The organism is Cryobacterium breve (assembly GCF_027594785.1).
Classification (GTDB): domain Bacteria; phylum Actinomycetota; class Actinomycetes; order Actinomycetales; family Microbacteriaceae; genus Cryobacterium; species Cryobacterium breve_A.
Genome location: NZ_CP075584.1, coordinates 1 through 230,686, shown reverse-complemented (window position 1 = coordinate 230,686; position 230,686 = coordinate 1). Strand labels below are relative to the sequence as shown.

The 230,686-nt window shown below is 67.5% G+C and carries 200 protein-coding genes and 33 pseudogenes (1 of these 233 cut by a window edge); 63 read left to right on the top strand and 170 right to left on the bottom strand.

The genetic code is table 11. The annotated features are described in order from the left end of the window. The 3 genes and pseudogenes from KIV56_RS20105 to KIV56_RS01130 form a co-directional block, all read right to left on the bottom strand. Positions 1–86: pseudogene (locus KIV56_RS20105) on the bottom strand (DUF7134 domain-containing protein); its annotated part reaches 670 nt to the left of the window's first position; the annotation flags it as partial. 154 nt (positions 87–240) lie between these two features. Then, a complete protein-coding gene (locus tag KIV56_RS01135) occupies positions 241–720 on the bottom strand; it encodes a DUF2156 domain-containing protein (RefSeq protein ID WP_281534838.1) in 480 nt (159 codons plus the stop codon). 82 nt (positions 721–802) lie between these two features. Then, a pseudogene (locus KIV56_RS01130) lies at positions 803–1,219 on the bottom strand (phosphatidylglycerol lysyltransferase domain-containing protein); the annotation flags it as partial. Positions 1,220–2,294: 1,075 nt separating this feature from the next. Here KIV56_RS01130 and KIV56_RS01125 point away from each other — a divergent pair. Continuing rightward, a complete protein-coding gene (locus KIV56_RS01125) occupies positions 2,295–2,624 on the top strand; it encodes a hypothetical protein (RefSeq protein ID WP_281534837.1) in 330 nt (109 codons plus the stop codon). A 197-nt stretch (positions 2,625–2,821) separates the two neighbouring features. Here the strand turns inward: KIV56_RS01125 and KIV56_RS01120 are convergent, their stop codons facing one another. The 9 genes and pseudogenes from KIV56_RS01120 to hrcA all read right to left on the bottom strand — a co-directional run bounded on the left by KIV56_RS01120 (position 2,822) and on the right by hrcA (position 11,412). Beyond that, positions 2,822–4,084: an alpha/beta hydrolase gene (locus tag KIV56_RS01120; RefSeq protein WP_281534836.1), complete on the bottom strand. Its 1,263-nt coding sequence runs from the start codon at positions 4,082–4,084 to the stop codon at positions 2,822–2,824. A gap of 135 nt (positions 4,085–4,219) precedes the next feature. After that, positions 4,220–5,124: pseudogene (era, locus tag KIV56_RS01115) on the bottom strand (GTPase Era). Continuing rightward, positions 5,108–6,437, bottom strand: a pseudogene (locus KIV56_RS01110) (hemolysin family protein). Before KIV56_RS01110 ends, era begins: the two co-directional pseudogenes overlap by 17 nt. Then, complete coding sequence (gene ybeY / locus KIV56_RS01105; RefSeq protein ID WP_281534835.1) at positions 6,434–6,901, bottom strand: rRNA maturation RNase YbeY; 468 nt, start codon at positions 6,899–6,901, stop codon at positions 6,434–6,436. Before ybeY ends, KIV56_RS01110 begins: the two are co-directional and overlap by 4 nt. Next, complete coding sequence (locus KIV56_RS01100) at positions 6,898–7,914, bottom strand: PhoH family protein (protein WP_281536246.1); 1,017 nt, start codon at positions 7,912–7,914, stop codon at positions 6,898–6,900. Before KIV56_RS01100 ends, ybeY begins: the two co-directional genes overlap by 4 nt. Positions 7,915–8,008: 94 nt before the next feature. Then, positions 8,009–8,398, bottom strand: coding sequence for an HIT domain-containing protein (locus KIV56_RS01095; protein WP_281534834.1), 390 nt, complete (start codon positions 8,396–8,398; stop codon positions 8,009–8,011). Positions 8,399–8,447: 49 nt separating this feature from the next. Next, a pseudogene (locus tag KIV56_RS01090) lies at positions 8,448–9,213 on the bottom strand (16S rRNA (uracil(1498)-N(3))-methyltransferase). A 4-nt stretch (positions 9,214–9,217) separates the two neighbouring features. Next, on the bottom strand, positions 9,218–10,336 hold the full coding sequence (dnaJ, locus tag KIV56_RS01085; protein ID WP_281534833.1) for a molecular chaperone DnaJ: 1,119 nt from the start codon (positions 10,334–10,336) through the stop codon (positions 9,218–9,220). A gap of 62 nt (positions 10,337–10,398) precedes the next feature. Then, complete coding sequence (hrcA, locus tag KIV56_RS01080) at positions 10,399–11,412, bottom strand: heat-inducible transcriptional repressor HrcA (RefSeq protein WP_281534832.1); 1,014 nt, start codon at positions 11,410–11,412, stop codon at positions 10,399–10,401. Positions 11,413–11,579: 167 nt separating this feature from the next. On the opposite strand from hrcA, the gene KIV56_RS01075 reads away from it, so the two are divergent. Continuing rightward, entirely contained in the window at positions 11,580–12,008 is a 429-nt protein-coding gene (locus tag KIV56_RS01075; RefSeq protein WP_281534831.1) for a DUF4870 domain-containing protein, read from the top strand. 78 nt (positions 12,009–12,086) lie between these two features. Then, positions 12,087–12,458 (top strand): DUF4870 domain-containing protein, encoded by a 372-nt coding sequence (locus KIV56_RS01070; protein WP_281534830.1) that lies wholly within the window; start codon positions 12,087–12,089, stop codon positions 12,456–12,458. An 11-nt stretch (positions 12,459–12,469) separates the two neighbouring features. Here the strand turns inward: KIV56_RS01070 and hemW are convergent. The 3 genes and pseudogenes from hemW to lepA all read right to left on the bottom strand — a co-directional run bounded on the left by hemW (position 12,470) and on the right by lepA (position 16,206). Beyond that, positions 12,470–13,697, bottom strand: a pseudogene (gene hemW / locus KIV56_RS01065) (radical SAM family heme chaperone HemW). A gap of 2 nt (positions 13,698–13,699) precedes the next feature. Further along, positions 13,700–14,347, bottom strand: coding sequence for a DUF1990 family protein (locus tag KIV56_RS01060; protein ID WP_281534829.1), 648 nt, complete (start codon positions 14,345–14,347; stop codon positions 13,700–13,702). Between the two features lie 4 nt (positions 14,348–14,351). Beyond that, positions 14,352–16,206: pseudogene (lepA, locus tag KIV56_RS01055) on the bottom strand (translation elongation factor 4). Between the two features lie 118 nt (positions 16,207–16,324). On the opposite strand from lepA, the gene KIV56_RS01050 reads away from it, so the two are divergent. Then, positions 16,325–17,035, top strand: a complete 711-nt coding sequence (locus KIV56_RS01050) for an alpha/beta fold hydrolase (RefSeq protein ID WP_281534828.1) — start codon at positions 16,325–16,327, stop codon at positions 17,033–17,035. Between the two features lie 153 nt (positions 17,036–17,188). Further along, the gene (rpsT, locus tag KIV56_RS01045; protein WP_134446062.1) at positions 17,189–17,452 is read left to right on the top strand and encodes a 30S ribosomal protein S20; all 264 of its coding nucleotides are present in this window, start codon (positions 17,189–17,191) and stop codon (positions 17,450–17,452) included. Positions 17,453–17,530: 78 nt separating this feature from the next. Here the strand turns inward: rpsT and KIV56_RS01040 are convergent, their stop codons facing one another. The 21 genes from KIV56_RS01040 to KIV56_RS20095 form a co-directional block, all read right to left on the bottom strand. Beyond that, on the bottom strand, positions 17,531–18,361 hold the full coding sequence (locus KIV56_RS01040) for an ABC transporter permease (protein WP_281534827.1): 831 nt from the start codon (positions 18,359–18,361) through the stop codon (positions 17,531–17,533). Continuing rightward, on the bottom strand, positions 18,358–19,347 hold the full coding sequence (locus KIV56_RS01035) for an ATP-binding cassette domain-containing protein (RefSeq protein ID WP_432432652.1): 990 nt from the start codon (positions 19,345–19,347) through the stop codon (positions 18,358–18,360). The genes KIV56_RS01040 and KIV56_RS01035 overlap by 4 nt, the downstream gene beginning before the upstream one ends. A 68-nt stretch (positions 19,348–19,415) precedes the next feature. After that, the gene (locus KIV56_RS01030; RefSeq protein ID WP_281534825.1) at positions 19,416–20,261 is read right to left on the bottom strand and encodes a DUF4097 family beta strand repeat-containing protein; all 846 of its coding nucleotides are present in this window, start codon (positions 20,259–20,261) and stop codon (positions 19,416–19,418) included. A 105-nt stretch (positions 20,262–20,366) separates the two neighbouring features. Then, on the bottom strand, positions 20,367–20,864 hold the full coding sequence (locus KIV56_RS01025; protein ID WP_281534824.1) for a toxin-antitoxin system HicB family antitoxin: 498 nt from the start codon (positions 20,862–20,864) through the stop codon (positions 20,367–20,369). A 96-nt stretch (positions 20,865–20,960) separates the two neighbouring features. Beyond that, a complete protein-coding gene (holA, locus tag KIV56_RS01020) occupies positions 20,961–21,998 on the bottom strand; it encodes a DNA polymerase III subunit delta (protein WP_281534823.1) in 1,038 nt (345 codons plus the stop codon). A 92-nt stretch (positions 21,999–22,090) separates the two neighbouring features. After that, positions 22,091–22,831 carry a ComEC/Rec2 family competence protein gene (locus KIV56_RS01015; RefSeq protein WP_281536245.1) on the bottom strand — a complete coding sequence of 247 codons (741 nt, stop codon included), beginning with the start codon at positions 22,829–22,831 and terminating at the stop codon, positions 22,091–22,093. Between the two features lie 190 nt (positions 22,832–23,021). Next, positions 23,022–24,497, bottom strand: coding sequence for a PIN domain-containing protein (locus KIV56_RS01010; RefSeq protein WP_281534822.1), 1,476 nt, complete (start codon positions 24,495–24,497; stop codon positions 23,022–23,024). Between the two features lie 212 nt (positions 24,498–24,709). Further along, entirely contained in the window at positions 24,710–26,569 is a 1,860-nt protein-coding gene (locus KIV56_RS01005) for a hypothetical protein (RefSeq protein ID WP_281534821.1), read from the bottom strand. A 427-nt stretch (positions 26,570–26,996) separates the two neighbouring features. Then, entirely contained in the window at positions 26,997–27,599 is a 603-nt protein-coding gene (locus tag KIV56_RS01000) for a M48 family metallopeptidase (RefSeq protein ID WP_281534820.1), read from the bottom strand. 120 nt (positions 27,600–27,719) lie between these two features. Beyond that, positions 27,720–28,901: a type I restriction enzyme subunit R domain-containing protein gene (locus tag KIV56_RS00995; protein WP_281534819.1), complete on the bottom strand. Its 1,182-nt coding sequence runs from the start codon at positions 28,899–28,901 to the stop codon at positions 27,720–27,722. Between the two features lie 28 nt (positions 28,902–28,929). Then, positions 28,930–31,011 (bottom strand): type I restriction endonuclease subunit R, encoded by a 2,082-nt coding sequence (locus KIV56_RS00990; RefSeq protein ID WP_281534818.1) that lies wholly within the window; start codon positions 31,009–31,011, stop codon positions 28,930–28,932. After that, a complete protein-coding gene (locus KIV56_RS00985; protein WP_281534817.1) occupies positions 31,008–32,012 on the bottom strand; it encodes a restriction endonuclease subunit S in 1,005 nt (334 codons plus the stop codon). Before KIV56_RS00985 ends, KIV56_RS00990 begins: the two co-directional genes overlap by 4 nt. A 201-nt stretch (positions 32,013–32,213) precedes the next feature. After that, a complete protein-coding gene (locus KIV56_RS00980) occupies positions 32,214–32,825 on the bottom strand; it encodes a hypothetical protein (protein WP_281534816.1) in 612 nt (203 codons plus the stop codon). Between the two features lie 49 nt (positions 32,826–32,874). After that, entirely contained in the window at positions 32,875–34,557 is a 1,683-nt protein-coding gene (locus tag KIV56_RS00975) for a type I restriction-modification system subunit M (RefSeq protein WP_281534815.1), read from the bottom strand. A gap of 83 nt (positions 34,558–34,640) precedes the next feature. After that, positions 34,641–35,354 carry a hypothetical protein gene (locus tag KIV56_RS00970; protein WP_281534814.1) on the bottom strand — a complete coding sequence of 238 codons (714 nt, stop codon included), beginning with the start codon at positions 35,352–35,354 and terminating at the stop codon, positions 34,641–34,643. Continuing rightward, positions 35,341–35,952, bottom strand: a complete 612-nt coding sequence (locus tag KIV56_RS00965) for a hypothetical protein (RefSeq protein WP_281534813.1) — start codon at positions 35,950–35,952, stop codon at positions 35,341–35,343. Before KIV56_RS00965 ends, KIV56_RS00970 begins: the two co-directional genes overlap by 14 nt. Beyond that, on the bottom strand, positions 35,946–36,371 hold the full coding sequence (locus KIV56_RS00960) for a hypothetical protein (RefSeq protein ID WP_281534812.1): 426 nt from the start codon (positions 36,369–36,371) through the stop codon (positions 35,946–35,948). The genes KIV56_RS00965 and KIV56_RS00960 overlap by 7 nt, the downstream gene beginning before the upstream one ends. A 161-nt stretch (positions 36,372–36,532) precedes the next feature. Then, positions 36,533–37,255, bottom strand: coding sequence for a hypothetical protein (locus KIV56_RS00955; RefSeq protein WP_281534811.1), 723 nt, complete (start codon positions 37,253–37,255; stop codon positions 36,533–36,535). 823 nt (positions 37,256–38,078) lie between these two features. Further along, on the bottom strand, positions 38,079–38,747 hold the full coding sequence (locus KIV56_RS20100; protein ID WP_432432588.1) for a Helicase associated domain protein: 669 nt from the start codon (positions 38,745–38,747) through the stop codon (positions 38,079–38,081). A gap of 212 nt (positions 38,748–38,959) precedes the next feature. Then, entirely contained in the window at positions 38,960–39,208 is a 249-nt protein-coding gene (locus tag KIV56_RS00950; protein WP_281534810.1) for a hypothetical protein, read from the bottom strand. A gap of 140 nt (positions 39,209–39,348) precedes the next feature. Continuing rightward, the gene (locus KIV56_RS20095) at positions 39,349–39,627 is read right to left on the bottom strand and encodes a helix-turn-helix domain-containing protein (RefSeq protein WP_432432587.1); all 279 of its coding nucleotides are present in this window, start codon (positions 39,625–39,627) and stop codon (positions 39,349–39,351) included. Between the two features lie 982 nt (positions 39,628–40,609). Between KIV56_RS20095 and KIV56_RS00945 the strand changes: the two genes are divergently transcribed. Both KIV56_RS00945 and KIV56_RS00940 read left to right on the top strand, forming a co-directional pair. Next, the gene (locus KIV56_RS00945) at positions 40,610–41,881 is read left to right on the top strand and encodes a hypothetical protein (RefSeq protein WP_281534809.1); all 1,272 of its coding nucleotides are present in this window, start codon (positions 40,610–40,612) and stop codon (positions 41,879–41,881) included. 659 nt (positions 41,882–42,540) lie between these two features. Next, positions 42,541–43,787, top strand: a pseudogene (locus KIV56_RS00940) (LA2681 family HEPN domain-containing protein). A 121-nt stretch (positions 43,788–43,908) separates the two neighbouring features. Here the strand turns inward: KIV56_RS00940 and KIV56_RS00935 are convergent. The 10 genes and pseudogenes from KIV56_RS00935 to KIV56_RS00895 form a co-directional block, all read right to left on the bottom strand. Continuing rightward, positions 43,909–44,310, bottom strand: coding sequence for a hypothetical protein (locus tag KIV56_RS00935; protein ID WP_281534807.1), 402 nt, complete (start codon positions 44,308–44,310; stop codon positions 43,909–43,911). Further along, positions 44,307–46,385 (bottom strand): hypothetical protein, encoded by a 2,079-nt coding sequence (locus KIV56_RS00930; RefSeq protein WP_281534806.1) that lies wholly within the window; start codon positions 46,383–46,385, stop codon positions 44,307–44,309. The genes KIV56_RS00935 and KIV56_RS00930 overlap by 4 nt, the downstream gene beginning before the upstream one ends. Then, positions 46,382–48,091 (bottom strand): hypothetical protein, encoded by a 1,710-nt coding sequence (locus tag KIV56_RS00925; RefSeq protein WP_281534805.1) that lies wholly within the window; start codon positions 48,089–48,091, stop codon positions 46,382–46,384. The genes KIV56_RS00930 and KIV56_RS00925 overlap by 4 nt, the downstream gene beginning before the upstream one ends. Before the next feature lie 11 nt (positions 48,092–48,102). Then, positions 48,103–49,125 carry a tyrosine-type recombinase/integrase gene (locus tag KIV56_RS00920; RefSeq protein WP_281534804.1) on the bottom strand — a complete coding sequence of 341 codons (1,023 nt, stop codon included), beginning with the start codon at positions 49,123–49,125 and terminating at the stop codon, positions 48,103–48,105. Positions 49,126–49,177: 52 nt separating this feature from the next. Then, positions 49,178–49,453: pseudogene (locus KIV56_RS20090) on the bottom strand (site-specific integrase); the annotation flags it as partial. 131 nt (positions 49,454–49,584) lie between these two features. Next, positions 49,585–50,988, bottom strand: a complete 1,404-nt coding sequence (locus KIV56_RS00915) for a ComEC/Rec2 family competence protein (RefSeq protein WP_281534803.1) — start codon at positions 50,986–50,988, stop codon at positions 49,585–49,587. Between the two features lie 10 nt (positions 50,989–50,998). Then, positions 50,999–51,727, bottom strand: a complete 729-nt coding sequence (locus KIV56_RS00910) for a hypothetical protein (RefSeq protein ID WP_281534802.1) — start codon at positions 51,725–51,727, stop codon at positions 50,999–51,001. A 28-nt stretch (positions 51,728–51,755) separates the two neighbouring features. Beyond that, positions 51,756–52,634 (bottom strand): helix-hairpin-helix domain-containing protein, encoded by an 879-nt coding sequence (locus tag KIV56_RS00905; protein ID WP_281534801.1) that lies wholly within the window; start codon positions 52,632–52,634, stop codon positions 51,756–51,758. 260 nt (positions 52,635–52,894) lie between these two features. Then, positions 52,895–55,489 carry a leucine--tRNA ligase gene (gene leuS, locus KIV56_RS00900; RefSeq protein ID WP_281534800.1) on the bottom strand — a complete coding sequence of 865 codons (2,595 nt, stop codon included), beginning with the start codon at positions 55,487–55,489 and terminating at the stop codon, positions 52,895–52,897. A 59-nt stretch (positions 55,490–55,548) separates the two neighbouring features. Beyond that, complete coding sequence (locus tag KIV56_RS00895; protein ID WP_281534799.1) at positions 55,549–57,153, bottom strand: anthranilate synthase component I family protein; 1,605 nt, start codon at positions 57,151–57,153, stop codon at positions 55,549–55,551. Positions 57,154–57,344: 191 nt separating this feature from the next. On the opposite strand from KIV56_RS00895, the gene KIV56_RS00890 reads away from it, so the two are divergent. Continuing rightward, positions 57,345–58,499: an HNH endonuclease signature motif containing protein gene (locus KIV56_RS00890; RefSeq protein WP_281534798.1), complete on the top strand. Its 1,155-nt coding sequence runs from the start codon at positions 57,345–57,347 to the stop codon at positions 58,497–58,499. Between the two features lie 75 nt (positions 58,500–58,574). Here KIV56_RS00890 and KIV56_RS19355 read toward each other — a convergent pair whose 3' ends face one another. The 5 genes from KIV56_RS19355 to KIV56_RS00870 all read right to left on the bottom strand — a co-directional run bounded on the left by KIV56_RS19355 (position 58,575) and on the right by KIV56_RS00870 (position 64,533). Continuing rightward, the gene (locus KIV56_RS19355) at positions 58,575–59,120 is read right to left on the bottom strand and encodes an ATP-binding cassette domain-containing protein (RefSeq protein WP_348648585.1); all 546 of its coding nucleotides are present in this window, start codon (positions 59,118–59,120) and stop codon (positions 58,575–58,577) included. 148 nt (positions 59,121–59,268) lie between these two features. After that, positions 59,269–60,273, bottom strand: a complete 1,005-nt coding sequence (locus tag KIV56_RS19350) for an ABC transporter transmembrane domain-containing protein (protein WP_348648447.1) — start codon at positions 60,271–60,273, stop codon at positions 59,269–59,271. Further along, the gene (gene cydD, locus KIV56_RS00880) at positions 60,266–61,987 is read right to left on the bottom strand and encodes a thiol reductant ABC exporter subunit CydD (RefSeq protein WP_281534797.1); all 1,722 of its coding nucleotides are present in this window, start codon (positions 61,985–61,987) and stop codon (positions 60,266–60,268) included. Before cydD ends, KIV56_RS19350 begins: the two co-directional genes overlap by 8 nt. Positions 61,988–62,106: 119 nt before the next feature. Then, positions 62,107–63,111 (bottom strand): cytochrome d ubiquinol oxidase subunit II, encoded by a 1,005-nt coding sequence (cydB, locus tag KIV56_RS00875; RefSeq protein ID WP_281534796.1) that lies wholly within the window; start codon positions 63,109–63,111, stop codon positions 62,107–62,109. A 9-nt stretch (positions 63,112–63,120) separates the two neighbouring features. Then, on the bottom strand, positions 63,121–64,533 hold the full coding sequence (locus KIV56_RS00870) for a cytochrome ubiquinol oxidase subunit I (protein WP_281534795.1): 1,413 nt from the start codon (positions 64,531–64,533) through the stop codon (positions 63,121–63,123). Between the two features lie 97 nt (positions 64,534–64,630). Between KIV56_RS00870 and KIV56_RS00865 the strand changes: the two genes are divergently transcribed. After that, the gene (locus KIV56_RS00865) at positions 64,631–65,017 is read left to right on the top strand and encodes a BlaI/MecI/CopY family transcriptional regulator (protein WP_281534794.1); all 387 of its coding nucleotides are present in this window, start codon (positions 64,631–64,633) and stop codon (positions 65,015–65,017) included. A gap of 28 nt (positions 65,018–65,045) precedes the next feature. After that, positions 65,046–66,005 carry a M56 family metallopeptidase gene (locus KIV56_RS00860; protein ID WP_281534793.1) on the top strand — a complete coding sequence of 320 codons (960 nt, stop codon included), beginning with the start codon at positions 65,046–65,048 and terminating at the stop codon, positions 66,003–66,005. A gap of 79 nt (positions 66,006–66,084) precedes the next feature. Here the strand turns inward: KIV56_RS00860 and KIV56_RS00855 are convergent, their stop codons facing one another. The 6 genes and pseudogenes from KIV56_RS00855 to KIV56_RS00835 all read right to left on the bottom strand — a co-directional run bounded on the left by KIV56_RS00855 (position 66,085) and on the right by KIV56_RS00835 (position 69,896). Continuing rightward, positions 66,085–66,831, bottom strand: a complete 747-nt coding sequence (locus tag KIV56_RS00855; RefSeq protein ID WP_348648584.1) for an ABC transporter substrate-binding protein — start codon at positions 66,829–66,831, stop codon at positions 66,085–66,087. 181 nt (positions 66,832–67,012) lie between these two features. Then, the gene (locus KIV56_RS19345) at positions 67,013–67,189 is read right to left on the bottom strand and encodes a hypothetical protein (protein WP_348648446.1); all 177 of its coding nucleotides are present in this window, start codon (positions 67,187–67,189) and stop codon (positions 67,013–67,015) included. After that, positions 67,165–67,734 carry an ABC transporter permease gene (locus KIV56_RS00850; RefSeq protein ID WP_348648445.1) on the bottom strand — a complete coding sequence of 190 codons (570 nt, stop codon included), beginning with the start codon at positions 67,732–67,734 and terminating at the stop codon, positions 67,165–67,167. The genes KIV56_RS19345 and KIV56_RS00850 overlap by 25 nt, the downstream gene beginning before the upstream one ends. A 12-nt stretch (positions 67,735–67,746) precedes the next feature. Then, positions 67,747–68,445: an ABC transporter permease gene (locus tag KIV56_RS00845; RefSeq protein ID WP_281534792.1), complete on the bottom strand. Its 699-nt coding sequence runs from the start codon at positions 68,443–68,445 to the stop codon at positions 67,747–67,749. Beyond that, positions 68,442–69,333: pseudogene (locus KIV56_RS00840) on the bottom strand (ABC transporter ATP-binding protein). Before KIV56_RS00840 ends, KIV56_RS00845 begins: the two are co-directional and overlap by 4 nt. Before the next feature lie 86 nt (positions 69,334–69,419). Continuing rightward, entirely contained in the window at positions 69,420–69,896 is a 477-nt protein-coding gene (locus tag KIV56_RS00835) for a hypothetical protein (RefSeq protein ID WP_281536244.1), read from the bottom strand. A 394-nt stretch (positions 69,897–70,290) separates the two neighbouring features. On the opposite strand from KIV56_RS00835, the gene KIV56_RS00830 reads away from it, so the two are divergent. Beyond that, positions 70,291–71,337: an App1 family protein gene (locus tag KIV56_RS00830; protein ID WP_281534791.1), complete on the top strand. Its 1,047-nt coding sequence runs from the start codon at positions 70,291–70,293 to the stop codon at positions 71,335–71,337. A gap of 27 nt (positions 71,338–71,364) precedes the next feature. Here KIV56_RS00830 and KIV56_RS00825 read toward each other — a convergent pair whose 3' ends face one another. From KIV56_RS00825 to hisD, 4 genes and pseudogenes are all read right to left on the bottom strand, one after another. Next, entirely contained in the window at positions 71,365–71,754 is a 390-nt protein-coding gene (locus KIV56_RS00825; protein WP_281534790.1) for a hypothetical protein, read from the bottom strand. Positions 71,755–71,852: 98 nt separating this feature from the next. Further along, positions 71,853–72,883: pseudogene (locus tag KIV56_RS00820) on the bottom strand (quinone-dependent dihydroorotate dehydrogenase). A 67-nt stretch (positions 72,884–72,950) separates the two neighbouring features. Then, positions 72,951–73,379 (bottom strand): annotated as a pseudogene (nrdR, locus tag KIV56_RS00815) (transcriptional regulator NrdR); the annotation flags it as partial. Between the two features lie 225 nt (positions 73,380–73,604). Then, a pseudogene (hisD, locus tag KIV56_RS00810) lies at positions 73,605–74,910 on the bottom strand (histidinol dehydrogenase). 73 nt (positions 74,911–74,983) lie between these two features. On the opposite strand from hisD, the gene KIV56_RS00805 reads away from it, so the two are divergent. Then, positions 74,984–75,538, top strand: coding sequence for a flavin reductase family protein (locus KIV56_RS00805; RefSeq protein ID WP_281534789.1), 555 nt, complete (start codon positions 74,984–74,986; stop codon positions 75,536–75,538). Positions 75,539–75,565: 27 nt separating this feature from the next. Here KIV56_RS00805 and KIV56_RS00800 read toward each other — a convergent pair whose 3' ends face one another. The 22 genes and pseudogenes from KIV56_RS00800 to KIV56_RS00695 form a co-directional block, all read right to left on the bottom strand. Further along, entirely contained in the window at positions 75,566–76,399 is an 834-nt protein-coding gene (locus tag KIV56_RS00800; protein ID WP_281534788.1) for a lysophospholipid acyltransferase family protein, read from the bottom strand. A 9-nt stretch (positions 76,400–76,408) separates the two neighbouring features. Next, positions 76,409–79,915, bottom strand: a complete 3,507-nt coding sequence (gene dnaE, locus KIV56_RS00795) for a DNA polymerase III subunit alpha (protein WP_432432651.1) — start codon at positions 79,913–79,915, stop codon at positions 76,409–76,411. A 107-nt stretch (positions 79,916–80,022) separates the two neighbouring features. Next, entirely contained in the window at positions 80,023–80,943 is a 921-nt protein-coding gene (locus KIV56_RS00790) for an RluA family pseudouridine synthase (RefSeq protein ID WP_281534786.1), read from the bottom strand. A 7-nt stretch (positions 80,944–80,950) separates the two neighbouring features. Beyond that, a complete protein-coding gene (gene lspA, locus KIV56_RS00785; RefSeq protein ID WP_281534785.1) occupies positions 80,951–81,598 on the bottom strand; it encodes a signal peptidase II in 648 nt (215 codons plus the stop codon). After that, positions 81,588–82,064: a DivIVA domain-containing protein gene (locus KIV56_RS00780; RefSeq protein WP_432432656.1), complete on the bottom strand. Its 477-nt coding sequence runs from the start codon at positions 82,062–82,064 to the stop codon at positions 81,588–81,590. The genes lspA and KIV56_RS00780 overlap by 11 nt, the downstream gene beginning before the upstream one ends. A 46-nt stretch (positions 82,065–82,110) precedes the next feature. Next, positions 82,111–82,215: pseudogene (locus KIV56_RS20085) on the bottom strand (DivIVA domain-containing protein); the annotation flags it as partial. Between the two features lie 140 nt (positions 82,216–82,355). Beyond that, the gene (locus KIV56_RS00775) at positions 82,356–82,652 is read right to left on the bottom strand and encodes a YggT family protein (protein WP_281534784.1); all 297 of its coding nucleotides are present in this window, start codon (positions 82,650–82,652) and stop codon (positions 82,356–82,358) included. 8 nt (positions 82,653–82,660) lie between these two features. After that, positions 82,661–83,197: a cell division protein SepF gene (locus tag KIV56_RS00770; RefSeq protein WP_281534783.1), complete on the bottom strand. Its 537-nt coding sequence runs from the start codon at positions 83,195–83,197 to the stop codon at positions 82,661–82,663. A gap of 35 nt (positions 83,198–83,232) precedes the next feature. Further along, the gene (locus tag KIV56_RS19340) at positions 83,233–83,541 is read right to left on the bottom strand and encodes an alanine racemase (protein WP_348648444.1); all 309 of its coding nucleotides are present in this window, start codon (positions 83,539–83,541) and stop codon (positions 83,233–83,235) included. Positions 83,542–83,932: 391 nt separating this feature from the next. Then, a complete protein-coding gene (gene ftsZ / locus KIV56_RS00760) occupies positions 83,933–85,114 on the bottom strand; it encodes a cell division protein FtsZ (RefSeq protein ID WP_281534782.1) in 1,182 nt (393 codons plus the stop codon). Positions 85,115–85,159: 45 nt separating this feature from the next. Continuing rightward, positions 85,160–86,506 carry an FtsQ-type POTRA domain-containing protein gene (locus KIV56_RS00755; RefSeq protein WP_281534781.1) on the bottom strand — a complete coding sequence of 449 codons (1,347 nt, stop codon included), beginning with the start codon at positions 86,504–86,506 and terminating at the stop codon, positions 85,160–85,162. A 9-nt stretch (positions 86,507–86,515) separates the two neighbouring features. After that, positions 86,516–87,922, bottom strand: a complete 1,407-nt coding sequence (gene murC / locus KIV56_RS00750) for a UDP-N-acetylmuramate--L-alanine ligase (RefSeq protein WP_281534780.1) — start codon at positions 87,920–87,922, stop codon at positions 86,516–86,518. A gap of 127 nt (positions 87,923–88,049) precedes the next feature. Further along, positions 88,050–89,138: pseudogene (locus tag KIV56_RS00745) on the bottom strand (UDP-N-acetylglucosamine--N-acetylmuramyl-(pentapeptide) pyrophosphoryl-undecaprenol N-acetylglucosamine transferase). Next, positions 89,135–90,418 carry a putative lipid II flippase FtsW gene (gene ftsW / locus KIV56_RS00740; protein WP_281534779.1) on the bottom strand — a complete coding sequence of 428 codons (1,284 nt, stop codon included), beginning with the start codon at positions 90,416–90,418 and terminating at the stop codon, positions 89,135–89,137. Before ftsW ends, KIV56_RS00745 begins: the two are co-directional and overlap by 4 nt. Continuing rightward, positions 90,387–93,023: a UDP-N-acetylmuramoyl-L-alanine--D-glutamate ligase gene (gene murD, locus KIV56_RS19335; RefSeq protein ID WP_348648443.1), complete on the bottom strand. Its 2,637-nt coding sequence runs from the start codon at positions 93,021–93,023 to the stop codon at positions 90,387–90,389. The genes ftsW and murD overlap by 32 nt, the downstream gene beginning before the upstream one ends. Then, positions 93,020–94,483, bottom strand: a complete 1,464-nt coding sequence (locus KIV56_RS00725; RefSeq protein ID WP_281536242.1) for a UDP-N-acetylmuramoyl-tripeptide--D-alanyl-D-alanine ligase — start codon at positions 94,481–94,483, stop codon at positions 93,020–93,022. The genes murD and KIV56_RS00725 overlap by 4 nt, the downstream gene beginning before the upstream one ends. After that, complete coding sequence (locus KIV56_RS00720; RefSeq protein ID WP_432432586.1) at positions 94,483–96,027, bottom strand: Mur ligase family protein; 1,545 nt, start codon at positions 96,025–96,027, stop codon at positions 94,483–94,485. Before KIV56_RS00720 ends, KIV56_RS00725 begins: the two co-directional genes overlap by 1 nt. Positions 96,028–96,040: 13 nt before the next feature. Then, on the bottom strand, positions 96,041–97,828 hold the full coding sequence (locus KIV56_RS00715; protein WP_281534777.1) for a peptidoglycan D,D-transpeptidase FtsI family protein: 1,788 nt from the start codon (positions 97,826–97,828) through the stop codon (positions 96,041–96,043). 65 nt (positions 97,829–97,893) lie between these two features. Beyond that, positions 97,894–98,289 carry a hypothetical protein gene (locus tag KIV56_RS00710; protein WP_281534776.1) on the bottom strand — a complete coding sequence of 132 codons (396 nt, stop codon included), beginning with the start codon at positions 98,287–98,289 and terminating at the stop codon, positions 97,894–97,896. A 254-nt stretch (positions 98,290–98,543) separates the two neighbouring features. After that, positions 98,544–99,497 carry a 16S rRNA (cytosine(1402)-N(4))-methyltransferase RsmH gene (rsmH, locus tag KIV56_RS00705; RefSeq protein WP_281536241.1) on the bottom strand — a complete coding sequence of 318 codons (954 nt, stop codon included), beginning with the start codon at positions 99,495–99,497 and terminating at the stop codon, positions 98,544–98,546. Between the two features lie 98 nt (positions 99,498–99,595). Beyond that, entirely contained in the window at positions 99,596–100,027 is a 432-nt protein-coding gene (mraZ, locus tag KIV56_RS00700) for a division/cell wall cluster transcriptional repressor MraZ (RefSeq protein ID WP_281534775.1), read from the bottom strand. A gap of 259 nt (positions 100,028–100,286) precedes the next feature. Then, a complete protein-coding gene (locus KIV56_RS00695; protein WP_281534774.1) occupies positions 100,287–100,697 on the bottom strand; it encodes a DUF3040 domain-containing protein in 411 nt (136 codons plus the stop codon). A 70-nt stretch (positions 100,698–100,767) separates the two neighbouring features. On the opposite strand from KIV56_RS00695, the gene KIV56_RS00690 reads away from it, so the two are divergent. After that, positions 100,768–101,856, top strand: coding sequence for a polyprenyl synthetase family protein (locus KIV56_RS00690; protein WP_432432585.1), 1,089 nt, complete (start codon positions 100,768–100,770; stop codon positions 101,854–101,856). A gap of 20 nt (positions 101,857–101,876) precedes the next feature. Here the strand turns inward: KIV56_RS00690 and KIV56_RS00685 are convergent, their stop codons facing one another. Beyond that, positions 101,877–102,125 (bottom strand): Rv2175c family DNA-binding protein, encoded by a 249-nt coding sequence (locus KIV56_RS00685; RefSeq protein WP_432432584.1) that lies wholly within the window; start codon positions 102,123–102,125, stop codon positions 101,877–101,879. Between the two features lie 349 nt (positions 102,126–102,474). On the opposite strand from KIV56_RS00685, the gene KIV56_RS00680 reads away from it, so the two are divergent. The 3 genes and pseudogenes from KIV56_RS00680 to pknB all read left to right on the top strand — a co-directional run bounded on the left by KIV56_RS00680 (position 102,475) and on the right by pknB (position 105,814). Further along, positions 102,475–103,602: a muramidase family protein gene (locus KIV56_RS00680; RefSeq protein ID WP_281534772.1), complete on the top strand. Its 1,128-nt coding sequence runs from the start codon at positions 102,475–102,477 to the stop codon at positions 103,600–103,602. Then, positions 103,599–103,805, top strand: coding sequence for a hypothetical protein (locus tag KIV56_RS00675; RefSeq protein ID WP_281534771.1), 207 nt, complete (start codon positions 103,599–103,601; stop codon positions 103,803–103,805). Before KIV56_RS00680 ends, KIV56_RS00675 begins: the two co-directional genes overlap by 4 nt. Positions 103,806–103,865: 60 nt before the next feature. Next, positions 103,866–105,814: pseudogene (gene pknB, locus KIV56_RS00665) on the top strand (Stk1 family PASTA domain-containing Ser/Thr kinase). Between the two features lie 377 nt (positions 105,815–106,191). Here the strand turns inward: pknB and KIV56_RS00660 are convergent. From KIV56_RS00660 to KIV56_RS00650, 3 genes are all read right to left on the bottom strand, one after another. After that, positions 106,192–107,520 (bottom strand): class II 3-deoxy-7-phosphoheptulonate synthase, encoded by a 1,329-nt coding sequence (locus tag KIV56_RS00660; RefSeq protein WP_281536240.1) that lies wholly within the window; start codon positions 107,518–107,520, stop codon positions 106,192–106,194. 128 nt (positions 107,521–107,648) lie between these two features. Next, positions 107,649–108,338, bottom strand: a complete 690-nt coding sequence (locus KIV56_RS00655) for a lysophospholipid acyltransferase family protein (protein WP_281534768.1) — start codon at positions 108,336–108,338, stop codon at positions 107,649–107,651. 30 nt (positions 108,339–108,368) lie between these two features. Beyond that, the gene (locus tag KIV56_RS00650; protein WP_281534767.1) at positions 108,369–109,316 is read right to left on the bottom strand and encodes an ROK family glucokinase; all 948 of its coding nucleotides are present in this window, start codon (positions 109,314–109,316) and stop codon (positions 108,369–108,371) included. A gap of 168 nt (positions 109,317–109,484) precedes the next feature. On the opposite strand from KIV56_RS00650, the pseudogene KIV56_RS00645 reads away from it, so the two are divergent. After that, positions 109,485–111,319: pseudogene (locus KIV56_RS00645) on the top strand (AMP-dependent synthetase/ligase). 118 nt (positions 111,320–111,437) lie between these two features. On the opposite strand, the gene def reads toward KIV56_RS00645, so the two are convergent. The 4 genes from def to KIV56_RS00630 all read right to left on the bottom strand — a co-directional run bounded on the left by def (position 111,438) and on the right by KIV56_RS00630 (position 116,858). Then, positions 111,438–111,929: a peptide deformylase gene (gene def, locus KIV56_RS00640; RefSeq protein WP_281534766.1), complete on the bottom strand. Its 492-nt coding sequence runs from the start codon at positions 111,927–111,929 to the stop codon at positions 111,438–111,440. A 51-nt stretch (positions 111,930–111,980) separates the two neighbouring features. Continuing rightward, positions 111,981–112,379 carry a MinD/ParA family ATP-binding protein gene (locus KIV56_RS20080; RefSeq protein ID WP_432432583.1) on the bottom strand — a complete coding sequence of 133 codons (399 nt, stop codon included), beginning with the start codon at positions 112,377–112,379 and terminating at the stop codon, positions 111,981–111,983. Between the two features lie 49 nt (positions 112,380–112,428). Further along, positions 112,429–113,364 carry an AAA family ATPase gene (locus KIV56_RS20075; RefSeq protein WP_432432582.1) on the bottom strand — a complete coding sequence of 312 codons (936 nt, stop codon included), beginning with the start codon at positions 113,362–113,364 and terminating at the stop codon, positions 112,429–112,431. 89 nt (positions 113,365–113,453) lie between these two features. Next, on the bottom strand, positions 113,454–116,858 hold the full coding sequence (locus tag KIV56_RS00630) for a pyruvate carboxylase (protein WP_281534765.1): 3,405 nt from the start codon (positions 116,856–116,858) through the stop codon (positions 113,454–113,456). 77 nt (positions 116,859–116,935) lie between these two features. On the opposite strand from KIV56_RS00630, the gene KIV56_RS00625 reads away from it, so the two are divergent. After that, on the top strand, positions 116,936–117,742 hold the full coding sequence (locus KIV56_RS00625) for a ParA family protein (RefSeq protein ID WP_134446112.1): 807 nt from the start codon (positions 116,936–116,938) through the stop codon (positions 117,740–117,742). Between the two features lie 162 nt (positions 117,743–117,904). Here the strand turns inward: KIV56_RS00625 and KIV56_RS00620 are convergent. The 5 genes and pseudogenes from KIV56_RS00620 to KIV56_RS00600 all read right to left on the bottom strand — a co-directional run bounded on the left by KIV56_RS00620 (position 117,905) and on the right by KIV56_RS00600 (position 121,333). Next, positions 117,905–118,457: pseudogene (locus KIV56_RS00620) on the bottom strand (MerR family transcriptional regulator). Between the two features lie 168 nt (positions 118,458–118,625). Beyond that, positions 118,626–119,324 (bottom strand): transcriptional regulator FtsR, encoded by a 699-nt coding sequence (gene ftsR / locus KIV56_RS00615; protein ID WP_281534764.1) that lies wholly within the window; start codon positions 119,322–119,324, stop codon positions 118,626–118,628. Then, entirely contained in the window at positions 119,324–119,737 is a 414-nt protein-coding gene (locus KIV56_RS00610; protein WP_134446136.1) for an FHA domain-containing protein, read from the bottom strand. Before KIV56_RS00610 ends, ftsR begins: the two co-directional genes overlap by 1 nt. A gap of 86 nt (positions 119,738–119,823) precedes the next feature. Next, entirely contained in the window at positions 119,824–120,441 is a 618-nt protein-coding gene (locus KIV56_RS00605) for a CDP-alcohol phosphatidyltransferase family protein (protein WP_281534763.1), read from the bottom strand. A gap of 28 nt (positions 120,442–120,469) precedes the next feature. Continuing rightward, a complete protein-coding gene (locus KIV56_RS00600; RefSeq protein WP_281534762.1) occupies positions 120,470–121,333 on the bottom strand; it encodes a Ku protein in 864 nt (287 codons plus the stop codon). Between the two features lie 116 nt (positions 121,334–121,449). Here KIV56_RS00600 and ligD point away from each other — a divergent pair. From ligD to KIV56_RS00575, 4 genes and pseudogenes are all read left to right on the top strand, one after another. Next, positions 121,450–124,189, top strand: a pseudogene (gene ligD, locus KIV56_RS00595) (non-homologous end-joining DNA ligase). Further along, positions 124,190–124,744 (top strand): hypothetical protein, encoded by a 555-nt coding sequence (locus KIV56_RS19330; RefSeq protein ID WP_348648442.1) that lies wholly within the window; start codon positions 124,190–124,192, stop codon positions 124,742–124,744. It abuts the pseudogene before it with no gap. A 73-nt stretch (positions 124,745–124,817) separates the two neighbouring features. Next, a complete protein-coding gene (locus KIV56_RS00580) occupies positions 124,818–124,964 on the top strand; it encodes a hypothetical protein (RefSeq protein ID WP_281534759.1) in 147 nt (48 codons plus the stop codon). After that, a complete protein-coding gene (locus KIV56_RS00575; protein WP_281536239.1) occupies positions 124,964–125,431 on the top strand; it encodes a nitroreductase/quinone reductase family protein in 468 nt (155 codons plus the stop codon). The genes KIV56_RS00580 and KIV56_RS00575 overlap by 1 nt, the downstream gene beginning before the upstream one ends. A gap of 52 nt (positions 125,432–125,483) precedes the next feature. Here the strand turns inward: KIV56_RS00575 and KIV56_RS19325 are convergent, their stop codons facing one another. From KIV56_RS19325 to KIV56_RS00560, 4 genes are all read right to left on the bottom strand, one after another. Beyond that, entirely contained in the window at positions 125,484–125,825 is a 342-nt protein-coding gene (locus KIV56_RS19325) for a hypothetical protein (protein ID WP_348648441.1), read from the bottom strand. Continuing rightward, positions 125,770–125,988: an NUDIX domain-containing protein gene (locus KIV56_RS19320; RefSeq protein ID WP_348648440.1), complete on the bottom strand. Its 219-nt coding sequence runs from the start codon at positions 125,986–125,988 to the stop codon at positions 125,770–125,772. The genes KIV56_RS19325 and KIV56_RS19320 overlap by 56 nt, the downstream gene beginning before the upstream one ends. A gap of 136 nt (positions 125,989–126,124) precedes the next feature. Then, the gene (locus KIV56_RS00565; RefSeq protein ID WP_281534758.1) at positions 126,125–126,652 is read right to left on the bottom strand and encodes an adenine phosphoribosyltransferase; all 528 of its coding nucleotides are present in this window, start codon (positions 126,650–126,652) and stop codon (positions 126,125–126,127) included. A gap of 9 nt (positions 126,653–126,661) precedes the next feature. Further along, on the bottom strand, positions 126,662–127,306 hold the full coding sequence (locus KIV56_RS00560) for a MarR family winged helix-turn-helix transcriptional regulator (RefSeq protein WP_281534757.1): 645 nt from the start codon (positions 127,304–127,306) through the stop codon (positions 126,662–126,664). 79 nt (positions 127,307–127,385) lie between these two features. Here KIV56_RS00560 and idi point away from each other — a divergent pair, with 79 nt between their 5' ends. The 8 genes from idi (at position 127,386) to KIV56_RS00520 (ending at position 134,188) form a co-directional block, all read left to right on the top strand. After that, positions 127,386–127,922 carry an isopentenyl-diphosphate Delta-isomerase gene (idi, locus tag KIV56_RS00555; protein WP_281534756.1) on the top strand — a complete coding sequence of 179 codons (537 nt, stop codon included), beginning with the start codon at positions 127,386–127,388 and terminating at the stop codon, positions 127,920–127,922. Next, on the top strand, positions 127,915–128,961 hold the full coding sequence (locus KIV56_RS00550; RefSeq protein WP_281534755.1) for a polyprenyl synthetase family protein: 1,047 nt from the start codon (positions 127,915–127,917) through the stop codon (positions 128,959–128,961). The genes idi and KIV56_RS00550 overlap by 8 nt, the downstream gene beginning before the upstream one ends. Positions 128,962–129,006: 45 nt before the next feature. Beyond that, complete coding sequence (locus KIV56_RS00545; protein WP_281536238.1) at positions 129,007–129,939, top strand: phytoene/squalene synthase family protein; 933 nt, start codon at positions 129,007–129,009, stop codon at positions 129,937–129,939. After that, positions 129,936–131,699, top strand: coding sequence for a phytoene desaturase family protein (gene crtI / locus KIV56_RS00540; protein WP_432432650.1), 1,764 nt, complete (start codon positions 129,936–129,938; stop codon positions 131,697–131,699). Before KIV56_RS00545 ends, crtI begins: the two co-directional genes overlap by 4 nt. Further along, positions 131,696–132,019 (top strand): lycopene cyclase domain-containing protein, encoded by a 324-nt coding sequence (locus tag KIV56_RS00535; RefSeq protein ID WP_281534754.1) that lies wholly within the window; start codon positions 131,696–131,698, stop codon positions 132,017–132,019. Before crtI ends, KIV56_RS00535 begins: the two co-directional genes overlap by 4 nt. Continuing rightward, a complete protein-coding gene (locus KIV56_RS00530) occupies positions 132,016–132,519 on the top strand; it encodes a lycopene cyclase domain-containing protein (protein WP_281534753.1) in 504 nt (167 codons plus the stop codon). The genes KIV56_RS00535 and KIV56_RS00530 overlap by 4 nt, the downstream gene beginning before the upstream one ends. Then, positions 132,516–133,409: a prenyltransferase gene (locus KIV56_RS00525; protein ID WP_281534752.1), complete on the top strand. Its 894-nt coding sequence runs from the start codon at positions 132,516–132,518 to the stop codon at positions 133,407–133,409. The genes KIV56_RS00530 and KIV56_RS00525 overlap by 4 nt, the downstream gene beginning before the upstream one ends. 371 nt (positions 133,410–133,780) lie before the next feature. Continuing rightward, positions 133,781–134,188 carry an RNA-binding S4 domain-containing protein gene (locus tag KIV56_RS00520; RefSeq protein ID WP_281534751.1) on the top strand — a complete coding sequence of 136 codons (408 nt, stop codon included), beginning with the start codon at positions 133,781–133,783 and terminating at the stop codon, positions 134,186–134,188. 36 nt (positions 134,189–134,224) lie between these two features. On the opposite strand, the pseudogene KIV56_RS00515 reads toward KIV56_RS00520, so the two are convergent. The 3 genes and pseudogenes from KIV56_RS00515 to KIV56_RS00505 form a co-directional block, all read right to left on the bottom strand. Then, positions 134,225–135,668 (bottom strand): annotated as a pseudogene (locus KIV56_RS00515) (phytoene desaturase family protein). A gap of 181 nt (positions 135,669–135,849) precedes the next feature. After that, a pseudogene (locus KIV56_RS00510) lies at positions 135,850–137,263 on the bottom strand (lipase maturation factor family protein); the annotation flags it as partial. Positions 137,264–137,334: 71 nt separating this feature from the next. Then, on the bottom strand, positions 137,335–138,297 hold the full coding sequence (locus KIV56_RS00505; protein WP_281534750.1) for a cytochrome c oxidase assembly protein: 963 nt from the start codon (positions 138,295–138,297) through the stop codon (positions 137,335–137,337). Between the two features lie 166 nt (positions 138,298–138,463). Here KIV56_RS00505 and KIV56_RS00500 point away from each other — a divergent pair, with 166 nt between their 5' ends. The 6 genes from KIV56_RS00500 (at position 138,464) to KIV56_RS00480 (ending at position 144,000) form a co-directional block, all read left to right on the top strand. Beyond that, positions 138,464–139,489 carry a LacI family DNA-binding transcriptional regulator gene (locus tag KIV56_RS00500; protein WP_281534749.1) on the top strand — a complete coding sequence of 342 codons (1,026 nt, stop codon included), beginning with the start codon at positions 138,464–138,466 and terminating at the stop codon, positions 139,487–139,489. A 171-nt stretch (positions 139,490–139,660) separates the two neighbouring features. After that, on the top strand, positions 139,661–140,587 hold the full coding sequence (locus KIV56_RS00495; protein ID WP_348648439.1) for an ABC transporter substrate-binding protein: 927 nt from the start codon (positions 139,661–139,663) through the stop codon (positions 140,585–140,587). Then, positions 140,523–140,966 carry a hypothetical protein gene (locus tag KIV56_RS19315; protein WP_348648438.1) on the top strand — a complete coding sequence of 148 codons (444 nt, stop codon included), beginning with the start codon at positions 140,523–140,525 and terminating at the stop codon, positions 140,964–140,966. Before KIV56_RS00495 ends, KIV56_RS19315 begins: the two co-directional genes overlap by 65 nt. 6 nt (positions 140,967–140,972) lie before the next feature. Further along, complete coding sequence (locus KIV56_RS00490) at positions 140,973–141,926, top strand: carbohydrate ABC transporter permease (RefSeq protein ID WP_432432581.1); 954 nt, start codon at positions 140,973–140,975, stop codon at positions 141,924–141,926. A gap of 71 nt (positions 141,927–141,997) precedes the next feature. After that, entirely contained in the window at positions 141,998–142,831 is an 834-nt protein-coding gene (locus KIV56_RS00485) for a carbohydrate ABC transporter permease (RefSeq protein ID WP_281534748.1), read from the top strand. Positions 142,832–142,917: 86 nt separating this feature from the next. Continuing rightward, positions 142,918–144,000, top strand: coding sequence for a glycoside hydrolase family 130 protein (locus KIV56_RS00480; protein WP_281536235.1), 1,083 nt, complete (start codon positions 142,918–142,920; stop codon positions 143,998–144,000). 131 nt (positions 144,001–144,131) lie between these two features. On the opposite strand, the gene KIV56_RS00475 is transcribed toward KIV56_RS00480, so the two are convergent. The 44 genes and pseudogenes from KIV56_RS00475 to KIV56_RS00260 all read right to left on the bottom strand — a co-directional run bounded on the left by KIV56_RS00475 (position 144,132) and on the right by KIV56_RS00260 (position 179,267). Further along, the gene (locus KIV56_RS00475; protein ID WP_281534747.1) at positions 144,132–144,392 is read right to left on the bottom strand and encodes an HPr family phosphocarrier protein; all 261 of its coding nucleotides are present in this window, start codon (positions 144,390–144,392) and stop codon (positions 144,132–144,134) included. Between the two features lie 11 nt (positions 144,393–144,403). Then, entirely contained in the window at positions 144,404–144,766 is a 363-nt protein-coding gene (locus KIV56_RS00470) for a PTS glucitol/sorbitol transporter subunit IIA (RefSeq protein ID WP_281534746.1), read from the bottom strand. An 84-nt stretch (positions 144,767–144,850) separates the two neighbouring features. Continuing rightward, a complete protein-coding gene (locus KIV56_RS00465) occupies positions 144,851–145,126 on the bottom strand; it encodes a hypothetical protein (RefSeq protein ID WP_281534745.1) in 276 nt (91 codons plus the stop codon). Positions 145,127–145,167: 41 nt separating this feature from the next. Further along, positions 145,168–145,857 carry a hypothetical protein gene (locus KIV56_RS00460; RefSeq protein ID WP_281534744.1) on the bottom strand — a complete coding sequence of 230 codons (690 nt, stop codon included), beginning with the start codon at positions 145,855–145,857 and terminating at the stop codon, positions 145,168–145,170. A gap of 11 nt (positions 145,858–145,868) precedes the next feature. Further along, complete coding sequence (gene srlA / locus KIV56_RS00455; protein ID WP_281534743.1) at positions 145,869–146,450, bottom strand: PTS glucitol/sorbitol transporter subunit IIC; 582 nt, start codon at positions 146,448–146,450, stop codon at positions 145,869–145,871. Positions 146,451–146,453: 3 nt separating this feature from the next. Continuing rightward, positions 146,454–146,906, bottom strand: coding sequence for a transcriptional regulator GutM (locus tag KIV56_RS00450; RefSeq protein WP_281534742.1), 453 nt, complete (start codon positions 146,904–146,906; stop codon positions 146,454–146,456). After that, positions 146,903–148,843, bottom strand: coding sequence for a BglG family transcription antiterminator (locus KIV56_RS00445; RefSeq protein ID WP_281534741.1), 1,941 nt, complete (start codon positions 148,841–148,843; stop codon positions 146,903–146,905). Before KIV56_RS00445 ends, KIV56_RS00450 begins: the two co-directional genes overlap by 4 nt. 24 nt (positions 148,844–148,867) lie before the next feature. Continuing rightward, the gene (locus tag KIV56_RS00440) at positions 148,868–149,671 is read right to left on the bottom strand and encodes a sorbitol-6-phosphate dehydrogenase subunit (protein WP_281534740.1); all 804 of its coding nucleotides are present in this window, start codon (positions 149,669–149,671) and stop codon (positions 148,868–148,870) included. 210 nt (positions 149,672–149,881) lie between these two features. Continuing rightward, positions 149,882–150,277 carry a carbon storage regulator CsrA gene (gene csrA / locus KIV56_RS00435; protein WP_281534739.1) on the bottom strand — a complete coding sequence of 132 codons (396 nt, stop codon included), beginning with the start codon at positions 150,275–150,277 and terminating at the stop codon, positions 149,882–149,884. After that, complete coding sequence (locus KIV56_RS00430; protein ID WP_281534738.1) at positions 150,274–151,431, bottom strand: hypothetical protein; 1,158 nt, start codon at positions 151,429–151,431, stop codon at positions 150,274–150,276. The genes csrA and KIV56_RS00430 overlap by 4 nt, the downstream gene beginning before the upstream one ends. Beyond that, positions 151,406–153,458 (bottom strand): annotated as a pseudogene (locus KIV56_RS00425) (flagellar biosynthesis protein FlhA). The gene KIV56_RS00430 and the pseudogene KIV56_RS00425 overlap by 26 nt, the downstream one beginning before the upstream one ends. Then, entirely contained in the window at positions 153,455–154,699 is a 1,245-nt protein-coding gene (locus tag KIV56_RS00420; RefSeq protein ID WP_281534737.1) for an EscU/YscU/HrcU family type III secretion system export apparatus switch protein, read from the bottom strand. Before KIV56_RS00420 ends, KIV56_RS00425 begins: the two are co-directional and overlap by 4 nt. Then, positions 154,700–155,458 carry a flagellar biosynthetic protein FliR gene (locus KIV56_RS00415; RefSeq protein ID WP_281534736.1) on the bottom strand — a complete coding sequence of 253 codons (759 nt, stop codon included), beginning with the start codon at positions 155,456–155,458 and terminating at the stop codon, positions 154,700–154,702. Further along, positions 155,458–155,733, bottom strand: coding sequence for a flagellar biosynthesis protein FliQ (gene fliQ, locus KIV56_RS00410; protein WP_281534735.1), 276 nt, complete (start codon positions 155,731–155,733; stop codon positions 155,458–155,460). Before fliQ ends, KIV56_RS00415 begins: the two co-directional genes overlap by 1 nt. Continuing rightward, positions 155,733–156,558 (bottom strand): annotated as a pseudogene (gene fliP, locus KIV56_RS00405) (flagellar type III secretion system pore protein FliP). The gene fliQ and the pseudogene fliP overlap by 1 nt, the downstream one beginning before the upstream one ends. A 74-nt stretch (positions 156,559–156,632) precedes the next feature. Then, entirely contained in the window at positions 156,633–157,190 is a 558-nt protein-coding gene (fliO, locus tag KIV56_RS00400; protein ID WP_281534734.1) for a flagellar biosynthetic protein FliO, read from the bottom strand. After that, the gene (locus KIV56_RS00395; protein WP_281536234.1) at positions 157,191–157,376 is read right to left on the bottom strand and encodes a FliM/FliN family flagellar motor switch protein; all 186 of its coding nucleotides are present in this window, start codon (positions 157,374–157,376) and stop codon (positions 157,191–157,193) included. 112 nt (positions 157,377–157,488) lie between these two features. Further along, a complete protein-coding gene (locus tag KIV56_RS00390; RefSeq protein ID WP_281534733.1) occupies positions 157,489–157,890 on the bottom strand; it encodes a hypothetical protein in 402 nt (133 codons plus the stop codon). Continuing rightward, positions 157,887–158,540: a FliM/FliN family flagellar motor switch protein gene (locus KIV56_RS00385; RefSeq protein WP_281534732.1), complete on the bottom strand. Its 654-nt coding sequence runs from the start codon at positions 158,538–158,540 to the stop codon at positions 157,887–157,889. The genes KIV56_RS00390 and KIV56_RS00385 overlap by 4 nt, the downstream gene beginning before the upstream one ends. An 82-nt stretch (positions 158,541–158,622) precedes the next feature. After that, positions 158,623–158,736 (bottom strand): annotated as a pseudogene (locus tag KIV56_RS00380) (hypothetical protein); the annotation flags it as partial. A gap of 174 nt (positions 158,737–158,910) precedes the next feature. After that, complete coding sequence (locus KIV56_RS00375; protein ID WP_281534731.1) at positions 158,911–159,861, bottom strand: OmpA/MotB family protein; 951 nt, start codon at positions 159,859–159,861, stop codon at positions 158,911–158,913. Next, a pseudogene (locus KIV56_RS00370) lies at positions 159,858–160,671 on the bottom strand (motility protein A). The gene KIV56_RS00375 and the pseudogene KIV56_RS00370 overlap by 4 nt, the downstream one beginning before the upstream one ends. After that, the gene (locus KIV56_RS00365) at positions 160,671–160,976 is read right to left on the bottom strand and encodes a flagellar FlbD family protein (protein WP_281534730.1); all 306 of its coding nucleotides are present in this window, start codon (positions 160,974–160,976) and stop codon (positions 160,671–160,673) included. The pseudogene KIV56_RS00370 and the gene KIV56_RS00365 overlap by 1 nt, the downstream one beginning before the upstream one ends. Positions 160,977–161,131: 155 nt before the next feature. Then, entirely contained in the window at positions 161,132–162,322 is a 1,191-nt protein-coding gene (locus KIV56_RS00360; RefSeq protein WP_281534729.1) for a flagellar hook protein FlgE, read from the bottom strand. A gap of 68 nt (positions 162,323–162,390) precedes the next feature. Continuing rightward, on the bottom strand, positions 162,391–162,879 hold the full coding sequence (locus tag KIV56_RS00355; RefSeq protein WP_281534728.1) for a flagellar hook assembly protein FlgD: 489 nt from the start codon (positions 162,877–162,879) through the stop codon (positions 162,391–162,393). Between the two features lie 92 nt (positions 162,880–162,971). Continuing rightward, positions 162,972–164,165, bottom strand: a complete 1,194-nt coding sequence (locus KIV56_RS00350) for a flagellar hook-length control protein FliK (RefSeq protein ID WP_281534727.1) — start codon at positions 164,163–164,165, stop codon at positions 162,972–162,974. A 250-nt stretch (positions 164,166–164,415) separates the two neighbouring features. Next, positions 164,416–165,132, bottom strand: coding sequence for a hypothetical protein (locus KIV56_RS00345; RefSeq protein WP_281534726.1), 717 nt, complete (start codon positions 165,130–165,132; stop codon positions 164,416–164,418). Next, positions 165,132–165,848, bottom strand: coding sequence for a C40 family peptidase (locus tag KIV56_RS00340; protein WP_281534725.1), 717 nt, complete (start codon positions 165,846–165,848; stop codon positions 165,132–165,134). The genes KIV56_RS00345 and KIV56_RS00340 overlap by 1 nt, the downstream gene beginning before the upstream one ends. Then, on the bottom strand, positions 165,845–166,279 hold the full coding sequence (locus KIV56_RS00335) for a hypothetical protein (protein WP_281534724.1): 435 nt from the start codon (positions 166,277–166,279) through the stop codon (positions 165,845–165,847). Before KIV56_RS00335 ends, KIV56_RS00340 begins: the two co-directional genes overlap by 4 nt. Next, positions 166,279–167,605, bottom strand: a pseudogene (locus KIV56_RS00330) (FliI/YscN family ATPase). Before KIV56_RS00330 ends, KIV56_RS00335 begins: the two are co-directional and overlap by 1 nt. Next, complete coding sequence (locus tag KIV56_RS00325; RefSeq protein WP_281534723.1) at positions 167,602–167,943, bottom strand: FliH/SctL family protein; 342 nt, start codon at positions 167,941–167,943, stop codon at positions 167,602–167,604. Before KIV56_RS00325 ends, KIV56_RS00330 begins: the two are co-directional and overlap by 4 nt. Continuing rightward, positions 167,864–168,340 (bottom strand): hypothetical protein, encoded by a 477-nt coding sequence (locus KIV56_RS00320; RefSeq protein ID WP_281534722.1) that lies wholly within the window; start codon positions 168,338–168,340, stop codon positions 167,864–167,866. Before KIV56_RS00320 ends, KIV56_RS00325 begins: the two co-directional genes overlap by 80 nt. Beyond that, positions 168,330–169,349 (bottom strand): flagellar motor switch protein FliG, encoded by a 1,020-nt coding sequence (fliG, locus tag KIV56_RS00315; RefSeq protein WP_281534721.1) that lies wholly within the window; start codon positions 169,347–169,349, stop codon positions 168,330–168,332. The genes KIV56_RS00320 and fliG overlap by 11 nt, the downstream gene beginning before the upstream one ends. Then, the gene (gene fliF, locus KIV56_RS00310; protein WP_281534720.1) at positions 169,346–170,965 is read right to left on the bottom strand and encodes a flagellar basal-body MS-ring/collar protein FliF; all 1,620 of its coding nucleotides are present in this window, start codon (positions 170,963–170,965) and stop codon (positions 169,346–169,348) included. Before fliF ends, fliG begins: the two co-directional genes overlap by 4 nt. After that, entirely contained in the window at positions 170,965–171,285 is a 321-nt protein-coding gene (gene fliE / locus KIV56_RS00305; RefSeq protein ID WP_134448951.1) for a flagellar hook-basal body complex protein FliE, read from the bottom strand. Before fliE ends, fliF begins: the two co-directional genes overlap by 1 nt. After that, positions 171,285–171,677 carry a flagellar basal body rod protein FlgC gene (locus tag KIV56_RS00300; RefSeq protein ID WP_281534719.1) on the bottom strand — a complete coding sequence of 131 codons (393 nt, stop codon included), beginning with the start codon at positions 171,675–171,677 and terminating at the stop codon, positions 171,285–171,287. The genes fliE and KIV56_RS00300 overlap by 1 nt, the downstream gene beginning before the upstream one ends. Then, positions 171,677–172,018: a flagellar basal body rod protein FlgB gene (locus KIV56_RS00295; protein ID WP_281534718.1), complete on the bottom strand. Its 342-nt coding sequence runs from the start codon at positions 172,016–172,018 to the stop codon at positions 171,677–171,679. The genes KIV56_RS00300 and KIV56_RS00295 overlap by 1 nt, the downstream gene beginning before the upstream one ends. A gap of 266 nt (positions 172,019–172,284) precedes the next feature. Further along, positions 172,285–172,998 carry an HNH endonuclease signature motif containing protein gene (locus KIV56_RS00290; RefSeq protein WP_281534717.1) on the bottom strand — a complete coding sequence of 238 codons (714 nt, stop codon included), beginning with the start codon at positions 172,996–172,998 and terminating at the stop codon, positions 172,285–172,287. Positions 172,999–173,042: 44 nt separating this feature from the next. After that, positions 173,043–174,035 (bottom strand): DUF222 domain-containing protein, encoded by a 993-nt coding sequence (locus tag KIV56_RS00285; RefSeq protein WP_281534716.1) that lies wholly within the window; start codon positions 174,033–174,035, stop codon positions 173,043–173,045. A gap of 725 nt (positions 174,036–174,760) precedes the next feature. Further along, complete coding sequence (locus tag KIV56_RS00280; protein WP_281534715.1) at positions 174,761–174,898, bottom strand: hypothetical protein; 138 nt, start codon at positions 174,896–174,898, stop codon at positions 174,761–174,763. Between the two features lie 182 nt (positions 174,899–175,080). Beyond that, positions 175,081–175,506, bottom strand: a complete 426-nt coding sequence (gene fliS / locus KIV56_RS00275) for a flagellar export chaperone FliS (protein ID WP_281534714.1) — start codon at positions 175,504–175,506, stop codon at positions 175,081–175,083. 17 nt (positions 175,507–175,523) lie between these two features. Further along, positions 175,524–176,915, bottom strand: coding sequence for a flagellar filament capping protein FliD (gene fliD, locus KIV56_RS00270; protein ID WP_281534713.1), 1,392 nt, complete (start codon positions 176,913–176,915; stop codon positions 175,524–175,526). Positions 176,916–177,073: 158 nt separating this feature from the next. Beyond that, a complete protein-coding gene (locus tag KIV56_RS00265; protein ID WP_281534712.1) occupies positions 177,074–178,240 on the bottom strand; it encodes a flagellin in 1,167 nt (388 codons plus the stop codon). 85 nt (positions 178,241–178,325) lie between these two features. Further along, positions 178,326–179,267, bottom strand: a complete 942-nt coding sequence (locus KIV56_RS00260; protein ID WP_348648437.1) for a sigma-70 family RNA polymerase sigma factor — start codon at positions 179,265–179,267, stop codon at positions 178,326–178,328. Positions 179,268–179,739: 472 nt separating this feature from the next. Between KIV56_RS00260 and flgN the strand changes: the two genes are divergently transcribed. The 12 genes and pseudogenes from flgN to KIV56_RS00205 all read left to right on the top strand — a co-directional run bounded on the left by flgN (position 179,740) and on the right by KIV56_RS00205 (position 189,295). Further along, positions 179,740–180,192, top strand: a complete 453-nt coding sequence (gene flgN / locus KIV56_RS00255) for a flagellar export chaperone FlgN (RefSeq protein WP_348648436.1) — start codon at positions 179,740–179,742, stop codon at positions 180,190–180,192. A gap of 10 nt (positions 180,193–180,202) precedes the next feature. Then, the gene (gene flgK / locus KIV56_RS00250) at positions 180,203–181,678 is read left to right on the top strand and encodes a flagellar hook-associated protein FlgK (RefSeq protein WP_281534711.1); all 1,476 of its coding nucleotides are present in this window, start codon (positions 180,203–180,205) and stop codon (positions 181,676–181,678) included. 2 nt (positions 181,679–181,680) lie between these two features. Continuing rightward, on the top strand, positions 181,681–182,640 hold the full coding sequence (gene flgL, locus KIV56_RS00245; protein ID WP_281534710.1) for a flagellar hook-associated protein FlgL: 960 nt from the start codon (positions 181,681–181,683) through the stop codon (positions 182,638–182,640). Further along, the gene (locus KIV56_RS00240) at positions 182,637–183,014 is read left to right on the top strand and encodes a flagellar assembly protein FliW (protein WP_281534709.1); all 378 of its coding nucleotides are present in this window, start codon (positions 182,637–182,639) and stop codon (positions 183,012–183,014) included. The genes flgL and KIV56_RS00240 overlap by 4 nt, the downstream gene beginning before the upstream one ends. A 171-nt stretch (positions 183,015–183,185) precedes the next feature. Continuing rightward, entirely contained in the window at positions 183,186–183,353 is a 168-nt protein-coding gene (locus KIV56_RS00235) for a hypothetical protein (protein WP_166787363.1), read from the top strand. A 153-nt stretch (positions 183,354–183,506) separates the two neighbouring features. Beyond that, on the top strand, positions 183,507–184,115 hold the full coding sequence (locus tag KIV56_RS00230) for a cytochrome b N-terminal domain-containing protein (RefSeq protein WP_281534708.1): 609 nt from the start codon (positions 183,507–183,509) through the stop codon (positions 184,113–184,115). After that, positions 184,112–185,077 carry a hypothetical protein gene (locus tag KIV56_RS00225; protein ID WP_281534707.1) on the top strand — a complete coding sequence of 322 codons (966 nt, stop codon included), beginning with the start codon at positions 184,112–184,114 and terminating at the stop codon, positions 185,075–185,077. The genes KIV56_RS00230 and KIV56_RS00225 overlap by 4 nt, the downstream gene beginning before the upstream one ends. Positions 185,078–185,288: 211 nt before the next feature. Then, positions 185,289–186,257: an acetylxylan esterase gene (locus tag KIV56_RS00220; protein ID WP_281534706.1), complete on the top strand. Its 969-nt coding sequence runs from the start codon at positions 185,289–185,291 to the stop codon at positions 186,255–186,257. A gap of 927 nt (positions 186,258–187,184) precedes the next feature. Then, a complete protein-coding gene (locus KIV56_RS00215; protein WP_281534705.1) occupies positions 187,185–187,853 on the top strand; it encodes a hypothetical protein in 669 nt (222 codons plus the stop codon). A gap of 29 nt (positions 187,854–187,882) precedes the next feature. Next, entirely contained in the window at positions 187,883–188,101 is a 219-nt protein-coding gene (locus KIV56_RS00210) for a hypothetical protein (RefSeq protein ID WP_281534704.1), read from the top strand. Between the two features lie 530 nt (positions 188,102–188,631). Then, positions 188,632–188,814: pseudogene (locus KIV56_RS20070) on the top strand (hypothetical protein); the annotation flags it as partial. A 136-nt stretch (positions 188,815–188,950) separates the two neighbouring features. Further along, complete coding sequence (locus KIV56_RS00205) at positions 188,951–189,295, top strand: hypothetical protein (protein WP_281534703.1); 345 nt, start codon at positions 188,951–188,953, stop codon at positions 189,293–189,295. A gap of 336 nt (positions 189,296–189,631) precedes the next feature. On the opposite strand, the gene sufU is transcribed toward KIV56_RS00205, so the two are convergent. The 6 genes from sufU to KIV56_RS00175 form a co-directional block, all read right to left on the bottom strand. Continuing rightward, positions 189,632–190,189, bottom strand: coding sequence for a Fe-S cluster assembly sulfur transfer protein SufU (gene sufU / locus KIV56_RS00200; RefSeq protein ID WP_281534702.1), 558 nt, complete (start codon positions 190,187–190,189; stop codon positions 189,632–189,634). Further along, positions 190,186–191,502 carry a SufS family cysteine desulfurase gene (locus KIV56_RS00195; protein WP_281534701.1) on the bottom strand — a complete coding sequence of 439 codons (1,317 nt, stop codon included), beginning with the start codon at positions 191,500–191,502 and terminating at the stop codon, positions 190,186–190,188. The genes sufU and KIV56_RS00195 overlap by 4 nt, the downstream gene beginning before the upstream one ends. A 4-nt stretch (positions 191,503–191,506) precedes the next feature. Beyond that, complete coding sequence (locus KIV56_RS00190; protein ID WP_432432580.1) at positions 191,507–192,304, bottom strand: ATP-binding cassette domain-containing protein; 798 nt, start codon at positions 192,302–192,304, stop codon at positions 191,507–191,509. Beyond that, positions 192,301–193,137, bottom strand: a complete 837-nt coding sequence (locus KIV56_RS00185; RefSeq protein ID WP_281534700.1) for an ABC transporter permease — start codon at positions 193,135–193,137, stop codon at positions 192,301–192,303. Before KIV56_RS00185 ends, KIV56_RS00190 begins: the two co-directional genes overlap by 4 nt. A 7-nt stretch (positions 193,138–193,144) precedes the next feature. Continuing rightward, positions 193,145–193,903, bottom strand: a complete 759-nt coding sequence (gene modA, locus KIV56_RS00180) for a molybdate ABC transporter substrate-binding protein (protein ID WP_281534699.1) — start codon at positions 193,901–193,903, stop codon at positions 193,145–193,147. A 76-nt stretch (positions 193,904–193,979) separates the two neighbouring features. Next, the gene (locus KIV56_RS00175; RefSeq protein ID WP_281534698.1) at positions 193,980–194,384 is read right to left on the bottom strand and encodes a TOBE domain-containing protein; all 405 of its coding nucleotides are present in this window, start codon (positions 194,382–194,384) and stop codon (positions 193,980–193,982) included. Positions 194,385–194,463: 79 nt separating this feature from the next. Here KIV56_RS00175 and KIV56_RS00170 point away from each other — a divergent pair, with 79 nt between their 5' ends. The 3 genes and pseudogenes from KIV56_RS00170 (at position 194,464) to KIV56_RS00160 (ending at position 199,111) form a co-directional block, all read left to right on the top strand. Further along, complete coding sequence (locus KIV56_RS00170) at positions 194,464–195,063, top strand: MogA/MoaB family molybdenum cofactor biosynthesis protein (RefSeq protein ID WP_348648435.1); 600 nt, start codon at positions 194,464–194,466, stop codon at positions 195,061–195,063. A 401-nt stretch (positions 195,064–195,464) separates the two neighbouring features. Next, positions 195,465–195,779, top strand: a pseudogene (locus KIV56_RS00165) (FAD binding domain-containing protein); the annotation flags it as partial. Positions 195,780–196,199: 420 nt separating this feature from the next. Next, a pseudogene (locus KIV56_RS00160) lies at positions 196,200–199,111 on the top strand (molybdopterin-dependent oxidoreductase). 598 nt (positions 199,112–199,709) lie between these two features. Here the strand turns inward: KIV56_RS00160 and KIV56_RS00155 are convergent. The 4 genes from KIV56_RS00155 to KIV56_RS00140 all read right to left on the bottom strand — a co-directional run bounded on the left by KIV56_RS00155 (position 199,710) and on the right by KIV56_RS00140 (position 204,153). Continuing rightward, positions 199,710–200,417, bottom strand: a complete 708-nt coding sequence (locus KIV56_RS00155) for a class I SAM-dependent methyltransferase (protein ID WP_281534687.1) — start codon at positions 200,415–200,417, stop codon at positions 199,710–199,712. 223 nt (positions 200,418–200,640) lie between these two features. Continuing rightward, the gene (locus KIV56_RS00150; RefSeq protein WP_281534697.1) at positions 200,641–202,305 is read right to left on the bottom strand and encodes an ABC transporter permease; all 1,665 of its coding nucleotides are present in this window, start codon (positions 202,303–202,305) and stop codon (positions 200,641–200,643) included. After that, positions 202,305–203,126: an ABC transporter ATP-binding protein gene (locus KIV56_RS00145; protein ID WP_281534684.1), complete on the bottom strand. Its 822-nt coding sequence runs from the start codon at positions 203,124–203,126 to the stop codon at positions 202,305–202,307. Before KIV56_RS00145 ends, KIV56_RS00150 begins: the two co-directional genes overlap by 1 nt. A 136-nt stretch (positions 203,127–203,262) precedes the next feature. Then, positions 203,263–204,153 (bottom strand): ABC transporter substrate-binding protein, encoded by an 891-nt coding sequence (locus KIV56_RS00140; protein WP_281534696.1) that lies wholly within the window; start codon positions 204,151–204,153, stop codon positions 203,263–203,265. Between KIV56_RS00140 and KIV56_RS00135 the strand changes: the two genes are divergently transcribed. From KIV56_RS00135 to KIV56_RS00115, 5 genes are all read left to right on the top strand, one after another. Next, positions 204,152–204,331 (top strand): hypothetical protein, encoded by a 180-nt coding sequence (locus KIV56_RS00135; protein ID WP_281534695.1) that lies wholly within the window; start codon positions 204,152–204,154, stop codon positions 204,329–204,331. The genes KIV56_RS00140 and KIV56_RS00135 overlap by 2 nt on opposite strands. A 302-nt stretch (positions 204,332–204,633) precedes the next feature. Then, positions 204,634–205,629, top strand: a complete 996-nt coding sequence (gene add / locus KIV56_RS00130) for an adenosine deaminase (RefSeq protein ID WP_281536233.1) — start codon at positions 204,634–204,636, stop codon at positions 205,627–205,629. A gap of 214 nt (positions 205,630–205,843) precedes the next feature. After that, complete coding sequence (gene allB / locus KIV56_RS00125) at positions 205,844–207,289, top strand: allantoinase AllB (RefSeq protein WP_281534694.1); 1,446 nt, start codon at positions 205,844–205,846, stop codon at positions 207,287–207,289. Between the two features lie 41 nt (positions 207,290–207,330). After that, positions 207,331–208,236 (top strand): factor-independent urate hydroxylase, encoded by a 906-nt coding sequence (pucL, locus tag KIV56_RS00120; RefSeq protein ID WP_281534681.1) that lies wholly within the window; start codon positions 207,331–207,333, stop codon positions 208,234–208,236. Positions 208,237–208,278: 42 nt separating this feature from the next. After that, entirely contained in the window at positions 208,279–209,745 is a 1,467-nt protein-coding gene (locus KIV56_RS00115) for an amidohydrolase family protein (RefSeq protein ID WP_281534680.1), read from the top strand. A 142-nt stretch (positions 209,746–209,887) separates the two neighbouring features. Here KIV56_RS00115 and KIV56_RS00110 read toward each other — a convergent pair whose 3' ends face one another. Both KIV56_RS00110 and uraD read right to left on the bottom strand, forming a co-directional pair. After that, positions 209,888–210,265, bottom strand: a complete 378-nt coding sequence (locus tag KIV56_RS00110) for a hypothetical protein (protein ID WP_281534679.1) — start codon at positions 210,263–210,265, stop codon at positions 209,888–209,890. A gap of 296 nt (positions 210,266–210,561) precedes the next feature. Beyond that, on the bottom strand, positions 210,562–211,557 hold the full coding sequence (uraD, locus tag KIV56_RS20065) for a 2-oxo-4-hydroxy-4-carboxy-5-ureidoimidazoline decarboxylase (RefSeq protein WP_432432579.1): 996 nt from the start codon (positions 211,555–211,557) through the stop codon (positions 210,562–210,564). 64 nt (positions 211,558–211,621) lie between these two features. On the opposite strand from uraD, the gene KIV56_RS00095 reads away from it, so the two are divergent. Beyond that, complete coding sequence (locus KIV56_RS00095; protein ID WP_281534678.1) at positions 211,622–212,269, top strand: nucleotidyltransferase family protein; 648 nt, start codon at positions 211,622–211,624, stop codon at positions 212,267–212,269. A 151-nt stretch (positions 212,270–212,420) separates the two neighbouring features. Here the strand turns inward: KIV56_RS00095 and KIV56_RS00085 are convergent, their stop codons facing one another. The 4 genes from KIV56_RS00085 to KIV56_RS19310 all read right to left on the bottom strand — a co-directional run bounded on the left by KIV56_RS00085 (position 212,421) and on the right by KIV56_RS19310 (position 217,453). Next, positions 212,421–213,686: a hydantoinase/carbamoylase family amidase gene (locus KIV56_RS00085; RefSeq protein WP_348648434.1), complete on the bottom strand. Its 1,266-nt coding sequence runs from the start codon at positions 213,684–213,686 to the stop codon at positions 212,421–212,423. Beyond that, on the bottom strand, positions 213,683–215,023 hold the full coding sequence (locus tag KIV56_RS00080; protein WP_432432578.1) for a pyridoxal-phosphate-dependent aminotransferase family protein: 1,341 nt from the start codon (positions 215,021–215,023) through the stop codon (positions 213,683–213,685). The genes KIV56_RS00085 and KIV56_RS00080 overlap by 4 nt, the downstream gene beginning before the upstream one ends. A 77-nt stretch (positions 215,024–215,100) precedes the next feature. Beyond that, positions 215,101–216,828, bottom strand: coding sequence for an AtzH-like domain-containing protein (locus tag KIV56_RS00075; protein ID WP_281534676.1), 1,728 nt, complete (start codon positions 216,826–216,828; stop codon positions 215,101–215,103). Then, on the bottom strand, positions 216,821–217,453 hold the full coding sequence (locus tag KIV56_RS19310; protein WP_348648430.1) for an acetamidase/formamidase family protein: 633 nt from the start codon (positions 217,451–217,453) through the stop codon (positions 216,821–216,823). Before KIV56_RS19310 ends, KIV56_RS00075 begins: the two co-directional genes overlap by 8 nt. 50 nt (positions 217,454–217,503) lie before the next feature. On the opposite strand from KIV56_RS19310, the gene KIV56_RS19305 reads away from it, so the two are divergent. From KIV56_RS19305 to KIV56_RS00045, 5 genes and pseudogenes are all read left to right on the top strand, one after another. Continuing rightward, the gene (locus KIV56_RS19305) at positions 217,504–217,821 is read left to right on the top strand and encodes a hypothetical protein (protein WP_348648429.1); all 318 of its coding nucleotides are present in this window, start codon (positions 217,504–217,506) and stop codon (positions 217,819–217,821) included. 230 nt (positions 217,822–218,051) lie between these two features. Further along, positions 218,052–218,812: pseudogene (locus KIV56_RS20060) on the top strand (YoaK family protein). Between the two features lie 50 nt (positions 218,813–218,862). After that, the gene (gene clpS / locus KIV56_RS00055) at positions 218,863–219,147 is read left to right on the top strand and encodes an ATP-dependent Clp protease adapter ClpS (RefSeq protein ID WP_281534690.1); all 285 of its coding nucleotides are present in this window, start codon (positions 218,863–218,865) and stop codon (positions 219,145–219,147) included. Beyond that, positions 219,147–219,323 carry a hypothetical protein gene (locus tag KIV56_RS00050; protein ID WP_281534689.1) on the top strand — a complete coding sequence of 59 codons (177 nt, stop codon included), beginning with the start codon at positions 219,147–219,149 and terminating at the stop codon, positions 219,321–219,323. The genes clpS and KIV56_RS00050 overlap by 1 nt, the downstream gene beginning before the upstream one ends. Next, a complete protein-coding gene (locus tag KIV56_RS00045; RefSeq protein ID WP_281536232.1) occupies positions 219,301–219,693 on the top strand; it encodes a DUF2017 family protein in 393 nt (130 codons plus the stop codon). The genes KIV56_RS00050 and KIV56_RS00045 overlap by 23 nt, the downstream gene beginning before the upstream one ends. A gap of 232 nt (positions 219,694–219,925) precedes the next feature. Here KIV56_RS00045 and KIV56_RS00040 read toward each other — a convergent pair whose 3' ends face one another. Together KIV56_RS00040 and KIV56_RS00035 are read right to left on the bottom strand one after the other, a co-directional pair. After that, on the bottom strand, positions 219,926–221,263 hold the full coding sequence (locus KIV56_RS00040; protein WP_281534674.1) for a glycosyltransferase: 1,338 nt from the start codon (positions 221,261–221,263) through the stop codon (positions 219,926–219,928). Further along, the gene (locus KIV56_RS00035) at positions 221,260–223,650 is read right to left on the bottom strand and encodes a glycosyltransferase (protein ID WP_281534688.1); all 2,391 of its coding nucleotides are present in this window, start codon (positions 223,648–223,650) and stop codon (positions 221,260–221,262) included. Before KIV56_RS00035 ends, KIV56_RS00040 begins: the two co-directional genes overlap by 4 nt. Before the next feature lie 223 nt (positions 223,651–223,873). Between KIV56_RS00035 and KIV56_RS00030 the strand changes: the two are divergent. Continuing rightward, a pseudogene (locus tag KIV56_RS00030) lies at positions 223,874–226,189 on the top strand (FdhF/YdeP family oxidoreductase). On the opposite strand, the gene KIV56_RS00025 reads toward KIV56_RS00030, so the two are convergent. From KIV56_RS00025 to fdhA, 5 genes and pseudogenes are all read right to left on the bottom strand, one after another. Further along, positions 226,186–226,650, bottom strand: a complete 465-nt coding sequence (locus KIV56_RS00025) for a MarR family winged helix-turn-helix transcriptional regulator (RefSeq protein WP_281536227.1) — start codon at positions 226,648–226,650, stop codon at positions 226,186–226,188. The pseudogene KIV56_RS00030 and the gene KIV56_RS00025 overlap by 4 nt on opposite strands. Next, positions 226,650–227,099 (bottom strand): SRPBCC family protein, encoded by a 450-nt coding sequence (locus tag KIV56_RS00020; RefSeq protein WP_281534672.1) that lies wholly within the window; start codon positions 227,097–227,099, stop codon positions 226,650–226,652. The genes KIV56_RS00025 and KIV56_RS00020 overlap by 1 nt, the downstream gene beginning before the upstream one ends. A 58-nt stretch (positions 227,100–227,157) precedes the next feature. After that, positions 227,158–228,086, bottom strand: a pseudogene (fdhD, locus tag KIV56_RS00015) (formate dehydrogenase accessory sulfurtransferase FdhD). A gap of 9 nt (positions 228,087–228,095) precedes the next feature. Next, on the bottom strand, positions 228,096–229,142 hold the full coding sequence (gene moaA, locus KIV56_RS00010; RefSeq protein ID WP_281534670.1) for a GTP 3',8-cyclase MoaA: 1,047 nt from the start codon (positions 229,140–229,142) through the stop codon (positions 228,096–228,098). Between the two features lie 108 nt (positions 229,143–229,250). Then, a pseudogene (fdhA, locus tag KIV56_RS00005) lies at positions 229,251–230,471 on the bottom strand (formaldehyde dehydrogenase, glutathione-independent). Positions 230,472–230,686: the final 215 nt, after the last annotated feature.

The window sequence follows — 230,686 nt, the reverse complement described above, 5'->3', positions numbered from 1 at the left end:
ACGATGTCGAGGGCCAGCGAACGACGGGGAATGTCGCGAATCCAGCGGTACCGCGCCGCGCGCGTGGACACTCCCGGCTCGGTCATCCTCCCAGCGTACGGCTCTCCGCGCGTCGGGCAGGGGCGGCGGCCGAACCTCATCCGGAAGAACACCCGAAATCCTCCGTGCGATGTACGCGCGAGCGGTCTGATCGGGTCAGGCAGGGTCGGCCCAGGCCAGGCCCGGCCAGTTGAGGTCAGGTCAGGCCAGGCTCCTGGCGAAGGCGAGGGCCTCCCACACCGAGAGGGCCGGCAGGTATGCCCGGGCGAGTGCGAGTCCGATCGCGGGGAGAGCGACCGGGTCCGGGTATGCCATGAAGAGCGGGTGAAACTCGGGCTGGAACTTGCGCTTGAAGGCGAGAAGCGAGCGGAACCCGTATACGGGCTCGAGGCTACGCCCGAGGAAGTCGATGAACCGGGAGGCCAGGCTTGACGCCCGTTTGTCCCCGTCACCAGAACCGGTCTGGGCGAGCGGGGCCGCTGAGAGGCTCAGGAATTCGATCTCGGGCTGTTCGCTCATCTGCCGGGCAGTCTGCGCGATCAGGAACTCCATGACACCGTTCATGCTCTCCGGGCGGCGGCGCATGAAGTCGAGCGTCCAGCCGATCACCTGCCCGTCCCGATAGCTCGGGAGCCAACTGGTCACGGCGTGCACGACATCGCTCTCGTCGATCGCCAGCATGAGCCGGACGGCCGGGTCGCGGAGCCTCGTCGAGACCGCCGAGGGTGAATCCGAGTTCGGGGAGCTCCTTCTCCTGCACCCAGAGCTCCGAGATCTCGGCGATCTGCACGCTCTCGAGCACGGGCAGTGCCCGGTAGCTGGTCCATTCCGCGCGCACGCCCGCGCGTTCCGCCCGGTTGATCGACGAGCGGATGTCCTGCCACTTCTTCCCGGTCGTGTCCCAGGTCTTGGGCCTCAGGATCGTCTCTTCGCCGATGCCCATGGTCTGCCAGCCCATTCGCGCGAAAGTCGCCTGCCAGCTGCCGTGCAGGCTGTAGAAGACCGGGACCCAGCCGTGGTCGTCGCACATGATGGCGAAGTCGGCGATCGCACGCGCGGCGTCTTCGACGGGTCCGACCGGCTCGGTCGTGGTGATCGCGACGCCGGTCTCCACCCGGTACGCGATGGCGGTCGAGCCGGATGCGTTGAACCAGAGCGAGTTCCCCTCCCACGTGGTCATGTATGCGAGGGACCCGCCGCCTCCCTTGGTGAGGATCTCCCGCAGCCGCGCTGCATCGTCGCTCAGGCCACCGGCGACGGTGCTGCGCATGCACTGGATCGCACCGATGATGACGATCGTCCAGAACACCGGCCCGACCCACTGGTAGAGCAAGGTCGACGCCCAGTCGGTCGGCAGGAACGAGAGTCGTTCGAGACGCAGGAATCCGACAGGGATGAATCGCTCGGGGACGTCGCTGACGAGGTCGACCAGGGAAACGGCCGGGGTGAACCGGTCGCTGAGGGCCAGCCCGCCGATGACGTACGCGGCCGCGAGGGCGAAGAAGGAGACCACGGTCGTCAGGAAGAAGCGGCGCAGCCGGCCGGGCCTGCTGTGCACGGGGAAGCGGCGCAGGTTCACCACGATGAGCACCGCGGTCGCGAGCGGAACCAGCACGGAGACGACGAGCACGACGGCGACCTCCCAGTACTGGAAGGACCGCCAGTGCCAGACGTACGGCTGGCCGGAGATGGGCAGGAGGCCGTAGTACCAGGCGCCGAGGACGGCCATGCCGGTGTTCACGGCAATCGCGAGCCAGGCCGCGAATCGTCTCCCCCGCACGATACCGAAGGCGGCGACGATCAGGGTGAGGAGCGGCAGCAACGAGACGAGCACCGGCCCCACGCCGGCCACGCGCTCGAGAGTCAGTTCGTGCACGCACTGCCGGGTGATGTCGCCCAGGAGGCACCGGTCCACGACATCGGTGACGGAGGGCACGTCCTGGGTGAGCAGGAGCCCGAGTGGTGCGAGCAGGCCGAACCGGGTTCCGGAGAAGATCGTGATCACCGGGCCGACGGCAAGGATCCCGAGCACGGAGGCGAGAAGTGTCCGCGTCTCGCGATGCGAACTGCGGCGCCAGGTCAGGTCGATCCGGCGGGGCCGGAAGACGGCCCCGAGCGCCAGCCCCGCGAGGGCCCCGAGGAGGCGGTAGACATCGGAAGGCTGGCCGGAGTAGAGCACGAGCACGAGGGCGATCACGAGGGTGAAGACGCGAATGCGTCGCCGCCAGAGCGGCCCTGCGAAGCTGCTCGCCGCCATGATCGTGCCGAAGATCGGCGTGAACGGGTCGAGCGCCCAGAGCTCGCTGACGCCCCCTCGACCACATCTCTCCGGTCGCGACCCCGGCATCCTGAAGCAGGAGACCGATCCCGGTGCCGAGGATCGCCGTCGACAGGAAGGCGACGACCGTTCGGCCGCTCCCGAGAAGATGCTCGGCATAGCCGAGGACCACGAGAGTCGCGAGGATCGCGAGCAGGAGTTCCGCGAGGTTGTCCACGAGGAACACGCTCGTGATCGGAGACCACCAGTGCCCGCTGTCGATGACCGATTCGTAACCGGTTCCGAACCAGAGCCGGATCCACCGTGACGGACCCTGGACGATGCCCGTCGTGAGGGCGAGCGCGACCAGGATGACCGCGTAGCCGAGGGACACCGGCTGCTTCCTGAGCCGCCGCCAGACGACTCGGCCGGTGAGGACGAGACCGGCTCCGGCCCGGGCAAGCCGCCCGGCTTCTGCCGTTCCGGCAGGACTGTGCGGGCCTCCTGTGGATGTCGACGTCGTACTCACGGCGTCACCGCGAGTCCGGTCCGGGCAGCGATGAGCGGCAGGGCGGTCGTCCAGGCGAATTGCACGGTGTGCCAGTCGTGTGCGGTCCCCGGTGAGACGATCAGGTCTGTTCCTGCGCCGGCGGCGGTCGCCGCCGCGTCGAGGGTGTTGGCCCAGGCCAGGAACCGCGTGTCACCGGCGCCCACGGCGAAGATGATGTGCAGGTTCGAATAGGGGGCGTGCGCGGCAAGGACCGCGGCTGGCGCGGCGGCGGCGTACGCGGCGGAATTGCCGGCGAATCCGGTCTGGACCGTGTGGGCCGCATCCCCGTTCCTGGGCGCAAGCTCGCCGGAGATGTCGAGAATGGTACTGAAGAGCTCCGGATGCGCGGCACCGAGCTGGATCGAGCAGGTGCCTCCCTGGGAGAACCCCGCAATGGTCCACCCGGCCGGGCTCACGGCGACGGAGAAGGTAGACCGGATCCAGGCCGGCACGTCGACAGTGAGGTAGGTGGCACTGTTGCCGAGTGCTGAGTCGACGCACATCGGGTTGCGGTCCGCGGCCCCCAGCTGGTCGGGAACGACGATGATGGGGGTCTCGCCGGAATGGGAGGCGGCGTACGTGTCGAGGATGGTGTCGAGTTTTCCTGCAGTGAAGACGTCGGCCGGTGTCCCAGGCTGACCGGAGAGCATCACGACGACCGGGAGCACGGGCGGATGTGCAGTACGGGCGGCGGCGGGCAGGTACACCATGGCGGGGCGCGCATCGAAGCCGGACACGGTTGCCGGAATCGTAACGGTCCCGACGCTTCCAGACGTCTGCCCGACGCTGCTCGCGGTTACGCCGCTCCCGGAGAAGTCGAGTGCGCCGTACAGCGGAACGCCGAGCGCCGCCCGCACCGTGGTGTACTGACCGAAGTCGGCGTTGACGCCTGCGGCCGCGGAGAGGAGGCAAAGCGGGATCACGGCGATCGCGAGGCCGCGCCGCCAGCCGCGCCCGGCCAGCGTGTTGATCGCAAGGCCGATCCCCGCGAAGGCGGCCACGACCCAGCCGCGGGTCACCATCGACAGGGATACCCCGAACAGGTCCCAGACATCGCTTGTCAGCCAGGCGAGGACCCAACCGAGGAGCGCCCCTGCCGACAGGCTCACGGCGACACGGAAGAAGGCGATCCCGCTGTACCGGCGGGCGAGCACGAGGACGATGGCCAGGGCTGTGAGGACGTAGAGCACCACCACGACGGGTCCAGCAACGATGCTGGTGTCAAGCAATGCAGCCATTTCGGTTTCCTCCCTCCCTACCCTCACACTCGGAGGCGGGGCCGGCCCGCCAAACCGCCGGGTTCTGAGGAAGGCTTCAGGGAATGGTGCTGGCGGGCACGCCCTTCCCCAGCAAAGGGTCAGGGCGCGGCACGATCAGAAGCCGAGGCGGCCGAGCCTGCTTCGGGTCGCGCTGCCATTCCTTGGCGACCTTGACCCGCAAGGAGAGGAAGACTCGCTTGCCGACCAGGGGTTCGATCTGCTTGCGCGCGCGCACCCCGACGTCCTTGAGCCGGCTGCCGGACTTACCGATGATGATGCCCTTCTGGCTGTCCCGCTCGACGAACAGGTTGGCGTAGACCTCGACCAGTTCCTGATCGTCGCGTTCGATGATGTCGTCGATCGTCACGGCGATGGAGTGCGGCAGTTCGTCGGTGACGCCCTCGAGCGCCGCCTCACGGATGTACTCGGAAATGCGCGATTCGAGGCTTTCGTCCGTGACGGCATCCGCCGGGTAGAGCGGGGCGTCGGAAAGCGGCAGGAGGCGCAGGAGCTCGGCGGCGAGGATGTCCAGCTGGATGCGGCTCGTCGACGAGATCGGCACGATCGCTTCCCAGTCCCGGAGCGCGGACACCGCGAGCAGCTGGTTGGCGACGCTCGTCTTCGAGGACAGGTCGATCTTGGTCACGATCGCGACCTTGCGGGCCCGCGGGAAGTTGTCGAGCCTGCTCGTTGATGAACCGGTCTCCAGGGCCGATCGGCTCGTTGGCGGGGATGCACAGGCCGACCACGTCGACACCGGCGAGCGTGGACTGGACGAGGCTGTTGAGTCGCTCGCCGAGCAGGGTCCGCGGCTTGTGGATGCCGGGCGTGTCCACGAGGATCAGCTGACCGTCCTTCTGGTGCACGATCCCGCGGATGGCCCGCCGTGTCGTCTGCGGCTTGGAGGAGGTGATGGCGACCTTTTCGCCGACCAGGGCATTGGTGAGGGTCGACTTGCCGACGTTGGGTCGACCGACGAACGATACGAATCCCGCCCGGAAATCATTTTCTGTGGTCATGACCGTTTACTCCCTCATCGTCCGTCACTCCGAGGAATGCGGCCTGCGCCTCGATCAGCGCTTCGTCTCGTTGGACCAGCACTGTGCTGATCCGTTTGCGGCGGCCCTCCGTGCGTTCAGCGGTGAGGACCAGCCCGCTCGTGCGTGCGACCGACCCGGCTACGGGCAGTCGTCCGAGGGCCTTTGCCAGCAGTCCGCCGACCGAATCGACCTCGTCGTCGTCGAGTTCGAGGTCGAACAGTTCGCCGAGTTCATCGACCGGGAGCCGGGCGCTGACCCGGAACCGGCCGTGGCCGAGGTCTTCAACCTCGACGACGTCACGGTCGTACTCGTCGGAAATGTCGCCGACGAGTTCTTCGATCAGGTCTTCAAGCGTGACCAGGCCCGCTATGCCACCATACTCGTCGACGACCATGGCAAGGTGGTTCGACTCGAGCCTGCATCTGCCGGAGCAGCTCGTCGACCTTCTTCGATTCGGGGACGAACACTGCGGGCCGCGCGAGGTCGCCGACGGTGAGGCTCTCGATGTTCGGCGGTCGCTCGTAGACGAGCCGGGCCACGTCGCGGAGGTAGACAATGCCCGTGACGTCGTCGACTTCGCCGTCGATGACAGGCACCCGGGAGAAGCCCTTGCTCAGGAACAGTCCCATGGCTTCGCCGAGGGACGCGCCGACCTCGATCGTCACCATGTCCGTGCGCGGAATCATGACCTCGCGCACGACGGTGTCGTTGAACTCGAAGATGGAGTGGATGAGTTCCCGGTCGTCCTCTTCGAGCACGTCGAGCTCCGTTGCCTCGTCGACCATGCTGAGCAGCTGGTCCTCGGAGGTGAAGGTGGCGAGACGCGTGCGCCCGGGGGTGACCCGGTTGCCGAGTGCGACGAGGGCGTTCGCGATCGGTCCGAGCAGCACGCGCAGGAAGTGCACGAGCGGCGCCGTGCCGGTGAGCAACCCGACAGGGTGCGCCCGCCCGACGCTGCGCGGGCTCGCACCGACCAGGACGAAGGAGACTGCCGTCATGAGGGCGGCCGACAGGATGAGGGCGAGCCAGAGTTGTTCGATCGTCGTCGCGAAGACGAGGGTCACAAGCACCGCAGAGGTCGTCTCGGCGATGATCCTCATGAAGCTGATCGCATTGAGGTGGGCGCCGGTGTCCGCGGAGATCGCGCGGAGGGACCGCTTCGCCCGGTGGGTCTCGGCGAGTTCATTGATGTCGACCCGGGAGAGGGCGAGGACGGCGGAATCGACGGCGGCCATCAAGCCGCCGAAGGCGACCAGGACGATGGCCGCCAGGAGAAACCACCCGATGCTCATTTGGTTCGGCGGCGTTCCTGCATGGCGAAGCCGATCAGGATGTCGCGCTGGATGCCGAACATCTCCTTCTCCTCTTCGGGTTCGGCGTGGTCGAAGCCGAGGAGGTGCAGGATTCCGTGCGCGGTCAGCAGGAGGAGCTCGTCGAGCGTCGAATGGCCGGCCGTCTCCGCCTGACCCTGGGCGACCTGCGGGCAGAGCACGATATCGCCGAGCAGGCCCGCGGGCGTTTCGGCGTCCTCGGTGCCCGGCCGGAGTTCGTCCATCGGGAAGCTCAGCACATCCGTCGGCCCCGGCTCATCCATCCACTGCACGTGCAGCTGCTCCATCGCGCCCTCGTCGACGAGGAGGATCGCGAGGTCGGCGTCCGCGTGCACGTGCATGGTGTCGAGGGCGAAAGCCGCGAGGCGCTGGAGCGCGACCTCGTCGACCGGGATGTTCGATTCGTTGTTGATTTCAATGCTCATGAGGGTCTCCGTTTCGGAAAGCGGTCGCGGATGCCGCCGGGGCGTTCTGGGCCGCGTTTGACGAATTCGTGGGCCTGTTCGCTTTCGATGCGCTGGGCCTGCCTGAGTGCGTCGTATTCGGTCCAGGCGTCGACGATCCTGCCGACGAGGGAATGGCGCACGACATCCGCGCTCGTCAGGCGCACGAAGCGGATGTCGTCCACCGCGTCGAGCACCCGGGTCACGAGCCGCAGTCCGCTCGTTCCGGCCGGCAGGTCGATCTGGGTGACGTCGCCGGTGACGACCATCTTCGACCCGAAGCCGAGCCGGGTGAGGAACATCTTCATCTGTTCCGGCGTCGTGTTCTGCGCCTCGTCGAGGACGACGAAGGAGTTGTTCAGGGTGCGGCCACGCATGTAGGCGAGCGGGGCGACCTCGATCGTGCCTGCCGCGAGCAGTTTGGGCAGGAGTTCCGGCTCCATCATCTCGCCGAGCGCGTCGTAGAGCGGGCGGAGATAGGGGTCGATCTTGTCGGTCAGGGTGCCGGGCAGGAAGCCGAGTCGCTCCCCCGCTTCGACGGCCGGGCGGGTGAGGATGATCCGCCCGACCTCCTTGCGCTGCAGCGCCTGCACGGCCTTCGCCATGGCGAGGTAGGTCTTGCCGGTTCCGGCGGGGCCGATCCCGAACACGATCGTGTCGGTGTCGATGGCGTCGACGTATTCCTTCTGGCCGATCGTCTTCGCGCGGATGCTCTTGCCCCGTGAGGTGAGGATCGGCGGCCCGAGACGGACGGAGGGGCTCGAGGCGCTGTCTTCGCCGAGCATCCGGGCGCTCGACACGACCTCGGCAGGGGCGAGGTCGCGGCCCTCGCGGATCATCACGAGCAGTTCTTCGATCAGACGCCGGGCGGCGGCGACCTGGGTCGGCTCGCCGGAGAGCGTCATCTCGTTGCCACGGACGTGCACGCTGACCGCGGGGTGTTCCTTCTCGATCGCTCCGAGCAGCCGGTCCTGGGCTCCGAGGAGGCGCACCATGGCGACCCCGTCGATGAGGATCCGGGTGTCGACGGTCGACGCGGGAGGCACGGCACCGGACGGCTCCGACCCGGGGAGCCCGTCGCCTCTGAACTCAGACGGAGCCAAGTGTGCCCTCTCCGAGTGAGCCGGTCGCCGGGTCCGTCGCGGGCTTCTGGGCGAGCACGTGGGCGTGGACGTGGAACACGGTCTGGCCGGCGGAGGCGCCGGTGTTGAAGACGAGGCGGAACTGGCCGTCGGAGAGGTCGGTGGCGACCTGTCCGGCCACCGCGACGAGCTCGGCAAGCAAGCCGGGATCGCCGGCTGCGAGTTCGACGACATTGCGATACGCCTCGGTCTTCGTCGTGACGACGATGTGCACGGGGGCCTGCGGGTTGATGTCCGTGAATGCGATGATGCGGTCGGTCTCGGCGACGATGGTCGCCGGGATTTCCCGTGCGACGATGCGGCTGAAGACGGAGGGTTCTGCGCCGGTTTCTGACATGGTCCTATCTTAAACGGCAGGTCGCCCGGCAGGGGTCACCAGCGGACGGTCACCAACGGGCGAGGGCGGCGTTGAGCACGGCGAGGGCGGCGGGCCCTGCCGTCGAGGTGCGCAGCACGGTGTCGCCGAGGCGCACCCGCACGGCACCCGCGGATTCCAGCAGGCTCGAGTTCCGAGGCCGCGATGCCGCCTTCCGGGCCGACGACGAGCACGATGTCCCGCGCCGCTCCTGCCTGATCGTCGGCCCCGGCGTCGTGCGCCGGAAACCGGGTCAACCGAAGCTCGGCGGTGGGCTCGAGGAGCAGCATCCGGGTGTCCCGCGCCAGCACGGCGAGTTGTTTGGTGCTCGTGAGCTCTGCGACCTCGGGAAGCCAGGCCCGGATCGACTGCTTGGACGCTTCCCGCACGATGGCACGCCAGCGATCCCGGCCCTTGGCGATCTTGGGGCCCTCCCACCGCGTCACCGAGCGGGATGCAGCCCACGGGACGACACCGTCGACCCCGAGTTCGGTCGCGGCCTGCACGGCCATCTCGTCGCGGTCGCCCTTGGCGAGTGCCTGCACGAGGCGGATGCGCGGGCTCGGCCTCTCGATGTTTCGTGCGCCGTCGATCCGCAGGGCCAGCCGGCCGGGCTCGGCGTCCTCGACGGTCGCCTCGAGGAGCAAGCCGGACCCGTTTCCGGCGAGCAGGTGCTCCCCCGGCCGGACCCGGCTCACGGTGACCGCGTGCCTGGCCTCCGCACCGATGATGGTCGCGAGGGCCCCGACGGGGCAGTCCTCCGCCCGGAGGGACTCGTCGATGAAGAAGTGAGCCATTCGGTTAGACGCGGAACCGGTCGCGGAGCTTCGCGAAGAGCCCCTGCTGCACCGCACTGAGCGCGGGCGCCGGGGACTTGTGCCGCGCGGCGAACTGTTCGATCAGTTCCCGTTCCTTGTGGTCGAGCTTGGTCGGCGTCACGACGTGGATTCCGACCTTCAGGTCGCCGCGGCCGTTGCCGCGGAGGCGCGAGACTCCGCGGTCCTTGACCGTGATGACCTCGGAGCCCTGCACTCCGGCACGGATCTCGACGGTGATGTCGCCGTCGAGGGCCTTGACCGTTGTGGTCGTGCCGAGGATCGCATCCGTCATGGGCACGTCGAGGGTGCAGAGCAGGTCGTCACCGTCGCGGCTGAACACGTCGTGGTGGCGAACCTTCATTTCGAGGTACAGGTCACCGTTGGGGCCGCCGGCGGGGCCGGCTTCTCCGCTGCCGGGCATCTGCAGGCGGAGCCCGGTGTCGACGCCGGCGGGGATGTCGACGGGAACCGTGCGGCGCGCGCGGACGCGGCCCTGGCCCTGGCAGGTCACGCACGGGGTGGCGATGATGGTGCCGAAACCGCGGCAGGAGCCGCACGGGCTCGACGTCATGACGTTGCCGAGGAGGGAGCGCACGGCGCGCTGGATGTTGCCGGTGCCGTGGCAGATGTCGCACGTGACGGGTGCGGTGCCCGGCTGGCAGCAGGTGCCGCTGCAGGTCGCGCAGACGATGGCCGTGTCGACCTCGAGGTCGCGGTGGGTTCCGAAGATGATCTCGTCGAGGTCGAGTTCGACCCGGATCAGCGCGTCCTGGCCGCGTTCCCGGCGGGATCGGGGCCCGCGGCTTCCGCCGCCGCCCCCTCCGCCGAAGAAGGTCTCGAAGATGTCGCCGAAGTTGCCGAAGTTGCCGTCGAAACCGGCGTTTCCGCCCGTTCGGCCGTTGCCGCCGTGGTCGTAGTTCTCACGCTGCTTCGCGTCACTCAGCACGTCGTAGGCGTGGGTGACGTGCTTGAACCGCTCCGACGCATCTGCGCCGGGGTTCACGTCGGGGTGGAGCTGGCGGGCGAGGCGGCGGTACGCCTTCTTGATCTCGTCGGTGGAGGCATCGCGTGCGACGCCGAGTACTTCGTAATGGTCAGCCAAAGCTGGCTCTCCTAGGTCTGTTTTCGTAGGTGTGCGGCGTGGGGGCTGGTCGGGAGACTCGCCTATTCGAGCAGGCGGGACAGGTAGCGGGCGACGGCACGGACGGCCGCCATGTTGTTCGAGTAGTCCATCCGGGTGGGGCCCAGGACGCCGAGGCGGGCAAGGTCTCCACCCTGCGAGCTGTAGCCGCTCGTCAGCACACTCGTCTCGGAGAGGCCGAAGGGTGCGTTCTCCCTGCCGATACTCACCGACACCCCGTGCTGGTCGGTGGCCATCTCACCGAAGAGGCGCAGCAGGACGACCTGCTCCTCGATGGCCTCGAGCACCGGGTAGATGCTCCCGGTGAAGTCTTCCTCTGTGCGCACGAGGTTGGCGGCTCCCGCCATCACGAGCCGCTCCTGCCGGTTCGCACCGACCTGGTCGCGGAGGGTGAGGGTGACGAGGGACACGAGGTCGGGTTGCTCGCCGGCCAGGTCGGCGGCATCCGTGAGCACGGTCGCTGCCGCGCTCATGCTGAGGCCCACCACGGCGGCGTTGAGACGGGCGCGGAGCCGGACCAGCAGGTGTTCCTCGAGCGGCCGGGGAAGCTCGATCACGCGTTGCTCGACCCGGCCGGCATCCGTGATCAGCACGGACAGGAGCCGGGTCTCCGAGAGCGGCACGAGCTCGATGTGGCGCACCTTCGCGCGGGACAGCGAGGGGTACTGCACGAGCGCGACCTGGTGGGTGAGCTGGGAGAGGAGCCGGACGCTGCGGGCGAGGACCTCGTCGAGGTCGGCGGACTGCCCGAGGAACGTTTCGATGGCCTGGCGCTGCGCCGCGGACAGCGGGCGCAGATCGGCGAGGTGATCGACGAAGAGGCGGTACCCCTTGTCGGTCGGGATCCGCCCTGAGGAGGTGTGCGGGGCGATGATGAGCTCCTCCTCCTCGAGGAGAGCCATGTCATTGCGAATGGTCGCCGCGGACACTCCGAAGGAATGCCGGTCAACGATGGTTTTTGAGCCGACGGGCTCGCGCGAGGCGACGTAGTCTTGGACTATGACCCGCAGAACTTCGAGGCTGCGATCCGAAACCATGACTGAATCGCCTCCTTTCCGGGTGACTGGGTGCCGGCGACTTTGGCACTCACAGCGTTTGACTGCCAATCATATCGCGACACACGGGGACACCCCCATTGCTAGCGGATCATTGGGCGCAGTACCTTGAGTCTTGTAATGGTCCCCCATCCGCATGGAAAGGCACGATGATGAGCAATTCAACCGGTAACAGCGGCGAAGATCCGAACCTGGGCCAGCGGCCCCCGCAGCAGCCGTACCAGCCGGCGGCACCCACTCCCGTTGCCGCCGTTCCCCTCACCGAGACCGAGGACCGCCAGTGGGCGTCGTTCGCGCACCTCGGCGGCATCATCAGCTTCCTGCCGTCGCTGATCATCTGGCTCGTGTTCAAGGACCGCGGCCGTTTCACCGACCAGGAAGCGAAGGAGGCGCTGAACTTCCAGATCACGATCGCGATCATCTACGTGATCGGCTGGATCCTCACGGTCGTCCTGATCGGCGGCCTGATCAACCTCGCGGCGTTCGTCGTCTCCATCATCTTCTCGGTCCTCGGCTTCCTGAAGGCGAAGGACGGCCAGGCCTACCGCTACCCCTTCGCCCTGCGTCTGATCAAGTAGCCCGGCGCACGGCGGAACCCACACGCCCGGAGTAACTCGCGGGACCAGCACAACCGACAACGCGCACAAGGAGCCCGAATGTCCACCACCCCACCCCCCGCCAATTCCTACCAGCCCGTCACTCCGATGAACCCGTCGGACGAACGGCTGTGGGCCACCCTGATCCACGTGGGCGGAATCCTCTTCGAATTCCTGCCTGCGCTCATCGGTTACCTCGTACTCAAGGACCGCGGCCCGTTCATCCGGGCACACGCGGCGACGGCGCTCAATTTCCAGATCACCCTGCTGATCGCGTACGTGGTGGCGAGCATCCTTCTTTTCGCGTTCATCGGCCTGCTGCTGCTGCCGGCGATCTGGGTTCTCAGCGTTGTGTTCAGCATCCTCGCCGCCCTCGCGGCCAACAAGGGCGAGTACTACACCTACCCGCTCACCATCAAGTTCGTCAGCTAGACCGCAGAACCTTAGTCCGCGAGCAGCCGCCGCACGACGGCGTCCGCGAGAAGCCGCCCTCTCCTGGTCAATTCGACCGTCCCGGAGAGGGCGGCTTTCGCGTTGATGAGCTCATCGGCGATGAGACCGGCAACCTCGCGGCGACCGAGCCTGCGAGAGCGTGTCGATCCGGATGCCCTCCCGGATGCGGGTGAGCAGCAGGACTCTCTCGACCTCCCGGGTGGTCGCGTCGAGGGTTTCCCGCCCGGCGGCCGGCGAATCACCGGCGAGTATCCGGTCCGCGTATGCCGAGGGGTGCTTGACGTTCCACCAGCGCACGCCGCCGACGTGGCTGTGCGCACCGGGCCCGACCCCCCACCAGTCCTGGCTGCGCCAGTACGCGAGGTTGTGCCTGGACCGGTGTGCGGCATCCGTGGCCCAGTTGCTGACCTCGTACCAGCCGTAGCCGGCGGCCTCGAGGAGCTCGTCGGCGAGTTCGTAGTACTCCGCCTGGGTGTCCTCGTCGACGGGTGAAAGCTCGCCGCGGCGGATCTGCCTCGCGAGTTTCGTACCGTCCTCGACGATGAGCGAGTATGCGCTGATGTGGTTCGGGGCGAGCCCGATGGCCTGCTCGAGGCTCGCACGCCAGTCGGCGCGGGTCTCCCCCGGTGTGCCGTAGATGAGGTCGAGGCTCACGTCGAGGCCGGCGTCGCGCGCCCAGCCGGTCACGAGCGGGATCCGCTCCGGATCGTGGGTGCGCTCGAGGGTCGCGAGCACCCGGGGCACGGCGGACTGCATGCCGAACGAGACCCTGGTGAAGCCGGCGGCGGCGAGGGCGTCGAGGTAGGCGGCGTCGACCGAGTCCGGGTTGGCTTCTGTGGTCACTTCGGCGCCGGACTCGAGGCCCCAGGTGTCGCGGACGGAGTCGAGCATCCGCACGAGGTCCGCGGCGGGCAGCAGTGTGGGGGTGCCGCCGCCGAAGAACACCGTCGCGGCCTCCCGGTCGGGAACCCCGGAGTCGCGGAGGATTCGTCCGGCGGACTCGACCTCGGCGACGGCCTGTCCGGCGTAGTCGTGCTGGGAGGCTCCGCGCAGCTCGGTCGCCGTGTAGGTGTTGAAGTCGCAGTAGCCACAGCGCACCCGGCAGAAGGGCACGTGCAGGTACACGCCGAAGTCGCGCTCGTGGGCTCCCACGGCGGCGGATGCCGGGAGCAGCCCGTCACGCGGGGCGGGGTCGCCGAGAGGCAGGGCGCTGCCCACGGTCAGACCGCGCCGACCGGGTGCAGGGCGCGCAGGTACCTGGCGGTGAACTTCGCCTGCTGCAGCCGGACGATCGGCCAGGCGAGTCGGTAGAACCAGGTGCTCGGGCGGGAGAATGCCCGGATCGTCAGCCAGACGGAGTCGTCGTCGTGTCGTTCGACGATGAACGCTTCCTCGCCGCTCGCGGGGTGGCCGGGCAGGGTGCCGTAGCCGAAGCCGATCCGGTCGGCCTCGTCGATGACGTAAACGACGCGCACGGGCGAGTCGACGGTGAACGGGCCGACCGCGACCGAGAGGCGCGCGGACATGCCGTTCACGATGTACGGAGTGCCGTCGTCGGCGAACGTCGCCTCGTCGACGGGATGCGCCTGGTTCGTCGACGGGGTGCCGTCCTGGTCGAACACGATCCCGGTGTACTGCACGCCGGTGCCGGGGAGGAGGTCGGTGACGGTCATGCCGCTGCCGAGCTGCACCCCCCAAGTCATCAGGAACGCCGCGGCGGTGCGGAACCGTTCGGCGCCGCTGCCGAGGCGCACGGTGCGTTCGAGCGGCCGGTAGCCGCGGGGCGGGTACCGGAGCAGGTCGGGGGCGAGGGTGCCGCCGATCGCCGTGTACGTCACGGCGGCGTCGGTGAAGGTGGACCGGCGCATCCGCCTACTTCTTCTCTTTCTTGGCCGGCTCGTCGCCCGAGAGCGCGGCAATGAAGGCCTCCTGCGGCACCTCGACGCGGCCGACCATCTTCATGCGCTTCTTGCCTTCTTTCTGCTTCTCGAGCAGCTTGCGCTTGCGCGAGATGTCGCCGCCGTAGCACTTGGCGAGGACGTCCTTGCGGATGGCGCTGATCGATTCGCGGGCGATGATGCGTGCGCCGATCGCGGCCTGGATCGGAACGTCGAACTGCTGCCGTGGGATGAGCTTCCGCAGCCGCCCGGTCATGAGCACGCCGTAGTCGTAGGCCTTGTCGCGGTGCACGATGGCGCTGAACGCGTCGACCTGTTCGCCCTGGAGCAGGATGTCGACCTTGACGAGGTCCGCCTCCTGCGAGCCGATCGGTTCGTAGTCGAGCCGAGGCGTAGCCGGCGGTCTTGCTCTTGAGCTGGTCGAAGAAGTCGAAGACGATCTCGCCGAGGGGCATCGTGTAGCGGATCTCGACCCGGTCCTCACCGAGGTACTCCATGCCGAGCAGGGTGCCGCGACGGCCCTGGCAGAGTTCCATGATGACGCCGACATAGTCCTTGGGCGCGAGGATCGCGGCCTTGACGATGGGCTCCTCGACCTTGGCGATCTTCCCGTCCGGGAACTCGCTCGGGTTCGTCACGGTGACGGTCTTCTTGTCGTCGGTCGAGACCTCGTAGATCACGCTCGGGGCGGTCGTGATCAGGTCGAGGTTGAACTCGCGGTCGAGGCGCTCGGTGATGATCTCGAGGTGGAGCAGGCCCAGGAAGCCGCAGCGGAAGCCGAAGCCGAGGGCGACGGATGTCTCCGGCTCGTAGACGAGGGAGGCGTCGGAGAGCTTGAGCTTGTCGAGTGCTTCGCGGAGGGCCGGGTAGTCGCTGCCGTCGATCGGGTACAGGCCGGAGAACACCATCGGCTTGGGCTCGGTGTAGCCGGGCAGGGCCACGGTCGCCGGACGCAACGCGGTCGTGACGGTGTCGCCGACCTTTGACTGGCGGACGTCCTTCACGCCGGTGATCAGGTAGCCGACCTCGCCGACGCCGAGACCCTTGCTCGGGGTCGGTTCCGGACTCGTGACACCGATCTCGAGGATCTCGTGGGTCGCCCGGGTGGACATCATCTGGATCTTCTCGCGCGGGCTGAGCTTTCCATCGATCATGCGGACATAGGTGACGACGCCGCGGTAGCTGTCGTAGACCGAGTCGAAGATCATGGCGCGGGCGGGGGCGTCCGGGTCTCCCACGGGGGCCGGGATGAGCCGGGTGGCCCGGTCGAGCAGCTCGGCGACGCCGATGCCGGTCTTGCCGGAGACGCGCAGCACGTCCTCCGGCTTGCCGCCGATCAGGCTCGCGAGTTCCTTCGCGTACTTGTCCGGGTCCGCGGCGGGGAGGTCGATCTTGTTGAGCACCGGGATGATCGTGAGGTCGTTCTCGAGGGCGAGGTACAGGTTCGCGAGCGTCTGGGCTTCAATGCCCTGGGCCGCGTCGACGAGCAGGATGGCGCCCTCGCACGCAGCGAGGCTCCGGGAGACCTCGTAGGTGAAGTCGACGTGACCCGGGGTGTCGATCATGTTGAGCGCGTAGGCCTGGCCGTCGAGTTCCCACGGCATCCGCACGGCCTGGCTCTTGATGGTGATGCCGCGTTCGCGCTCGATGTCCATGCGGTCGAGGTACTGGGCCCGCATCAGGCGGTCGTCGACGACGCCGGTGATCTGCAGCATCCGGTCGGCGAGGGTGGACTTGCCGTGGTCGATGTGCGCGATGATGCAGAAGTTACGGATGAATGCCGGCGGTGTTGCGGCCGGCAGGAACGCCGTGAGGGGTCTGGGTGACATGATCCGGTAATTCTCCCATAGCTCGGGCCCGCCGCGGATTTCGCCCGCGGAGAGCGCATCGCGCGCGAGTAAAATCCTCGGCTATCGGCCGGGTCGCGCCGACAACGCGGGAGGAACGATGACGGCAACCACTCCGGTGCTGTTCGTGCACGGCATCCGGGCTTCGCGCACCATGTGGCGGCAGCAGCAGGCGCGCCTCAGCGAATCAGGACATCCGTCGCTGGCCATCGATCTACCCGGCCACGGATTGCGCAGCGACGAAGAATTCACGGTCGCGGCGGCACTCCGGGCGATCGACGAGGGTGTGACCGCACTGGGCGGCCGGGTGCTCCTGGTCGGGCTGTCCCTGGGCGGGTACTACTCGATCGCATACGCCGCCGCCCGTCCCGAACGGTTGGTCGGCCTCGTCGCGGCCGGGTGCAGCTTCGTTCCGGCCGGACCGGGGCTCGCAGCCTACCGGCGCCTGGCCCGGGTGATCCGTCTCCTCCCCGACCACGGCCTGTGGCTGCACACAACACTCGTGCGCGTCCTGCTGCCCCGGGAAGGTGCGCTCGACGCCCTCGCCGGCGGGGTTCCGCTCGGCGTCATGGATGCCGGACTCTGCGCGACGGCAACGCTGAGCCCGCTGCGGAGCCTGGCCGAATACCCGGGGCCGGTCTGGCTTGTCAACGGTGCCTTCGACCAGTTCCGGCTGCACGAGAGGCGATTCCTCTCCGCGTGCAGGGACGGCCGCCTCATCGTCGTCCCCCGGGCGACGCATCTGGTCAGCCTTGCCCAGCCGGATCGCTTCGCGGCCGTGCTCGCCCGGATCCTGGCCCGGCTCCCCTGACGTTCCCCGACCGGATTATCGGCCGGACCGAATAACTGGTATCGTTGCCTGTTGGCTTGCGTGTTGGGTCCCACCCCACCACGATTTTGCCGTACGGCGCCCTCTACCGCCACGCGGCCCATCCGAACAAGAACCTAACGAAAGCGTATAAACGTGGCAAATATCAAGTCGCAGATCAAGCGTATTGGCACCAACAAGAAGGCCCAGGAGCGCAACAAGGCGGTCAAGAGCGAGTTCAAGACCGCCGTTCGCGCTGCGCGCCTCGCTGTCACCTCCGGCGACAAGGACAAGGCTGTCGCCAGCCTCGCGATTGCGTCGAAGAAGCTCGACAAGGCCGTCAGCAAGGGTGTCATCCACCGCAACCAGGCTGCAAACAAGAAGTCCGCGCTCGCCAAGTCCGTCGGCGCGCTCGTCTAGTCTCCGCACCACCCAGCCGGCTTTCCGGCTGTCGAAAAGCCCCCGCCTGTTCGGCGGGGGCTTTTTCGTCGTCATCGATCAGCGCACGGATTTGCGCTCGTAGAGTGCCATCGACCAGGCGTAGCCGATGAGAGCGAGCACCGCGCACCATCCGATCGCGAGCACCGGGTTCCAGCCGGGCGGGGTGCCGAGGAGCAGCCCGCGCAGGCTCTCGATGAACGGCGTGAACGGCTGGTACTGCGCGAACCACTGCAGCCACTCCGGCATCGAGGCCGTCGGCACGAAGCCGCTGCCGAGGAGCGGCAGGAGAGTCAGGAGCAGGGGCAGGTTGCTGGCCGTCTCGACGGACTTCGACTGCATTCCCATCGCCACGCCGAGCCAGCTCACCGCGAACGAGATGAGCACGATCAGGCCCGCCGCCGCGAACCATTCCGCCGGGCTCGCCGTGGGCCGGAATCCGATCAGGAGGCCGACGCCGAGCACGAGCACGACGGCTATGACGGCCTGGACGGTGTTGCCGACCACGTGTCCGGCGAGGACCGCGGCCCGCGAGATCGACATGGTGCGGAAGCGCGCCGTGATTCCTTCCGTCATGTCCATGGCGACGGTGATCGAGGCGCCGCCCGCGCTGCCGGAGATCGTGATGAGGAGGATTCCGGGCATCACGTAGGCCAGGTAGGCGTCACGTCCGCCGGAGGGGTCGACGCCGGGCAGGCCGGCCCCGAGCGTTCCACCGAAGACGAACACGAGGAGCAGCAGCGCCACCACGGGTCCGAGGATGGTGAACAGCGAGAGGCCGGGGTAGCGCACCATGTGCAGCAGGTTGCGCTGCAGCATCGTGACGGTGTCCGCGATCACATGCGACCTCCGGCCGGGGGCGGGTGCGTGCGCGGCGGTGAGGGTGGTCATGACTCCGTTCCCTTCGTTCGAGCCGGTTCGGCCTCAGCGGCCCGCGCGGACCGGGCGGACCGGTTTGTGGCGGCGGTGAGGGCGAAGAAGACGTCGTCGAGATCAGGCGTGTGGATGCTGAGGTCCTCCATCTCGACGCCCGCGTTGTCGAGGCGGCCCAGGATGCCGCGCAGCGCGCCGACCGTGCCGTCGCCCGGCACGGTGAGCGCGAGCCCTGCCTCATCGCGAGTGGAGTCGCCGAGCAGGCGCGCGGCGGCGTCGAGCGCCGCGGCATCCGTGAATCGCAGCCGGATGTGGCCGCCGGGGACAAGGCGCTTGAGCTCGTCCGGCGTGCCGTTCGCGACGATCCGGCCGCCGTCGAGCACAGCGATGCGGTCGGCGAGCTCATCGGCCTCGTCGAGGTGCTGGGTGGTGAGGAGAACCGTCGTGCCGTCCGATACCAGGCCGCGCACGATGTCCCACATCGTGTGGCGACTGCGCGGGTCCAGGCCGGAGGTCGGCTCGTCGAGGAAGAGCACCCTCGGCGCCGCGACGAGGGTCATGGCGAGGTCGAGGCGGCGACGCATCCCTCCCGAGTAGGTCGCGAGCGGCTTCCGCGCGGACTCGACGAGGTCGAACTGCTCGAGGAGTTCCGCCACCCGCTGGGCCCCGCGTTTCGGCCCGAGGTGCCGCAGCCTCGCCATCAAGCGGAGGTTCTCTTCGCCGGTGAGCAGGCCGTCGACGGCCGAGAATTGGCCGGTGAGGCCGATCGCGGCGCGGACGCCGTCGTGGTCGCGCACCACGTCGCATCCGTTGACGACGGCGGTGCCGCCGTCCGGTCGCACGAGCGTGGACAGGATGTGCACGGTCGTGGTCTTGCCCGCGCCGTTCGGGCCGAGCAGCGCCGTGACGGTGCCCGCCTCGACGCTGAGGTCGACCTGGTCGAGCACGGTCTTTCCGCCATAGGCCTTACGGAGCCCCTGGACGTCGATCGCCGGTCTGGTCATGTCTGTCATTCCCTTCTGCTGGTTGACTGCCCTGCTGTTTCTGTTGCTGGGTGCTGCGCTTCACCGGGTCAGCGGGCCCGTTCGACGGCAATGTCGCCGAAACGGGTGCGCGCACGGACCGAGACGGTGTGCTCGGCGGAGTCGGGAGCCCGGTCGCCGGCCAGTTCGTTGCGCACCCGTCCTTCCTTCGTGGCGAGATCGAGCCAGACGGGGATGCCCGGTCGGACGCCGACGGTCACCTGGCCGAAGCCGCTGTCGAGCTGGACCGAACCACTCGACACCTCGTGCAGGTGGATGCTGCCGTACGCGGTCTTTGCCGAGACAGAGGCGAGCGCCGTGGTGATGTCGAGGTCGCCGTAGGAGAGCTTCGCCTCGAGGTCGCCGCCCGATTCACCGATCAGGATGCTGCCATGCGACGCCTTGAGCACGGCGTCACCGGTTACGGTGCCGATCCGGATCTGACCGTGGTCCGCCGTGATGTCGATGCCGCCGTCTGCGGTGGTCACCGACGCGTTGCCGTGGGAGGCGCGGAGCCACAGGTCGCCCGTGCTGTCGAGGTTCACGGCGCCGGTCGACGCCTTGACGCGGGTCGCGCCGAGCCGGCCGACGGTTCGCACGCCGCCGACGCTGATCTCGACGGTCAGCCGCGAGCCGGTGGGCAGCTCGACCTTCACGTCGACGGACTCGGTCGGGCCGATGACGCTGAAGCGGGGCTTCGGCCCGGTGATGGTCAACCGGCTGCCGTCGAACTCGACCCGGGTCTCCTCCGCTCCCCTGCGATCGACGGCCTTCGCCGGGTTTGTCGGCGCCACCGTCACGATGGTGTCGGGGCGGTCGCCGGCGAGCACCTCGACGATGCCGACGGGCAGGTTGATGGCGAGGTCGATGGGGCCGGGGGTACTGTATGCGGGCATGCTGGCGCGTCCCTTTCTGTGGGCTGGTGTGAGACCGGTGTGTGGCGCGAGACCGGTGTGTGTGATGCGTCGGGGTGGTGCTGGTGGATGCCGGGGCCGGGCCGGTCAGCGCGCCCAGCCAGCGAAGTTGTCCCCGGTGCGGAGCGTGCGTTGCGCTGAGCGGCGCTGCCGGGGCTGCCGGGGCTGGAGGGCGGCTGCGATCGCGCGGACGAGCCAGGTGTTGACAGAAAGCCCGTCGGCCGCCGCCGCCTCGTCCACCCGGGACTTGAGGGCGTCTGGGAGGCGGAGCGTCGTGCGCGAGGTGCTCGTGTCGTCGAGGTCGACGGCGGCGGGCTGACGTTCCTCGGCGTCGGACTCGGAGTTCGGCTGGGTGACCACGAACTCGATCTCGCGGCCGCGGAGTCGCAGGTCGACCGAACCGGGCGCGAGGTCGCGGGTGATCTCGCCGACCGCGGCCGACAGGACGTCGAGGAGCACGAGCCTCGTCGCGGCATCCAGTCCGGCGGCGAGCCGTTCCGCGACGGCGCGGGTGTCCTCCGCGCCGTTCGCCGCGGTCTCCGCCAACTGGCGCTGCAGGTCGGTGACGTACTGTCCGAGTTCCATGTCACCATGATGACACCAGCGTGGTGTCATGTCAAGCAATTATGGTGTCACACTGGGAATGAAGCCGTTACGGACTGGCAGGGGTACGTCGGCAGGTCAGTCCTCGCCGCGGCGGGCGATGACACCGATCAGGCGTTCGAGGGCGAAAACGGGATCCCGTTCGGCGCCCTTGACCGCGGCATCCGCTTCGGCGAGGGCGACGATGCACCGTCCGAGGCCCTCGTCTGTCCAGCCGCGGAGGTCGCGCTGGGCGCGTTCGACCTGCCAGGGCGCCAGGCCGAGCTGGCCGGCGAGCTGGCCGGACCCGCCCCGGGCACCGTAGACCTTGGCCATGGTGCGGATCTTCATCGCGAAGGCCGCGACGACGGGCACCGGGTCTGCGCCGGAGGTGAGCGCGTGCCTCAGGATGACGAGAGCGTCGCCGAACTTGCCGGCGATCGCCGCGTCGGCGACCTTGAACGCGTTCGCCTCGACGCGGCCGCCGTAATACCGGTCGACCGTGGTCTCCGTGACCTCTGCGGTCGAGTCCGCGATGAGCTGCTGGCAGGCTGCGGAGAGTTCGGCGAGGTCCCCGGAGAAGGCCGCGACGAGGGCGCGCAGGGCGCTGCCGCTGACCCGCTTGCCCGCCGTGCGGAACTCGGCCGCTGCGAAGTCGTGCCGGTCGGTGTCCTTTTTGAGTTCGGCGCAGACGATCTCGATGCCGCCACCGAGGCCGGACCGGATGGTGTCGAGGAGCTTCTTGCCGCGCACGCCGCCCGCATGGCGGAGCACGACGTAGGTGTCGTCCGCGGGGTTCTCGAGATAGTCGAGGGCCTCGGCCAGGAAGGTGTCGCTGCACTTTTCCACGTTCGTGACCCGGATCAGGCGCGGTTCGCCGAACAGCGACGGGCTCGCCATCGTGAGGAGTTCACCGGGCGCGTAGCTGTCTGCGAGCACGTCGCTGATCTCGAGGCTCGGGTCCTCGAGCTTGAGGAAGTCACGCAGCTGCCGGATGGCCCGTTCGGCGAGGAAGGTCTCGGTCCCGGAGACGAGCACGATGGGGGCCGGCCGGACCTCGTGCCAGGCGAGTTGCGGGATCGCGACGGCCTTGCCGGCGCGCGCTGTCTTGGCGGGTGCTGCGCTGCGGACGGCCACGCGAGTCCTCTCCCCTGACCGGCTCAGGGGCGGGCTCAGGGTTTCCAGCCTAACCGGCACCGGGGACACTCACCCTCGGCACGTCATCGGCGTCAGCCGCCCTTCTCCGTCCAGACAGTGAGCGCGCCTCCCCCGGCGGCGTCCGGCGCGACGACCGAGAGCCCTTGCCGGTCGGTGCGCACGGCGAGGGTGCCCACCGAGCGGAGCAGGTCGAGCAGGGAGACGGTCGGGTGACCGTAGCGATTGTCGGCGCCGACGGAGATGAGCCCCACCGTTGCGTGCAGCTCGGCATAGAACTGCGGGCTCTGGTCGCGGCTGCCGTGGTGGGCGACCTTGACGACGTCGACCCTGCCCGGAGCCGACACCCGGTCGAGCGCGTCCTGGGCGTCCTCGCCGAGGTCGCCGAGAAAAACCGAACGGATGCCGCGCCCGTCGAATTCGATCGTGACGCTTCCCGGGTTGCCGGTCTGCATCTCCGATCCGCCGCGTACGGGCCAGAGCACGTCCCAGCGCAGGCCGCCGAGCGTGCCCGCGTCGCCCTTCGCCGCCTGTCGGACCTCGGCGCCACCCTCGGCGAGCCGAGCGTGCAGCCGCTCGTCCTGCGCGTTCTCGGGGATGCCGACGAGCGCGGTGCCGACCCGGCCGATCACGGCCGCGATTCCGCCGATGTGGTCCATGTCGTAGTGGGTCAGCACCAGGAGGTCGATGCGGTCGATCCCGAGCGAACTCAGGCAGCGTTGCAAGGGCTTCGGGTCCGGTCCGACGTCGACGAGCGCGAAGCGGTCCCGGTCAGCCCCGTGATCCCTCACGACGACGGCATCACCCTGGCCGATGTCTTCCCTGTCAAGTCTGAATGTGTTGCGTATTTAGACGAAGACCGAGCTCCACCCTTCGGATTATTTCGGGTGCCGCACGCAGACTCCTTCGAGGGAAGGGATGCCGTGATCATGTTGGGCGGGAGGTTTGAGCGGCTGCATTCTCCCCAGGGGCCAGGGCCAGACACACGCACACAAGCGCGTCCAACTACGACAAGATCGCCAGCGTGACCCTTTGTCGATCATCGTCTCGAAGCTGGCTCGCCAACTCGAGCATGAAAGTCGCCGCGATCTCCGTACCGACTTGCTTCTTCAGGCCAGCGTGGAAATATCCGAAGCCGTCGAGAACGGGGTCAATACTTTCGTTCGCGAATTCGGCTGCTGCGCGAATCCCTTGGATGACGAACGGCAGACATGATGACTTGCACCACGCTTCTCCAAGGATTTGACGGATGAGTATTGAGAGTGTCGCCGGAGTCCCCTCAACGGCTGTGGACACATGGAGGAGCCACCGCGCCAGAGTGTAGGACCAGTCTCTCAACGATTCCGGTGACTGAGCAGACGCGGCAAGGGCGTCCATTAGCAAGGTCAGACGTTCATTGCTCTTGTCACCTCCGCCGTGCATCATAGCGACGGCGACACCTCTCGGACTGTCGCCATCAATCCGCATCGCCAGCGCGTAAGTCTCAGAATCGAAGTCAATACCGACGTAATACTGAACGATGAGAGCGGCCCTGCTTGCTTCGAGGATTTCGTGATTGACACGCCCCTCCAGACACAGGAATTCGAGCAGCGCGACAGTTCCGAAAGACGGGACTCCGATCTCGCTAGCCATCCTTCTAAGAAATAGGTCGTCAGACCAGAACGCCAACCCGTGTGCCGCGGCATGGTCGAGGGCGGACAATGCCGTGTTCAGGACATGGGTTGAATTGCCCGCGAATCCAGGAAGAACAACCAATTCTGGGTGAGCGACGCGCGCGGTTTGCTCAAAACGGTCATGTAGACGTTGCGCCTCTTGGATACGAAGGGTCCGGTCTTCCTCCGGCACCGTGCGCAAGCTACCGACATCTCCCCCGGCCGCCGGGACATATCGAAGTCCAGACGCTCTCTTCATGCGCGCGAGGCAGCCTACCGAGTCACGAAATTGTTCCGCGGTAGTTTCCTGACTAGCAAACAAGCCGGCGGCCGCTACTGACGTGATCTCGGGAAGGAGAATTTGCGTGAACAGGGCTGTCGAATCCACGACGATCACAGCATTTTCCGCGGCGCGAATTGCGAGGATTTCACCGTCGATGTCGTTGGTGCCCGCGAACCGTGCAATGGCCGCTCGCACGACGATTGCCTCCGCGTATGTTGTGTTGTGCACCGCTGCGGAGATGCATATCGGGAGGCGAGCGGCAGCGACCTGCGCATCGACGTCAGATGTGTCTGGAAGATCTCCCAAAGCCGCGCGCAATGACTCAAGCGGTCTTTCCATATCGACCGGAACTAGTTGAAAATGGACGGAGTTGGGGAAATCAGCGAGGTACTCCCCTACCGGGCTGTATTGGCTGTCGATTGGCACCGAATTGAAGAGCAATGCATGAACGACGCGACGGCGTATTTCTTCGTCGTCTTTCCAATCCGTTGCAATATGAATCGCGTCCTCGGAATTACCGACCTCGGTGCCGAATTCTTCGAACAATGCCGTCCAAACCCTGGCATCTTGTCTTGATTCGGGTCTAATGCCACTGCCGACACCGGTCAGCGTGTTCAGCGCATCCCTTGTTCGACCGAGAAAGTACTGACAGGCGATGAGAGCCCATACTGCACGCACGCTTTTCGGGCGAAGTTGAACAAGCCTTGTCGCCGCGCGAACCGCTTCATCCCACTCGGAAAGGCTAGAAAAGCACTCGACTAGGAGCGTATTTGCTTCGAACTCTCCCCCCAACGGCTTCCAGCGTTTAGGAGAGCGGACTTGAGGCATTCAATAGCCCTCTTGGGATCTCCCAAGTGCTGATATATATGCGCCGCATCCATCCAGAAGTGGGGCGCCGTCCACCGCATCGCCGCCTCAGAAGCGAGCCTCGCTGCGGCTTCCATCTCTTCGTGGCGTTTGTAATAGTCCAACAGAGCGATGGCTATCCGAGGTTGTTTCCCCGATTCCAGGCGAGCCTCCGCAAGTGCGCCATCCTCTTCGGCGAAGAGCGACGCGACCAGGATGAGTTCTTTGGCCACCTGTGGGTTTTCCTTGCCAAGCACGCCGACAAATGGGTCTGTAGTGCCGAGCAGCGCGAGTCTGAAGAGAATGTGTGCTTTCTCGTCCCAATCGTCGCTCGCCTCGAGCGCAGCTTTCAGAGCTCGGACAGCACCTTCCTCGTCGCCCGCATCCACGGAGATGAGAGCTTCGACTTGACTTCGGACGCACGGCGTATTCACCGCGCCAACTAGGCTGCGAGCGATTTCAAATCGCCCTGCCTCGGCGGCCAAGAGACACGCAAAGTCAAGGACAACTCTTGAATTGGCTTCCAACAAGTTGGCTTCACCTTCCGGGGGCAACTGCGTTATTCGCCAGGCCAGTTCATTGTCGTCTATAAGCCGAGCAGCGCGGGCGGCCTCTACGACAGCAGCGGCGCTACTACTCGCCCACCGCCTTTGGTCGTCTCGTATCCGTAGCGCGAGAGTAAGTGCCTTCGTCGCATCATCCGAGTGCAAAGGGGAGGACCTCTTCGAATGCCGAACGATCAACGCACGCACGGCAACTAGGCCAGCCTCCGTCGCTAATAGCCCTTCGTAGGCCCGAACTCCCATCAGAATCGCATTGTCGAAATCGAGTTCAGCAAGCGATTGTCGTGCCAGCAGAATCTCCTTTGTCGCCCGCTCCAAATCTGAGGACGGTAACCATGCACCCAAACCTGAAGAAAGCTCTTCGGCGTCGCCCAGCACGGCCTGCACGAACGGGTCGGCCGCAACATCATCTAGATATTCTCGGGCCTCTTCGATACTGCGAGTCCCCGACTGCCACATACGGCATACTTTCCAGAAACCTCGCGGAGAAATCCCGTCCGCTAACGCTGAATCGTAGAAATGCAGTGCCGCCTGCTTCTGCCCAGAATCTCCAGCAATCTGCCCTAGGAATGCCTGTACCGCCGGTGGCGCTGAATGCAAGAATCTTGGTTCCTGCGCCGCCCAGTCCGAAAGAGTCTGGCCTCGGTCGTCTGTGGCGGTGAGTCGGCCGATCAACGTCGGCGTGCTTGGCCAGAGCGACCGGAGGTCTCGAGCAAATCCAGCGCGAAGCGGATGAAACTTCTCGAGCCGCATTTCCATTAGTGCGGAGTCGTCGTCTCTTTCTACTATTTTCTCGGAGAGCTCCCCGACGACTCGGTCAATTGCCGTCACGGTACGTGAAGAGGCGACCTGAAGCGCCTCGCCGTGTGGGAGGGTTTCGGTATAGGCCCTCTGAAAATATCCCGCGAGAGCATCTCCAGGTTGAAGATCCGTTGGCGTGGACTTGGCCCCGGGAACATGATCAAGTCGTCGCCTCAAAGCCTCTATTTGGGCTGGCGAGCCGGACTTCAGGATATTTAGCACGTCGTCGCGTTTGGCCGATTGGCGCATCCGGTGCCCGCTCACCTGTATGCCGGCATCACGAGCCATATGCGCGGCGGCGTTCCCAACACGCCAATTGAGCGTGACCTTGTTACCTGCCTGAACGACGTAAACCATCGCTGAGGCGGCCATTTTCGTCGCAACAGCTAATACATCTACCACGTACATTCCCCCAAACACCACGAAGATGCTGTGCAGTCGCCGGCGGCCCTGTCGAGCGCCGATAACGATGTCCTCAGGCTACCGGGCCGGGATGAAATGGCCTCGACGAGCGGTATCGAGCAGGAGCGATGTGTCGTCATTCTTGCCGCATCACGGCTATTGCGCCCAAGATAAGGTGTCAATTCGTCAGACGCGGCAGCCCACGCGAGGACGAGCACAGCCGGCTATCGAGTTGGCTAGAGACCTCTTTCAGCGGCCTTCCTCCGCCCACTCGCGACGACCCATCTCTTTTAAGAGACCTCATCTAAGAGCGGGACTCGTAGTGGGATGCCAGTAAGTTCCGTAGCCAGTTCGTGTCGTATAGAGCTCTGAAGTACTTTCGCTGATCCCCTGCCTTAGTAGCGCTGGAGCGGAGACACCTGCAGCGGATTCTCTACTTGTGATTGACCGCAATCTCTCCAAACCACAGGTTCGCTCCGACGCGTGCCAAAAGATTCTTACGCTCTGCGAAGTCGGGCAACGCCCGCCCCAGAACCTGCCAGAACGCCGGTCCGTGATGCGGTTCCCTGAGGTGCGCAAGTTCATGTGCAACCACATAGTCGATGAGAACAGGACTTAGCTGGAACGCTGCCCAATGAAGACGCACGTTCCCACCTGGCGTCGCACTCCCCCACTTGCGGCCCAGATCCGTGACTTCAATTGTGCCTGGGTGCACGCGGAGCCGCTCCGACCAGTCCCTGGCCTTCGGAGCAACCCATGCCCGACCGCTGACGCGGTACCAATCCGTAAGCGGCGTCCGGCCGATGTCAGCGAGCTGAGCCGGCAGCCGCAGCCTTCCACCGACAAGACGAACACTATTGGATGACTCATCGACGATCTGGAGCCGGTAGTTGCGCCCGAGGTACACAAAACTCTCACCATCAACTAGCTCCTTCTCCACAGGGCGCCGATGGAGCTCTTCGTTCGCCGCGAGCTTGGTATAGATCCAGTTCCGTTTAGATTCCAAGAACTCCTGCAGGCTCTTCAATCGCCACATCAGAAGCAGCGAGTAGCTCCAAGCTCCCGTCGGGCAGAATCGTGAGCCTCGCCCGACGGTCACCGCCGCCGAACTTCACTGGAATACGCAGACCGTCCAGGGTCAATACTTTGGAACCCATCAAACCCCTGCCCAACGAGACCTCTCAGCAAATCTGCTGCGGTTAGCTCTGGCAAGTTCCACTAACGTGTCTGCAACTGCCTCCTGGTCCTCGAACGGGAACATGTCGCTGTCGTCTAGGATCATGCGTAGCTCGTGCCGGAGGTCCTCCTGGGCAACAAGATTCTGCCAGAACCGTACGATGCCGGAACGCTTTGCCACCAGGTCGACGATGCCGGCAGCGAGCTTCTCGAGCGTCAGACGAATTTCTTCAGGTAGTTCAGTTGTGGAAGCGAACTCAAGCTCGAGGACGCCATAGAAGCGCGCAACTAGCGGGTCAACGTGCGGAGTGTCGGTCGCCTCGTCTTCCGTGGTTTCCTCGAGAAGCTGTTCAAGCTGAAAGGTTAGCTGATCCCACTTGTCGACGAGAGTCTTCAGAATCTCTTCGAGACGATCTGAGAGTTTCTTGTAGCGACCGGGGTCTTGGTCGAAGTTCTTGCGTATGTGGTATCGCAGTGCATGTTCCATCTCAGACGCTTTCGCCTTGTCTGAAGTCAGGCCGTTGACCTTCGCGATGAAGTCCGGGTCGGTGATGGAGACCGGTGGAATCTTAGCTGCGATATCCAGAGCTAGAACGTGCTCATCAATGAGGTCTCGTACTTTCTGCCCGTACAGGGACACATCAAAGTCGCCCTGTCCGTCTTCGCGATAACGACGACGAGCCACCTTCTGGATAACGCCGAATCGCTTCGCATCCTTGACGAATCCCAGCCCTTCGGGCCGAGGTAGGACAGTATCTAGCGTGGCCAAGAAGGATTTAAACAAGACATCGAATCGGACTCTAAGGGGCTCATCCTCGAGGACCTGCACGCAGGCCTCGATGTCTTGATCCGCGTCGAAGGTATCGATTCCTGCCAGGGAGAATATGGCAACTACCCGAGCATGGCGGTCGGCAAGCTTTGGCAATTCATCAATGATGGACGCGAGCGCCCCTGTAGTGTCCTCGGCGTCCTCAGGTGCGTAGGCCTTCAGCGCCTTCTGGAGATGGGCACCTACCCCAAAGTAATCGACAAGGAAGCCAGCCGATTTGCCCGTGGCTGTACGGTTGACCCTCGCAATAGCTTGGAGCAACTCCGCGTCCTGGATGAACCGATCTAGGTAGAGCACCTGCTCAACGGGGGCATCAAAGCCCGTGAGAAGCATAGTTCGAACGATGAGGAAGGCTATGGGGCTACTCTTTTTGTCCCGATAGGCCGAGAGGCTTCTTGAAGTCTTCAATAGTCTTTTCCTGTAGAACTTTGTCCGTCCACCTCGCCCAGGTGGGGTCGTCGTTGTGGTTACCAGAAATGACCGGTACAAACTCAAGGGCTCGAATAAGGCCCAGGTGCGGCCGAGCTCGAATAAGTATCTGCATCTTGCTCGGCAGCGAATCGATGTCCATCGAAGCATCCTCGACTCCGTCGATGATGTAAGGCTCTATACCTTCGAGCTGAGCCACGAAGTCATCTCGGGCGTCGTTGAGGGCATCACGGTAGCGGACCGCAGCAAGACGACTTGTTGCTGCTAGCTGGGCTTTGAAGCCACCGGGGAAGATGGTCGACAGGTAGTGCCACATTATGGAACGAGCCTTGGCGGCGATGAGGCTGGGCGCCTCCAGTACGTTTCCGATTGTGGCGTAGCGAGTCTTTAGCTGTTCGACCTCTTCGGGGGTTTGCTCTGCGAACATGTCCTCGAAAAGTTGGTCGAGGTCGCTACCGCCCGAAACCGCCCCCTTGGCTGTACGACCTTCATAAAATATCGGAACGACCGCCCCGTCTTGCTCAGCTTGACGAATGGTGTACTTGTCAATGAATTCGCCGAAGATCGAGGTCGTCTTCTTCTTACCGGCACTCATAATTGGCGTACCGGTGAAGCCAATCTTCGCGGCATTGGGCAGGGCCGCCATGAGGTTTGCGTGCAGGGCGGAGGTCTGGGATCGGTGTGCTTCATCGACCAATATGACGATGGACTCATCACTATTGAGCACACCGAGTTCTTCGGCGACATCGTCGCCCGCGAGGCCAAGTTGACCGGCGTTACCCGTGTCCCGGTACTTCTGAATCATGGCGAAAACTAAGCCGGGACCGTGTTCTGCGAGCACTTTCCTAAGCTTCTTGGCGCGACGAACACGCTCTATGGTCTCGCCGGATATTTGTGCGGTAGCCGCCAGCTGCTTCTCAAGGTCAGTGCGGTCAGTAATAACGACCACCTTGCTGGAACGAAGGATGGCGTCAGAACGCATGGCCCGAATCAGAAAGGTCATGGTGAGCGACTTCCCCGAACCTTGTGTGTGCCAGATGAGACCGCCTCGGCGATCTGCCTCTCCGTCGATGGCCCGTGTCTTACCACTTCGGAGCCGCTGAATGGCCTTACCGACAGCGCGGTACTGCTGGTATCGAGCGACTATCTTGATTCGCTTGCCGTCGACGACCGTGAAAACGACAAAGTGCTTCACGATGTCCAGAAGGTTCTTCGGGGTAAGCATGCCGGCTACGAGCATCTCCTGCCCGCTGAGTGCATCGCGCGTTTTCCGGAGGCCCTCAGCGAGGTCGTTCGTGGAGAGCGGGTAGGGATCTTTCCACTCGAGATAATGTTCTGGTCCAGAGGTGAAGGTGCCGACACGAGCACGGTCGCCGTAGGTCGAGACGACGAATTGGTTCGTCCAGAACAGGCGCTCGTTGCCTTCGGGCATGCCGAGGGAGCGCTGGTTGGCGTAGCGACGGATCTGCTTGATACCTTCAGTGACCGGGTCAACAATGTTTGGACTCTTACACTCAATAACGATGAGCGGAATACCGTTCACGAACAGAACAACATCCGGCACAATGAACCGTTTTGACTGTCCGCCAGGCTCGTCTACGCGAAATTGGCTGAAAGCCAAGAAGTCGTTGTTTTCAGGCCTCTGGAAGTCGATGAACTGGATGTGTTGTGTCCGCCCTTGATCCCAGTCCGGAAGACCGGCGACCGAGATTCCCTCAAGCAAATGCCGCGTCATCCGTTCATTGACCTCGATGAGCTTTCCTATGCCCGCCCGCGTTAATTCCAAGAGCGCACCACTTAGGCGCTCGTCGTCAAGCCATTCACCGCGATTTGGGCCTGGGTTGATTCTCCGAAGCGCCGAGCGAAAGCGCTCTTCGAGTATCACCTCTCGGAAGGCCTCGCGTTCAGCGACTGATGCACCGAGATTTCCGCCCAGTATTACCTGCCACCCGAGAGCGGCAAGTTGTTGCAGGAGGGGTTTCTCGACGTGCGAATACTCTGATCCGTCACTCAATCGGAAGCTCCTATTGGCAGGGGAATGTGCCCAGCGATGAGGTCCGATGTCATGCCTATTCTCAGAGACTCCAATTTGGTCATCACTGCGCGCTCATGTTCTATGCGCTGATCGAGCGCGTGGATTCTCTCAACAATTAGATCCTGCTCAGGGATAGTGGGCAGCCAGATCTTGAACTTACTCAACGACGAAAGCGACACGGTTTTCTGGGCGTTGCCTACGGCGAATACCTCAGATTGCTTTCTGCCAAACTCTGAATTCAAGTAGATAGAAAGGTACGTACCTCGCGCGATGCGAAAATCTGGGTAGATGCAAGCGATATGCCGTTGGAATGCGAACGGATACTCGACGTCGACAGCAGCCGCATGCCCGAAGGAGCCCACGGCCGTATACAGGACCATCCCGTTCACAGCCTCCCGACCGGGACTGATGCGTCGGTAAGTGGCATCGGAGATACGTCCGGTCGTCGACCAATGAATGCGCCCATCGCGGATGCTCGACACATACAAGAAAGGTATGGACCCGGAATCGTCTAATACAACCGACTGATGAGTTCCGTCGGTTATCTTGACCGAAGCATCTGCGAGGCTGGTTTCTGCCGCGCCGCCAGCGAGCTCGCCCGAGACTATGCCCTCGCGAAGTGCACACAATTTCTGGACAACTAGATCTGACCATTTAATTTTTTCATCGATGGCATCCAGTATTTCGGAGATTCGACGTTGAGTTTCGAAGCGTGGAGTGAACACTTCCTGGGCGCCGACGAGGGACCAAGACGTGCGCGGCATCTTGGTGCCGAACGCAGTAGCCGCGGCAAACCCAAGAACACTCTCGGATCGTAATACATGGCTTAGATATCCAGCGTCGACCCCTGTACGAGCCCTTAAGACCAAAATCTCGGTTGAGCAATAGCCCGAAAAATCAGCTCTCGCGACTTTGCGGAGGTTTGGGCGGAGCTTTCCAAAAAGTGTGTCCCCCGTCTGGAATACCGTGTTGATACCCACCGAAGAAGACGACGGTGCCGTACCGGTTATGCGGGGCACATCGGTAGTCAGATGTTCCAGTCCGACATAGGCAACTGAGGCCAATTTCTGGCCAGGCCCCACTCGCGAATTCACGCAAGTCGCAAGTGCAGAGAGCCGTCGGGACTCATTCATATCCAAGCTCCTTGAGGAACCCTGTCAGTTTCAGGGAGGCAGACGCGTTCAATTCCTCAAGGGCAGCGAGAGGAACCTGGTATTTGTCCCACCACGTTTCAAACACTGCGACAACTTCCGCCGCCGTCGACGCGCACTTCGCTCGTTCGCCTCGTGCAAGAGATCAGACTGGAAAATGTTAAGAACCACGCTACGAGCAGCCGCAAGGTCAAGTACCTCGCTGGCGCTCATAAGCTTCTGAGCAAAATCACCTCGTTCCACCTTCAGCAGCCGCTTCGCCAGTGCGAGCTGAGTCTTCATCTCCTTCAGCTCGATTGGCGAAAGGACCACTTCTATAGGTTCACCGTCTTCGTCTACAGCGTTGGTTGCTTTGATTGCCTGGTCCAGCTCTGCAACTTCATTCGCGAGCGCGGAGAGTTGATTTAGGTATGTTGGAACCAGCGCCTTCGCTGCATCATGGTCCAGCGGATTTGCTTCAGACTTCTCGTCGCCCAAGGCATCGAGCACGCTGGCTACCCACGCTTCGACAAGGCCCTTGTATCCGAGGGTAGATAGCGTCTTGAGATCGACCAAGTTGTTGCTCCACCAAGACGCGATGATGCCCGAGATAGCGAAGCGGTCAAGCGTTTTCGTGCCGGAAAGTGCGGCCTGAAATGACACAATGAAATCCCTGCGAAGTGACGCGAGATCCGCAGTGGACTCTAGACAGTCAATCCGGTCCAGCTGCAGCTGCCACCAGCCGAGGATATCTGTTAGCAGTTCGGACTCTGCTGCCCTTACACCGACATCTCCATTGATGAAGGGAGCTATGGCTTTCCGGCTGCCTATGGCAGGTGAGAATATCGGGAAGTCGCACTCTGTCCCTGTTAGAAGACTTCCTGGATTCAGGCCATGGTCCGAAAAGAGGTCGACCCTTGCTTCGAGTTCCTTCCGTGGAATACCGCCATGCAAGTGCGCGCGAACATTCTGAGGTTCGGGATCCGGAGCCTGTGTCGACATACTGAGGAATGTGGAGGTTGTCTTCGTGTGCTTCCAGCTCGTCACGACCGACAACTCGGGCAAAGCCTGGGATATCTGCAAAAGCCCGAAATGCAGATACGATCTTTTCAAGATTTTCCGGCTCGAGATAGTTCTGAGCGCGTCCCTCCCGGTAGTCCTTGTCAGCATTTATGAAAAGCACCTTGTTACGTCTGCTACTTGCTTTCGCCCCCTTCGGACGAAGAACAAGAATGCATGCTGGAATGCCCGTTCCGTAGAAGAGTTGTGGGCCGAGGCCGATGACCGCCTCGATGACATCGTCGTCAAGAAAGCCCGTTCGAATCTTCGCCTCCTCACCAGCTCGAAATAAGACCCCATGCGGCATGACAGTCGTCACCATGCCACCCGGCCGCGTTACGGCCAACATGTGTTGGACAAACATCAAATCGGCCTTCTTCCCCTTTTCTGGCGTGTAGCCGTACTTGAAGCGTTCCGGGAACGGGATGCTCGCCCTGCTGTAGTTCATGGAGAAAGGTGGATTTGTGATCACCCTGTCGAATCTCTGCAATTCTCCGCCGCTGACGTGAGCGGGATCCTCAAGTGTTCCGTCGTCTGTGTTCCGGATGTCGGCGTCAGGGACCCCATGGAGAAGCAAGTTCATTTTTGAAATCGCCCAGACACTTCCATCTTTCTCTTGGCCAGCGAGCGAGAGGTTTCTGTGGTCGCCGCCAGCCTCCTCGACGTACTCTCTGGCGAGGATAAGCATTCCGCCCGAGCCGCTAGCTGGATCGTAGACGCTCATCCCACGCTTTGGATCCGCAATACGGACGAGGAGTCGAACAACATCCCGGGGCGTGTAAAACTCTCCGCCCTTCTTGCCCGCTGAGTCGGCAAAGTCGCGGATCAAATACTCGTAAGCCGCTCCGAGCAGGTCGGGAAATTCAAAGTCCTGTTGCCTGAGCGCCACTTTGTTGAAATGCATAATGAGGTCGCGAAGCTTCGCATTGGACATGGAAGACTGTCCGACCTTGCGAGTGAAATCGATGTGCTGAAGCACGCCCTCCAACGCACGGTTCTCATGTTCGAGCGCCTCAAGCGCCTTATTGAGGCCCGATCCAACTGCATCTCGGAGGTCATCGCGGATCGCCGTCCAGCGGGACCGTTCTGGCACGAAGAATGATTTGTAAAAGGTATTGGTTTCGGCGCGTCTTTGAGCCTCCTCCGGAGTTCGTCCCCTCTTCAACTGCTCGGAGACAACCTGTTGCCTCTCAACGTCGAACTCATCAGATGCATATTTCAGAAACAGCATACCGAAGATGTATTCCTTGTAAGCGGAAGCCTCCATCGAACCACGGAGGATGTCTGCCGCGGCGAAAAGGTGCCTTTCAAGTTGAGGAAGGGTCAAACGTGCCATCTGGTGGTGCTCCTCAGGTTCGACGGAAATAGCTGACTGGCGCGTGATCCACGTCAACCTGTCACACAACTCTATCGACGACCTCAGACAGCGATGATCGAATCAACTTCTTTGAGGACCGCCCTAATGTCGCCATTGGAAAGCGCATCGACAAAGAAAATCTTGCCGCCGATCTTGTTCAAAGAGGTGCCCATGATGATGCCACGCTCACGGTCCGCTATCCAGAATCGGTCATGAAAGTCCTCTGAGTAAGTCACTTCAATGCCAAGGAAAGGATTCTTCTGATTGAGCTTTTCTTTCACAAGGAGGGCCACGGCGTCCGCACTGTTCTTTTGCGAGACAATTACCCGAAGTATCGATGCGCGAGTGAGAAGCGGGTTCAGGACCCGAGCTACTACGTCGCTGTATTCATCCGCGTCCTTGGCCCTTGAGGATGTGAACAGAAAAGGGTCTGTGACGATAAGTTCATTCGCCGGTGCGAGAAGGGAGAGGCGTTCTGCAATGAATCGTTCCGCTGTCTTGGGACTGGCAAGCGGCGAAATATCTTCCTGGAATCGCACCTGGTCCATGAAGTAACTCGGACCGTGCGTGGCGAGCCTACCTTTGATCTCCTCAATGGAAAGGCCAGGGTCTACCATCAACATTCGTTGCCCTGACTCGTGTGCGATACCGGCGATCTTAACGATGTCCTCGACATCGAGTTCAGGATCGAACCTAAAGTAGGTTCGCCGGCTGTCAGCGCTCAAGGGCATCGTATCGGCCTGCGTTCCAGAATCTGATCCATCATTTCCGTTCACCTCTGTTGGTTCGTGCATAAATCTCCGCGAATAGGCGAATACGTCCGACATCATCGACGCTGAGTCCTCTTTCGGCACGGGTACCGATCAGGAGTGTGTCTTCGCCGCCAAAGGCCATGTCCATGCTGCGGCGTTGGGCCGTCCAGGGACGGACTTCCGGCTCTCCGAGCAAGTCGTCAACCATGACGAATCGCGTCTCCTTGGTGTAACGGTTGACAGCTTCCGTCTTGATCCAGATGCCCTGCCATATGAGGTCGCCCTGCCGTGTTCCAACCGTGGCCACAGGCCAAGGTCCGCCATGCAGTCCCACCGCGGGTATCAGAAAGTTGGCTGCGTCATCCCAAGTGGTGCACCACACTGGTTGCACCAGCCCCTCGTCGATCAACTTGTTCAGTGCAGCGACCGCAGCGGGGTTCACCCAAGCATACGAAGGATATGGCGGCGGAGTTACAAGTTCCACTCGCTCCAGAAGTGGCCACACCGCGCCGAGGTAGACCGGCGTCGCGCAAAGGCCGCCATCGACATCGACGAACAGTGTTACAGGCGCGCCGTTCTGGCCAGGGCTGCTCGAGTCGTCCATTCGCTGGGAGCTCACCACTCAACAGTCCATTCTTTTCGAGCCTTCTCGAGCAAGTCCTCGGGACCGTGCAGATGTTCAATGGGCAGATCTCCGCCAAAGTACCCGGAAGGCGAGCAAAGCCAGATAACGAGCTCTTCATTCACCCAGTTCAATTGGCTCGCGAGTTGGATGAGGTCGGTGATGACCGGTTCGATGAGTCCAGATTCAGCTTGAAACTGGAACTCCGGGTATGCCCACTCACCTCCACGTTTGAAGGCGAGAAGGCGACCTTCAGCTCGCATCCGAGCAAGCTCGTCCTCGTCGCCTTTGGCGAGATGGAGCACATTCAATACGTCAATGACGTTGAGTAGACCCCATTTCGACTCAATTTGTCGCCAAAGAGTTTCCGCCTGCACTATGCCTTCCTCCTTCACCCGCGACCGGTCAGCGTCTGTCATGAAGCCTTTCGCCGGCTAAGTGCGCCGGGGAGAACCGTTTGGAAGTCACTATGTCCCATGGAGACGATACTGACACTCAACATGCTGCGACTACTCCCGTGACGAGAAGGTGGTCGAGCACTCGCGAGATCGAATTCCGACTGTTGTCAGTGCAGCGGCTCCTAGTCGGGGTATTTCAACAAAGGATCCTCCAGGAATTCTAGAAAAGAAATCCCTTCCTCTGTGATGTTGTGCCATTTTGTAGTGCGAGTCACCTGTTTTGCAATGGGACTGCCAAACCGCGCAGGAGGCCCTCCCTGTTCATAGACCTCGTTTTCGGTAATGACGAACACAAGGCCGTCGTTGATCAAAGCTCGAAAACACCCCGGCACTTCAGCCGTCTGCCCGCGTGCAGCAAGGTGACGTTGAACCAGCGTTTGCGCGTCTCCTAAGGCTTCTGTCCGACCCGCCATGAGCGTTTGAATAGCACGCAACACGACGATGTGACCCACCTCATAACGTGAAATGAGTTGAAGAAACACGTCAGCCCTCGGGCGCGCTTCTACCAGGACGTACCCATTCAGAAGAGCATTTCTGAGAAGCTTTCGTTTGTCGTCGCTAGAAGTTTCCTGGGCAGCTCGGAAGCTGCGATGCAGGGCGGCCATAAACTCTTCCGAGCTCAAAACTTCGTCGGGCACGAATGAGTCGAATTGCTGCATCAGGGTCGCAATGTCCGCTTGAATGGCCGTCATGATTCGGTCGTTGCGTTGTTGAATCGGCATGTTGAATAGTCGATTCGTCACCACGGCTGCCGGACCGCCGAAGACTGGCACGACAGACACTGCTGCCTCAACAATTGTTCCAGCTAGGCTCCACGCCTTGGCTTTCTCTGGGGTGGCGCTCATGTGCGAACTCTAGCTCCCGCTTCGCTAAATAGCCGGATTTGGCGTCGGCAGCGGTCCCCCCACCGGCTGTCGAGTAAGAGGCTGTCTTGCCCTACTTGCAACGGCGTCCAAACCTAAGCCCGCAGGTCCTCACGAAGGGACACGGCTAGGGCTTCGTGCTCTGTGCGACCCGTGCGGTTATCGATGCGCTCGAATGGCAATTTCAGTAGGAGGCCTCCCTGGTATGCAAGCCCAAGCTGGAAATCGCCCGGCCATAGGTCGAACGAATCGGAGCCTGAAGACTTGTTCGGTGGCGGCAATCGTGACGCTCACCAGGTCGCTTCGACGCCTAATCTCCACCTGATGAGTGGCCTCGGATTCGGAGTCCCCGGTACCACCGGCAACTTTGGCATGAACAAGGAAGCTCTTGGTGAAGATTACTAGCTCGGCATCAAGCCTTTCGTCTTCGCGCGTTAGGCGACCGCTGACGTACTCCACCGACTCCTTGTCGACTGCCAGAACTAAGGCAGTCAGAAGTCGTCCCACCCAGAACGGCTGACGGTGGTTCGCCTCGCTTCGCCATCCGGGCTCAAGCAAAATGCGGTTATTCATCTGTGACGCCACTTCGCGGAGTTCAACGGGTATCGACAAGGGATGCGCCTTTCGTTACGCCCGCTCTATGGGGGGCTGCCTTGAACCTATCGACGACCGCCGACATTCGAGAAGCCACTGCAACTCCACAAAAATACTGGCGCACTGCCTCATATCGGAGACCACACAACCAAAGCTCTCCTCAAGTACCCCGCCACAACCAAGGCCCGTTGCGAGATGCGGACTAGCCAACCTACGGATTGAGTGGCTTCCCCAGAATCCGTTCTATGCGAGCCCGTAATTCGGAGTCCAACTTTCCTTGCCGTTCCCTCTGTCGTTGATTACTCAGCCACGTTGAGAGTGAGGACTCCGCGAATTGCGTGGCACTCAACGAAGCCCGCGACGGCGACTTCGGTCGGCGCGGCGGGCGCCCCTCGCGTGTAATAAACGCCGCGAGTTCTTCGACTCTCGCATTCAGCTTGTGAGCGACTGGTTCCCATTCCCACCCTGGAACGTTCTCCAGTTGCGCTTGCCGCTCGGCCGACGGAGGGTTGCGAGTACCGTTCCCGCGCCGGAGCGCCCTTTGTTCGCCTGCCCACACTGCAAGCCTAACTTCGCGCGGATCGGCTGACGGTGTCGTCGGCACTTTCTTGTGCTCGAGAAAGAATGTCCCAAAATCCTGGACATTTGCGTTCCACGCATCGGGCCCAGGTGACCAAGCGAAGCCGGGGATTGCCTCCAAGGCCGCTTCCTGCTCCGGCGAAAGCCCACTACGCCGTCTTCGCTGACCTGCCGCGAAGTTTGCCAGGCGTAGCGTCTCCGTGTCCTGTAGGACGCGGTCGTTCTTCTTCGGCATATGGCCATTGACGCTCACGTATTCTGCAAGATCCTGCAGATTCTGATCCCAAGATGCGCTTCTCATGTTTTACCCCCACGGTGAATCTACAGCGCCGCTGGCACAGCTATCGTCAAGGCAACTCGCACTTTCGAAGTCGTCTCTCCTAACACCCGCGCACGATTGCTCGCTTGAAGCGCACGCGCTCTGGCCTCTCCGTCGAAGCACACGCAACGAGGCTAGAGGCCAAAGGCCCTGCCCGAACTTGACTGGGCGCCCTTGCGGTCAATCCAGTACAGCTAGTCGTTGCCGTATTCAGACTCGAATTCGATGTCGTCGTCCGAACCCTCAACTTCAAATGACTGTGGTAGCTCTGTGAGGTTGATAAAGTCGGCCCCATCTAGGACAAGGCGACAGTTATTACAGCTGAAATACTCAGATGCAATCTCCAGCCAAACGTAAATTTGGTAGATCGGATCGCCGTCGCGGTCCACATCGATGAACGGATCAGTCTCCCATCGGCTTTTCAGCGCCTCCTCCCCCTCCACCGTGCCTTGTGCGGCGCATGCCGGGCACGTGGCCGGTTCACTGTGAGATAACCCCAAAGTGAGTGAGCGGGGATCGTTGAGCTCCTTTGCGATCCGTGCGGATACGTTCCCTGACTTCTTCCGACCGGAGGAATGCTTATTTAGCCATCCTCGCCTACATTGCTCGGTGGTAGCAGCTCCCTCGCTTCCACGCCCAGGGCAGACGCGATGCGCGCAAACGTCCGAAGTGAAGGATTCGCAGCCGACCCATTCCCCATGCCTTGCTCAATGCGTTGAAAATGAGTACGGCTTATGCCGCTTTCCGCTGCAGCCCTATCTTGTGACAAGCCCTTGCGTTCTCGCGCGGCCCGAACTCGGTGGCCTATGGCTCTGGCGTAAAGTGCCCACGCGTCTTCATCGGAAACACGAGGAATAGGCACCAATCAACACTGGCCGTGGAATTACAACCCGTGGCAACATATATGTGGCAAACTTTTGTAGTGCCTACAGCACGAATTGGCTCACAGATCTCCAGGCAGCATGGAATGTCAGGGGTTTCAATGGCTCAACGCATTCAAGCGATCATCGCGCACGCTTCTGACCGTGCCGTCGTGTGGCTGCCTGAGCTCGACGAGGTCGCAATCGTGCCCGAGGGCGCGAAGCCTGAATGCTTCGCGTCCGAACTCGTCGCTTTCCTTTTGCAGGTGAACGTCGGCATCGTCCGCCTATCGGTACGGACTTTTGGTGAACCCACTCGACTCGAACCGAACCTTGACGACGCAGCTCGGGCTCAGCAGGGGCTGCGGGGCGGATTCCATTGGGAGGCACTAGTCAGTGAGATTGCGGATCCCGCTGACTGGGGCATGGTGAGAGACCTCGCAAGGGCTCACGCGGGGGTGTTGAACGGTGCGAGCGGGGGTTACTTCCCAATTTGGGATGGGCTCGAGCAATCTGTCCGGGACGAGTATTACGCGGTTGCATACGCCTGGGTCATGGCCTTCAAAGGCCTCACGAACAGGGACACGCACGCTGCGCGTCCCCAAGTACTGGATCCAGCCAGCAGGACTGAGGGCGCCAAATTTAAGACCCCTCAGTCACCCGGGCTCGGCCTCAACGAGACGTGCGTTGGCATCGCCAACTTTTAACGACGAGCGGCTTTGGCGCTGGCAAACCTAGAACCGTCCTAGGGAATCAGGTCCAATCAATTCCCAGAGTGGGGGTACTCAAGGCGCGCATTCAATCTTTCGAGGGCCCGTCCGAAAGTCATACTCAGGATGTGCGCTCACAAATTGGCGCGCATTAGGGGCATAAATGCGTCACCAAGCACCGTTTTCTGCAAGAAACGGCTCTCGCGCCGTGCCTCAAGTTGCACGGCGCGCAACGGCCACGAGGGATAGGGATGCATCCGCCCTAACGCCCGTCTTGGACGCAAAACACGAGATCGTCAAGAAGGCGGGAGCGGTCGTTTTGGTTGCATCGGTACTTTCGGCAGCCTGTTACGGCCTAGAGATATCGCTGGCAACGCAAACCCCAGCCGTCATCGGAATCGACCCGAGCGCCGCACTCGTCGCCGTCTCTGCACTTGCAGCAGTAATTGTCGGCCTCGTGTTGGCGGAGAAGCCAACTATTCTCCGCTCCGAGGGTCCGGGCAATCGCTCAATTGATCGCCCAGGACAAGCCGAAATGTCAACACGGACGCAAGGATCCGTGTTGATCATCTCTGAAACCCTTCTAGTGGTGTCGATATTTACTGCCTTCATTGGAATCGGAGCGCTCGTCAATGCGGTGCAGGCCACTACTAAGCCAAACGAGGCGTCATTTCAAGCCCTGGAAATGGCATCAATAGTTGCAGGTATCGCTTGGGTCTTCGTCCTCTTGGCGTCCGCGAGCACGAAATCACCTGCAGAAGTCATGGCACTTGCAACGGTGGAAAGAGAACGATTCGACGTGGGAGCTAGGCATCGGCAATCATGGCAGTCCACGTGGATTAGCTCGGAGGGCGGCAGCTCGAACCCGCGCACGTTGAACGATGCGAGCCTCAAATGGATTCAGAAGGAGACAGGTGCACCCGCCCGACGTTTAGCGTGGGTCATCACATTTGTTGTCTTCGCGCTGTTCTACGCATCGTGCATGTTTTCGGCCGTGACAGGAAGCCTCCCGACCGAGGTTAATGCGTTGATTCGAATTTTAGTCACGGCTCCCTTGGTGGACGCTGCACTATTCGCAATCGGATCAAGAATCGTTTGGTCCGCTATGGAACGTGCCTTGGTCGCAGCCCGGAACGGTCAGCGAGGTAGTCGCGCCAAATGGCTTTCAATTAGTGTCGGCTGCCTTCTCTCTCTGTCGATAGTCCCTGCTCTCGCATTCGGTTTCTGGGCAGCTGCCGTCGTCCAGAGCGCAATACTGGTCAGCGCCTGGTCCATACAGTTGAGGTCTCCCTTGACAATACTCAAGACCGAAATCGGACAATTGCCGTCCCTCCGCAACAGTGTTGCTGGCCTAGCGGCTTTGAACTCTGCTGCCAAAGCCGAAATTCGAGATTTTCCACTTCCAACTGAACCTGCACCTGAACGCACCTCTCACTTTTCCGGTCGCTTTCAGCGACTGGGTCCGGTTCCGACGCGCACGGCTCGATGGCTTCCGCGTGGAGCTCATTCTCGTTACGCCCGTGCGCGGCACACCAGGCCGAGCTGATCCTTACCGCCGCCCCGACTTAGTCCTTAAGAGGAAAGCCACACAAGTCCGCAACTCGGGCAACACCAGTAGGGGGCGGCGACCGTTCCCGCGAAGACCGCGGGAACGAGGCATCGCTGGCAGTTGGGTTTCGCCCACAAGAAGTCCGATTCCATCGTCGGCACCATATTCGATTTCGGAATGTTCGGCAATGGTTCATGGCTCCGCCGCCACAACCCGACTAGGGAAGCAGCTTGTTTGATTCTCTACTCGATGCAGAGTCGACCCCATCGACCCTCGAGTCGCTACGGTTGAAGATTGGTGAAAGGAACGCAGTGGTCTCGAATAGTAATCAACTGCCAAGCATTTGGAAGCAACGACGCGACACACTAGCGAGATCGTCCGCTGCAAGACACACCGGCACAATCGTGCAGCTGGAGTCCTTCTCTGCAGACGCGGATTCCGCTCTCGTGCGCGGTGACCTTAGCGGACCGCAATGGTCGCAGCTGAAATTTAGTTCCGCTTCATTGCTAATCAACCTCGGCAGCGACCGCGCCAACCGCCCTGCAGTCGAGAGCGGCATTCAATGCGCTCGAGACGCGCTACTCAGGGATCTTTACCCCGAGATACGTGAACAACTTGAGTACAACATTGCAAACGGGCTCTCCGCCCTGCATGAAATGGATCTAGCGGTTTGGCGCGCAACCTCCGCATCGCAACCCCAGGGACTTTTCGCGATCAGGGACCGTGAAAGTCTGAGGACGACGCGGGCACTGTACGCGTCAGTCGGGTATTCGGGGACGAACCACGACACCCGCGGACGCGCGTTGTGCAATCTTGCCAACATGCTTGACCATTCCGGCCGGTGGTTAGAGGCCTACCAGGTATTTGTAGAGGCCTTGGAGGCAGATCCGACAAATGGGAATGCGGCGGGCAACGCCGCAGAACTTCTGCGAACTCGCAGCGCTCGCGGCCGTGGTCTGGGCGGACACTACGCGGCCGTCTACGACAATTATCGACTGCAAGCGCAACGCCACCGGTCTCGTACTGTCGAAGTCGCCGGCGAAAACGTGGCCCGTCGCTGGGACGCGCTTCCGCCCTCCGGCAGCACTGGCCATACCTCCCATGATGGTGACCCGCTGGATCAATATCAGCAGTGGATCAAACGACACCGTTTGGCCCTGACCATGGCCGTCGAGGGGCTGGGCTCAGATGACCCACACTGGGACAGCGCAATGGTCGAATCAGTAACCGTGGGCATCGGGGAGCCAGATCCACCGACGATCTTTATGTCAATGAACGTCCTCAAAGCGGAGTACTTGGTTGCGCGACGGCTCGCTTACGAAGGCGAGCGGTTGCTGGCAGAGTCCCTTTACGCACAGCATCCCACGGACTCTGGAACATACGCGAATACCTTGGACCTCTCCATCTATGGTGAACCCTCCGCTCAGCTCATCCTCGCGCAACGCGCCACCTTGACTTGCTCGACAAGATAGCAGTCGCTGCGAACGACCATTTCAAATCTGGCATCCCACCGCAGCGGGTTAACTTCAACAGCTACTGGCGGAAGCCCGGCGAGGATCAGCTAAGAGACGGACTGCCACTTCCAGTCCGACTCACAAGCGGCGCCGTTGCCTTGGCTGAAGTCGCGTTCGACATGGACCCAGCGGGTCTTTATCCTGACGCCAAGGCACTTCGAAATGCCGGCACGCACCGGCTTGTACACGTAACGCATCACGCTCCGACTGGAATCACCGCTCTAGCCCACAGTAGCGTCGACGCCGATTCGCTTATCGAGGCCACCCACCAGTCTCTTCGGGTAGCACGCGCTTCCTACATCTATCTGATCGATCTGCTTCAGGACCAGGAAGACGCAATCCCTGACGAGGACAAGCAACTTCGTCTCCCCCTACCGAACCAGCGCTAGTGCGTACCCCACGACCGCACGCCGCCTTCGCTCAGTAGCCTGGAAAGCCCTGGTTGGCACCCGCGGATTCAACGTGCAAATTGATGGCAACGGCTCGTCTCGGCGCTCAACCTCTGGAGGGTCATCGATCCCGTCTCGAGTTGAATGGAATAATCGAGTTTGGTTCTCGATGCGCTGCAGTCAGCTGTCGATTTTCGGTTGCCAGCAGGTTGTTTAGACGTAGGAGGGCATCACGCTCCTGTGTAGCAACCTGCAGCTGCCGTCTGGCAGCTTCGAGTCGAGCTTCCACTCCCTTCAGTTGCTGCCTCAGCTTGACTTCGCTCTCTGGAACCTTGCCTTGAGCTCTTACTCGGGCATAAAACTCGTCGCGAAGGTCGGTGTGTTTATGCGTTAAATAATGGCGCTTGAGACCGGCCTCTTCGGCGAGGCTGACGATGGTGAGCGCTCCGTCGGAGCGGATCGGGTCACCTGCCAATAGACGTTCCATCGCAGCGCGAATGAGCTGTCGTTCTGACGTGCTCATTCTCGAAAGACTCTTTCGTCTTCGTGCCGTTTAACGACCGACAACATATTCTCGGAATGTGATCGCAACCGATTCGAGATCGGTTCAGGTAGGAGGCCCGAGTCCGCCTGCTCGGCGAGATTCAATGCTTCCTTCCGCATCGAATTGGCCTGTTCGTCCGTTCGACTGATGTTCATGCAGCCGGCCTTGCACCGCTCGAGACTCGGAGCGGTGGCCTGGCTCTCAGTATTTAGGCAGAGAGCTTGTCTGGCAAGGAAATTGCAGGACAAATAGGCGGCTTCATTTTCGTACACCGTGAGGCGTGGGTTTTGAAGCAAAGCCACTGCCTGTCGTCGATTAACTACAGCACCGGAGTACATCTCAGACGCTTCACGTGCCGCCGATAGAAACCGGTTCGCCGCTGGTCCTGACACGCCTGAGCCGTGCTCTATATCCTCGTTGGCGCTCATGAGGCGTGCCGCAATGGATCGTGCACTCTCGAAGTCGATAAGCGTCTGGATACCGTCCCGCGCCCGTCCCGCGTATCCCTCCGAAATCGCGGTGTGCAGATGACCGTACTGGATTGCCAGAGCGATCAGCCCGCCAGGTTGATTCGCTATAAACCAGGCCAGGGTTCGGCGGAATCGAGACGGCACAATTCGACCATATTTGTCGCGCGGTATTTCAGGTCCCACGTTCGCACCATGGAGATTTACCCAGTTGATAAACGTCTCGACACGATCTGAGGCAGTTTGGTAAGCGAGCGAACGACCGGATCCCTGGGCATGACGGCTGGGGAAAAGCAGTTTTCCAGGATGTAAGTCCTCCAGCACTTTGACGGCTTCGATTACCGGCGTCACGGCCACCCAAGGAGTTCTCGCTATGCCATTCGATTCGTGCCGTCCGGCGCTATCACGCGAGTTCTTATAGGTGCGCCCGGCAAGATACGCCCAGCCGGCATGATCTCCTTCCTGCAGCGAGCCACTTTCCAGCGTCAGGACCTCACCTGGTCTCATGCCGGTTAGATAACAGACCACGATGTAGCACGCCGATTCAAGACAGTTAATTAGTTGTCCCGCTTCCATTTTCGTCGCAGGAGGTCTGAACACTTCACCCGTGTAAGCGCTCCGAATTGGTTCGCCTGACCGTGCAGGAGCATGGTTCTGCTCCGTATATGTGCGCACGTCCGGGGACTTCGCCCAAATCCAAACTGCCTCGGTCGTGGTACCCGTTGCCAAGGCTATGACAGCGGCATCCACCTTTATCGTCGAGTACTGGTCCTGGATCGGTACTGGCGCTGCTCTCGCTTTCAGACTCCGGAAATACTCGGCCAAACGCTCCCGCTGGACCAGGTGCGGCAGAACTCGGACTTTGTCCGCCTGTGCTCGCGATATTTCGAGTTCAACCTTTAGCCGCAAAATGTCCGGGCTAAACTCTCGAACAAATCGCAACGCCCAATGCAAAAGAGGGCCCATCGTCTCGGCTGAGATCGGCTCAGTAACGTTCTCCCCTTTGCCCACGCCATCCGCGGGGAGATAGTCATCAGGTCGTATCAACCACGGTGGCGGATCACGAGGTGCGACTGGCAGACCGCATTCACCGAGGAGCCAAAGGCGGGTAATGGCTAGGAAATGATTAATCGCTGTGTTTCTCGCGACACGTCGGTCATCCCGCAAGTATCTGGCATATTCGCCCATCATCTTTGCGGTCACGTTCGCGAAGTCGGATTCGCCCTTGAGATCGAGCCAACGGGCGAAGACCCTGAGGTCGCTGATGCTGTGATAAACACGCAAAGCGCCAAGGGTTGGTCGCATCGCCGCGGCATGTCTTCGTAAGTGGCTAGCCGGGACTGGCAGATTTATGTAGCCCCATGCTGCTAACCGGGATTGCTCACGGAGACTGTCTGGGAACGATGACCAAACAACGACCACTCTCGGCATGGCCGGATTCGCGCTCAAGAATGCCATCGGCCACCGCTCATCCGAGAATCGAGGAATGGGCTCGCCCATTTGATTCTTCACAGTTTCACCAAATGCAATCGGATCCTCTGCACTCGGAATTATCGTTCCCAATGGAATGGATTCAGGACTGGTCACAATTCGAGCCGGCCTCTCAGTAAGTGATTTACCACTGCCGCGTCCAGAGCACTGACAGAGGCAAGCGCGTCCTTCCACTCTGCATCCGTGCAGAACTGAGTTCGAACGTGCTCGAGCCTGTTGAAATGCTGCAGCCACTGCGTCTGCCAGGTTGCGCTATCAAGCACATTGCGTAGCTCCCTGAGTGCTTGATGCAGATACGCGATCCGTCCTCTGTGCTTCGGCATGATGATCGCATTTGGACATGCAAGGCACAGGAGGAATGAAGCCCTACAGGCCACACCTGCTTCTTCAAAAGGGCTGTGAGTGTCGTCCGTGCAAGCGGCCGTAACAGTGTCGCGACCACGCTCTTCGTTCCGTTTTGTGATTGTCGCTAGAACTGCATGTTCCGCATCCGTGATCGCGGCGTTCACCCCGGCAGCGATTACGCCTGCCCACAGCTTCTGCGCATCACGGTCAGGCGAGACATAAACTCGATCATGAGTTGCTTGAGTGTTCTGATTGGGCCCACGGATACTCCTGGTGTTGACCGCCTTGCGTATCCGCCGAAAGTTTAAGGCCAAGCCGGTGGCGTCCTTGAAGGCACGCTGATTTGTACGTGAAATGCCGAAACGGACAACTGAAGCCCTATCAGACGGCGTTAAGACGCGGTTTACGCGAGAAATAATCAGACGGTCAGAATGGACTCCAAGTGAGTCAAGAAATTCGCGAGCCGGTGTCGTTGCAGCGGCAGCACGAGATAGTAGCCGACCGAGGGACTTCGCATCTGGCGACTCAATGTTTCGCGTTTCGTAAACGTCCGGGCGACTTCGCCGACGCTTCACCAGTGTGACACGGTGGATAACCCGGTCACTAGCTGTGCTTACTCGTTCAGGGACGTTAAGCTCGGAAATTGTCGTCATGTTCCATCCAGAACACTCGGCAATCAAGAAGGCTAGGGCTGCTGCTTCACCTACGTCGAGGAATAGTCTCTTCCATGTGTGATCGCAGTCTTCCCCACCGAGGGCTCGCACGTATCGGTACTGCACGTTTCGAACGTTCTTGCTGTCAAAGATCACCGGGACATCGCCGGATCGCCCAATCGACTCGAGTGCGTCGGCGAGCAATTTATCGTTTTGATTGGTCCATTTATGGCCAGACCGATGCATATTCAGGATCTTGGCATTCATCTCAATCCGCTGTTCTGCTGCTCGGAATATTTCGCGAGCAGCGCGCGACCGAGCATTCAAGTCGAAATCTGAGTACGACTGCTCGACCGCCACGTCTTTAATCGAGCGTTCGGAGAGTAAATCTCTGAGTGAATCCGCAATTTCAGCGCAGTCGATGAGTACCGAACGTAAAACGCGAGCATAACGTCGCCCACCCGTGTTGTCCGGAAGAGAAAGACACCAGGCACGCCACATCGTCGATGTGACGTCGGACAGCCCACCCTGTGCGAGCTCCTGGTCCGCTAGAAACGTTGCAAACGACTTCATGGATTCCCAGCCCTGTTTGCTCGTCAACAAGCTTCTCCATTGCCCTGTCGGACGAACCTTTCTTGCCATAATGGCCGCGAGGTCGAGAGCTAACGCCGAGCTGTCCGCGAGTGCTGAAAAATCGTAGACTCGGGATTTGGCATCATTCTCCGAGGTGTGCGTTACTACCAAGCCGTTTTCCGAAATAACGAGCGGTCGAATGTGGGGCGTTTCCGGAAGCGTGGCCCGCACTCCACGAGTCATCATCGGTCGACGTCCTGGACTCGGCCTGACAGGAGAGCTATCGCAGACAAGAATTCGGCCCCGTCTTCAAGCTCGCCTTCGAGGATGATCCGAATCTGAAGGTCGGTCACTGGGGCCAGGTAGATGTGACGAGTTGTCTCGCTCGAAGCGTGGCCAAGAAGATTCTGAACCAATCGCCAAGGATCACCGTAGAGCAGCTGAAAATCTCGACGATCAGACGGGCTCAACCCGAAACGACTATCCATCGAACTCATTAGAGCAACAAGCATGTACAGCGCAAATGTATGACGCAGCATGTGAGGAGTGGCGAATGGCGCACTATCCCCGAGGAGCAGTCGGCAACGCGCGGTCGCCGCCATGAAAATGTTTTCCCAGGAGTGGCTCTTCATGGGCCGCCCGTCTTCCGAAAGCCAGAGTGCACACGGTTCTAAGCCACGATCTGTCGGCACGTAAAGCGAGGCTCTAACTCGGGGCGAAATCCGGTCGAGGGGCGCCGCATATGACACCAAGTCGGGACCAATCCACTTCACGAAAGTGCCGCGCGAATTCTCCTTCACAAATTCGACGACTCGCCTATCCTCGTCTGCTTCATAGGTTCCGAGCTCTTGCGCGCGCCGCACGATCCCGGCTCTCGTCGAGTCCATGTAAGTCTGAATCGAATTCAGCGTCTCGCTACGCATGTTGAATGCGCGCGGCCGACGAGATTTTGATGTGGCGCTGGCGAGCCGTCCCCACTGGTAACGCCGGCCTGATTCCACCTTGGGTAGCTCGATGCAAAGCAATGCCGCACCCTCAGATCGTCTGAGCCCACTATCAAAGAGTAAGTCCGCATAGGCGGCGTTTCTATCTGAACTCCGTCCACGCCAAGACGAATCTTCCAAACCAACACCCGTGTAGCCGCGCAACCCCACGTCCCGCCAAAGTCGAAATGCTGCGGGTGTGAGCCATTTCACATTCGCGCTGCGAACATCCTTTGTCGTCGCTTCGAGCACTTCGATAACATCTCCCGACCGGGTAACCACGGACCGAGTCGTCAACGGATGGTTTTAAAACAAGCTCACTCGAGAGCGCCCAGTCGAATAGCCGTTTGAAAGCCGCCAGCTCACGCATCCATTTGGATCCACCAATCGTGTGAGGATTTGTCGGGGCCCGCCGCCTCCAATCCTCGAAATCTTCAAGATCATCGGTTGTCGCTTGAGTCCATGTCTTCCCACGCCCCCACAAGAAGTCGAAAAGCACCCGGTAGTCGTTTGTATACGAGATCTGGGTGGTCTCTGCGAGGCGACCGAATGTAGCACTAACGAAGAATTCCGTCAGAAGCGGATCCACCTTCAGCGTTGGATCGCTCATGTACGCCGACCCCGGCGAAATGCCGACAGCATTCTCCCTGGCCGCGATCAATGCTTGCGAAGCATCTCCTTGAGAGCTCCTTGGAACCCAGTTCACTCGCCAACCAGACATGTAGCCTCCTCGCAACAGCGTTATCCTAAACGCAACATTGAATGCCGCAACAGATACCATTCAATAGGGAAGAAGCTGCACGCGGCGATCTGCCAGTCGGCGGGGAACGTCACGGCGCGTCCGACGGCTTGTCCGATCAGCGTGCCCGCATACCCGCCGACGAACAGCACGAGCACGACGAGCGCGGCCGCCGACCAGCCATCGAGGACCGAACGGGTCCGGCCGGTTCCACCTGCACGCGGCCGTCGAGGGCGCCGGGCCCCGCTTCCCTCACCCTGCCGTGATCGAGACGTGCCGTCGCGGCCAGGGCGGAGGCCGAGGCCGCGCTCCCCGATTCCGGCCCGCGCCCCGGTCGCTGTGCCCCGGCGCAGGAGCAGCACGAGCACTGCCGCGGTGAGGAGAACGGTGACGGCCACACCGAACGGACCGCCGACCCAGGGCAGGCTGCTTCCCGGCAGCGCGGCCGTGGTCCGCGCGACGGCCGCGATCCAGGCGGAGGGAACCCACGCCGACCAGAGCACGACGCCCGCCAGGCCGGGAAACCAGCCCAGGAGCACGCACGCGGCGAGGCCGAGGACCGTTCCGAGCGGAGCCGCCGGTTCTGCGAGCAGGTTGGCCGGCACTCCGTAGAGCGGAAAGGTGGGGCTCAGCAGCACGAGCACGGGCTGGCAGGCGAGCTGGGCGGCGAGCGGAATCGCGATCACGGCCGCGAGCCCGGTCGGAAGCCACCGGGCCAGGGACCTGGTCAGCGGGCCGGCGAGCACGAGAAGACCGCCGGTGGCGAGCACGGAGAGCGCGAACCCGTAGCTTCGGGAGAGCCAGGGGTCCGTCGCGAGCAGCACGACGACGGACAGCGCGAGCAGGGGCAGTCCGCGACCAGGCCTTCCGACGCCCACTCCGATGAGGAGCACCGCCGCCATCACCGCGGCGCGCAGCACGCTCGTTTCCGGGGTCACGAGCACGACGAATCCCACCAGCACCACGAGAGACAGGGTGATCCGCGCGCCACGACCGAGTCGGAGCCGGCCGAGCCGGAACCGACCGCCGAGCAGCATGATGATCGCGATCAGGACCGCGCAATTCGCGCCGCTGACCGCGGTCAGATGACTGAGCGCGCTGGACTTCATCGCCGCGTCGAGGTCGTCGCCGACGGCGCTCGTGTCCCCGATTGCAAGCCCGGGCAACAGCGCTCCCCCGTCTCCCGGCAGCGCCGCGGCCGCGGCGGCGAAGCGCGAGCGCAACGCATCCGCCCAGTCCAGCCACCACGGCGCCGCGGCGACCGGCACCGGTCGCCCGTCGTCGAAGACCAGGAGGGCGGCGGCGTCTCCCGGTTCCGTGGCCACGAGTGTCGCATCCAGGCTCACGGTCGCGCCGATCCGCAGGCCGTCCGCCGCGGCCGCAGCGGCGAACACAAGGACGGGCACGGACAGTCCTTCACGCGCCCCGGGAGTCACCGCCGCTGTCGCAGTCGATGTCGCTGCCCGTGCGGTCACCGTGCGCACCGCGATGAGGGCGCCCCCTGAACCGGATGCGCCCGCTCCCGGCGTATGCACCGCCGGCGGTGTCGGAACCTGTGCCGCCGAAACCCGACAGGGCCGGAGCGCTCGCCGGAACCGAACGGACGACGATCCGGGCCGTGACGGTCGAATGAGTCGCGGCAATGCCTGCGATCTCGGCAGGCAGGCGGTCCGTCGCCGCGACCGCGACGAGCGACGCCAGGAGAGCCGCGGCCGTCACGCAGACCAAGACGGTTGCGGCCAACGACACCCGGGCAGCACGCCATCCGGTCGTGCGCCATCGCGGCGCGCGTCTCCAGACGGGCGGGTCGGACTCCCTGGCGGACTCCCTGTCGGACTCCCTGTCGGACTCCCGGGAGGAAGCCGGGAGGGACGCCGGACGGGAGTGCCCCCTGTGCGCTGCGGAGACCGCGTCCGCGGCGATGGAGATGGCGACGGCGACGGCGATCGCGGCCACGAGCGCCCACAGGAGTGTGGCGACCCGCCCGGCGAACGCCGGGGCACCCGTGAGCCACCAGGCCGTCGCCCAGGCCAGTGCCGCAGGCGCGACCAGCCGCGCATCCGTTCCCGCCGACCCTGCCGGACCTGCCGGACCTGCCCGACCTGCCCGACCTGCCCGACCTGCCCGACCTGCCGCGGACCTCATTCCGTCACGACCTCGCACCGTCACGCCCTCACACCGTCACGAGGTCTTTCAGGGCCTCGAAGGTCTTGTCCCCGATGCCTGTCACGTTCCGCAGGTCTTCGACGGAGGCGAACGGACCGTTGGCGGACCGGTAGTCGACGATGCGCTGCGCCATGGCCGGTCCGATCCGCGGCAGCGCATCCAACTCGGCCGCCGTCGCCCGGTTGAGATTGACCTTCACGGCGGGAAGCCCGGCACCGCCACCCGAACCTGCCCCGCTTCCGCCGGTGCCGCCCGTCCCACCCGCACCGCCCGGCACCGTCTCACCGATCGCGGGCAGGTAGACCTGTTCGCCGTCCGCGAGCGGCCTGGCGAGGTTGGTCCCCGCCGGATCGGCCGCAGCGGTGAATCCCCCTGCCGCAGACACGGCATCGACCACGCGGGCGCCGACCGGCAGTTCGAACAGTCCCGGCCGGAGAACGGCACCGAGCACGTGCACGAGGATGACGGGGGCAGCCGTGGCGGCCGCAGACGGTGCGGCCCGCGAGATACCGGAGCCGGCCGCTCCGGAGGCAGGACCGAACGTGGCCGAGTTCGAACCGGACGAGCCGGACGCCGAGTCCGTGCCTGGGGACGTTGTCGACGTTCCGCGGCCCCCTGCTCCGCTCGCCGCGGGGACGAGTATGTGCTGACCGGCCTGGGGCCCAATCGCCGTGACGATCACCACAATGAGGAGAGCGCCAAGGAGGAGCACGACCGCCGCGCCGAGGCCGATCCGGAGCCGAGCCCGGTTCGGACGGCGGGCGGCGGGCGCGAGCGTGTCGAGCGGCGGGATGCGGCCGCGGAAAGGGTCGGCCCCGTCGGCGGGGGCCCGCCGCTCGACGTGCTCACGGTCGCGATCCAGTCCGGAATCACGGCCGGAATCCATGCCGGAATCGTGGCTGTGTTCTGGCTCTGATTCCCATTCCGGCCAGGTCGATGGCCCTGGAGTCTCCATCCGGGCAGGCTAAGCGCACCACCGGGCGGGGCGCCGCCCGAGGACCGGACCGGTGGACAACCGGCCCGGCCCCGAGCCTGTCGAGGGCCCGCCAGGCGAAATCGGCCGGCCCTCCGAGGAACGCCGGGCTGCTCACGGACCGTCAGCGTTCCTCACGGTTCTTACGCTTGCGGCTGCCCGCCGTCAGGAGCTCAGACGGGCTTGGTGACGATGCTCACGAGCTTCGGCGCCCGGACGATCACGTGGACGATCTCCCGGTCCCCGATCGCACGAATGACCGAAGCGGACGCGCGGGCGAGGCCCTCGAGATCGTCGGCGGCGATCTTCGGCGAGACCTCGAGGCGCTCGCGCACCTTGTTGTCGACCTGCACGATGGCCGTGACGGACTCCTCGACGAGGAGCCGCGGGTCGGCCTTGCGCCACTGGGCGAGAGCGACGCACGGCTCGTAGCCGAGGCGCTGCCACATGTCCTCCGCGGTGTACGGCGCGAACAGGTTGAGCGCCATGGCTGTCGCCTCAGCGGCCTCGCGCACCGCGGCATCCGCCGGGCCTGCGCCCGTGTCGATGACCTTGCGGGTTGCGTTGACGAGTTCCATCAGCCTCGCGACGACGACATTGAACTTGAACGATTCGATCAGGCCGGGTGCGTCGGCGAGGAAGCGGTGCGTGACGCGGCGGAGGGCCGGGTCGCCGGTCTTCCACAGCACGTCGGGAGCGCTCGTGACGTCCTTGGCCACGCGCCAGGCGCGCGCGAGGAACTTGGCTGAGCCGACCGGGGACACGTCGGCCCAGTCGATGTCGTCCTCCGGCGGTCCGGCGAAGGCCATCGTGAGGCGCACGGCGTCGACGCCGAACTGGTCGATCTCCTCGGTGAAGTAGACGAGGTTGCCCTTGCTCTTGGACATCTTCGTGCCGTCGAGGATGACCATGCCCTGGTTGAGCAGTGCGGTGAACGGCTCGGTGAAGGTCACATAGCCGAGGTCAAAGAGCACCTTGGTGATGAACCGGGCGTACAGCAGGTGCAGGATGGCGTGCTCGACACCGCCGACGTACTGGTCGACGGGAGCCCACTTCTCGGCTTCCTTCGGGTCGAACGCCTGGGTGTCGTCGTTCGGGTTCAGGAACCGGAGGAAGTACCAGGAGCTGTCCACGAAGGTGTCCATCGTGTCCGCGTCGCGGCGGGCCGGGGTGCCGTCGATCGGGTTCGGGACGTTGACCCAGTCCGTGGCGCCGCCGAGCGGGGAGGTGCCCTTCGGCTTGAGGTCGAGGCCCTCGGTCGAGGGCAGCAGCACCGGCAGCTGGTCTTCGGGCACGGGGATCTCGGCGCCGTCCTGGCCGTGGATGATCGGGATCGGGGTGCCCCAGTAGCGCTGGCGGGAGATCAGCCAGTCGCGCAGCCGGTAGTTCTTGGCGGACCTGCCGGTGCCGTCCTGGGTGAGCTGTTCGACGATGCGCTTGATCGCGTTGTTCTTGCTGAGCCCGGTGAGTGCTCCGGAGTTGATCAGGCGGCCTTCCCCGGCCAGCGCGACGCCGGTTTCAGCGGGGTCGAGCGGCGCGGGAGTGGTTGGCAGCTCCTCCGTGCCGTCGATCATGCCTGGGGTGATCACGGGCAGGGTACCGGTCAGGGGCGCCGTCGTGTCCACGACGACCCGGACGGGCAGGCCGAACTTCAGGGCGAAGTCGAGGTCGCGCTGGTCGTGCGCGGGGACGGCCATCACGGCGCCGTGGCCGTAGTCCGCGAAGACGTAGTCCGCTGCCCAGATCGGCAGGCGTTCGCCGTTGACCGGGTTGATCGCGTAACGCTCGAGGAAGACGCCGGTCTTGGGCCGGTCGGTGGCCTGGCGCTCGATGTCGGTACTCTTCTGCATCTGCACGAGGTAGTCCTGGAAGCGCTCGCGCACCTCGGGAGTGGAGTCGGCGACGAGCTCGGCTGCGAGGTCAGAGTCCGGGGCCACGACCATGAAGGTCGCGCCGAAGAGCGTGTCCGGGCGGGTCGTGAAGACGCTCACGACCGCCTCTCGGCCCTCGATGGCGAAGTCGACGTCGGCGCCGATGGAGCGGCCGATCCAGTTGCGCTGCATATTGAGCACCTTGGCCGGCCAGGTGCCTTCGAGCTGGTTCAGGTCGTCGAGCAGGCGGTCGGCGTAGTCGGTGATCTTGAAGTACCACTGGGTGAGCTTCTTCTTGACCACGATCGCGCCGCTGCGGTCGCTCGTGCCGTCCGGAAGCACCTGCTCATTCGCGAGCACGGTCTGGTCGATCGGGTCCCAGTTGACCCAGCTGTCCTTGCGGTAGGCGAGGCCCTTCTTGTACAGCTGGAGGAACAGCCACTGGTTCCACTTGTAGTACTCGGGGTCGCTCGTGTGCAGTTCGCGGGACCAGTCGAAGGAGGCAGCGTAGAGCTTCATGCTCTTCTTCTGCTGGGCGATGTTGTCGTAGGTCCAGCCGCGCGGGTCGATGCCGCGCTTGATGGCGGCGTTCTCCGCCGGGAGCCCGAAGGAGTCCCAGCCGATCGGGTGCAGCACGTTGAAGCCCTGCTGGCGCCAGTACCTGGCGACGATGTCGCCGAGCGCGTAGACCTCGGCGTGGCCCATGTGCAGGTCGCCGGAGGGATACGGGAACATGTCGAGCACGTACTTGCGCGGACGGGTGTCGTCGGGGTCGCTCGTGCGGAACGGTTCGAGCTCGTCCCAGATGGGTTGCCACTTCGCCTGGATCGCGGCGAAGTCATAGACGTCCTCGTCGATCTCTACGCCGTATGGGGTGCGGTCGTGCTCGTGTGCCACGGGACTCTCATTCTGGTGATTCGGGCGTGAACGCTTCACGGTCCAAGCTTCTAGGTTACTCAACCCGCGCTGGTAACGAGGTCAGGGTCGCAACCCAGCGCAGCCAGGAGCGCCGCGGCCTTGATCCGGGTCTCCTCAACCTCCTCCGCAGGGACGGAGAGGGCCGTGATTCCGCCGCCGGTTCCGATCGAGGCGCCCGACGGGTCGAGCACGATGCTGCGGATCACCATGGCGAGGTCGACGGCACCGTCCCGGCCGAAGTAGCCGAAGGCACCGGAGTAGATGCCGCGGGGACCGTCCTCGAGGCCGCGGAGCAGGCTGACGGCGCTCCGCTTGGGCACCCCAGTCATCGAACCGGCCGGGAAGCACGATTCGACGGCATCCGTGCCGGTCAGCCCCGCGGCGAGGCGCGCCTCGACGGTGCTCACGAGCTGGTGAACGTGGGCGTAGCTCTCGATGTCGAGGAGGCGTGTGACGGCGACGGTGCCGAGTTCGGCGACCCGGCCGATGTCGTTGCGCATCAGGTCGACGATCATCAGGTTCTCGGCGCGTTCCTTGTCGCTCGAGCCGAGTTCGGCGCGGAGGCCGGCGTCGGTCGCGGGATCCGCGGAGCGCGGCCTGGTGCCCTTGATCGGCGTGGTCGAGAGGCCGCCGTCGGCCCCGATGGCGAGGAACTGTTCGGGAGAGGCGCTCAGCAGGGCGGTGGAACCGAAGTGCAGCAGGCCGCCGTGGTGGCTCGGGCTGCCTGCCCGGAGGCGGTGGTAGGCCAGGACGGGGTGCGGGCGCACGTCGACGGTGATCTCGTTGGTCAGGCAGAGCTGGTAGGCGTCTCCCGCGGCGATGAAGGCCTGGCAGCGTCCGATCAGGTCGGCGTAGCGGGCTGCGTCGTGCCGCCACCGGGCTCGGGGCGGTGATGCCGGGTGCTCGCGCGCGGCATCCGCCGTGGTCACGGCAGTCACTGCGGACGCTGTGCCGACGGCCTGCAGCGGATGCCGCGCCGCACGTGTACTTTCCCGGCGCGCCCGCACGGCGCTCGCCCAGTCCTCCGCGAGCCCGGCCGGCTCCCCCGGCTGCCTGCGGGCGAGCAGGGTGACGGTGCGGTTCTCGTGGTCGAAGGCGAGCATCCGGTCGACCTCGAGCAGAGCGGCATCAGGGTAGCGCGAGGACGGCTGCGGCACGCCGAGGGTCTGCGCGCCGAGCTCGTACCCGAGCCAGCCGACCCAGCCGAGGTGGAAGCCGCCCGGTCGCCGGCTGCCTGGTTCCGGATCGTCTGACTCGTTCGCCTCGTGCGGCTCGTGCGGCTCGTGCGGCTCGTGCGGCTTGGACGCTCCTCCGGGCGTGCCCGCGGGCGCAGCGAGGTCGTCCCGGAGGAAGTCGAAGATCGTGCCGCGGCTCGTGACCGGTGCCGCGAGCGGGTCTCCGGGCACAGTGACCGTCACGGTTCCGTCGGGCACGGAGGCGCTCACGAACCGGGAGCGCTCGGTCGGCCCGGCGAGGTAGCTGAAGCCGGTGCGTGCGCCAGGGCCGGCATCGAGCCAGATGGAGTGTCCGCTCTCGCGGTATAGCGCGTCGAAGGCCTCTGCCGGGTCCCACCAGCCGTCCAGTTCCCAACGTCGGTGGTCGCCCCGGCCGGGACTGCGGCGAGGGCGGGAGATTGCGGACACGCCCCTAGCCTAGGAGCCCGCCGTTTCTTCGCGGCACTGCGGGCGTCCCGGCCCGGTGTCAGGAGTCTTCTGAGCGGGTTATCCACAGGTCTTGTGCGGGGCGTGCGGATGCCGGTGGCATGTCGATGGTCATCCGTAGAGTTCCCGGCATGACAGCTGAAGAACCCTCAGAATCCCCTCTGGAAAGCCCGGTGGACAGCAGTGTGGACAGCACGGCGGAACCCCCGCCCGGGACCCCTCCCGACATCCCTCCCGATAGCTACCTCAAGGCACAGCACCTGAACATCGTGGAACCGTCCCTGGCCGAGGTCTACGACGCGATCCGGGACGCGGACCGCGAAATGAACCGGGCCGCCGCGAAGCGGGCCGACGCGATCTATACCGCCCAGCGGGTGCTGGCCGATGTCGGCCGGGCCCGGGCCGTGTTCGAGGACGTCCTCGTGCCCGCTGCGGAAGTGCTGACCGTGGCAAAACTCGCCGACAGGGCACGGCGGGTGCGGGAACGCACCCACCCGGAAACCATCACCGCAAGGCACCAGAAAAGCGTCGAGGACCGGCACGTGGTCTTCCAGGCCCTCAACGACGGCATGGCCTCCCTGTATGTGACCGGGGACGCCGAGAAAGTGCAGGCCGCCTACCACCGCACCCTCGACGTGGCCCTCACCCTGCAAGGCCCGGACGAAACCCGCACGCTGACGCAGATCGCCGTAGACGTGCTCACCGACGTCCTGATCGGCGGGGTCACCCCGGACGGACTCGGTGCCGGCGTGGCCGCGCAGGTCAACGTCACCGTTCCCGTCCTGACCCTGCTCGGCAAAAGCGAGGAACCCGGGTACCTGGCCGGGTACGGACCCATCGACCCGGAGACCGCGCGGCGGCTCGCCGCGGGTGCGCCGAGCTTCACCCGGCTCCTCACCCACCCCGAGACCGGGGTCGTGCTCTCGATGGGACGCGACACCTACAAGGTCCCGGCAGCGCTCAAGAAATGGCTCGAGGTGCGGGACGAGACCTGCACCTTCCCCGGCTGCCGGCGCTCCGCGAAACGCTCGGACCTGGACCACAGTGTGGAATGGCAGCACGGCGGCGAGACCGACGCGATGAACCTCGCCCACCTGTGCCCGTACCACCACGCGGTCAAGAGCTACACGAGGTGGACGCCGAGACATCTGGGTGATGGTCGGATCGAGTGGACGTCCCCGGCCGGGTACAGCTACATCGTGGAACCCTCCGCCGACATGAGACCACCCCGAAAACCCCAACCGGAGCCCAAACCGCCGACCCCGGTCGTCGACGTCTGGAACCTCGACCCCGAACCCGACGACCCCGACAACCCGACACCCTTCTAACAGAGGCGTTCTACCGGAGGCCTGGGGCGTTCTCCGGGACGCACATGCAGGGCCTGCACGGCCATACCCACAGAGTCAGTCGGGGAGGGTCACCCGGGCGGTGATGAGCTCATCCGGCACCGGGGTATGCGAGATGAGCAGGACTGCTCTGCCGTCCTCTGACGCAGCCTCGAGGATGTCCCGAACGAGACGGTCGCCCTGGGCCTCGTCGACGTTCGCGGTGGGTTCATCGACGACGAGCACGGGGAAGTCCGCCAGGAGTGCCCTGGCGAGGGCGATCCGCTGGGCCTGGCCGCCGGAGACGAGTGCGCCGCGTTCACCGACCCTCGCATCGAGGCCGCCGCGCTGCGCGGTCCAGTCGGCGAGACCGACCCGGTCGAGTACGGCGAGCAGGTCGTCGTCGCTCGCGGTTTCCCGGGCGAAGAGCAGGTTCTGGCGGATGCTGTCGTCGAAGAGCCAGGGTTGCTGCTCGCACAGCCCGACGAAGCGGCGCACGGCGGAGGGCGCGAGGGTGTTCGCCTCGACTCCGTCGAGCGTGTACGAACCGGTGTAGTCGAGGAAACGGACGAGGACCTGCGCGAGCGTGGTCTTGCCGGCCCCGCTCGGGCCTGCGAGGTGCACGCGCTCACCGGGGCCGAGGCGCAGGGTCACGCCGGAGACGCCGGGCTCGGTCGCGCCGGGCCAGAACGCGCCGACGCCGGTCAGTCGCAGCACCGGCTGTGCGGAGACGGCGGATGCGACAGCGGGTGCGACAGCAACCGCCGCGGTATCAGCGTCGCGCTCGATCGGGATCTCCCGTGGGACCGTGGCCGGCACGGCGTCCGCAACGCGTTCCGCACTCGAACGCACCTGGCGCCAGGCGCCGAGGGCGGCGGGCACGACCGCGAAGACCTCGAAGACCGCCATCGGGACGAGCACGATCACGGCGAAGTCGGGGCCGGGCAGGCTGCCACCCAAGAGTCCCCCGAAGCCGGCGAGCAACGCGGCGACGGTCGCGGCGCCGGCGAACAGGGAGAGCACCGCGCCCTGGATGCCGACGCCGACGGACCGGCGCAGGGTCGCCCTGCGCAGCCGGTCGTCCGCAGTGGCCAGCCCGTCGAGACGGGCATCGAGCACGCCGAAGGCCGTGAGGACGTCGATGTTCTCGACCAGTTCGAGTACCCGGTCGGCAAGGTCTCCGCGCAGCGGAGCGAGCTCGCGCTCGGAGCCTGGCGGCGACGGATCCCGAGGCGGCTGTGCCGAGCACTCCGGCGAGCACGAGGCAGACCGCGAGTCCGAGGGCCGCGAGCGGCGAGAGCAGCCAGACGCCCGCGACACTCAGTACCGCGAGCACCCCGGCCGTCGCGAGCGGCTGCACCACACGCAGGGGGAAGTCCTGCAGGTCGTCGACGTCCCGGACGAGCCGAGTGAGCAGGTCGCCGCGGCGGGTGTTCGCGAGCCCGGCGGGGGCGAGCGGGAGGATGCGTTCGAAGACGCCGACGCGGAGGGCGGCGAGCTGGCGGAATGCAGCATCGTGGCTCGTGAGCCGGTCGAGGTAGCGGAACGCGGAACGGCCGAGGGCGAAGGCGCGCACGCCCACGATCGCCACGGACAGGTAGAGGATCGGCGGCTGTTCGGCGGCGCGGGTGATCAGCCAGGCGCTCGTCGCGAGCAGGGCGACGGCCGAGAGGGCGCTCGCGACGCCGGCGGCCAGCCCGGGCAGGAAGCGGCGCGCGGGCGGCTGGGCCAGCCTGAGGATCGCGCGGACCCGGGTGGGGGGCAGGAACTCAGACATGGGCGTCCTTCCCCAGTGACACGACGGATGCCGGGCTTGCGGCCACCGGGACGACAGACAGCACGAGGTCAGCGGCTTCGACGACGGCCGGGCGGTGGCTCACAACGATCACGATCGTTCCGGCCGCCGCGAGCTCTCGAAGTCCCGCGATCAGCCGGCCCTCTGCGGCCTCGTCGAGGGCGGAGCTCGGTTCGTCGAGGACGAGCACCGGGCATCCGTCCGACAGGGTGCGGTAAATGGCCCTCGCCGCGGCAACGCGCTGCGCCTGCCCACCCGAGAGGCCGTCCCCGTTCACGCCGAGGGCGGTCGCCGGCTGCATGTCGGCGCCGCCGGCGAGGTCGAGTGCGCGAGCCACCAGGGCCCGGTCGACGACGGGGGCGCCGAGCGCCACGTTGTCCGCGATGGTCCCCGAGAGCAGTCCCGGCCGTTGGCCCGCCCAGGCGAGCCAGGGTCGTGGCCCACCGGGCACGAGGGTCGTGTCGCCGAGGGTGATCGAGCCGGTGTACGGCACGAAGCCTTGGAGCGCCGCCACGAGTGTCGACTTGCCGGCGCCGCTCGGCCCCGCGATGACCGCGAACCGGCCTGGTGCGACCGTCGCGCTGAATGCGGGGAGAGTCACGTTCGTGCCGCGGCGCACGGTGACCCCATCGAAGCGGAGCAATCCGGCCGGCGTCGTGACCGGTGCGTGCGTAGCCGGCGCGGCGGCATCCGCCGGTTCTGTCGCCGTTCCGACCGCCGTACCGCCCGCCGGACCGCCCGCCGGGCCGCCCTCGATGATCAGGAAGACCTCCTCCGCCGCGGCGAGCCCATCGGCGGCGGCGTGGAACTGGACACCGATCTGGCGCACCGGGAGGAATGCCTCCGGCGCGAGCAGCAGCACGAAGAGCCCCACGCCGAGGCCGAGCGACCCGTCGACGAGCCGCAGGCCGATCGACACCGCCACGAGCGCGACCGAGAGGCTCGCCCCGAGTTCGAGCACGAAGCCGCTCAGGAACGACACCCGGAGCACCTTCATCGTGCGCGCGCGGTAGTCCTCGGTGATGGTGCGCACCCGGTCCGTCTGCCGGCGTTCCCTGCCGAAGATCTTCAGGGTGCCGAGGCCGCCGACGAGGTCGAGAAAGCCGACGCCGAGCCGCTGCAGCGACTCCCACTGCTGCTTCTGCACGGCCTGGGTGGCCTGGCCGATCAGGATCATGAACAGCGGGATGAGTGGAAGCACGATGATCACCGTGATGCCGCTCGGGAGGTCCTGCCAGAGCATCACGAGCACGAGGATCGGCGTGGCGATCCCGGCGAGCAGCAGCTGCGGAAGGTATTTGGCGAAGTAGTTGTCGAGGGCGTCGAGCCCCTGGGTCGCGAGGGTGGACACGCGAGCGCCCTGCTGGCCGGCGAGCCAGTCCGGCCCGTGCTCGGCGACGCGGCGCAGCACCCGGGTGCGCAACTGGCTCTTGACGGATGCCGCGCCGCGGCTCGCCGCGACCTCGAGCAGCCAGACCAGCGCGGCCCGCAGGACCACGACGGCGGCGAGACCACCGACGTACGGTGCGAGCTCCGCCTGGCCGTGGCCGGCCACCGCGAGCGTGATCACCTGGCTGAGCAGCCAGGAGAACGCGATCACGACGAGGGTCTGCGCGAAGCCGAGCACCGCCCCGATGCCCAGGAACCACCGCGCGGCAGAAGCGTAGCGGAGAAGCCGGGGGTCGAGGGGACGCATGTGCTCGTTCTGTTCGATAGCGGTGCCGGACCGCGGGCGTGCCGGTCGCTCGGACCGGCCGTGCCTCGGGACGGGCAGATAGGTCGGGGCCCGCCGTTTCCGGCGGGCCCCGGACGCTCCTAGAGCGCTGCGGCTTCGATGCTACTGCGACTGACCCGCTTGCGCAGAACCCAGTAGGTCCAGCCCTGGTACAGGAAGATCACCGGGGCGGCGATCACCGCGGTCCAGGTCATGACCTGGAGCGTGTACGGCGTCGAGGAGGCATTGTCGATCGTGAGGCTGTTCGCGGCGTCATTGCTCGCCGGCATCACGTCCGGGAACAGTGAGGCGAACAGGGTGAGCACGGCGAGTCCGATCGTCGCGGCCATGAGCGTGAACGCCCAGCCTTCCGATCCGCGCAGGTTGAGCAGGAAGGACCCGATCAGGGCGACGGCCGCTGCCGCGGCGAACAGTGCGGTGAAGAGGCTGCCGAAGGCGAGCACGGTCCAGAGCAGGAATGACGCGGCGACGACGATCGTCACGAGCCCTGCCTTGGTCGCGAGCTTGCGGGCACGGAGGCGGATGTCCCCGTCCGTCTTCAGGGAGACGAACACGACGCCGTGGGTGAAGAACAGGAGCAGTGTCGTCACCCCGCCGAGCAGTGCGTACGGGTTCAGCAGGTCGAAGAAGGTTCCCGTGTAGTTGTGCCCGGCGTCGAGCTGGACGCCCTGGACGACGTTCGCGAATGCGACGCCCCAGAGCAGGGCCGGAATGGCGCTTCCGACGACGATCATGCCGTCGAACCACTTCTTCCACTCGGATTCCGGCCGCTGGTGCCGGTATTCGAAGGAGACGCCGCGCACGATGAGGGCGAGCAGGATGACCAGCAGGGCGAGGTAGAAGCCGCTGAACATCGTCGCGTACCACTCGGGGAACGCGGCGAAGAGCGAGGCGCCCGCGACGATCACCCAGGTCTCGTTGAGGTCCCAGACGGGGCCGATCGAGTTGATCAGCACGCGGCGGTCGGTGTCGTCCTTGCCGAGGAACGGCAGGGACATGCCGACTCCGAAGTCGAAGCCGTCGAGGACGAAGTAGCCGATGAACATCACGGCGATGATCCAGAACCAGAGAATGTTGAGTTCCATCAGTTGCTCCTAGTAGACCGTGACGCGCTGGGGGGTGACGCCGGTCTCCGCGTCCGGCACCGGGGCATCCTCTGGGCCCTTGCGCACGGCGCGGGTGATCAACCGGAATTCGACGACCGCGAGCACGCCGTAGACGAGGGTGAATGCGACGAGCGAGATCAGGATGGTCAGGCCGGTCACGTTCGGCGAGACGCCGTCCTGGGTTTTCAGGAGCCCGAACACGAGCCAGGGCTGACGTCCCATCTCGGTGAAGATCCAGCCGACGCTCATCGCTGCGAGGGAGAACGGGAAGGACCAGATGGCGACCTTCCAGATCCAGGTCGCCTTGGGGCTGCGGCCCTTCCGGGTGAGCCAGAGGCCGACAACGGCGACCAGGATGTGCGCGATGCCGAGGCCGATCATCCAGCGGAAGGCCCAGTAGGTGACCCAGATCATCGGTGTGTAGTCCCCGGGCCCGTACAGCGTCGTGTACTGGTCCTGCAGGTTGTTGATGCCCTCGACGGTGCCGTCGAGGGTGTGCGTGGAGAGGAACGAGAGCAGGTAGGGGATGCGGACGGAGAACAGTTCGCTCACACCGTCCGGGGTGCCGAGGGTGAAGAGCGAGAAGGACGCGTTGGCGCCCGTCGCCGTGTGGTACATCGCCTCGGCCGCGGCCATCTTCATCGGCTGGGCCTTGACCATCGCGAGGCTCAGGGAGTCGCCGAAGAAGGTCGTCAGGGCGCCGGAGATGACCATCATCCACAGGCCGAACTTGAGCGCAGGGCGCATCGTGTCGACGTGCTGCTTGCGGTAGAGGTGGAAGGCGGCGACCGAGATGATCAGGCCTGCGGACACCATGAAGCACGCGAAGATCGTGTGCGGGAAGGAGGCGAGGGAGATCGGGTTGGTCAGCAGGGTGCCGATGTCGGTCAGCTCGGCGCGGCCGCGCTCCTCGTTGATCCGGAAGGCGATCGGGTTCTGCATGAAGGCGTTCGCGGCGAGGATGAAGTACGCGGAGGCGATGGACCCGACCACGGTCAGCCAGATCGTCGCGAGGTGCAGCCCCTTGGGCAGCTTGTCCCAGCCGAAGATCCACAGGCCGATGAAGGTCGCCTCAAGGAAGAATGCGGTGATGCCCTCGAAGGCGAGCGGGGCGCCGAAGACGTCACCGACGAAACGGGAGTACGTCGACCAGTTCATGCCGAACTGGAACTCCTGCACGATGCCCGTGACGACGCCCATGGCGAAGTTGATCAGGAACAGCTTGCCGAAGAAGTGCGTGAGTTGGAGCCACTTGGTCTTGTCGGTGCGCACCCAGGCCGTCTGGAAGATCGCCACGGTCAGCGCGAGGCCGATCGTGAGCGGGACGAACAGGAAGTGATACACCGTTGTGAGTCCGAACTGCCATCTTGATAGCAGCAGCGGGTCAAGCCACTCGTTCATGCGCCCTCCCGGCGATCGTCATTTCTACGGTACGTAGAAAACATACACTTCTACGGGCCGTAGAAGAAGACGATTCGGCATACTAAACTCCCTGACTATGGGAAGCCTCGGTGCGCTGGAGAGATTGTTGATGGATGTCCTGTGGGACTCCGGCGAATCGCTGCCCGCGAACGAATTGCGTGACCGCCTGCTCACACCGGCGACGAGTGCCGCCAAGTCCAAGCCGCTCGCCACCACAACCGTGCTCACGGTGCTGTCCCGGCTCGAGACCAAGGGCTTCGTCGCCCGTGACCGGGGCAACCGCCCACATCGCTACCACGCGGTGACGACGAGGGCTGAACACACCGCCGGCCTGATGCACGAGGTCCTGGGGTCAGCTCCGGACCGCCAGGACGTGCTCGCGCGCTTCATCGGAAGCGTCAGCCCCCAGGAAGCGGAGACCCTGCGACGCCTCCTCGAGCCGATCACCGTTCACCCGAAGTGACGGGGCCCCGAGCCGAACCACGGTCGCCGTGCTGATCACAGCGCTCTGCCTCGGGCTTCTCGCGGTCGTGCTGGCCTGGCCGGTTCCGGTGCTGCTCGCGCGGGCGGCCTGGCCGGCGGGCTCCCCCGGCGTCGCCCTCGTGCTCTGGCAGTCGATCGCCCTCGCGGGCGGGCTCGCGATGATCGGGGCGCTCTTCGTCTACGGGCTGATCCCGTTCGGTGCGAACCCCGTCGCCGGCATCCGTTCGCTGGCAGACCACCTCGTGACGGGCTCTGTCCCGGCGGGCACGTCACTCGACCACGTGCTCGCCCTCTGCGGTGCCCTGTTGCTCGGCGGCCATCTCGTGCTCAACCTCGCGGTGACGTTCGTGCACGCCGAACGACAGCAACGCAGGCACCTCAACCTCGTGCGACTGTTGAGCGAGCCGCTCGAGGGACGGCCGAGCACCCGGGTCATCGACCACGCCGCTCCCGTCGCCTATTGTCTGCCGAGCGTGACGCACTCGGCGACGGTGCTCTCCCGCGGCCTGCTGAGCCTGCTCGACGCGGATCAGGTGCTGGCCGTCGTGGCGCACGAGGAGGCCCACCTCGCCCAGCGGCACCACATTGTTCTCGTGGCGTTCAAGTCCTGGCACAACGCCCTTCCGTGGTTCCCGATCGCGAACCGGGCCGAGAACGCCGTCGCCCTGCTCGTCGAAATGCTCGCGGACGACCAGGCCAGGCGGGCCGTGGACGACCACACCCTGGCGACGGCGATCGCGCTCGTGGGCTCCGCCGGACTCGGCCGCGAGCCAGGGGCGCGGTTCCCCACCGAGGCAGCGGATGCCGCGGCGTTCGTTTCCTCCGACCGTCCCGCCGATCTCGTCACGCCCCGGGTCCGCCGGCTGCTGGCCCCGCCGCCCCGACTCTCGACGGCGGCCTGCGTCGCCGTTGTCGGCTCTGCCGCCGCCCTCCTCGTGCTGCCGACCCTGCTCCTCGCCCAGGCCTGAGCGTCCCTGACAGAGAAATGACCGCCCAGCTGCGGGGGCAGCCGGGCGGTCATGGGTCACTCTTGTGGTGTCGGTCAGGCTAGAACAGCTTGGCCTGGGCGAGCCACGCGGAGGCGATCTTGTCAGCCGACTCCTTGTCGTTGACACTCTGGGCGTTGAGGCTCACGAGGTCCGCTGCCGTCATCGCCGCACTGATCTTGTTCAGAACGCCGGTCGCCTTCTCGTCGACCTTGCTCGAGACGATGGGCACGACGTTGTCCGGGAAGAACAGTCCGTCCGGGTCGGCGAGGGCGACGAGGTTGTTCGACTTGATGTTCGGGTCGGCCGTGTAGATGTTGGCGAGCTGGATCTTGTTGTCGACAAGCGCCTTGACCGTGAGCGGTCCGCCGTTGTCCTCGACGGGAACGAAGCCGGCGATCGTGATGCCGTACTTGTCCTTGAGCGCCGTCGGCCCGTAGGGACGCGTCTCCAGTTCGGAGTTGCCGCCGACCGTGATGGGCTCTGTGACGTTCTTGAGGGACGCGATGTCGGTGAGCTTGTACTTGTCGACAAAGGCCTTTGTCGCAGTCCACGAGTTCTGGTCGCTCGCATCGGACCTGTCGAGGGCGGTCAGACCACTGGGGAGCGCCTTGACGAGCTGGTCGTGCACCGCATCGCTCGTCCCGCCGGCCGCGGCCTTGTCGAGCGCCTGCAGCAGGCTGCCGGTGTACTCGGGGAAGACGTCGATCGACCCGGACTTCAGCTCGGGGAGGTAGACCTCGCGCTGCCCGATCCGGAACTGGCGGTCGACCGTGAAGCCGTTGGACTCGAGCGCCTGGGCGTAGATCTCGGCGATGATCTCGTTCGAGTAGTAGTCCTGGGAGCCGACGACAAGTGTCGTCGGTGCGCTCGACGCGCTACTTCCGGTGCCCAGTGGGTTACTGGACGCACACCCTGCAAGGGCTACGACGGCCCCAACCGCGACCGCGGCGACTGCCGCGAGCCGGCCTTTTTCGCTGTGAACATTGTCAGATTCCTTTCGTGATGGCGGGTTCCATCCCCGGGCGACGTCGGGTCGACGCCTTCCGGTCGACTGGGGGGCGTCCTACTGCGACGCCGCGGGGCACGACAAATTTCTGGAGACCGGCGAAGAGGCCCTCGAGCACGAGGGCGAGCAGGATCACCAGGATCGACCCGCCGAGCATCTGGGCGTAGTCGTTGGTCTTGAGCCCGGCGAAGAGGAACCGGCCGAGCCCGAAGTCGGCGACGTATGCAGCCAGGGTGGCCGTTGCGACGACCTGCAGGGTCGCTGACCGCAGCCCCCGATCAGCAAGGGAAGTCCGAGGGGTATCTCGACGTGGCGCACGATCTGCAGCTCGGTCATGCCGACGGCCCTCGCCGCGTCGATTGTCGCGCGGTTGACCGCCTCGAACCCGGTGTACGCGCCGGCGAGGATGGGCGGGATCGCGAGCACGGTCAGCGCAACATAGGGGGCGCCGAGGCCGATTCCGATCCAGAGGGCGACGAGGGTGAGCAGGCCGAGGGTGGGGATGGCGCGCAGCCCGCCGGAGGTCGCGACGGCGATCCCCCGGCCGCGCCCGGTGTGCCCGATCAGGAATCCGATCGGGATGGCGATGACCGAGGCGAGCGCGAGGGTCACAGCCGTGAAGAGGAGCCTGCTCGCCGAGCCGGGTCGGGATTCCGGTCGGGCCGAGATAGTGCGAAGGGTCGAGGAGCCACGCGACGGCATCCGTGAAGTAGTTCATGCGGTACCCCGGACGACTGTCATCGGGCCCAGCGCTGCGACACTCGCCGGGCGGATGCGCCGGATCCGGCGGGTCCACGGCATCAGCACCCGGCCGAGCAGCACGACCGCCCCATCGAGCACGAGGGCGAGCAGCACCGTTGCCACGATGCCGGTGATGATCTCGACCTGGATGCCGCGCTGGAAGCCGTCGGTGAACAGGCTGCCGAGGCTCTTTGCTCCGATCACGGCGCCGACGGTCGCGAGGCTCACGGTGCTGACGGCGACCACACGCACCCCGGCGAGGAGCACGGGTCCTGCGAGCGGAAGTTCGACGAGCCAGAACCGGCTCCAGGCCGAAAAGCCGACGGCGGTGGCGGACTGGCGCACGTCGGGATCCACGGATGCGAGCCCGTCGGCGACGACACGCACCATGAGCGCGAGCCCGTACAGGGTGAGAGCGGCGATCAGGTTCGCGGGCGAACGGAGGCTGGTTCCGATGATCACCGGCAGGATGAACAGGAGCGGCAGGGAGGGGATGGCGTAGAACAGCCCCGCGATCGAGAGGATCGCCCCGCGGGTCGGCCGGTACCGGTTGGCCAGCCAGCCCAGCGGGAGAGCGATCACGAAGCTCAACACGATCGGCGGCAGGCTCAGCACGATGTGATCGAGGGTGCGAAGCCAGACCAGGTCGAGGTTCGACCAGAGCCAGGTCACAGTGGCGGTCCTTCCGCCGTCACAGCGAGCGATTCACCGGACAGCGCCCGGCCGGACGAGCCGGTGCTCGAGCGCTGGTCGACGAGGACCCCGGCGGGCCTCCCGTCCGCGTCGACGAGCACGTCCGAGCCCTCCTGGCTTTCGATATGCAGGGCGCGCTTGCCCCGGTCGGCGCCGATGAAGCTCGCAACGAAGTCGTCGGCCGGGTTGGCGAGGATCTCGGCCGGGGTGCCGAGCTGGGCGATCCGGCCGCCCTCACGCAGGATGGCGATCTGGTCGCCGAGCAAGAAGGCCTCGTCGATGTCGTGGGTCACGAAGACGACGGTCTTGCCGAGTTCGTGCTGCAGCCGGATGAGCTCCTGCTGCAGGCTCCGCGCGCACGATCGGGTCGACGGCGCCGAAGGGCTCGTCCATCAGGAGGATGTTGGGATCGACGGCGAGGCCGCGGGCCACGCCGACGCGCTGTTGCTGGCCGCCGGAGAGCTGGCTCGGGTACCGGTCGGCGATGGAACGGTCGAGCCCGACGGTGTCCAGCAGGTCGAGGGCGTCCGCCCTGGCCTTCCGGCGTGGCACGCCGCGCAGGAGGGGCACGGTCGCGACGTTGTCGACGACCGTGCGGTGCGGGAGCAGGCCCGAATTCTGCATGACGTAGCCGATGCTGCGTCGCAGCTTCACGGGTTCGAGGGACGCGACGGAGACGCCGTCGATCTCGATCGTGCCGGACGTCGGATCGACCATGCGGTTGATCATCCGCAGCAGGGTGGTCTTGCCGGAGCCGGAGGACCCGACGAGCACGGTGGTGCGGTGCGAGGGAAGCGTGAGGCTGAAGTCGTCGACCGCAAGGGTGCCGTCCGGGAATTCTTTCGTCACCGATCGGAACTCAATCATGGAAGTGGCCCATTCCTCGCTTGAAGTCGAATCAACACGTGCCAGCGGTCTCCCACCCAATCAGGAAAGCCGCCGGATGCCAAGCTCTACTCAGCAGATTCCAAGACTGGGACCCCGGCGCCGTCCTGCTCGAGGTCTTCGCCGTAGTAGCCGGCGAGGTACGCCTCGATGACCCGTCTCGCCTCTGCGATGTATCGTTCGTCGCCCAGGACGTTGGACTGGAACCCTCTGGATAGGACTGCTGCGGCCATCTCGACCATGACCTCGAGCCGGAACAACAGCTCCGGCCCGTACGGGAGGCCGAACCGCTCGGAGAGAACGACCGCGAGCTGGCCGGCCAGGAAGCCGACCTCGATGCCGTCTGCCGGGCTCGCGGAGCCTGATCGGCAGTCGTTCCCGGTCGGCGAAGTGCATGATCCGGAAGCCGGGTTCCGTCCGGTACATTTCGACGAATGCCGTGATGGCACAGTCGATCGTCTCCCAGGCGGTCTTCGGGTCTGCAAGCCTGATGTCCCTCGCGACGCGGAGACGATAGCGCTGGATGGCGCGCTCCCGCAGGGCATGCAGCACTGCCACCCGGTCGGGGTAATAGCGGTACACGGTTCCGATGGATGCCCCCGCACGTTCCGCGACCATCGCGGTTGTGATCCGGTCGAAACCCACCTCGTCGACGACGATCGCTGTGGCATCGAGCAGCCCGGACAGGCGTGCCGTGCTGCGTTGCTGAATGGGTTCGATCCGGACCTGCGCGCCGGCCTCAACGATGTCCCCCTCGAAAAGGTCACTGAGTGACAATTGTCCTCCTTGAAGTAGGTCCCAATCCTACGGGTCTTGACCCGCGGGCTGTGCCAGATCCGGGCCCGGCAGCACCCGGTCCACCCGAAAGGGGCCGCACATGACAAACTAGGAGGTGTGCCGAAGCCTTCCAGAACGACGAATACGGGCCGACCTGCGAAAATGATGCATCGCGCAGCACGGATCGAAGACTGGATGCACGAACGTCGTGAGCGCAGCGCCCGCAGACGCGGCTATTTGCCGACGGTCATTCCCTACGCGGGGTACGGCAGCACCGAGTGGGTGCGCATTCTCTGCCGGGTGCTGCTGGCGAAGCCGACCCGGGCCAAGAAGGCCCTCACGCGCAGGCGCTGGCGTGCGGAACGGCGCGAGGCCGGCATCCGTGGGTGGCGCAGTTTCACGGCCGTTCCCGTGCACGACGTCACCGTCACGATCGAGATCAACGGCTTCACCCACCGGGTGAGCGCCGACCGCGGCGGCGTCGTCGACACGGTCATCCGGCTGCCGCTCACGCCGGGCTGGCAGGTCGCCAGGCTCAGCACGGACGCCTCGGCTCCCGTCGACGCGCCGCTCTTCATCGTCGCCCCTCAGGTCGATCGCGGCATCATCTCCGATGTCGACGACACCGTGATGGTCACGACGCTCCCCCGGCCGCTGCTGGCGGCATGGAACACGTTCGTGCTCGACGAGCACGCGAGGGTGCCCACCCCGGGCATGGCCGTGCTCCTCGACCGTCTCACCGTGACGGCGCCGGGGTCCCCGGTGATCTACCTGTCGACGGGCGCCTGGAACGTCGCGCCGACCCTGACCCGTTTCCTCTCCCGCAACCTCTACCCCGCCGGCGCACTACTGCTCACCGACTGGGGACCCACCCACGATCGGTGGTTCCGCAGCGGCACAGACCACAAGCGCGCCAACCTGCGCCGCCTGGCCCTGGAGTTCCCCGGGATCCGCTGGATCCTGGTCGGTGACGACGGCCAGCACGACGAGGACATCTACAGCGAGTTCCAGCGCGAGTTCCCCGGCAGTGTCGAGGCGGTGGCCATCCGCGAGCTCTCCCCGAGCGAGGCCGTGCTCGCCGGCCGACGGGCGAAGGATGCCGCCCTCGAGTCCACCGATCCCCGCTGGGTCTACGGGCCGGACGGTGCGAGCCTCGCGAGGCAGCTTGTGACGCTCGGGCTGCTCCCGCCGGGCGCGCCCATCGCCTGAACCGGCCGGAATCGGGGGCAGAGCCTACTAGCCGCCGACATCCGGCAGGGGCGGTTGGAACGCGGCCGTCGCGAACTCGACGACGAGCACACCGAGCGCGATGCCCGCGAGCGGGGCGACCCACGCCCAGCGGCGCGTGGTCGGGGCAGCGAGGAGGGCGAGCGTCACGATGAAGCCCAGGATTCCGACTCCGGCGATCGAGAAGATGCCGAACCCGGGGCTCGAGCCGAGTTTGATGAGCTCGTCCTTGCTGCTCACCTCCCCGCCTCCCGGAATCGACGCGGCGAAGGCGTATGCATTGCCGACCAGCTCGAAGACCAGGGCCACGCTGGCCAGGAAATGGACGAGTACGGCGGCGGCCGCTGCCACGATCCACTTCACTGTGCTGGGTGCTGCCTGCTGTCGCGTGCCGGTCATGATCTCGACCCCAGGGGTGGAGGCAGCAGAATGCGCGTGACGGAAGCGGCTTCGCGCAGCGGGACCGGCGCCGGGGCCATGACCTGACCCGGGAACGACTAGGCGCGGAGCCGGTCGAGGCCGCGGTTCACCTGGCGGGCCCAGAGCGGTCCGAGGTAGAGAAACGCCGTGTAGCCCTGCACAAGGGTCGCCCCCGCGTCGAGCCGCTCGGCGACGTCGGCGGCGGTCTCGACCCCGCCGACGGAAATCACGCACAGGCCGGCGGGAACGCTCGCGCGGATCAGGCGCAGCACCGCGAGGGAGCGGGCCCGGAGCGGGGCCCCCGACAGGCCGCCTGCCCCGATGGCCTCGACCCGCGCGGCATCCGTCGTGAGACCCTCGCGTGAAATGGTCGTGTTGGTCGCGATGATTCCGTCGAGGCCGAGCCGTACGACGAGTTCGGCAATGCGGGTGACCTCTTCGTCACGGAGGTCCGGAGCGATCTTGACGAGCAGGGGGTGCTCCCGGATGCCGCACGGACGGCGGTGAGGAGCGGGGCGAGCTGGTGGTCGAGTTCCTGCAGGCCGCGGAGGCCGGGGGTGTTCGGTGAGCTCACGTTGACGACGAGGTAGTCGGCGAGCGGCGCGAGGGCACTGGCGCTCACGAGGTAGTCTGCCGTGGCGTCTTCCACAGCGGTTGCGCGGCTCTTGCCGATGTTGATGCCGAGCACGGGCCTGCCGGCGACGGCGCGCACCCGGGCGAGGCGCACGGCAGCGGATGCCGCGCCCTGGTTGTTGAAACCCATCCGGTTGATCACGGCGCGGTCGGGGATCAGCCGGAAGAGCCGCGGCTTCGGATTTCCCGGCTGCGGCAGTGCCGTGATCGTGCCGACCTCGACGTGGCCGAAGCCGAGCCTGCCGAGGCCGATCACGGCGAGGCCGTCCTTGTCGAAGCCTGCTGCAACGCCGAACGGGGAATCGAAGCGCAAGCCGAGGGTCTGCACGGACTGGTCGGTACGCGGCCGGGTGAAGCGGTGAGTGAGCCGGCCGAGACCGAGTGCCGGGAGGAGCCGGATCACGGTGAAGGCCAGGTGGTGGGCGCGCTCGGGGTCCAGCCGGGCCAGCACGTGCCGGAAGAAGAAGGGATACACCGGCTAGAGTTCGGTCTCGTCGTCGAGGGCCTCGATGCGGAGGCTCTCCCGGTGTTCGCTGCGGAGCCTGGTCGATCGCGCTCTCGAAGTCTTCGAGGGAGTCGAAGGCGCGGTAGACGCTCGCGAAGCGCAGGTAGGCGACCTCGTCGAGTTCCCGGAGCGGCGGGAGGATCGCGAGGCCGACGTCGTTCGCGGCGACCTGGGACGCGCCGGTCTGGCGGATGGTCTCCTCGACACGCTGGGCGAGGAGGGCGAGATCGGAGTCGGTCACGGGTCGACCCTGGCATGCCTTGCGCACGCCCGTGACGATCTTGTCCCTGCTGAACGGCTCGACGACGCCGCTGCGCTTGACGATATTGAGGCTCGCCGTCTCCGTCGTGCTGAAGCGCCGACCGCATTCGGGACACTGGCGGCGGCGGCGAATCGAAAGTCCGTCGTCGCTCGTGCGCGAGTCGATGACTCGGGAGTCCGGGTGGCGGCAGAACGGGCAAAACATTGTGCTGCCAGCCTAGTGCCCCTTTCCGGGGGATTCGCCGTCAGCCCGGGCGCGTCGTTCCACACGGTCGGCCCCACGTCCTGACGAATTCGACGGAGATTCTGTCTGAAAGACCCCGAACGAGCGCTCCCAGGTGCTCTTCGGGCAAAATCTCCGTCGAATTGGTTCGGGTCTGGTCGGGTCTGGTCTGGTCGGCTCGGGTCTGGTCGGCTCGGGTCAGGCGGGTCAGGCGAAGCGGGCGGTCACGGCTGCCCCGTGCGCGGGGAGATCCTCGGCGTCCGACAGCGCCGCAATGTTGGCGGCGACACCGCGGAGGGCGTCCCTGCTGTACTCGACCACCTGCTGCGGGCGGAGGAAGGTGTACGCCCCGAGGCCGGACGAGAACCGGGCCTGGCCGCCGGTCGGCAAGACGTGGTTGGAGCCGGCCGAGTAGTCGCCGAGGCTCACGGGCGAGTTCGGGCCGAGGAAGATGGCGCCCGCGTTCTCGATGAGCGCGAGTTCGACGTGCGGGTCCCTGGTCTGGATCTCGAGGTGCTCCGGGCCGAAGGCGTTGCTGAACGCGGCGGCGGCGGCGAGGTCGTCGACGAGCACGATCGCGGACTGGGTTCCGGAAAGCGAGGCGGTCACCCGCTCACCGTGGGGGGTTGTCACCGCGAGCACGGCGAGTCGCGCAGTGACGGCGTCCGCGAGCTCGGCCGAATCGGTGACGAGCACGGCTGCCGCGAGTTCGTCGTGCTCGGCCTGGCTGACCAGGTCGGCCGCGACGAGCAGCGGGTCTGCTCCAGCATCCGCGATCACCAGGATGTCGGTGGGACCGGCTTCCGAGTCGATCCCGGTGACGCCGCGCACGAGCCGCTTGGCGGCGGCGACGTAGACGTTGCCGGGGCCGGTGACGAGCTGGACGGGGTCGAGGCCGAGGCCCGGCACCCCGTACGCGAAGGCGCCGACGGCTCCGGCGCCGCCCATCGCGTAGATCTCGGTGACGCCGAGGAGACCGGCGACGGCGAGGATGGTCGGGTGCACTCGTCCGCCGAAGGCCTGCTGCGGCGGGGAGGCGAGGGCGATCGAGGTGACCCCGGCGACCTGTGCCGGCACGACGTTCATCACGACGCTCGAAGGGTAGACGGCCTTGCCGCCGGGCACGTAGAGGCCGACGCGACGGATCGGCTGCCACCGCTGGGTGATCACGGCTCCCTCGGCGATCGTCGTGGTCACGCGCGGCGGCACCTGGGCCTCGCTCGCGAGCCTGACCCGGCGGATGGTCTCCTCGATGGCGGTGCGCACCTCGGGCGAGAGCGCGGCGAGTGCCTCGGCGATGTCGCTCTCGGGGACCCGGAGCGCGTCCGGGCGCACCCGGTCGAGCCGTTCGGCCTGGTCGTAGAGCGCCGCCTCGCCGCGCGCGCGCACGTCGGCAATGAGCTCGGCGGCCACGCTGCTCGCGGGCCGTCACATCGGTGACGGCGCGCGGAACGGTGGCGAGCAATTCGGCCGGCGTCGGCCGGGTGCCTCGTAGGTCAAGTCTCTGGATCATGTCTGACCAGCCTAGCCACCAACATCCATCACACGGGAATAGGGTGGCCTTCACAGACCTTGGGGCAAGTGACATGAACGAACTGAACGACATTCGCGACGCGCCGAGCGTTCCCCGGCTCGAGGGCGATCCGAACGCCCCTCTCGATCTCGCCGCGTTCAAGCAGGCATTCCGGCGCCACGCGGCCGGAGTCGCGTGCGTGACGGCCCGCCAGGCCGACGGCACGCCCGTCGGCTTCACGGCGACCTCCCTCGCCTCGCTGTCCTCGGTGCCGCCGCTCGCGACCTTCAACATGGCCCGCACGGCCAGTTCCTGGCCTGCCATCGCCGAAACGGAGCGCGTCGTCATCCACACCCTCGGCGCGCGCAACCGTGCCCTGGCCGAGCGGATGAGCGGACCGAACGCCCTCCGCTTCGTCGGCGACCACTGGCATGAGGGGCCGCACGGCCTGCCGGTCCTGAACGACGTGACTAGCTGGATGGTCGGTCACATCGTCGACCGGGTGACCGTGCACAACGGCGCCGTGATCGTTGTTCAGATCGAGGAGGGCGGCCTCGGCGGCGAGGACGAGGCGTTGCTCTACCACGAGCGGATGTACCGGGTACCGGGGCCGGAAGCGGCGCTCTGAACCCGGGCGCGCAGCCCGTCGTCAGGGTCAGGCGTCGTCGCGGCCGGCCGTTTTGCGGTCAGCGGCCTTCGGGGTCGCCGCTTCCCGGGTCGCCGCTTCGCGCTTGAGCGCGCGGAGCCGCTGGCGTTCGGCCTCGACGACCGCAGCCTGCTCCGGGGTCGGAGCCGTGCCGCCGAGATGGCGCGGCTGCCACCACTGCCCGGTACCGTCGACGGGATATCCGGCCTGGAGTTCATCGACCATGGCCTGGAGCGTATCGTGCAGCTGCCCGGTGAGTTCGACGGCGTCCCTGGCAGGGTCGAGCACGAACGCCGCGCCGAAGGCGAAGCGGATCGGCACGCCGTAGGCCTGCCGAAGGGTGGGCTTGTGATTCTTGGTGAGCAGCCGGTGGCCGCCCCAGACCGCGACCGGGATCACCGGGACGCCGGCTTCCCTCGCCATCCGGACCGCGCCGGACTTGAGCTCGCGCACGGTGAAGGACGCGTTGACCCCACGCTCGGGGAAGACGCCGAGAATTTCGCCGGCCCGAAGGGCTGCGACGGCCTCACCGTAGGCAGCGGCCCCCGCCTGCATATCGACACTGATGTGGTGCATGCCACGCAGCAGCCAGCCGACGACAGGCTTGTCGAAGGCACCCTTCTTGGCCAGGAAGCGGATGTGGCGGCGGTTGTGCAGCCAGGCCTGCCATTCGACGAGGGCGAAGTCGGCATAACCGAAGTGGGTGATCGCGAGGACGGCTCCCCCGGTGTCGGGCAGGTTGTCGAGGCCGGTCGCGGCCGCCTTGATCCGGAAGGCCCCGAAGATGCCCCGCCCGGCCACGATCGCCGGGGTGTAGAACGGTTCGCTCGTTCGACGTGTCATGGTCCAAGGCTATGCCGGTGCGCATAGCCGTCCAGCCATGCGCCGCCTCAGCCTGAGGCAGAACGGGCCGAGCAGGCTCTTGAGCTCGCCGAACAGGTCCGCGCTGATCGTGACCTGATACGGCAGCTCGAAGACGCGGGCCGAATCGTTCTTGATCAGCTTGAGCCGTACCTCGGAGGACCCGCGGTGCCGGATCAGCACGTCGCCGAGCGCCGTGACGGTGTCCGTCGTCGCTCGCGCCTCTGTGAGGGTGATCGCGAGGGTGCCGGAATCTCCGGTCTGGCCCAGGTCGGGCGCGAAGAGGCTATAGGCGTGGATGTTCATGCCGTCGTCCCGCAGGCTCACCCGCCCGCGCACCACGACGATCGAGTCGTTGATCAGCGCGGGCGCGAACTCCTGGTACGCCTTGCCCATGAACATCACGTCGATGTCGCCGCCGAAGTCCTCGACCTGGATGATGCCGTACTGGTTGCCGCTCTTCTTGGCGATCCGGTGCTGCACGCTCGTGATGAGGCCGGCGATCGTGACGGTGTCGGCATCCTGGGTCTGCTCGGAGGCCAGAAGGTCGGCGATCGAGGTCGACGCGTGCTTCGCGAGCGGGATCTCGAGCCCCGCGAGCGGGTGGTCGGACACGTAGAGGCCGAGCATGTCGCGCTCGAAGGCGAGCTTCTCCTTCTTGCTCCACTCCGGTCGGTCGGGGACCTGCTCGGTCTCCTGCGGGTCGTCGAAGAGGCTGTCGAAGTCGAAGCCGACCATGCCGTGTTCCTCGTCGCGCTTGATCTTCACGGCGGACTCGACGGCACCCTCGTGGATCTCGACCATGGCCCGGCGGGTCGCCCCGAGGGAGTCGAACGCGCCGGCCTTGACGAGGGATTCGACCGTCCGCTTGTTCGCGACCTGGATCGGCACCTTGCGGAGGAAGTCGTGGAAGGACTCGAAGCGGCCCTTCTCGTCGCGGGAGGCGCGGATCGCGTCGACGACGTTGAAGCCCACGTTGCGCACTGCGCCGAGACCGAAGCGGATGTCCGGACCGACGGCCGCGAAGTAGCCGATCGACTCGTTGACGTCCGGTGGGAGCACCTGGATGCCCATTCGGCGGCACTCGTTGAGGTAGAGCGCGAGCTTGTCGCGGGAGTCGCCGACGCTCGTGAGCAGCGCCGCCATGTACTCGGCCGGGTAGTGCGCCTTGAGGTAGGCGGTCCAGTAGCTGACCACGCCGTACGCCGCAGAGTGCGCCTTGTTGAAGGCGTAGTCGGAGAACGGCAGGAGGATGTCCCAGACGGTCTTCACCGCCTCCATGGAGTACCCGTTGGTCTTCATGCCGGCGGAGAACCCGGCGAACTGCTTGTCGAGCTCCGACTTCTTCTTCTTGCCCATGGCCCGGCGCAGCAGGTCGGCCTGGCCGAGCGAGAACCCGGCGAGCTTCTGCGCGATCGACATGACCTGTTCCTGGTAGACGATCAGGCCGTATGTCGTGCCGATGACGTCCTTGAGGGCTTCCTCGAGTTCGGGGTGGATCGGGACGATCTCCTGCTGCCCGGTCTTCCGCAGCGCGTAGTTGGTGTGCGAGTTCGCGCCCATGGGGCCCGGACGGTAGAGCGCGATGACCGCGGAGATGTCCTCGAAGTTGTCGGGTTTCATCAGGCGGAGCAGCGCACGCATCGGGCCGCCGTCGAGCTGGAAGACGCCGAGGGTGTCTCCGCGGGCGAGCAGTTCGTATGCGATGGGGTCGTCGAGGCCGAGGTCCTCGAGCACGGGCCGGTGGCCGCGGTTGACGGCGATGTTGTCGAGGGCGTCGTCGATGATGGTGAGGTTGCGGAGCCCGAGGAAGTCCATCTTGATCAGGCCGAGGGACTCGCACGCCGGGTAGTCGAACTGGGTGACGATCTGGCCGTCGGCCTCGCGCTTCATGACGGGCACGATGCCGATCAGCGGGTCGGACGACATGATCACGCCGGCCGCGTGCACGCCCCACTGGCGTTTCAGGTTCTCGAGGCCGAGGGCGGTGTCGAAGACCGTGCGGGCTTCGGCATCCGTCTCGATGATCGCTCGGAAGTCGACGGCCTCGCGGTAGCGCGGGTGGTCCTTGTCGAACATGCCGGTGAGCGGCATGTCCTTGCCCATGATCGGCTGCGGCATGGCCTTGGTGAGCTTGTCGCCCATCCCGAACGGGAAGCCGAGCACCCGGCTGGAGTCTTTCAGCGCCTGCTTGGCCTTGATGGTGCCATAGGTGACGATCTGCGCGACACGCTCGGAGCCGTACTTCTCGGTGACGTAGTGGATGACCTCGCCGCGGCGACGATCGTCGAAGTCGACGTCGAAGTCAGGCATCGAGACGCGGTCCGGGTTGAGGAAGCGCTCGAAGATCAGGCCGTGCACGAGCGGGTCGAGGTCGGTGATACCCATCGCGTACGCGACCATCGACCCGGCTCCCGAGCCACGCCCTGGACCGACCCGGATGCCGTTGGTCTTGGACCACATGATGAAGTCGGCGACGACGAGGAAGTAGCCGGGGAAGCCCATCTGGGCGATGATGCCGACCTCGTAGTCCGCCCGGGTGCGCACCTCGGCGGGAATGCCGTTCGGGTACCGGCGGGCCAGGCCGAGCTCGGTCTCCTTGACGAACCAGCTTTCCTCGTTCTCGCCCTCCGGGGTCGGGAAGCGGGGCATGTAGTTCGCCTGGGTGTCGAACTTCACCTCGCAGCGCTCGGCGATCAGCAGCGTGTTGTCGCACGCCTCCGGGTTGTCGCGGAAGAGGTGCCGCATCTGGGCCGCGGTCTTGAGGTAGAACTCGTCGGAGTCGAACTTGAACCGGTTGGGGTCGTCGAGCGTCGACGCCGACTGCACGCAGAGCAGGGCGGCGTGCGCCGTCGCGTCGTGGGCGTGGGTGTAGTGCAGGTCGTTCGTGGCGACGAGCGGGAGGTTGAGCTCCTTGGCGAGGCGGAGCAGTTCGCTCATGGTGCGGCGCTCGATGTCGATGCCGTGGTCCATGATCTCGCAGAAATAGTTCTCGGGGCCGAAGATGTCGCGCAACTCCCCCGCCGCCTTCTTCGCCTCCTCGTACTGGCCGAGGCGGAGACGGGTCTGCACCTCGCCGCCGACGCAGCCGGTCGTGCCGATCAGTCCGTTCGAGAACTCGCTCAGCAGCTCGCGGTCCATCCGGGGCTTGAAGTAGTACCCCTCGAGCGAGGCCTTCGTCGAGAGCCGGAACAGGTTGTGCATGCCCGCGGTGTTCTCGGCGAGCAACGTCATGTGCGTGTATGCGCCGCTGCCGCCGACGTCGTCACGGTTCTGGCCGCTCGTGCCCCATTTGACCCTGGTCTTGTCCCGCCGGTCGGTGCCGGGGGTGATGTAGGCCTCCGTGCCGATGATGGGCTTGATGCCGGCGTCCGTCGCGGACTTCCAGAAGTCGAACGCGCCGAACATGTTGCCGTGGTCCGTGATGGCGACCGCAGGCATTCCCTGTTCGACGGCCTCTTTGATCAGCGGCTTGACGCGCGCGGCCCCGTCGAGCATGGAGTATTCGCTGTGCACGTGCAGGTGCACGAAGGAATCGTTCGATCCGTTCGCGCTAGTGGTATTCGACACGGATGCTCCGGTAGATGGTGGGTTGTGGTCCTAGCCTAGACATCCCTGAGCACGGTCAGGGCATGCTCGAGGTCCGCGGGGTACTCGGCGGAGAAGGTGACCCATTCCCGGGATTCCGGGTGGACGAAGGCAAGCTGTTTGGCGATCAGCCACTGCCGGGTGAGGCCGAGCCTGGCCGTGATCGAGGGGTCTGCGCCGTACATGGCGTCGCCGACGCACGGATGCCGCTGGGCGGCCATGTGAACCCGGATCTGGTGGGTGCGTCCCGTTTCCAGGTGCACTTCGAGCAGGGACGCCGAGGGGAAGGCCTCGAGGGTCTCGTAGTGCGTGACCGAGTCCTTGCCGCCGGCGATGACGGCGAATTTCCAGTCTGAGCGCGGGTGCCTGCCGATGGGCGCGTCGATCGTGCCCGCGCTCGGGTCGGGGTGGCCCTGCACGACGGCATGGTAGATCTTTTCGACCTCGCGGTCGTGGAAGGCCTTCTTGAGGGCGACGTAGGCCGTCTCGGACTTCGCGACGACCATGAGGCCGCTCGTGCCCACGTCGAGGCGGTGCACGATGCCCGCACGCTCCGAAGCGCCGGAGGTCGCGATCCGGTAGCCGCCTGCGGCAAGGGCGCCGAGGACCGTCGGGCCCGTCCAGCCGACGCTCGGGTGAGCGGCGACACCGGAGGGCTTGTTCACGACGACGATGCTCTCGTCGTCGTAGACGATCGTGAGGTCGGGCACCTCGATCGGGACAATCAAGAGAGCGTCTTTCGGCTGCCAGTTCACCTCGAGCCAGCTGCCTGCGTACAGCCGGTCGGACTTGCCGACCACGACGCCGTCGATGGCGACACCGCCGGCCTCGGCGACTTCGGCAGCAAAGCTGCGGGAGAAGCCGAGGAGCTTGGCGATGCCGGCGTCGACGCGCACGCCGGCCAGGCCGTCCGGAAGGGGAAGGGAGCGGGTTTCCATGGGGGAATCAGGGTGCTAACTGGGTGGGTGTTGCGGGGGTGCCGTCTGCGGCCACGGGCGGTGCCGTTCTGGGGCCGGGATCGGCCGCATCGGCCGAATCGGCGTCAGCGGTGGTGACATCGGCGGGGCGGGCCGGTTCGCGCACGGACCGGCGACCGTCGAGGCCGATGCCGCGGATGGTGAGGATCATGAAGATCACCATGCTCGTGACGATCGACGCGTCCGCGACGTTGTAGATCGCGGGGATCAGCCAGGGGGTCGTGATGAAGTCGACGACGTGGCCCAGTCCGAAGGACGGCTCCCGGAAAAGGCGGTCGGTGAGGTTTCCGAGCACGCCGCCGAGGAGCAGTCCGAAGACGAGCGCCCACGCCAATGAACGGATGCGCCCGGCGAAGATCACGATGAACACCACGACAGCGGCGGCGATGATCGTGAAGATCCACGTCATGCCTGTGGCGAGGCTGAACGCCGCGCCCGGGTTCCGGACGAAGTGCCATTGCAGCACATCCCCCAGAACCCGGACGGTACTTCCTTCGGTCAGGTAGCTGACGACAAGGAACTTGGCCGTCTGGTCAAGCGCATAGACGCCCAGCGCGGCGAGGCCCAGAACGATGAGCGCGCTGGATCGCCCTTTCGTTCGGAGCTTAGGAGCCAAAGCCCTGGTAGCTCGGCTTCTGCGCGCTCTCGGCGCCGACCGGTGAGGCCGCGTCGAGGTCGTGCAGCTGGCCCTCGATGTAGCTCTTCAGCTTCTGGCGGTATTCGCGCTCGAAGGTGCGGAGCCCGTCGATCTTGTCCTCGAGGACGGAGCGTTCCTTGTCCAGGATCGTGTTCTGTGCGCGCTGCTTGGCTTCGGCTTCTGCAACGAGGCGGGCCGCCGTTGCGTGGCCCTCCGCGATGAGGGCGTCGCGCTTCTCGGCGCCTTCCTTGACGTGTTCCTCGTGCAGGCGGCGGGCCAGCTGCAGCAGGTTCGTGGTGCCGGCGGTCTCATCGATCGGTTCGGGCACCGTCGCCGCAGCGGCGACAACGGCGGGAACGACGACGGGCGCCGGAACGACCTCGGGAGCCTTGACGGCTTCGACGGGAGCGACAACGGGGCGCGCTTCCGGCCTCGGTGCTGACACCGGCGCGGAGTTCCTCGTTTTCGGCGGTCAGGCGGCGAAGCTCGACGACGACCTCGTCGAGGAAGTCATCCACCTCGTCCTGATCGTATCCTTCACGGAACTTGGTCGACTGGAACCGCTTGTTGACTACATCTTCCGGAGTTAGCGCCATGGCTTTCCACCCTTTAAAACTCAGTTGAGAACTTTTTGTCGAACGAATAATTGACGCTACCGGAATATGCGTGGTGCACACGCGAACCCGGGACGCCTCGATCAAGAATACATGCCGCACTCCGGAACGGACGCGAGAACCTACCGGATGGCGCCGACGATGCCCATAGCGACGATGGTGCAGAGCATGGTCAGGCTCCAGCCGAAGTCGAAGGCGATCGGGCCCACGCGCAGTGGCGGCAGGATGCGACGGAAGAACTTCACCGGCGGGTCTGTGACCACGTAGATGAATTCGACGACGACGAGCGTGGCTCCCTGCGGTCGCCAGGAGCGGTTGACGCTGCGGACGAGGTCGACGATGAAGCGTCCCCACATCACGAAGAAATACAGCAGGAGCGCGTAATAGAGGATCGAGGCGAACAGTGTGACGACGAACACGGCCGAGACTATGACTGCGCGAAGAAGGACGACTCCGTGTCGGACTCCTCGGCGGCGTTGTCGCCCGAGACGACGATGTGGGACGGCGACAGCAGGAACACCTTCGCGGTGACCCGTTCGATCTTGCCGTAGAGGCCCTGGGAGAGGCCGCTCGCGAAGTCGATGAGCCTGCGTGCGTCCGCATCGCTCATCTGGGAGAGGTTGATGATCACTGGAATGCCCTCGCGGAAGGACTCCGCGATCAGCTGGGCATCGCGGTACTGGCGCGGGTGGACGGTGAGGATTTCATTCATTTCGGAGGCAGCCACATTCTTGGGAGTGGAGGTCTTGCGCAGCGGGGTCACCGGGGCGCGGCCATTGGTGCCGTGAGAGCCCTCGACGCGTGTCGCGGACGGACCGGTCTGGTGCGGCGCGGCGGTCTTCGGCAGCGCGGAGTTCGAGACGGCAGTCTGATCGGCCGCGGGTGGGGCGACGGGCGCCTCGTACTCCAGCTCTTCGTCTGCCAGCCCCAGGTAAACCATGGTTTTCTTGAGCGGGTTGGACATCTCGACCTCCGTGTTGGTGATTCTTCGTACTTAGATTAACCGAGAATCGGGCGATTCCCGGTGATTGCGGTACCAATTCGAAGGTGTGTCGCCCCTTCGCGGATGGCTTCCGGATAGTCCTGCGACATGCCCATCGACAGGAATCGCGCCTCTGGTGCGACCCCACGGATGCCTTCACCGAGTGACCGGACCCTGGCGAACTCCGCTGCAGGTTCGGCTCCGAGCGGAGCGACGGCCATGAGCCCTAGAAGGCGCAGTCCCGGCGTCTCGAGCACGTGCTCGACGAGGGCGTCGAGCCCGGAGGGATCGACCCCTCCGCGTGCGGCGTCGTCCGTGAGGTTCACCTGGATGGAAGCAGTCGATCGACGAGTCGCCGGAGCCGAGGGCCGTCGCAAGGGACTCCCGGTCGACGGAGTGCACTACGTTGGCGTACGAGCGCACCTGCCTGGCCTTCTTGCCCTGGACCTGTCCGACGAAATGCCAGGTGAGATCCCGGCCGGCCAGCGCACTGGCCTTGCCCTGGGCCTCCTGGTGGCGATTCTCGCCGAAGTCGCGCACGCCGAGCCGGAGGAGTTCCTCGATCATCGTCACGGGATGGAACTTCGTCACGACGATCGTTGTCACGTCGGCAGGGTCCCTGCCGGCGTTCCTGGCGGCCGCGTCGACCCGTTCCCGCACGACGTCGAGCCGTCCGGCGATGCCGGACGGCTCTGGACGCGATTCGGTCACGATGGGTTACTTGAGGAAGTCGGGGATGTCCAGGTCATCGGGGTCTTCTTCGAAGGCAGGGTCGGCGACGGCCGTCCCTGCTTCACCGGCAGACCAGGTCGCAACGCTCGGCTCGTCCGTGCCGAAGACGCCGGCTGAGCCACTGGTTGCGGCATCGGCCGTCGCAGAAACGGCACCGGCGGCGACGCCGGCCGCCACGAGGTCCGCGTGGCGAACCTCGACGGCCTTGACGCCGGGTTCGCCGCCGTCGAAGCCGGCTGCGATGACCGTCACCCGGACCTCGTCACCGAGGGTGTCGTCGATGACGGCACCGAAGATGATGTTGGCTTCGGGGTGCACGGCCTCCTGGACAAGGCGGGCCGCATCGTTGATCTCGAAGATGCCGAGGTTCGAGCCACCCTGGATCGAGAGGAGCACTCCGTGTGCGCCGTCGATGGATGCCTCGAGAAGGGGCGAGGCGACGGCCAGTTCGGCCGCCTTGATGGCTCGGTCTGCACCGCGTGAGGAGCCGATGCCCATGAGCGCGGAGCCCGCGCCCTGCATGACCGACTTCACGTCGGCGAAGTCGAGGTTGATCAGTCCAGGCGTCGTGATCAGGTCGGTGATGCCCTGCACGCCGGCGAGGAGGACCTGGTCGGCGGTCGCGAAGGCCTCGAGCATGCTGATGCCGCGGTCGCTGATTTCCAGCAGCCGGTCGTTCGGCACGACGATGAGCGTGTCGACCTCGTTCTTGAGGGAGGCGACACCCGCCTCGGCCTGCGCCTGGCGGCGCTTGCCCTCGAAGCCGAACGGCTTGGTCACAACGCCGATGGTGAGCGCGCCGATGGACTTCGCGATGCGGGCGACGACGGGTGCGCCGCCGGTGCCCGTGCCGCCGCCTTCGCCGGCGGTCACGAAGACCATGTCGGCTCCCGCGAGGGCTTCTTCGATTTCTTCGGCGTGGTCCTCGGCGGCGCGACGGCCCACCTCGGGGTCCGCGCCGGCGCCCAGGCCGCGGGTGAGGTCGCGACCGACGTCAAGCTTGACGTCGGCGTCGCTCATCAGCAGCGCCTGGGCATCGGTGTTGATGGCGATGAACTCGACGCCACGGAGGCCGAGCTCGATCATGCGGTTGACAGCGTTGACGCCGCCGCCGCCGATTCCAACAACCTTGATGACAGCGAGGTAGTTCTGGTTTGTTGTTGACACGTCCGGCCTCCGGTGGAACCCTAAACCTCTGGTCGAAGTTTAAAGTTATGCTGAGTATGCAATTCCTGATTTCGAAGGTAAGCGCCACGCATCCCCCTCCGGGGAGGCGCGCCCGCGTGTCGCGAACAACGCGGGAAAAATACCCTGCCCACATTCGCGGCGCGGGAGGACTCGGGTTCCCAGGCGAGACGACACTGGTCCGCGGGCGACGGATGACCCACGGCTCAGCGCAGGACGGCGCTGTCCGGAGAAGAGACGTCGTATTCCTTGACGGTGCCGACCGGATGGCTCACGATGAGTGCGGCGAGCACCACGGCCTTGTATTCCGACCGTTCCGCGCTCCCCCACACCACCCGCGCCCCGCCGGTCAGGACCAGGGTCACGTCGTCGGTCGTCGCCGCCGTGACCGTGTCGAGCCTGCTGGCGCACGGCAGCCGGGACGGCGGCGATGACGGCCGTCGCGGCCTGGAACCCGGCACTGCCGACGCCTGCCCTCGCGTCGATCACGGGATAGCCGGCCACGCGCGCCGTACCGCCCTGGATCACGACGCCCGCCGCATCGACAAGGTTGAACCCGCCGGGAACGACGACTGTGCCGACGGGCGTCCGTTCCACGATCCGGACCACGAGGGTGTCCGGCGGCCGGCTTTCCGTCACATAGCTCTGGATCAGGGGAAAGGTTCCGAGGTCGGCGCGAATCCGCGCGAAGTCCACCAGGGGCAGCGGGGTGCCGAGCTGGTCGCCGAGCGCAGCCTGGACCTGGTCGGCGGAGATCCGGCTGGTGCCGACGACCTCGACCGTGCGGAGCGCCATCAGCGGGGAATAGGCGCCTACGAGCACGAACCCGACGAGGGCGGCCACGGTGCCGAGCACGGTCAACCAGACGGTGCGGCGACGGCGCGAGCGCCACGTGAAGCGGCGCACCTCCTCGCGTTCGTAGCGCTTGCGTGCGCGGCGGGCGGCGCGGAACCTGCGCCTGGCGGTAGCGGGGGTCAGCGCGGGTTCTGCGCGCTCACCGGCCTGCCCGGCGATGACCGGTTCCGTGTCGGACGCGCGCGCCTTCGGCACCCGAACGCCCGGCGTCTTCGCCGGAACGGTCGCGATCGGTTCGGTGACCGGATCCGCCGGTTGGGCCCCCGGCGTATGCAGCGGAGAGACCGAGGCGAGGTGCGGCTGTTCGGGCTCGTGTTTCGGGAGTGTGATCGGTTCGGTGCGGGTGCCGTCTGTGGTCCCACGGCTGCGCGCAGTGGCGGCGGAGGGAGGGGCGGAGTCCGCTGGACGCCGCGACGAGCGCTTCGTGCCCCGGCCGCCGGGGGTGGCTGCAGCGCCGGGCGGTGTGCCGCCCCTGGTCGGCGGCTGCTCCGGCCGGTCGAAGCCCTCTGGTCGCCTCATTCCCCGGGGTTATCCCTGGGCCTGGACGCGGTTGCCGAGCGATTCGAGCAGTTGGGGGACGATCCGGTAGACGTCGCCGCAGCCGAGGGTCACGACGAAGTCGCCCGGTCGGGCGATGCGAGCCACGTAGTCTGCGGCCTCCTGCCAGTCGGGAACATAGGCGACCTTGGACCCATCGTGGAATTTTCCGGAGACGAGGGCGCCGGTCACGCCGGGTTCGGGATCCTCGCGGGCGCCGTAGACGCCCAGCACGACCGTCTGGTCAGCGGTGCGCTCGAGGGTGTCCGCGAACTCCTGCGCAAACAGGCGGGTGCGACTGTACAGGTGCGGCTGGTGCACGGCGATGATGCGCCCGGTCCCGACGACGGTCCGTGCGGCGGTGAGTGCGGCCGCGACCTCGGTCGGGTGGTGGGCGTAGTCGTCGTAGACGCTGACGCCGTCGACGGTGCCGTGCAGTTCGAAGCGGCGCTGGGTGCCGCCGAAGGTCGCGATGGCCGCGAGCGACGCCGCGGGGTCGTAGCCGAGTCCGACGAGCACGGCGAAGGCGCCCGCCGCGTTGATCGCGTTGTGCCGGCCGGGGATCCGCAGGGTCGCCGAGTAGTCCTGGCCCGCGTAGGCGACGGAGAAGCTCACCGGACCGTCTGTGACGACGGAGTGCACCCGGAAGGTCGCGTCCTCTGCCTCGCCGAAGGTGACGACGGTCTGGCCAATGAGGCTCGCGGTGACGCGCACCGCGCCGGGGTCGTCTGAGGAGATCACGACGCGTTCGGTCGCGGCGTGGGCGAACTGCACGAAGGCGGCTTCGAAGGCCTCGAGGGACCCATAGTGGTCGAGGTGGTCGGGGTCGACGTTCGTCACGAGAGCGATGGCCGTGTTGTACAGCAGGAAGGAGCCGTCGGATTCGTCGGCTTCGACGACGAACAGGTCGTCGGTGCCTGCCCCCGCGGAGACGCCGAGCGATTCGATGACGCCGCCGTTGACGAAGCTCGGGTGTGTGCCGAGGCCGAGGAGGCCGGTGACGATCATCCCGGTCGAGGTTGTTTTGCCGTGGGCGCCGGCGACGGATACGAGGCGGTGCTTCTGGATGAGCCAGGCGAGGGCCTGGGCCCGGTGGAGCACGGGGAGGCCGCGCTCGAGAGCGAGGACGTACTCGGGGTTGTCCTGCCACAGTGCGCCGGTGACGACGAGGGTATCAGCGTCGCCCACGTTCTCGGCCGCGTGGCCGATCGCGATCCGGGCGCCGAGGGCGCGCAGGGCGAGCACGTTGTCGGACTCGCGCACGTCGGAGCCGGTGACGGTGTGGCCTGCGGCGAGGAACAGCCGGGCGATGCCGCTCATTCCGGAGCCGCCGATGCCGACGAAATGAACCGTGCCCAGGTCCGCGGGGATGACGAGGTTCAGGTCGGGCTTGATCACGTGGTGCCGCTCTTCTCGGTGTCGAATCAAAGTGTCGGAATCGGGTGGTGCGGCCTCTACGTTACGCGCCGCGACCGGGGATCGCCGGATTGACGCCCCGGCCTGCTCGCCCTGGTGCCCGGATAGGTCAGGGTCGCGGCCGGGCCGTCGTCAGCGCCTCGCGGACCAGCTCGGCCATCCGCTCGGCGCCGTCGAGCACGCCGACGGATGCCGCGCGCTCCCCCATGGCCAGCACCCGGGGTCGGTCGGAGAGGAGCGGAACGAGCTCATCCGTCACCCAGGCCGGCAGGAAGGCCGCATCGTCGACGAGGATCCCTCCGCCGGCCGCGACGACGGACGCGGCGTTGAAACGCTGTTCGCCGTTTCCGACCGGGTACGGCACGTAGACGGCCGGGATGCCGAGCGCACTCAAGCTCGCAGACGGTCCCCGCGCCGGCCCGGGACACAGCGAAGTCGGCAATGGACAGGGCGAGGTCCATCCGGTCGCAGTATGCGATCATCCGGTAGTGCGGGATGCCGGGGTCTGACACTTCGGCTTTCTGTCCGGTGATGTGCAGGACCTGCCAGCCGGCCGCCACCAGTGCCGGTGCGGACTGAACGATCGTGCCGTTGAGGCGGCGTGCTCCGAGCGACCCGCCCGTGACGAGGAGGGTCGGGCGGTCGGGGTCGAGGTCGAAGAAGCGCAGCGCCTCCGGCCGGGATCCTGCGCGGTCGAGGTTCTGAACCTCCGGCCGCAGCGGCATTCCGACGACCCGGCCGTGGCGGATGCGGGTTCCGGGGAAGACGACGCCGACCCGTGTGGTCAGCCACGCGCCGAGGCGGTTCGCGAGGCCGGCACGGAAGTTCGCCTCGTGGATGGCGATCGGGATGCCGGCCCGGCGGGCGGCGAGGTAAGCGGGAGTCGACACGTAGCCGCCGAAGCCCACGACGACGTCGACCTTCCTGGCGCGGAGCACCGCGGCGAGGTCGGTGACCGCGCGGTTGAATCGCGGCAGGAACAGCACGGCCGCACGGTTCGGCCGGCGCGGGAACGGGAGGCGCGGTACGAAGATCAGCTCGTAGCCGCGGGCGGGCACGAGGCGGGCCTCGAGTCCCTCGCGGGTGCCGAGGACGATCATTTCTGCTTCGGGTTCGCGGGCGCGGATGGCGTCTGCGACCGCGAGCAGGGGTTGACGTGGCCGGCGGTGCCGCCGCCGGCCAAGAGGTATGTGGTCACTCGGATGCTCGTCTCGGTTCCGGCCGTGCGGCCGGGTGCTGTGTGCCCGCCGCGGTGGGTCCGGCCGGTTCATGGTGTGCGCGGGCGAAGGACAGCACGATTCCGATCGCGATCAGGGTCGAGAGCAGGGCTGTGCCTCCCGCGGAGACGAGCGGGAGGGGGACGCCGAGGACCGGGAAGACGCCGAGGACGACGCCGATGTTGACGAGGGCCTGGCCGATGACCCAGACCATCACGGCGGCCGTCGACACGCGCGCCTGCACGCTCGTGCTCGACCGCATGATCCGGAGGAAGGCGAACGCGAGCAGGATGAACATGGCGAGCACGACGATCGCGCCGATCAGGCCGAGCTCCTCGCCGATGATCGCGAAGATGTAGTCGTTGTCTGCTGCGGGCAGCCACGACCACTTGGCCTTGGAATTGCCGAGCCCCACGCCGAAGATCCCGCCGTTGGCGAGGGCCCAGGTGCCGTGCAGCGGCTGCCAGCACGCAGCGGAGATGGTTCCGGTGTGGTCATCGCAGCCGGTGTTGAGGAAGGAGAGGATGCGGGTCATCCGGTTCGCGCTCGAGATCGCGACGAGCACCCCGGCGACGGAGCCGATCAGGAGCGGAAGCGCGAGCATCCGCAGCCGGACACCCGCGAAGAAGAGCGCACCGAAGAGGATCCCGGCCATGATGATGACGGTTCCGAGGTCGCCGCCGATCAGTACGAGCATGATCGATCCGCCGCCGACGCCGAACACGGGAATGTAGACGTGGCGCCAGTCGTCGAGCAGGTCCTGCTTCTGGGAGAGGATCATGCCGAGCCAGATGACGAGCGCGAGCTTGATCGCCTCGGACGGCTGGAACTGGACGCCGCCGAGGGACAGCCAGTTCGTGTTCCCTGCGACGGTGATGCCGAGCGGGGTGAAGACGACGAGGCACTGCAGGAGGCACGCGATGATCAGGGTCGGCCAGGCCACCCGCCGCCAGAACTTGACCGGCATCCGGCTGACGACGAGCATCAGCGGGACGCCGATGGCCGCGAAGCCGCCCTGGCGGAGCACGGCGCCGAAGAAGCCGGCGTTTTCGAGGTAGGAGTCGACAGACGACGACGAGAGCACCATCACGAGACCGAAGGCGACGAGGAAAAGGGTCGTGCCGAGCAACAGGAAGTAACTCGTCGATTCCGCTTTGAACACGCGTCCGAGGTGGATGCGGGTGGCGGGGTTGTGCGCCTCGGGCGCCGGCTGGTGGGGGGCTGCGGTCCTAGGCGTTCGGCCCTGGGGCAGTCTCGCCATCCGCCTCACCTCCCAGATAGTCGTGAACGGCCTCCGCGAAGAGGCGGCCGCGTGCTGCGTAGTCGGAGAACTGGTCCATCGATGCCGCCGCCGGTGCGAGCAGCACGACGTCACCTGACTCGGCGATTCCTGCCGCGGCAGCGACGGCGTTCGGCATCACTTGTCCAGTGTCGGCGGCATCGATCTCGAATACGGGCAACCCGGGGGCGTGTCGCTGGAATGCCGCCCGCAATACGTCCCGATCCGTGCCGATGATGACGGCGCCACGGAGCCGGGGCACGTGGGTCTGGACGAGGTGGTCGATGTCGACGCCCTTGAGCAGACCGCCGACGAGCCAGACGACGGAGTCGAATGCAGCGAGCGACGCATCCGCTGCGTGCGGGTTGGTGGCCTTCGAGTCGTCGATCCAGCGGACGCCCGCGGCATCGGCGACGATCTCGATGCGGTGTTCGTCGAGCCGGAAGGTTTCGAGCACGTCGTGGATGATCAGCGGGTCGACGTCGAAGGACCGCGCGAGGGCGCTCGCGGCCAGGATGTCTGCCACGAGGTGGGCGGCGGCGAGGCCGCGGACGCGGAGCTCCGGCACGGTGGTCAGTTCGATCGCGGTGTCGAAGCGATCCTCGAGGAATGCGCGGTCGCAGAGGATTCCGTCGACGACGCCGAGGTCGCTCGGACCGGGGACACTGAGGCCGAAGCCGATGGCGCGGGCGCCCTCGCGCACTTCGGCGTCCTCGACCATCGTGCGGGTGGCCTCGTCGTCCTTGTTGTAGACGCACGCGATCTTGGTGTTGGCGTAGACGGTCGCCTTGGCCTCGCGGTAGGCGGCGGCGGAACCGTGCCAGTCGAGGTGGTCGTCCGCGATGTTCAGGCAGACGCTCGCCCAGGGCACGAGGGCTCCTGGCCCGGTGCGCGGCAGATGGTGCAGCTGGTAGCTGGAGAGTTCGACGACGAGCACGTCCCAGCCGAGCGGGTCACGGACGGCGTCGAGGACGGGCACGCCGATGTTGCCGCACGGGGCGACCCTGTGGCCGGCGGCCGCGAGGATCGTGGCGGTGAGCTGGACGGTCGTGGTCTTGCCGTTGGTTCCCGTGACGAGGATCCACTCGGCCGGGGCTCCGACCTTGTCGCGCAGGCGCCAGGCCAGTTCGATGTCGCCCCAGACCGGGACGCCGGACGCGGCGGCCCAGAGCAGCAGGGGGTGATCGGGGTGAAAGCCCGGACTCACGACGATCAGTTCCGGTCGGTGCGCTTCGAGTTCGGCGGGGACCTCGCTGAGGTCGGCCTGGACGAGCCCGGCGCCGATCACGCCGAGGAGCCTGGCCCGGTCGTCCGGTGCGTTGCCCGCGACGACGAGGACGTCGGCGCCGAGTTCGGCGAGCGTGTCCGCTGCGGCGAAGCCCGTGACGCCGAGGCCGAGGACGGCGACCCGGAGCCCGGACCAGTCGGCGTGCCAGCTGACGAGCCCGTCGAGCCGGCGGTGCCCCGAGTGAGTGTTGTAAGGATCGGTGCTCATCATGCGGTCAGCCATTCGAGGTAGAACGAGCCGACGCCCGCCGCGACGAGGAGTCCGCCGACGATCCAGAACCTCACGACGACGGTGACCTCGGCCCAGCCCTTGAGCTCGAAGTGGTGGTGGATGGGGCTCATCAGGAAGATCCGCTTGCCCCGGGTGACCTTGAAGTACGCCCTCTGCACGATCACGGAGCCGGCTTCGATCACGAAGAGCCCTCCGAGGAGCACGAGCAGGAGGCTCGGTGCGGCTGAGGATCGCGAGTGCGGCCAGCGCCCCGCCGATGGCGAGGGACCCGGTGTCGCCGAGGAAGATCTTGGCCGGTGAGGTGTTCCACCAGAGGAAGCCGATCAGGCCGCCGACGATCGCCGCGGCGACGATGGCGAGGTCGAGCGGGTCGCGCACGTTGTAGGAACGGTAGAGGTCGCCGATGTCCGCTCCCCCGTACCTGGCCTGGTTGGACTGCCAGAAGCCGATCACGATGTACGCCCCGATGGCGAGGATCGATGACCCCGTCGCGAGGCCGTCGAGGCCGTCGGTCACGTTCACGCCGTTGGACGTCGCCGCGACGAGGAAGCAGATCCAGATGATGAAGAGGGCGATCCCGACGATGGTCCCGAGCTTCATGAAGTCGAGGGGCAGGTCGCGCAGCAGCGAGATCTTGGTGGATGCCGGGGTGAGGCCGTGCCTGTTCGGGAACTGCAGTGCGAGCACGGCGAAGATGCCGGCGACGAGCACCTGTCCGCTGATCTTCTGCCAGCCGCCGAGGCCGAGGCTGCGCTGATTCCGGGTCTTGATGAAGTCGTCGAGAAATCCGACGAGCCCGAGCCCGACCATCATGAACAGCACGAGCAACGGAGACGCCGTGATCGGTGTGCCCGTGAGCCACATCGCGAGGAAGTAGCTGATCAGGGTGCCGAGGATGATGACGATGCCGCCCATGGTCGCGGTACCGCGCTTGGCGTGGTGGCTCTTCGGCCCGTCGTCGCGGATGAACTGGCCCCAGCCGAGCTTGTGGAAGAGCCGGATGAACAGCGGGGTCAGGGACAGCGTGAAGACGAGCGACATCGCGCCGGACATGAGAAGTGCCCTCATGAGAAGTACTCCCCGAGACGGTCGCCGAGGAACCGGAGGCCCGCCGAGTTCGACGACTTCACGAGCACCGTGTCACCGGGACGGACGGTTGCCGTGAGGAGTGCGAAGGCGTCGTCCTGGTTCTCGACGAAGAGCGATTCGCCGTCCCAGGACCCCTCGTTGATCGTGCTGATGTGCATCCTTCGGGCGGCGCGTCCCACCACGATGAGCTGGGAGATGTTCAACCGCACGGCGAGCAGTCCGATGCGGTCGTGCTCGTCGCCGGAGAATTCGCCGAGTTCGCTCATTTCTCCGAGGACGGCGACGGTGCGCTGTCCCGCCTCCCGGATCTGGGCGAGGGTCTTGAGGGCCGCCGTCATCGAATCGGGGCTCGCGTTGTACGCGTCGTTGATGATCGTGACTCCGTCACGCCCGCCGAGGACCTGCATCCGCCAGCGTTCTGCAGTGACGACGGACTCGAGTGCCGCGACGATGTCGTCGATTCCGACCCCGAGCACCTCCGCGGTGGCCGCGGCGGCGAGGGCGTTCATCACGTGGTGCTCTCCGAGCACCTGGAAGGTCACCGGCCGGGTGTCGCCGCCCGCGAGGTGCAGGGTGAAGGTCGTTCCGCTGCTCGAGACCTCGATGCCGGTCGCGTGAACGCCGGAGAAATCCGTTCCGTCCGGTGCGCGCGAGGCGCCGGTGGCGTCCTGGCCGAACCAGACCACCCTGGCGCGGGTGTGCGCCCGCATTCCGGCGACGCGGGGGTCGTCGGCGTTCAGCACCGCGACATCCGTTTCGAGGAGGTCGGTGACCATCTCGGTCTTGGCGGCGAGAGTCGCTTCGATGCCGCCGAATTCGCCGGCGTGGGCGAGGCCGACCTTGAGGACGACCCCCACATCGGGACGGACCATCCGGATCAGCCTGGCGATCTCGCCGATGCCGCTCGCGCCCATTTCGGCGACGAGGAACCGGGTGTCGAAGTCGACGGCGAGCATCGTGATCGGTGCGCCCACCTCGTTGTTGAACGAGGCGCGGGCGGCGACGGTCGGGCCGACCCGTCCGAGGATCGCGCGGAGCAGGTTCTTGGTGGTGGTCTTGCCGTTGGACCCGGTGACGCCGATCACCCTGAGCCGGCCCTCCGCGCGTACGCGGTCGACGACAACGGTGGCCAGGTCGCCCAGGGCGACAACGGCGTCCGCAACGATGATCTGGGCGACGGGAAGGTCGAGCGCGCGCTCCACGATCAGGAGAGCGGCGCCGTTCTCGATCGCGGCGGGGGCGAAGAGGTGACCGTCCGTGGTCTCCCCCGGCTTGGCGACGAAGATGCCACCCGCCCGGATCTCCCGGGAGTCGGTGTCGACGGCCCCGGAGACGACGGTCGCCGGCGTTGCCGACGTTCCGTCGGCGTTCACGGCTCCGTCAAGGTGCAGGACGCCGTTCACGGCGTCGGCGATCTCGGAGAGGGAGAGGCCGATCATCACTGCCACCCCGCTTCGCGCAGGGCGAGCCGGGAATCGTCGCGGGCCGAGTATGGAATCTTGACGCCGTTCACTTCGTGGTAGTTCTCGTGGCCTGGGCCGGCATAGAGGATCGAGTCGCCCGGGGCGGCGAGGCCGAGTGCGGTGCGGAACGCGGCGTGCGGGTCTGCGACCTCGTACAGCTCGACGTCCGGGACGGCCTCGCGGGCGCCGGCGATGAGCGCGGCCCTGATCGAGGCCGGGTCCTCGTAGCGGGGGTGGAAGTCGGTGATGACGACGACGTCCGCGCCACGGGCCGCGATGGCGCCCATGGCCGCGCGCTTCGTGGTGTCGCGGTCGCCGTCCGCGCCGAAGACCATGAAAAGCCGGCCGGGCGTGAACCTGCGGATGGCCGCGAGAGTGTTGAGGAAGGCATCCGGGCTGTGCCCGTAGTCGATGTAGACGAGCGGTCCGCGGTCGCCGGAGATGCGCTCGGTGCGCCCCGGGATGTAGACGTCGATGCCGCCGTCGCGGTCGAGGGTGTGATTGATGGCCTCGAGGTCGTAGCCCGACTCGACGAGCATCAGGATGGCCAGTGCCGCATTCGCGGCCATGAACCAGCCGATCAACGGGACGCGGGTCTGCAGCCTGCGGCCTTCCGGCCCCTCGAGCAGGAACTCGGTGGAGAGGGCGTCCTCCGAGACGATCGAGAGGTGCCAGTCGGCGTCGACCTCCGGGTGGATGCTGAGGGTCGTGACCGGGATGCGGCACTCCGCGACGATGCGCTGGCCCCATTCGGAGTCGACGGTGATGACGCCGCGCCGGGACCGGTCCGGTTGGAAAAGTTCGAGCTTGGCCTGGAAGTATTCGTCGAGGCTGGCGTAGTCGTCGAGGTGATCGTGGCTGAGGTTGGTGAATCCGGCTACATCGAAGACGAGGCCGTCGACACGGTGCCTGCTGAGCGCCTGCGCGGAGACCTCGATCGCGACGGCGCGTACCTCGGCTTCGCGCATCCTGGCGAGGAGGGCGTGCAGTTCGGTGGCCTCCGGCGTGGTGAGCGAGCTCACCACGGCGAGGTCGCCGATGCGGCGCTCTGCCGTCGACGTGAGGCCCGTGACGACACCGAGCTGGTTCAGGATGGCGACGAGGAGGTAGACGACGCTCGTCTTGCCGTTCGTCCCGGTCACGGCGAAGAGGGTCGCCGGGTTCTCGTCGGTCCGGTAGATCCAGGCGGCGACCGCTCCGAGGGCGGCCCGGGCGTCGGGGGTGACGAGAACCGGAAGGCCGCTTCCGGCAGCGAGGAGTGCGCCGGCCTCATCGGTCAGGATGGCGACCGCTCCGGCCTCCCTGGCGTCCGCGGCGAAGCTCGCGCCGTGGAACGCGCGCCCGGGTACGCCGACGTAGAGGTCGCCCGGCTGAACGGAACGGGAGGAGATGCTCACGCCGGAGACTTCGAGACCCTCGATGTCGCCGCGCAGGAAAAGTTCGAATTCATCAACCATGCCCGACAACGACCGCGGTACCGGGTGCTGAGGACGGAGAGCCGATGGTGCCAACTCGGTCACAAGGCTCGCTTTCTTACCAGGTACCGGGAAGGGCAGGCGCTGGAGCGCCCGATGGAACTGCCCGGTACTTCTTCAGCACCTGGCTCATGACCTCTTGGAAGATCGGAGCGGGCGCTGCAGACGAATTCAGTTTAACAGGATCGGCGAGACTGACCGAAACGACGTACTCGGGGTCGTCCGCCGGCGCGAAGCCGGAGACCGACACGAGGTACCCCTTGGTGTATCCGCCGTGGCCGTCGGGCATCTGTGCCGTACCGGTCTTCGAGGCGACCCGGTAGCCGGGAATGTTCCAGACCTTGGAGAGCCAGGCCTTCTGGTAGACCATCTCGAGCATCTCCGACGTGTCGTTGGCGGCGGAGGCCGACACCACCTGGGTTCCGGTGGCCGCCGGCACGTTCGTCATGGTGCCGTCCGCCTGGCGGCAGCCGGCGACGAGCTGGACCGGCAACCGGACGCCCTTGTTGGCGATGGTCTGGTAGATGCTCGCGATCTGGAGCGCCGTCGTGGTCAGGCCCTGGCCGAACATCGTGGCGTACTTGGTCTGGGGGTCCCATTCATCGTAGGGATGCAGGATTCCGGAATCTTCGGCGGGGAACCCCGCCTCCGTCGCGGTGCCGAGGCCGAACTTGGTCATGTAGTCGTAGCGCTGCTGGTCGGTCAGCAGTTCGCCGAACTTGGACATGCCGGTGTTCGAGGATTCGATCAGCACACCGGTGAGGGTGAGGTGCAGGTCGGCGTGGCCGGAACTGTCGTTGATGTTCGCGCCGTTGCCCGGCAGGTACCGGTACGGGGCGGTGATCTTGGTGCCGACCGTCGCCTTGCCGGCGTCGAGCACGGATGCCGCGGTGAGGGCCTTGAAGGTCGACCCCGGTTCGAAGGAGGCAGTGAAGGCGCGCGAGCCACGGTCATCGGGGTTGGCGGTTCCGTTGACGTTGTTGGGGTCGACGCTGGGATAGTCGGCGACCGCGACGAGTTTCCCGGTCTTGACCTCCTGCACCACGACCGTGCCCCACGCCGCGCCGGTGGCCTGGGCCTGCTTGGCCAGTGCCTGCTGGACGAACCACTCCAGGTCGGAGTCGATCGTCGTCACGACGTCTCCGCCGTCGACGGCGGCCTTCTCCGTGACAGTGCTCTGCGGCAGCCGGACGCCGTCCGCGCCCTTTTCGTAGGTCTCTGTGCCGTTGGTACTCGCGAGGCAGGAATCCTGGCCGAGTTCGAGGCCGGCCTGGGCTTCACCCTCGGACGACACGAATCCGACGAGGTTGCCGGCGACCGCGCCGTCCGGGTACACCCGGCCCGGCTTCTTTTCGAAGTAGATCCACGGGATCTCGAGCGCGTCGACGGCCCGGAACACCGAGACATCCACCGCCTTGGTCACGATGGCGTAGTCAGAGGCTGGGTCGGCGGCGAGCGACGAGGAGATGATCGCGAGGATCGCGTCTCCGGTCTGACCGGTGATGGCGCCGACTTCCGCTGCGGCCTGGGCGACGGTGACGGTCTGGTCCCCCGCGGCCGTGGTGCGGGTGAACTCGACGGCGTTGCGCGGCGAGAGCGTGATGTTGTAGCGCATCACCGTTCCGGCGAGCACGACGCCGTTGGCGTCGACGATGTCGCCGCGGGAGCCGTAGACGGGTTGCTCGACCGATCGGTTGCCCAGTGAGTCTGCGCTGAGGGTGTCGGCGCGGACGACCTGGATGTCGACCAGCCGGACCACGAAGAGCGCGACGATCGCGAAGAGGAGAACGACCGTGATCGCAATGCGGCGCTTGCCGCTGCGCGTCGACCTGGCACTGACACCCACAGTTTCAGTTCCTTACTGCGGACGGGGCCGCGGTTGTGGCACCCCGGCTCTGGCGGGAGTGCGGGCTAGCGAGTCGTGGGCGTCGGGAGTCCGGTGCCAGGGGCTGGCACGGCGGCGTTCGGGGCTGCTGGGTTCGTCTCGGTGGCTGGGGTCGTCGCGGCGCCGGAGACGCTCGCGCCCTGCCCGGTGGACTGGGCCGGCTGTGTCACCAAAGGTACGCCGGTGAGCAGCGCGTTCGGCACGAGACTCGCCGCACCGGCCTGACTGCCAGTCGCGGAACTCGGGGCGCCGAGTACGGCGGAATCGGAGAGGCGCAGGTAGACGGGGTTGGAATTGCTGATCATGCCGATGGCCTCGGCGTTAGCCGCGAGGCTCTGCGGGGACGAGACCCTGACGAGGTCTTCCGTCACGCTTTCGGCCGTACGGGTGAGTTCCGTCTGGCTGGCCTGCAGGCGGGACACCTCGTATGCGCCCTGGGAGATCCCGACGCTCAGCAGGAGCCTGGGCGACGATGATCACCGCGACGCCGGCGACGGCGGACAGGGCGAAGGCGATCTTGGGCCTGGCCCTGCGCTGGCTGCGCGTCGCGACGATCTCGATGTGGCGAAGCCGCGAGCCCGGCTGGCCCGCTGGAGCGTCCAGCGGCTTCTGGTCGGGGGTGTCGTGCCGGGGGCACTCTCCCAGTTCGGTCGCAGCACGCGTGCGAGATTGTCGCTCATCCGGCTCTCCTCAGTCGCTCGGCGGCGCGAAGTCTGACCGACGTCGCACGGGGGTTTCTCGCCTTTTCTTCTTCCGAGGCGAGTTCGGCGCCCCGGATCAACTGTGTGAACAGTGGCTTGTGTTCCGGCAGCTCGATGGGCAGGCCGGCGGGGGCGCTCGAGGTGGATACCCGCGCGAGCGCCTTCTTGACGATCCGGTCCTCGAGCGACTGGTACGCCTCCACGACGATCCGGCCGTGCACGGCGACGGCGTCGAGCGCGGCGGGGATCGCCCGCTCCAGCACGGAGAGTTCCTGGTTGACCTCGATGCGCAGGGCCTGGAAGACCCGCTTCGCCGGGTGGCCCGTGCGCTGGACGACGACGGGGGTGACCTTGGTGAGGATCGCGACGAGCTCAGCGGAGCGGAGGAGCGGCGCGGTCGCCCTCGCCTCGACGATCGCCTTGGCGTAGCGAGCCGCGAGCTTCTCTTCGCCGTACTCGTGGAAGATGCGGCGCAGCTCGGACTCGCTGTAGGTTGCGAGGATCTTTTCCGCCGTCAGGTCGCTCGTGTTGTCCATCCGCATGTCGAGCGGGGCGTCCTTGGAATAGGAGAAGCCGCGTTCGACCCGGTCGAGCTGGAGCGAAGAGACGCCGAGGTCGAAGAACACGCCCTGGACCTCTTCGATGCCGAGGGTGTCGAGGGCGTCCTGAATGCCGTCGTAGACGGTGTGCACGAGGTGGATCCGGTCGCGGAACGGTTTGAGCCGTTCCTCGGCGATCGAGAGCGCCTCGAGGTCGCGGTCGAGGCCGACGAGGGTGAGCCCTGGGAAGCGAGTGAGGAAGGCCTCGGAGTGGCCGGCCATGCCGAGGGTCGCGTCGACAAGCACGGCACCGGGCTGGTCGAGAGCCGGGGCGAGGAGCTCGACACAGCGTTCGAGCAGTACGGGGGTATGGATTTCGTCGATGTTCATGGTCCCGGGGAGTAGTTCCTGGATCCTGATCCCCATCCGGCAGTCCTGGCACCGGGGAAGTGTGTCAGGGCGTACGGCTGGGAGTCAGGCGCCAGGTTCTAGAAGAGTCCCGGAATCACCTCCTCCGTGGTGTTGGCGAACGAGGTTTCCTGCTCGGCGAGGTACAGGTCCCAGGTCTCGGTGTCCCAGATCTCGACACGGTCGCCCGCGCCGATCACTGTGAGTTCTCGGTCGAGGCCGGCATAACTGCGGAGGTTGGCGGGGATCGTGACGCGGTTCTGGCTGTCGGGAGTTTCCGCACTGGCTCCGGAGGTGAACACCCGGAGGAAGTCACGGCCCTGCTTGCTCGTGATCGGGGCCTGCTTGATCTTTTCGTGCAGTTCCTCGAACGCGCGCGTCGTGAAGACGTAGAGGCAGTGTTCCTGGCCGCGGGTCATCACGATGCCGGTGGAGAGCTGCTCACGGAACTTCGCGGGAAGGATGACGCGTCCCTTGTCGTCGAGCTTGGGGGCATAGGTCCCGAGGAACATTCATCACCCCTTCTCTTCCGGCCAAGTTCAGGTGTTACTCCACTTTACTCCACTTTGAGCCACGAAAACGGGAAATGCCACGATCAACCTGTGTTTTCTTAGAAAAATACCAGATGAAACGGTGAAGTTACAGGTGGAGGAAAACTGCAGGCCTATCGGGTGGCGGGGTCGATTTTGGGCACAAAAAAAAGGGCCGATCTGTGATCGGCCCTACTTTTGTTGAGTTATCGGTCGTGCTGTGGAGGATGGGGCAGGAAGGCTAGTTACCGTCCTGGCGGCGATCCCAGCGGTCGTTGAGACGATCCATGAACCCGCGCCCTGACTTGCCTGAACCCGAAGGACGGGAACCGTTCGTTCCGGACGATGACTTCCCCGAAGACGAGAAGCCGGAGGATGACAGCCTGCGGGCCGCCTTGCCGGGTGACGTGGCGAGCAATACTCCTGCGAACATGACGACGAAGCCGAGAATCCCGATCCAGAGCTGCTGCACTGCAACTCCCGCGATCAGTCCTCCGATACCGGCGACCACCGCGAGGACGCCGAGGGCGATCGAGCGGTAGTTCGGGCGAAGCGATGAACCGCCAACGGTCGCGACGAAGTCGGAGTCGTTGTGGTAGAGCCCGCGCTCCATTTCTTCAAGGAGTCGCTGCTCTTGTTCCGAAAGCGGCATCTCATTCCTCCTCTGTAGGATCACCGGTGAATCCCAATTCTAGCCCCGCCGCGATAGCTAGGCTAGGCGGGTGGCTGAAAGCAATCAACTGGTCGATCTGGTTCAAACGCGCATCGACGAATTCCTGAAAACCCGTCAACTAATTGTGACTACTGTCAGCCCGGATCTTAGCGCGCTGGTGAACTTCTCACGGCAGTTTCTCAGCGGTGGTAAGCGCTTCCGGGCGCAGTTCTGTCATCACGGCTGGCAGAGCGTCCCCGGTTCGGGCGAGCTCGATTCCGAACCGGTCATCGCGGCGGCCGCCGCCCTGGAGATCTTCCATGCCGCCGCCCTCGTCCATGACGACATCATCGACAATTCGGACACCCGCAGGGGCTCGGCATCCGCCCACAAACTCTTCGAAACCCTGCACGCCTCGGGCGGCTGGGCCGGCGCCCCCATCGAGTTCGGCCGGGCCTCCGCCATCCTGCTCGGGGACATGCTCCTCGGGTGGAGCGACGAGCTCCTCGACGAGGGGCTCCAGGCGTCAGCCGATCCCGTCGCCGCCAGGCTGGGGCGCCACGAGTTCAACCAGATGCGCACGGAGGTGACTGCCGGTCAGTACCTCGACATCCTCGAGGAACGGGCCTGGCTCGTGCAGCCGGAAGAGGAACTGCTCGAACGCGCCATGCGGGTCATCGTCTTCAAATCCGCGAAATACAGCGTCCAGGCTCCGCTCGTCATCGGCGCGGCGCTCGCGGGCGCGGACACGGCCCACCTCGATGCGCTTCGCGCCTTCGGGCTTCCCCTCGGCATCGCATACCAGCTCCGGGACGACCTGCTCGGCGTGTTCGGCGACGCGGCCGTGACCGGGAAACCGAGCGGCGATGACCTGCGGGAGGGCAAGCGCACCGTGCTCATCGCCCTCGCCAGGCACGCGCTCGAACCGGCGGCGCGGGAATACCTCGACGGACTCCTCGGAGATCCGGGACTCGATGCCGCCCAGATCCTGTCACTCCAGGAACTCATCCGGGCCAGCGGTGCCGTCGAAAGCGTCGAGACGCTCATCACGGATCAGGTGGCGGATGCGCGCGTCGCGCTCGATGCCTCTCCGATCGCCGCCGGAGTGCGGGTCCAGCTCGAAAGCCTCGCCGAGAGGGTGACGCGCCGGTCCTTCTGAGAAGGAGAGGAGCCTGAGGGTCAGGCGAGCGCCTGAGCGACGCGGCGGACCTCGGCCTTGCGGCCGGCGAGGAGCGCCTGGATCGGCGGGACGCCGAGGCTGTCGTCGACCTCGAGCAGCCACTGCATGGCCTGCTCGTCGGTGAAGCCGTCATCGGCGAGCACGATCAGGGTGCCGCGGAGTTCAGGAAGCGGGGAACCGTCCTTGATGAATGCGGTCGGCACCGAGATCACGCCGTTGCGGCGGATCGCGAGGAGCCTGCTTGTCATCGATGAGCTGGCGAACCCGGCTCTGACTGGTCCCGAGCAGGGAGACGAGGTCGGGAATGGTCAGCCAGGGTTGATCTGAAAACGAGTCGGTCACCCTCCAAGCCTCCCATGATTCCCGGGCCACGACAAACTCCGGATGCCCCGGTGCGGCTGCGGGACGGCCCGGACGGGGGTCATGCCGATTGACTCCGGCAGTCATGTATGCCAGCGTTGAAGGTCGTGGACAAGTTAACGCTCGTGGACACGGTGAAGGTTGTAGCGAGTCTCAAGCTCGAACGGCAGTTTTCGGCTCGACAGCATCTGAGTGTCAGACCAAATCTGAGTGTCAGACCAATCTGAATGGAGCGTCATGTCAGCACAGTCCCGCAAAACGGTTCGACCGCCGAACGGTAGCGAGCTCTCCCCCGCCAGGCACCCCCGGCCCACCGGAGTCCGTTCCCGTGCGTTCGGCCTCCTCGCGGCCGTGCCGCTCGCCGTGGTGTGCTCTGTCGCCATCAGCCTCAACCTCGCGTCGCCTGCCGAAGCCGCGGCCCTGAGCCGGAAGCCGCTCAAAAGCCCCGCCCAGTTGCCGGCGTCCCCCGCCACCACCACCCCGGCGTACCTCGTCCAGGCCGAAACCGCCCCCAGCCACTACACGGTCGTCGCCGGCGATACCGTCAGCGGGATCGCGGGCCGGTTCGGGCTCTCCACGGCTGCCGTCCTCGCGCGCAACGGTCTCAGCCCGTCGACGAAGATCTTCCCCGGCCAGCAGCTCACCCTCGCCGAGGGAGCCGTTCCAGCGACTGCCCCCGCGCCCGCCCCCGCTGCCGGTGGGCCCACGCGGTACACGATCGTGACGGGAGACACCATCAGCGGCATCGCGGCCACACACGGCACCTCGGTCGCCGCCGTGCTGGGAGCCAACGGCCTCGACAAGGCCGGCATCATCTTTCCGGGCCAGTCGCTGTCGATTCCCTCCGGATCGGCGCCGGCCGGCTCGGCCCCGACCGTAGCCGCCCCGGCGGCTGAGCTCGTCAGCGCGACGACCGCTGCCACCGGTGCACGGCACACGATCGCAGCCGGCGAAACGGTGTCCACGATCGCCGCGGCCGCGGGCGTCTCCGTCCGCGCGATCCTGAAGGCGAACAACCTCGGCTGGTCGAGCATCATCTACCCCGGCCAGCAGCTCTCGATCCCGGCGCCCGCAGCGGATTCGGTCGCCGCGGCATCCGTCACGCCCCTGCCTGCACCCGCACCGGAGCCGGCCCCGACGGCCGTACTCGGGCGGGTCACCCCGCTCTCCGACGAGATGCGCGCCAACGCCCTGATCATCCTGACGACCGGGCGCGCTGCCGGCGTGAGCGACCAGGGACTCGTCGTCGCCCTCGTCGCCGCGGCCCAGGAGTCTGGGCTGCGGAACGTCCACTACGGGGACAGGGATTCACTCGGTCTCTTCCAGCAGCGCCCCGGCAAGGGCTGGGGGCGCCTGACCAGGTGATGGACCCCGCTCGCGCAAGCCAGGCGTTCTTCGGCGGTGCCGGAAATCCGAACCCGGGGGTCACCCGCGGGCTGCTCGACATCCCCGGCTGGGAGGGGATGACCGTGACGCAGGCTGCCCAGGCGGTGCAACTTTCCGCCTACCCCGACTACTACGCGAAATGGGAGACCTCTGCCCGGGCCTGGCTCTCCGAGCTCGGCTGATCGCCCGTGCTTTGCGAGTGTCCGGCAGCAGATCTGCCCGCTTCTCCCTAGACTCGACTGGTGAGCGATAGTCCTGCCGATCCGATGATCGGCCGTCTGATAGACGGCCGTTATCAGGTGCGCTCGCGGATCGCCCGCGGCGGAATGGCGACGGTCTACCTGGCCACCGACCTGCGCCTCGAACGCCGGGTGGCGCTCAAGGTGATGCACGGCCACCTCGCGGATGACAACGCCTTCAAGGCGAGGTTCGTGCAGGAGGCGCGCTCGGCCGCGCGTCTGGCCCACCCGAACGTCGTCAACGTCTACGACCAGGGCCAGGACGCCGACATGGCGTACCTCGTGATGGAGTACCTGCCGGGAATCACCCTGCGCGACCTGCTCAAGGACTACGGGCGCCTCACGAGCGAACAGACCATCGACATCCTCGAGGCGGTCCTGTCCGGCCTCGCCGCAGCACACAAAGCCGGCATCGTGCACCGCGACCTGAAGCCCGAGAACGTGCTGCTCGCCGACGACGGACGGATCAAGATCGGCGACTTCGGGCTCGCCCGCGCCGCCAACAACAACACCGCGACCGGACAGGCCCTGCTCGGGACGATCGCCTACCTCTCCCCGAACTCGTCACGCGCGGCATCGCCGATGCCCGCAGCGACATCTACGCCCTCGGGATCATGACATACGAGATGCTCACCGGAGAACAGCCGTACGTCGGCGAGGCCCCGATGCAGATCGCCTACCAGCACGCCAACGACACGGTGCCGATGCCGAGCCTGCGGGTCACGACCATCCCGCACGAGCTCGACGAGCTCGTCAGCTGGGCGACGGCGCGGGACCCCGAACAGCGCCCCCGGGACGCGAAAGTCATGCTCGACCAGCTTCTCGACGTCGAGAAGCAGATGCGCCCCTTCGAGGGCGACACCGGAGTGCAGCAGACCCTGCTGATGCCGAGCGGTGCGGCGGGCGCCCTCGCCGACGCGGACACCATGATCTTCGGCGCCGCGGCGCCCGCGCCCGGTGCGACGGCCTTGCTGCCCGCGCCCGTCGTGAAGCCGCCGGCCGACGCCGAACTGCTCACCGAGAAGACCAGGCGCCGGGGGCGCCGCGGCTACTGGCTGTTCGCGCTCGTGCTCGTGCTCGCCGGCCTCGCCGCGGGTACCGGCTGGTACTTCGGCAGCGGACCCGGGTCTCAGGTCGAGGTTCCCTCGCTCGTCTCCGTCGCCCCCGATGCCGCCGCCGCCCAGCTCGCCGAGCTCGGACTCCAGTCCGCTCTCGCCCAGCAATACAGCGGCACGGTCGCGGCCGGACTCGTCGCGAGCACCGAGCCCGGCGAGGGCGGCCACGTGAAGAAGGGCAACGCGGTCACGCTCTACGTCTCGCAGGGACCGCAGCCGATCACGCTTCCTGTGCTCGCCGGTCTCAGCACGGATGCCGCGACCTCCGCCGTCACGGGGCTCAATGCCGCGATCGGCACGGTGGACCAGGTCTTCTCCGGCGAAGTCGCCGCCGGCACCGTCATGTCGGCGACGCGGGAGAGCGACGGCGGTGACGTTTCGCAGGGCGGGGGTTACTTCGAGGGCATGAAGGTCAACCTCGTCGCCTCGCTCGGTCCGGTGCCGGATGTCTCGGGCAAGTCGGTGAACACGGCGACGTCGCTTCTGAAGGACAAGGGCCTGCTCGCCACCACCGGCGACTCCGTCTACAGCGACACGATCGACGAGGGCGATGTCGTCAGAGCCGCTCCCCAGAAAGACGGCCCGGTCCGCGCGGGAGACACCTACGTGCTCACGACCTCCAAGGGCCCCGCCCCGATCCCGATTCCCAATGTCGTCGGCAAGCCCTGGAACGAAGGCAAGAAGATCCTAACGGATCTCGGCTTCAAGCTGAGCTACAACCTCGGAGCCGACGCGATCGCGCCGCTGCTGAACATCCTCTCCACGGACCCTGCGGCGGGAACGGCGGCACCGAAGGGCAGCACGATCGCCCTCAGGCCGACGAACCCCTTCGGCTAGGATCCCCCGCCGCCACCACTCGGCGCTGCGCGCCAGAACCGCCGCTCCGCGCCAGGCATGCTTGGCGCGAAACGGCGAAACCGGCGCGCCTCGGTGTGGCGCAACCAGCAGCACCCGCTCACGGGGCGAGTGTCGCCGTTCGCGCCGACTGTCTCCGGTGGTACAACGACAATCGGCAACAACAGCGACACTCGGCGAGTAGCCGTGCACGCCCGACATCCCAGGCCGAGCGCAGGCGCACGGCTGGCGCGGGCGCACGCGAGCGGTCACGCCCGCGGCATCCGCCCGCGCGGCGAGTATCGCCGGATACGCCGAGTGCCGCCGTTCTCGCGGGTACTCTCGGCGGGAACGGCGGCACTCGATGAGACCACTGCGGATCAGCGGGCGGCGAGCTCCTCTGCGACGAGGAAGGCGAGCTCGAGGGACTGCATGTGGTTGAGCCGCGGGTCGCAGAGCGACTCGTAGCGGGTCGCGAGGTCGGCCTCGTCGATGTGCTCTGAACCGCCGAGGCACTCGGTGACATCGTCGCCGGTGAGCTCGACGTGCACGCCGCCCGGGTGGGTTCCGACCGCACGGTGGGCCTCGAAGAAGCCACGCACCTCGTCGACGACGTCGTCGAAACGACGGGTCTTGTACCCGGTCGGCGTGGTGACGCCGTTGCCGTGCATCGGGTCGGTGATCCAGAGCGGGACGGCCTCGCTCGCCTTGATCGCCTCGAGGAGCGGCGGGAGCGCGTCGCGCACCTTGCCGGCTCCCATCCGGGTGATGAAGGTGAGGCGCCCGGGTTCGCGGTTCGGGTCGAGCTTGTCTACGAGACGGAGCATGTCGTCTGCCGAGGTGCTCGGGCCGAGCTTGACCCCGATCGGGTTGCGCACCCGGGACAGGAAGTCCACGTGGGCGCCGTCGAGGTCACGGGTGCGCTCGCCGATCCAGATGAAGTGCGCAGAGGTGTTGTACGGCGTTCCGGTGCGGGAGTCGATCCGGGTCATCGGGCGCTCGTAGTCCATCAGGAGGCCCTCGTGGCTCGTGTAGAACTCGGTGCGACGCATCGCCTCGAAGTCCGCACCGCACGCGATCATGAACTTGATGGCGCGGTCGATCTCCTTGGCCACCTTCTCGTAGCGCTGGTTGGCCGGGTTCGCGGCGAAGCCCTGGTTCCAGCTGTGAACCTGGCGCAGGTCGGCGAAACCGCCCTGGGTGAACGCCCGGATCAGGTTGAGCGTCGAGGCGGCCGTGTGGTACCCCTTGACCAGTCGGGCCGGGTCGGCCTCGCGGGACTCGGGGGTGAAGTCGTAGCCGTTGACGATGTCGCCGCGGTACGCAGGCAGGGTGACGCCGCCGCGGGTCTCGAAGTCGCTCGAGCGGGGCTTGGCGAACTGGCCGGCCATCCGGCCCATCTTGATCACGGGCATCGATGCGCCGTAGGTGAGCACGACGGCCATCTGCAGCACGGTCTTGACCCGGTTGCGGATCTGCTCTGCGGTCGCGCCGCCGAAGGTCTCAGCGCAGTCGCCGCCCTGGAGCAGGAAGGCGTGTCCGGCGGCTGCCTGGGCGAGCCGGTCTCGCAGGATGTCGACCTCGCCCGCGAAGACCAGGGGCGGCTGCGTCGACAGTTCGGCGGATGCCGCGGCGACGGCGCCTGCGTCCGGCCACGTCGGCTGCTGCTTGATGGGAAGAGTGCGCCAATAGTCCAGACCGTTGATCACAGCTTCATCGGCCACAACGACGGGTTCGGTAGTGTCTACCACAGGACTATCTCTGTTTTCTCTTTGTTGGCGCGCGGAGTGCGCATCAGGGGACTGGACCGGTTCAAGCCGGGAAGGGACACGCGATCTTATCGCGAAAGACTGGCACGCTTTTCTTTGACGCTCGTGGCGTACACGTCGACGTACTCCTGCTTGCTGAGCGCCTGGAGCTCGTACATCAGCTCGTCCGTCACGCTGCGGAGCACGAACCGGTCGCCCTCGAGCCCTTCGAAGCGGCTGAAGTCGAGCGGCTTGCCGATCACAATCCCGATCCGGCGGATCTTCGGGATCCTCGTACCGGTCGGCATCGCCTTCTCGGTGTCGATCATCGCGACGGGAACGACGGGCACGCCGGCCTCGAGGAGCATCCGCGCGACCCCGGTGCGACCGCGGTACATCTTCGCGTCCGGGCTGCGGGTGCCCTCGGGGTAGATGCCGAGCACGCCGCCGCCGGAGAGGATCCGCAGGCCCGTGTTGAGGGAGTCCTCTGAGGCCTTACCGCCGGAGCGGTCGATCGGGAGCTGGCCGGTGGCCTTGAAGAACTGCTTCGTCGCCCAGCCCTTGAGTCCGGTGCCGGTGAAGTATTCGCTCTTGGCGAGGAAGACCACCCGGCGCGGGACCACGAGCGGTAGGAACACCGAGTCGATGAACGACAGGTGATTGCTCGCGAGGATGACTCCCCCGGTCTTGGGGATGTTCTCGAGGCCGATCACCCACGGCCGGAAGAGCCCAAGCAGGAGGGGTCCGACGACAATGTTTTTCATGATCCAGTAGAACATCGGTCGCTCTTTTCTTGCGTCGGGCACAGCCTAGATCGGGAAGACGTGCTTCCGCGCCAGGTCTGCGGCACCGACAACTCCGGCATCGTTGACGAGTTGGGCAATCGCGAATTCCGCCTCGGGGTGATAGCCCCGCGCCGGAAGGTTTTCAAGGTATGCGGTGCGGATCGGTTCGAGCAGCAGCTCGCCGGCGTCGGCGACTCCCCCGCCGAACACGAAGATCTGCGGGTCGAGCACGGCCGCAAGTGAGGCGCAGGCCTGGCCGAGCGCGTCGCCGAGCTGCCGGAGGGCCGCGAGTGCCCCCGGGTCGCCGTCCTGGATCAGGCGGCCGACGTCCTTGCCGCTGAGTTTGCCCTTGCGGGCACGGGCGGATGCGAGGCCGAGGCCGATCCCTCCGGCGTCCGCGAGGGAGTTGGCGATGCGGAGCAGAGCCCTGCCGGAGCCGTACTGCTCGATGCAGCCCTGGGCGCCGCAGCCGCACGGAAGGCCGTCCGGCACGATGCGCAGGTGGCCGAGCTCTGCACCGCAGCCGAAGCCGCCGCGAAACAGGCGGTCGTTGGAGACGATGGCACCACCGACGCCGGTGCCGATGGTCAGGGTGACCATGTCGCTGTAGACCTGGCCCGCACCGAAGCAGAATTCGGCCCAGCCGGCCGCGTTCGCGTCGTTCTCGATCAGGATCGGGAGGTTGAGCCGCTCCTCGAGGGTCGCCCGGAGGGGTTCGTTGCGCCAGTTGATGTTGGGGGCGTAGTACACCGTGGACTGCGCGGAGTCGATGAAGCCGGCCGCTGCGACGCCCGCCGCGATAATGTCCTCTCCGACGGCGAGCTTCTGGATCATCTCGACGACGGCGTCTTCGATGGCCCGCGGGTCCCCTGCCGTTGTGGGCGTCCGCTCGGAACGGAGAATGGTGCCGAACTCGTCGACGAGGGCTCCAGCAATCTTCGTGCCGCCGATGTCGATTCCAATGGCGTGCACAGCCGGCCTCTTTCGTCGATAGTCTCGGGCATCCGCCCAGCTCAGCAGACATTTATGCTGAGGCGTCCCTCTAGAGTGTACTGAGCCGCGGCGCTGCGAGTCGAAACGACTGCTCCGCATGTCGCCCGGCTAGAGTGTGCACATCCGCCCGGTACCAGAGGAGTTGCCGTGAAACAGTTCGATATGCCCGCAGTCGTCCCAGCCGATCCCAGGGCGAACATCACCGACCTCCTCGTGGACCGCCTCGCAGCGACGCCGGATTCCGTGCTCTTCTCGGTTCCACGCGGCGCGGGCTGGGCCCCCGTGACCACGTCCGAATTCCACCGGCAGGTCGTCGGACTCGCCAAGGGGCTCGTCGCCGCAGGCATCGAGCCCGGCGACAAGATCGGCCTGATGTGCAAGACCCGGTACGAGTGGACCCTGATCGACTTCGCGACCTGGTTCGCCGGCGCAGTGCTGGTCCCGGTCTACGAGACCAGCTCGCCGACCCAGCTGCAGTGGATCCTCGGCGATTCCGGCGCCGTCGCCGTGATCCTCGAGACCGCGGACCACTTCGCCAAGTTCGACGAGGTGCACCCCGACCTCCCGGACATCGACACCGTCTGGCAGATCGACCTCGGCGACCTCGCGAAGATCGTCGCGGGAGGCGTGAACGTTCCGGATGCCGAGATCGAGCGCCGCCGCCGCCTCGCGACGGGCGCCGACATCGCGACCCTGATCTACACCGCAGGCACGACCGGCCGTCCGAAGGGCTGCGTGCTCACGCACTCGAATTTCGTCGAGACCTCCCGGAACGCAGGAGTCGCCCTGAGGGACGTCCTCACCCACGAGGACGGCGCATCCACGCTGCTCTTCATCACGACCGCGCATGTCTTCGCCCGGTTCATCGCAGTGCTCTGCGTGCACGGGAACGTGCGGGTCGGCCACCAGCCGGACACACGGCAGCTGCTGCCCGCACTGGCGACGTTCAAGCCGACCTTCCTGCTTGCGGTGCCGCGCGTCTTCGAGAAGGTCTACAACTCGGCCGAGCAAAGGCAGAGGCCGCCGGCCGGGGCAAGATCTTCGAGTCCGCCGCGCACCTGGCCGTCAAGCACTCCAAGGCCATCGCCGAGGGCACACCGGTGAGCCTCTCGATGAAGCTCCGGTTCGCCATCTTCGACCGGCTCGTCTACAGCAAGCTCCGCGCGGCCATGGGCGGAAAGGTGCGGTATGCCGTCTCCGGCTCCGCACCGCTCGGCGAGTTCCTCGGCCACTTCTACCACAGCCTCGGCATCAAGATCCTCGAGGGCTACGGCCTCACCGAGACCACGGCCCCTGCGACGGTCGGCCGCACCGAGCAGTTCAAGGTCGGCACCGTGGGCCCGCCCATTCCCGGCGTCTCCATCCGCATCCTGGACGACGGCGAGATCGCGGTGAAGGGCGTCAACGTCTTCAAGGAGTACTGGCACAACCCGGAGGCGACCCAGGCCGCCTTCGAGGACGGCTGGTTCCGTACCGGCGACATCGGTGACTTCGACGCGGACGGCTTCCTCACCATCACCGCCCGCAAGAAGGAGATCATCGTGACGGCCGGCGGCAAGAACGTCGCCCCCGCCGCACTCGAGGACCCGATCCGCTCCAACCCCCTCGTCGGCCAGGTCATCGTCGTCGGAGACCGCAAACCGTTCATCGCTGCGCTCGTCACCCTCGACCCCGACATGCTCGCGGTCTGGCTGCACAACAACGGCGAGGATGCCTCGATGTCGCTCGCCCAGGCGGCCGTCAACCCCGCGGTGCTCGCCGAGGTGCAGCGCGCCATCGACCACGCCAACGCCCACGTGTCCCGGGCGGAGTCGATCCGCAAATTCGTGATCCTCACCGTCGAGCTCACCGAGGGCAACGGTTATCTCACGCCGAAGCTCAGCATCAAGCGCGATGTGATCATGCGGGACTTCGCCTCGACCATCCAGGGCATGTACCAGGGCGTGCCCGTCGTCACCGAGCAGAATCCGGTCGTGCGCTGACCCCTCTGCTGCCCCTGACGAATTCGACGGAGATTTTCATAGGAAAGCGCTTAAGAAGCGTTTTCCAGGCGGTGAAAGCCCAAAAACTCCGTCGAATTGGTTCAGCGTCGCTGGCAGGTCAGAACCAGTCCGACTCGCGGATCTCCTTCATGGCCGCCCGGCGGTTCTCCTTGTCGAGCTTGTCGATGTAGAGGAAACCGTCGAGGTGGTCGGTCTCGTGCTGCAGCGCCTGGGCCATCAGCCCGGAGCCTGCGAGCTCGACCGGCTCGCCGGCGAGGTCGATTCCGGTGACCCTCGCGAACGGGTAGCGCCTGGTGGGGTACCACAGGCCCGGAACGGACAGGCAGCCCTCTTCGACGAGGGCGGGTTCCCCGGAGACCTCGACGACCACGGGGTTCAGGATGTACCCGATCACGCCGTCGACGTTGTAGCTGAAGGCGCGCAGGCCCACGCCGATCTGGGCCGCAGCGACGCCCGCGCGGCCCGGCAGGCGCACGCTGTCGAGGAGATCGACGACGAGCCGGGTGACCCGGTCGTCGATGGACTCGATCGGCGCGGAAACGGTCTTCAGCACGGGATCTCCGAAGAGACGGATCTGGCGCTCAGGCACAGGAAAACTCCAAGTCAGTTGGTGCGGGCAGGACGGTGGATCGGGTGCGTTTCACGCGCCGCGGTGCGCGGGAAGGCCCTCGACCACGAGAGCGGCAAGGGTGCGGGCGGCCAGCCGGGTGATCGGCTTGAGGTCCTCCCAGGAGATCACGCTCCCCGCCGCCAGCTGCGGGTCATAGGGGATGCGCACGATCTCGCGGACCCTCGACCGGAAGTGCGACTCGATCTCCTCGAGTTTCACGAGGTTGGTGCCCTGGGTGGCGGTGTTGAGCGCGACGATCGAATTGCGGACGAGGTCGCCGTAGCCGTTGGCGTCGAGCCAGGTGAGCGTCTCAGAGGCGAGGCGGGCTTCGTCGACGCTTCCTCCGGAGACGATCACGATCGAGTCCGCACGCTGCAGAGTCGCACGCATCACCGAGTGCACGATCCCGGTGCCGCAATCGGTGAGCATGATCGAGTAGTACCGGGCCGCGAGGTCGGCGACGACGTTGTAGTCGTCCTCATCGAAAGCCTCGGACAGGAGCGGGTCGGTGTCGGAGGCGAGGATGTCGAGCCTGGTCGCGTCCCGGGAGACGAGCGAGGAGAAGTCGGTGGAAGCCGCCGATGGACGCGGCCTTCGTGACGACGTCCCGCACGGTCGACCTGGTCTGCTTGCTGACACGTTCGGAGAGGGTGCCGCGGTCGGGGTTGGCATCGACGGCGATGATGCGGTCCTCGCGTGCGTCGGCGAGGGCCATGCCGAGCAGCGCAGTGACGGTGGTCTTGCCGACCCCGCCCTTGCGGGTCAGGATCGGCACGAACCGAGTGCCGCCGTCGAACTCCTTGCGGATTAGGCCGTCCATGTGCTTGTGGGCGCGCACCTTCGCCGAGTCGCCGAGGTTCACGAGGTGCAGCGTCGCGGCGTAGACGAAGGCGTTCCAGCCGCCGTGCGGCGGCGGTTGGGTGCGGCGGTTGACCGCGAGCAGGCGTTCCGAGGTGAGCATGGCCGCCGATTCGGGCACGACGGCGCCGTCCGGGCGCAGACGCTCCCTGCGGGACTGCGCTGCGGCATCCGCCTGCCCGGGCTGCGACGGGCCGGACAGTGACTGCACGGCCCCCGCTGCGGTCGCACCGAGGCGGTCAGCCCGGTCGGCGCCGTCGTTCCGGTCGGCGCGGTTGTTCCGGGCGGTCCTGTCACCGGCGGCGACCCGGATGCCCGGCCCGGTGTTGATCTCGATGGTGTGCGTCGCGGGGCGGGCGGTATCGCTCACGCCGGCGGGGCCGCCACTCCCGATCGCCGCAGGCGTGGGGTTCGCGGCCGCGAGCCCTGCCGGGAGGGCCGCGGCAAGATTGTCGATTGTGTGCGGCGGCAGCTCGCTGTTGTACTCGTCACCGGGCTGCGCGTCTCCGCCGCCCGTCGAAGAGATTCCGGTGTCCGTGCGCTTTTCCGGCACCACAGTCCGTCCCTTCGTCGTGAAAAAATCGGCCCGGCCTGGGCCCCCGGCCGGCCGGCGCCACCGTGGGCGCCGACCGATCGACCTTCAGCCTAGCGCGGGCGCACAACCACGAGCAGGTCGCCTGCGTCCACCTGCTGCGTCTTGGGGATCGCCACCCGCTCGACGATGCCGGCGATCGGGGAGGTGATCGCGGCCTCCATCTTCATGGCTTCGATGGATGCGACACTCTGGCCGGCCTCAACGGTCGCGCCTTCCTCCACCTGCAGGGTGACCACCCCGGAGAAGGGAGCCGCGACCTGGCCAGGACGGTTCGCATCCGCCTTCTCGGCGGCCTTGGTGCTCACGGTGATGCCGCGGTCGCGCACGAAAACGGGGCGCAGCTGGCCGTTGAGCGTGGTCATGACGGTGCGCATGCCCTTGTCGTCCGCCTCGCCGATCGCCTCGAGTCCGACGTAGAGGCGAACGCCCTTGTCGATCTCGACCGAGTGCTCGATGCCCTGCTGCAGCCCGTTGAGGTAGTCGACGGTGTCGACGACGGAGAGGTCGCCGAACAACTCCCGGATCTGCTCGAACTGGCGGGTCGGGCCGGGGAAGAGCAGCTGGTTGAGCATGGAGCGACGGGTCAGGCTGTCGCCGTCGAGCGCCTCGCGCTCCGGAGCGGTCAGCTCGGTGACGCCGATGTGGATGCTGCGACCGGCGAGGACCTTGCTGCGGAAGGGCTCCGGCCAGCCGCCGGGCAGGTCGCCCAGTTCGCCGGCCATGAAGCCGATCACCGAGTCCGGCACGTCGTAGTTGCCCGGGTTCGCGGCGAAGTCCTCGGGGTCGGCGCGGACGGCGGCGAGGTAGAGGGCGAGGTCGCCGACGACCTTCGACGACGGGGTGACCTTCGGTACCCGGCCGAGGATCTGGTTCGCGGCGGCGTACATGTCCTCGATGAGCTCGAAGTCGTCGGCAAGGCCGAGGGCGACGGCCTGGGTGCGGAGGTTGGAGAGCTGGCCTCCGGGGATCTCGTGGCTGTAGACCCGCCCGGTCGGGGCGCGGAGGCCCGATTCGAAGGGGTGGTAGACGCGGCGCACGTCTTCCCAGTACGGTTCGAGGTCGCAGACGGCCTTGAGCGAGATTCCGGTGTCGCGTTCGGTGTGCGCGAGCGCGGCGACGAGCGACGACGCAGAGGGCTGGCTCGTGGTGCCGGCCATCGGTGCGCTCGCGACGTCGACGGCGTCGGCCCCGGCCCGCGCGGCGGCGAGCAGGGTCGCGAGCTGGCCGCCGGGAGTGTCGTGGGTGTGGACGTGCACGGGGAGCGCGAAGCGCTCGCGGAGCGCGCCGACGAGCTTCTCGGCGGCGGCGGGGCGAAGCAGCCCGGCCATGTCCTTGATCGCGATGATGTGCGCGCCGGTGTCGACGATCTGCTCCGCGAGGCGCAGGTAGTAGTCGAGCGTGTACAGGTCTTCAGCGGGGTCGAGCAGGTCGCCCGTGTAGCAGAGTGCCACCTCGGCGATGCTCGTTCCGGTGCCGAGGACGGCGTCGATCGCCGGGCGCATCTGCGAGACGTCGTTGAGGGCGTCGAAGATGCGGAAGATGTCGACGCCCGTGTCGGAGGCCTCACGCACGAAGGCGTCGGTGACCTCGGTCGGGTACGGCGTGTAGCCGACCGTGTTCCGGCCGCGGAGCAGCATCTGCACGTTGATGTTGGGGAGCGCGGCCCGCAGGGCGGCGAGCCGTTCCCACGGGTCCTCACCGAGGAAGCGGAGCGCGACGTCGTAGGTCGCGCCTCCCCAGGCCTCGATCGACAGGAGCTCCGGCGTCATCCGGGCGACATAGGGCGCCACGGCGACGAGGTCCCTCGTGCGGACCCGGGTTGCCAGGAGCGACTGGTGGGCGTCGCGGAACGTGGTGTCCGTCACGGCGAGTGCGGTCTGGGCGCGGAGTTCCGCGGCGAAACCTGCCGGGCCGAGCAACTGCAGCCGCTGGCGGGAGCCTGCAGGGGCCGGGATGCTGAGGTCGAGCTTCGGCAGCTTCTCCGCCGGGTTCAGCAGCGTGATCGGGACCCCGTTGGGCTTGTTGACGGTGACGTCCGCGAGCCAGTTCAGGATCTTGGTTCCGCGGTCCTTCGACACGCGGGCGCGGAGCAGCTCCGGCCGCTCGTCGATGAAGGAGGTGCTGAGGTCCCCGGCCGCGAAGCCCGGGTCTTCGAGGACGGCCTGCAGGAAGGCGACGTTCGTGGAGACGCCGCGGATGCGGAACTCTGCAAGCGCCCGCTTGGAGCGCGTGACGGCCGCGGTGAAGTCGCGACCGCGGCAGGTGAGCTTCGCGAGCATCGAGTCGAAGTGCGGGCTGATCTGCGCGCCGGGGTTGATGGTTCCACCGTCGAGGCGGATGCCTGCCCCACCGGGAGAGCGGTACGTCGTGATCTTCCCGGTGTCCGGCCGGAAACCCATCGTGGGGTCTTCCGTGGTGATGCGGCACTGGAGTGCCGCGCCGCGCAGGTGGATCTGGTCCTGCAGCAACCCGAGTTCCGCGAGGGTCTCCCCCGCGGCGATGCGGATCTGGGCGACGACGAGGTCGACGTCCGTGACCTCTTCCGTCACGGTGTGCTCCACCTGGATCCGCGGGTTCATCTCGATGAAGACGTGCTGGCCGGCACGCTCCCCGACGGTGTCGAGCAGGAACTCGACGGTGCCCGCGTTGACGTAGCCGATGGAGCGGGCGAACGCGACGGCGTCCGCATAGAGACGGGTACGGATCTCATCGCTGAGGTTCGGGGCCGGCGCGATCTCGATGACCTTCTGGTGGCGGCGCTGCACGGAGCAGTCCCGTTCGAAGAGGTGCACGGTTTCGCCCGTCGAGTCAGCAAGGATCTGCACCTCGATGTGCCGGGGACGGAGCACGGCCTGCTCGAGGAACATCGTCGAGTCGCCGAATGCGCTGTTGGCCTCGCGCATGGCTTCCTCGAGGGAGCCGCGCAGGTCGTCCATGCTCGCGACGCGGCGCATGCCGCGCCCGCCGCCGCCGGCGACGGCCTTGGCGAAGATCGGGAAGCCGATATCGGCGGCCGCGGCCATGAGCTCGTCGAGGTCCTTCGAGGGGGCGCTCGACTTGAGCACAGGCACGCCGGCGGCGATCGCGTGCTCCTTGGCGGTGACCTTGTTTCCGGCCATTTCGAGCACGTGCTCGCCGGGGCCGATGAAGGTGATGCCGGCCTCGCGGGCGGCGAGTGCGAGCTCGGGGTTCTCGGAAAGGAAGCCGTAGCCGGGGTAAATGGCGTCGGCGCCGCTCTCGACGGCCACCCGGATGATCTCGCTCACGGTCAGGTATGCCCTGACGGGGTGCCCGGGTTCGCCGATCTGGTACGCCTCATCTGCCTTCAGGCGATGCAGCGAATTCCGGTCTTCGAACGGATAGACGGCGACGGTTTTCGCGCCGAGTTCATACGCTGCACGAAACGCGCGAATCGCGATTTCTCCGCGGTTGGCAACAAGAATCTTCGTGAACATACAGACCTTTCAGGAGGCGACGGGCACACAGCTGGCGGTTAGGTTCTCTAAGACTAGTGAAGGTAACGTATCTACTTGTGCACGTACTAAGCGTTAGCTCCCTCAAGGGAGGAGTAGGCAAGACCACAGTGACCCTGGGTCTGGCGTCTGCTGCCTTCGCCCGCGGCGTACGGACCCTGGTCGTCGATATCGACCCGCAATCGGATGTCTCGACCGGCATGGACATCGAGGTCGCCGGCCACCTGAACATCGCCGACGTGCTCGCCTCCCCCAAAGAAAAGATCGTTCGCGCCGCCATCGTGCCGAGCGGCTGGACCCGTGGCCAGCAGGGCACGATCGACGTCATGATCGGCAGCCCGTCCGCCATCAACTTCGACGGGCCGCACCCGAGCATCCGCGACATCTGGAAGCTCGAGGAAGCCCTGTCCACGGTCGAGAAAGACTACGACCTGGTGCTGATCGACTGCGCACCCTCCCTCAACGCCCTGACCCGCACGGCGTGGGCGGCGAGCGACCGCGTCGCCGTCGTCACCGAGCCCGGCCTGTTCTCGGTCGCCGCCGCCGACCGCGCCCTGCGCGCGATCGAGGAGATCCGCCGCGGACTCAGCCCCCGCCTCCAGCCGCTCGGCATCATCGTGAACCGTGCCAGGATCGCCTCCCTCGAGCACCAGTTCCGGATCAAGGAACTGCGCGACATGTTCGGCCCGCTCGTACTCAGCCCCCAGCTGCCGGAGCGCACGTCGCTCCAGCAGGCGCAGGGCGCTGCGAAGCCGCTGCACACCTGGCCGGGCGACAGCGCGCAGGAGATGGCGCGTTACTTCGACCAGCTGCTCGACCGCATCCTGCGCACCGCGCGCATCGGCGAGTACGCCGAGCAGCGCTGACCGCTCCCCCAGTCCGGGGCGCATTCTCACGCTCGATTGCGGTCAAACACCTTCCCAGGCGGGATGACGGTGTCTTGTCCGCAACTCGCTCGCGGGCGACGCGATAAGGCGGATGCCCTTCCGGCAAGCCAGTCGTGCTGGCGGGCCGGTCCTGCTGGAGGGTTAGGAGACCTTGCGGGACAGCCGGCGGAGGGCGAGTTCGTCTGACGGGTCTGAAGGCTGCGAGTCGAGCTCGACGAGGGTGGTCTCGACCTCGCGCAGGACCTTGCCCACGGCGATTCCGAAGACGCCCTGGCCGCGGCTGACGAGATCGATGACCTCGTCGTTGGAGGTGCAGAGATAGACGCTCGCGCCGTCGCTCATGAGCGTCGTCTGGGCGAGGTCGCTGACCCCTGACTCGCGGAGCCTGATTGACGGCCGTGCGGATCTGCTGGAGCGAGATGCCGGTGTCGAGGAGGCGCTTGACGAGCTTGAGGACGAGGATGTCGCGAAAGCCGTAGAGCCGCTGGGTGCCGGATCCGGTCGCACCGCGAACCGTCGGCTCGACGAGTTCGGTGCGGGCCCAGTAGTCGAGCTGGCGATAGGTGATGCCTGCGGCACGGGCGGCGACGGCGCCACGGTACCCGGAATTCTCGTCGAGGTCCGGCATGCCGTCGGTGAACAGGAGTCCGTCACCGTAGCGCGAGGCGTCGTCACGCTTGCTGAGCTCGCTCATACGATCGCCTCTCGGAATGGGTGCGGCGCGAACCGCATGTGCAACGCTACCGAGGTACTGGACCCAGGCCCGGACATCCGACCGAACACCTCGGCGTGTCGTGCGACTGGTGTCGGTGGGGTTCGTCCGGGTTGGATTCGGTCCGGCGGCGCTTCTGGCAGTCTACGACTAACTGGTGAGGCGGCCGAGCGCAGATCGGATCAGGCTGCCCCGGATGACCTCGAAATTGCCCGCGATCTCGACGGCCATTTCGGCGGCCTTCGCCCGGCTCGACGCGTCCCTGCGCCGGGACAGCGGCACGAGGGCACTCTCGATCAGCCCCAGTTCGCGCTCTGCCGCACCGCGGAAGCCGCGCAGGTGCCTCGGTTCGATCCCGCTGTGCTGAAGGTCGACAAGGGCGCGCAGGACTCCGAGCGCGTCGTCGCCGTAGACATCCGCCGGAAGGATGATCGATGCGGAGACCGCGTCGTGCAGCAGGGCGGCGGATGCCCCGGCCTCGCGGATGAGTTCGTCCCGGCTGAGGCGTCGCTCGGTCGACAGCATCGACGGACCCGGTGTCACTCCGCCGGGCAACGTCGGCGAATTGCCGGCGTCGAGGTCATCGAGGTAACCGCGGATGACTTTGAGCGGAAGGTACAGGTCGCGTTGCATCGACAGGATCAGGCGGAGCCGGTCGAGGTCGCTCGCGCAGAACTTGCGGTAGCCGGATTCGGTGCGCGCGGGAGAGACGAGCCGCTGCTCCTCGAGGAAGCGCAGCTTCGACGGGGTGAGGTCGGGGAAATCCGGGGTCAGGCGAGCGAGCACCTGTCCGATGCTGAGCAGCGACGTCGCACCCGGCTGCCTTGCCTGGGCGGAGGACGCAGCCACTACTCGCTCGCCTGTGGCGCCAGGTCGAGTCGCGAGGCGTAGAACGTGAGCCGGAACTTGCCGACCTGGACTTCATCCCTGTCGTGGAGCGCTGCGGTTTCGATGCGCACTCCCTCGAAATAGGTGCCGTTCAGGGAGACGAGGTCCTTGACCTCGAACGAGGTTCCGTGGCGGAGGAACTCGGCATGGCGGCGGGACACGGTCACGTCGTCGAGGAAGATGTCCGCGTGCGGGTGCCGACCGACGGTCGTCACATCCGCGTCGAGCAGAAAGCGCGCTCCCGAGTTGGGACCGCGACGAACGACGAGAAGAGCAGACCCGGAGGGGAGGGCCGAAATGGCTTCCTGCTCCTCGGCCGTCACGTCATTGTCGACGGCGGCGAGCTGGGCCGCGAAGCCCTGACTGAACGTCATCGTCGTGTCGGTGCCGGAATATTCTTCGGGCGCGGCCTTACGCTGGCTCTCATCTGGCTTTTTGGAATCAATCACCGGTACACCTCCTACCTTTCAATCGTATCCGATCGAATGGGCGCTATGACCCGCGGAAGCCGAATCACCCGAGCAGTCTGGACGGCGTAGATGATTCCGGCCCACCAATACAGGAATGCGCCCCAGATTCCGAAGGCCCAGCCGATCGGAAGGGACCACCAGCCGAGCATCGGGAACGCCTGGCCGAGCATGACGAGCGGCAGGGCATAGAAGAGGCAGAAGGTCGCGGCCTTGCCGAGCAGGTTGACCGGGAGCGGACCGTAGCCGTGGTTCGCGAGGACGATCCCGAGGCCGAGCAGGAACACGTCCCTGCCGATCACGATGAGGACGATCCACCAGGGCACGAGGTCACGCCAGGCCAGGCCGAGGAGGGCCGCGAAAATGTAGAGCCGGTCGGCCGCGGGGTCGAGCAGCTGGCCGAGCCGGGTGATCTGGTTGAAGCGCCGCGCGATCACGCCGTCGAGGTAATCGGTGAGGCTCGCGACGAGGAGCACGAGGAGGGCCCAGGCATCGGCGCCGCGAACGAGGAGCACGAGGAAGACCGGGACGAGGGCGAGCCGGAGGGCGCTCAGCAGGTTGGGCAGGGTCAGAACCCTGGAACTGATGATGGGTACTTCCGCCCCTGCCATTGTGCGAGTCTACCGATGCGCCAGCGCTCTACGGAATGCGCCGTTTCGCGGGTCGCGCCGTGTCCTCGCCCTCCGCCGCGGTACCGACCTTCCCTCCACCCCTGCTGCGTTCGACGCTGCGCCGGAGCGCCTCCATCAGGTCGAGGACCTCACCGCCGGCCGACTCCTCTTCTGCGCCGTCCCCCGCCTCCCCCGCCTCGGCCGCCTCGACCGTCTCGCCGGCCGCGAGCTTGGCTTCGATGAGTTCCCTGAGCTGATCCTGGTAGTCGTCGCGGTAGTCCTGGGGGGTGAAGTCGGAGGAGAAGGACTCGACGAGTGCCGCCGAGAGTTCAAGCTCCTGCCGCGAGATCTTCGTCGATTCGGCGAGGGCGGGGAAGTCCGCCTCCCGCACCTCGTCGCTCCAGAGCAGGGCCTGCAGGAGCAGCACGTCACCGCGGACCCGGAGCGCACCGAGCCGGGTCTTCTGGCGGAGTGCGAACCGCACGATCGCGGTGCGGTCGCTCGCCTCGAGCGCCCGCCGCAGCAGGACGTACGCCTTGGGCGATGCGCCGTCCGGCTCGAGGAAATAGCTCTTCTCGAAGAGCATCGGGTCGAGCTGCTCGCTCGGGACGAACTCGACGACGTCGATCTCCCTGCTCTTCTCTGCCGGGAGCCTGCGGAGCTCCTCCTCGGTGAGCACGACCGTGTTCTCGCCGTCGTCGTACGCCTTGTCGATATGGGCGTAGTCAACGACCCGGCCGCAGCGCGAGCACCGCCGCTGGTATCGGATGCGTCCGCCGTCGGCGTCATGGACCTGGTGCAACGGGGTGTCGTGGTCTTCCGTGGCGCTGTAGACCTTGACGGGCACGTTGACGAGGCCGAAGGTGATGGAACCTTTCCAGATCGATCGCATGGGAAACAGTAGACACCGCATCCGTTCGGCGTACTAGCCGGAACCGGGGCTCGCGGGCATGCTGGTGGCACGCAGGCGGAACAATGGCGGGAGAATCGGCCCGGGAGGGAAGCCAGATGGACGAGACGACGAGCCAGGTCGTGTCCGTGGACGGTCACCGGATCACGCTCACGCACCTCGACAAGGTGCTGTATCCCGAGACCGGCACCACGAAAGCGGATGTCCTCGGGTACTACGCCGCGATCGCCGAGGTGCTCGTGCCGCACGCAGCGAACCGGGCGGCGACGCGGAAGCGCTGGGTGCACGGGGTCGGAACGCCGGAGAAGCCGGAGAAGATGTTCTTCCAGAAGAACCTCGAGGAGTCCGCGCCGGGCTGGGTGCAGCGCCACTCGATCGAGCACACCGACCACACGAACGTGTACCCGCTCGTGAACGACGTCGCGACCCTGACCTGGCTCGGTCAGATGTCGGCGCTCGAGCTCCACGTTCCGCAATGGCAGTTCGGGAGGGACGGCAGCCGGCGCAACCCGGACCGGCTCGTGCTCGACCTCGACCCCGGCGAGGGCGTCACCCTCCCGGAGTGCGCGGACGTGGCCAGGCTCGCCCGCGCCATCCTGCGCGACATGGGACTCGACCCCTTTCCGGTCACGAGCGGCAGCAAGGGGATCCATCTCTATGCCGCGCTCGACCTGACCCACACCTCCGACGAGATCTCCCAGGTCGCGCACGAGCTGGCCAGGGCGCTCGAAGCCGACCACCCCGACCTCGTCGTGAGCGACATGAAGAAGTCGATCCGGGGCGGCAAGGTGCTCGTGGACTGGAGCCAGAACAACGCGGCGAAGACCACGATCACGCCCTATTCCCTGCGGGGAACGTTCCGCCCGATGGTCGCGATGCCGCGCACCTGGCGGGAGCTCGCCGAGCCCGGCCTCGCCCAGCTCGACTACCGGCAGGCGCTGAGCCGGGTCGAGCACGGCGGCGATCCGCTCGCTGCCCTGCTCGGCGCGCACGACTCCGGCCGTCGCGACACCGGCGGATCAGGAGCCGGGCCGGAAGCCGGAGCGGGCGACCCGGAACCGGGAGCGGGCGAGGGAGCGCCCGCCGGGGACCCCGCACGCGGGGACCGGCTCGCGGCCTACCGCAGCAAACGCACGGCAGGGCGCACCCCGGAGCCGGTGCCGGGGCCCGGCGCGGGCGTCGGGAATTCCGCGGCCGCGGGACCGGGCGCCACGGCCGCCGGCGGGCACAGCTTCGTGATCCAGGAACACCACGCCCGGAACCTGCACTACGACTTCCGCCTCGAGCACGAGGGCGTCCTGGCGTCGTGGGCGCTCCCCCGCGGCGTGCCGACCGATCCGGCGAAGAACCGCCTCGCCGTGCGCACCGAAGATCATCCCCTGGAGTACGGCGCCTTCGAGGGCGTGATCCCGGCCGGCGAGTACGGCGCAGGCACCGTGTCGATCTGGGACAGCGGCACCTATGACCTCGAGAAGTGGCGGGACGACGAGGTCATCGCGACGCTCCACGGCGAGCCGGGCGGCGGCCTCGACGGCGCCCGCCGGTTCGCGCTCATCCGCACGAACGCCCGGGACCAGGGCGCACACGACCGGTCGGCCCAGAACTGGCTCATCCACCTGATGAAGCCGAAGGCCGGATCCCGGCCGGCGCAGGAGCGGACTGCGGCAGCACGGACCTCCTCAGCACAGTCCGCTGCGGCACAGTCCGCCGCGGCACAGTCCGTCGCGGCGCAGACCGCGGGGTCGGAGTCGACCCGGACGACGGCGACCGGACCGGGAGCGACGGACGGGGAGGGCGGGCCCGGAGTCGGCGCGTCCCCGACCGCGACCCCCGCCGATCCCGGAGTGCGACCGGATGCGAGCCCGATCGGCCGGTACTCGCCGATGCTCGCGACGGCCGGATCGGCCGCGGACCTCGTCACGGACATCCGCTGGGCGTTCGAACCGAAGTGGGACGGGATCCGGGCACTCGCCTACCTCTCAACGGCCGGCACCGAACGACCGGTGCGCCTGTTCACCCGCGCGGGCAACGACGTGACGGAGGCATACCCCGAGCTGCTCGCGGCGCTTCCGGACTCGGTCGACGCGGCCAGTGCGGTGCTCGACGGCGAGATCGTCGCCCTCGACAGGTCCGGGAGGCCGAACTTCGGCCTGCTGCAGAGCCGGATGCACCTGACCCGGCGCACGGTGGCCGCGGCCGCCGCCGCGACCCCGGTGCAGTACCTCGTCTTCGACGTGCTCGAGCACGAGGGCAGCGACCTGAACCGCACCCCCGTATTCCGTTCGGCGGACCATCCTCGAATCGCTCGTCTCGGGCGATGGCCCGGTGCAGCTCTCGCCGGACCTGCCCGGTGACGCGCAGGACGCGCTGCGGGTGAGCCGCGAACTCGGGCTCGAGGGCATCGTCGCGAAAGACGCCGACGCCGGCTACGACGGCGGAAGACGCTCCCGGTCGTGGATCAAGGTCAAGCATCACCGGGCGCAGGAGGTCGTGATCGGCGGCTGGCGTACCGGGAACGGGAACCGGGCCAGGTCGCTCGGCTCCCTGCTGCTCGGGATCCCCTCTGAGACGGGCCTCGACTATATCGGGAGGGTCGGCACGGGCTTCCGCGACCGCGACCTGGCCGCGCTGCGGTCCCGTCTGGACACGCTGGCCCAGGCGGAGAATCCGTTCACGGCCGTTCCCGCGGCGGACGTTCGGGACGCGCACTGGGTGCGGCCCGTTCTCGTGGGCGAGGTCGACTACCTCGAGTGGACCTCGGACGGCCGGTTGCGGCATCCGTCGTGGCGGGGCTGGCGTCCGGACAAGGCGCCGGACGAGGTCGTGCGCGAGGACTGAGTGTCCGGCTACCGCGCCGGTTTCGCCGGCCGCGGGGGCTTCCGGAACGCGTGGCGGCCTGGGGAAGGCCTCGCGCATGTGATCGGAAGAGAGGTAGTCGCCGACGCCGATCATGATGAGGCTGAACAGGATCTGCTCGCTGACCATCCACAACGGATACAGGCCGGGGATCGCGGCGAGGACGAGGGTGATCACCGGGAAGATCTTGCTGAACAGCCGGAGCCGCAGGTAGGCCCAGTAGAAGCCTTTCTGCGCCCGCCAGGCGAAGTAGAGGAGGGTGAGCGTCATCGCGAGCACGACGAAGGTGCGCATCCAGACCGAGGACGGAATCTCGGCGCCGCCGAGGAACAGCACGACCGCGACGACGACCGCGGCAGCGCCGAGGACCAGTTCCGCGGCGAGGAGCCACAGGATCGCGACGAAGGTGCGCCGGGTCCTGGGGTGCCTGCGCATCTCGGGCGCAATGGTGTATTCCACAGATCGCCCACCGGCGACCCGGTCGATCCTGAGGAACAACGGTTCCAGTTTCATGATTCCTCCGGGTGTCAACGGTAGCGGGTCGCACGCGGCGCGGTGCTTGCAATCGGTCGCCGGTGCCGGAGAGCAGCACCGGGCGTACGCTTCGGACATGGACCCGTTCATCGAGTGCCTCTGGATCATGTTCGTCTCCTGCGTTGTCGCCGGGGCGCTCTCCCTCGTCACCGGGGACATCTCCTGGGTCGGCCCGCAGGCTGTCCCCCGGTCGGAACACCACCCCGTACGGAGGGTGCGGTGATGGGCACGCAGACAGACCGGCTGCGCGCGATGTACGCCGGCGGACACGGGAACGCCACGGCGAGACGCTTTGCCCGGTGGTGGAACCGGGCGTTGCGCCTCGGGCTCCTGCCGCCGCGCTGGGTCTCCCTCGAGGTCGTCGGGCGACGCAGCGGACAGATGACCCGGTTCCCGATCGGGATGGCCGACGTGGCCGGCCAGTGGTACCTCGTGTCGATGCTCGGCGAGTGCAACTGGGTTCGGAACGTGCGCGCGGCCGGTGGCCGCGCGACGCTCCGCCGGCGCACGGCGCGCCCGGTCTGGCTCGTCGAGGTGCCGGCCGCGGAACGCGCGCCGATCCTGAAACGCTTCGTGGAGAAGGCCCCCGGCGGGCGCCCGCACATCCCCGTTGAACGGCACGAACCCGTTGCGGCCTTCGAGGCGATCGCCGCGGACCACCCCGTCTTCCGGGTGCTTCCCGCCGTTTGACGCACACGGGTCAGGGCACACGGGTCGGGGCGAACGGGTCAGGGCGAACGGGTCAGGCGCGCGACTCCGGCGAGCGGGCGTCCGCGGCGGGTCCGCCGGCATCCGCCCCGTCGAGGCGGGCGCGCAGGGCCGGCCAGCTCTGGGCGAACCCGGGGTGCAGAGGCAGCTTCTCGATGAGCTCGGTCGGCACCCACCGGAGTGCGATGCTCTCCCGGTCGCTGATCACGGGCTCGAAGGGTGCGAGGGCGCGCACGACGACCGTCGTGTAGGACCAGAAGCCGAGGTCGAGCACCGAGCTGAACTGCAGGCTGACGAGTTCTGCGGGTACGCCGGCCTCCTCATTCGCCTCGCGGGAGCGCGGCTTCGAGGGCGGTCTCGTGCTCGTGGCGGGCACCGCCGGGGAGTCCCCAGGTGTCGCCGTTGTGGCTCCACGCGGCGCGGTGCTGCATGAGCACCCCGAGTTCGGCGTGGTGCACGAGCAGCCCGGCCGCTCCGAATCGTCCCCAGAACCTGCGACCGTCCGGCGCGAAGACCCACTCGTCACCGTTTCCCGTCATGCACCCAGCATGCTGCATCGGGCCGGGAATCGCCCTACAGCGTCCGAATGTCGCACAGTCCGGACTGCGCTGCTCTCTCGAGCGGCCTGCCGAAGGCCAGAGGGCCAGAGACTCAGAGGCTCAAAGGCTCAAAGGCTCAGAGGGCGACGATGGTGTGCAGCGGGGTGGTGCCGAGGCGGTCGCGGCCGAGGAGCTCGGTGAGCTCGAGCACGACGCCGACGCCGGTCAGCCGGTAGCCGGCCCTCCGGACGAGCCGGGAGGTCGCCGCGATCGTTCCGCCGGTCGCGAGCACATCGTCGAGGACGAGCACACGGGAGCCCTCCGGCAGCTGGCCGATCTCGAGCTCGAGGCAGGCCGAACCGTACTCGAGGTCGTAGTTCTCCGAAATGACGGAGCCGGGCAGCTTGCCGCCCTTGCGCACGGCGAGCACGGATGCCCCTGCCGCGTATCCGACGGCCGCCGCAAGCAGGAAACCCCGCGCTTCGATGCCCGCGACCGCGTCGAACTGCCCGTGGAACCGCTCGGCGAGTTCGTCGATGAGCGCCCGGAAGGCCACGGCGTCGGCGAAGACGGGATTGAGGTCACGGAAGAGGATGCCCGTCTCCGGGAAGTCCTGGTAGGACGCGAGGAGGGCGGTCACATGGTCGGCTGCTGGTGTTGGCACCGGTCAAGCCTAGGCGGTCCCGTGCAGGAGGCCCGCTTTCAGCCCCCTGTCCGGGGCGGCACCGGGGTCCGGAGCGAGTGCCGCGATCGGTTCCGGCGCCGGAAGCGATGCGTCGCCGGACATCGCCTCCGCGACGGCCGTGAGGAAGTGGATCACGGCGCGGCGCTGTGCGGGATCGAGCCCTTCCGCCGCTGCGAACATCCGGTCGTGCACGGCGCCGAGCGCGCGTCGCACCTCCTGGTGGGCCGCGGACGTCGCATACAGCAGCTGCACCCGCCCGTCGACGGCGTGCGCCTCGCGCCGGATGTGCCCGGTCCTGGACAGGCGCGCGAGCAATTTCGCCGTCGCGGCGCTCGAGATGCCCAGGTAGACGCTCAGGTCTTTCGGGCTGACGGGCGTGCGCCGGGCCTCCCCCTGGATCAGGTGCCTGATGGCGAGGAGGTCTGTCTCGTTGACCGCGAGCTGGGCCTGGGCGCGCTGGCGCATCGCGGCATCCGCCGCGCGGAACACCCGGAGAGCCGCGAGCACGTCGCGCGGCCTGGTCTCACCCGTCGCACTCGTCGAACGCGCCGCACGCGCAGCACCGCTGACGACAGGGGCCGGCCAGAAGGTCGGCTCCGGCGACGAAGTCGGAGAAGTGGCTCGTTCGGGCATTGCTCCATGCTAGCCTCACATTTAGCTAACTTGGTTAGCAACTTTTACGGGTATGGTGACGGGAAGGTCAGGAGGGGCGATGCACGTTGTGGACCACGCGGTCGAACTCGTCGTGCTGCTCGACGAAGCGGGGCGCTCGATCGGCACGGCGCCCAAGAGCACGATGCACGACGCAGACACCGCGCTCCACCTCGCTTTCTCCGTCTATGTCTTCAACCAACGCGGAGAGGTGCTGATCACCCGGCGTGCGCTCGGCAAGCGCACCTGGCCGGGGGTCTGGACCAACTCGTTCTGCGGGCACCCGCTTCCCGGCGAATCGCAGCAGGACGCCATCGCTCGTCGTGGCCAGTACGAACTCGGCCTCGACCTCGTGGACCTCTTTGTGACCCTGCCGCTGTTCCGCTACCGGGCGACGGATGCGAGCGGCGTCGTCGAAAACGAAATCTGCCCGGTCTACCGGGCGACAGCACACACCAACCCCGTTCCCAACCCCGACGAGGTCGCCGAGTACGTGTGGACAGACCCCGCGACCCTGCGCGCGAGCGCACTCTCCAGTCCCTGGGCGTTCAGCCCGTGGATGGTGCTCCAACTGAAGGAGTTGACATTCGATGCCTGAGATCGCGCACGTCGAAGTAGAGACCGAACTCCAGCGCTTCTTCGCCGCGGCCCGACTGCGGGCGAGCGACTACGGGCAGCACTACGTGGCGCTCTGGGATGCTCTCGAGCATGCGAGCAGCGGCGGCAAGCGGGTGCGACCCGCGCTCGTGCTTGCCGCGTACTCCGGGCTCGGCGGTAAGGACATGTCCCTCGCTGTCCCCGTCGCCGTGAGCTTCGAACTGCTGCACACCGCCTTCGTCATCCACGACGACGTGATCGACCGCGACCTGCACCGGCGCGGCGTCGCGAACGTCGCGGGACGATTCACCGAACGAGCACTTGCGCACGGCGCCGACGACACCCAGACCGGCGCCTGGGCGACCACCGCAGCGATCCTCGCCGGCGATCTCGCGCTGAGCGAAGCCCACCGCGCACTCGCCCTCCTGCCGCTCGATCGCGAACAGCGAGGCCGGCTGCTCGACCTGCTCGACCGGGCCGTCTTCGTGTCGGCCGCCGGCGAACTGGCGGACGTCACGAACACCGTTTCCAAGCATCCGTTGTCGGTCGAGGAGGTCACGTCCACCCTCGAGCAGAAGACCGCCGTCTACTCGTTCGAGGCGCCCCTGATGGCCGGGGCCGTGCTCGCGGAGGCGAGCGCGGAGGCGATCGACGTGCTCGGACGCTTCGGCCGGCTCGTCGGCGTCGCCTTCCAGCTGACCGACGACATCCTCGGCGTGTTCGGAGACCCGGCTCGCACCGGGAAGAGCGTGCTGACCGACCTGCGCGAGGGCAAGCAGACCTCACTGATCTCCTACGCCGGCGCCACGAGCCTCTGGCCCGCGATCGCCCCGTTCGTCGGCAAGAACGACCTCACCGAAGACGAGGCCGGCGAGGCACGCGCGCTGCTCCGCGAGTGCGGCGCCCTGCAGTCCACGGATGAACTCGCGATCGACCACGCCCGCCGGGCCGTCGAGGCCCTCGACACCCCCGCCATCCCGGATGTCCTCAGGCATACCCTGACCCAGCTCGCCGACACCTCCGTGAATCGCGTTCGATGACCGACACCCGGCGCGGCGCGCGCACTACCCCCAACGAATCCCGACCTGTCCGTCGCACAGGGAGCGCCCGGCACGTCGAGCGAGCCCGGCCGTCAGGCACCGGCGAGCGGCCCCCAGCTCGAGAAGTACACCGCTGCGGCCCTCGCGAGTGCGGCGCAGGTCATCGGCGCCTATTCGACGTCGTTCGGTCTCGCCTGCCGCCTGCTCGGGCCGAGGGAACGCAGCCAGGTCACCTCGATCTACGCGCTCGTGAGGGTCGCAGACGAAATCGTCGACGGCGCGGCCAGCCAGGCCGGGCTCCCGGACGCGGCCCAGCGTGCAGCCCTCGACGGACTCGAGGCAGAGACCCTGCGGGCGATCGAAACCGGCTTCAGTACCAACCTCATCGTGCACGCCTTCGCGGACACCGCCCGGGCGACCGGCATCGATGCCCGGCTCACGGCACCGTTCTTCGCCTCGATGCGGCGCGACCTCGATCCGGCCCCCTTCGACGCCGCCGGCATCGCCGAATACATCTACGGATCAGCAGAGGTCGTCGGGCTGATGTGCCTGCGCTCATTCCTGCAGCAGGCAGAACGCACCGACGAGGAACTCCGGTTGCTCGCGGCCGGGGCCCGCAGCCTCGGCGCGGCATTTCAGAAGGTCAACTTCCTCAGGGACATCGCCACCGACCGGGATGACCTCGGACGCAACTACTTTCCCGGGGTCAACCTGCTCACCATGACCGACGCCGAGAAGAACCTCCTGCTCGACGACATGGATGCCGACCTCGACGCTGCGGCGCGGTCGTTGCCGTTGCTCCCGCTCGGCAGCCGGCGCGCCGTCGCGACGGCGCACGGCCTCTTCGCGAGCCTCGCGGTCAAGCTCCGCGAGACCCCCGCACGCGCACTATTGAGCACCCGCATTCGGGTGCCGGATCCGGAGAAACTCATGATCGCCCTCGGCGCAGCATTCGGTCCAGGAGCGTGGAAGAAGTGACCCCGCTCTCCACAGGAAACACTGCAGCACACAGCGAGGGCCGCAGCGGTGGCCACACCATCGTGATCGGCGGCGGCATCGCCGGCCTCGCGAGCGCAGCACTTCTCGCCCGCGACGGCCAGCGGGTCACCCTGCTCGAGGCCGGCGACACGCTCGGCGGCCGTGCGGGCACCTGGACGGACCAGGGTTTCCGGTTCGAGACCGGACCGTCCTGGTACCTGATGCCGGGCGTCTTCGACCACTTCTTCCGGCTCTTCGGCTCGAGTTCCGCCGAGCAGTTCGAACTTCGCCGCCTCGACCCCGGCTACCGGGTCTACTTCGAGGACACAGCAGACCCGATCGACGTCCGTGCGGAACGTGCGGACAACATCGCCCTCTTCGAGAGCATCGAACCGGGAGCGGGGGCCGCCCTTGACCGGTACCTGGACTCCGCGGAGGACACCTACCGGATGGCCGTGAGCCGCTTCCTCTACACGAGCTTCCAGTCGTTCCGGCCGCTGCTGGTCCGGGACGTGCTCACCCGCATCGGCCGGCTGGCCCGGTTGCTCCTGCAGCCGCTCGACAAGTTCGTCGCAGGCTTCGTGACAGACCCGCGGCTGCGGCAGGTGCTCGGCTACCCCGCCGTGTTCCTCGGCTCCTCACCCGACCAGACGCCGTCGATGTATCACCTGATGAGTCACCTCGACCTCGCCGACGGCGTGCTCTATCCCCTGGGCGGCTTCACCCGCCTGATCGACAGCATCGCGGACCTGGCCAGGGCCGAGGGCGTCGAAGTGATCACGGGCGCGCGGGTCACGTCCATCACGACCACGCCGGGAACCCGGCCGGGGGCGTCGAAGCGGCTGCGGGCATCCGTCTCCGGGGTCAGCTACGTCGACAGGGCGGGCACCACCGTGCGGCTCGCCGCCGACCGGGTGGTCTCGGCGGCCGACCTGCACCACACCGAGACCGAGCTTCTTCCCGAGCCGCTGCAGAGCTACCCGGAGTCGTGGTGGCAGCACCGGGTGTCCGGGCCGGGCGCCGTGCTCGTGCTGCTCGGCGTGACCGGCGAATTGCCGAAACTGCAGCACCACACCCTCCTGTTCACCAGCGACTGGGGCGAGAACTTCGGCCGCATCTTCGGGAAGACGCCGAGTGTCGCGTCGCCGGCGTCGTTCTACGTGTGCATGCCGAGTGCGACAGACCCCGGCGTGGCGCCGGACGGCTCCTCGAACCTGTTCCTGCTCGTGCCGATCCCGGCGGACCCCGGACTCGGCCACGGCGGCATCGACGGAGCGGGCTCCCCGGCCATCGAGGCGATCGCCGACGACGCCATCGGGCAGCTCGCTGACTGGGCGGGCATCCCCGACCTCGCCGACCGGATCGTCGTTCGCCGCACGATCGGGCCCGGCGACTTCGCCGACGACCTCAACTCCTGGCGCGGCGGGGCACTCGGCCCTGCGCACACCCTCAAGCAGAGCGCGTTCTTCCGCGGCTCGAACGTCTCCTCGAAGGTCGACGGGCTCTACTATGCCGGCGGCACGACGATTCCGGGGATCGGACTGCCGATGTGCCTGATCAGTGCGGAGATCCTCTTGAAGAGGATGCGCTCGGACACGAGCACGGGACCGCTCGCGGAGCCCCTGCCCCGGCGCGGGAGCGTTCCCGTTCCCGTGCGGGTCACGGTGCCGCTGCACCCGGAATCCGACGGGATCGCCGGATCGGCCGGGCCTGCTGGTTCGTCCGGCGCTTCCGGGTTCGGTGCGCCGAGCGCATCGTGAGCCTGGCCTATCTGCTGAGCCTGCTCGTCTCGCTCGGCGCGATGGTGCTGCTCGACTGGCGGTTCCGGCTGTTCTTCTGGCTCGACGCACGCCGGGCCGCCGCGGTTCTCACGATCGGCGTGGTCTTCCTGCTGGTCTGGGACCTGAGCGGAATCGGCCTGGGCATCTTCTACCGGGGCGAGACCGGGCTGATGACCGGCGTGCAGCTCGCGCCGGAGCTTCCGCTCGAGGAACTCTTCTTCCTCACGTTCCTCTGCTACCTGACGATGAACGCGGTTCACGGGGCAGAACGGATTCTGCACCGCGGGCGGAACGCATGAGTTACGTCCTGCTCGACCTGGTCTTCCTCGGCGGAGCCCTGCTCGTGACGTTCACGGCGGTGCTGGTGCGGCGCCGCCAGCTGTCGCGCCAGAACGTCTGGGCCGTTTGCGTCGCCCTCGTCGTCGTGCTGCTCCTGAGCGCGTTCTTCGACAACGTGATGATCGGCGTCGGCCTGGTCGCCTACGACCCCGCCCGGATCTCCGGGCTGAAGATCGGCCTCGCTCCGATCGAAGACTTCGCCTATCCCGTCGCCGTCGCACTCCTGCTCCCCGCACTCTGGACCCTGTTCCCCGCGCGAAGGGCCCCGGGCCGGGCCCCGGGCGGACGCCGGCAGCACGACGGAAGCGCGCCGGGCGCCGGTGCCGATACCGGCACCGATCCGGGTACCGTTACAAGTACAAACACAGGCATTGGCACTGGCACTGGCGGCACACACACCAGCACCGGTGCGAACAACAGCACCAGCACCAGCACCCGATCGTCCGGAGGGAACCGATGAGCAACATCCGCCCGACGACGCTCTGGAAGACCAGGCAGGTGCTGCTGTCGTCGCGTCCGCTCAGCTGGATCAACACGGCGTACCCCTTCGCGGCCGCGTACATCGTGACGACCGGTCGGGTCGACGCGCTGCTCGTCGTCGGCACGCTGTTCTTCCTGATTCCCTACAACCTGCTGATGTACGGGATCAACGACGTGTTCGACTACGAGTCCGACCTGCGCAACCCGCGGAAGGGTGGCGTCGAGGGTGCGATGCTCGACCCGGCCCTGCACCGCACGGTGCTGCTGTCCGGGATCGTCACGGCGGTGCCCGTGCTCGGCGCGATGCTCGTGCTGGCCGGCACCGGGCATCCGCTGTCCTGGCTGGTGCTCGCGGTGAGCCTCTTCGCCGTTGCCGCATACTCCGTGCCGGTGCTCCGGTTCAAGGAACGTCCGGTCGTCGACTCCGTGACCTCGAGCACGCACTTCGTGAGCCCCGCGGTCTACGGACTCGTCGTCGCCGGCGCGGTCTGGACGCCGGGACTGGTCGCCCTGCTCGCCGCGTTCTTCCTCTGGGGCATGGCCAGCCACGCCTTCGGCGCCGTGCAGGACGTCGTTCCGGACCGGGAGGGCGGAATCGCCTCGATCGCGACCGCGCTCGGCGCCGCGCGCACGGTGCGCCTCGCGATCGGCTGCTGGGCCGCTGCCGGACTGCTGATGCTCGCGACCGGCTGGCCCGGCCTGCTCGGAGCCGTGCTCGCCGTGCCGTACATCGCGGCCGCGTGGCCGTTCCGGTCGGTGAGCGACGCACGCGCCGAAACCGCGAACGCCGGCTGGAAGCGTTTCCTGTGGCTGAACTTCTTCTCCGGTTTCTGCGTGACGATGTTGTTGATCGCCTGGGCGCTGCTCTGAGCAGTGCGGGGCGGGGCGGCTTCTCGCGTCGTCTCGGCGCGGTGCGCGTCAGTCGGGTTGGCCGGGGCGCACTGCGAAACGCAGGACCACAGCGCCGCTGAGGCTCCCCAGGCCTCACGCGGGCCCTCGTCCTGCGTTTCGCGTGGGCGCTGGCGAGAATCCGACGCCGGGCGCCACCCGACGCGCGCCGAGCGGATGCTCCGGCACCGGCATCCGCCCGGCCGCCGCCGCTTTCGAAACGCAGGACCACAGCGCCGCAGAGGCTCCCCAGGCCTCACGCGGGCCTTCGTCCTGCGTTTCGCACGTGCGCCGGTGAGTGGATGCCGGATCGCCGGCATCCACACCCGCGCACCTGGTCGTAGAGTCGAGGGATGGAACCCCTGACGACGGCGCGCGTGGACAGCTGGGCGTGGGCAGTGCGGATGTTCAAGACCCGGTCGCTCGCCACAGCCGCGTGCCGGGCCGGTCACGTCAGGGTGAACGGCGAACGGGCGAAATCGGCGCAACCGGTGCACATCGGAGACGAGGTGCGGGTGCGGTCGAGCGGGTTCGACCGGGTGCTCGTCGTCTCGAAGATCGTGAACAAGCGGGTCGGCGCGCTCGTCGCCGCCGAGTGCTTCGTGGACAAGACCCCGCCGCCCCCGCCGCGCGAGGAGGTCGCGCTCGTCCCGATGCGGGACCGCGGCGCCGGGCGTCCGACCAAGCGGGAACGCCGCGACATCGACAAACTGCGCGCGACCGAGCGACTCGACCCCGAGGACTGGCCGGAGAACGACTGACCCTCCCCCGGCATCCGTTCGCCGCCGCCCGCTCGGTCAGGGCGCGAGGTCGGGGAGGGTGCTGATTCCGAAGTGCTCGCGCAGCGCGAGCGCGGCGGCGAACCAGCCGTTCATGCCGTGCACGGCAGGGCCGGGTGGGGTCGAGGCCGAGCAGAGGTAGAGACCGGGGACGGGCGTGCGCCACGGCCGGGTGGACACCACCGGTCGCTTGACGAGCCTGGCGCAGTGAGACAGCGCCCCCGAGGATGTCGCCGCCGACGAGGTTTGGATTTCCCGCTGCGAGCTCGGCGGGCGAGTGGCGCGCGCTGGCGAGGATCGTGTCGCGGAATCCCGGCGCGAAGCGTTCGACTTCGCGCACGATCGGGAGGACCGGGTCGCCGTCCCAACCGGCCGGAACGTGCGTGTATGCCCACAACACGGCCTTCCCTGCCGGCGCGCGGCTCGCGTCGAGCACACTCGGCTGGGCGAGCAGAAGGAACGGATGCCGCGGCGAGCGTCCCCCGGACACCAGCCGTTCCGCGCGTTCGACGTCGACCCTGCTGCCGCCGAGGTGCACGGTCGGCGCGAGGGCGAGCAGCGGGTTCGTCCACGGCACCGGGCCGGACAGGGCGAAGTCGACCTTGGCGACGCCGGTGCCGTATTGGTAGCGGCGAAGGGCACGCCGGTAGCCGTCCGGCAGCGCGGGCCCCGCGAAGCGGTCGAGGAAGACCGTCGAGGTGTCGAGCAGTGTCACCCTGGCCGGGTCGAGGTCGCCGGGCCCGCGAACCTCGGTGTCCAGTCGCAGTGTGCCGCCGTGGGCGAGCAGGTCGGCAACGAGCGCGTCCGCGATCGCCTGGGCACCGCCGACCGGGTATCCCCAGCCGGCGGCGTGCGCCTCCGCCGCGAGGAGCAGCCCGGCCCCCGCCTGCGCGAGTGCGGGCTGGCGGCCGGGAGCGTGCGCGGCCACGCCGGAGAGGAGTGCCGGTGCGTCGGGGCCGTGGAACAGCATCTGACCGGCGGGGGTGCCGAGGGCGAGCACGCGGAGGCCGTATTCGAGGGCGGCGCGCGGGTCGTCCGGCCAGCGCAGCAACTGGTGGCCGGTGAAGGAGACGACGCCCTCGATGCGGTCGACGAGGGGCCGGAGCAGCCGGGTCCAGGCCGGGCCGTCACGGCCGAGGCCCGCGGCGGTGCGGTCGAGGTCGCGGCAGGCGATGGCGGCGCGGTGCGCATCGAGCGGATGCGCGTACGACACCTCGGGGATCACGAACGGCACCCGCTCGCTGAGCCCGAAGGCGCGGAAGAACGGGGAGGCGAGGGCTGCGGGGTGCACCGCCGAGCCGAGATCGTGCCGGAAGCCGGGCAGGGTGAGCTCGCCGGTGCGGAGGCCGCCGCCGGCCGTTGCGGCCCGCTCGGTGACGGTCACGGAGAGGCCGGCCCGCGCGCAGACGACCGCGGCGGCGAGGCCGTTCGGGCCGGCCCCGACCACGTTGACGTCAGGCACGGAATCCCGCTCTCGGAGGGTGCACTGCCCTGAGGTGTCGCATATCGACGTTCCCGGGGCGCGCGAACCTCGATATGCGACACCTCACGGGGTCGGTGGACGCTCGCGGCCGGGACGGCGCCGTCTCAGGCATGCGGGCCTCCCGGGAGGGCGACCGGGTGCACGTAGAACCCGGTCGGTGAGTACGCACCCACCAGTCCCCTGTCACGCGTTTCTCCGCGCCCGTGGCGAAGCGGTAGCGGAACAGCCGGGCGCGCACATACCGGGGCGGGGCGTCGGGGAACGGGTTGACCCGCAGCATCCGCAGGGTGGGCCGGTCGCCCTCGAGCAAGCGCACCAGGAACATTTCGAACCACCGGGTGTCGCGCACGCCCAGGGCGAGGAACCACATCAGCCAGTCGAGCCGTAGGTGATACGGGGCGAACTGGCGGGGAAGGCGGGCGGGGTCGCCCGGTTTGCCGTGGAATTCGTACGGGCGCCAGGCCGTCTCGTCGCCGGGGTCTTCGGCGGCGCTGCCCTCGACGACGATCTCGTAGCGCTTCTTCGTGACGGTGCCGAAGGCCCCGTAGGCGTTCACGAGGTGGTACCGGTTGAAGCTCGCGTTCATCAGCTGCCTGCGGGCGACCAGGTTGCGGGCGGGCCAGAAGCTGAGCACCACGAGCAGCAAGGTGACCGCGAGCACGAGCACGACGAACCACGGCGGGGAGGCGGGCACGGCTGCCGAGGTCTCGCCCGCGCCGCCGGGGAGGAACGGGAAAACCGTCCGGAACGCGCGGTCGTCGACGGCGGCGAAGACAAGCACGATCGTGATCCAGTTCAGCCAGGCGAAGTTACCGGTGGCCACGAGCCACAGCTGGGTCAGGGCGAGCAGAGCGGCGGCCAGGGATGCGACGGGCTGCGGCGCGAACAGGAAGAACGGCACCACGAGTTGCGCGACGTGATTGCCGAGCACCTCGCCGCGGTGGAACCAGGCCGGCAGCCGGTGCACGAACGAGCCTGAGCGGATTCGGCATCGGCTGCGTCTCGTGATGGTAGGTCAGGGCGGTCAGGTCACGCCATTCCGGGCCGCCGCGCATCTTGATCATGCCGGCGCCGAACTCCAGCCGGAAGACGAGCCAACGCACGAAGACCATGATCGTGAGCGGAGGGGCCACCTCGTTCGACCCGAGGAAGGCGACGACGAACCCGGCTTCGAGCAGCAGGCTCTCCCAGCCGAAGGAGTAGAAGGTCTGCCCCACGTTGACGATCGACAGGTATCCGGCCCAGAGCAGCAGGAAGGCGAGCATCGGGAGCCAGGGCGGGCCCAGTTGCGGCAGGCCGATGACGAGGGTCGAGGCCAGCAGGACACCGCCCCAGGCCAGCACCCGCAGCATCCGGTCGGAGTACCGCCAGTGGAACAGGCTCGGAGCGTCGCGGAACCGGAGCCTGGACACCCAGTCGCGCACCGGCAGCAGGCCATGATCCCCGAGCAGCGCGGGGAACTGGTTGGCGGTGGACAGGAACGCCACGAGGAAGACCGCTGCCACTCCGCGCTGCAGAACCTGCCGCGCTATCGAGTAGTCGCCGGCCTCGAAGAAGGCACCGAGGAGATCCATCGTGAAGTCACCCTAGCCCCGCCTGGCCCGGCAGGGCAGGGTCGGGAAGGGCAGGGCAGGGCAGGGCAGGGTCACGGTGCGCGGCGCAAGTGCTCGGCCGTGAGTGCGGCCATCTCCTCGTCGGAGAGCTCGTCGAGTTGCTTAGCCTCGTGCCGGTCGGTGCGGTTCCAGCGCAGGAACAGGATGATCAGCACCGGGATATCCGCGACCTCCGCGATGAACCAGAGGAAGTCACCGGACAAGTGCTGGTCCCAGAGCGGCGAAGGGAACCAGGCCGGGAACGACCCGACCAGCGCGGGGGCCCCGTCGAGCACGGTCTCGTTGAGACGCAGCAGGATGCCGGGGATGGCATCCATCACGAGTTCGACGAACGCGAGCATGAACTCGGCGGTGATGAAGAGGCTGGTGCGGATGAGGGCGTGGTCGGTGATCGGCAGCACCATCAGCAGTCCGACCAGCGGAACGAGCAGCGTCAGGCTCCCCTCCGCCGCGGGATTGCTCCGCAGCACGAAGGCGAACGGGGTCAGGAAGACGAGGAACGCGGCGATCGCGAAGAGTGGGGCGAAGACGGCGTTGCCGACCAGCCGCACGAACCAGGACCCGAGCACGGCGTTCACCCCGCGCAGCGCCCGCCCCGCGAGCGCCGCCCGGGCAAGCTCGACGGGTCGACCGAGGCTCAACAGCGCCGGGACCACGAAGAGCAGGAGCGCGATCCGGGTGGTGAACGCCCACCGCAGGTCGACGCTCCAGGCGCCGAGGAAGCCGAAGGACACCCACGCCCAGGAGCCGAGCCCGAGCACGAAGAAGCCGAGGGTCGGGAGGAGCGGCCAGGCGGTCCCCCGGCGACCGGCGGCGCGGATGCCGAGGAGATAGAGCGCGGCGGCGACAAGGATGCCCGCGCCGGCGACCGGATCGAACGAGGCGGTGCCGAGGAAGTCGAGGAAGGAAGGCGTGAGCGACCATTCTGGCTGATGCGCGCCGGGAAGTCCGGTGCCCGTCCCATTATGCGTCTTCTCCCTCTCGCGAGAGCGCACTTAAGGCCCTTTAAACCTCGGGTTTAAAGGGCCAAAACTCCGCTCTCGCGGAGGGGGCGGCGCGAATGTGCCGGACGGATGGTTGACGCGGGCGACTAAACCGGTATAGGTTTGCCTAAACCGGTTCAGAAGACGCACGAACGGGTGCTATCGATGAGGAGGCACGATGAGTGAGCCCAAGGTGACCATCGCCGACGTGGCCCGCGAGGCCGGCGTCAGCAAGGGCCTCGTGTCCTTCGCCCTCAACGACCGGCCCGGCGTCTCCGCCGAAAGTCGCATCCGCATCCTCGAGATCGCCGAGCGGCTCGGCTGGACCCCCTCTCTTCGCGCCAGGTCGCTCTCCACCCGGCGCTCCTTCGCGCTCGGCCTCGTGATCGCCCGCGACCCTGAAGTCCTCGGCTCCGACCCGTTCTTCCCCTCGTTCATCGCCGGCGTCGAGACCGTCCTCGCCCCGCAGGGCCTCGCCCTCGTGCTGAGCGTCGTCCCCGACGAGAAGACGGAGATGCGCACCTACCGGTCACTCGTCTCCGACGGCCGCGTCGACGGGGTCTTCCTGAGTGACCTCCGGCACAACGACCCGCGCATCCCGCTGCTGCAGGAACTCGGCCTTCCCGCCGTCACCCTCGGCCGGCCGGATACCCAGAGCCCCTTCCCGTGCATCTCGGTCGACGACACCCCCGGCGTCGCCGAAACCGTGCGCTACCTCATCTCCCTCGGCCACCGCCGCATCGCCCACGTCGCCGGCAGCCCGGCACTCCTGCATGGCAGCCGCCGCCGGGCCGCCTTCGACAATGCCCTCAGCGAGGCGGGGCTCCCGGCCGGCCAGTCCATCGAGACCGACTTCTCCGTCGCAGCGGGGGCGGATGCCGCCCGCAGGCTCCTGACCCAGGCCTCGCCGCCCACGGCGATCGTGTTCGCCAACGACCCGATGGCCATCGCCGGCCTCGGTGTCGCGCACGAACTCGGCCTGCGCGTACCGGACGACGTCTCGATCACGGGCTTCGACGACATCGACTTCACCCGGTATGTCTTCCCGGCGCTCACCACGGTGCGCACCGCCCCGAGCGACTGGGGCCGGGCCGCCGGCCGAACCCTTCTCGACCTCATGGCGCTCGGCACGGCACCCGACGTCGATCTTCCGGCCGGCCGTCTCGTCATCCGCGGCTCCGCCGGTACCCCACTGCGGCCCTAGCTGCCGCACGACCCCCACTCCCCCTCCGATCCGCTACCGCACGCACCGCACCTTCCGATCCTGCACCGGCCTCGCGTCCGACGCAGTCGTCCCGCATGCCCTGCCCCTGCATGCAGCACCACCCGAAACACACCCGAGGCAGAGCTGCCGCGGGGAATGAATGGAGAAACCATGCACAGCACAGCACGAACCCGGCGAGTCCTCGCCGCGACCGCGGCATCGGCCGCCGTCATCCTCGCCCTCGGCGCCTGCTCGTCAGGCGGCGGCGCGGCGGGAGCGGCCACGACTGCCCACGGCCCGATCACGATCTGGTACTCGAACAACGCGACGGAGATCGCCTGGGGCAAGCAGATGGTGACCGCCTGGAACGCCGACCACCCGAACGAAACCGTCACCGCGCAGGAGATCCCAGCCGGCAAGAGCAGCGAGGAAGTCATCGGCGCCGCCATCACGGCAGGAAACGCACCGTGCCTCGTGTACAACACGGCCCCCGTTGCGGTTCCGCAATTCCAGAAGCAGGGCGGCCTCGTCGACCTGAGCAGCTTCTCCGACGGCGACGCCTACATCAAGGCCCGCTCGGGAGACACCGCCGCCCAGTACGAGTCCACCGACGGCAAGTTCTACCAGATGCCCTGGAAGTCCAACCCCGTGATGATCTTCTACAACAAGGACATGTTCGCCAAGGCCGGGCTCGACCCGGAGAACCCGAAGCTCGCCACGTACGACGAGTTCCTGACCGCCTCCCGCGCCCTGGTCTCCAGCGGGGCCGCGGCGAACGCGATCTACCCGTCCCCGACGAGTGAGTTCTACCAGAGCTGGTTCGACTTCTACCCGCTGTACGCCGCCGAGACCGGGGGCAAGCGGCTCGTCGAAGACGGCAAGGCGACGTTCACCGGCGACGAGGGCGCCAAGGTCGCCGAGTTCTGGAAGACCATGTACACCGAGGGACTCGCGAACAAGGAGGCTCTACCAGGGCGACTCCTTCGCAGACGGCAAGGCCGCGATGTCGATCGTGGGACCGTGGGCGGTTCCGGTGTACAAGGACAAGGTCAACTGGGGCGCCGTTCCAGTGCCGACGAGCGCAGGAACATCCGCTGACAAGACCTACACGTTCAGTGACGCGAAGAACGTCGGCATGTACACCGCGTGCAAGAACCAGGGCACCGCCTGGGATGTGCTGAAGTTCTCGACGAGCAAGGCGCAGGACGGCCAGCTGCTCAGCCTGACCGGCCAGATGCCGATCCGCTCTGACCTCACCACCACGTACCCGGACTACTTCGCCGCGAACCCGGCCTACGTCGCCTTCGGCGACCAGGCCGCGCGCACCGTCGAGGTGCCGAACGTGTCCAACTCGGTCGAGGTATGGCAGACCTTCCGGGATGCCTACTCCAAGTCGGTCATCTTCGGCCAGGGCGACATCGCCTCCACCCTGGGCGGCGCGGCAGACAAGATCAACACCCTGGTCTCGAGCAAGTAGCACCTCGTGACCGTCACCGCATCGCGGACCTCGTCCGCCGGGAGCCCCAACCGGGCTCCCGGCGGGCGGGCCACCCGGCGCCGCCCGTGGCTGGGCCGGAACCCGATCGGGCTCCTGCTCAGCGCTCCCTACCTCGTCTTCGTGATCGCCGTCTTCGCGTACCCGCTCGTCTTCGCGGTGTACATGGCCTTCCACGACTACTTCTTCGCCGCCCCCGGCGCCCAGGTCGACCGGCCGTTCGTTGGCCTCGACAACTTCCAGGAGGTGCTCTCCGACCCGGCCGTGATCCGCTCCTTCGGGAACGTCGGCATCTTCCTGCTGATCAACGTGCCGCTCACCGTCGTGCTCTCGCTCGTCCTCGCGACGGCACTCAACAAGGCCGTGCGCGGCCGCACCTTCCTGCGGGTCGCGTACTACGTGCCATACGTCACCGCGAGCGTCGCGGTCGTCGGCGTGTGGCTCTTCCTCTTCAGCGGCGGCGGCCTCGTCAACCAGATCCTCGGCCCGCTCGCCCCCGACCCGTCCTGGCTGATCAGCCCGACCTGGGCGATGCCCACGATCGCCCTGTTCGTGACCTGGAAGCAGCTCGGCTTCTACATCCTGCTGTACCTCGCCGCGCTGCAAAGCGTGTCGACCGAGCTCTACGAGGCCGCTTCGACAGACGGTGCCGGTGCGATCCGCAAGTTCTTCTCCGTCACGATCCCCGGGGTGCGCCCGGCGACGGTGCTCGTGCTGCTGCTCTCCACCGTGACGGGAGCGAACCTCTTCACCGAGCCGTACCTCCTCACCGGCGGCGGCGGCCCGAACGGGGCGTCGACCTCACCCGTGCTGCTGATGTACCAGAAGGGCATCGAGCAGGGGAACCCCGACACCGCGTCCGCGATCGGCATCATCCTGGTGATCGGCGTGCTCATCCTCGCCTTCATCCAGCGCAAGGTCGCCGGAGGTGACGAATCATGAGTGAGCGCACACCAGGCACGAGCACAGGTACGATCAGCACGCGCGCACCAGGAAGGCGCACGACCAGCGGCATGAGCCGCGGACAGAACATCCTCCGCGGCGTCGTGCTCACCATCGGAGCCGTGGCGTTCCTGTTCCCGTTCTACTACATGATCGTCGGCTCCCTCCAGAAGTCGCCGGACACCTCCATCGCGGGAGCATTCCCGAACCCGGCCAATCTGACCCTCGAGAACTACGCGGACATCAACAGCCGGGTCAACCTGATGCAGACCCTGCTCAACTCGGGCATCTTCACCGGCGGCGTGATCCTTGGCACCCTGGTCTTCGGGGTGCTCGTCGGCTACGCGCTCGCCCAGCTGCAGTGGCGCGGCCGCGGGATCACCTTCGCGCTCGTGTTGCTCGTGCAGGTCGTTCCGTTCCAGCTCCTGATGATCCCGCTCTACGTGATGATCGCGCGGGACTACGGCCTCGCCGACAACTACCTCGGGATGATCCTGCCGTTCGCGATCAACTCGACGGCGGTGATCATCTTCCGGCAGTACTTCCTCCAGGTCCCCCGCGAGCTCTTCGACGCGGCCAGGATCGATGGGGCAGGCGAGGTCGTGCTCCTCTGGCGGATCGCCCTCCCGCTCGTGCGCCCCGCCCTGCTCACCGTCGTGCTGCTGACCTTCATCGGCCCGTGGAACGAATTCCTCTGGCCGTTCCTGGTCACCAAGCCGGCCTCGATGCAGCCCCTCGCGGTTGCCCTCGCCAACTACATCAGCACCGTCGCGGCCTCCGCGGCGAATCCCTTCGGAGCGGTCCTCGCCGGCGCCTGCGTGCTCGCCGGCCCGGCCGTCATCCTCTTCATCCTCTTCCAACGACACTTCGTCTCGACCGACATCGGTTCAGGCGTGAAAGGCTAGTCATGCGCGATTCCACTGCAGCATCCCCCATCCGTTCGTCCGCCCCCTCCCCGGGGAACGTTCCGCACGCCGCCGCCCGGCAGCGGATGCCCGGCGCGGCATTCCCGTATCGCCTCACCCGGATGGGCGTCGTCATGACGCCGGAACCGGGCAATGCGCAAGAGGCGGAGGGCGTGCTCAACCCCGGCTCCGGGCACACGCCAGACGGCACCCTGTACCTGCTGCCGCGCCTCGTCGCGACCGGCAACGTCTCCCGGGTCGGACTCGCCCGCGTGGTCATCACCGACGGAGTGCCGACGGGCGTCGAGCGCGAGGGAGTCGTACTCGAACCCGACCAGGGCTGGGAACGCGGCGCCCACAATGCCGGCGTCGAAGACCCGCGCGTCACCTTCGTCCCGCGGCTCGGCCTGCACGTGATGACCTACGTCGCCTACGGGCCGCTCGGCCCGCGCACGGCCCTCGCGGTCTCCTCCGACCTCCGCGGCTGGCGCAGGCTCGGCCCGGTGCTCTTCGCCTTCGACGAAGCCCTCGACATGGACCTCAACCTCTTCCACAACAAGGACACCGTCTTCTTCCCCGAGCCCGTCACCGGCCCGAATGGTGTGGAGTCCTTCGCGGTGCTGCACCGCCCGATGTGGGACCTCGGCGAGGTCAAGCCGGGTGAAGGCATCCGCGTGCCCGCCGGGGTCACCGACACCAGGCAGAGCATCTGGATCAGCTACGTGCCGGTCGAGGACGTGCTCGCCGACGTGACGAAGCTCGCGTTCTGGAGCGGCCACCGCTTCCTCGCCGGGCCCGAGTTCGCCTTCGAGGAACTCAAGATCGGCGGCGGCCCCGCTCCGTTGCGGGTACCGGAGGGCTGGCTGCTGCTGCACCACGGCGTCACGGGCGTGATCGACGGCGCGTTCTCACAGCAGCAGAAGGTGAACTACGCGGCGGGGGCGATGATCCTCGACGCGGACGACCCGACCATCATCCTGCAACGCACGAGCGAACCGCTCCTGAAGGCCGAAACGCCGGACGAGCTCAGTGGCATCGTGCCGAACGTGGTCTTCCCGACCGCGATCGAGGAGATCGACGGCCAGAAGTACGTCTTCTACGGGATGGCCGACTCGAAGATCGGCGTCGCCCGCCTGGACCGCACCACCCTGGACCCGACTGACGGATAGTTCCGGAACCCCCCGTTCGGAACATCCGCCCAGTTGCGGAAAGAGCACCTTCGTCGACTCGGCGAAGGTGCTCTTTCCGTGATTCACGGGTGGATACCGCGAATCGGGCCCCGAGAGACCGGCCCGGCCCGTCAGGTCGCAAGCTCGTCCAGGAACCCGACGATGGCGACCAGGGCCGCAGCCTCATCGCTTCCGTCGGCGAGGATCTCGATCTCCGCACCCCGCTCGACGCCGAGTGCCAGGATCGCGACGATGCTGCCGAGGCTCGCGGTCCGGGCGCCGTGCTTCAGGAAGAGGCTGCTCTCGAATCGGCCGGCCTCACGGTGCAACCCGTGCGCGATCGCCGCGTGGATCCCCTGCGGGATGCGCACCGTCGCGCTCACTGACCTCATGACCGATCGTCCTAGTCTTCGATGGTGATGACGCTGCCGACGCTCAACTTCGGCGGCGTGGCCGTCTCCACATAGACGGACCCGTGCATTTTCGCGTTCGTCGCCCCGTTGAAGACGACCGTGATGTGGCCGAGCCCGTCGAGGTTCTGCCGGGCGACCTCCCCGACGGCGGTGATCGTGTATGACTCGTCGTCGAGGCGGAGCGACTGACCGGCGACAATGGCGCCCGTCGACGCCGTGACGTCGACGATGTAGCAATAGTCCTTGAGCGCGTCCGGTGCGCCCTGCCCGAACAGGATGAACATTCCCTCGTCAAGGAAGGAGTCGACGGCGTCACCGATTTCCCCGACGACGGTGTGATAGATGACTGGCATGACGACTTCTTTCGGTTGTGCGAACGGATGCTGTTTCGTGAGCCGGCGGGGCCCCGCAGGTGCGGGACCCCGCTGCGATGATTCTTAGACGTAGAGTCCGATGCTGGCCAGCCAGGCCAGGGCGACCCGGGGTGCTCCGGTGAAGAAGCGGGAGTACAGCACGGACGGGACGCCGACTTCCACGGTTTTGGGTTCCGCTTCGGCCAGTCCGAGGCCGACCGGGATGAAGTCGCAGGCGTTCTGGGTGTTGATGGCGAAGAGCGCGGGGAGGGCGAGGCTCGGGGAAATGTTGCCCTTGCCGATCTCGACGCCGATCAGGGTGCCGATGACCTGCCCGATGACGCCGCCGGGGCCGAGCAACGGCGACAGGAACGGCAGCGAGCAGATGAAGCCGAGCAGGATCAGGCCCAGGCCGCTGCCGGCGAGGGGGCGAGGAAACCGGAGAACCAGTTTCCGAACCCCGAGCCCTGGATGATTCCGATCAGCATCGCGACGAAGGCCATGAAGGGAATGATCGTGTTGATCATGGTCTGCACGGAGTCACGCGCGGCCTGGTAGAAGGTGTTGACCACCTTGCCGGCGCCGAGGCCGATCTTCTGCACGAACGACTGATTCGGTCGCTGGGCGAGGGTCTCCGAGATCTTCTTGTCCGTCGAGTACGTGTAGGTGCGCGCCGCGGGCTCAGCGCCGACCTCCGGGGCGGCTTCGTTCGTCGCCGAGAGGCTTCGCACCTGCGCCGGGCCGACCGCGGAGACGTAGATGTCTTCCTTGATGTACTGCATCAGGGGGCCCGAGCGGCCGGTCGGCATGATGTTGATCGTCGGAATGTGCTTCTTCGGATAGATCCCGCAGCGCAGCGTCCCGCCGCAGTCGATGACGACCGCGAAGGTCTCGTCGTCCGGCACCGAGGTCTTGAAACCGTTGACGGGGATGGCCCCGGTCAGTTCCACGATCTTGTCGACAACGTCGGGCTTCGCACCGCCGCCGGTGATGTATACGAGCTTGTTCTTGGTTTCGGTGGGGGTGACCGTGAGCGGGCCGCCGAACCCGCCGCTGCCCTTGGTAATCACGACTCCGTGATATTCGACCATGATCGTTCTTCCTAACCCATCGCCATGACGGAGCTATCTTGCGTGCGGACTGTCTTGCTGAGGATGACGCCCTGCTGCTTCATCACGATCGCCGTGGTGAGGTCGGTGACCCAGCCGCAGAGGAAGTTGAGCACGAGGCCGACCAGGAGATAACGGATCGCGAGCGGTCCGGCATCGAGGCCGAGCTTCTGCACACCGGCGGCGACGCCGAGCCAGATGAACAGTTCACCCGGGTTGATGTGCGGGAAGATGCCGTTGCTGGTGTGGCAGAAGAATGCTGCACTTGCGAAATAGCTGGGCTTGTAGCGCTCCGGCATGAAACGCCCGAGCGAGTGCACCATCGGGTTGGCCAGGAGGAACGACCCGACGAAGGGAAGCACCATGTACCGCATCAGCGGGTTGCCGCCGGCCTTGCTCGCGAACCGGTTGACCCGGTCCTCTCCGATCAGCCGGATCAGCGAGTTCATTGCGACGAGCAGTAGTAGCACCACCGGAACGATCGTCTGCATCCAGCTGATGAACGTGGCCGCGCCGGTTTGGAACAGCCCAATGAAAAGCTGTGCGCCTTGCACGAGGAATCCAAGAATATCCACAGCTCACTCCTTTCTTTTCGTGAAGAGGGACGAGACCCGGGTCGCCAGTTTGCCCAATGGGCTCTCCGGTTCCGCGACCGTCCCCCCTGCCCTGATCGTGATGTAGTTCTCACGTGCGTTGTCGGTCGCCTTGCGAACGCTTTTCGGCTGCTGCCGACAGTCGTTCGCGGAGGTCGTCCGAATGTTCTTGCCCTCGAAGCCGGGAAGGACCCGGAACTTCGAGAAGACGGTGACGCCGGAGATCCTCCGGCTGTCCAGGATGTCGCCGGCGTCGTCGACGCAATGCATCACGATCGCACCGGAGGAGAACGCCCCCTTCTTGATGCCGATCGCGACCTTGCCCTTGCGCCGCAGCTCGCCGTATGCGGAGGTGAAGCTCTTCATCTGCACCCAGGCGAACGCCATCTGCAGTACGTAGGCGGCGGCAAGCGCCACCAGGATCGGCCAGAAATTCATCGCGGCTCTCCGTCCGGTTTGTGACTCAGGGATGGCGTTCTCGCCATGTGGAAGAAGAACTCCTCGTAGCTCGCGAGCTGCGAGATCAGGTCGAGTTCGGCGTGATCGCCGGCGAGGCGGATGACCTCGTCATAGATCCTGACGAGGAGGGTGTCGTCATAGTCGGTCTTGGCCGGCAGGGCCAGCAGGAAGATGACCCGTTCCCCCGGCTCACCGCTCGCGCGGGGAACGACGCCCAGTGCGAAGACGACGCGGTTGCCGAGCGCGTTCCCCAGGTGCGGAAACCCCACGTAGTCGTCGAGCAGCATCGTCGATTGCGCCTCGCGGTCGTCGAGGCGGTCCTGGAATCCCGCGTCCACGACGCCCTCGGCGAGGAGCCGGCCGACCATGAACGCGGTGTTCTCCCGATAGCTCTTCTCCGGTGGGAGGCGAAAGAAGCGGGTGCGGTCGAGCAGGGAGACCAGGATGCTGTCGGCACCGGCGGCGAGGGAAACGTCGACGTCCGTGTCGTAGCGGAGCCGGGTGAGCCTGCCGAGGATTTCCCGGTTGTCGAAGAATTCGCTGAGTTCGATGATGGGGGTGCTCGTCACGAGTTCCGACCAGGCCGTGGTCACGACGAGGTCGAAGCCGTCGAGAACGGCAGGCACGGCCGCGTCGAGCGCGAGGATCTGAAACTCGGTCTTGCCGGACATGACCTTCTGGAGCTGGACCTGGATCAGCCGGGCCGAGACGATTCCGGCGGTCGAGACGATGGCGACCCGGTAACGCGGCTCACGGTGGACCTGCTGTTCTTCGAGGAAGACCTGGAAGTAGGAGGCGATGAATCCGAGTTCATCGTCGACGACTCTCAGGCTGGTCTCCTGTTCGATGACCCGCCGGGCGATCCTGGCCATCAGGAACGCGACCGGGTACTCGCGCTCGATGTCGCCGAGGGAGACGTCCTTCACGTACACCTGGTATTTCATCCGGTTCTGCATGAAGGTGATGTGGTGCACGAACTCCTTCAGGAGCGCGTTGGCCGGCACATGGAGGTCCATCTCCGCGTCGATCCGGTCCAGGATCTTCTGGACGAGCACCTCGTTCTCGGTTCCGGAGGGAAACTGTTCGAGGGCACGCGAGTCCGTGGGGGTGCGCATGCCGGCGATCGGAAGTGCGAGGAAGATCGATTCGCCGGACGGTATCGACATCTGGATCCTCCGGCCGACGGCGTTGACGACCCCGTCGGCGAGCGTGAACGCCGGCGTGGTCGTGAGGGCCAGGTATCGTCCGGGCAGTGCGGTCAGCCCGTGCTCGGTGAGCACGCGGTCGATCATCACGGTGAACCAGCGCGTGAGCGATTCTGTCGTGGCGCCGTCCAGATGGTAGTCCGCCGCGGCATCCTCGATGATCTCGACGAACTCGTCATCGAGGGGGTAGTCGGCGTAGACGGCTTCGAACATGTTCTCGAGCACGAAGAGCCTCACCTGCAGTTCGTCGCCGACGAGCTCGATCCCAACGTTGGGGATCCCGGCGATCCGCAGCGCGTACGGGGCCAGGTGTGCCTTGAGCCTGCCGAGGTCTCCGATGACCGTGCTCCTGCCGACGCTCATCTCCTCGACGAGGTCGTCGATAAGGAGGGGGCCTGACTGCTGGACGAGCCGGCGGAAGATGTAGCCGTGCCGGTTGGACGGCAGGTTGAACGAATCGATCCGCTCGAAAAGCTCCTCGCGGATGCGGGAGAACCCGTCGCTGTCGATGATGAAGAGGCGATACCGGCCGGTGTCCAGTTCGATGGTCGCCGCTCCGGCGAGCGAGCGGTTGAGGTCGCGGATGTCGTTCATGATCGTCTTCGGGCCGACGCCGAAACGGCGGGCGAGAGAATCGTTCGATGCCGAGAGGCGGGTTTCCAGGTACCGGATGATGTGCGCCGGCCTGCTGAGTGTGCGACGGTTGTCCACGTTGACCTTCCGTCCAGGGGGAATTCAGCCCCTGGACTTTCCTCCGCTGATGTTGACGGTGGTGCCGGTGATGTAGGAGGCCCGGTCAGAGACCAGGTAGACAACGAGATTGGCGATATCGCTGAGTTTCCCGGGTCGTCCCAGCGGGATGACCTTCGAGTAGTCGGTCGTGAGTTGTTCGGGTTTGACGCCGCGCGTATAGGCGAGTGCCTCGTTATAGGCCGGCGACGTCAGCCCGGTCGGTTCGTTGATGCCGGGGGCGACGCCCACGACCCGGATGTTCTGCGCACCCAGTTCTTTCGCCCACGACCTGGTGAAGCCGTTGAGTGCGCTCTTGGTGGCCGAGTAGCAGCTCTGGCCGGTCGATCCCTCCATCCCTGCTTCGGAGGTGATGTTCACGATCGTACCTCCGCCGTTCCTCAGCAGGGCCTTGGTCGCTGCCTGGGTCGCGAGGTAGGCGCCTTTGACGTTGACGCCGAACATCAGGTCGAAGTCGTGTTCGTTGAGCTCGTACTCCGGGCGTTCCTGCTTGCCGTCGACGAGCATCCGTGGCATGCTGATGCCCGCGTTGTTGACGAGCGCGTCGAGGTGGCCGTATTCCGCGACGACCGTTGCGACCATGTCGCTGACGCTCGCCGCGTTCGTCACGTCGCACGCGACGTTGAGGATGCCGGTCGCGGGGTCGATTCCGGTTGTGACACTGAGGTCGCTCACGGCGACCTTCGCGCCCACCCGGACGAGTTCCGCGCTGATGTCCCTGCCGATGCCGGAGGCGCCGCCCGTGACGATGACGACTCTTCCTTCGAGTCCGAGCCAGGTGTTCGGCATGTATGTCTCCCTTGATCGCGTATCTGCTGTGCTGCGTTCTTGGGTTGAACACTATGGGCGGCCTCGCCACAAATTAATACGGCCTTTTTCCGGCAAGAGGAAAGCCGCCGCCCGCGGGTCATCGGGGCGTCACGATGCGTTCCGGTGCACGGCGCTTGAGTTACGGAAAGAGCACCTTCGTCGACTCGACGAAGGTGCTCTTTCCGTAACTCAGGCGCGGATGCCGTGGCTACAGGGGCGGCAATGGCGGGTGCGGGACGGGTGACGCGGTCGGGGTCGGCGTCGGTGTTGCTGCTGGCGTTGCTGTTGCTGTTGCTGTTGCTGTTGGCGTCGGCGTCGCTCCAGCGGGGGTCGCAACAGGCCGAGGGCCGCCTTGAGGTGTGCTTCTGCCGCCTCGGCGTCCTCGTCGGTGAGGCTCCCGTTCCGGCTTGCGGAGAGGTTCGCCTCGATGACCGCGCGAAGGACCTCGTCGCGCTGGATCTTGACGCCGCGCGGGGCGTCGACGCCGATGCGGATGCTGTCGCCGCGCACATCGAGGACGGTGATGACGATGTCATCGCCGATGAGGATTTTCTCCCCCGGCTTGCGCGTGAGAACCAGCATCATGCCAGCCTAGCGCGGGCATCGGGCGCGTCAGGGAGGCGGGCTGCGGGACGTCCGAGCGTCGCGGAGACCGCGGGCACCCCGTCGACCCAGCCGATCGGAATGCCCAGTTCATCGACGGTTTCCGGAGATGATGTCGTCGTGGATCCGACGACGGCGACCGCGTCGATCGCGAGCACGGCGGCGACCAGTCCGACCCAGGAGACCGTGTCAGAGGGCTTGCGGCCGGCATCCACCACGACCCAGGTCTGGTCGGCGCCGACCATCAGCAGGTCGCCGCCGAGGTATTCGCGGTCCCCCGGGGTCTCTCCGATACCGAAGGCGAGGAAGCAGGTGCGCCCGCGGGCGACTCCCCCGGCGCGCGCAGCGAGGGCGGAGCGCCGGTCATCGACCCGACGAGCGCCCTCGGACACCACGGAGCCGGCCACTAGTACCTCGGCGGCCCCGTCCATCGCGGCCATCATCCCCGCGATGCGAAGGGTCTCCGCCGGTGAGCCGACGAGGACGATGAGGTCGCCGGGGCGCGTCAACGCCCGCGGCACTGCGACCTGTCCCGCGTGTCGCGGCACCGGATGCCCGGCACGGGCCGACAGGGCCGCCGGCCGCCGGTACCTCCCCGCGTCCCACGGCGCACCGGCCTCGGTCACGAGGCCGGACGGCCCCGGTTCGCCGACGGGCCCGGGCAAGCCTTCGGAAGTTCGCTCGGGAACCGGCTCGGACACGGCGAACGTGAGTTCGTCCATCAGCTGGGCGAAGCCCGCGGAGCCGGTCGAGAGCAGCGGGGTCTGGATGGAGGCTCGGGGGCTCCCGAGGGCTCCCGGATCATCGGCCCCGTCGGCGTCCTCGAGAAGGGCGAGGATCCCGAGCCGCGCCGCGCGTCCGGGCAGCGCGGTCCCGGTCCCGGTCCTGTCACCGTCGCCCGGTTCGTCGCGCTCGAGCGGTACCATCCGCACCGGCTGGGCGTGCGCCGCCCGGCGGCGCCGCTCGGGCACTTCGACCGTGACCTCGTAGTGGCGGCGGGCGAAGAAGCCGCGGATGCCGCCGACCGTGACCCGTTCGGCGGAGACGATGCGGGCATCCGCCCCGTGTTCGGCGAGGATGCGTGCCTTGAGTTCAGGAAGCGTCGGACCGTCAAGCTGAAATCGTTTCGGTTCCACGGACCACCCCCACGGTCTCGATGGCGACGTTCGCGGAGGTGACCTCGAGGTAGGACAGCACCGGGAGCCCGCCGGTCTGCGCGGAGACGAGCCGGTGGATCGCCGGGCGGAGGGCAGGGGCGCAGACGAGCACGGCGGTCAGCCCGCTCGCCTCCACGGTTGCGAGCGAGGCCTTGAGCGAGCCCAGGATCGCGTCGATCCTTGCGGGTTCGAGCATGATCTGGGTGCCCTGCTCCGAGGCGCGCATGCCTTCGAGCAGGGACTGCTCGAGGCCGGGCTCGATCATGATCACGCGGAGCAGTCCGTCGTCGAGGTACTGGGCGGCCAACGCCGGGCCGAGGCCCTGCCTGGCGGCCTCGATCAGTCCCTCCGGGTCGGTCGATGCCTTCGCCCGGAGCGAGAGCGCCTCGTAGATCCGGGAGAGGTCGTTGATCGGGATCTGCTCCATCAGGAGGCCCTGAAGCACCCGCTGCACCTCGGCAAGGGAGAGCATGCCGGGGATCAGGTCGTCGACGGCGGCCGGGTTGACCTGCTTGACGCCGTCGGTCAGCACGCGCACGTCCTCCCGGGTGAGCAGCCGCGCCGCATTCCCGGTGACGATCGAGGAGAGGTGGGTCACGAGCACGGAGACCCGGTCGATGACGGTCGCCCCGGCCATCTCCGCACTGTGCCGCATCTCGCTCGGCACCCATTTGCCGGCGAGGCCGAAGACCGGCTCGACGGTCGCGGTGCCCGGCAGGCCTTCGAGGTTGTCACCGAGGGCGAGCACCTTGCCGGACGGCGCGAGCCCGCGGCCGGCCTCGACGCCCGCGATGCGGATGACGTAGGTCGCAGAGGGCAATTCGACGCTGTCGCGGGTGCGGACCGGAGGAACGACGACGCCGAGGTCGATCGCGATCTTGCGGCGCAGGGCGCGCACCCGGGCGAGCAGGTCGTCCTGGGCGCCGGAGACGAGGTCGACGAGGTCCGACGCGAGCAGGATCTCGAGGGCGTGCACCCGCATCGACTCGATCAGGTCCTCCGGCGTGTCCGAGCGCACGGGGGCCCGTTCGGCGAGGGCGGCGGACTCCTGCCTGACCTGCTCCCGTGCCTCGCTCGCCTTGATCCGCTGGGCGACGAGAAGCAGGCTCGCCCCGGCGACCACGAACGGGAGGATCGGCATGCCCGGGATGAGCGCCATCAGCAGGGCGGCGCCGCCGGCGATCATGAGCGCGTTGCGGGACTGGGTGAGCCTGCGCCGACGCGGTGGCCCCGATGTCGGACTCGGCGTTGGACCGGGTCACGATCATGCCGGTCGAGACGGCCATCAGGAGGGCCGGGATCTGGGTGACGAGCCCGTCACCGATGGTCAGCAGCGAATACGTGCTCATCGCATCCGTGATCGACATACCGCGCTGGATCATCCCGATGCCGATGCCGCCGACGAGGTTGATGATGATGATGATGATTCCGGCGATCGCGTCACCCTTGACGAACTTCGAGGCGCCGTCCATCGCGCCGTAGAAGTCGGCCTCCGCGGAGACCTCCGCCCGGCGCTCCCTGGCCTGGGTGTCGGTGATCAGGCCGGCGTTGAGGTCGGCGTCGATCGCCATCTGCTTGCCGGGCATGGCGTCGAGGGTGAACCGGGCGCCCACCTCGGCGACCCGCTCGGCGCCCTTGGTGACGACGACGAACTGGATCACGACGAGGATCAGGAAGATGACGGCGCCGATGATGATCGACCCGCCGACGGCGACCTGGCCGAACGAGGCGATCACCTGTCCTGCGTAGCCGTCGCCGAGCACCAGGCGGGTGGATGCGACGTTGAGGCCTAGCCGGAACAGGGTCGCCACGAGGAGGAGGGACGGGAACACCGAGAAGTCGAGCGGCTTCTTGACGAACATGGTCGTGAGGAGCACCACGAGGCCGAGCAGGATGTTGACGATGATCAGCATGTCGAGCAGCACGGCGGGGACCGGGACGACGAGGAGCAGGATGATGCCGACCACGCCGATCGGGACGGCGAGCCTGGCGAGGGTGGTCTTCATCGGGAACCTCCGGTGGAGTGAGCGGCGGAGTGAGCGGCGGAGTGGGAGGCAGAGTCGGCGGCGGAGCGGGAGGGGGCGCGCGCGGCCGGGCCGGCTCCGGCTCCGGCGAATGCCGTCGGAATGGCGTGGGCGGACGGCGTGAGGGTGTGTACTCCGGCGTCCTCGCCGTAGCCCGTCGTGTAGCCGGAGCCGGAGGCCCCGCCGCGGGTCTTAAGCGCGAGCACGAACGCGAGCACGCGGGCGACGGCGTTGTAGAGCTCGACCGGGATCTCGTCGCCGAGCTTGCAGGCGCTGTGGAGTGCACGGGCGAGCGGGATGTCGCGCACGATCGGCACCCCGTCGCTCGCCGCCTGCTCGCGGATGCGCAGGGCGATGACGCCTGCCCCCGTCGCGACGACCCTCGGAGCGGACTTGCCCGGCTCGTAGCGGAGGGCGACGGCGAAGTGGGTCGGGTTGACGAGCACGACGTCGGCGGTCGACACGGATGCGATCATCCGGTTCCGGCTCATGGCGAGCTGCCGGGAGCGGCGCTGCGACTTGATCCGGGGGTCGCCTTCCGAGCTCTTGTTCTCGTCGGTGACCTCTTTCTTGGTCATCCGGGTGCGTTTGCGGTTGCGGCGCATCACCACGAAGACGTCGGCGGCGGCGAGCACAAGGCCGGAGACGACGGCCGCCTGCACGAGCGAGCCTGCGCCTCCCCCTGCCGCGTCGATCAAGGCGGCGACCGGGAGACCGCCCGCGGTCATCAGGATCGGGGCGAGCCCCTGGATCACCAGGGTCAACACGACACCGACCGCCGCGGTCTTCAGCAGCGCCTTGACACCCTGCCAGACCGCCTGGCCGCCGAAGGTGCGGCCGAGCCCGGTGACGAGGTTGAACTGGTCGTACTTGCCCTCGAGTTTCTTGAGGTGCACGCCGCCCTGGGCAGCTGCGCCGATGAGGACGACGGCGAACACGGTCGCGAGCATCGGGGTCAGGGTTCCGGCCAGAGAGGAGAACGCGTCCCCCATGAGTTGTTCGGCGAGTTCGGGGCTCGGATTCGCGACGATCGCGTGCAGCGCGTCGAGCTGGCTGGCGCCGGCCTGGGACCCAAGGCTGATCGTGACCGGCGCGAGGGCGGCGGCGGCGCCGATGCCGATCCACGCGGTGAGGTCCTGCGACTTGGAGAGCTGGCCCTTGGCACGGACCTCCTTCATCCGTTTGTCGGTGGCCTGCTCGGTCTTTTCGCCGGAGTCCGACATCTACTTCACCCCGAGCATGGTTGTCACGGCGGTGTCGGTGAGGGCGGACACGATGCGAGGGAGCGCGACGAAGGCGCTCGCCCCGAGCGTGAGGGTGATCAGGATCTTGAGCGGGAAGCCGAGGGCGAAGGCGTTGAGCGCGGGCGCGACCCGGGTGAGCAGGCCGAGGCCGGCATCAGCCAGGAAGAGGACGACGATGAGCGGGCCGGCGATCTGCACGGCGGAGAGCAGCAACTGGCCGACGGCGTTCGTTGCGGCCTGGACCGGGGCGGCGAGGTCCATTCCGCCGCCGATCGGGATGGCCGTGAAGCTCCGGGCCAGGCCACCGATGATGAGCTGGTAGCCGCCAGAGGCGAAGAGGAGCGCGATGGCGGTCATCTGGTAGAGCCGGGTGAACATGGCGCCGTTGACCATCGCCTGCGGGTCGAAGCCCTGGGCGAGCTGGAATCCGCCGAATTGGTCGATCAGGTTGCCCGCCGATTGCACGGCGGAGAACACGATCAGAACCAGGAAACCGAGCATGCCGCCGACGACGATTTCGAGCAGGAGCGCGAGGATGAAGCCGCCGGTGTCCGGGGACACGTAGCCGGGGGTGACGACGGGCGAAACGGCGAGGGCGAGCCCGAGGGAGAGCATGCCCTTGATCCGGAGCGGGAACGCGTTGTAGGAGAACGGCGGGGCGATCACGAGGAAGGCGATCAGTCGCACCCCGGCGAGCATGACGGCCTCGATCCAGGTGAAGTCGAGGGTGATGTTCATCAGCCGCCGCCGATGAGCGTCGGGATCTTGTCGAAGAGGGCTGTCGTGAACGAGACGATCTCGGAGATCATCCAGTGCCCGCAGATGAGCAGGGCGATGCAGACGGCGATCGCCTTAGGCACGAAGGAGAGCGTCACCTCCTGGATCTGCGTGATCGACTGCAGCAGGGAGATGGCGAAACCGACGACGAGCGCGGTGATCAGGATCGGCGCGGAGAGCTTGCCCGCGACGATGATCGCCTGCATGCCGATGTCGAGAATGGCGTTGGAATCCATCAGCCACCCCGATAACTCGTGATGAGGGTTGTGATGATCAGTCCCCAGCCGTCGACGAGCACGAACAGCAGGATCTTGAACGGGAGCGAGATCATCACCGGCGGCAGCATCATCATGCCCATCGACATCAGTGCCGCGGAGACGACGATGTCGATGACGAGGAACGGGATGAAGATGACGAAGCCGATGATGAAGGCCGCCCGCAGGCTCGGAGATCATGAACGCCGGGATCAGGGTGAGCAGGGACACGGCGTCGCGGCTCACCGGGTTGGCCTGGTCGGCGGCCCTGGTCATCAGGGCGAGGTCTTCCTCGCGGGTGTGGGCGAGCATGAAGGTGCGCAGCGGCGCCGAGCCGATCGTGACCGCGTCATCGAAGGAGAGCGTGCCGTTCAGGTAGGGCTGCAGGGCGTGGTTGTTGATGTCGGTCAGCACGGGCGCCATGATGAACAGCGACAGGAACAGGGCGAGTCCCGCGAGCACCTGGTTCGGTGGGATCGACGGGAGCGCGAGGGCGTTGCGCGTCATCGCGAGCACCACGAAGATCTTGGTGAAGCTCGTCATCATCAGCAGGAGCGCCGGGGCGACCGACAGCAGGGTGATCCCGATCAGGGTCACGATCGCCGAAGACGGCGACCCGTCCGGGCCGTTGATGTCGACGCTGAGGCCGGTGCCTGTGGCGGGCGTCGGGGTGCTCGGCGCCACCGGGTCCACAGGGGCGACCGGGGCGAGCGTCGCCGCGTGGCCCGCGCTCGTGGCGAGCAGCACGATGGACAGGACGATGACGAGCACGAGTGCCGCGATCACGAGGAGCCTGGTGGAGCGCACCCGGTCCGCACGGCGGAGGGCGTCGGAGCGCGAGGCACGGAGCCCGGGCGGGCCGGGGCGCAGGGCGCGGGTGTTCACCGTCCCTGCCGGAGTGCCGCGGCAGTCTGCTGCCACGTCGCCGGCGAGAGGATCGATCCGGCGAGGCGGTTCGGCCGGGAGCACGAGCCCGGTCCCGACTCGGCGCGCACGGCCGACTCTGCGGCGCGGGTGCCCCGGTCGTGCCGGGGCCGGAAAGTGAGCGGGGCGGGAAGCACCTCTTCATCGGCCGCGACGCTCGCCGCGGGCTCGTACGCGCCCGCGGTAGCCGTCGCGGTGATCCCTGCGGAGAGTCTCGTCGTCGTGTCCGCGTCCGCCGCGTGCAGTGTGGTGGCGAAGCTCTCCGCCGGGCTCGGCGCGTCGTGCAGCACGGTGACCGACTGCTCGGTCACGCCGAGCACGAAGCGCCGGCCCTCGACGTCGACGACGACGACGGATGCCTTCTGGCCGAGCCCCTGCCGGCCGACGACCGACACGAGGCTGGCCTTCGGGCCGCGACGGGTGCCCTTCTGCATGCGGCGCTGGAGGACCCAGAGGAGTCCGACCACAACAGCGAGGGAGAGCGCGACGCGGAGGGCGACGAGAAGGGTGTCCACCTAGCTCAGGCCTTCGGCGACATCGAGGATCTGGGTGATCCGCACGGCGTAGTCCTGGTCGACGACGACGATCTCGCCGTGGGCGATCAGGCGGCCGTTCAGGAGGATGTCCGCAGGGGCTCCCGCGGAACGGTCGAGCTCGATCACGGCGCCGGGTTCGAGGGCGAGCACGTCGCGCACGGACATCCGGGTGCGGCCGATCTCAACGGTCAGGGCCATTTCGACGCTGTTGATCCGGCCGAGCTTGCCGGCGACGGACGGTCGGTCGGCGCGCGGGATGCCGGAGCCTGCGCCGTTCTCACGAAGGCGGATCGCGAACCAGGCGCTCACGACGCCCTCGCTCGCGAGCTCGAAAACGCTCGTGTCGGCATCCGCGAACAGGGCCGTGACGTCTTCGAGGCGGGAGGCGCCGAGCACGCCGATGCCGAGCACCGTCGCGGCGCTGTCGAGGGCAGGCCGCAGGACGTCGAGGCTCGAAAAAGGCGCCGTTGCCGGCTGCGGCGTCGAGCGAGTGCGGGTCGGTCAGGACGATCGCGAGGTCGGCGCTCGTGACGCCGACGAAGGATGCGACGACGCCGGCGCCGAGGCGTCCGGCAAGGGCTCCTCCGGAGCACGGGGTCGCCTGCAGGCGGGTGGGCGTTGGCAGGACCGCGAGCAGGGCCTCGACGAGATTGCGGATGGTGGTCGTGGCAGGGCTCATGGGGACAGTTCCTCGGTGTCGGTGACGATGCAGGCCAGGCGGGAGCCGTTGGATCCGACGGCGGCCCTGGCCAGGGTGCGCCCGTCGACGACGAGGTCGAGCGGGCGATGCCTGGAGTGCGGGACGGGCAACAGGTCACCGACGGCAAGGCCGAGGATGACGCTGGGAAGCACCCGGATCGGGCTGAGCTGCAGGGACAGGTCGACGGGAACCCAGGCGAGCTGGGCGTGCAGTTTCTCCTGCTGTTCCTCGGCGGTGATGACCGGGATCGACTCCCCGAGCTGGGGAAGCAGGGTCTCGGCGGGCAGCGCAAGAGTGGCGGTCGAGGTGGTCTCACCGACCCGCATCGAGAACGTCGCGACGATGACGAGGTCGCTCGTGGCCGCGGCCTGGGCGAACTGGGAGTTGTACTGGATGCCGCCGAAGGAGATGGGCAGGACGAGCAGCGTTCCCAGGGAGTACCGCAGGTCCTCGAGGGCATCCTCCATCAGGCGCCGCACGAGGGCGAGCTCGATCTGAGTGAAGGTGCGCTCGGGAAGCAGAGGAACCTCGCTGCCGCCGAGCATGTGGCTCACCCAGGACAGGGCCGCCGCGGTCGGGAACTGGATCACGGCCTTGGCTGTCAGGCTTCCGATCGGGCACAGCACCATCGCGGTCGACGACGGCAAGGAGCCTCGCGTATTCGTCGTAGCTGCGCATCAGGACGTGTTCGCAGGTGACCTGGGACATCACGCGAACCTTGGCGGTCAGCTGGGTGCCCCACTGGCGGGCGAAGGTCTCGAAGGCGAGTTCAAGAACGCGCGAGTGTTCGCGCGCGAGGGTCGTCGGACGACGGAAGTCGTACACCTCGACCGGGCGCGCGGGCGCTGCGGGCACGCCAATGCTCTTCTGTTCCTGGACCGTCACGACTGCAACTATCGGCCGGTGAATCCGGCCGGTAAGCAGCTCGAGGGGAATCCGTGCGAAATTCTGGGCGGGGTGCCTGCTGCCGTTCGCGGGATGCCGGACGGTTGTCCGCGACTAGGGTCCGGCCGCCTGCCCGGCGAGGATCGACGGGATCAGCGCGCGGACCGCATCCGGTTCGCTCGAGAGCAGGACGACGTCGACGCGGCGATTCTGCGCCATCGCATCGAGGGAGTCCGCCATCGTGACCGAACGCGTCGAGCCGTAGCCGATCGCGGAGATCCGCTCCCCCGCGACGCCGCCGACCTCGACGAGCCTGCGCAGCACGCTCGTCGCCCTGGCTGAGGAGAGTTCCCAGTCGGTCGCATAGTTCACGGTCACGCCGTGCCGGTCGGCGTGGCCTTCGACCGTGACCTCGCGCTTGTCCGCGCTAAGAATGGGCGACATCGCGTCGATGACGGCCGTCGCCTTCGGGCTCAGGGTGGCAAGGTTGGGGGCGAAGAACGCGTCGGTGCCGACGAGCCCGATGGTCAGGCCGCGGGCGTCGATCGTGAACTGCACGATCGAGTCGATTCCCTGCGCGGTGACGGCGGCCTTCAGGGCCGCCTGCACCGAGGAGAGGTCGGCGACTTCCTGGGTGGCGATCTGGAGGTCGGTGAGGGCGGGAGTCGGTGCCGGGGTCGCTGTGGATGACGACGTCGCTGTCGCCGCTGGCGTCGCCGTTGCTGTCGCGGCCGACGTCGAGGTCGCGCTCGCCGTCCCGAGGTCCTTCGCGGCCGGGTCGTTGGCGTTGGCGTTGGCGGCCGAGACGACAACCCCGGTGGCCGTGTCGATCTTGCCGACGTCGACAGCCCCGAATCCCGTCGCGAGGGAATTCTTGAGCTGAAAGAACTTTTGCGAATCAACCGAAGACATCGCGAACAGCACGATGAACATGCACATCAGCACGGTGACCATGTCCATGTACGACGCCATCCAGCGTTCGTCGACGTGCTCGACGTGCTCCTCCTCCAGGCCGCGACCTCGGCCGCGCCCGCGGCCCCCGCCGTGCCCGCCGCCGGCACTCATGCTGCCTCGGACAGCGACTTGTCGGCTTTGTCTGCCTTGTCCGCCTTGGCGGCCTTCTTTGTCGGCGCGTTCGGCACCATGGCCCGGAGGCGTTCGCCGAGGAGCCGCGGCTGGCTGCCTGCCTGGACGGCGAGAGCGCCCTCCATCAGGAGGGTCATCCGTTCGACCTCGATGTCGGAGAGCCGCTTCAGGCGGTTGCCGATCGGAAGCCAGATGAAGTTCGCCGAGACGAGCCCCCACAACGTCGCGACGAATGCGGCGGCGATCATCGGCCCGAGGGTCGAGGGAGTGTCGAGGTTTTCGAGGACGTGGGTGAGCGAGATGACGGTTCCGATGATGCCGACCGTCGGGGCGTAGCCTCCGAGGGTCACGAAGAACTTCGAGGCGTTCCGGCTGAGTTTCGTCGCGGTCGAGAGCTCGTCCTCGAGCAGGATCCGCAGACTCGTCTCCGTCGGTACCGTCGGCGATGTTCTGCAACGCCGTGCGGAGGAACGGGTCGTCGATCGCGTCGGCCTCCTGCTCGAGCGCGAGGAGACCTGCGCTACGAGCCTTTTCGGCGAGCACGACGATCTGGTCGATGACGTCCTGGGGCGGGGTGGTCTTGCCCTTGAACGCGCTGGGAAGGGCCTTGAACGCGTTGAGGGCGTCACTGATGGTTCCGCCGGCGATGCCGACGGCGATCGTGGCACCGAAGACGAGGATCATCGGCGCCGGCAGCAGGATGGAAGAGATCGACGATCCCTCGATCGTGATCATGGCGACCATCGAGCCGAAGGCGAGGGCGATCCCGATCAGGGTTGCCGGATCCATCAGAGCCTCCGCGGGCGCTGCCCGCTGCCCGGTTCGAGTTCGTCTTCGATCGCGTGCGGTCCCATCGGGATCTCCAGGGATCGGGCACCGGACCGGTAGTCGCGGTCGTCGGTGAGGGAGGCGAGCGAGATCACGTGGGCCCGGAACCGGGCGATCTTCTCGATGATCTCGTCAAGGGTCTCGATGACGATGAACTTCGCCCCGTCGACCATGACCAGGGTCGTGTCGGGGCTGGCGTGAATGCGTTCGATCAGGTCGGGGTTGATCGCAAATTGGCTGTCGTTCAGCCGTGTCACAACGATCATGGGCCCGTCCCTGTTTCTCGACGGCCACACCGACCGTCAGGCACCACTGTCGGTCGCCGTGGGCCGAAGGTTAGCTCGGGGTATGTGCGGGCAGGCGGATGCCGCGTGCCGGGCCCGCGATGGACCCGGCGCTGGTCGCACCTGCTCTGACGGGACTACCGCTTGAGGTTCGTCAGCTCGGTCAGGACCTCGTCGGAGGTCGTGATGATTCGGGCGTTGGCCTGGAAGCCGCGCTGGGCGACGATGAGGTTCGTGAACTCCTGGGAGAGGTCGACGTTCGACATCTCGAGGGACCCGCTCGTCAGGGTGCCCATTCCGGCGGAGCCGGGCGCACCGAGGGCTGCCGCGCCCGAGTTGAAGGTCGACCGGTATTCGGAGCCGCCGGCCTTCTCGAGGCCGCCCGGGTTCGTGAAGGTGGCGAGGGCGATCCGGCCGATGGACTCCTGCTTTCCGTTGCTGAACAGTCCGACGAGGGTGCCGTCCTTGCCGAGGGTGAACGAGGTGAGCGACCCGGCCGCGTTGCCGTCGGTGCTCGTAGCGGTGACCGTGGTCAGACCGGAGAAGCCCTCGAGCTTCGAGAGATCGACTGCGACCCCGCCGACCGTGAGCGAGTTGCCCGTGCTGCTCAGGACACCGTCGGTGAAGGTCAGGACCGGGGCGGGAGTCGTCGTCGAAGCGGGCACGGATGCGACTGTCCACGCGGCCGGGGACCCCAGGGCCGCGTTGTTCGTGAAGGTCAGGGAGACCTGGCTTGCGGTTCCGCTCGCGTCGTAGGACGTGAACTCGCGGCTCAGGACCGTGTCCTTGGCCGCATCAGAGGGCAGGTTTCCGGTGACGCTCGCCGTCGCAGACGCCTTCGCCCCGATGACGGCCTGGAGCGGCAGGGTGATGTTTCCCGTCGCCCCGCCCTGGTTGATCACGCCGTCGACCGCGTTCCAGCCCTGCACGATCGCGCCGGAGGGCGACACGAGCCGGCCCTGGGCGTCGAAGTCGAAGTTGCCGGCGCGGGTGAAGAGCGTCTCGCCACCCTGTTTGGTCACGAAGAAACCGTCGCCGGAGATCATCACGTCGGTCGCGCGACCGGTCGCCTGCGAGGAGCCCTGGGCGAAGTTCGTGGAGATGCCGGCGACCTGCACGCCGAGGCCGACCTGGGCGGGGTTGGTTCCACCGACCGTGGCCTGGGGCGAACCGGCACCCTGGGTCAGCTGGGACAGGGTGTCCTGGAACTGGGTGGAGGACGACTTGAATGCCGTCGTGTTGACGTTGGCGATGTTGTTCGCGGTGACGTCAAGCATCGTCTGGTGTGCGCGAAGGCCGGAGATTCCGGAGTACAGGGAACGAAGCATGGGATGCTGCCTTTCGAAACGGTAACGGTGGAAAGTGTGTGGTGAATGGGACCCGGACGCGCCGGGCGTCAGGCCGTGGTGGTCGCTGGGGCAGGGGTGGTCGTGGTCGCCGGGGTCGTGACCCCGGAGATCGCGTCGAGCTTGACGCTCACTCCCCCGACCGTGACCTGCGGCACCGAACCTGCGTAGGACACGGCGGAGGCGACTCCCGTGACCGAGGTGCCTGAGGCATCCGTGTATGTCACGTTCTGCCCGACCAGGGAGGCCGCCGCGATGCGCATCTGGAGCGAGAAGCTCTCGTCGGACGTCGTCGACAGGGCCGTGAGCTTTTCCATCATGGAGAGTTGCGTGGTCTGGCTGATCATCTGGTTCGAGTCCATCGGCGAACTCGGGTCCTGGTTCTTCAGCTGCGTGACGAGCAGCTTCATGAAGGCCTCGGAGTCGAGGGTCTGGCTCGGCGTTCGCGTGGCGGTCGACGCGCTGTACACGCCGGCGGTCGCGGCCGCGGCGCCCGTCGCTCCGGCTGCCGAGGCGGCCACGATGGCTTCGATCGTCATGGGTTCTCTCTTCTCGTGCTTCTCGTGGTTCTCGTGGTTCTCGTGGTCGTGTTCTGGAACAGGTTCTGGACGGTCATCCGCCGGGCTGTCACTCAGGCCAGCACATCGACGGAGGGGCGGTAGCCGAGCGGTTCGTCCCGGTACGTCGGTCGGACCGTCGTGCCGGACTCCCGGGCGTCGCCCGGTTGATCGGGTGCCCGTGCAGATCCGGGATCCGCACTCGTCCGGTCCTCCTGCCGGCCGGGGGCGCCGAAGGCACCGGAGCCGCCCGCGCGGGAGTCGTCGGGCTGGGAGTTGCCGGACAGGTCGAGCCGCGTGTCCGTGCCGCCCTGGGCGAGATCGCGGCGCAGTTCGGGCAGGATCGCGCGCAGCGCATCCCGAGCGAGGTCGGTCGGGGCGAACAGTTCCACCCGGATCGAGCTGCCGCCGATGTGCGCCCGCACGGTCACGGGGCCCAGGTTGTCGGGGTTCACGGTGATCGTCATCGCGTGTTCGCCGTTTGCTGCCCCGATCAGGCTTGCGAGGCCGCGGCCGACCTGGCCGGCCAGCGGAAGGTCGGCCAGCTGTGCCGCGCCCGACGTTGCGGTCGAGGCTCCGGCAGCGGATGCCGACGTGACGGCCGTACTCGCAGCGACCGTGTGAAGCGCGGTCTGAAATGCAGCGCCCGCGGAAGCCGGATCGATCGTGGCCGTTGCGGCGGACGCGGTGCCCGTGGTCGCAGCCGCTGCCGTGGCCGCTGCTGAACCGAAGGCGGCGCCGGAGTCGGCGACCACTCCCCCGAGGGAGCCGCCAGAGCCGGGGTTGCCCGAGCCGGAAGTGTCCGAGCTGGCATTCGCCGAACCGCGGCTGTCCGCGCCGTGGGTGTCCGAGCCGGCGCTGGTCGAGTCCGTGGTGACCGCCGCGGCGGCTCCCGAGTCGAGGGGGGCCGTGGCTGGTAGGCCTGAGTTCGTGTCGCCCGGTGCGCCAGCGGCCCGGGTTGCTGCGACGGCCGCCCGGCCGGCCAGGTCCATGAGGCCGGTGGCCGACGACCCGGAACCAGGCGCGGCGGTCGCCGGACCGGTCGCTGTACCGGTCGGGACGGCCTGACCGCTCGTTGTGTCCGTTCCGTCGGTGCCCGCACCGGGGGTGGTGCCGTGGGAGGCGCCGGGGGTGTCGCTGCCAGGGGTACCGGTGCCGGCGATCGGGCCGGCCGCTGAGCCGGTCGCGAGGTTTCCGGGGACGCCGGCCGGTGAGGTGGTTTCCGCCACGGCCACGGCTGCGGTCGCCGAGACTCCCTCGGCCGTCACGTTCCCGGTCTGGATATCCGAGGATGATCCACCCGCCTGTGCGCCGTCGACCAGAGTCTGCGCTGACGCGGTGCCGACGCCGGCCAATGCCCCGCCGAGAGTCGCGGAACCGACCGCCGCCGGAACCGAGAACGTCGAACCGGGCGCGACCGACCCGAGAGGCACTGGACCGGCAGCCGCGCTGTCACCGCGGGCGGCGCCCGCAGCAGCCGTCGAGGCAGAGAGTGATGCCGAATCCGCCGTGAGCAGGTCACGCCTGACGGTCTCCCGTGCGTGGCCCGCGACCTGCTGAGCTGCTGATGCACCGGAGCCTGTCGGAATCTCCGCTGGCTCCGCCCGCCGACTGGCTGGACGAGACTTCCGTGCGCGTCGAGCCTCGGCTGGAGGAACCCGCTGGTTCAGCCTGGGCATCCCGCTCATGGTGGGCGCCTCGTGCCGCCCGGGCCGAGCGCACGTCCCTGGCGATCTGCACCGAGCGGACCACGCGCGCGTCCTGCGCATCCCGGGCAGTCTGTCCGGATGTGTCCGCGGAATCCTGTGCTGACGTCTGTGCGTCTTGCCGTTCTGATGTCCGCGCCGCCGACGTTCGCGCCGCCGACTCCTGTGCCGTTGACGTGCGTGCTTCCATTGTCCGGGCTGCGGCGTGCGTCGAGGAGCGTGCGGCGGACGCGTCCAGGCGCTCGCGGGCGGCGGCATCCGCGGTCGAGCGCGACAGCGCCGCCTGGGCCGCCCGTGCGGTCACGGCCTGCGCGTCCACGGAGGCACTCGCGGCCTCACGACGCTGGGTCGTACCGGCGTCCCTGGCCGTGTCGAGCGCGGAGGCGAAGCTGCCCGCACTCGGGTTCGCTCCGGTACCCGCGCCGTTCCCGGTGCGGGTTTCCGTCGCCGAACGCGCGAGCAGGGCCTGCGCATTGGCGCGGGCGAGGGAGGCGTGCGCGGACACCGCGCTTCCGAACGACGCGGCCATCAGGAGGCGCCCTTCATCATCGAGGCAAGTGCGGCGCTGAGCAGGTCGGCGGTGCCGGAGGTCGCGGCGACCTTCGCCGCGGTCAGGGCGGTTGCCGAGGCTGTCGAAGCTGTGCTGGACGTGGCGGGGGCGTCCGGAATCACGCGGCGGATGGTGTCGATGTCCGAGTCGTCCATGTAGGCCTCGACCTGACACACCGTGCGGCCCTCGTAGGGCGCGTGGATGACCTTGTGGTTGCCTGCATAGATCAGGATGTGTTCTCCGCCGCCGGTCACGATCAGGTCGCCCGGCTTCGCGTCGGCGAGGGAGCCGACCTCGGTGCCGATCTTCATCTGTCCGGAGACGAGCCGGGGAACGGAGATGCCCATGTCGGCATAGACCTTCTGGACGAGGCCGGAGCAGTCCATGCCGCTCGAGCCGGTGCCGCCGAAGACGTAGGGAACGCCGAGGTATTTCTGTGCCGAGGTGACGATGTCGGTTCCGGTCACGCTGCCGGTGGCGACGCCCGCGCCGCTGGCAGCGCTCGTCGCCTTACTGGCCGCGGCCGCGAGGGCGTCTGCGAAGGTCGCCGCGGTTCCGGTGCTGTCGGTCGTCGTGGCCGTCGTCGCCGAAGCCGCGGTCGACGCCGTCGACGCCGACGCGGCATTCAGCGCGTCGAAGCGTGCGAGGGTGGCCTGGATCGTGCTGATCCGGCTCAGGGCGTCGACCATCGTCATCGGGCGCCTCCGGCCTTGCGGCGGTGCCACCCGGTCGACGCGATCTCGTCGAGCACGGTCTGCTCCGCGCGGAGGTCTTCGGCGGCGATGAAGAGGCCGTGCCGGCCCTCGAGCTTTTCGAGTCCGACGGACTCTGCCCGCTTCGCGGCGAAGGCGGCATGGGCGGTCTCCGCGGTCTGCCGGTATTCCCGGCCGAGCGCGTCGAGGTCGGCGAGCATGCTCTGCGCCGAGGTGCGGCCGGCCGCGATCGCCGCGAGGGATGCGGCGCCGGTCGCCTCAGTCGGCAGCACGGTCAGGGCCGCGGATGCCTCCGCGCGCCTGGCCTGGTTGGAGTTCAGCAGGGCGTTGGCCGCGGCGAGTTCCCCGGCAGCAGCATCCTGCTGCAGGTGGCGCAACCGGAGGAGTCCGGCAAGGGCGAAGTCGCGTTTCATCAGATACCTCCGAACAGCCGGGTGAGCCGGGTGAGCTGGTCCCAGGCGAGCGGGGCGGACGTCTGGTCGTCCATCCGCTGCTGCAGGAATTCGTTGATCGCGGCCTCGTTGTCCACGGCCGCGTCGACGAGCGGGTTGGTGCCGGCCTTGTACGCACCGACGTCGAGGAGATCCTGGGCGTTCCTCCGCGCGGCGAGCACCTTGCGGAGGGTTCCAGCCAGCCGGTTCTGCTCGGGGGTGTTGACCCGCGAGGCCACCCGGGAGATCGAGGCGAGGGCGTCGACGCTCGGGAAATGGCCCTGAACGGCGAGCCTGCGGTCGAGGACGACGTGTCCGTCGAGGATCGAGCGTGCGGCATCCGCGATGGGCTCGTTGTGGTCGTCGCCGTCGACGAGCACCGTGTAGATGCCGGTGATCGAGCCGGACTGGTCGGTGCCCGCACGCTCGAGGAGGCGCGCCAGCAACGAGAACGTCGATGGCGGGTAGCCGCGGGTGGCCGGCGGTTCGCCGACGGAGAGGCCGATCTCCCGCTGGGCCATCGCGACCCGGGTGAGGGAGTCCATCATCAGCATGACGTCTGCGCCCTGGTCGCGGAAGGATTCGGCGATGCGGGTCGCCACGAAGGCCGCGCGCAGGCGCATCATCGCGGGTTCGTCCGAGGTCGACACCACGACGATCGAGCGGGCGAGGCCCTCCGCACCGAGGTCGTCTTCGAGGAACTCGCGAACTTCGCGGCCGCGCTCTCCGACGAGGGCGATCACGGAGACCTGGGCGTCGGTGCCCCGGGCGATCATCGACAGCAGCGAAGACTTGCCGACCCCGGAGCCGGCGAAGAGGCCCATGCGCTGGCCGCGGCCGACGCTCGTGAGGGTGTCGAGCACGCGCACGCCGAGCCTGCAGCGGTGTCGTGATCCGCGATCGCTGCATCGCGGAGGGGCTGTCGTGGTCGATCGAGACGTATTCCTCGACGACGAGGGGGCCCTTCCCGTCGATGGGGCGGCCCATGCCGTCGATGACGCGGCCGAAGAGACCGTTTCCGGTGGGCACGAAGTGCGGGGTGGCGTCGGACCGGACCGGCGCGCCGACCCGGATCCCGGTCATCCGGCCGAGCGGCATGCAGCGGATGCCGTCCTGCGTCGTCGCGACGACCTCCGCGTCGATCTCGGCGTCGTTCCCGATCGCGACAAGGTCACCGATCGCGGAGTTGAGCCCGCGAACCTCGAGGCCGAGGCCGACGATGGACGAGACCACGCCGACCCGCTCGGGGCGGGCGACGCGAAGGGCACGCGCGAACGCTTCGGGGCGCGGTTCCCAGGTGAGGGTCATCGGGTTCCCCCGACGAGCGCGGCGCGGGCCCGCTCGAACGCAGTGCCGATCCGGGCGTCGAGGAAACCGTCCGCGAACTCGGAGACGGCGTCGCCACGGGCGAGCGACGGGTCGGCCTGGAACTGCACGCCGGTTGCGGCGAGCACGGTCGGGTCGATCACGGCGAGGTCGGCGGGATGCATGCGCACCACGTTCGGACGTGTCGGCGACGCAGGGTCGAGTGCGCGGCGCAGGGCCAGCCGTGCGGCGCCCACTCCGTCACTGAGCTCGTACCCGATCACGGCCTCCGCGAGGTCGAGCGCCGCGGCGAGCAGGGTGTCTTCGACCTCGAGCAGCACCGGCTGGGTGCGCTCGTCGAGCGCGTGGGTCGCGGCGGTGAGGAGGCCGACCGTGCGGTCGAGCCTGCGCCTGGACCTGCCACACCCGGGCGGCGTGGTCGGCCTCGAGGCGGGCGATCTGGGCAGTGATGTCGCCCGCGGCGGCCCGCATGCCCGCCGTGTAGCCGGCTGCGTGTCCCTGGACCCGTGCGGTCTCAAGAGTGTTGTCGCCGGCGACAGCGCGCAGGGTCGGGAAGGAGATCGCTGAGAACGGCAGGTCGCCTGCGGTCTCTGCGGTCGGGCGGGCGACCGGGGTCGCCGTCGTCGCGGCTGCGGGCACGGCTCCGGCGGCTGGGCCGGACGCGTCCACGAGCACGGGCTCGGCATGGCGGAACGGGATGGCGGGGCTAGACAACATAAGCGTCCTCGTCGGCACGGGTCACCGTGATGCTGCCCTGGGCCTCGAGGTCGCGGATGGCGCGCACGATGGTTGCGCGGCCTTCCTCGACCTGGGAGACACGGACTGGCCCGAGCGCGCGAATCTCGTCGTCGAGGATCTCCCGGTTGCGTTCGGAGAGGTTCTTGCGAATGATCTCGATGACGCCCTCGGTGGAGCCCTTCATCGCGATCGCGAGGATTCCGGCGTCGATGCCGCGCAGCACCTGCTGCACGTCGCGGTCCTCGAGGCGGACGATGTCGGCGAAGGTCAGCATCCGGGCGCGCACCTGTTCGGCGAGCACCGGGTCCCGGGCGTCGAGAGCTTCGAGGAGCGAGCGCTCGGTGGCGACATCCGCCCGGTTGATGATCTCGACGAGCGGCTGGATGCCGCCGACGACCTCGACAGAGTCCCTGGTGGAGGTGACGGCGCCGACACGGGCCTTGAGCGAGTCGGTCACGACGCGGATGGCTTCGGGAGTCGCCGTTCCCATTCCGGCGATGCACTGGGCGACCTCGGCGGGCAGGGTGCCTTCGAGGCCGGCGATCACGGCGGAGGCATGTTCGGGCCGGAGATGGGCGAGCACGAGGGCGATGGTCTGCGGCAATTCGCCGTCGAGGAGCGTGAGGACCTGGAGCGGTTCCGCGGTGTCGAGGAATGCAAAGGCCTTGCCCGCCATCGAGGACGCGACCCGGCTCATGACCCCGGCGGCGCGTTCTGCACCGAAGGATGCCTCGAGCAGGCCGACCGCGTAGGCGTGGCCGCCGCGAGGGGAGCGTGTTCCGCGCATGGTGAGGTCGTGGAATTCGAGGACCGTGGTCTCGGCGACCTCGGTGTCGACCCGGCGCAGCTGCACCATCTCGGCAGCGATATCGGCGGCTTCTGCCTCGCTGAACTGCTTCATCACTTCGGACGCGCGGTCGTGCTCCATGTTCATCAGAACGATGGCGACCTTCTGGGTTCCGGTCAGGGGAACCTGGGGGTCGATCATGCGGGCTGCCGATCATCCATGAGGCCGCGGAGGTATTCAGCGGTCTTCTTCGGGTCGCGCTGGGCGAGGGCGTCGATTTCGACCCGCATCCGCTCGGAAGCAACCGGCGGGGTGAACGCCGGAGCGCCGAAGGCGACGGTGGGGCTCGGGTCGATCATGATCGGCGCGATCGGGGCGCCGAGGCCGAACGGCACCGCGGCCGGAGCGAGGGCCGGGCGCACCTGGAGCATCTCGTCGACCTCGATCGATTCGCGGCTCTGGCGACGGGAGCGGCGGGCGTAGAGCAGCATGCCGAGGATCAGGGTGATCAGGATGCCGGCGGTGATGATGCCGATGCGCACGATCTCGCCCATCCGGTCCGCGGAGGTCTGGGCATCCTGCTGGGCGAGCGCCGCCGCCGCGTCTGTGGCGGCCTGGCCGTTGAAGCTGACGACCTCGACCGTAACGGCGTCGCCCCTGGTCGAGTCGATGCCGGCGGCCGAGGAGACGAGGCTGGTCACGTCGGCGACGTTGACGCTGCCGATCGTGTCCTTGTTCACTGCGACGGAGATCGTCTGGCGGTTGACGGCGCCTGCCGGGATCGTGCGGGTCTCGGTGACCTTGTTGACCGCGTTGTTCTTCGTGGTGTCCGCAGAGGTGAAGGAGCCGTCGGTGCTCGTTCCGGTGGGCGTGGTGGTCGTTGTCGTGGTGCCGAGCACCCCGGCCGCTCCCGAGGCACCGGTGCCGGTGTACGTCTCGGTCTTGACGGCCTCGTTGAGGGCGGGAGCGTTCGTCGGCGAGGTGAACGATTCCTCGACGCGGGAGGCCGACTGCGCGCTCATGTCGGCGGCGACCACGACGGTCGCGTTGCCGGCGCCGAGGACCTTGTCGAGCATGGCCTGGACCGAGCCGCGCACGCGCTGTTCGTAGTCGGTGGACTGCTCGGCGCCGGTTCCGGTGACGCCGGTGCCGACGGCCGAGAGCACGATGCCCTTGGAGTCGATGACGGCGACGTCTGTGGGCTTCATGCCGTCGATCGAGGCGCTCGTGAGGTGCACGATGGCCTGGACCTGGTCGCTCGAGAGGGTCACACCGGTCTGGGTGGCGACGAAGACGGATGCCGTGGGGTCCTGCTTCTCGGACACGAACACGGTGTCCTTGGGAATGGCGAGGCGCACCGATGCGGTCTTGACGCCCTGCATGGCCTGGATCGTGTTGGCGAGCTCGCCCTCGAGGGCCCGCTTGTAGGTCACCGACTGCTGGAACTCGCTCGCGGTGACGCCCATCTTGTCGAGCAGCGAGTATCCCCCGGTGTCCGAGGTCGGCAGGCCGGCCGCGGCCGCCTTGAGTCGCTCGGCGTAGACATCCGCCTGGGGAACGAGGATCGTCGCACCGCCGTCGCTGAGCTGGTAGTCGACCTTGTCGGTAGCGAGCTGGTCGACGATGGCGCTCGCGTCGGCGCCGGCGAGCCCGGAGAACAGGGGCGTGTACGCGGGCTTCGTGGCCCACATCGTGAGAGCGGCGATGCCGAGTGCGAGCACCGCGACGCCGATGATGGCGACCGTGCGCTGCGCGATGGTGAACTCACGGATGTTCTGTCCGAGGCGCTGGAAGAAGGAACTGATCTGGCGGGGCATCAGGCCTGCATCCTCATGATCTCGTTGAAGGCGTCGACACCCTTGTTGCGCACGGCGGCGACGAGTTCGAGGCTCACCTGCGCGCGGGTGGCGGCGATGGTGGCACTCGCAATGTCGTTGAGGTTGCCAGTGACGGCGGCGACGGCCTGGGTGTTCGCGGTCGACTGCAGCTGCTGCAGGTTGTCGACGGCGCCGGCCATGGCGGTTCCGAATCCGGAGCCGTCCGTGGCCGTGGTGGCCTGGCTGGACTGCGTGGCCTGCACGCTCTGGGTGGCCTGGCTGGCCTGGAGCGCGAGCGCCCCGATGGATGCGATGGTCATCAGGCACGGCCGATCTGAAGTGCTGCTTCGTAGGTTGTCTTGGCGCGGTCGACGACGGCCGCGTTCGCCTGGTAGCCGCGCTGGGCCATGATCAGGTCGCCCATCTGTTCGCCGAGGTCGATGTCGGGGTGGCGCACGTATCCGGCCGCGTCGGCGAGCGGGTTGGTCGGGTCGGAGACGAGGATGCCGGTCGCCGAGCCCTGTGCGGTGCCCGCGACCTCGACGCCGTTCACGCCCGCGCCGGCCTGCGCCACGATGTAGCGGGCCTGGAAGGCATTGCCGCTCGTCGGCGTGACGGTGTTGACGTTGGCGATGTTGTCGGCGATCGCGTCGAGCCACTTGCGGTGCAGGGTGAGGCCGGAGCCGGCGATTCCGATCGCGTCGAGGCTCATCAGGCGGTCCTCATTGCGGCGCGGACGGCGCTGAACGGCATGTTCATTGCCTGGGCCGCGAACTGGTATCGGAGAACGGTCGAGGTGTTCGCGAGCGTCTCGGTGTCGAGGTTGACGTTGTTGCCGTTGACGTTGGTGGGTTCGAGCGAATCCGTCGTCGTCGCGGTCGTGCTGCCGCTGCCGTTCGCCACGGACTTGGCCAGGGCGGACTCGAACGCGACCTGCTTGGCGTGGTAGTTCGGCGTGTTGACGTTGGCGATATTGCTCGCGATAGTGCTCTGTCGCAGAGAGAGTGCGGCCAGTGCGCTCGTGAGAGCGGTGGAGGTCACGGATTCAAGCACGGTTACCCGATTCGTCGTCAGATGTACTGGACGGCCGGTCCGTGGCCTGGTGCGAGCAATCCGTGCTCGTATCTAGCTATCGGCCCGGTTCCGGTCCACGTAAGGACTTTCTCTCCCGATTCATCTGCTTGGCTCGAAAGGGGGTTCGACGGCCGTTTCAGCCCGCCGCCCGACCGCCATTCCGCCTGTCCGCCCGTCCGCCCGCTCACTCGGTCTGTCGGTCTGTCGGTCTGTCGGTCGCTCGGTCGCTCGGTCGCTCGGTCGCGTCAGTCGTCATCGCGAAGAATCTCGCTCTTGCTCCTGAGGAAGATTGGTCTCCGCTCGGGGTCGAGTCCGGGTGGCGGGGTGAGCCAATACCGGCCGGCGTCGTCTCTGATGATTCGCCAGTGCTCGTTGTGGAGCCGGAGGTGGTCGGCCCGGCAGAGCAGGATGCCCTCGTCGAGGTTGGTTTGGCCGGTGTCGTCTTTCCAGCGCTGGATGTGATGGGTCTCGGTCCAGGAGGGTGGTCGGTCGCAGCCGGGCCACATGCAGCCCCCGTCGCGAATGGCGAGGGCGGCCCGTTGGGCGAGGGAGAAGGTGCGTTGTTCGCGGCCGAGGTCGAGACCGTGGCCGTGGTCGTCGAAAGTGACGTCCAGAATCCCGGTATCGCAGAGGTTGCGTTCGAGGGTTTCGGTGGAGACAGTGACCGCGGTTCCCTCGATGACGCCCGGCTCGAGAGTGGGAGCCTTGGTTTCGGGGTTCGAACCGGCGTCGGATGCGGGTTCGTCCGCGGCGGCGGGAGTCGGCCGGCTCGGTTCGGTCCCACCGGCTCCGGTCCCGGTCGCTGCGGTCCCGGTCGATGGGGTCCCGGTCGATGGGGTCCCGGTCGATGGGGTCCCGGTCGATGTGGTCTCGGTGGGTGTGGCGCTCCTCGGGCGGATGGTGACCATGCGGACGGCGGGGCTGCGGCCGCCGGCGATGCGCTTCGGGTCGGCCTTCACGCCGAGTTTGGTCAGGGCGAGGAACGCGTCGGCGGTGAGCCTGCTCAGTCGTGCGCGGGTCGTCCTGCACCCGCTTCGCCCAGGCCGCCTGTTCCCTGTCCACGAACCGCACCCCCACCCCGGCGGGGGCTCGTGATGGCGTCGTAGGTACTCATCAGGTACTCGCCGTCTTCCGGGGCGAACAGCCCCACCATGCGCACCTGGCCGGTGGAGAGGCGCCAGAACCGCAACGACCGGTCGTCGTAGGCGGCTTTTTCCCGGGCGGCGATGCCGGCCTCATCGAGCACGTCCCGTACCCGGCGGGCCCGCTTGAACAACTGATCCGCATTCAGGGTGCGTGCTTCGGTGAGGAGCCGGGTGAGGGCGGTGGCGAGTTTCTCCGGGGTGATCGCCCGGTCCAGGTCGCCCAGGCCTTTCCGGAGCGCATCGGCCTTCTCGACACTGAGCCAGCCCTCGGCGAGGGCCCGGCCGATCGGCGCGTGCCACGGTGGCACCGCGGCCGGCGGCAGGTCTTGGGTCATCCTGGGCTGTCCGTCGGGTTCGGGCTGTCCGTCGTTCCCGCCGTTTCTGTTGACGTCAGTGCCGTCGAGGGTCGGGGTGCCTTCGAGCAGCTTCTGCGCCTCGGCAGCTTCCCGGGCGGCTTTCTCGGCGGCATCGGCCTCCGCGACCAACCGGCCGACCGCGAGCAGTTTGCCCGCGTCACCCTTGCTCGACCCGGAGATGGACTGCAGCAGGTCCTCGGGGGTCCGGTAGCCCTTCCGGGCCGCGAGGCCCTGCCCACCGAGCTCGGGACTCGACCGCCGGGCGAGGGCCGCGGCGAACCACGCCGCCTGGGTGTCGAGAGCCCGCCGCGCTCCCGCGATCAACGCGTGTCCCTCGAGCACCGCCTCGTCACTGAGCGTGTCGACAACAGCAGACGAACCGCCCAGCCCGGTGACGACATCCGCCATCGACCGCAAGCTCCCGAGAACGCGGCTCTGCACCGGGTCGCCATGCGGCCGATCCGGTGAAGCGGGCGACTCGGGAAGGTTGATCATGCCTCAAAGTTACGACGGACCACCGACATTCCTTGAGCATGGCTCAGGTATGTGGAAACTAACTCTGATCAGGCACCTGTTGAGGACAGAAGCCAAAATCATCGCGCCGCATCAACGCCTCTGTGCCGAGTCCACCGATCAATCGTGAGTGCGGCACAGTGGCTAACTCAGGAGAAATGGCCAGGGATGGGACAGCTACCGCGGACTTCCCGGCGTCCGTCTGGCTACTGGGCGCAAGCTTCCTGAGTTAGCCCCCACTGTGTTCGCCCTCATGGTCGCCAGAAACTGCGCAGACCAGACGCCCTCGACCGCCCGCCGGTGCTACCCGCCCGGCCGTTACGCTCGCCCGTTATGCGGGTGATGCGGTGGCTAACTCAGGAAGAACGGCCGGCGCCGGGACCATAGCCCTGGAACTCCGGGCGTCTGTCGGACTGCTGCGCGCAAATTTCCTGAGTTAGCCCCCACTGCCGCCGGAGACTGAGCAGAGCAGAATCCCGCCATCGCCCGTCGGTGCTGCCCGCCCGGCTGCGACCTCTCCCCCGTCATCCGGCTGCGGCGGCGGCTAACTCAGGAAAAATGCCCGGCACGTGACCTGCAGCCCCGGATTTCCGGCGCGGTGCCGGGTGCGGGGTGCAAATCTCCTGAGTTAGCCACGGCAGAGCGCGGAGAGAACACGACGACCGGTGAGAGGCGGCGGCTTCGGGCGGAGGAGTGTGGAGATGTGGTCAGCCGGTGACGTCGAGATAGACCGACGCGTTGGCGCGCTGGGCGGTGAGGATGGTGCGCACCGCGGAGAGGTGGGCTCCGGCGGAGCGCCGGGCATCCTCGATCTCGCGGATCAACTCGAGTTGGCCGGCGATCAACAGCCGGGCGCGCTCCTCGAGCCTGCGCGGGAAGCTGCCCGAGGTGTTCGGGCGCGCGCCACTGCACGCCCGTGGAGAACCGCTCCCCCTCGATCGCGAGCACCGCGTTGCGCGTGCCGCTGCCGAGGCTGCGCTCGAGCTCGTCGAGCACCCGCAGCCATTCCTCGTACGATCCAGCCGGCCTAGGCATAACCGAGCTCTCCCCCGACTCGGGCAGCCATCGGCTGCGCGGGCACCTGCTGTGCGGCCTCGTGCCAGGTCTGGCGCAGCGGCTCGAGGAGGGCGATGCACTCCACTGTCCCGTTGACGTCGCGGTGCACGTTGGCGCTCATCAGCGCGTTCTGAACGTAGACGTAGATCGCGAAGAGGCCTTCGCCGCCGTCCCAGGCAGCCACATTGAGTGAGGACGACAACTCGGACACAATCGCCTGCGCGTGCTGCAGGTTCTCGGATGCGACCGGCCAGTTCTCGGAGTGCTGTGCCGCTTCCGCACGGTTCAGGTCCAGGAGGAGCCGGTCATACAACATCGTCAGCAGGCGCACCGGCGTTGCCGACAGAATTGCTTCGCGGTTCAGCTGCGCGCGTCGCGCCTGGGTGCCACCCATCATGCTCATAACAGCCATCATCATCCTGTGGTCGAGGTGGAGGAACTGGGCAGCCCGGCAACCTGCGCGGTAAGCCAGGTGGACTGAGCCTTGAGGGCGCTGAGGGAGACTTCCAACGCGGTGTACGTGCTCTGCAGGGTCGCCCGACGCGTCGCAAGGCTGACGTCCCATGCGTCGATCCGCGTGCTCATATTCTTCACGGAGGTCTGCTGGCCGGTGATCTGGCCCGTGAGCTGCCCCGTGTACTTGTCGGAGACCGCAGTCGCAGCGGCCGCAACCCGGGTGGCGATCTCCTGAACAGCGGCCTTGACCGTCGTCGGATCCTTGGCCAGGGCCGTGGCGAACTTCGCCGCGTCGAACTCCATGGTGCCGGTCTTGGTGATACTGATGCCGTACTCGGAGGGAGAGTGTCCGTTGATGGGCGAGGATGCGGCCGAGAGGAGTTTCTGGCTGACATCGCGAACGCTGCTGTTTCCGGTGAAGACACCCGGCGACATAACGGCCGCGCCAGCTGCATTCGTGCTGTTGGTGACCACGGTCTGCGTTGAAATAGTCGCGAAGATGCCGTTGAGAGAACTGACAAGACCCGAGGCGACGGAACTGATCTGCGCATCGTCGCGGGCGACCTTGATCGTCACTGGAGCGGTCGACTCCGCAGAAACGGTGATCGCAACACCGGGAAGCAGGTTCGAGAAGGTATTGGTGCCCGAGGTGATGGTCTGGGTGGCCGCGGTACCGGCCCACAGCGTCACGCTGGCGTCGCCAGCGGTGCGGATGACCGCGGCCCCGGTGGCCGTGAGCAGGTTCGGGGCGGTGGCCGCCGTGACCTCGGCTTTGGTGCCTTGATACACGGTGAAGGCGTTGGCCGCTCCGGTGCTGTTCCCGGTGAACTGCAGCCGGAATTGAGCGGTACCGCCGGCATCGACGCCGGAGGCCACCTTGGTCGCCGTCACTCCGGTGCCTGCGGCGTTGACCGCGGTGGCCATGTCGTCGAGGGAGGTGGAGGCGGCGGAAATCTCGGTGCTGACACCGTTGGCGACGATCGTGAGCACGGCCGGCGTTGCGGGCCACGCGGTCATGGCCGCCGAGACACCCACCTGGTTACGGGCAAGGGCGCCGACGACGACGTCGAGCTGCCCGGCAGCGGCGCCAGGAGAGAGCGCGGTGGTCACGGTCGGCGAGCTGCTCGTCGAAGAGTAGAGATCGAGAGAGGTCGGCTTGGCTGTGGTCGTGGCGAGGGTCGCAAGCGCGGCCACCTGGCCATTGAGGCCCTGGAGGGCCGAGATCAGGGTCTGCGACTTCGCAACGGATGCCTTGAGCAGGGCCTGAGGCTGAGCCTCGACGGTCATGAGGGAATTGATCAGAGTCGTGGTGTCGAGACCGCTGACGAGTCCGTCGATTGCGTTGGTCATGCCTCCACCTCCTCAGGGAAGAGCGTCAAACTGGGATTCATAATGCTGATGAAACGTGGAATGGCTGGCGGTGACCGAGGGATGAGGTCCAGTTCATCTCTCGGTCACCGCCAGCCATAGTTCACCGTACGGTTTCCCGAAAGGTCATCTACTCCGGGTTAGCGGAGGAGCGACAGCACGCCCTGGTTGGACTGGTTCGCCTGCGCGAGCATGGCGGTACCGGCCTGGGACAGGATGCTGGAACGGGTGTACTTGACCATTTCCGAAGCCATGTCCGTGTCGCGGATACGCGAACCGGCAGCGGTCAGGTTCTCCGTCGAGACGGCAAGCGTCTTGACGACAGATTCGAACCGGTTCTGGTCGGCACCAAGCGAGGCGCGAGCAGTCGAGACTGCCTTGATCTGGGTGTCAATCAGGCCGATTGCTGCCGCAGCACCAGTGGCAGTGCTGAAGTCCAGCGCTGCGGCTGCTCCGGCGGTTCCTGCAGCAGCAAGCCCAGCGGATGCGGGAGCCGTGGTAGCGACTGCACCACCCGTGATGGACTTCACATTGATGCCCGTTGCAGCGCCCGTCGTCGTGTCATAGGTAACCGAAGCGAAGAGCTTTCCGGAGAAACCAGCGTCAGAGTTGAGTGCCGTTGCAACATCGCTAGCGGTCTTGTACGTACCGGCGCCGCCAGCAAGAGTCGTCGTGACAACCGAGGTCGCCGTTCCTTCCGTCACGGTGAAAGCCTGTGCACCAGTCGTCAGAAGCGCATTCGTGGTGCTCAGTGCGAAGGAGGTGCCCGTGTTGCCGGTGGAGATTGCGGACGCGATGTTCGTGACGTTTGCCCCCGACAGGTTGACCTGGATCTGGCTGCTGGCGCCACCGTTCGCACCGACCTGGAAGCTCAAGGATGCCTTTGAGCCGTCCAGAAGCTGCGTGCCGTTGAAGTTCGTGGAACCGGCGATCCGGGTGAGTTCCTTGCTCAGCGCGGTTACCTCAGTGCCGATTGCCGTGCGGGAATCGGTGTTGTTCGAGTCGTTACCGGCCTGAACGGCGAGGTCACGAACGCGCTGCAGAATCGACTGCACCTCGTTCAGGGAACCTTCAGCGGTCTGCACGACCGAGATGCCATCCTGGGCGTTGCGGCTGGCGACGGTGAGGCCACCGACCTGCGACTTGAGGCCCTCGGAAACGGTGAGGCCGGCCGCGTCGTCCGAGGCACGGTTGATGCGGAGGCCGCTGGACAGCTTCTCCAGCGACTTGGACATGTCGTTCTGTGTTGCGGCGAGGTTGCGGTACGTGTTGTTTGCCGCGAGGTTGGTGTTGACCTGCATACCCATGATGTGTTCCTCCGTGATTGGGTGTTGATTCGTCTACCCATCCATGGGCTGACGTTTAGAGCTATCGGCGCTGACCGCGTCTGCGTTAGCCGTTGAGCGAGAAAGTTTCCCGGACCGGGTAAGCGCCGTGATCGCCGAGCGATCCCGCGGCGGCGGCGTACTTCGCTGCGGCGATCGCGGCGGTCCGCGAGGGCACCGGAAGGCTGATCGGCTGCGTGAGGGGAATGTCGGTCGCGACGGCGGGCATCCGCTCTTGGACAATGCCGAGCATCGCGTGGTCGGCGAGCCGGGCCAGGTAGGCGCTGCGGCGGGCGGGGGCAACGCGGGACTCGGGCACGTAGTCGGCCTCGTCGTCGGCGTAGTGGGTGCCGAGGCCGTCGCGCAGCAAGCGGATGGCCTCCGCGCGCTGCTGGGACACGGCCGAGTGGGTGATGCCGAGGTCCGCGGCGATGTCCTTGACCGGGCGGTCGTCGAAGTAGACCTGCTCGATGATCTCGCGCATCTTGGGCGGGAGCGCGAGCACGGCCGCGCGCAGGTACGCGAGGCGCTCGGCGGAGAGCAGCGACTCCCCCGGCAGCACCGTGCTCGCCGGGATGTACTCGGCGGTGGTGTCGTCGAGGGCGATCACTGTGCGCTCGCTGTCGGCGAGGCCCGCTGCGGCGGTCTCACGGTCGACGCCGAGGGCGGCGGCGATCTCGTCGACGCTCGCGGCACGGCCGAGGGCGGCGGCGAGGGTCTCCTGAACGGCGCGGGTTTCCTTGATGCGCCGGCGGGCGGTGCGGGTGGCCCAGTCGTTGGAGCGCATCTCGTCGGCGAATGCCCCGATGATGCGACGACGGGCGAAGGCGCCGAAGGGAACCCCGAGATCGGCGTTGAAGGCATCCGCGCTCGTGACGAGCGCGAGCGCGCCCGCAGACGCGAGATCATCGCGCGAGAGGTGACGAGCCTTGGCCCAGACCTCGGAAACCAGGTATCCGACGAGGGGCAGGTTGTCGGTGACCAGCCGATTACGCTCTGTGCGATTCACGTCGCAGCCCCCTGTGTTTCACGAACGGATGATGAGCGAGAGACTTCTGGCAGGGCCAGGATTACTTCGCTTCGTACCGGGTGAGCACTGGGACAAATTCACTGATCGGACGGGGGTTCGGGGCCCCCTTAACACAAAGTGTTTTGTCCGCGTGTCAAACCTACAATCAGGCGCCCCTGAGTCGAGCCGTACAGCACCCCCACTCTGGGGGTGGTGATACCCCCAATCGGGAAACGCTTACCCACTCGGAGACACCCGGCTACCCCCACTTTTGGGAAAGCGTTGTCCTCATTTAGGTGGACATTCCCAGCCGCCACCTGCCAGTCTGGGCACACAGATCGCTTACGTGCGGCAAAACCCTGCCGATAGTGCCATCTGAAGCCAGAGTCGACGCGGTCGTGCGTCCCTCGGCCCGACCGGAATCGTGTGGAGGAAATCGTGGGCGCCAATGAACTCTCCGCCCTCCTGTGGCGTGAGCGGGAGCTCCTCGAACTGCTGGTCTTCAAGCTCGACGAAGAACAGGCTCCTCCTGACCAACGGCAAGACCCGCTGGCTCCAGCAGGGCACTCGCGAGGTCGAACAGGTGCTCGGCCACGTGCAGGAAGCCGGTCTTGCCCGCAGCGTCGAGGTTGCCGCCATGTCCGCCGAGTGGGGAACGAACGAAGACGCCACGCTCCGCGAACTCGTCGCCCACGCCCCCGTCGGTCCCTGGACCGAGATCATGACGGCGCACCTCAAGGCCCTCGGCGAGCTCGCCGCCCAGATCAAGGAACTCCGCGACGCCAACGACTATCTGCTGCGCTCTGCCGCACGCTCCAGCCAGGAGACGCTCGCCGACATTCGCGTGAACACGAACACCTACGACGCCCGCGGCACAGCGGATGCGCAGACGCCGCCCGCCCGCCTCTTCGACCAGTCGTTCTAACGGGAACCCCATGAGCACATTCGGCGGACTCAACACCGCGTACACCGGCCTCGTCGCCGCCCGCCAGGGCCTCGACGTCGTCGGCCAGAACATCGCCAACGCCGGCACGGAGGGGTACACCCGCCAGCGCGTGACGACCTCTTCAGTGGATGCCGTGACGCGCGTCGGCCTCTTCTCCTCCGGAGTCGGCGCCGGCCAGGGCGTTTCGGTCACCGGCATCGCCCGTCTCGGCAGTGCGAGCCTCGACGCGCAGGTGCGGGCCTCTGCCGCGGCAGCCGGCTTCTCGGCAGTGCGCGCCAACTCGTTCTCCGCGGTTGAGGCAGCCACCAACGAACCCGGCACGAGCGGACTGTCTGCGACCCTCTCGAAGTTCTGGGCCGGCTGGCAAGACGTCTCCAACGCCGTCGGCGACGCCGCCCCGGCCGGCGTCGTGCTGAGCCAGGCCAATGCCGTGGCCGGCCAGATCGCGTCCAATTACCAGGCCGTCGCCACCGAGTGGACCTCGCAGCGCTCGAGCGTCGACTCGATGGTCTCAGAGGTCAATGCCGCGGCCACGCAGGTCGCCGGTCTCAACTCCCAGATTCGCCTGACGGTCGCAGCGGGCGGTTCCGCCAACGAACTCCTCGACAAGCGCAGCGCGCTCACCACGACCATCGCCGCGCTCACCGGCGGCGTCGTCTCCGAGCAGGCCGACGGCACGGTCAGCGTCTTCGTCGGCGGCAACGCCCTCGTCAGCGGCGACCAGGCGCAGAGCCTGACGGCCGTCGGCCCCAGGTCGATGACGGGAACCGGAACTGTCAAGGTCGCCTGGACGAAAGACCTCGGCAACGCCTCATCGACGGCCGCTGCCATCGACGGCGGCGAACTGGCTGGAGCGCTCTCGCTGCTCGGCCCTGCAACGCTCGACGCCAACGGCAAGGGAACCGGATCGACCCTCGCTGACGTCGCCGCGACCTACAACTCCTTCGCAACAACGCTCGCCAAGAACGTCAACGCCGTCTTCAACCCCACCTCGGCCGCCACCGGGGACTTCTTCGAGGTCCCCGCCACCGGGGCCGCTGCCCTCGGCTTGACCGTTGTTCCGAAAACGGCCACAGCACTCACCGCCGCGCTCAAGGCCGCCGGCACCGGTGGGGCCCTCGATGGCTCGATCGCCGACGCCGTCTCGCAGCTGGGCGCGGGAAAAGCCACCGCCCTCGACCCTGCGACCGGCCTCCCCCTCACGTCCCCGAGCGCAGACTGGTCCAATGTCGTGACCGGCCTCGCGGTGACCACGAAGGCTGAGCTTCAGGGTGCGTCCCTGGCGAACACCACGTCGACCGCAGCGGTCAAGGCCCAGCTGTCCAACGCATCCGTCGACCTCGACGAAGAGAACGTGAGCCTTTTGATGTTCCAGCACGCGTACCAGGGCGCCGCCCGCGTCATGACCGCCGTCGACGAGATGCTCGACGTGCTCATCAACAAGACCGGATTGGTGGGCCGCTGACCATGATCTCCCGTGTCACCACCCAGACCCAGATTCGCGCAGCCCAGTCGAGCCTGCAGACCAACCTCGCGAGGCTCACCCAGCTGCAGGAGCAGGCCTCGTCACTGACGACCCTGAAGAACCCTTCGGACGACCCGGCCCGCGCCGCGGATTCGCTCGCGGTGCGCGCCCAGCAGAGCGCTGTCGCCCAGTACACCCGCAACGTCGACAACGGCACCGGCTGGCTGACCACCACGGACTCGGCCCTCTCCGCGACGACGAACATCATGAACCAGGTGCGCGACATCACCGTGCAGGGCGGCAACGGCTCGCTCTCGCAGACCGCGAAGAGCGCCCTTGCCGCGCAGCTGCAGGGCCTCAAGCAGGACCTGCTCACCCAGGCGAACACGCAGTACCTCGGACGCAGCGTCTTCGCGGGCACCTCGGATGCCCCTGCAGCCTTCACGACGACCGCCGGAATCCCGGCGACCGGGGCCACCCCGGCGATTCCGGCTACGGTGACCTACACGGGCACAGCCGGTTCGACCGTCGAGCGCCGCGTTGCCGCGGACTCGACCGTGCGCGTCGACTCGAACGGTGCATCCGTCTATGGAATCGGGACCGATTCAGTGTTCAGCCTCATCGACAACATCAGCAACGCACTTGACTCGTCGACGGGCGTCGCCGCTGCCGGAGCGTCGGCGACGACGATCGCGAGCGACTACCTCTCGACCGTCGACACCCGACTGACCACGGTCATCGCCGCGCAGTCGGACAACGGCGTTCGCCAGGCACAGATCGAGAGCGCCGGTGCCGGCCTCGTCAGCAAGGCCGGAACGCTCGAGGCCCAACGATCCGGGATCGAAGACGTCGACCTCGCCCAGGCCGCCCTCAACCTGAAACTCCAGGAGGTCAGCTACCAGGCTGCGCTCTCCGTGACCGCGAAGGTACTGCAGCACACACTGATGGACTTCCTCCAATGAGCGCCACCCTGACATTCGTCTCCCCTCCGCCCGGGCTCGCCCCGCTGACCGAGTTCGATCTCACCGAGATCGCCGGAGCCGACGGCCTGTACACGCTGCAGTCCGCCGAGGACCAGCACACCCGGTTGTTCGTTCTCGACGCGGCGATCTATCTGCCGGACTACTCCCCCGTCATCACCGACGAGCACGCCCTCTCCCTCGACCTGGCCGACCCCGATGAGGCTCTCGTGCTCGTCGTGACCAACCCACGCGAAGGCGGAACGACCGTCAACCTGATGGCGCCGATCGTCGTGAACTCCACGACCGGCCGCTGCGCCCAGATCATCCTCGAGGGCCAGGACTGGTCCCTGCGCGCCGAGCTCGGCGCCGCGTAGCATCGACGCAAAATGCTGTCCTGTGGCGCGGGTTCCTGAACGGAGTCTCAGGGCATTTCCGCGTCGAATGATGAGCGATTCCGGCCGAACGGGAATAGCGTGAGATCCATCGGGGCATAGCCGCTCGGATTCACCCAACGGCTGGCCGATATCCCGAGCAATGGAGCCGTAATGCATCCGCTCATCAGCTATTTTGCAGCCCAGGACAGTCCGGGCATCTATCTCGGCTTTGGTGCCTTCCAGATCCAGCTCGGCAACCTCATCGTGATCCTCGTGATGATCCTGCTGTTCGTGCTGGCCCTGTTCCTGCCGTTCCCGAGCGGGAAGAAACGGCCATGAGCATCCGCGAGGAACGGAAGACCGAACCGGTCGAGGAGTACTACACCTGGACCGGGAAGGCCAGGGGCTGGCTGCTGAAGCACCTGCCCGCCGACAAACTGCTGCCGCAGGACCAACCGAGCTACGTCGCATCCTGGATCTACGTCTTCCGGAATGGGCGCGATCGTCTCGCTCGTCTTCATCGTGGTTTCCGGCGTCGTGCTGAGCCTGAACGGCCCGGCCTGGTACCACGTCTCCGACTTCGGGCACTTCGTGAACAGCGTGCACCTCTGGAGCGTCGAGCTCTTCTTCATGACGATGGTCGTGCATCTCTGGGGCAAGTACTGGATGGCCGCCTGGCGCGGCGGGCGCACCCTCACCTGGATCACCGGCATGGGCGCCTTCCTCGTCTCGATCGTCGCGGCGTTCACCGGCTACCTGCTGCAGACCAACTTCGACTCGCAGTGGATCGCCTTCGAGGGCAAGGACGCACTCAACGCCTCGGGCATCGGCGCCTGGTTCAACGTGGCCAACCTCGGCCAGATCTTCGGGTTCCACATCGTGCTGCTTCCCCTCGCCGTCGGAGCCGTCGTCGCGCTGCACGTGATCCTGGTGCGGATGCATGGGGTCGTCCCCCCGATCGACGCGGCCGAGACCGACGCCCAGCTGAGCGGCACTGCGCTGCTCGACGGCGACGCCACCGCCCGGAGCGCCGCACCGCTCGGCGACCGCGCGCAGGGCAGTCCGGGCACGAACCCGAACCGGACGGAGGCGACACGATGAGCGCCCCGACCATGTCCCGTTCCGACCGGGATGGCCTCGCCCGCCGCCCGTGGCGCGGCACCGTGCGCGAGTACGACCTCTTCAAGGAACTCACGGTCGCCCTCGTCGTCGTCGGGCTCGTGATCGTCGGTCTCTCCGCGATCGTCGGCTCGCCCGACGAACCGAGCGTGACCCTCAAGTCCTGGGCCCAGGCCCAGCCCGCCGACTTCGTGGCAACCGCGACAGCCGAGCTCGGCGGCACGAGTGAGACCGCCGGTTACGGCCCGCCGTACAACACGACCGCCGATGCGACCCAGACCATCGGGGCATTCGACCTGCAGAGCTTCTCCGGGGTGCAGCTGCCGATCGACACGGCTAAGGACATCGTGATCACCCCGCTGACGACGCTCAACGCGCCGCCGAGTGCCGCCCTCGACACGTGGAACGCGGCAAGCGATACCGAGAAGGCCGACTGGACCGCCGCATACACGGATGCCCTGACGAACGCCCCCGACGGCGACCCGGCCCAGGTCGCCACCGGCGACTACGGCCCCGTGCCGGTCCTGACCGACGCGTTGCTCACGATGGCGAGCCAGGGCGCGCTCGACGGAGTGCTGAACGCGCAGCAGTCGTTCTACAACGCCGACTACACCCGCACGATCCTGTTCCTCGGCGACGGCGCATACTTCGGCGACCTCGCAACCGCTGCGCATCTCACCGGCGACCAGTGGGGCATGATGAACGAGACCGGAAACACGCCAGGCCAGTCGTGGCTGTGGCTCTTCTCGTTCTGGTACCAGATCGAGCCGTTCGCGTCCGCTCCCAACGCCGACCTGCTCGTCGTTCTCCTGATGCTCGTGCTCAGTGTGCTGTTGACGCTCGTGCCGTTCATTCCCGGCCTGAGGGACATCCCGCGGTGGATTCCGATCCACCGCCTGATCTGGCGGGACTACTACAAGAAGCGCGCGGCAGGCCGCGGCTGAGCGGCTCCGCCGGTTCGACCCGTTCGATTGCGGACAAAACACCCTCGCCGGCGCGACGAAGGTGTTTTCTCCGCAATTCAGGGCGCGGATGCCGCAGCAACGGCGCCGGCGGAAGGTCGCTGACCGCAACACTAGGCTGGGGACGAGATCGATCGACGCCGAGGCATCCGCGCGGCCCGTCGCATCCGTGTGCCTCACCGAAAGGCCCTCTGTGCCCCGTTACGACCTCAGCCTGCCCGAGCTTCGCGACTACCGGCCGATCGTCGCCGAGCCGGACGACTTCGACGAGTTCTGGGAGGACACCCTCGCCGACGCCCGCCGCTTTCCCGACGAACTACGCCTGACCAGGGTCGACTCCCCGCTCAGCCAGGTCGAGGTCTACGACATGACCTTCAACGGATTCGCCGGGCAGCCGGTGCGCGCCTGGTTTCTGGTGCCGGCAGGCACGACCGGCCCGCTGCCCGCCGTCGTCGAGTACAACGGCTACGGCGGAGGCCGCGGCCTCCCCCACGAGAATCTCGCCTGGGTCACCGCCGGGTACGCCTACCTGTTCATGGACACCCGGGGCCAGGGCAGCGTCTGGGGCTCCGGCGGCGAGACGCCAGACCCGAACGGTACCGGGCCGTCCGCCCCCGGTTTCGTGACTCGCGGCATCGAACGGCCGCACGACTACTACTACCGCCGGCTCTTCACGGATGCCGCCCGCGCGATCGACGCCGTGCGCACGCTCGACCGGGTCGACCCGACCCGCGTCGCCGTGTGCGGCGGCAGCCAGGGCGGCGGAATCGCGCTTGCGGCGGCGGGCCTCAGTGAGGGACTCATCGGGGTCATGCCCGAGGTGCCCTTCCTCTGCCACTTCGAGCGGGCCATCGAGATCACCGATGGAGACCCGTACCAGGAGATCGTGCGGTACCTCTCGGTGCACCGCGACCTCGTCGACCAGACCTTCACGACACTCTCCTACTTCGACGGAGTGAACTTCGCCAAGCGCGCGACGGCCCCGGCGCTCTTCTCGGTCGCCCTGATGGACCCGGTCTGCCCGCCGTCGACGGTCTTCGCGGCCCTCAACCACTACGCGGGCGAGGCGGACATCGAGGTCTACCCGTTCAACCAGCACGAGGGCGGCTCTGGCCACCACTGGCTGCGGCAGGCCGCCTGGCTCGAAGAGCGCATCCTCTAGCCCCTTTGCGCCAGCCGGTCTCCCCCTGGCCCGAGTCCCCCTAACGAATTCGACGGAGTTTTTGCCCGGAAAGCGCTTAGATCGCGCTCTCACGGGTGCGAAAACCCAAAATCTCCGTCGAATTGGTTAGGCCATTTGGCCCGACAAGAGTGTCGCCCTGTGGATAACTCGAGCGGGATGTCCCCGGGTGTTCTAACGTGACCGCATGCGGATCCGCGAGAGGTACCGGCTGGCGACGACGACTTTGTACGCGTCCCTCTGTACTGCCGGCCTCCTCGCCCTCACCGGGTGCGCGACGTCACCGGCGTCGATCGCGAGCCCATCTGCGTCCCCGACAGCGGATGCCCCCGCTTTCGCCTCAGAAGCCGACGCTCTCGAGGCCGCGCGGACGTCATTCACCGAATACCAAGCACTATCGACGCAGATCGGCCACGAGGGCGGAGTTTCCCCCGAGCGGATGGCCGCCGTCGCTACCGGAGAAGTCCTCGCGGGCGAAATTACTTCCCTGAAGGGACTCTCGAGCGAAGGGCTCAAGGGTACCGGCGCCTTGGCTTTTGACCGCATGACTTTGCAGTCAGCGGACGTGAATTCAGCCCACGTCGAGACCTATTTGTGCCTAGACGTATCCGCAACAGATCTGGTCGACTCGTCCGGAGTCACGGTTGTGCCAGCCAATCGTCCCCTCCGGTATCCGATGCAGATCGGTTTCACGTTCAGCCGCACAGACAATCGGTTGCTTGTAGAGACGTCGGAACAATGGCTCGGATCAAACTTCTGTTGACAGCAGCAGCAGTCTGTTCACTGCTGCTGATTGGGTCTCCCGCCGGCGCGGTTCCCGCTGAAACTGGATGTCTTAGTTGGAACGCCACCCATTTTGAGTCATGCAGCGGCCCACCACCGGTGTCCGGGGTCGTGAACGGCGGGGGCGTGGACTTGTCAACGGGGTTCGACTCGGGGACGGGACCCGGCGGGACCGCGTCGGGAACGGCTGACGGCACGGGTGCTGCGGGCAGCGGCACGGGCGCTCCGCGCTCGACGCCGACACCGACCGTGGGGCTGCCGTTCGTCCGGGACGGGTTCGCCGTCAACTGTCCGCTCTGTGACCCGAATCTCGTGGTCAGCATCAGCGATCTCGTCAATTTCCCGGCGGCCGTGCCCGGCCAGGGCATGGAACCCAACGGCTGGGCGATCACCGGGCTCCCGGCGAATTTCCTGGCCCGGGCATCCGTGCACGTGCGCTCGGGCGTGCTGCTCGGGTTCCCCGCCGAGGTCCGTTTCACGCCGAAGCGATTCCATTGGGATGTCGGCGACGGTACGCCCGTTGACTCCGCGACGGGCGGCGCGAGCTGGGCGACGCTCGGCGTCCCTGAGTTCTCCGACACCGCAACCAGCCATATCTTCAGGTCTACCGGCCGACACACCGTGGTGCTGTCGGTCGTCTACTCGGCCGAGTACCGCGCCGGCGCACAACCCTGGCGTCCGGTACAGGGCACACTCACGATCGCCGCACCGCCGCTCACCGTCGTCGTCAGCACGGCCTCGACCGTCCTCGTCGGCCAGGACTGCAGGGCCAACCCTTCGGGCCCCGGCTGCTGACCGCGCGCTACTTCCGCCGGGACAGCCGGATGGCCACCACGATGATCCCGACGACGGCCAGCGCGAGCAAGACAGCAAACCCCAGCATCACCAGACTCGTCCCGACGGACAATCCCACCAGTGCCGCCCTCGTCTTCGCCCGGCGACGACCGTCGTGCGCACTACTTGCGGCGCGCGAGTCGAATGGCGACAAAGACAATCGCCACGGCCACAGCGGCCGTCACCGCAAAGCCGCCAACAAGAACTAATACATGCCAGCCAGCCAGATTATTCAACATTCTCCCCCCAGAGGCCGGTTGTTGGACCGGCGATACCAGAAGGCTAGCCGACCCATGGTTCGCACGCACTCCTTTCCGAGGGGTCCCTCTCCGGGACTGGCCGTGCTGGGACTGCCCTCCAGGCACGGCAACGCGGAATGATAGGGACTGTGCACCGGCACACTCGCCGGCCGCACCGCAGTTTCGATTCGCCCCCTCGACCAAGGACGCCCCGCGATGACCGACGTATCCCGCTCCCTCACCATTGATGCCGGCCAGACCGGCATCCGCGCCCTGGCTCCGCTCGGCCGACGGACGACACGACACGTTTGATTTCGCCGGCATTCGCACCGACCGGGAGCTGATGCCCCAGCTCGCCGATGTCGTCAAGGCCGTCGCCGCGACCGAAAGCGGCCTTTCCGACGACCTCGGCATTCGCACCCTGAGCGCCGGCATCTCCGGCTTCCACGCAGTCCGACGCCGATGCCGCCGAACTCCGTCATCTCACCCACGGGCTCGGCGTGCAGGACGTGTTCCTCGCCCACGACTCGGTGACCTCGTACCTCGGCGCCCTCGGCGACACCCCGGGGGCCGTGATCGCCGTCGGCACCGGCGTCGTCACGCTGGCGGTCGGTGTGGGCGCCGTCGCCCGGGTCGACGGCTGGGGGTACCTGATCGCGGATGCCGGCAGCGGCTATTGGCTCGGACGTGCCGCCCTCGACTCAGTCATGCGCGACTACGACGGACGCGGCCAGGTGACGGCCCTCCGCAACGCCGTCCAGAAGGAATTCCCGAACCTGGAGACGCTCTACCTCGAGCCTGCAAGCCGACCCGGCCCGGGTGAGCCGGATCGCGGCGTGGTCGCGCTCGGTCACCGCCCTCGCGGCAACGGATGCCGTCGCCGCGGCGATCTGCGACGCCGCGGCCGCCGAACTCGCACTGTCGGTGCGCACCGGACTCGAACGGGTGGGCCAGTCGGTGGTCGACGCACCCGTGATCGGCGGGCTCGGCGGCGTGCTGCGCTCACCCGAGATCGCGACCCGATTCGAGCGCGATCTCCGCCTGGTCTGGCCGGCCGCGGACATCCGCTTTCCCACCGCGAACGGTCTCGACGGCGCCGCGCTCCTGCCGAACCTGCCCGCCACCAGCGCCGTCCTCAGCCTCGTCGCGCGTTCCCGCGCCTGACCAGCGCCCATCCCTCGCGCCCCAGCGTGCGCGCGCAAGGTTGCGCGAGAGCGCACTTTTGGCCCTTTAAAACACGGTCTTAAGGGCCAAAAACGTGCTCTCGCGGACGAGAATCAGCCGGTGACGCGGCGACGCGATGCCGGCGACCCGACCCGACGTGACGGGCGCGGTTACCCGAGCGAGCGAGCGAGCACACCCGTGCGCCCCAGCGTGCGCGCCCCAGGTTCCGCGAGAGCGTACTTTTGGCCCTTAAAACACGGTCTTAAGGGCCAAAATCGTACTCTCGCGGCAGAGAATCGGCCGGGCGACCGTGGCGAACGGCAGCGCCGGGCGCGGTTACGCGAGCGGGGTCACGGCGGCAGCGGATGCCGCGGCGACCTGCATCAAGGCGGCCTCGAACGCGACCCAGGGCAGCATCGCGCACTTGACCCGGGCCGGATACTTGGAGACCCCGGCGAAGGCCGCGGCATCGCCGAGCACCTCTTCGTCCGGCTCGATCGTGCCGCGCGAGCGGAGCAGGTCACGGAAGGTCGTGACCAGTGCCTCGGCTTCGGGAACGGTCAGTCCGGTCATCGTGTCCGCGAGCACGGATGCCGACGCCATCGAGATCGAGCAGCCGTCACCGCGCCAGACGAACTGTTCGATCACGGGAGCAGGGCCGGCGGCGTCCGTCACCGCGGCATCCGCTGCGGTACCGGAGCCCGCGCGGACGCCGACCCGGACCGTGATCTCGTCCCCGCAGGTCGTGTTCACCTGGTGCGACTCGGCGAGACGCAGCCCCGGTGCACCGTCGGCGTCGAACACGCCGAACGGCTCTGCCGAGGCGCCGTGCCGGTACTTGGCGTGGTCGAGGATGATCTGCTGGTACAGCTGCTGCAGCTCGCTCGAGCTCATGGCTTCACTCCGAAGAAGGGGGCGACCTCGTGCATGGCGGCCAGGAACTGGTCGACCTCGTCGGTCGTAGTGTAGAGGTAGGTGCTGGCGCGCGTGGACGCGGTGATGCCGAGGCGGCGGTGCAGCGGCTGGGCGCAGTGGTGGCCGACCCGCACGGCGATGCCGGCCTCGTCGAGGAACTGGCCGACGTCGTGCGCGTGGACCCCGGCGACGTCGAAGGCGGCGAGGCCGATGCGGTCGATGCCGGCGGCCGGTCCGAGCACCCGAACGCCGGGGATCTCGGCGAGCCCGGCCACGAGGCGCTGGCCGAGTTCGGCCTCACGGAGGGCGATCCGGTCCATGCCGGTTTCGGTCAGGTAGTCGACGGCGGCGGCGAGGGCGATCGCCTGCGAGATGCGCTGGGTGCCTGCCTCGAAGCGCTGCGGCGGCGCGAGGAACTCTGCGTGCTCCATGTCGACGGTCGTGATCATCGAACCGCCGGTCAGGAACGGCGGCAGGCCGGCGAGCAGTTCGGCCTTGCCGAAGAGCGCGCCGATGCCGGTCGGGCCGAGCATCTTGTGCCCGGAGAAGACGGCGAAGTCCACGTCGAGAGCCGCGACGTCGACCGGAAGATGCGGCACCGTCTGGCAGGCGTCGAGCATGACGAGGGCGTCGAAGCGGTGCGCGAGCTCGACGAGCTCGGCAACGGGGTTGATCGTGCCGACGACATTGGACGCGTGGGTGAAGGCGAGCAGCCGCGTGCGCGGGCCGACGATCGTGGCCGCGGCGGCCAGGTCGAGGGTGCCGTCGTCCATCACGGGAATGAAGCGCAGGGTCGCCCCGGTGCGCAGAGCGAGCTGCTGCCACGGAATGAGGTTGGCGTGGTGTTCCATCTCGGTCACGACGATCTCGTCGCCGGCCCCGATACGGAACCGGGCGGCATCCGGCCCACCGAGGCCGAGGGAGGCATTGGAGATCGAATATGCGACGAGATTGACGCCTTCGGTCGCGTTCGAGGTCCAGACGAGTTCGTCGGGCTGCGCGCCGATGAACGCGGCGACGGTCGCCCGGGCGCCCTCGAAGACCTCCGTCGCCGCGAACGCGAGGGTGTGCGCGCCGCGGTGCACGGCCGCGTTGCGTTGCTCGTAGTACTCCTGCTCGGCTTCCATCACGCTGATCGGGTTCTGCGAGGTGGCCCCGGAGTCCAGATAGTTGAGCGGATGCCCGTTGATGCGCTGTTCGAGGATCGGGAAGTCGTTGCGGATGCGAGCGACCTCGTCCTCGGTCAGCGCCACGGCGGCGGCACGACGGAACGATGGAGCGGAAAGCGTCATGCTCCTAGGTTAAACCGTCTTCGCGGGATTCGGCCGTCCCGGGCGCGAGACCGAAGGTGAGGGCACGGGTGAATGCGGTGCGAGGGTTCGCGAAGACCTCGCGGGTCGGACCCGCCTCGACGATCCGGCCGTCCTCGAGCACGATGACCCGGTCGGCGAGGGCGAGGGCGTCGAGGGGATCATGGGTGACCAGGATCACCGAACGGTCGGACAGCATCCGGTTCAGCAGCAGGCGTTGGGCCGGCACGGCCGCGACGTCGAGGGAGGTCATCGGCTCGTCCAGCAACAGCAGGCGCGGTCGGGCCGCGAGGGCGCGCGCGACGGCCACCCGTTGCGCCTGGCCGCCGGAAAGGGCGCCGGGTTTGCGGTCGGCGAGGTCGGCGACGTCGGCGGCGACGAGCCACTCCTCGGCGAGGTCACGCGCCGCGGCCCGGGGAATTCCCGCGCTCCGCGGCCCGAAGGCGACGTTGTCGCGAACGGACAGGTGCGGGAACAGCAGCGGTTCCTGGGCGAGAAGCACGGTGCCTCGGGCGTGCGGCGGGGTCCAGGTGCCTGTGCGTGGGACGGTGCCGCCGCCCGTGCGTGCGTCGGGGGCAGCGGATGCCGCGGGCAGGTCGAAGAGAACATGGCCGGCGAGACTCGCGCGACCGGAATCCGGTCTCAACAGGCCGGCGCTGATCTGCACGACGCTCGACTTCCCTGCCCCGTTGGAGCCGAGGAGCGCGACGGTCTCCCCCGGCTGGACGCTGAAGGCCACATCGAGGTTCCGGTGCGCGAGGACCGCCTCGAATTCGAACGTCACGAGAGCCCTCGCGGCCGGTGGGTCGCGACCATGACCACGACCGCCACCACGACGAGGACCAGGGCGAGGGCGACGGCGGCATCCGGATCCGTTTCGCGCTGCAGGTAGATCTCGAGCGGGAGGGTGCGGGTGACGCCCTCGAGGCTGCCCGCGAAGGTCAGGGTCGCACCGAACTCACCGAGCGCCCGCGCGAACGCGAGCACGGCCCCCGAGACGAGCCCCGGCACGACGAGCGGCAGGGTCACCCGCCAGAACACGGTGTTCGGAGCGGCGCCGAGGGTCGCGGCGACGGCCTCATACCGGGCGCCCGAGGCCCGCAGGGTCGCCTCGACGCTCAGCACGAGGAATGGGAGCGCGACGAACGCCTGCGCGAGAACGACGGCCGTCGTCGAGAACGCGATCTGGATTCCGAGCACCTCGAAGGTCTGGCCGAGCAGCCCCCGGCGGCCGAACGTCGACAGCAGCGCGATCCCACCGACCACGGGCGGTAGCACGAGCGGCAGGAGCACGAACGCCCGCACGAGCCGCTGGCCGCGGAATTGGCTCCGGGCGAGCACGACCGCCATCGGCACCCCGAGCAGCAGGCAGAGCGCCGTGCTCGCCGCGGCCGTGCGCAGGCTGAGCAGCAGCGCCGCGATCGCGGAGGGCGAGGTGACGAGCGCGCCGAAGTTCGCCCAGTCGACCCTGGCGGTCATCCCGACGATCGGCAACACGATGAAGAGCGCGCCGACGGCAGCGATCGCGACGATCCAGCGCGGTACGCCGAGCACCTCCGTATCGTCCCGCGCGGTGCCGCGCAGAGAGACCGCTGCCCGGCCGCTGGCCTGTGTCATGCAACGCTCACGGGGTGCCGAAGCCCGCCGCGGCGAGCACCTTCCGCCCGGTGGGTCCGGTGACGAAGCCTGCGAACAGGGTCCCGAGTTCGGCATGCTTGCTCGCGGCGACGACGCCGATCGGATACGAATTCACGGCCGTGCCTGATTCGGCGAACGGGATGCCGAGGACGCTCGTGCCCGCCCCGGCGACGTCCGTGACGTAGACGAGGCCGGCATCCGCCTCACCGGAGGACACCTTGCCGAGCACGTCGGTGACGGCGTTCTCCTCGCTGACCGGGGCGAGGGTCACACCGGTCGCCTTCTCGATCGCGGCGGTCGCGGCGCCGCAGGGCACCTGGGCTGCGCAGATGACCACCTTGGTGGCGGGATCGGCCAGGTCGGCGAAGGACTTCACGCCGGCCGGATTGCCCGGCGGAACGGCGATCTCGAGGGTGTTGGTCGCGAAGACCGCCGGGGCGCCCGTGACGAGGCCGGCGCCCGTGAGCTTGGCCATGTTCTTTGTGTCGGCCGCGGCGAAGACGTCGGCGGGAGCGCCTTCGGTGATCTGGGTGACGAGGTCGGCCGATCCGGCGAAGTTGAGCGCAACGGTCACGCCGGGGTTGGCGGCCTCGAACTCGGTCGCGAGCTCGGTGAAGGTCTTCTTCAAGGAGGCGGCCGCGAAAACGGTCAGGGTCTCCGGGACACGGCTCGCGGCGGTCGTTGACGAAGCGGATGCCGCGGCCGACGCGGAGGCGGACCCCCGGCCCCGGCCGGGCCGGCACATGCCGTCGTCAGCGCGGCGGCGGCACAAACGGCAATCGAGGCCAGAAGGTACCGGCGGACGGCGTGACTGCGAGGGCTCACGAATGCTCCTGGGGGATTTCGACGATCACGGTGGTGGCCTTCACGACGGCGACCGCGACGGACCCGGGCACGAGGCCGAGCTCCCGCACGGCTTCGGTGCTCATCAGGGAAACGACACGGTGCGGCCCGCACTGCAGCTCGACCTGGGACATAACCGGGTCGCTCACGACGCGGGTGACGAGCCCGACGAACCGGTTACGGGCCGAGCTCGCCGTGCCGGACGGGTCGGTCTGCACGGCGGCGTGTTCGGTGGCCAGGCGGGCGAGGTCGACGCCCTCGACGACCATGCGCCCGGCGGCATCGGTTGTCGCGGGCAGAACCTCATTGTCGATCCAGCGGCGCACGGTGTCGTCGCTCACGCCCAGGAACCCGGCGGCCTCGCGAATCCGTATCTGCGCCATAACGAGCACTATATTCCCTCATCTGCGGATTCGCTGACGGTTCGGCTTCGATTGACTCTCCGTGCGGCACACTGGGGACATGACGACGAACACTCCGACGGATGCGACGCCGCGCGTCGCGCAGATCATCGTCGCGTCGACCCGCGCCGCGGCCGGCATCTACCCGGACCGCACCGGGCCGGTCATCGAGGCCTGGCTTCTCGACAGGGGCTGGACCGTGGACGCCGTCCACGTCGTGCCGGACGGCGACCGCGTCGGCCAGGCCCTCGGTGCCGCGATCGCCGCGCACTGCGACCTCGTGATCACCACCGGTGGCACCGGGGTGAGTCCGCACGACGAGACGCCAGAGCAGACACTGCCGCACCTCGACCGGCTCATCCCGGGACTCGCCGAGGAGGCTCCGCCGCCGGGGCGCAGCATCCACTCCCCTGGCCCTGCTCTCGCGCGGCTACGTCGGCGTCGCTCGCGGCCGCACCGTGGTCGTGAACCTGCCCGGCTCGACCGGCGGCGTGCGCGACGGCCTCGCCGTGCTCGACGACGTTCTCCCCCACCTCATCGATCAGGCTCCACGGCCTCGACCACACCTCCTGAACCGCCTCCTCCACGCCCCGCAGCACGCCCCGCCACGCCGCCCGGAGACGTAACGTCGGAGATTTCCCCGACCCGCGGCATCCGCTGACCGGATACTCGGCGTGTCGCAAAAATCTCCGACTTTGCCGATGCCGGCAGCCATCCCGTGACGAATCCACGGGAGCGCAGGCCCGAGCGGATGCTGCTCGCCCGATCCCGTCTCGCGGGACGAGAATCACCGTCGAAATCGTTCGAGGCATCGCAGTCCGGGTCCGCGGCAGCGCGCCCCCAGACGGGGACGGGTACCGTGGACGAAACCGACCCAGAAATGCGGTTGACTGGATACTCGGCCCGGGACGACTGGAGCAGCAATGGACCTCAATACCGTTGTGACGATCACGCCCGCCCACGAGCGCGAAGACCTGCGGCTGCTCGGCGACACGGTCGCTCCCTCTCGCTGGCGGTTCCGAACTTTTCGCCGATCCCCGCGCGCACCTCACCGGGCTCGTCGACCTGCAGGCGTTCGGCTGGCCGGCGCTCACCGTCACCGCCGATGGCCTCGAGATCGCCGCGACCTGCACCCTCGCCCAGCTCGCTGCGCTCCCGACCCGGCCGGGCTGGACCGCGCATCCGCTGCTCTTCGAATGCTGCACCGCCCTCTACGGTTCGTTCAAGGTCTGGAACGTCGCAACCGTCGGCGGCAACCTTGCCACGGCCCTGCCCGCCGGCCCGATGACGAGCCTTGCCGCGGCCCTCGACGCCGAGGTGCTCGTCTGGCGTCGCGACGGAGGCGACGAGCTCCTCCCCGGAGCAGACTTCGTCACCGGCGACATGACGACCGTGCTGAGCACCGGTGATGTGCTGCGATCCATCCATATCCCTGAAGCCTCGCTCCGCGCCCGCACCGCGTTCCGTAAGATTGCGCTCTCCCCGATCGGCCGCTCGGGCGCCGTCGTCATCGGCCGCCTCGACCGAGACGGCCGCTTCACCCTGACGGTCACGGCCGCGACTCTCCGGCCCGTGCAGCTGCGCTACGACACGCTTCCGGCCGCGGCCGAGCTCCGTGCCGGTGTCGCCGGCATCGACGCCTGGTTCACGGATGCCCATGGCGCGGCCGACTGGCGCGCCGCGGTCAGCGCCGTGCTCGCCGAGGAGATCCGCCAGCAGGCTCGAGGCCCCGGAACCGACTCCCGATCCGGAACAGACCCCGACAAAGAGCACCCCGACCGGAAGCGAGGCCCGCCCGTGAGATTCGAGGTCAACGGCCAATGGGTCGACGCCGCGGCAGCACCAGGGCAGTGCCTGCGCACCTTCCTGCGCGAACTCGAGCACTTCGAGGTCAAGAAGGGCTGCGACACCGGCGATTGCGGCGCCTGTTCGGTGCTCGTCGACGGCACCCCGGTGCACTCATGCATTTACCCGGCATTCCGCGCGGAGGGCACCGCGATCACGACCGCCGCCGGCCTCGGCACGCCGGGTGACCTCGCGCCCGTGCAGCAGCGCTTCGTCGACCACGCCGGTTTCCAGTGCGGCTTCTGCACGCCGGGCATGGTCGTGACCGCGTCCACGCTCACCGAGCACGACCTCGAGGACCTGCCCCGCCTGCTCAAGGGCAACCTCTGCCGGTGCACGGGCTACCGGGCGATCGACGACGCCATCCACGGGCGGCACACCCCGGCAGACGATTCGGCCCTGTGCGCCCTTCCGCCGGACGGCCTCGGTCCCGTGGTCCGCACGGGTGCTCGCGCCACGACCCCGTCGGCACTCGGCCAGGGCCCCGAAGCACCGCACACCGAGCCCGAGGCCGTGCCGGCCGCCAGCGCAACCACCCCCGCCCGCGGCTACGTCGGCACCTCGACCCACGCACCGGCGAGCGAGCGGGTCGTGAGCGGCCTCGAACCGTACACGCTCGACCTCGCGGTGCCCGGCCTGCTGCACGTCAGCGTGCTGCAGAGTCCGCACGCGCACGCCAGCATCCGCTCGATCGACACTGGGCGAGCTGCGGCCCTTCCCGGTGTGCACGCGGTGCTCACCCACACCGACTCCCCCGCGACCCTCTTCTCCACGGCTCGGCACGAGGACCGCACCGACGACCCCGACGACACCCTCGTCTTCGACCGGGTGCTCCGGTTCCGCGGCCAGCGGGTCGCTGCCGTCGTCGCCGACACCGTCGCGATCGCCGAGGCCGCCTGTCGCCTCATCGATGTCGAGTACGACCTCCTTCCCGCCGTGTTCGACCCATCGCGCGCGACGGAGCCCGGCGCCCCCCTCGTGCACGGCGAAAAGGATGCCGTGGCGAGCCGCGTCGCCGATCCCTCCCGCAACCTCGTGGCCGAGCTGCATGGCGAGTACGGCGACCTTGAGGCCGGCCTCGGCGAGGCGACCCACCTGGTCACGGGCACCTGGCAGACCCAGCGGGTCGCCCACACCCACCTCGAGACCCACGGCACGATCGGCTGGCTCGAACACGCCGGCACCCCCGAGCAGCGGCTCGTGCTGCGAACGAGCTCCCCCAGGTGCCGTTTCTCGTGCAGCGCGAGATCTGCCACATCTTCGACCTCGACCCGGCCGCGGTCCGCGTCTTCACCGCCCGCGTCGGCGGCGGCTTCGGCGGCAAGCAGGAGATCCTCACCGAGGACCTCGTCACCCTCGCGGTCCTCGCGACGGGCCGCCCGGTGCAGTACGAGTTCAGCCGTGCCGACGAATTCCGGGTCGCGCCGACCCGGCATCCGATGCGGGTCGGCGTCACCCTCGGCGCGACCGACGACGGTCGCCTCACCGCGCTCGCCCTCGACGTGCTCAGCGACACCGGGGCCTACGGCAACCACGGCCCCGGGGTGATGTACCACGGCAGGCTCCGAGTCAGTGAGCCTCTACTCCGTGCCCAACAAGCGAGTGGATGCCCGCAGCGTCTACACGAACAACCTCCCGTCCGGCGCCTTCCGCGGCTACGGCCTCGGCCAGGTCATCTTCGGTGTCGAATCGGCGCTCGACGACCTCGCCCGCGACCTCGGGGTGAGCGCCTTCGACCTGCGCCGGCTGAACTCGGTGCGGCCGGGAGACCCCCTCGTGGTCACCCACGTCGAGGGCGAAGATCTCATCTTCGGCAGTTACGGCCTCGACCAGTGCCTCGACCTCGCCGAAACGGCCCTCGCCCGCGGTAACGGCACGCCCGTGCCCGATGGACCCGAATGGCGGGTCGGCGAGGGCATGGCGACCGCGATGATCGCAACGATCCCCCCGCGCGGGCACTTTGCTCAGGCATCCGTCACCCTGTGTGACGACGGCCGCTACGCCGTGCGCGTCGGCACCGCCGAGTTCGGCAACGGCACCACGACCGTGCACACCCAGCTCGCCGCGACCGCCCTCGGTACGAGCCCCGACCGCATCGACATCCTCCAGTCCGACACCGACACGATCGGCTACGACACCGGCGCCTTCGGCTCCGCCGGCGTCGTCGTGGCCGGCAAGGCCGTGCTCGGTGCGGCGACCGCACTCGCCGCGCTGCTTCGGCAGGCGGCGACGGATGCCCGCCCGGGCACCCCCGCGGACGCCTGGCTCCTCGAGGCCGATGGTCTCCGCTGCGGCAGCACCCTCGTCCCCCTGACCGAGCTCGCCGCGCGCGCAGCGACCGGCCCGCACGCGAGCGGCGCGACCAACGCTGCGCCGGCCGACACGGTTCTCCGCGGCACGAGCTCTGAGGACGGCGCTGTGCGCTCGGTCGCCTTCAATGTGCAGGCCTTCCGGGTCGCCGTGAGCACCGTGACCGGCGAGGTCCGCATCCTGCAGTCGATCCAGGCGGCGGATGCCGGTGTCGTGATGAACCCGGCGCAGTGCCGCGGCCAGATCGAGGGGGCGTGGCCCAGGCGATCGGCACCGCGCTCTACGAAGAGGTCCTCCTCGACGGCGAGGGCACCGTGACGACGAGTGTGATGCGCAACTACCATGTGCCCCTGCTCGCGGACCTGCCCGTCACCGAGGTGTATTTCGCCGAGACGAGCGACGACCTCGGCCCGTACGGAGCGAAGTCGATGAGCGAGTCGCCGTACAACCCGGTCGCCCCTGCGCTCGCGAACGCGGTCCGCGACGCGATCGGCATCCGCCCGTACGAACTGCCGATGTCCCGCGACCGCATCTGGCGCCTGATGCACCCCTGAGGACGGCCGCCGAGGTCACGCGCCACCTGCGCCGCTTCGCGCCAGGCACGCAAGGCGCGAAGCGGCGCAACTGGCGCGCGACCGGCAAGGATTGGCGCGCACCGGCGAAACTGGCGCTCACCGACACGACGGGCGCAGAGCGGCGCAACGGGCGCGACACCCGGGTGGCCGGGTGCGCTCCCTGAGGCGCGCGCCACTTGCGCCGCTTCGCGCCAGGCATGCAGGGCGCGAAACGGCGGAATTGGCGCGCGACCGGCAAGGATTGGCGCGAAACGGCGGAACTGGCGCTCACCGACACGACGGGCGCGAAGCGGCGCAACGGGCGCGACACCCGGGTGGCCGGGTGCGCTCCCTGAGGCGCGCCACTTGCGCCGCTTCGCGCCAGGCACACATGGCGCGAAGCGGCGGAACTGGCGCGCGACCGGGAAGGATTGGCGCGCACCGGCGGAACTGGCGCTCACCGACACGACTGGCGCAGAGCGGCGAGACTGGCGCTCACCGACACGACGGGCGCGCATCGGCGCAACGGGCGCGGAGCGTCCCGGCGTGCGGCGCGGCAGGTGCGCTCCGCGGCGGTGGATGCGGCGGGGACAGTCGACTAGGCGGCCTCGGTAGATTCCGACGCGGGCGGGAGTGCGGGCGAGACGAGCAACAGGTGGTACGCGTCCGGGCCGTGTCCGACCCGGAGGTGCCGGGTCTGGATGAGGCCGGCACTCTCGAGGGCGGCGGTGATCTCCTCGGTGGGGCGCACCCGGAAGCCGTGCTCGACCACGGGCATCCGCTGCATCGCGGCCGGGTCGAACACGCCGACGACGAGACGGCCGCCGGGCCGGAGCACCCGCGCGAACTCCGCCGCCGCCCGGCCGAGGTCGGGCAGGAAGTAGAACGTGTTGAGGGTGATGACGCCGTCCAGGCTCGCGTCCGCCTGCGGGAGGCGCTCCATCGATGCCTCGAACAGCGACAGCCGACCGGCGGTGAGGTCGTCGCGGAACCTCCGGTGCGCGGCATCGACCATGGTCTCCGACTGGTCGACTGCATCGACGTGCCCGTCCGGTCCGACCCGCTCGAGAAGCAGCTGGATCCCTACACCGCCGCCGAATCCGATGTCGGCCAGCCGGGCATCCGGTGCGGCTTCGAGCGCGTTCACGGCGGCGCGGATGATTCCCCGGTTGCGTCGGTTGAGCATCCGCCCCACCAGCCGGCCGCGCCACCCGCTCGGATGCCCGAGCTGGGCGGCCAGTGCCTTGATCACCGGGGCCGGGGTCTTGAGACTGCCCAACGGCTTGCGGTTCTGTGACGTCTCCATGCCAGGAACAGTAGCCCCGCGCCGGTGCGCCCACTACGGGCGCGGCCCGGTCGCGCGCGCGGGTTGACTGCGGCCCCGGGTTGTGGTGCGCACCATTTGCGCCGCTCCGCGCCAGGCACGCATGGCGCGGAGCGGCGGAAGTGGCGCGCAACTCAGGAGTGCGAGCGTGAGGAGTCTCGCGGGGCGTTCGAGCCGCACGCCCCACCCAACCTCTCGAGCGTGGCTAGGCCCCGGTGCTGCTCTCCATGCCCATCCGGCGCAGGACGAGGTTCTCCACCAACTGGGCGACCCCGTACAAGACGATGGACACGAGCGTGATCGCCACGACGGATGCCCACACCTCGTAGTTCTTGACCTGGGCGACCGCGATCACGATGCCGTGGCCGAGTCCCTGCCCGGTCGAGAGCCACTCGGCCAGGAGCGCACCGGTGATCGCGCCGGGGATCGAGATTTTGACGGCGGCGAAGAACGACGGCAGCGAGCTCGGCAGCGCCACCTTGCGCAGCGCCGTGAAGGCGTTGCCGCCGTAGACGGCGATGACGTCGTTGATCTGCGGCGACGAGGACCGCAACCCGAACGCGATGTTAACGAGCGCCGGGAACAGCACCACGATCGCACCCATCACGACGACGAGGCTCGGCCCGCGCCCGGTGATCAGGCTGATCACCGGCACGAGCGCTACGAGGGGCACTGACCGCAGCAGCAGGGCGATCGGCATCAGCGCGCTCTCGATTCCGCGGGATAGCGTGAACGCGATCGCGAGCACGAGGGCGACGACGAGGCCGGCGACGAAGCCGAGGAAGGCATCCCCGAGGGTGACCGTGAGGTTGGTCAGGATCGTCGTGCGATTGACGCCAGCGTTCGGAACGGTGAACAGCCAGTTCCAGACGTCGAGGGGTCCCTTCGCGATGAACGGCGAAACCCCGAGCAGCAGGATCAGGCCCTGCCAGGCGACGAGCACAATGACGAGGGTGATCAGCCCGGTGAGGGCGGAGCGCCCGACCACGGCGCCGAGGCCGCGGACGACCTTCGCGGTGCTCGGCGGACGGGCCGCCGACATGGTTTCGAGGGCCATCAGGAGGCTCCGTCCCGTCAGCCACGGTGTCGCGAGCCTGCTGATCAGCCCGAAGAGGCCGTAGCCGAGCCCGGCGAGGAGGCCGGCGACGAGCGCGAGCCCCCAGACCCGGTCCACGTTCGCCGCGGATCCGGCAGCGAGCATCGCGATGCCGAGGCCGCGGTCGACGCCGCCGAGGTATTCGCCGAGGATCGCGCCGAGCAGAGCGGCGGGTGCCGCGATCTGCAGTGCGGAGAGCACGCTCGGCAGCCCGGCCATCAGCCGCACCTTGCGCAGCTGCATGAAGCGTCCGCCGCCGTAGACGCTGACGAGGTCGAGGCTCGCGGGGGTCGCGGCCTTGAGGCCGACGAGGGAACCGACGACGGTCGTGAAGAACACGGACATCGCCGCGAGGAAGATCGCGGTGCCGGAGAGTTCACCGCCGCGCGGGGCGCCGATCACGATGTAGGCGATCGGTCCGATCGCGACGATCGGGATGCAGTAGGTGATGACCGCGATCTGCAGGGCGACCTTCTCGATCCGGGGAACGACGAGCACGAGGCCGGCGAGCACGAGCGCGGCCGCGTTGCCCCAGAGGAACCCGACGGATGCCTCGCCGACGGTGATCGAGACGTGGGACAGGTAGAACGCCCATCCGTCGGAGATCAGCTGGGCGACGACGGCGCCCGGCGTCGGGATCGCCCCGCCCGGCACTGTCCCGATGCCGCGGAAGATCGTGGTCGCACCGAGCCACCACAGCACGATGACGACGGCGACGCCGATCAGCCCGGTCGCCCAGGCCGGGAGCGTGCGGAACGTGGCGAAGCCGCGCATCAGTCCGTCTCCGCCACGGAGAGGGCGTCGGGGCTGAAGAGCAGTTCGGAGGCGCGGTCATGCAGGGCGTGGAATTCGTGGGAGCGCATCATGTCCGGATGCCGCGGGCGGGGCAGGTCGATGTCGATGACCTCCTTGATGCGGCCGGGACGGGGGCTCATCACCGCGACCTGGTCGGAGAGGAAGATCGCCTCCGAGATGCCGTGGGTGACCATCATCGTGGTCGCTGGCTTCTCGGTCCAGATCCTGAGGAGTTCGATGTTGAGGCGCTGGCGGGTCATGTCGTCGAGGGCGCCGAAGGGTTCGTCGAGCAGCAGCACCGAGGGCTTGAGCACGAGGGACCGGGCGATCGAGACGCGCTGGCGCATCCCGCCGGAGAGCTGGGCCGGCTTGGCGTGCTCGAAGGCGGTGAGGCCGACAAGCTTGATCAGTTCGGAGACGTAGTCCTCGTCGACGGGCATCCGTGCGACCTCGAACGGGAGCTTGATGTTGCCGCGCACACTGCGCCACGGGAGCAGGGCCGCGTCCTGGAACGCGATGCCGAGCTCGTGGCCGCTGCGGAGTTCGGCCGGGCTCTTGCCGTCGACCATCGCGGTGCCGCTCGTGGCCTCTTCGAGGCCGGCGAGGATCCGCAGGATCGTGGACTTGCCGCAGCCGGACGGGCCGAGCAGGGACAGGAAGCTGCCCTTGTCGGTGTGCAGGGTGGCGTCTTCGAGCGCGGAGACTTCTTTCCGGCCCACGGTGAAGACCTTGTGGAGCCCGGAAATGTGGAGACCGGTGCCCAGAGCGTTGCTCTGGACACCGGCATCGGTCGTACTCACAGGGTGTATTCCTTTACTGGGCGTCGTCGGCCGCTTTCGGGGCGGCCGCGTTTCGATGTGCCTGCGTACTGCGGGTGCTGCGTACTGCTGGTGATGCGTACTACTGGTGATGCGTTGTGACCGGGAGGGGGAAGACCTACTTGGCGTAGTTGACCAGGTCGGGGTTCTCCGCGTAGACCTCGGACAGCAGGCTCATGTCGAAGAGCTTGTCGGCCGTGATGGTGACACCGGCGGCAGCGAGCGTCTTGATGCTCTCCGACTGCAGCTTATCGCTGATGGTGAACAGGCCGTTCTTGGCGGTGTCGTCGCTGACGATGAGGTCGGTCGACTGGATCGTGGCCTGCTTGGTCTCCTTCGCGATGGTGAGGCCGAGGTCTGCGCCGTACTTGTCGATCGTGAGCTTGGCGGCGGCGGCGGGGTCCTTGATGGCGGCGGCCCAGCCCTTGATCTCGGCGATCAGGAGGCCCTTGAGCTTCGCGCGGTCACCCGAGATCTCCTTGTCGGAGGCCGTGAAGGTCTCCGCGACGAACGGGAGACCGTTGTCGGCGAGCGGCAGGTTGACCGGGCCGAGGCCCTTGAGGTCGGCGTCGATGCCCTCGTTGGTGAGGTAGGAGAACCAGCCGTCGACCTCGCCGTTGAAGAGCGGGGTCGGGTCGTACTCGACCGGGACGGTGGTCAGCGAGGTCGGGTCGATGTTGTTGACCTTGAGGAATGCGTCCCAGAGGCTCTGGTTGCTCGCCTGCACGCCGATCTTCTTGCCCTTGAGGTCGGCGAGCGTCTTGATGTTGCCCACCTTCGCGAGGGAGAGGATGGAGAACGGGTTCTTCTGGTACGTGGCGCCGATGATCTTGATCGGGGCGCCCTCGTTCGCGATGACGGTTCCGGTGGAGATCGCGTTTCCGATGCCGAGGTCGACGGTGCCGGAGATGACGCCCGCTTCAGCGGATGCCGGGCCGGCGATGAGGTCGACGGAATCGAAGCCGGCCTTGGTGAAGTCGCCGTTGGAGTCGGCGAGGAACTCGCCCATGAACTCGGTGTTCTTGATCCAGGACAGCTGGATGCTCGCGGTGCCGAAGGATGCCGGGCCGGCGGAGGCCGAGGAGGCGGGCGTTGAGACTCGTCGCGCAGGAAGTCAACGCGATGGTTACGGCCGCGGCGGCGGCGACGCCCTGCAGGATACGACGGGCGGGACGCCCTGCCGGTGAACGGTGTGCTGTTAAACCTTGGGTCCGGGTCATGAAGCTGTTCCTCTCGATGGTGCTCGTGGGGTGCCGTTGGGGGGTGCCGTCAGGGAAAACGGCTGCTGTGATACCGTGCGGCATACGCGCGGGTTCCCTGAATTTAGACCCCGCAGATGACGCTGCGACCTCGACAGTGTTTCCGTCGTGTTGCAGCATTCTGGGTGCCCGTTGCGGGAGGAAAAGTGCATCTGCCGCGTGATACGGTCACGGCGTCCGCCCGAAAAGGAGCCCCGATGCCGTCCGTTACTGAGCCTACTGCCGCGTTTGTGTCCGGATTGCCCAAAGCAGAGCTGCATGTGCACCTCGAAGGCACCCTCGAACCCGACCTCAAACTCGCCCTCGCCACCCGCAACGGGATCGATATCGGGCAGTCGACGGTCGAGGAGGTGCGCGCGAGTTACGCCTTCGATTCCCTCGCGAGCTTCCTCGCGGTGTACTACCCCGCAATGAACGTGCTGATCACCGAGCAGGACTTCTACGACCTCGCCACTGCGTACTTCCGCCGCGCCTCCGCCGACGGGGTGCGCCACGTCGAGGCGTTCTTCGACCCGCAGGCGCACACGTCCCGCGGTGTGCCCTTCGAAACCGTGATCACGGGGCTGCACCGTGCTGCAGCGGATGCCGCCGGTTACGGCCTCTCGGCCGAGCTGATCCTCTGTTTCCTGCGTGACGCATCCGCTGAGAGCGCCCACGAGACCCTGTCGGCCGCGCTGCCCTACCGGGACCTGATCGTCGGGGTCGGGCTCGACTCCGACGAGCGCGGCAATCCCCCGGCGAAGTTCGCCGAGGTGTTCCAGCTCGCCCGCGAGGCCGGCCTCAGGCTCACGATGCACTGCGACATCGACCAGGTCGGCAGCATCGAGAACATCCGCCAGGTGCTCGGGGAGGTCAGGGTCGACCGGATCGACCACGGCACGAACATCCTCGAAGACCCGGCACTCGTCGCCCTCGTGCGGGAGCGCCGGATCGGCCTGACCTGCTGCCCGGTCTCCAACAGTTTCGTCACGGCGGACATGAAGGCGCGGGAGATCGTCGAGCTGCTCGGCCTCGGCGTGCTCGTCACCCTCAACTCCGACGACCCGGCCTACTTCGGCGCCTACGTCGCAGACACCTACACGGCGTTCGCCCGGCAGGCCGGCGTCGGCAGGGACGAGCTCGTCCAGCTGGCCCGCAATTCCTTCGAGGCGAGCTGGCTGTCCGACGCCGACCGGCAGGGATACCTCTCCGAGATCGACGACTACCTCGCGGCGAACCCGGCCTAGTCGGAGACCGGGCCGGGGCCGGGGTATTCGTCGACCCCGGTCCCGGAACGGCCAGACGCCGGGGCGCCCGCGGGGGTCGTATTACGGGCAACCGACCGGCGTGTGACGATCGCGTTTCGAGAGTCCCGATTGGCGTCCCGAGGCCCTGATTAGGGTGTTTGCTAGACCATCTGGTCGGCCTCACGGCCGTGGATTCCAGCAGGCAGGAGGACCGATGCGCGAACGAGTCGACCGGGTGATCCGGGCGGACGCCGTGCTCACCCCTGCCGGATTCGCGCCGGGGGCGGTGACGATCACGGGCGGGATCGTCACCGCGATCCTGCCGGTCGACGAACCCGTCGAGACGCGACCGATCGCAGAGTCCGGCCTGCACGACGGCGGGGCCACGGACATCCGTTTGCGGAAGGGCCTGGTTCTTCTGCCCGGCCTCGTCGACACCCACGTGCACGTCAACGAGCCCGGCCGCACGGACTGGGAGGGCTTCGCGAGCGCCACCCGCGCCGCGATGTTCGGCGGGGTCACCACCGTGATCGACATGCCGCTCAACAGCATCCCGCCGACGACGACGGTGCGCGGCCTCGAGCTGAAGCGTGCGGCCGCCGGGCCGCAGTCGAGCGTGAACGTCGGGTTCTGGGGCGGGGCGATCCCCGGCAACCTCGGCACACTGCACGAACTGCACGCGGCCGGCGTGTTCGGGTTCAAGGCCTTCCTTTCCCCTTCCGGCGTCGATGAGTTCCCGGCCCTCTCCTCAGCGGAGCTCCTGGCGGCCGGCGCCGAGATCGCCGCGTTCGGCGGCCTGCTGCTCGTGCACGCCGAAGACCCCGCCGAGCTCGACGCGGCCCCGCCCGCCCACGGGCGCTCATACGCCGGCTTCCTCGCGAGCCGTCCGCCGCAGGCCGAAGCGAGTGCGATCGACCGGGTGATCGACGCCGTGCGCCGTACCGGCGTGCGCGCACACATCCTGCACCTCTCGGCGGCCGCCGCACTGCCGCGACTGCGGGCGGCACGGGCCGAGGGACTCCCGATCACGGTCGAGACCTGTCCGCACTACCTGTCCTTCGCTGCGGAGCAGATCCCCGACGGGGCGACCGCCTTCAAGTGCTGCCCGCCCATCCGGGACGCCGCCAATCGCGAGCTGCTCTGGGAGGCCCTCCTCGACGGCACGATCGACCTCGTGGCTTCAGACCACTCGCCCGCGACCGGCGAGCTCAAGCTCGGCCACGGCGGCGACTTCGGCCTCGCCTGGGGCGGCATCTCCGGCCTCGAACTGAGCCTGCCCGCGGTCTGGACGGCCGCCCGCGCCTCCGGGATCGGCCTCGAGCGCGTGCTCGGCTGGATGTCCGCCGCGACGGCACGCTTCGCGGGCCTGCCCGGCAAGGGGACGATCCGGCCGGGGGCGGATGCCGACCTCGTCTCCTTCGCGCCGGAGGAGTCGTTCACCGTCGACGTCGGTGCCCTGCAGCACAAGAACCCGGTGAGCGCGTTCGACGGCGCGACGCTCAGGGGCCGGGTGCACAGCACCTGGCTCGCCGGCACGCTCGTGCACGACACCGGGCCGGCAGAGGCCGGAGCATCCGGGGTCACGTCGCCCGCGGCATCCGCCCCACCGGAAGACCCGCCCCGAGGCGCCCTGCTCCGCCGCCCGGCACCGACGCTCTGATTCCCCACCCCTTGCCCACCCTCCAGAAGGAGCACCACCCGATGTCGATCGTTCTCGGACCCAACCGGTATGGCAAAGCGGAAAACCGGGTTGTGCGCATCTACCGCGACTCGCCCCGGCACGAGATCCACGACATCAGCGTGTCGACCGCGCTGCGCGGAGACTTCGCGCGGGCGCACCTCGCGGGCGACCAGCTGAACGTTCTGCCGACGGATACCCAGAAGCAGACCGCATACTCCTTCGCGAAAGAGAAGGGGCTGCTCTCGATCGAGAGCTACGGCCTCGACCTCGCCTCCCACTTCGTCGACACGGTCGAGCCCGTGCACACCGCCCGGGTCGAGATCGAGGAGTTCGCCTGGCAACGGGTGCTCGTCGACGGCAGCGAGCACAACCACACCTGGGTGCGGCGTGGCCAGGAGGTGCGCACCGCGGCGATCACGGTCGAGGGCATGGGCGCGGACCGGCGCACCTGGGTGATCGGCGGGCTCAAGGACCTCGTGATCCTCAAGTCGACGGGCTCCGAGTTCGCCGGTTTCATGCAGGACCCGTACACGCTCCTGCAGCCGACCTCCGACCGGGTGATGGCGACCTCGCTCACCGCCGGCTGGCGTTTTTCGACGACGGATGTCGACTGGGAAGCCACCTACGCCGGCATCAAACAGGTGCTCGTCAGCCAGTTCGCGACCGTGCACTCCCTCGCCCTGCAGCAGACCCTCTACGAGATGGGCCGGGCCGTGCTCGAGGCGTTCCCCGTTGTCGCCGAGGTGCGCCTGTCCGCCCCGAACAAGCATCATTTCCTCTACGACCTCTCCCCCTTCGGCGTGGCCAACAACAACGAGGTCTACCACGCGGCCGACCGCCCGTACGGCCTGATCCAGGCGACCGTGCTGCACGACGACGCCGCGGATGCAGGTACCGCCTGGGACTCCTACACCGGGCTCGTCTAGGGTGGTCAGGTTCGTTGCGGGTCCGCCCGTACGATGGCTGTGATGAGCACCTCCGCGCCGGCGTCTGCGGCCACCCCAGCCCCGTCATCCGTTCCCACGCCGACCGTCCACGTCTATCGCGGCCACGTCTTCCACATCGCGGGATCCCCGGTCGTCGCCGACGCCCGGGAGCACCTCGTGTCCCTGCCCGACGGCGCCCTCGTCACCGGTGCGGACGGCAGGATCGCCTGGGTCGGGCCGTTCGCCGAGCTCCCGGCCGGCTTCCGCGACCACCCGGTGACCGACAACCGCGGCGGCTTCATCCTGCCCGGCTTCGTCGACACCCACCTGCACTACCCGCAGACCTACTCGACCGACGCCTACGGCGGCGGGCAGCTGCTCGAGTGGCTCGACAACTGCGTGTTTCCCGCCGAGACCCGGCTGCGGGACCCCGAGTTCGCGGCGCGCATCGCCCGGGACTTCACCCGGCGCCGGGTCGCGGCCGGCACCACGAGCGCCCTCGTTTTCGGGTCAGCCTTCCCGCACGCCCAGGACGCCCTCTTCGCCGAGAGCCAGGCCGCCGGGCTCCGCCTGGTCAGTGGTCGCGGGGTGCAGACCGTCGGGTCGGGCCCTGCCGGCGCTCTCCTGACCGGTGAGGCCGAGGCCCTCGACCTGATCGGGGCCGAGATCGACCGCTGGCACGCCGTCGACACCGGCGACCCCGCGACGGCGCTGCTGCAGGTCGCGGTCGTGCCCCGGTTCAGTCTCTCGGTGACGCCGACGACCCTCGCCGGCCTCGGCGAGCTCTACGACGACGCGCGCGAGCGCGGCGTGTACTTCCACTCGCACCTCAACGAGAACAACCGGCCCGGCACCGGCGAGATCGACGCCGTGAAGGCGGTGTACGGGGTCGACACCTACCTCGACACCTACGACGGGCTGTTTCTGCCGGGGTCGAAGCGGGGCGGGTCGAGCCTGCTCGGGCGGCGCAGCATCCTCGCCCACGCGGTGCACTGCGAGGATGCCGAGCTCGCCCGCCTCGCGGAGTCCGGCACCTCGGTCGCGCACTGCCCGACCTCGCAGCAGTTCCTCGGCTCCGGCACGATGCCGTGGCTGCGGACGACCTCTTTCGGCGTGAACGTCGCAATCGGCTCGGACATCGGCGCCGGCGACGAGTGGCTGATCTCCCGCGTGCTCAACGACTGCTTCAAGGTGCACCTGTCGGAGCCGGGCGACGCCGGGCTCTCGCTCGACCCGGCCGCGCTGCTCTTCACCGGCACGCTCGCGGGCGCCCGCGCCCTCGACATGGAGGCCCGGTTCGGCAACTTCGACGTGGGCAAGGACGCCGACTTCCTGCTCATCGAACCGGACCGCTGGGAACCGCTTGCGACCGTGCTGAACCGAGGCATCCGGGCGGACGACGAGCGGATGGCCACGGACCAGACCCTCTTCGCCCTGCTGCTCGCGCTCCGCCAGCCCGCGATCACGGGAGTGTTCGTGCAAGGCCGCCGCGTGCTCGCCCCCGAGTAGCGCGGCCTCGCCCGCCGGCTCCGTCCCGGCCGCAGGCAACTGTCGCCGTTGCGGACAACTGTTCCCCGTGCGCCGGCAACAGTTGTCCGCATCGGCAACAGTTGATGCCGGCGGTGGCCGGGCCACACGCGGATGCCGTGGGTCAGGGCTCGGGGTGCTCCTTCTCGAGGGCATTCGCGAGCGCGATCGAGAACGCGGCAGCGAGGACTACGAAGCGGAGAGTCAGCGACATGTCTTGGTGGCCGGTCACGAGCATCCCGATCACATCGAAGCCCGAGAGCGTCAGCGCGACCATACCAACGCCGGCGAACGCGCGGCTCGCCAGGCTCCGGTCGTTGGCGTCCCGATACTCGAAATTACTGATCCGCAGCTGTTCGGATGCCCGGGGACTGCGGGCGTACCTGGCCACTCCGACCCAGATCACGGCGAAGCCGAGCAGCACTGCGGCTCCGACCAGATTGCCGAGCACCGCCGCCACGACGGTCGCGATGAGGAATGCCACGCTGATCAGTGAATTCACAGGCGATATTGGCAGGCGATCTCGGATCGTCGACACGAATGGCTCCTCAACGATGGTGCGGGTCGGACGCCCATTGGCGGGCGATGGCGAGAGCGAGCGGCAGAGCTGGGTAACTCACGCAGTATGGCACGCGCTCGGTTGCCGCAGCCGGACAACTGTGGCCGCTCCGGACATCTGTTGCCCGTGTGCCGGCACCAGTTGTCCGCATCGGCCACAGTTCCCGCGCGCGATCGCGTCGGTGACCGTTGCCGGGTGCGTCTGCTGCGCGGGCGGATGCCGCGAGCCGGCCGCCCTGGTCAGCTGCCGCGGTATGTCGAGTAGGCGAAGGGGCTGAGCAACAGCGGCACGTGGTAGTGCGCGGCCGGGTCGGTCAGGTCGATCGTCACCGAGACTTCGGGGTACAGGGTCGGCTGGCCGGTGCCGGCGAAGTAGCGCCCGGTGTCGAAGGTGAGGCGGTACCGGCCCGCGGGGAGATCGGCCGGGCCGAGCGCGGAGACCCGGCCGTCGGCATCCGTGCCGGCGCTCGCGAGCACGTGCCAGCCGGACTCAAGTCGCTGCTCGAGCTCGACGGGAACGTCGGCGGCGGGCCGGCCGGACACGGCGTCGAGCACGTGGGTCGTGATGCGGCTTCGGGGAGTCGCGATCGGGGCGTCTGTCGCGGCGACCGAAACGGCCGCTGGAGTTGTCGTGTTGCCGGCGGCCGCCGTCGCGGCGACGACGTCGGCGACGACGCTCGCGACAAGGCCTTCGGAGTCAGGCGAGTCGGGGGCCCCTGCCCGGGTGGCCCGCTCGGCGGCGAGACGCTCCGCGACGGTTCCGGCGAGTGTGGCCAGCCGGAGCAGGGCGATGTCGCGCAGTTCGGTGCCGACGATCTTCAACTCGGCGGCGTCGTCGAGCGCGAGGCGCCGGTGCAGTTCGGCGAGGATCTCGGTGCGCGACCGGCCGGCGGCGCGGATGAGGAAGACCCGGCCGAAGCGTTCCTCGTACGCCCGGTTGCCTTCGGCAATCGCCGCGGCGAGGGTGGAGTCTGCGGCGTCGGCGGAGGACTGCTCGCTGCGGGAGAACCGCGCGGCCTGCGAGTCTCCCCGCGGGGTCTCGCCGATCCGCGGGTGCGCGGACAGCGCTTCGTCGATCTCGCTACGGCTGAGCGGTGTCGCGGCCGTACGGGCGGCGGCGAGCAGGGCGGCCGCCGACTCGAACGGCGACTGCGAGGCGACCTCATCGACCCAGCGGGGTACGGCCAGGCAGGTCAGGAGCGCCTCGCGAAGCTCAGGTGTCGACATCCTCTTCATGGCAGTTCTCCTCGTCCTGCTCCAGCCTAGAGTGCCCGTGGCGACAGCGCATACGATGGCGGGCATGGTGAATACAGACGCAGCGCGCGACCGGGCGGATGCGGGGAAAGCCCCGGTCGCGGGGCTTGTGCTGGCCGCGGGGGCCGGTTCCCGGTTCGGGCAGCCGAAGGCGCTCGTGCTCGGGGCCGACGGTGTGCCGTGGCTCGTGCGGACGGTCGGCGTGCTCCGCGCGGCTGGTTGCTCACCCGTCATCGTCGTGCTCGGAGCCGAGGGTGCCGCGGCCGCAGCGCTGCTCGCCGAGGCGGGCCCGACCGACCCGACGACGGTCGTCGCGTATGCCGCCGACTGGGCCGAGGGGCTCTCGGCCTCCCTCCGCACGGGGCTCGAGGCGGCGCTCGGCGTCGCCGGTGACCCCGTCGCCGTCGCGGTCGTTCCCGTCGACGTCCCCGACCTCGACGCCGCGACGGTGGCGCGGGTGCTCGACGCTGACGCTGGCGTGACCCCGGACAGCCTGAGGCAGGCCGTTTTCGCCGGCCGGCCGGGGCATCCGGTGCTGATCGGGCGCACGCACTGGGAACCGCTGCGGGCGCAACTCACGGGCGACACCGGGGCGCGTCCCTATCTGCTCGCGCACGGCGTGCTCCCGGTCGAATGCGGCGACCTCACGACGGGCGCCGACGTCGACACCCTCCCCGGCGTGCCCGAGTCATAACTCCTGCAAATTCCGGGCCCGCCGACACGAACGCCCGGAAACACGGGTCACCGCAGGGCCTGTTGCGCGAGCCCTCAGAATGTGAAGGAGTTATGCCGATGAGACGGCCGGGTAGCCTGCGGCGAGGGCTCGGACGGCGGCTTCGAGAGCGTCAACGGCGAGAGCGACGTCGGCCGCGGTCACCGACTCGTCCGGGTGGTGGCTGATCCCGCCGGCACAGCGTACAAAGAGCATGCCGACGTCGGTGATCGCGGCGATCGCCATCGCGTCGTGACCGGCGATCGAGGGCAGGCTCGCGCGGGGCCGGCTCGGTCGGTTCCTCCGCGCCGGAGTCCGACCCGACCTCGCCTTGCCGTGCCGCGACCGCTTCGGTCGAGCGGATGCCGGCCGCAATCGCCGCACGCAACCGCGGTGCGCAGGCCACGGCGGCCGCCTCGTGCACCTGGTTGCTGTCGAGGTGGAGGACGCGGGTGGCGCAGATGTCGGTGAGGGCGGCCTCGATCAGGGTCCAGCCCCGATCGCGGTCGGCGTCGTCCGGCGCGCGCAGGTCGAGGCTGAACTCGACCTTCCCTGGGATGACGTTGACGGCGTCCGGAAACACCTTCAGGTGTCCGACGGTCGCGGTGAGGCCCTCGGTGCGGGCGATGCGCTCGATCGTCGTGATGCACTCGGCAGCACCGGCGAGGGCGTCGCGGCGACGGGACCACGGGGTCCCGGAGTGCCCGGCGGCCCCGGTGACCGTCAACAGGAAGCGGCGGGCACCGGCGATTCCAGTGACGACGCCGAGGGCACGGTTCTCCTCCTCGAGCACGGGTCCCTGTTCGATATGGGCCTCGAGGTAGCCGACGAGCTCCTGGGGCGCGCGGGCGGCGTCGCCGACCTTGGCAGGGTCGAGGCCGAAGGCGAGGAATGCCTCGCGCAGGCTCACGCCGCCCTCGTCACGGAGGTCCCACCAGGACTCGAGCCAGGTGCCGGCCACGGCCCGGCTGCCGAGCAGGGTGGTGCCGAAGCGGGTGCCCTCCTCGTCGCCGAATGCCGCGATCTCGAGGGCGAACGGCAGCGGGCGTCCAGAGGCGGCGATCCGCCCGGCGACGGTGATGGCCACGAGCACACCGAGGATGCCGTCGTAGCGTCCCGCCGCGCGCACAGTGTCGAGGTGCGAGCCGAGCAGCAGGGCCGGGAGCCCGCGGGTGCGGCCGGAGAGCCGTGCGCACTGGTTCCCGGCGGCATCCTGCCAGGTGGTGAGACCCGCTGCGGTCATCCAGCCGGCGACCCGGTAGTTGACGGCGGCGTGCTCCGCCGAGAGGTAGGTCCGCTCGATCCCCTCAGTGAGGGACGAGTGCCGGGCGAGCGCGTCGCACCGGGCCAGGATCACGGCCGCGTCGGCATCCGACACGCTCGGCACCGCGGTCGTCATGAGAGCACCACGGCATCGTCGGTCGCGGCAGCGACGCGATCCGCGTCGACAGCGGCAGTCCCGGCAGGCGGCTCGGCAGCGGCGTCACGGTCGGCGTCGGCGTACAGGTCCCAGGCCGCGCCGACTCCCCCGCCGCCGGTGACGGATGCCCCCGCGCGCCGCAGCACCTGTTCGAGCGCCGCGAGGGTGGTCAGCACGGTGTCCTTGCGGGCGTTGTAGCCCATCACGCCGATCCGCCAGACCTTGCCGTGCAGCGGACCGAAGGAGGTGCCGATCTCGATGCCGAAGTCGTCGAGGAGCGTGCCGCGCACCGCGTCGCCGTTGACGCCGTCGGGAATCAAGACCGCGACGACGTTGTTCATCCGGTGGGCCGGGTCGCCGAAGACGGAGAGTCCCAGCCCGTGCACTCCCGCGAGCATCGCCGAGCCGTGCAGCCGGTGCCGGGCGACGGCGTTCTCCATGCCCTCGTCGACGAGGAGGCGCGCGCACTCCCTGGCGCCGTACAGGGCGGTCGTGGCCTCGGTGTGGTGGTTGAGCCTGCGGGGACCCCAGTAGTCGAAGAGCATCGCGAGGTCGAAATAGTTCGAGCGGATCCGGTTGGACAGCACCGCGTCCCCGGGCTCGCGGATGCCAGCCTCGATGCTCCGGCGGGATTCGATCACCTCGACGGCGCGGGCCGAGAAGGTGGCCGGCGCGGAACCGGACGGCCCGGCGAGGCACTTCTGCAGGCCGGCGGTCACGGCGTCGAGACCCCAGGCATCCGCTTCGAAGGTGTTGCCGGCGAGCGAGGCTGTCACGTCGGTGTAGAAGAGCACGCCGTGCCGGGCGCAGATGTCGCCGAGCTCGTCGAGCGGCTGGGCGAGGGTCGTCGAGGTGTCGCCGTGGACGATCGCAAGCAGCGTCGGCCGGGTCTCGATGATCGCCTGTTCGATCGCGGCCGGTGTGAAGACGGTGCCCCACGGCACCTCTCGAACGTGGACCTCTGCGCCGACCCGTTCGGCGATCTCGCGGAGCAGGTGCCCGAAACGCCCGAAGATGGGCACGAGCACCCGGTCGCCCGGCTGGATCAGCGAGACGAGGGCGGCTTCGATCCCGGCGCGCGCGGTGCCGTCGATCACGAGGGTCTGTTGATTGCCGGTGCGGAATACGTCGCGGTACAGGCCCATCGTTTCGGTCATATACCCGGTCATCGCCGGATCGTACTGGCCGACGAGTTGGGCGGACATGGCGCGCAGCACCCGTGGGTCCGCGTTGATCGGCCCCGGCCCCATCAGCAGGCGCTGCGGCGGGTTGATCGGAAGGCTCGGAACGGTTGTCGACTGCAGCGGATACGTCACACGACCAGCTTAGGCACGCAGCGTTTCGGTGGTGTTACTCCTGCCCCATCCACGAGTTAGTCAGGGATTCCGTTGGCTCAGCCCTCGAGCCCCTCCGCGAGCCCTGCGGCCAGGTCGAGGAGGGCGAGGTCGGAGTAACGCGGTCCGACGAGGCTGAGCCCCAGCGGCGCGCCGCCGACGACGAGTCCGGGCATGGACACCGACGGGTAGCCGCCGATTCCGGCCAGGCAGGTCATCGAGAGCGTCGCGGCACGGACCCGTTCGATCTGGGCGCCCGATGCGCTCCTCGCGGGCGCGGTCGACGAAGCCGCGGGGAGCAACAGGATCCGGCCGTCGAGCGCGGCGTCGAGCCGGTCCCTGGCCTCGGCGAGATCGCCCCGGTGACCGGCCTCCTCGTCAGCGTCGATGAGTGAGGCGAAGGCGAACCGGGACCGCACATCGGGGCCGAGTGTGCCCGGATGGGCGTCGACCCAGTCCCCGTGGCTGCGCCAGGCCTCGGCGGCCTGCACGGTGCGGAAGGTCTCGAAGAGGTCGGCGAGGGGGTCGATCGTGATGATGTCGACCGGTTCCGGCAGGTATCCGCCGCGCTCGAGGCGGTCGATCGCCTCGACGAAAGCGGCCTGCACGTCCTCTTCCGCCGCGAACACCAGCTGCCCGCAGACGACGAACCGCGCGGCAACGGGCAGTTGCCGCTCAGGGTCGAGCGAGGTGGCCGCCGCCGACACGAGCAGTCCCGACGTCCTGGCGAGCCAGCCGACGGTGTCGAACGAGGGCGCGAGCGGGAGAACACCCCCGAGGCTCACCGACCCGTGGCTCGTCCTCAGCCCCCAGAGGCCCTGGTAGGAGGCGGGAACCCGGATCGACCCTGCGGTGTCGGTCGCGAGGCCGAGGTCCGCCTGCCCGAGGGCGACCGCTGCGGCAGGGCCGCTCGACGAGCCGCCCGGCAGCCCGCCGGGGACCCGCGGATTCGGCGGGGTCCCCGAGTGCACGTTGGTCCCGGCGATGCTGTACGCGAATTCGTCGGTCTGGGCGATGCCGATCACGCTCGCACCGGCCCCGAGGAGTGCCGTCACCGCCGGGGCGCTCTCGGTCGCAGCGGTGCCGCTTCGCAGATAGTCGGGGTTGCCGGCTCCGACTGCGAATCCGGCCACCTCGAAGAGGTCCTTGACCGCGACCCGCACGCCCGAGAGTGCTCCACCGCTCGCGCCGGCGAGCAGCGGCGTTCCGACGACCCGCCAGATGCTCGGGTCGACCGCGGGTGCGGATGCCGCGACCTGCGCGGCCTCGATCTGCCAGCCGGCCGCGGTTCGGCTCCAGAGTTGCGTCACGACTCCGGCCCCGCCGGCCACGGGCGCGTTCTCCGCGACGATCAGGGCGTGCTCTGTCCCGATGGCCCGCACGTGCAGCGAGCGGATGCCGCGGCGCACGACCCCGGGGCGGGAGGCGCGGAATCCGGCGATCGCCTCGCTCCCGACGAGCAGCCCGGTCGCATCGCCGCGGAGCGTGTGCGGCCCGGGCACGAAGAACCCGGCGAGCGCCTCGTGGTCATTGGCAGCGAGCGCGTCCTCGTAGGCCTCGAAGGCGGCGAGCAGTCCGTCCGGAAGCTCCCCCGTGATGGAGGTGGGCCGAAGCGGCGGCGCGGCAGCCGGGAGCGCGGTGTCTGCAAGCGCTACGGCCGGAAATGCGGCGTCCGCGGGCGTCACGGCCGGGAGTGCGGCGTCCGCAGGCGTGGCTGCGGGGACAGCGGCCGGGACGAGCGAACCAGTCTCCGGGGCGGTGAGCGGCCGGGTCGTCTGCTCAGGCACCGAAGTCCGCCGTCCGGATGCGGGCGTGCACGCCCGTGACCCTGTCGACGACCTGGGAGATGTTGAAGTCGGTCGCCGCACTCAGGTAGGCGTACGCGAGGGTCGGGTCCATGCCGTATCGCGCCCCGAGCAGGGCGATCGCGGCGCGCACACAGGCGCGCATCGCTTCGTCGAGGTCGGGGTCGAGCCCGGTCGGCACGAGGAACTCGCCCGTCTCGGCGAGCGGACCGGTCAGGTCGCCGAAGAGCGCCGCCGCCTCGTCCGCCGGAATGACGTCGAAGCGGATGCGCACCCGCAGGCTGGCCTCGAGTGCGGTCAGCGCCACCTCGCCGTCGCCCTGCGCGAAGTGCGGATCGCCCACGTAGGCGAGCGCGCCCGGCACCTGGACGGGCAGGTACAGCGCGCTGCCGACGGTGAGCAGGCTGATGTCGAGGTTGCCGCCGTGCGCGCCGGGCGGGACGGAGTGCGGCCGGGTGTCCCCCGCGACGCCGACGCCCATGATGCCGAGGAACGGGTCGAGCGGGAAGCGCACGACCCGGTCGCCGCCGGGAACCAGCGGGAGGGTGCCGAAGAGCGCCCCGGCAGCCGTCCCGAAGTCGGGATCGGTGTCGACCTCGGTGAACACGGAGACCGTTCCCGGTCCGACGGGGTACTCGCCGGGCCGGGCCCCCGGCCGTGGCGACTCGAGATGACGCCGTAGGGCACCCGGGGAGTCGCCTCGAGCAGGGTCATCCGGAGCAGGTCGCCCGGGAGAGCCCCACGCACCTCGATCGGTCCGGTCACGACGTGTGGGCCGTCCGCCTCAGCATCCCGCGGGTAGTCGCTCGCGGCGAGCGCGACGGCGTCCGTCAGGACATCGCCCGCTGCGACGCCGTGGCCGCCGAAGAAGGCGAGCGGGTCCCTGCCCTGGTCCTCGAGCAGTCCCTCGTGGCTGAGAGTGTCGATCGTGACGACGTCACCCGATCCGATCGAGAGCACCGCGGTATCCGCTGAACAGGGCAGGCGCCCCCAGAGCACGGTCTCCGGGGTGGCCGGCAGGTAGTGCCCGGGCGCGATGCTCCCCATGCCGGGCTGTAGTACGACGTACGACATGGGAGCCTTCCAGGTGCGCGGAAACAAGACGTGGTGCTTCACACTATTGGTGCCTCGCGCTCGAGGCTATCTCCCGTTTGCGTGCCATTCGGCCAGCCGGTACGTTTCAGGTCACTGTTGACACGATCGACATGAGTTTTACCTCCAGGAAACATACGCAGCAGTCACCGTCCCGAAGGATCACCGTGCTCGAGAAGCTCCGCCGCCATCCCGCGAACCTGCACCTCGGCCTCATGCTCGCGCTGACGTTCTCGACCGGTCTGGCGGATGCCGTCGGGTACCTCGGCCTCGACAAGGTGTTCACCGGCAACATGACGGGAAACGTCGTCATCCTCGGAATGGCCCTCGCCGGCGCGAGCAACCTGCCCGTGCTCGGCCCGCTGCTCGCCCTGTTCACCTTCATGCTCGGCGCCGCCATCGGCGGACGGGTGCTGCGGCCCGTCGCGATCGGCTGGACGACCCACGCGACGGTGCTGTTCGCGGTGCAGGGTGCGATCATGGCCGGACTGGCGGTGGCCCTGTTCCTCGGCGGCGGGCATCCGCCGCAGCCCTTCGACCTGGCGATCACGAGCCTCCTCGCGGCGATGATGGGACTCAGGCCGGCGTCGCCCGGCACATCGGGGTCAAGGACGTCACGACGGTGGTCGTGACCTCGACGATCACGGGACTGGCCGCCGACTCGCGGCTCGGCGGCGGCAAGGGCCAGCCGTGGTTCCGCCGGGTGGCCGCGATCCTGCTGATCTGCGCGGGCGCCTTCGTGGGAGCCCTCCTTCTCACGGTGCACATCGGCTGGGGCGTCGCCCTGTCTGCCGTGATCACGCTCGTCGTCGCGGCGCTCGGGCACGCGGCCGGGCGCCCGCACCACGCGCTCGAAAACAGACCGGGTGTATGAGTTTCCGGCCACGGTGGCGGGAAGGACCCCCGGCATGTCAGGCTTAACCGGTGCCGAAGACTTTTGAAAAATCGGACCTGCGTGAAGCCGTCTCCCTCGACCGCCCCTGGGTCACCATTGTGTGGGACGACCCGGTCAACCTGATGTCCTATGTGTCCTACGTGTTCCGCAGCTACTTCGGGGTCGCCGCAGAGGAAGCCGAACGCCTGATGCTGCGGGTGCACAACTCCGGCAAGGCGGTCGTCGCAACCGGGAACCGCGAGTCGATGGAACGCCACGTCGAGGCGATGCACGACTTCGGGCTCTGGGCCACCCTCTCCCGCGGGGACTCCTGATGCTCTTCACCCGGGACCCGGCCGGAACGGTGTCCGCGAGCTTCGAATCCGTCGAGCTCGGGCTGCTCAGGCTCGCCGCGAGCCAGCTGATCGAGCTCCTGCTCGCCGCGGAGACACGCCCTCGGGACCAGCGCCGACCCGGCCCTCCGCCGCCTGCTTCCCGACGCCTACCCTGACGACGCCGAGGCGTCCGCCGAATTCCGCCGTTTCACCTCGGGAGACCTCCTCGACCGCAAACTGGGCAACGCCCGCGTGGTGCTCGCGACGCTCGGCGAGGAGCCGCTCGACGAGATCGCCGACGAGCCCCTCGAACCCCTCCTGGACGACCGCTTCGAGGTCGCGCCGACGCCGATCGCGCTCGACGCCGTCGGCGTGCAGTCGTGGCTGCGCACGCTCACCGACCTGAGGCTCACCCTCGCCGAGCGCCTCCAGATGTCCCCGGACGGCGAACAGCACCTCGACGCCGACGAGGCTCCGCTACTCAGCAGCATCTACGAGTGGCTCGGCATGGTGCAGGAGTCCCTCGTCTACGCCATCGACCGCTGAGCCCCAGCCGCAGACCCGGGCGCTGAGTCCCGGGGGCAGCATCCCGGGGGCAGCATCCGCACTCTCGCGCAAAGTCGGAGATTTTCGCGACACGCTGGTGTCCAGCCAGCGGATGCGGCGAGTCGCGAAATTCTCCGACGTTACGCGCGTCACCAGTCGCCTGTCGCCCCGAAGCCGCGAGCACAGGGGCGGGAGCACAGGGGCGGGAGTCCGACGTGCGAAAGCGGCGCGATCAGCCCGCTGCCGGGATCGCCGCGAGCGCCGTCAGCGCCTCGTAGGCCCGGCGCGGGCCTGCACCGCCCCGCAGCGAGGTGCTGAGCGCGTCGAGCCGCGCCCGGTCTGCTGCCGCGAGCGCGAGCACCGACCGGAGCGCGTCGAGGAGTTCCGCCGCCGACGCCGTGTTGGGTGCGAGCGAGAGCCCGAACCCGGCCGCCTCGACGGCTTCTGCCCCGGCGAACTGGTCGGTCGAGAACGGGAGCACGAGCAGCGGCACCCCGGCGGTCATCGCCTCGGTCACGCTGTTGTTGCCGCCGTGCGTCACGGCGACCGCCGCGGCATCGAGCAGGGCCACCTGCGGCAGGAAGCCGCGCACGAGCCAGGAGTCCGGGATCTCCCCCAGGTCAGCGGGATCGGTCGACCCCGTCGCGAGGGCGACCCTGACGGAGAGCCCGCGGAGGGCATCCGTGACGCGGGCGAGCACGTCGCCGCGCACCGACAGGAAGCTCCCGAAGCTCACGTAGACGAGCGGGCGGTCGTCGGAGGCCGCGCGTGACGCGGCGAGCCAGGCCTCGACCTCGGGATCGCGGGCCTCGGCGCGCACCGCCGACCCGAGGAACACGTGCTCCTGAAGCAGCGCCGTCCGGGCGGGCGCGTGCAGTTCGGCCGGATAGTTGAGCATCAGCACGTCGCCGGATTCGGTGAAGGCGTCGCGGCTCGGCTCGGCCGCCGGGTCGAGTTCGAGGAGGGCGGCGTTCCACTGGGCGGTGAAGGTGTCGCGCACCGCCTCGCAGGTGCTGAGCAGCCCGGCGAGGTCGTCGGGCTCCGGCGAGAACGCGTCGGGCCAGGCGGACGGGAAGCCGTAGACCTCCTCGCCGACCGGCAGGGCGGTCGGGTGCCCGAGCACGACGTCGGCGTGGCGGATGCCGGCGCTCACCAAGGCGAGGCGGGCGCTGAAGGCGAGGTGGTCGACGATGATCTGGTCCGGGCGCACCTCGGCGACGATGCGCTGCACCTCGCGGGCGATCTCGACCGGGTTCCAGAGCAGGTCGTTGCTGCGTGCCTCGGCCTGGAACTGCAGGGTCTGCACGAGTCCGAGCCTCGTCGCGGCGAAGAAACCCCGGAGGGCGTCGTCCTCACCGCTCGGCTGCTGTTCCGCCCGGATCGTTCCGGGGTTCGAGCCTCGGCCGAGCTGCAGGTTCACCCGCTCGAAGCCGAACTCGGCGACGATTCCGGCCGTCGCGGGGCCGCTCGCGACGACGACCCGTTCCCCGGCGGCCTGCCAGGCCGTGCCGAGGGTCGCGAGCGGGAACAGGTGCGAGGCGTAGTCGGGGCTGATGATGAGCAGGGTCATGAGGCGCTCAGCGTCCAGGTCGAGGCGAGTCCCCGGCCGTAGCCGTTCGCCGCCTCCGCCCGGAGGCGCTCGTGCGCTTCGGCGACGTCGCGGTAGACCCCGGAGAGGGTCGTGGCCATCGCCTGGATCGTGAAGGATCCGGAGACCATGGCCATGGCGCGCTCGGCGAACTCGGGGCCGAAGGGGCCCGGCTGCGGCTCGAGGGCCTCACGCACTCCCCCGGCGAGATCGGCCGGATTCCCGGTGTCGACCAGGAACCCGGTCACGCCCTGCTCGACGTAGGTGGCCGGTCCCCCGCCGTTCGGAGCGACCACGGTGAGGCCCGCGGCCATCGCCTCGAGGAGCGCGATGCCGAACTCCTCCTTCATGCTCGCGCAGACGTACACGCCATTGGCCGCGGCGAGGCCGGTGCGGCCGAGGCGAGTGGCGGCGAGCCAGCGGGCGACGGTGTCGTTCGAGCGGTGGCCGGCAATCAGGAGACCGGCGTGGGCGGCCTCGCCGAGCGGGACAGCGGCGTGGATCCTTCCGAGCTGTTCGGCCTCGTCGGGAGTGGGGTTCGCGAGGTCGCCTCCGACGATCAGGAGGTTGCAGGCGGCACGGAGCGCAGGGTCGGCCGCCCAGGCTTCGACGAGGGTCGCCATGCCCTTGACACGATGCAGCCGCCCGACCGTGATCGCGAGCGGCAGTGCGCGGCGCTCGGGCGGGAGGGTTGCGAGGAGATCGTCGAGCTGGCCGAGGGCGACGGCGCCCTCGACGCTCATCTGCGCGGGGGCCACGGACGCGGGCACGGCGGCGGCGTCGGGCAGGGGTTCGGCATACGCCGCGGCCACGGCGGCCTCCGCCGGAGTGCCGTCGCTCGCCCTGGCGTCGACGAGCGACGCCTCGATCACGGCGATGTCGATGCCCTCTGCCACGATCGAGTGCCGTTCCGGGTGCTGCGTCACGTCGATGCCGACGAGCTCACGCAGGTCACGCTCGAGGTCGGGACGGGGGAAGAGAACCGTGTGGGCGGCATCCGCTGCGAGGCGCTGCACGAGCCGGACCCGGAACCAGAAGTGTTCGCCCGCATCGACCGTGCCGAACGTGGCGCGGGTGAGGGCGCCGGCGGACTCGAGCGAGCGGATGAGGCTGTGCGGGTCTGGCGCGACGGTGAACACGACCGGGATGTCGAGTTCCCTCGCGACCGTCGACGCGGCGAGGGTGCCGACGTCCGCCATCCGCAGGTGGATCGCGTCGACCGGGCCCGCGGCGCGGAGCACCCGGCGGATGCCGCGCTGGGTCGCGATCCGGCGCGACCAGGCGTCTGCGGAGGCGACGGGCTCGCCGAGGAACGGGACCGTCGCGAAGGCGTGGCCGGACAGTGTCGACGCCACCTCGGGCAGGCAGTCGAGTGCGGAGGCGAAGCCGCCGCGGGAGAGGGTGAGTACCCGGCCGACATCGCCGGCAGCACTGTCGGCATCGCTGGCGGCGTGGCCAGCGACGAGTGCGTCCCCGAGCCGGACGAGAAGGGTCGCGATGCCGCCGTTGTCGCCGGAGCCGACCCGGGTCAGCGCTCCGTCGATGTCGGCGTGCAGGAACAGCTGGGCGACGGTCGTTCCGCTGCTCCACGGTGCCCGCGGGTAGCTCGGCACGGTCAGGTCGATCACGGCGAGCCTGGCGACCTCGGCGAGGACCCCGCTTCCGGCGGCCAGGCCGGTGACGATCCGGAGGCCGGTGTCCCCGGAACCGACCCCGGAGCCGATCCCTGTTCCGATTCCCGTGCCGGCGCCCGAGAGGGAGCCGGGGGCGGCATCGGCGAGGCCCCGGTCGCCGATCGCGGCGATCGCCGCAGCCCGCACCTCGGTCGCCTCGGCCGGGTCGACGGCGATCTGGAAGAGCATGCGTTCCGGGATGCGCCCCGAGATCTGGCCGATGGTTTCGACCAGTCGGGAACGGGCGCCCGGCTCGGTGACTCCGAGCAGAGCGCCCTCGACAGCGAGGGCGACGGGACCCGCGACGGCCGCGCTCCATTGTTCGAGGGTGCGCTGGGCGATCATCCCGGCGAAACCGCCGTCGATGACCATCCCGAGGAGAGGCGCGACCGCGTCGAAGCGCGGCAGGCGGGCGCTGAAGGCCCAGGCGGCGTGCTCGCGGAGGAAAAGCTGCTCATGCCCGAGGAGGGAGACGAGGACCTCGTCGGCGGTCTCGTCGAAGACCTGGGCGAGGGCGTGCACGGCGGCGATCGCGGTGACCTGGTCTGCGGGATCGACGGCGGCGTCGGCGAGCAGGCGAACGGCTCGGCTGCCGCCGTCCCGGCTCGCGGCGACCGTGAGGTCGTCGGCGGCCATGATCGTGGCGAGGATCGAGTCCGCGTTCCGGAGTGAATCCAGTGTGCTCTGTGTTCCCATGGTCGAACTCCTGTCTGCCGGGGATGCCGCGGCTGGTGTCGGCCGATGGGCCGAGAATGACCCGGTGGGTCGGGACAAAAGCCCCGTCATGATTCAACGCCACTTTTCTGGTTGCCGCGCCCGTCAGGGCTGGGAATCACCCGAGAGGACGCCGCATGGTTCACAGACCCTCCGGCGGCGGCCGTTGTGCCGGTGCGCAGTCAAAAGGAGCATCATGGATTTCATGACACGTCACGCCCCGATCCAGGACATCAACGAAGACTCCCTCGTCGTGAAGAAGCCGAAGACCAGCGCGGCGGGCCTCGAAGCCGTCGTCGTCGCGCTCGAGCGCGGCGTCGCCCAGGCCGGGATCGGCCGCACCACCCGGGCCCTGCTCCGACTCAACCAGCGCGACGGGACCGACTGCCCCGGTTGCGCCTGGCCGGAATCGCAGGGTCACCGCAAGACCGCCGAATTCTGCGAGAACGGCGCGAAGGCCGTCGCGGAGGAGAGCACCGTACGCCAGGTGACGCCCGCATTCTGGGCGGAGCACTCCATCGCCGAACTCGCGACCAAGACCGAGTACTGGCTCGGCAACCAGGGCCGCATCACGCACCCCGTCGTCATCCGCCCCGGCGACACGCACTACTCGCAGATCTCCTGGAACGACGCGTTCGAGCTGATCGGCGAGCAGATCCGCGCGACGACCCCCGACCGCACCGTCTTCTACACGTCTGGCCGCACCGCGAACGAGTCCGCGTTCCTCTACCAGCTGTTCGCCCGCTCGATCGGCACGAACAACCTGCCGGACTGCTCGAACATGTGCCACGAGTCCTCCGGCTCGGCGATGAACGCGACGATCGGCATCGGCAAAGGCACCGTCTCCCTCGAGGACATCCACCACGCCGAACTCATCCTCGTCGTCGGCCAGAACCCCGGCACCAACCACCCCAGGATGCTGTCCGCACTCAAGGAGTGCAAGGACAACGGCGGGAAGGTGGTCGCGGTCAACCCCCTGCCCGAGGCCGGGCTGTTCAACTTCAGGGACCCGCAGTCCGTCTCCGGCCTGATCGGTGACGGCACCGCGCTCGCCGACGAATACCTGCAGATCAAGGTCGGCGGGGACCTCGCCCTGTTCCAGGCCCTCGGCCACCTGCTCCTCGAGGAGGAGAAGCGGGTGCCCGGCTCCGTCGTCGACCAGGCCTTCGTCGACGCCAACACGCAGGGACTGGAGGAGTACCGGGCAGCGCGCGGCGAGATCGACTGGGAGGAAACCGAGAAGGCGACCGGGCTCTCCCGGCTGCAGATCGCCGTCGTCGCGAGCATGCTCGTGGCGTCGAAGGCCACGATCATCTGCTGGGCGCTCGGACTGACCCAGCAGCCGCACTCGGTCAACACGCTCAAGGAGATCATCAACCTGCTCCTGCTGCAGGGCAACTTCGGCAAGCCGGGCGCCGGCGCCTGCCCGGTACGCGGGCACTCGAATGTTCAGGGCGACCGCACGATGGGCGTCTGGGAGAAGCCGAAGGAGGCCTTCCTCGCAGCGGTCGACACCGAGTTCGGCATCGTGTCGCCCCGCGAGCACGGCCTCGACTCCGTGGCGACGGTCGAGGCCTTCGAGAACGAGGACGTCGACGTGTTCGTGTCTCTCGGCGGCAACTTCGCCCTCGCCTGCTCGGACACCGCCAAGCTCGAGGCCGCGATGCAGCGGGTCGGGCTCACGGTGCACATCTCCACGAAGCCGAACCGCTCGCACGTGATGCACGGACGCACCTCGCTGATCCTGCCGACCCTCGGTCGCACCGACACCGACGACAAGCACCCCGGCGGCCGCCAGGTGCTGTCCGTCGAGGACTCGATGTCGGTCGTGCGCACGACGCAGGGTCGCCTCGACCCGGTGTCGGAGCATCTGCTCGCCGAACCGGTCATCGTCGCCCGGATGGCGAGCGCGACCCTCGGCGCCGACCACCCGGTCGACTGGAAGGCGATGAGCGAGGACTACGACCTCATCCGCGACCACATCTCCCGCGTCGTGCCCGGGTTCACCGACTTCAACCGGAGGCTGAAGACGAAGAACGGGTTCGTACTGCCGAACCCGCCCCGCGACACCCGCAGCTTCGCGACCGACATCGGCCGCGCGCGGTTCACGGTCAGCCCCCTCGAGTACCTGACCCCGCCGGCCGGGCACCTCATCCTGCAGACCATCCGCAGCCACGACCAGTACAACACCACGTTCTACGGCCTCGACGACCGCTACCGCGGCATCTCGAACGGGCGCAGGGTCATCCTGATCAACAAGGACGACGTCGTCGAGCTCGGCTTCCACGACCGCGACCTCGTCGACGTCATCAGCACCTTCCCGCGGTGAGGAACGCCGCGCGGATGAGTTCCGGCTCGTGGTCTACCCGACCCCGCGCGGCTGCGCGCTGCGTACTTCCCCGAGGCGAACGCGCTCATGCACCGCGAACTCGTCGCCCGCGAGTCGAACACCCCCGGCTACAAGGCCATGGCCGTGCGTTTCACCGCCCACGAGCCCGCCCCGGTCCCGACGAAAGGTTAGGACGCGGGGCCGAGCACCACGCGGAGCATGCCGGTGAAGGCCGCTCGCTCGGCGCCGAGCGGGGCGAAGAAGCGTCGGTCGACCGCTTCGACGGCCGCGTTCGCGCGGGCGGCAAGCTCGGCTCCCGCCGGTGTCGCCCGGAGGGCCTTTGCCCGGGCATCCGTCGGGTGACCCCGCCGTTCCACGAGGTTCTTCCGTTCCAGGGTGCGCAACACCTGGGACGTCATCATCGGGTCCGTGCCGGCGTGGCGCGAGAGCTCGCGCTGGGTGGTCGGCCCGTCGGCGTCGAGCCACGCGAGCGAGGCGAGCAAGACGAACTGCACGTGTGTCAGGTCGAACGGCCGGAGTGCGGCCCGCTGGGCCGCCTGCCAGGCGTTGGTGACGCGCCACAGCATCAGTCCGGTGCTGTCCTCCGCGGACGCGAACTCGCTTTCGAGCCCGTTCTCCTCGGCGTCCGGCATCAACGCGCAGGGTCTGCAGGGTCTGCAGGCTCCGCGGATGCCTCGGCGAGCGCGAACAGCCCGGCCATCGCCTCAGGGAAGTCCGCACTGATCTCCGGGCCGAGCCCCGGCCCGATCTCGTCAGCGTCCTGCCCGGTGATGACGAGTTCGTGGGTGACCCGCGTGCCGCCGTCGCGGGGTGTGAACGAGTGCCGGAACGTCAGCACGACGTCGCCGAATGTGGTCTCGTCGGCATACCGTTCGTTCGGGGCCAGTTCGATGATGCGGGATCGGAACGTGTCCTGCCCGACCGGAGTCACGCTCAACTCCGTGCCGACGGTGAACGCCCCGTCCATCTCGAAGACGTCCCCGCCCGCGGCCGCGGCGACCCCGGTGTGGATGTCCCGGAACGCCGCCCAGACCGCGGCCGGTGTGGCGCTGGTGTCTGCCGTGTACTCAGTTCTCCACATGAGGTGACCTCTCGTTCGCAGCTGCCCCGCGAATCGAAGCAGTTAGTATGCGCACATACTAATTCGGCGCTACGGAACCGGCAAGGGCCGCTGGGGCAGAACTCGCAGGACTCGCAGCACCCTCGGCACCGGCGACATCGTCCGCTGCGCGCCCGCCACCGCCGGTGATCCGTTCGGCGCCCGCGTAGATCACCATGGAGTCGCCGCGCAGGAAGCCGACGAGGGTCATGCCCACGTCCGTTGCGAGTTCCGCTGCGAGCGAGGACGGCGCGGAGACCGCGGCCAGCATCGGGATGCCGGCCATCGCGGCCTTCTGGACGAGTTCGAAACTCGCCCGGCCGGAGACCTGGAGAACGGTTCCACGCAGCGGCAGCCGGTTCTCCTTGACCGCCCAGCCGATCACCTTGTCGACGGCGTTGTGGCGCCCGACGTCCTCGCGCAGCACAAGCAGTTCCCCGTGACGGCGTCGAAGAGCCCGGCCGCATGCAGGCCGCCGGTCTTCTCGAAGACGGTCTGGCCGGCCCGGAGCACGTCCGGGAATGTGGTGAGGAGTTCGGCGTCGAGGAGGACGGGGTCGTCTGAGACGGTGAAGGCCGACCGGGTGCGCACGGCGTCGATATTCGCCTTCCCGCAGAGACCGCACGCGCTCGTGGTGAGGAAATTCCGTTCCAGGCTCGGGTCGGGGGCGGCGACGCCGGGCGCAAGGCTCACGTCGAGAACGTTGTAGGTGTTCTCACCGTCAACGGTGGCGCCGGCGCAGTAGCGCGCCGCGAAGAAATGCTCGCCGCGGCTGATCACGCCCTCGGAGACCAGGAAGCCCGCGGCCAGGTCATAGTCGTTGCCGGGTGTGCGCATCGTCACCGCGAGCGACGTGCCGTTCACGCGGATCTCGAGCGGCTCCTCGACGGCGAGCACGTCTTCCCTGGTGGTCCTGCGGCCGCCGACGGTGAGCCGGACAACCTTTCGTCGTGCCGTGATTCGTGTCATTGTTGCTGGTCACCCTCCGATGTACGACATCTCGATCTTCTTCTTGCCGGATGCCCGCAGCTCGCTCGTCTTCGCGCTCCGCAGGTCCGAGTACCGGTCGGTCCGCTCTCGCCAGATCGACGCCATGGCCGCGGACAGCTCGTCGTCCGTGGCGCCGCCGCGGAGGAGCGCACGCAGGTCGTGTCCCTCCGTCGCGAACAGGCACGTGAAGAGCTTGCCGTCTGTCGACACCCGGGCGCGCGAACAGGTCGAGCAGAACGACTGCGTCACGCTCGAGATCACTCCGATCTCCCCGCTGCCGTCGCGGTAGCGCCAGCGCGCTGAGGTCTCCCCGGTGTAGTTCGGGGCGACCTCCTCGAGGGGCAGTTCGGCGCCGATCCGGGCGATGACCTCGCTGGAGGGCACGACGGCACCCATCTCCCAGCCGTTGCTCGACCCGACGTCCATGAATTCGATGAAGCGGAGGATGACCGGGGTGCCCTGGAAGTGCCGCGCCATCGCGACGATGTCCCCGTCGTTCTGGCCGCGCTTGACGACCATGTTGACCTTGACCGGGCCGAGCCCGACGTTCGAGGCGACCTCGATGCCGTGCAGGACCTTCGCGACCGGGAAGTTCACGTCGTTCATGGCCCGGAAGGTCGCGTCGTCGAGGGAGTCGAGGGACACCGTGACCCGGCGGAGCCCCGCGTCCTTCAGTGCCTGCGCCTTGACCGCGAGTGCTGAGCCGTTGGTGGTCAGGGCGATGTCGATGGGCCGGCCGTCCGGGGTGCGGAGCGCCGAGAGCTGGGCGACGAGGTCTTCGAGGCCGCGACGCAGCAGCGGCTCCCCGCCGGTCAGCCGGATCTTGCCGACCCCGTGCGCGACGCTCACCCGGGCGAGCCGGGTGATCTCCTCGAAGGTGAGCAATTCGTCCCGCTCCATGAAGGCGAAGTCACGGCCGAAGACCTCCTTCGGCATGCAGTACACACAGCGGAAGTTGCACCGGTCCGTGACCGAGATCCGCAGGTCGTGCAGCGGCCGGCCACGGGTGTCCGTGAGTGTCGGGTTTCCGGTCATACGCTCCACCTAATCTTCGCTCACCCTGGCCCAGCGACACGGATGCCCGGCCAGGGCGGCCCTGGCCGGGCATCCGCTCGACACGGTTGCGGTTACGTCACTGATTCACTACTTGACGTAACCGTTCGGGTTGAGCACATATTTCACGGACTTGCCGGCGTCGAACTCGGCGTAGCCGCGCGGCGCGTCCTCGAGGCTGATCGCCTGGGCGTTGACGGCCTTGGCGATCTGCACCTTGTCGTTGAGGATCGCCATCATGAGCTGGCGGTTGTACTTCATCACCGGGCACTGGCCCGTCGTGAAGGACAACGACTTCGCCCAGCCGAGGCCGAGCCGGATCGAGAGCGACCCGACCTTCGCGGCCTCGTCGACCCCGCCCGGGTCACCCGTGACGTACAGCCCGGGGATGCCGAGCGCACCACCGGCCGCCGTGATCGTCATGAGCGAGTTGAGCACCGTCGCCGGACGCTCCTCCCCCGCGGCCTGGCCGTGCCCGCGGGCCTCGAAGCCGACCGCGTCGACGGCGCAGTCGACCTCTGGCACACCGAGGATCTGCTCGATCTGGTCCTGCGGGTCGCCCTAGCGCAGGTCGACCGTCTCGCAGCCGAAGCTGCGGGCCTGGGCGAGCCGCTCCTCGTTGAGGTCGCCGACGATGACGGCGGCCGCTCCGAGCAGGTGCGCGGAGGCCGCAGCCGCAAGGCCGACGGGTCCGGCACCGGCGACGTAGACCGTCGACCCGACGCCGACATTGGCGCTCACCGCCCCGTGGAACCCGGTGGGGAAGATGTCCGAGAGCATGGTCAGGTCCATGATCTTCGCGAGCGCCTGGTCACGGTCCGGGAACTTCAGGAGGTTCCAGTCCGCATACGGCACGAGAACGTACTCGGCCTGGCCGCCGACCCAACCGCCCATGTCGACATAGCCGTATGCGCTGCCGGGGCGGTCGGGGTTGACGTTCAGGCAGATCCCGGTCTTGCGCTCCTTGCAGTTGCGACAGCGACCGCAGGAGATATTGAACGGGACCGACACGATGTCGCCGACCTTGATGAACTCGACATCGGGCCCGGTTTCGACGACCTCTCCGGTGATCTCGTGCCCGAGCACGAGGTCGGCGGGGGCGGTCGTGCGCCCGCGGACCATGTGCTGGTCCGAGCCGCAGATGTTGGTGCTGACCGTGCGGAGTATGACCCCGTGCGGTACCTTCCGGCCGACATTGGCCGGGTTGACGCCGGGCCCGTCCTTCAGTTCGAAGGTGGGGTAGTCGATGTCGATGACCTCGACGGTCCCTTTGCCCAGGCTCTTATGAAAAGTTGCTCTGTTCCCTGTCATTACATACCTTCCCTGGGTTCTGCCTTGTTCCTCTGGACACGACCACTTCGGTCGTGCGAGATTGCAGTCTTGCTGGTTGGTGCGCTGTGGGGGTGGTACGGCACACTCTGGTGCCGTCTTCGACGAAACACCCATCGGCGGGGGATATCAAGGGGGTGGCGAGACTCTGGGCAGGCGGATGCGGATGCACCGGGCCGCCGGGAGCGCCTAGCGTA

Coding starts and splice junctions, on each gene's coding strand:
- KIV56_RS01005 (WP_281534821.1), bottom strand. CDS start 26,569: ATGTACGTGGTAGATGTATTAGCTGTTGCGACGAAAATGGCCGCCTCA.
- KIV56_RS01120 (WP_281534836.1), bottom strand. CDS start 4,084: ATGGCTGCATTGCTTGACACCAGCATCGTTGCTGGACCCGTCGTGGTG.
- hrcA (WP_281534832.1), bottom strand. CDS start 11,412: ATGGTTTCGGATCGCAGCCTCGAAGTTCTGCGGGTCATAGTCCAAGAC.
- KIV56_RS00095 (WP_281534678.1), top strand. CDS start 211,622: ATGGTGAATACAGACGCAGCGCGCGACCGGGCGGATGCGGGGAAAGCC.
- KIV56_RS00575 (WP_281536239.1), top strand. CDS start 124,964: ATGGGCACGCAGACAGACCGGCTGCGCGCGATGTACGCCGGCGGACAC.
- modA (WP_281534699.1), bottom strand. CDS start 193,903: ATGTGCCGGCCCGGCCGGGGCCGGGGGTCCGCCTCCGCGTCGGCCGCG.
- KIV56_RS00340 (WP_281534725.1), bottom strand. CDS start 165,848: ATGACGATGGTCGACGCCCTGAGCCGGATCAGCACGATCCAGGCCACC.
- KIV56_RS00835 (WP_281536244.1), bottom strand. CDS start 69,896: ATGCCCTGCGGGAGCGCGCCATCCAGCGCTATCGTCTCCGCGTCGCGA.
- rsmH (WP_281536241.1), bottom strand. CDS start 99,497: ATGAACATCGACGAAATCCATACCCCCGTACTGCTCGAACGCTGTGTC.
- KIV56_RS00500 (WP_281534749.1), top strand. CDS start 138,464: ATGAGTGAGCCCAAGGTGACCATCGCCGACGTGGCCCGCGAGGCCGGC.
- KIV56_RS00910 (WP_281534802.1), bottom strand. CDS start 51,727: ATGAGGTCCGCGGCAGGTCGGGCAGGTCGGGCAGGTCGGGCAGGTCGG.
- KIV56_RS00520 (WP_281534751.1), top strand. CDS start 133,781: ATGGAACCCCTGACGACGGCGCGCGTGGACAGCTGGGCGTGGGCAGTG.
- KIV56_RS00155 (WP_281534687.1), bottom strand. CDS start 200,417: ATGGAGACGTCACAGAACCGCAAGCCGTTGGGCAGTCTCAAGACCCCG.
- KIV56_RS00150 (WP_281534697.1), bottom strand. CDS start 202,305: ATGCGCGGCTTCGCCACGTTCCGCACGCTCCCGGCCTGGGCGACCGGG.
- KIV56_RS00470 (WP_281534746.1), bottom strand. CDS start 144,766: ATGCCAGTCATCTATCACACCGTCGTCGGGGAAATCGGTGACGCCGTC.
- KIV56_RS00375 (WP_281534731.1), bottom strand. CDS start 159,861: ATGAGTGCCGGCGGCGGGCACGGCGGGGGCCGCGGGCGCGGCCGAGGT.
- ybeY (WP_281534835.1), bottom strand. CDS start 6,901: ATGAGCATTGAAATCAACAACGAATCGAACATCCCGGTCGACGAGGTC.
- KIV56_RS00285 (WP_281534716.1), bottom strand. CDS start 174,035: ATGATCAACCTTCCCGAGTCGCCCGCTTCACCGGATCGGCCGCATGGC.
- KIV56_RS00195 (WP_281534701.1), bottom strand. CDS start 191,502: ATGACGCTTTCCGCTCCATCGTTCCGTCGTGCCGCCGCCGTGGCGCTG.
- dnaE (WP_432432651.1), bottom strand. CDS start 79,915: ATGCTCGACGGGGCCGCGCGCGTCAAGCCGCTGATCAAAGAGGCCGTC.
- KIV56_RS00475 (WP_281534747.1), bottom strand. CDS start 144,392: ATGAGGTCAGTGAGCGCGACGGTGCGCATCCCGCAGGGGATCCACGCG.
- KIV56_RS00560 (WP_281534757.1), bottom strand. CDS start 127,306: ATGCCCGAACGAGCCACTTCTCCGACTTCGTCGCCGGAGCCGACCTTC.
- KIV56_RS01070 (WP_281534830.1), top strand. CDS start 12,087: ATGTCCACCACCCCACCCCCCGCCAATTCCTACCAGCCCGTCACTCCG.
- KIV56_RS00960 (WP_281534812.1), bottom strand. CDS start 36,371: ATGACAGACGCTGACCGGTCGCGGGTGAAGGAGGAAGGCATAGTGCAG.
- KIV56_RS00440 (WP_281534740.1), bottom strand. CDS start 149,671: ATGCCGAACACCTGGCTCGGACTCGAAGGAAGAGTCGTCATCGTCACG.
- KIV56_RS00995 (WP_281534819.1), bottom strand. CDS start 28,901: ATGCTTCTCACGGGCTTTGATGCCCCCGTTGAGCAGGTGCTCTACCTA.
- KIV56_RS00695 (WP_281534774.1), bottom strand. CDS start 100,697: ATGCCGCTTTCGGAACAAGAGCAGCGACTCCTTGAAGAAATGGAGCGC.
- fliS (WP_281534714.1), bottom strand. CDS start 175,506: ATGATGGGTGGCACCCAGGCGCGACGCGCGCAGCTGAACCGCGAAGCA.
- KIV56_RS19350 (WP_348648447.1), bottom strand. CDS start 60,273: ATGTCTGAGTTCCTGCCCCCCACCCGGGTCCGCGCGATCCTCAGGCTG.
- fliE (WP_134448951.1), bottom strand. CDS start 171,285: ATGACCATCGCATCCATCGGGGCGCTCGCGCTCCAGGCCAGCCAGGCC.
- KIV56_RS00605 (WP_281534763.1), bottom strand. CDS start 120,441: ATGGCAGGGGCGGAAGTACCCATCATCAGTTCCAGGGTTCTGACCCTG.
- idi (WP_281534756.1), top strand. CDS start 127,386: ATGCACGTTGTGGACCACGCGGTCGAACTCGTCGTGCTGCTCGACGAA.
- KIV56_RS00630 (WP_281534765.1), bottom strand. CDS start 116,858: ATGTTCACGAAGATTCTTGTTGCCAACCGCGGAGAAATCGCGATTCGC.
- allB (WP_281534694.1), top strand. CDS start 205,844: ATGCGCGAACGAGTCGACCGGGTGATCCGGGCGGACGCCGTGCTCACC.
- KIV56_RS00850 (WP_348648445.1), bottom strand. CDS start 67,734: ATGCCGTCGCGTGGCTCCTCGACCCTTCGCACTATCTCGGCCCGACCG.
- KIV56_RS19320 (WP_348648440.1), bottom strand. CDS start 125,988: ATGACGGGAAACGGTGACGAGTGGGTCTTCGCGCCGGACGGTCGCAGG.
- KIV56_RS00580 (WP_281534759.1), top strand. CDS start 124,818: ATGGACCCGTTCATCGAGTGCCTCTGGATCATGTTCGTCTCCTGCGTT.
- KIV56_RS00140 (WP_281534696.1), bottom strand. CDS start 204,153: ATGGGCGAGTTCCTCGCCGACTCCAACGGCGACTTCACCAAGGCCGGC.
- KIV56_RS00480 (WP_281536235.1), top strand. CDS start 142,918: ATGCCCGGCGCGGCATTCCCGTATCGCCTCACCCGGATGGGCGTCGTC.
- KIV56_RS00365 (WP_281534730.1), bottom strand. CDS start 160,976: ATGATCGTTGTGACACGGCTGAACGACAGCCAATTTGCGATCAACCCC.
- KIV56_RS00655 (WP_281534768.1), bottom strand. CDS start 108,338: ATGTTCTACTGGATCATGAAAAACATTGTCGTCGGACCCCTCCTGCTT.
- KIV56_RS00360 (WP_281534729.1), bottom strand. CDS start 162,322: ATGCTTCGTTCCCTGTACTCCGGAATCTCCGGCCTTCGCGCACACCAG.
- KIV56_RS00800 (WP_281534788.1), bottom strand. CDS start 76,399: ATGACACGTCGAACGAGCGAACCGTTCTACACCCCGGCGATCGTGGCC.
- KIV56_RS01025 (WP_281534824.1), bottom strand. CDS start 20,864: ATGGAACTCGGACAGTACGTCACCGACCTGCAGCGCCAGTTGGCGGAG.
- KIV56_RS00420 (WP_281534737.1), bottom strand. CDS start 154,699: ATGTCGGACTCCGGCGAAAAGACCGAGCAGGCCACCGACAAACGGATG.
- KIV56_RS01095 (WP_281534834.1), bottom strand. CDS start 8,398: ATGTCAGAAACCGGCGCAGAACCCTCCGTCTTCAGCCGCATCGTCGCA.
- KIV56_RS01135 (WP_281534838.1), bottom strand. CDS start 720: ATGCTGGCGATCGACGAGAGCGATGTCGTGCACGCCGTGACCAGTTGG.
- KIV56_RS19345 (WP_348648446.1), bottom strand. CDS start 67,189: ATGCTCGGCGGGTCGATCCTGGTGATCCTGCTCGCCCTCGTGCTCGAG.
- KIV56_RS00020 (WP_281534672.1), bottom strand. CDS start 227,099: ATGTGGAGAACTGAGTACACGGCAGACACCAGCGCCACACCGGCCGCG.
- flgK (WP_281534711.1), top strand. CDS start 180,203: ATGAGCACATTCGGCGGACTCAACACCGCGTACACCGGCCTCGTCGCC.
- KIV56_RS00830 (WP_281534791.1), top strand. CDS start 70,291: ATGATGCATCGCGCAGCACGGATCGAAGACTGGATGCACGAACGTCGT.
- KIV56_RS00905 (WP_281534801.1), bottom strand. CDS start 52,634: ATGGATTCCGGCCGTGATTCCGGACTGGATCGCGACCGTGAGCACGTC.
- KIV56_RS00975 (WP_281534815.1), bottom strand. CDS start 34,557: ATGGCACGTTTGACCCTTCCTCAACTTGAAAGGCACCTTTTCGCCGCG.
- fliG (WP_281534721.1), bottom strand. CDS start 169,349: ATGATCGACCCCCAGGTTCCCCTGACCGGAACCCAGAAGGTCGCCATC.
- sufU (WP_281534702.1), bottom strand. CDS start 190,189: ATGAGCTCGAGCGAGCTGCAGCAGCTGTACCAGCAGATCATCCTCGAC.
- KIV56_RS20080 (WP_432432583.1), bottom strand. CDS start 112,379: ATGCTCACCGATTGCGGCACCGGGATCGTGCACTCGGTGATGCGTGCG.
- KIV56_RS00335 (WP_281534724.1), bottom strand. CDS start 166,279: ATGAAACGCGACTTCGCCCTTGCCGGACTCCTCCGGTTGCGCCACCTG.
- KIV56_RS00225 (WP_281534707.1), top strand. CDS start 184,112: ATGAGCGCCCCGACCATGTCCCGTTCCGACCGGGATGGCCTCGCCCGC.
- KIV56_RS00680 (WP_281534772.1), top strand. CDS start 102,475: ATGTCAGCACAGTCCCGCAAAACGGTTCGACCGCCGAACGGTAGCGAG.
- csrA (WP_281534739.1), bottom strand. CDS start 150,277: ATGATGCTGGTTCTCACGCGCAAGCCGGGGGAGAAAATCCTCATCGGC.
- cydD (WP_281534797.1), bottom strand. CDS start 61,987: ATGCGTCCCCTCGACCCCCGGCTTCTCCGCTACGCTTCTGCCGCGCGG.
- KIV56_RS00790 (WP_281534786.1), bottom strand. CDS start 80,943: ATGGAAACCCGCTCCCTTCCCCTTCCGGACGGCCTGGCCGGCGTGCGC.
- KIV56_RS00025 (WP_281536227.1), bottom strand. CDS start 226,650: ATGCCGGACGCCGAGGAGAACGGGCTCGAAAGCGAGTTCGCGTCCGCG.
- KIV56_RS00870 (WP_281534795.1), bottom strand. CDS start 64,533: ATGAACGAGTGGCTTGACCCGCTGCTGCTATCAAGATGGCAGTTCGGA.
- KIV56_RS00265 (WP_281534712.1), bottom strand. CDS start 178,240: ATGGGTATGCAGGTCAACACCAACCTCGCGGCAAACAACACGTACCGC.
- KIV56_RS01060 (WP_281534829.1), bottom strand. CDS start 14,347: ATGCGCCGGTCCACCTTCACCGACGCCGCCGTGACGTACACGGCGATC.
- KIV56_RS00530 (WP_281534753.1), top strand. CDS start 132,016: ATGAGTTACGTCCTGCTCGACCTGGTCTTCCTCGGCGGAGCCCTGCTC.
- KIV56_RS00050 (WP_281534689.1), top strand. CDS start 219,147: ATGCTCTTCACCCGGGACCCGGCCGGAACGGTGTCCGCGAGCTTCGAA.
- fliF (WP_281534720.1), bottom strand. CDS start 170,965: ATGCCCCGCCAGATCAGTTCCTTCTTCCAGCGCCTCGGACAGAACATC.
- KIV56_RS00395 (WP_281536234.1), bottom strand. CDS start 157,376: ATGTCCGTGCGCGACGTGCTCGCCCTCGAACCCGGCGCCGTGATCGAG.
- KIV56_RS00725 (WP_281536242.1), bottom strand. CDS start 94,483: ATGATCGGCCTCTCCCTCTCCGAGATCGCCGACGCCGTGAACGGCGTC.
- KIV56_RS20100 (WP_432432588.1), bottom strand. CDS start 38,747: ATGAGAAGCGCATCTTGGGATCAGAATCTGCAGGATCTTGCAGAATAC.
- KIV56_RS00170 (WP_348648435.1), top strand. CDS start 194,464: ATGACGACGAACACTCCGACGGATGCGACGCCGCGCGTCGCGCAGATC.
- KIV56_RS00685 (WP_432432584.1), bottom strand. CDS start 102,125: ATGACAAGCAGGCTCCTCGCGATCCGCCGCAACGGCGTGATCTCGGTG.
- KIV56_RS00085 (WP_348648434.1), bottom strand. CDS start 213,686: ATGACGACCGCGGTGCCGAGCGTGTCGGATGCCGACGCGGCCGTGATC.
- KIV56_RS01125 (WP_281534837.1), top strand. CDS start 2,295: ATGATCGTGCCGAAGATCGGCGTGAACGGGTCGAGCGCCCAGAGCTCG.
- KIV56_RS00550 (WP_281534755.1), top strand. CDS start 127,915: ATGCCTGAGATCGCGCACGTCGAAGTAGAGACCGAACTCCAGCGCTTC.
- KIV56_RS00460 (WP_281534744.1), bottom strand. CDS start 145,857: ATGGTCGAATATCACGGAGTCGTGATTACCAAGGGCAGCGGCGGGTTC.
- flgL (WP_281534710.1), top strand. CDS start 181,681: ATGATCTCCCGTGTCACCACCCAGACCCAGATTCGCGCAGCCCAGTCG.
- KIV56_RS00235 (WP_166787363.1), top strand. CDS start 183,186: ATGCATCCGCTCATCAGCTATTTTGCAGCCCAGGACAGTCCGGGCATC.
- KIV56_RS00825 (WP_281534790.1), bottom strand. CDS start 71,754: ATGACCGGCACGCGACAGCAGGCAGCACCCAGCACAGTGAAGTGGATC.
- KIV56_RS00485 (WP_281534748.1), top strand. CDS start 141,998: ATGAGCCGCGGACAGAACATCCTCCGCGGCGTCGTGCTCACCATCGGA.
- fliQ (WP_281534735.1), bottom strand. CDS start 155,733: ATGGATTCCAACGCCATTCTCGACATCGGCATGCAGGCGATCATCGTC.
- KIV56_RS00755 (WP_281534781.1), bottom strand. CDS start 86,506: ATGAGGCGACCAGAGGGCTTCGACCGGCCGGAGCAGCCGCCGACCAGG.
- KIV56_RS00450 (WP_281534742.1), bottom strand. CDS start 146,906: ATGAATTTCTGGCCGATCCTGGTGGCGCTTGCCGCCGCCTACGTACTG.
- KIV56_RS01040 (WP_281534827.1), bottom strand. CDS start 18,361: ATGACCACCCTCACCGCCGCGCACGCACCCGCCCCCGGCCGGAGGTCG.
- KIV56_RS00525 (WP_281534752.1), top strand. CDS start 132,516: ATGAGCAACATCCGCCCGACGACGCTCTGGAAGACCAGGCAGGTGCTG.
- KIV56_RS00300 (WP_281534719.1), bottom strand. CDS start 171,677: ATGAGCCTCGACGCGATCGGAATCGCCGGCTCCGGCCTCACCCTGCAC.
- KIV56_RS01075 (WP_281534831.1), top strand. CDS start 11,580: ATGATGAGCAATTCAACCGGTAACAGCGGCGAAGATCCGAACCTGGGC.
- KIV56_RS00600 (WP_281534762.1), bottom strand. CDS start 121,333: ATGCGATCGATCTGGAAAGGTTCCATCACCTTCGGCCTCGTCAACGTG.
- KIV56_RS01035 (WP_432432652.1), bottom strand. CDS start 19,347: ATGACCAGACCGGCGATCGACGTCCAGGGGCTCCGTAAGGCCTATGGC.
- uraD (WP_432432579.1), bottom strand. CDS start 211,557: ATGAAGAGGATGTCGACACCTGAGCTTCGCGAGGCGCTCCTGACCTGC.
- murD (WP_348648443.1), bottom strand. CDS start 93,023: ATGAGGGCACTTCTCATGTCCGGCGCGATGTCGCTCGTCTTCACGCTG.
- pucL (WP_281534681.1), top strand. CDS start 207,331: ATGTCGATCGTTCTCGGACCCAACCGGTATGGCAAAGCGGAAAACCGG.
- KIV56_RS00610 (WP_134446136.1), bottom strand. CDS start 119,737: ATGACGTTCAGTCAGGGCTTCGCGGCCCAGCTCGCCGCCGTCGACAAT.
- KIV56_RS00040 (WP_281534674.1), bottom strand. CDS start 221,263: ATGACCCTGCTCATCATCAGCCCCGACTACGCCTCGCACCTGTTCCCG.
- KIV56_RS00240 (WP_281534709.1), top strand. CDS start 182,637: ATGAGCGCCACCCTGACATTCGTCTCCCCTCCGCCCGGGCTCGCCCCG.
- KIV56_RS00865 (WP_281534794.1), top strand. CDS start 64,631: ATGGGAAGCCTCGGTGCGCTGGAGAGATTGTTGATGGATGTCCTGTGG.
- KIV56_RS00805 (WP_281534789.1), top strand. CDS start 74,984: ATGAACGAACTGAACGACATTCGCGACGCGCCGAGCGTTCCCCGGCTC.
- KIV56_RS01030 (WP_281534825.1), bottom strand. CDS start 20,261: ATGCCCGCATACAGTACCCCCGGCCCCATCGACCTCGCCATCAACCTG.
- KIV56_RS00230 (WP_281534708.1), top strand. CDS start 183,507: ATGGGCGCGATCGTCTCGCTCGTCTTCATCGTGGTTTCCGGCGTCGTG.
- KIV56_RS00355 (WP_281534728.1), bottom strand. CDS start 162,879: ATGACGATCGAAGCCATCGTGGCCGCCTCGGCAGCCGGAGCGACGGGC.
- KIV56_RS00175 (WP_281534698.1), bottom strand. CDS start 194,384: ATGGCGCAGATACGGATTCGCGAGGCCGCCGGGTTCCTGGGCGTGAGC.
- KIV56_RS00035 (WP_281534688.1), bottom strand. CDS start 223,650: ATGGGAACACAGAGCACACTGGATTCACTCCGGAACGCGGACTCGATC.
- ftsW (WP_281534779.1), bottom strand. CDS start 90,418: ATGGCGAGACTGCCCCAGGGCCGAACGCCTAGGACCGCAGCCCCCCAC.
- KIV56_RS00135 (WP_281534695.1), top strand. CDS start 204,152: ATGAACTCGGTGTTCTTGATCCAGGACAGCTGGATGCTCGCGGTGCCG.
- cydB (WP_281534796.1), bottom strand. CDS start 63,111: ATGGAACTCAACATTCTCTGGTTCTGGATCATCGCCGTGATGTTCATC.
- fliD (WP_281534713.1), bottom strand. CDS start 176,915: ATGACCAACGCAATCGACGGACTCGTCAGCGGTCTCGACACCACGACT.
- KIV56_RS01050 (WP_281534828.1), top strand. CDS start 16,325: ATGACGGCAACCACTCCGGTGCTGTTCGTGCACGGCATCCGGGCTTCG.
- KIV56_RS00210 (WP_281534704.1), top strand. CDS start 187,883: ATGGCCACCACGATGATCCCGACGACGGCCAGCGCGAGCAAGACAGCA.
- KIV56_RS01000 (WP_281534820.1), bottom strand. CDS start 27,599: ATGTGGCGATTGAAGAGCCTGCAGGAGTTCTTGGAATCTAAACGGAAC.
- mraZ (WP_281534775.1), bottom strand. CDS start 100,027: ATGTTCCTCGGGACCTATGCCCCCAAGCTCGACGACAAGGGACGCGTC.
- KIV56_RS01100 (WP_281536246.1), bottom strand. CDS start 7,914: ATGGTGCGCCTCCTCGGAGCCCAGGACCGGCTGCTCGGAGCGATCGAG.
- KIV56_RS00385 (WP_281534732.1), bottom strand. CDS start 158,540: ATGGTGCTGTGCCCGATCGGAAGCCTGACAGCCAAGGCCGTGATCCAG.
- KIV56_RS00320 (WP_281534722.1), bottom strand. CDS start 168,340: ATGTTGTCTAGCCCCGCCATCCCGTTCCGCCATGCCGAGCCCGTGCTC.
- KIV56_RS00770 (WP_281534783.1), bottom strand. CDS start 83,197: ATGTCCAACCCGCTCAAGAAAACCATGGTTTACCTGGGGCTGGCAGAC.
- KIV56_RS00935 (WP_281534807.1), bottom strand. CDS start 44,310: ATGAGCACGTCAGAACGACAGCTCATTCGCGCTGCGATGGAACGTCTA.
- KIV56_RS00115 (WP_281534680.1), top strand. CDS start 208,279: ATGAGCACCTCCGCGCCGGCGTCTGCGGCCACCCCAGCCCCGTCATCC.
- KIV56_RS00390 (WP_281534733.1), bottom strand. CDS start 157,890: ATGAGCCCTGCCACGACCACCATCCGCAATCTCGTCGAGGCCCTGCTC.
- KIV56_RS00415 (WP_281534736.1), bottom strand. CDS start 155,458: ATGAACATCACCCTCGACTTCACCTGGATCGAGGCCGTCATGCTCGCC.
- moaA (WP_281534670.1), bottom strand. CDS start 229,142: ATGACCGGAAACCCGACACTCACGGACACCCGTGGCCGGCCGCTGCAC.
- KIV56_RS00495 (WP_348648439.1), top strand. CDS start 139,661: ATGCACAGCACAGCACGAACCCGGCGAGTCCTCGCCGCGACCGCGGCA.
- KIV56_RS00955 (WP_281534811.1), bottom strand. CDS start 37,255: ATGAGCGCCACCCCAGAGAAAGCCAAGGCGTGGAGCCTAGCTGGAACA.
- KIV56_RS00185 (WP_281534700.1), bottom strand. CDS start 193,137: ATGACACAGGCCAGCGGCCGGGCAGCGGTCTCTCTGCGCGGCACCGCG.
- KIV56_RS00345 (WP_281534726.1), bottom strand. CDS start 165,132: ATGGCCGCGTCGTTCGGAAGCGCGGTGTCCGCGCACGCCTCCCTCGCC.